Source organism: Ruegeria sp. CL3 (assembly GCF_056536505.1).
In genome coordinates, this window is sequence record NZ_JBQFPT010000013.1 from 1 (window position 1) to 171,926 (window position 171,926).

Below are 171,926 nucleotides of genomic sequence, written 5' to 3' on the forward strand. Positions count from 1 at the left end.
GTTGGTCATCACCGAGCCCTGCGCTTCCATCACGGCGGCAGAGACGATGTTTTCCGACGCGATCAGCTCGATCTCGTCGCGCTGACGGCCCAGCTCGGACGTGATCGAGCCAAAAAGCTCAGGATCACGGTCCGACAAAGACTGGGTGAAAAAACCATTTGAACGATTAGGCGCGTTCATGACGCTTTCCTCCTGAACGGTACGAAGCCCGGCCCCACGGAGGGACCAGAGCAGGGAATTGATATGCGGGCGTGTTAGATCACGCGATCGCGCGGTTCGCGGCCTTCGAAGAAGTCGCTGAGGTTGTCCAGCACCCGGAACCCCATCGCCTCGCGCGCCTCACGGGTGGCACTGCCCAGATGAGGAAGCATCACAAGGTTGTCGCATTGCAAAAGGTCGGGGTTGATCCGGGGCTCACCGTCGAACACGTCCAAAGCTGCGCCTCCGATCATGTCGAAGGTCAGGGACTGGATCAGGGCGCGTTCGTCGATCACCTCGCCACGGGCCGTGTTGATCAGGAACGCATCCGGTTTCATCAGGTCCAGACGGCGCGCGTTTATCAGGTGCCGGTTTGCGGCCCCGCCTGGACAATGGAGCGAGACGAAATCGCATTGCGGCAGCAGATCATCCACGGTTTCGACCTGCGTGGCATTGCACTGGGCTAGAACCTCGGGCGCGATTTTGCTGCGGTTGTAGACAACGATCTGCATGCCGAAGCCGTGATGGGCACGCCGGGCCATTTCCTGCCCAATGCGGCCATAGCCGATGATGCCCAGAACCTTGCCGCTGACCTTGGTGCCGATCAGATGCGTGGGGCGCCAGCCGGTCCAATTGCCGGCCCGCAGCTCGCGTTCCCCTTCGCCCGCGCGGCGCGCCACCATCAGCAGCAAGGTCATTGCGATATCGGCGGTGCATTCGGACAGCACGTCCGGCGTGTTGGTGACGGTCATGCCCAGCCCACGCGCTGAGGGCTCGCAGATGTGGCTGTAGCCAACGCCGTAATTTGCCAGGATTTTCGTCTGCGCACCGGGAACGTCCAAAGCCTCGGAGCTGAGGGTATCGGTCACGGTCGGCAGGACCGCATCATAGGATTTCAGCGCCTGCCGGATTTCGGCCGGGGACATAGGCTTGTCCCCGGTGTTCAGCACAGTGTTGTAGGTCTCGGCCAGCTGCGCCTCGACGGCGGCAGGCCAGCGACGGGTAACAAGGACCGAGGGTTTGACCATCACGCGGCCTCCATCACGCGGGCGATCGTTTCACCGATCACGGCTGGGTTTTCGGCCACGGTCACACCGGCGGCCGACAGGATTTCAACCTTCTCGCTGGCGCTTTCGCCAAAGGCCGAGATGATTGCACCGGCATGGCCCATGGTCCGGCCTTTTGGAGCGGTCAGACCAGCAACATAAGCCACCACAGGCTTGGTGATGTGATCGCGGATGAACTCAGCGGCTTCGGCCTCCTGAGGGCCACCGATCTCACCGATCATGGCGATGATGTGGGTGTCTTCATCCTCTTCGAAACGCTGGAGAATATCCTTGAAGGACGAGCCGTTGATCGGGTCGCCACCTATGCCCACGCTGGTCGAAACACCGATCCCACGCTCTTTCAACTGGGCCGCGGCCTCATAGCCGAGGGTCCCCGAGCGACCGATGATGCCCACGTTGCCCGGCAGGTAGATATGCCCCGGCATGATCCCCAGCAGCGCTTTGCCCGGCGAGATGGTGCCCGCGCAGTTCGGCCCGGTCAGGACCATGCGCTTTTCCTTGGGATAGCGGTACATGTAGCGCTTCACGCGGATCATGTCCTGCGCCGGAATACCGTCGGTGATGCAGACACAATAGCGGATACCGGCATCTGCGGCCTCCATGATCGAGTCCGCCGCAAAGGGTGGCGGCACGAACACAAGGCTGGCATCCGCGCCGGTTGCTTCAACCGCCTGCTTGACGGTGTCAAAGACCGGAACGCCTTCGACGGTTTCGCCGCCTTTACCGGGAACCACGCCGCCCACGACATTGGTGCCGTAGTTCAGCATGTCCTTGGTGTGGAACCGCGCCATGCGGCCGGTGATACCCTGCACGATCACGCGCGAGTTACGATCGAGAAGAATGCTCATTACACAGCCCTCATCTTGGTGCCTTGGGTAAGGTCGTTGCGCCATGCGCCGACAGCGCGTTCGGCCGCCTCCATCAGAGTGGTGGCTCGGATGATCGGAAGGCCGGATTTGGCGAGGATCTTCTGACCCTCTTCCACATTGGTACCGGCCAGGCGCACGACGACAGGGATGTCGATATCCAGCTCTTTCAGTGCCTGTACGACGCCTTCGGCCACCCAGTCGCAACGGTTGATACCGGCGAAGATGTTCACCAGAATGGCCTGCACATTGTCGTCCGACAGAACCAGACGGAAGGCTTTGGCCACACGCTCGGGCGAGGCGCCACCACCGATATCGAGGAAGTTCGCAGGCTCTCCGCCAGCCAGTTTGATCGTGTCCATCGTCGCCATCGCAAGACCGGCGCCGTTCACGATGCAGCCGATATTGCCGTCGAGACCAACATAGGACAGGCCCCGGTCACCGGCGCGGCTTTCGCGCGGGTCTTCCTGGCTTTTGTCGCGCAGCTCGGCGATCTGCGGGTGACGGAACAGGGCGTTGTCGTCAAAGCTCATCTTCGCGTCCAGCGCCAAAACGCGGTCGTCCCCTGTGATGACCAGAGGGTTGATCTCGACCATGGTGGCGTCCAGATCACTGAAGGCGGCGTAGCAGCCCTGCAGCGTGCGAACCATGTGCTGGATCAGCTTCGGCTCCAGCCCCAGTTGGAACGCGATTTCACGGGCCTGGAATTCTTGCAGACCCACTGCGGGTTCAACGATCGAACGCACGATGCTGTCCGGGCGCTCGGCGGAGATATCTTCAATCTCCATCCCGCCTTCCGAGGACGCAACGATCATCACACGCTGGCTCGAACGATCCAGTACGAAACCAAGATAGATTTCGCGATCAATCGGCACCGCAGCTTCCACGTAAACGCGGTAAATCCCTTTGCCTTCGGGGCCGGTCTGATGTGTGACCAGCTTGCGTCCGAACATGTCATCACAGGCTGTGTAGATCTCGTTTTCGGTGTTGCACAGCTTGACCCCTCCGGCCTTGCCGCGCCCGCCTGCATGGACCTGCGCCTTGACGATCCACTTGTCGCCCCCGAGTTCACGCGCCCGATAGGCCGCCTGTTCCGGACTATAGGCCAAAGCACCGGGCGGTACTTCGACACCGAAATTCGAAAGTAGTTCTTTCGCCTGATATTCGTGAATATCCATCTGCAATCCTCCCGTTCTTGCAGTGAAATTAAGCAGCCATCGAAGTGCCGTAGCGGCTTTCCAGCAGGGCTTCGATTGCGTCCCGATCAATCTGCCCGCCCAGTTCGCGCATCGCCTCGGCAAACAAGCGCACGATCCGGCTGACGGATTTCCGGTTCAATTGGTTGAGGATACCGATCCGCACTTGCACAGGCGCGCTGAGCGTGGGCCAGATGCCAAAACCGCGCGCACGGCAGTTCTGCACCAATTCCATCTCGCGACCGGCAAGCTCTGGCGGCAGGTTCAGAACGATCAAGCTCGGCATGTCCGAGGTGACCTCGCACCCCAGTTCGACCACGGCATCGCGCAGGACGCGTTCGTGAATGCGGTAAGACGCTGCGCGCTTGGCAAGCCCTTCCTGCAATGTCAGACGCAGCGCCTCGTGGAAGGCGGCCACGGCATAGCCCGAATGCGTCCGGTGATAGGTGCCTTTCTCGACGTCCTTGCCATCGACGATACCCCAATGGCGCGCCTCGAAAATCGGGTTGTGCACATAGGTGTAGGCACCGCTGGTCTTGAGGCTGTCGATGAAGGCATCTGTGAAGCTAACCGGAGCGTAGGTCAGCGGCAGGCAGCACAGACCTTTCTGCGGGCAAGAGGCCCAGCCTGCGATACCGGGGTAGTCGTCGATCGAAAAGTCATCCACGCCCAGCGACGACACCGCGTCGATCAGACCCATCGCGCCGTGACGCTCACACGCGTCCGAAAAACCGCGAATGTCGTTGATCCGGCCGGACCCGGTTTCCCAGTGGGCCATGAACGCCCATTTGGGCTTGTGCTCGGCCAGGACTGCTTCGACGATTTCTCCTGTGACAGACTGGCCATGCGGAACCTCAATCACGGTGACGCTGGCAGCTTGTGGGTCAAGCGGATTGGCTGCGTGTTCGGCGGGCGTCGCTGCCTTGATCCGCAAGGTCAGCGCGTCGATGCCCGAGAAGGTGCCGTTGGCAAAAGCCACAAGCTTGTCGCCCGGCATGACGGCCGAGAACATGGTGTCCAGCGCGCTCCAACCCGTGCCAGCGACGGCAAAGGTATAGGCATTCTGCGTGCCCCAGATTTCGCGCAGCATGTGCTTGCACTCGATCATTCCTCGCAGAACGTCGCCCTGCATGTGATCGGCGACCCCTGCCCCTGCAAAGGCCTGCAGAACGCGGGCATCCGTGTTGCCGGGTCCGGGACCCGCTGCAAGGGTCTCGGGGATTTCGAGCGGAGGGAAAATCTGGAAAGTCATTGTGCGGCTTCCTCGGCTGTTTCTCAGGCTTAGCGGCCCGTTTTGGTTGAGTTGCCGTGTAGAAAACGTGGTCTTGCCAGATCACGCAACGTAACTTACTACTGATTTAGCATGCCTAATAGGATTGGGTATTACCTACCCAAAGGTGTAAAAATACGATAGTATACCAAAACTGTACCCACCCATTTGGGTGGTTTTTTGAACTTTAAGGGCAAATTCATATGGCTGAAGCTCCATCAAAGCCCATCGACGTCATGCTGGCAGACGGCAACCCTCTGGTCCTGTCGGCGATGTCGGAGATCTTTGAACGCGACCCGCGATTCTCATTGGTTGCGACTTCGGCCACGGCCGAAGGATTCCTTGGCACGGTCATGCGGGTGCCTGTTCAGGTCGGCGTGGTGGACTGGACATTGCCCGCCCTTGGCGCTGCCAAACTGATCGAGGTGCTGCGCGACCAAGCCAGCGCACCGCGCTTCGTTGTCTATGGCGATGCCAATGCCGACGTTCCACGACTTGCGATGCAGGCCGGGGCTGCCGGGTTTGCCGCACGCTCGGGCGAGGTCGAAGGGCTTCTGGACACCTGCGAGAAGGTGGCCGCGGGCAAGATGGTGTTTCCATTCATCGACGTACGGAAAATGCAACAGGACCCGATCGAAAGCCTGTCGCGCAAGGAACGCACCATCCTCGAGGCGCTGGCGCAGGGCATGTCCAACCGCGAACTTTCAAAAGAGCTCGAGATTTCGACGAACACCGTTAAGTTCCACCTGTCGAACATCTACGACAAGCTGGGCGTCAAAAACCGGACCCAAGCCATCGCGCAGTATTACGCAGCGCGGATGCAACGGGACTGATACGGACCTTAATCTAGTAAACTCGGGGTTTTCCGGGCATGCTTTGGGTTCACACCCGCAGCCGGAGGACCTCAAATGCCGCAATATAATGACATGTTCGAACTCTCCATCGAGGATATGGAACTGATCGAACAGGCCCTGCGACAGGCGATGGCCTCTTATTCCATTGAGGGGGACGAGACCAACGAAGACACCATCCGCCGGATGCATGATCTCCTGGGCAAGCTGCATGATCAGAAGATTTTTTATCGCCCAAAGACCGGCAGCTACATCGGGGGCTGATCCGCGCTTTGCAGACTCCGCAAAAACAGAATAAACCGTTTGCAAACATGTGAATTCAGAGGCGACGCAGTATGAGCTACCTTGGCATTGATCTGGGAACGTCCGGGCTGCGCGCCCTGCTCTTGGCAGAGGACGGCAGCGTGCTCGGTTCGGCAGAGCATTCCTGCACGTCCCAACACAAACATCCTGGCTGGAGCGAACAGGACCCCGCCGAATGGATCGCGGCGCTAGAGGGGGCGGTTGCCGCGTTGCGGGACGCCCATCCCGAATTTGCCGATCTGCGAGCCGTTGGCGTAGCGGGCCACATGCACGGCGCAACGCTGCTGGATTCCAACGGTGACGTGATCCGGCCCTGTATTCTGTGGAACGACACGCGCGCGGATGCCGAGGCCCGGCTTCTGGACGCCCTGCCTGGAATTCGCGACATTTCCGGCAATATCGTTTTCCCCGGCTTCACGGCCCCCAAACTGCTCTGGGTCAGGGAACATGAGCCGGAAAACTTCGCCCGTATCGCGAAGGTTCTGCTGCCTGCGGCCTATATGAACTACTATCTGACAGGCGATTACGTCGCTGACATGTCGGATAGCGCTGGCACATCCTGGCTGGACGTCTCGCGGCGTACATGGTCCGAGGAGCTGTTGATCGCCGGGCAAATGTCGGACTCTCAGATGCCCCGTCTGGTTGAGGGCTGCCAGCCCGCAGGTACCCTTCGCGCCGATCTTGCCAGCCGTTGGGGTCTGCGCAATAGCGTCACCGTCGCAGGCGGTGCCGGAGACAACGCCGCGGCGGCCTGTGGCCTGGGTGCTCTGAACGAAGGGGACGGGTTCATTTCGCTTGGCACCTCCGGAGTGCTGCTGGCTGCGCGCGATGGCTACCACCCCGACCCCGCCTCGGCTTTGCACACGTTTTGCCATGCCGTGCCCGATCGCTGGTATCAGATGGGCGTCATGCTGTCTGCAACCGACAGCCTGAATTGGCTAGGGCAGATCACCGGCCAAAAACCCGCCGACCTAACGCGCGCATTGGGCGAGGAGCTGCGAGCGCCGGGGCGCGTGCAGTTCTACCCTTACCTCTCAGGTGAGCGCACGCCGCACAACGACGCCAACATTCGCGGCGGCTTTACCGGGCTGGGAAAAGACACCGACCAGAGCGATCTGACCTGCGCCGTACTTGAGGGGGTCGCCTATGGTCTGAGCGACTCGTATGACGCTTTGGTAAAGACCGGCGCGCGGATTGATCGGCTGATCGGCATCGGCGGAGGTACAAAATCGCGCTATTGGGTCAAGCTGATTGCAACAGTTTTGAACGTGCCAATCGAGCTGCCCCAGGACGGAGAATTCGGCGCGGCACTGGGGGCCGCACGTCTTGCCCAGATCGCCGAAACCGGAGCATCCCCGGAAGACATCCTAAAACCCCCTGGCATCGGCGAACGCGTTCTGCCCGACGGCAGCAAAACCGCAGATTACGAGGTAGCCAAGGCGCAGTTCAAAGCGGCCTATGGACCTCTGCGCCAAATCTCCACAAGGGGTTGATATTCGGGCCGTCGCTCAGTGACAGTCAGGACCGCTCACACCCTCAGGCAACATCTGAGTTTTGCCAGCCCGGCGCACAATATGCTAGCATAAGGGGTGCGTGGCCCTCATCCAACGAACCTATTGCGGGCTTTCTTTCGGCATATTGAACCCTCATTTCCCGAGGGCTGCCGCGCCACAAAGATCAATCAATTTGACCCGTCTAGGCAGGGATGATCACGGATAAGACGCAGACCTGCCTCTCGAAAGGACTATCGATATGTATAGCATAATCGCGACCTGGTATTTGAAACCCGAACAAGAGGCCGAGGGGATCGCAGCCCTCAAGCAATTGGCCCAAGATGTGAAGCAGGAAGAGGACACCTGGGGCTACCTCATCCACACGGGCGGCGAAAACTCGGCACCGCCTTCCAGTGACGGCACCGTCGTTTTCATCGAAATCTACAAGGACTTCCAAGCTTTTATGGACCATGTGACCGGCCCGATCTTTACCGCATTCAAAAAAGACCATGGGCAGCTTTTTCAGCCCATACCAGGCTCTGACAGCCCGTTCTTTCTGGTCGAAAACATCGACAGAATTGGAGGGTTTCTGCGACCGCAAGCGGGGTCCTAACCACAGTACCAGCCCGCACCAGTGAGTAACCCTTTGCGGGCACACAAAACCAGCGCACAATTCAAGGGCGACGAATTGTAGATTGTGTGATACTAAAGAAAGCGAAATTGTTTCTTTGTTTCATATACGGCGCAATTTCAGCGCTCAGGGGCAGCCAAATTGGGACGTCCGAATGTTAATTGTAGCAAATGCGGTGCGGCCAATCTTGCCGGGTCCAACTTTTGCCACGGCTGCGGCAATGCACTGACCCTAGCCTGTGGGTCCTGTGGTGCGTCAGCGATGGCACATGCAAAGTTTTGCACCGCTTGTGGGTCTTCGCTGCAGGGTCAGGACAGTCCTCCACCGGCTGCCCCTTTGCCCTCTCCCAAGGACGCACCAGAAGACGTGGCCGAACGTCGCCAACTGACCGTCATGTTCTGCGATCTGGTGGGTTCAACGGCCTTGTCCGAAAGACTCGACCCCGAGGATTACCGTGAACTGATCACGCAATACCGCGAGTTGGTTGGCCGGACCGTCACCAAGTTCGGCGGCGAGATTGCCAACTATGCCGGAGACGGTGTGGTCGCCATCTTCGGCTATCCCACCGCGCAGGAACTCAGCCACTACTCCGCCGCTCTTTGCGCGCTTGAGATCGCGGGCGCTGCGCGCGACGGAAATGCCGGACTGACGGACAAGTCGGTTTCGACAAATGTGCGGATCGGGATCCACACCGGACCTGTGGTGGTGGGCACGGCGGCAGGCACATCAAGCTCGGAAAAGGTCTGGCTGTTTGGCGATACACCAAACGTGGCGGCGCGGATTCAGGCTGCGGCAGATGTGGGTCAGGTGGTTGTCTCGGAAGTGACACGCAGACTGATCGGAGAGCGTCTGGATTTCACCTCGATCGGCAGCCCGCCCTTGGCGGGAGTCAGCACACCGTTGCAGCTCTATGTTGTCGGTCCGAAAATTTCCGGCTTTGACACCGGGCGCAAAGACTTCTCGCACGACAAGACGCCGACTATCGGGCGCACAGCCGAGATCGCTCTGGTCCAGTCCAGATGGGACGGCGCGCTGGACGGAGAGGGGCAGGTTCTGCTGCTGACCGGCGACGCGGGCGTTGGCAAATCAAAGATCGCATTTGGACTGAAGGACAAACTGACCAGCGAGGACTCCACCCAGTTCACCCTGTTCGGATCGCCCTTGCATCAAAGCAGCGCGTTTTTCCCGATCAAGAATGCGCTGACGACGCTGACGGGCATGTTGCCCAATGCGCCTCCTGAGGAAAGCCGGGATAAAGTCACCCGGTTTCTGACCAATCTGAACCTTGATGCTGAAACCTGCGCCGCACCTATCCTGCGCCTGATGGGACTGGAAGACAGCACCTCTCTGGTCGCGCCGATGGGCCCCGAGCGGGAGAAGGGCGCGCTGATCGAGGCCCTTTTGCAATTGTGCGCGGGGTTGGAACAGCACCATCCCTTGCTGCTGCTGCTCGACGATGTGCATTGGTTCGACGCCTCAACACTGGAATTCGTCAACGGCTGGATCGAACAGGTGTCGAACCGCCGCTGCCTGATCCTGATGACCGCCCGGACCGAGTTCCAGTCGCCATGGCGCAACCAGTCCCATGTCACCAGTCTGGAGCTGAATCGGCTTGTACGCCGTGACATATATAAGCTGGTTGAAAGCATCTCGGGCGTGCGGCCGTCGCCGGAAGTTCTCAGTCAATTGGCCGACCGCACGGATGGCGTGCCGCTCTTCGTCGAAGAACTGACCAAGATGGCAATGGAGTCCGGTCTTTTGGTCAACCGCGGCCAGAGTCAGGCCGAATTGTCCATGGCGATCCCGGAATCGCTGCAGGACTCACTGATGGCCAGATTGGACCGTTTGTCGGCCAGCCGCGAGATCGTGCAGGTCGCCGCCGCAATCGGCCGAAACTTTGAGCGCAAGCTACTGTCCGAGGTTCTGGACTGGACCGAAAACGACATCAGCGAAGCGCTGAACCAACTGCTTGAGACCGAACTGATCGTACCCGCAGGCCAGCCGGGTACGGCAGATGCCTACCGGTTCCGCCATGCGCTGGTACAGGATGCCGCGTATCAGTCCATGCTGCGCTCGACAGCCTCACGTTGGCATGGCCAAATCGCTGCGGTTCTTGAGGAGAAATACGCCGAAACCGTCGCTCGAGAGCCTGAAATTTTGGGCCATCACTACTGGCGCGCCGGCAACTACCCCGCCGCCGAGGGCAAACTGATGACCGCCGCGCGGCAGGCATTGGACCACTCGGCGAATGTCGAGGCGATCACACATTTGCAGCATGCTCTGGAATGCTTGCAGGAAATGCCGCAGGCGCAGGAACGTGACCGGCGTGAGATCGACATGCAGATCATGATCGCCGTGCCTCTGGCCTTCGTTAGGGGTTATGCGCACAAGTCGGTTCTGTCGGCCTATGCGCGGGCGCAGTCCCTCTGCCGCGAGTATGGTGAGACAGAGCGGCTGTTCAAAGTGGTCTACGGGCAGTTCCGCTCGACCATGTTGGGCGGGGAATATGAAATATCGAAACAGAATGCGGATCGGCTGGTGTCGCTCTGTCAGGATTTGTCGAGCCCGCTGACCATTGTCTCGGCCGAACGCTCAATGGGATCGCTGCAGACCTATCTGGGCCATCCCAAGGACGCGCTGAAACATCTTGAGGCCGGGCTTGAGGTCAATCTGTCCATCGAACATCGCTTCATGGGCCTCGATTTCGATGTGGTTGACCTTGCGGTTGCCATTCAGGGCTATCGCGCGCTTTCCTACTGGCTATCAGGCGACGAAGCCAGCGCCCTGAAAGCGATCAAGGCAGCGCTGGTCCATGCGGAAGAAACCGCGCACCCGTTCAGTCAGTCCTTCGCCAATGCTTTCCTCGGGTGGATTTCCCATTTCCGAGGCGATGAGGCGACGGTTCAAGACAGTTCGGCCATTTTGATCGCCCTGTCCGAGGAATATTCTTTCCAGTTCTGGCGCGGTTGGGCGCGGGTCATGAATGGCTGGGTGCGCCGAAGCACCGATGGTGAAAAGGCCTTGGAAGAGATCGCCCTGGGCCTGCGCGAATGGCGCGATACCGGCTGCCGCCTTGGTCTGAGTTTCTTCCTGTGCCTCTACGCGGATGCGGCTATTCTACACGGCAAACTGGAACTGGCCGAGGAACTGTTGGACGAAGCCGAAGCCTTCGCCAACGACAGCGGTGAGAAATTCTGGGTCGTCGGGCTGACCTGCCTGCGCGGTCGGTTGGCCATGGCCCACGGGGACGACAGCGCCGGGATCGACCACCTTAAAGACGCTGCCATGGTGGCGTTACAGCTTGGCCATTACGGCCCGCTTTTGCATGTCATTCGGGAATTGGCCGAGCTTGAGACCTTGTCAAACTGCCTTGGTGAGATCTCGAAAGCCGTGGCCGCCGACAAGACCAAGGCACCCGCGCTGGTCGAGGCAAAAGCCATTTTGAAAACCCTAAAAACAAAACAGCCGGAGGCATGATCGGGCGGAATTTGAGCAAGTAGAATTGTCACAGCCAGTGGGGGAGATCACAGCCAAATGACAAAGAAAAAAGCCAAAAGCGACCCGTGCCATCAGACGGATGTCACCGGCGTCATGCCGAAACTGCCAAAGCAGTTTGACACGTTCCCCTTCTACTATGCCTCGCTGCAATGCCAGTGGATGTATTGGTACACTTCGGTCGAAGTTGCCCGCCAGTTTGTGAAAGGCACCGGCCTTTGCGTCGCCGAATTTCCCGATGAAGACGGCGAGAACAAGGCCGTCATCCTGCTGAACTTCCAGCGCTATACCGCGCACTATGACAACTCGCTGGGCTTCGTGAACGAGGTCGAGTTCAACCTACTGGCCTATCCCAAGAACCGGGTGCCGGGCGTGCCGAAGATGTCGCTAACTGAGTATCTGCACGGCCGGGATCAGACAAAAACCATCGGCCATTTGCGCGTCCATGTGGCCGCAGACAACGCCATGGCCGTCAAGGCCGGACGCCAAGCGTTCGGAGAGCCCAAGTTTCTGGGCCAGTTCAACTACAAGGTTCCATCGCTGAACGCCAAGATGAAGGGGCACCCTCCGATCTCACCTAAGAAATGGTGGATCCAACTGGTCAATCCCGACGATCCGCAAACCATCGTCTACGATCTGACGGCTGATCTGGGCAAACTCAAGGGCGATCACTGGACTCTGACCAACTGCACACCGATCCCCGAATTCGCCACCGGGCTCGGACGCACCGTTTGGACTCGCTGGACCATCTCGGGCCTGTTTGAAACCGCGATGTTGACCACGAAAGAGGGCAAACGCATCGCAAAAAGCTTCAAGCTCAAACTGGGCAACAACGATTTCCCGATGACCCGCGACATGCACACGCTGTTCACCGATATGACGCCGGTGGCCGTGCAAGTCTTTGAAAGCCCGCCCGCCTGCTTTGAGCCGCGTGGCTTCTATGTGGACGCAATTGATGGGGATCGCCATGAAGACGCATGATGACACCCCCGAGTTTCAAGCCTTTCTGACCGTCAGCGCCGCCCTGACCGGTTATAGCAGCGCCGAGCTGCAGGGCACCGGATGCGCAGGCGAATACTGGCATCAGTTTCGGCAGGTCCTGCCCGCCGAGATCCTTAAGGAGTTCCTGTCTCATTCCGACGAGCTGGGCAAGCAGGACGACGACCGGATCATGCGTCAGACCTATCTGTCGGACAAGTGTCTCGGCCCGCTGTCGCGGACGCTGATCCAGCTGTGGTATACCGGCCAATGGGTGCCGCTTTCGCAGGAATGGCGCGAAAGCTACGGCGCGTCGCGGTTTGATGTGGTCAAGATCATCTCGACCCGGTCCTACAAGGAAGGGCTGGTCTGGGACGCCATCGGCGCGCATCCCCAAGGGGCCAAGCAACAGGGCTTTGGCGCATGGGGCCTTGAACCTCCAAAACAGCGGGGGGCGGGCAAATGAGTGCAATTGCAGATGACGACCGGACCTATGATGTGGTCATCGTGGGCGCCGGATTTGCCGGGGGCATTCTGGCGAAAGAGCTGGTCTCGGCCGGTCATTCGGTTCTAATCCTCGAAGCCGGAGAAGACCATGGCAAGACGTGGGAAACGTATCGCTCCTACCTTGATCAGTACTATCTGTCGCTGGCCAAGACGCCGAACTCTCCCTATCCGAACCTGCCAACCCTGCCCTCACCTTCGGTGCTGGACATCACGGCGGTACGGGGCACCGAGCCCGATACGAACGGGTATTTCGTGCAACGCGGCCCCCTGCCCTTTGGCAGCAACTATCTGATGGCGTTCGGCGGAACCTCACTGCACTGGCTGGGCACAAGCCTGCGCATGATGCCTGCGGATTTCGAGATGCAAAGCCGCTTTGGCAAAGGCGTTGACTGGCCCTTTGGCTATCAGGACCTGCGCGCAGACTATGAGCGCGCCGAGTGGGAGATCGGTGTCTCGGCCGATGCCGACGAACAGACGCCCAAGGCACTGGGTATTCGCACGTCAGGACGGCACGACAATGTCGGGTATTTCGACAAGGAATACGACTACCCGATGCATTCGATCCCGTCGTCTTACGTGGATGGCTTCTTTGCCAAGGCAGATGGGATGCCCATCGAAATCGGCGAGGATGCCACCAGCACGGTTCACCTGAAAGTCTCGCGCACGCCGCAGGGCCGGAACTCAACTCCGCGCAAGCCAAGAACTGCCAAGGGCATTCAGGTTGGCGACAAGCGCAGGCAGCAATTCCGCCCGCGCGGCGCAACCGGACCATTCGCCTATATGGGTCAGCGATGCGAGGGGAACTCAAGTTGCATACCGATCTGCCCGATTCAGGCCAAATACAACGCGATGAAAACGCTCGAAGATGCCAAGCACGAAGCCAAGCATCAGATGGAGACGATCACGCAGGCCATCGCCTCGAAGGTCGAACTGGCCGAAAGCGGGCGTGTATCTGGCATCGTTTACAAGAAATACCCTTTCCCTGGTGTGCCTCAGTACGAACTGCGCCGGGCCAGAGGGAAGCAATATGTGCTGGCTGGCGGTGCGGTGGAAAACGTCACTCTAGCGCTGGCCTCAGGGATTTGCACCAGCAGTGACGAGCTGGGCCGCAACCTGATGGATCACCCTTACATGATGACTTGGGGTGCCGCGCCCGAGCCGGTTGGACCGTTTCGTGGGCCGGGATCGACCTCGAGCTATGCCAATTTCCGGGACGGGAACTTTAGGAACAAGAACGCAGCCTTCCGGTTGGAAATCGGCAATTGGGGATGGAACTTTGCCGCTGGCTCTCCGAACTCCGACGTGGCGCGGCTGGTCGAGCAGGACAACCTCTATGGCACAGCCCTGCGCGACAAGCTCTATCACGATGTCCAGCGGCAGGTCAGAATTGGCACGATGGTCGAGCAACTACCGAGAGCTACCAACCGCGTGACCATCGACCCAGCCTACCGCACGCCCATGGGCGAATACCGCCCGGTGATCAGCTATGATCTGGACGACTATTCCCGCGCCGGGCTGGCCGCCGCCAATGACACCTGCGCGCAGATTTTCCAGCGGCTGGGTATCAAGAACCATACCTCCTACAGCCCATCGGATGCGGGGTATTTAACTTATGATGGAAAGGGTTACACCTTCTTCGGTGCAGGCCATCTGGTCGGTACGCACAGGATTGGAACCGACAGGCACAACTCGGTCACCAATGACGAGATGCGCGCATGGGACCACGACAATCTGTGGCTGGTGGGCGCGGGCTCGATGCCGACGATTGCCACGTCCAACCCAACACTGACGATGTCTGCCATGGCCTTCAGGGCCGCCAGAGCCATCCAGAAGGCCGTTCGGAAAAGGGGTGCGAAATGAGTTCGAAAAAGAAACTGGACGCCGCGCGTAAAAATCTCTGCAAACATCTGCAAGACGCCTTGATGCTAGAGCTTTCGACAATACCGCCCTACGCGACGGCCTGCTATTCGATCCTCGAGCAAGGGCAATACGACCGGTCCGAGCCGACCATCGTCAACGCCGAACCGATCGAGGTGATCCGTCAGGTCATGGTCGAAGAGATGCTACATATGGTTCTTGCGGCGAATGTGATGAACGCGATCGGGGGTACGCCTCAGCTGAACAATCCCAACTTGCTGCCGAAATACCCGACAGAGCTACTGAACGGGGCCGGGCCAGAGGTGCGTCTGCGTAAGTTCTCGCCCAAACAGGTCAAGAGCTTTCGCAAGATCGAAACCGCGCCGAAAGACCTCCGCAAGGCATTAAGGGGGCACTATTCCACCATCGGCGGATTCTACGCCTATGTCAGGAAGCTGCTGGAAGAAGCGTGTAAGGAGTTCGGGGACAAAGAGATCTTCATCGGCGACCCCGCGCGTCAGATCACCAATGACGACTATTTCGGCGCAGGCGGTGAAGTTGTCGAGATCACCGGCACACCCGCGCAACGTCGCAAAGCGGCTTTTGATGCCATCCAAAAGATTATGGAAGAGGGCGAAGGCGCAGATCTAGGTGGCAAAGCGGGTGACGGAGACACTATTCCGGGGCCAGCCGGAAATGAGGACGTTGCACACTACTTCAAGTTCAACGAAATCCTGCACAGCCGCTACTATCGCCCCGAAGATCTTGTGACCGATCCTCCGACTGGCGGTGACCTGATCGTCGATTGGAGCGCAGTCTCTCCGATGAAAGACGACCCCAGCGAAGAGAACTATAAATCCGCCCCCGAAATCGCCGCGATCTCGGCTGAGTTCAACGCGGCGTGGTCCGGTTTGCTGGACGGTCTGCACATCGCCTTCAACGAGGATAAATCCGCTTTGCGCGACCTTGTTCCAACGATGTATTCGATCAAGTCGCTGGCGCAAAAACTGATGCGCATCCCATTGCCGGACGGATCGGGCGAGACAGCCGGGCCGACATGGACCTACGTTGCGCCGAAAAAGCGGGGCTGACCTGTAGCCTAAAAACCGGCGAGACCCGTTTATGCACCTCAGTCGAAACAGGTGTCTTCCGCTGAGGCCAACAAAGATTGTGCGGATAATTTCAGTTTGATAACGTCATGATCGCGCTGGGGAGGGCGCGGCATCTCAATGTTGGACTATTCGCACAATGCGTGGCTCGTGGCGGCCTCGTTGGCCGTGGCGCTGATGGCCGGCTTTACCGGTCTGTACCTGACGCATGGCGCGTCGAAACTGGACAATCAACGGCGCAAGTTCATTGTCGCCCTCGCAGCCGTGATACTGGGTGGCGGTATCTGGTCGATGCACTTCGTTGCCATGCTGGGCCTGCAACTACCGATCCTGTTCTACTACGACGCGCTGGTGACGCTGATCTCGGCGCTGGTTGCCATCCTTATGGTAGGGCTGGCGCTGCTGCTTTTGCATTTCCGTCCCAGAAACCCGCCGACCATCGTAGGCGCGGGGGTGATTGTGGGGCTTGGGATCGTTGTCATGCACTATGTCGGCATGGCCGGGATGCAGCTGTGCCGACCCATCTACAGCCTGTTCGACATCGTTTTGTCGACCGCGGCCTCGGTTGTTCTGTCGGTTCTGGCGATCTGGGTGGCCTATGACAGCCGAACCCATCGGAACATCCTGCTGGGCACGGCCTGTTTCGGCATTGCAGTATTTTCCATGCACTTCGTCGCGACTGGTCTTACGGATTTCGTGGCCACCGATACCGCCGGGGCCGCCGGGCCTGCGCTGGACAACCAGATTCTGGCGATGGGCGTCACAGTTGCAGTTTTCCTGATCTGTGGGGCCTTCCTGCTGACCGGGATCACCTTCATCGAACCCAAGCCTGAATCCGCAGCAGCCCCCACACCCGCGCCTCAACCAGAACCGACCCCAACCCTACGCGCTGGCGTGCCGTTTGAACGCGAAGGTCAAACCTTCTTTGCCGAACCCGCCCAAATTGCCGCCATCCGGGCCGAGGGGCACTACACCATCCTCTATATCGATTCCGAGAAGCTGTTCTGCCCTTGGTCCATCACCGAGGCCGAGACGCGCCTGCAACCCGATGGCTTCCTGCGCGCCCATCGAAGTTATCTGGTGAACCCCAAACATGTCTCAAGCTTTGAGAGGCATAAGGACAACGGGACATGTTATTTCGACTCTGTCGAGGCTCTCAGTAAAGTACCCGTCAGCCGATCTCGCCTGTCAGATATCCGCGACGCTTTGGGCCTTTGATCGCAACTCGTGCAGCTCATTCGCATTTCGTGAAACAAGCTGCGCGCCCCGTTCCCTACGACTGGAACCGCTGAGCGCACCCCTTTTTCCTAACTGCAGGTATCCCAAGGTATACCGCTTGGACCCAGGGAGGAAAAACATGATACCAGCCGGTTTTGAGTATCACCGGCCAGGCGACATCGCCTCGGCCATCGGCATTTTGCAAGAACACGGAGACGAAGCGCGCGTGATCGCGGGCGGGCACAGCTTGATCCCGATGATGAAGTTGCGCATGGCCGAGATGGGCCATCTTGTCGATCTTCAGGCCATCGATGAACTAAAAGGCATCGAGGTCGGGTCCGATACCGTGACCCTAGGCGCCATGGTGACGCAGCACGAGTTGATCACCCATGACGGTCTCGCTGCTGCCATTCCGCTGATCCGCGAGGCGGCGTTGCAGATCGCCGACCCTCAAGTCCGCTATATGGGCACCGTCGGTGGCAATGTCGCCAACGGCGATCCTGGCAATGACATGCCGGGTTTGATGCAGTGCCTGAACGCGACCTTTGAACTATCCGGTCCCGATGGGTCACGCAGTGTCGCCGCGCGTGAGTTTTACGAGGCCGCCTATTTCACCGCGCGCGAGGATGAGGAAATCCTGACCCGGATTTCGATCCCTGTGCCGGGGGCCGGTGTCGGTCAGGCGTATGAGAAGCAAAAGCGCAAGATCGGGGATTATGCGACGGCCGCCGCCGCTGTGATGGTCGGCAATGGCACGGCCTCGGTTGCGATGACAAATCTGGCGGACACCCCCATCTGGTCAGAAAGCGCCAGCGCTGCATTGGCCGATGGCGATGTGAACGGCTGTGTTGCCGCTATGCTGGATGCCATTGAACCCGTGGCCGACAATCGCGGACCCGTCGAATTCAAGAAACATGTGGCGGGCGTGATGCTGCGCCGCGCCATCGACCGTGCGCAAAGCCGCGCGGGTTGAGGGGAGGAAACCATGTCGAAAATGCACGTCAAACTCACCGTGAACGGCAAAGAGGTCGAAGGTCTGGCCGAGCCGCGCACGCTGTTGATTCACTTCCTTCGGGAAGATCTGAAAATCACCGGCCCTCATATCGGCTGCGAGACCAGCCATTGCGGGGCCTGCACCGTGGATATCGATGGCAAATCCGTCAAATCCTGCACCACCTTCGTGGCGCAGGTGAACGGTGCCGATATCACCACCGTCGAAGGGCTCACCAACGACGATGGCAGCCTTGGCGTATTGCAGGAGATGTTCCGCGAACATCACGGGTTGCAATGCGGCTTCTGCACGCCGGGTATGATTACTCGCGCGCACCGCTTGCTGCAGGAAAACCCGAACCCGTCTGAGGAGGATATTCGCTTTGGCATGGCCGGGAACCTGTGCCGCTGCACCGGATACCAGAACATCGTCAAGGCGATCTCGGCTTCGGCTGACATGCTGAACGCTCAAAAGGAGGCTGCGGAATGAACGACCAGACACTGACCCCCGAAGAACGCGCCGCCAATCTCAAGGGGATGGGCAGCTCGCGCAAACGCGTCGAGGACGTGCGCTTTACCCAAGGCAAGGGCAACTATGTCGATGACATAAAGCTGGACGGGATGCTGTTCGGCGACTTCGTGCGCTCCCCCTACGCACATGCCCGCGTTGTAAGTGTGAACAAAGAGGCCGCCTTGGCGATGCCCGGCGTGATCGCTGTTCTGACCGCCGAGGATCTGGCTCCGCTGGGCTTGCATTGGATGCCGACCTTGGCCGGTGATAAGCAGATGGTTCTGGCCGACGGCAAGGTGCTGTTTCAGGGCCAGGAAGTCGCGTTTGTGGTCGCCGAAGACCGCTATATCGCCGCTGATGCCGTCGAACTGATCGATGTCGAATACGAAGAACTACCTGTTCTGACCGATCCGTTTGAGGCGCTGAAATCCGATGTGGTCCTGCGCGAAGACCTTGAAGGTCAGACCGAAGGTGCGCATGGCCCTCGCAAGCATCACAACCACATCTTCACCTGGGAACAAGGCGACAAGGATGCGACCGAGGCCATTCTGGCCGAAGCTGACGTGGTCGCCGAGGAGATGGTGTACTATCACCGCACCCACCCCTGCCCGTTGGAGACTTGCGGCTCGGTTGCCAGCATGGACAAGGTGACCGGAAAATTAACGCTGTATGGCACGTTTCAGGCACCGCACGCGATCCGGACGGTTGTGTCGCTGATCTCAGGCATCGCCGAACACAATATCCGCGTCATCAGCCCCGATATCGGTGGCGGTTTCGGCAATAAGGTTGGGGCTTATGCAGGTTATGTCTGCTCGGTCGTGGCCTCGATTGTCACCGGCAAGCCGGTGAAATGGGTCGAGGACCGGATGGAGAACCTGATGTCCACCGCCTTTGCCCGCGACTACTGGATGCAGGGCAAGATCGCGGCCACCAAGGACGGCAAGATCACCGGCCTGTGGTGTCACACCACGGCGGACCATGGCGGCTTTGACGCCTGTGCGGACCCGACCAAATTCCCTGCAGGCTTCATGAACATCTGTACGGGGTCGTATGACATCCCCACCGCCTATCTGGCCGTGGATGGAGTCTATACCAACAAGGCTCCGGGCGGGGTGGCCTATCGCTGTTCCTTCCGCGTGACCGAGGCCGCCTATTTCATCGAACGCATGATCGAGGTTCTGGCCATCAAACTGAACATGGACGCGGCCGAGCTGCGCCGGATAAACTTCATCAAGGCCGATCAGTTCCCGTACCAGTCGGCTCTGGGCTGGGAATATGACTCGGGCGATTACCATACCGCTTGGGACAAGGCATTGAAGGCCGTCGATTACGAAGGTCTGCGGGCGGAACAGGCACAGCGGGTTGAGGACTTCAAGGCTGGTAAAACCCGCAAGCTGCTGGGAATTGGTCTGACGCATTTCACCGAAATCGTGGGTGCCGGGCCAGTGAAGAACTGCGATATCCTTGGGCTTGGTATGTTCGACAGTTGCGAAATCCGGATCCACCCGACCGGGTCCGCCATCGCGCGGTTGGGGACGATTTCACAGGGTCAGGGCCATGCCACGACCTTTGCCCAGATCATCGCCAGTGAGATCGGTCTACCCGCCGATGATATCACTTTGGAGGAAGGCGACACCGATACTGCGCCCTACGGTCTGGGAACCTACGGCTCTCGGTCCACGCCCGTTGCCGGTGCAGCGACTGCCATGGCCGCGCGCAAAATCCGCGCCAAGGCGCAGATGATCGCGGCTTATCTGCTTGAGGTCCACGACGACGATGTCGAATGGGACGTGGATCGGTTCTGTGTCAAAGGCGCGCCCGAGCGGTTCAAGACTATGAAAGAAATCGCCTTTGCCGCCTATAACCAAGCGATACCGGGGTTGGAACCCGGTCTGGAGGCGGTCAGTTATTATGACCCGCCGAACATGACCTACCCGTTCGGGGCCTATATCTGCGTCATGGAGATCGACGTGGATACCGGTGAGTGGGACGTGCGAAAGTTCTATGCGCTGGATGATTGCGGCACCCGGATCAACCCGATGATCATTGACGGGCAGGTCCATGGTGGTGTGACTGAGGCCTTGGCCATCGCAATGGGGCAGGAGATTGCCTATGATGAGATGGGCAATGTGAAGACCGGCACGCTGATGGACTTCTTCCTGCCGACCGCGTGGGAGACGCCGAACTATATCACCGACTACACGGTGACCCCTTCCCCGCACCATCCGATTGGCGCGAAGGGGGTTGGGGAAAGCCCGAATGTGGGTGGCGTGCCCTGTTTCTCGAATGCGGTGCATGATGCGTTCCGACCCTTCGGGTTGGTGCAGAGCCATATGCCGCATGACCACTGGCGGATCTGGAAGATCGCCAATGGGTTGGGGATGCATGGGTGATTGGGTTCGGATCGGCCTAGCTGATCCGACCAAGGCAAGGGGGCTCTGCCCCCTTGGACCCCCGGGATATTTTTGGCCAGTTGAAGAATGGATCCTGGTTTTGACTTTGAGTGATGTGCAGAACGGGTTGGCCGCGCAAGGCTATGTTGCTGATGATCGGTTGGCGATGGCGCTGCATCTGGCGCAGACTTTGGGGCGGCCCTTGCTGCTGGAAGGTCCGGCAGGCGTTGGCAAGACCGAAGTCGCGAAGGCTCTGGCTGCCCAACACGACGCGCGCTTGATCCGCTTGCAATGTTATGAGGGGCTGGATGCCAGCCACGCCATTTACGAATGGAACTACCAACGACAATTGCTGGCCATCCGCGCGAGCGAAGCGCAAGGCGGCACAAGCGAAGCGCAGTTGTTCTCGGATGATTACCTTCTGAAACGGCCCCTTTTGGAGGCGATCAGTGAAGACGACCCTCCGGTTCTCTTGATAGATGAGATTGACCGTGCAGATGAGGAGTTCGAGGCCTATCTGCTTGAGATTTTGTCAGATTTTCAGATCACGATTCCGGAGCTTGGGACAGTCAAGGCACGCTCCCGCCCGATTGTGATCCTGACGGCCAATGGCACACGGGACCTGTCCGACGCGTTGCGGCGGCGGTGTTTGTATAGCTATCTCGGCTATCCTTCGCGCGAGACGGAAATGGCTATCTTGAAGGCGCGTATGCCCTCTGTTGAAGGGTTGCTGGCACGTCAGATCGTCGGGGTTGTTCAGGCCCTGCGCAAGGAAGACCTCGAGAAAACGCCGGGCATTGCCGAGATGCTGGACTGGGCCGCCGCCCTGTCTGGGCTTGGTGTGAACGACATGGCCCAGTCTCGGGGCGAGGTGCATGCTACGCTGGTCTGCCTGCTGAAAACAGCCGCCGACTATGATGCCGCTCCGCCTGAGGTTCTGGATCGTTTGATCGGGAAGGTCGCGTGATGCAGGTCACCCGGTTCCCCTCACGCGCGGCAGGCTTGGCGGACCGCATGAGCGGCTTCATGGCCCATCTGCGGATGAACGGATTGCGCGTGGGTCCCGCCGAAACCGGTGACGCGCTGGCCGCCTTGGCGGCGGTCGAGGCAACCGACGCGACAAAGGCCAGGCAGGCCTTGTGCGTGTTGCTGACAGGCAGCGCCGAGGATTGGCGACGCTTTGATGAGCTGTTCGACGCCTACTGGTTCAATGTCGGCAAGCAGCGCAGTGGGACAGCGCAGACCGCTCACGTACGGGTACAGTCGGCGAAACCGAAGATCTGGCAGCAGCAAGCACAAGACGAACAGGATCCGCAAACGGATACAGATCAGGCAGCCGCCACTCCTGATCCGGGCGACGGCGAGGCCGAAGGGATGGATGGGAAGCTGATTGCGACCCGAACGGCCAACCTGTCGCGCCGGGATTTGCGCGAATTGATGGATGACGAGTCGCTGAGACAGGCTGAACGGGCCGCAACACAGCTGGCCCGGGCAATCCGCGACCGCCGATCTCGCCGACGTAAACAAGCATCACGTGGCCGGACGCTGGACATGCGGCGGATACAACGGGCCAGTCTGGCGCGGGGTGGAGAGCCGATGGACCTCTATCGCCGTGCGCGACCGCCGCGACCGATGCGGATCGTTGCGCTATGCGATGTCAGTGGGTCGATGACCGTTTATTCCCGAGTCTTCCTGGCGTTTCTCAAGGGCCTGATCGGCAGCGGAACCGAAGCCGACGCTTATCTGTTCCACACCCGTCTGATGCGCGTGACGGACGCACTGCGCGATCACGACTCAATCCGCGCTGCGGGACGGCTTTCACTGATGGCCGAGGGTTTTGGCGGCGGGACCGACATCTCTGGCAGTCTCGAAAGCTTTCTGGACGGCTACGGCGCGCGGGCGCTGAACGGACGGACGATCGTGCTGATCTTGTCGGATGGGTATTGCAGCACGACTCCGCAGGCCTTGGGGCAGGTTCTGGAACGGATTCAACGCAAAGCGCGCCGGGTCGTCTGGCTGAACCCGCTGAAAGGCTGGCAGAATTACCAACCGGTTGCCGCTGCCATACAGGCCGCAGAACCCCATCTGGATGCCCATCTGCCCGCCAATACGCTTGAGGCGCTGGCGGCGCTGGAACCCGAATTCAGAAAACTGTGAAAGGATATACCGATGGCAGGTTTCGACATTTTCGACACGATTGAAGAGCTGCGCCGCACCGGCAACGCCTTTTGCGTGGCGACAGTTCTGCGCACCGCCGATGCGACCTCGGCAAAGGCCGGAGGCAAGGCGGCCATTACCCGCGACGGTACGGTTCTAGGCCATCTGGGGGGTGCCTGCATACAACGCGCGGTTCGCGCCGCGGCACAAGAGGCGTTGATGTCGGGTGAGCCGAAAATGATCCGCGTCAAACCCTCGGACAAGGTTGTGTCTATGGCCGACCCGGACGGTGTTCAGACCTACAAAAGCGGGTGCCCATCCGGAGGGACAGTGGACATGCTGATCGAACCCTATCAACACGCTCCGCGCTTGATCATATTCGGAGACTCTCCGATTGCGCAGGCGTTGGCGTCCCATGCGGCACTGGCTGGGTTGCGCGTGTGTTTGCCTGAGGGTGCTGAAAACACGGTGAAATACACCCCCTTTGATCCCAACGACCTGAACGCATTGGGCGTTGAAGCGCGTGATTTTGTTGTGGTGGCGTCGCAAGGCAAAGGCGACGGAGCGGCATTGAAAGCTGCACTGCAGTCACCCGCGCGCCGCGTGTCCATGGTTGCAAGCCGCCGCAAGGCCGAAGTGCTGTGTGCCAAACTGGAAACACAAGGGCTGAGCACAGAGCAGACCAAGCGCCTGAAATCGCCCGCCGGGTTGGATATCCACGCGATCGACCCGCATGAAATCGCGCTTTCGATTTTGGCTGAAATCATCATGTGGCGCAATTCTGACAAATCCCAGGAGACGTCCCATGATGAGAAAATGGCTTAGCTGGCTGCACGCTTTCAAGGCGGCGCAGCCCGAGTTGACCGCGGAGGAGGCGACCGAAAAAGCCCTCCGTGTCTTTCCGAAATGTTGTTGAAAAAGGACCCCCCAGATGGAACTCACTGACGAAATCCGCATCGCTGCCCCCAAGGATGCCGTTTACCGTGCGCTCAACGATCCCGATGTGCTGCGCGAATGCATTCCGGGTTGCGAAGAGTTGATCCAGCATTCGCCTGAACACCTCGAGGCCAAAGTCGTCCTGAAAATCGGCCCGGTCAAAGCCCGCTTCAACGGCGAGGTGACGCTGGACAACTCTCAGGCGCCAGATGCGTTTTCGCTGTCCGGCGAAGGCAAAGGCGGCGCTGCGGGTTTTGCCAAGGGCGGTGCGGATGTATCGTTGACTACCGAAGGGGATGAAACGGTTCTGTCCTACACCGCCAAGGTTACGATCGGCGGCAAGATCGCACAATTGGGCAGCCGCCTGATTGCAGGGACGGCCAAAAAGCTATCTGGCAAGTTTTTCGACAAGTTCGGAGAAGTCGTTGCAGAACAATTCGTTCAATAAGCGCCGCGCCTAACGCGCATCCAGCGGATGTGGCAGTGTCTGCCACATCGCCTTTTTTTCGTCAGCCCTGAGCCTCATCCTGCATGTAGGCGATGACATTGGTGATATCGGCCTCTTTCTTCAGGCCGGGGAACTGCATTTTATTGCCGGGCAGAAACCCTTTGGGGTCGGTCAGAAACGCCGCCAGATTTTCCGGCGTCCAGACAAGATCGGCATTGGCAAGCGGGCCGGAATATTTGAACCCATCCACCTGCCCCGCAGATGCACCCACCACATTAAACAGCGAGGGCCCTACACCATTGCGGCCTTCTTTCAGCTGATGGCAGGCTTTGCACTTGCGAAAGACCTTCTTGCCCGCTTTGAGATCCCCGTCCACTGCGGCGATTGCAACCGGAGAGACGGGCGCGGCTTCGGCCTTGTTATCGTCCATGGTAAATACAAGCCGCGCGGTGATCGGTACGGTCCGCGTGATGCCGGGTAGGTCGGCCAGTTCCATCAACTTGTCGACGCCTGCATCCACGCCTGCATCCTCGGTGCTGAGAAAGACCATATCATTGGTGGAAACCATCACCGACGTCTCGGTCAGTCGCACCACGAACATCTCGGCGTCGAACTCGATCTCGGTCCCGACCAGAGACAACGCGGCCTCGACATCGATGATCGACGATGCGCCCACGGCAAGGCCCGAGACCTCATCCATGTCGAATTCAGCGGTCAAAGCAGCGGTGCCTGCCTTGCGGAACACGTATTCGATCATCCGTTCGTTGCGAATGTCGATATTGGTTTCTACCGAGGACAGATCAATCTCGATCTCGGCCTTGCCATCAGGGCTGACATGACCGCTCAGCGAGGTGAAGGAATTGACCTCGCCCACGGTGTCTTTTTTGATCGTGCCATAGGCCAGATGAGAGGCATCCGAGGACAAAGTCCAACTTTCCGAAAGAGCCGGGGTTGCAACAATTGCAGACGCAATCGTGACTGCTTTCAACAGAAGTTTCATTTCTTTTCTCCTCAGGTTATGTAATTTCTGACCCCGCGGGCCCGGTCCGTGAAAGACAAACACACACAGGTCGCTATTTATTCGATGAGTGGTGAAATCAGCTCGGAACAGGCCGTGCGCGGCGCGATCCAGACGCATTCGAAACGCGTGTGGCGTTTCGGGCTTGCCCTGTCGGGCGCCTCGGATGTGGCCGACGACCTTTTGCAATCCACATGCCTGCGCGCGCTGGAGCGTCACCATCAGGTGACATCCCATGACAGGCTGGACAGCTGGCTGATGACGATCTGCCGCTCGATCTGGCTGAATGAGGTGCGCGCGCGCTCGGTTCGTAAGGCACAGGCCTTGTCTGTGACCCCAGAAACCGAATTAATTGCAACAGGACCGGATTCAGAAACGAATATTTTCGCGGCTGAAGTGTTTACTCAAGTGATGCACCTGCCAGAGGCACAGCGCGAGACCGTGATGCTTGTCTTCGTGGAAGGGTATAGCTATCGCGAGGCAGCAGCCTTGCTTGAGGTGCCGATTGGAACAATCATGAGCCGACTATCTACGGCTCGGCAGAAACTGAAAACCGTGATGCAGCACGAGGCTGCGGACGCCGTTCGACGGGGTGGCAAATGACGTTTTCCGATGAAACGCTGCTGGCGTATCTGAATGGAAATCTGGGCGAGACCGAGGCGCAAGAGATCGAGAGCGCGGTCGAAGCCGATCCAGAACTGGAACAGCGCCTGATGGCGCTTGATCCGTTTGCACCCGTTGTGCATTCGGTCTTCAAGGATGTTCCGCAGGATGCGCCTCAGATCACCTTGCCGGACCGCGCGACGTCTCAACCCGCGTCTCAACCTTTTCGATTGCTGGCCGTTGCGGCCTCGGTCGCGATTGTGGCGGTCTCGGCGACGTTGTGGGCGACACGACCCGCGCCGCTAGGTTGGGCGCAACAGGCGGCAATCTACCAATCGCTCTATGTGCCTGAAACAATAGCCACTCTGGACACCGCACCCGAGGCGCTTGAGGCCCAGTTTGCTCAGGCCGAGGCCACGCTGGGTCGATCACTGAATCGCGAAGCCCTGAGCGCCTTGCCGGGGGCCAAGCTGAAGCGGGCTCAGGTTCTGTCTTTCAAGGGCAAGCCACTGGTTCAGGTCGTCTTTGCAGATGATCAGGGGCGGCCTTTCGCCTTTTGCGTGATCCGTCAAGGGCCTGGGGCACCGGACAAGGATGTGAACCTTGCCGTTCTCAGCGGGCTGGCAACGGCCACTTGGGCGGAAGACGGCTATGGCTACATGATCATCGGTGCCGATGGGCAGAGCGATCTGAGCGATCGCCTGACAGCATTTTCCGAGGCAATTTCCAGCTAAAATGCGCCTGGGCCTAGGCCAGTCGCGGAGGCCAAAGAATACACCACATCGGACTTTCGAAACGAATAGCGAAATGACCAAGTTGTGAACGCCTAATGCAGGCGGTTCGATGGCGTGGGCGCGTCCTCGAGAACCAGCTTTCCGTTCTTCAGATGCCGCTCGACGAACTTCTTCTGCAAACGACCGGCTGGCACGGGATATGCCGTTTCCGGGGCGTAGCCCTGACGTTTCACTTCCGGGAAGAGGGTAAAGATTTCTTCTCGGGCCTCTTCCGATATTGTCTTGATTGCTTCGGGGCCTGTAAACAAACTCTCCGAAGGAGCACCATCGGCGAAAATGACCTCGTGTTGATCGAAGAGAAGGTGGAAATAGACGACCTCGGTTATGTCTTCATCCACGTAGATCCCAGGTAACGCGGCCAGCTTTATTGCCGACACAAGGACATCGGGACTGCGGAACATACGCTCGGACACTTTGGAAAACACCAACATGCGGTGTTGTCTGGACACCAGCAGGTCTTTTGCCGGAAGCCCCTGCCCAAGCGCGCCGGCAGAGATACGGACAGGTCGTAGTTTTTCCGCAGCTACACCTTGGGCCGCAAAGTCCACCGTTTTGGAACCAACCCACCGCAACCGCTGCGGGCCATTTCCCTTGGTCAGAACGGTGTCTCCCACGGACAGATTTTCAACAGAAGTTGGGCCGTTCGGCGTTTCGATCATAGTTCCCGCGCACAAACACAGAATATCGCCGGAGATATCACCAAAGCCGATTGCACCGGTATTGGCACCCGAAGACAGACCCCCTTCGAAAATGACCTCAATACGCGACACCGGGCCTGCGATGGAAACGGTCAGCGAATCTGGCGCACCTGGCCCTTCGACACCCGGAGACACATTCCCGTTGGCTTCGACCGTATTGCCGGTCTGGACGTGAAATGGGCTGAGGTTGGAGAAAACAACTGGGACCGGATTGTCGTTAACATCAAACGCCAGAACCGTCACTCTATCGTCGAATGAGAATTCGTTGCTGTCCAGATCCAGAATTTCGAAGGTCACGTTTTTAACAGCGGTTGAAAACGTCACCTCTGATGTCGCTGGGCCCGGGATGCCCGAAACAAACAGGTTTCCACCAAGAAAACCATTGAAGAATACCCCTGGATCAGAGGCCACGGTTAGCGTCGACGAGTTCGAACCGTCTGTCAGCACGGTCGAACTGTTCGCACTGCCCAGAGTTGACCAATCAAATAGGAATGGCACTACTGCTTCTCCCAAACCGCTTAAACTGCATAGAATATCGATATTCTATCTCGTGCCTATTAATGCATCCTTAAATTGACAACCCTAGTATCTTTTTCCTGTAGTGTGACCAAATACAGCGTACCCCAATCAATCAGGACCGAATATGGCCGTCGTTACCATGCCTGCGCAGACAGCCCAACGGCTGAAGGACGAAATTCTCAAGCTATCGCAATCTGTTGAGGTCAAAATGTTTCTGGCCAAAGACGTCGTTCAACTGATCGGTTTCACCGAAGAAGAGATCGCAGGTTTTGGCGGAGAAACCGGCGATGCGGTCATTTTGGCAGTGCGGGACCTTGAGGCTCTAAAGCAAGCTATTCCACAATCAGCCGGGGATCGCCTGAACTATATCCCGATCGTGAACGAAAAAGCCAAGGCCAAGCTGGATCCGTTTTATCAGGCCTAGACCGCACTCTGCGTGTTTGCGGCAAAGGGTGAGGCATACGCCCCACCCCCTTAGTATCACGCGTCGATGATGTTGTGGCCGGGACCGTAGGGGAAGCCGGTGATGTTCTCGGCCCCGTCTTCTTCGACCACCAGGATATCATGCTCACGGTAGCCTCCGGCTCCGGGTTGGCCTTCGGGGATCCACAGCATCGGTTCGATGGACACGACCATGCCGGGTTCCAGAACCGTGTCGATATCCTCACGCAGTTCCAGACCCGCCTCGCGACCATAGTAGTGGCTGAGCACACCGAAGGAGTGGCCATAACCGAAGGAGCGGTATTGCAGCAGGCCCTCATCTTCAAAGAAACGGTTGATCTCAGCGGTGATGCCGGAACAGGTCGCACCGGGTTTGATCAGGCTCAGGCCAAGCTCATGCGCGGCGACGTTAGCCTTCCAGATGCACAAGCTCTCAGCGTCGGGTTCGCCCAGAAACAGGGTGCGCTCCAGTGCCGTGTAATACCCCGAAATCATCGGGAAGGTGTTCAGCGACAGGATATCGCCCTTTTGCAGCGCCCGTTTAGTGACCGGGTTATGCGCGCCATCGGTGTTGAGGCCGGACTGGAACCAGACCCAAGTGTCACGGTATTCTGCGTCGGGATAAGCGCGGGCGATCTCCGCCTCCATCGCGTCGCGACCGGCCATGGCGATCTCGATTTCGGTTGCGCCTTCGCGGATGGCGGCGTGAATGGCGGCTCCGCCCACGTCAGCGGTGCGAGCACCACCTTTGATCAGTTCGATCTCTTCGGCGGATTTCACCATACGGGCCGCCATGGTGTCGTGCGCGATGTCGACCAGTTCAGGCTGGCCCAGCATCGCCAAAGCCGTATCGCGCGCGGCGAGGGTCATGTGATCGCTCTCGATCCCGATCCGTTTCGCGCCACCGATCAGGCTGGCCACCGCGCGCCAGTAATTGTCGCGCTTCCAATCGGTATAGATAACATTGTCTTCGACCGAGCGGCGCCACGGCTGGCCCGCGTCGATATTGGCCGAAACCGTGGTGCAGGCGTCCTGCGTAACTACGCAGCCATAGGCCCGGCCAAAGGCGCAGTACAGAAAGCCCGAGTAATAGGCGATGTTCTGCATCGACGTCAGAAGAACTACGGGAATATCCCGCGCTGCCATAATGGCGCGCAGTTTGCCCAGACGGCGATCGTATTCGCCTTTGCTGAACGGCAGCGGGGCCTTGTCGCCATTGTGGCAGGTAAAGAATTCGGGGCGATTTGTCATGTTCAGGTCTCTCATCTTTGCCGGGCGGCAAACCCGGCCACTTGTCCCGGCGTTCAGGACAGGCGGTCTCGGGGTCCGAGAGCCGATCATCCCAGTGCGCCCGCGACGCCATCGCGGCTGGGATGAACAGGTGAATCGTTAGATCAGGTGCGCGCTTGCGTCAAGCGGGGGAAAGCCCCCGCAGACGCTCGGACCGGCGGCGTAGCAATTCGACCGTTGTCAACAGCGCGATCGAGATCACCACAAGGATTGTCGCCACCGCCAGAATGGTCGGGCTGATCTGTTCGCGCAGGCCGGTGAACATCTGCCATGGCAGTGTCTTCTGGCTGGCCGAACCGACAAACAGCACCACGACCACCTCGTCGAACGAAGTGATGAAGGCAAACAAACCACCCGAGATCACGCCCGGCAGGATCAGCGGCATCTGGATCTTGAAGAAGGTCCGCACCGGCCCTGCGCCCATATTCGCCGCCGCCCGCGTCAGCGAGCGGTCAAAGCCGACCAGCGTGGCGGTCACGGTGATGATGACGAACGGGATGCCCAGAACGGCGTGGGCGAGGATGACCTTCACATAGCCAACGAAGTTCTTGTTCATACCCAGCGTGCCTTCCATGAAGCGACCGATATCGCTGTAGAAGAAGAACATGCCGGTGGCCGAGATGATCAGCGGTACGATCATCGGCGAGATCAAGATACCCATGATGGCACGACGGCCGGGAACATGGCTCTGGCTCAGGCCGATGGCCGCGAGCGTGCCCAGCGAGACCGAGATCACCGTCGCAATCGGCGCAATGATCAGTGAGTTTTTGAAGCTGCGCTGCCATTCATTGTTAGTGAAGAAGTCGCGGTAGTGCTTCAGCGAATACCCCTCGGGGTCCAGTCGCAACATCTCGGGCGTGAAGGTAAAGAAGTCCTGCGCGTTGAACGATAGTGGCAGAACCACAAGGATCGGCGTAATCAGGAAGACGAAGATTGCACCGCAGATCACACGGAACAGGTAGTGATAGAACACTTGTTTCGCAGTCAGATAGGGCAGCAGTTTGCGGCGATAGCGACCCTCATACAGCCAGTAGATGAACCATGCGAAGAACCAGCCGCCCAAGAGGCCCAGAACGCCGCCCATAGGACCCGAAATCAGAAATCCGGCGATGCCTAAGCCCAAAATGGTGATCCAGCGGGCCAGATTCTCATTCTTCAGAACAGCGATGTAGATCCAGGCAAGTGCCGCGATCAGGGCGGCTCCGCCAATGATGCCCAGAAAGATCGAACCGTTCCCTGCGCCAACGAAGACACCGGCGAAGGCCCCTGCCAGCGCAACGCTTGGCAGAACCATGGACATCGGTTTGCGGGAAATCGGAGTAAGTGCGGCCATGTCGATTATCCCAGCTTCACGTTATCAATGCCGACGATCTTGTCGTAACACCAGTAGAGCAACAGCACGACAGCTAGCAGGATCGTACCCAGCGCCGCGGCCAGCCCCCAGTTCAGCGAGGACGAGATGTGGTAGGCAATCCGGTTCGAGATGAAGACGCCCTTGGTGCCGCCCACGATCTCGGGCGTGATGTAGTAGCCGATGGCTAGAATGAACACGAGAATCGATCCAGCGCCGATGCCCGGAATGGATTGCGGGAAATAGATGCGCCAGAAGGTTGTCCAATTCGTCGCGCCCATAGATTTCGCGGCGCGGGTGTAGGACTCCGGGATCGTCTGCATCACCGAATACATCGGCAGGATCATGAACGGCAGCAGAATATGCGTCATCGCGATGATCGTACCGATCTGGTTGTTGATGATGACAAGTCGGGCGTCATCGGCCACCAACCCAAGCCAAACCAGCGTTTCGTTGATCACACCCTGTTGTTGCAGCATGACCTTCCACGCCGACGTTCGCACCAATAGCGAGGTCCAGAAGGGTAACAAAACGAGTATCATCAGTAAGTTTGACACCCGCATTGGAAGCGTCGCCAAAAGGTAACTGACAGGATAGGCCAGCAAGATACAGGACGCGGTTATCACCAGTGACATGAACAAGGTACGCCCGAAGAGCTTGATCAGGATCTGCTTGTCCTCGGGTTGCGCCTGCGCGCCTTCGGGCGTGCGGCGCATATCGACCGCATTCAGGAAGTATCCGTTCGTCACAGCGGGCGAATGTGTCTTGATCACCGCCCAAGTCTGCGGTTCGCCCCAGCCCTCATGGATTTCGATCACCTGATCCTTGAACGGACCATCGGTTTCGGGGTCCAGCTTGCCCATTTTCCGACCCGAGCGACGGAACATCGAAGACATGCCTGTCTCTTCGTAGTTCAGGCGCGAGCCCAGCCGGGTATGTGTCTTGTTGTCGACGGCCACGACCATGTCGCGGACAAAGGCGTCATAGACGGCCTCGTCAGGCAGTTCGCCACTGTTTTCGTCCCAGCTTTGCAGGGCTTCGACCGTCAGGGGCAGGGTTTGCTGCACAATGCTGTTTTCCACCGACCGGAAAAGCATCGATGCAATCGGCACGATGAACGAGAACAACACGAATAATAGCAGAGGGGCCACCAGCATCAGCGCCCGCAGCTTTTGTCGCCTCAACGAACGTGCCAGCGATTGCTTGAGCGGCGTTCCATCCGCTGCCAGCATAGGTCCGGCGTTTTGGCTTGCGTCAGTCATCAGTGCCCCTTGGGTTTTCTTTGGTCCGGGGGCGGCGCACCGCCCCCGACTTTGTCATGCAATCAGACGCTTATTGCGCCAACCACGCCTGGAACTTGGCGTCGATGTCGTCGCGGTAGTCAGCCCAGAACTCGTAGTTATACAGGAACGTGTTCTTGGCGTTGTTCGGATCGGTCGGCATGTGCGGCGCCATGTCGATACCCAGATCGGCATGCTGACCCACCAGCGGAGCCGACGAGGCACGGGCCGGGCCGTACGAGATGTACTTGGCCTGATCCGCAAGACGCTGAGTGTCGGTCGCGAACATGATGTAGTCCAGTGCGCGCGCCTGACGCTCTTCGCTCAGACCGGCCGGGATGATCCAACCGTCCAGATCGAACACCTGCGCATCCCACAGCATAGCAACGGGCTGGTTCTGCTCTTCGATCACGCTGAACAGACGACCGTTATAGGTCGAGCCCATGATGACCTCACCATCAGCCAGCAGCTGGGGGGTGTCAGCACCTGCCGACCACCAGACAACACTGTCCTTGATGGTGTCGAGCTTGGCCAGAGCCTGGTCCTGACCCTCTGCAGTCGCCAGCACGTCATACACGTCGTCCTTGGCAACGCCGTCACAGATCAGAGCCCATTCCATGTTGTTGATCGGACGCTTTTCCAGCGAGCGCTTGCCCGGATAGTTTTCCAGATCAAACACGGCGCAGACGTCTGTCGGCGGCGTGTCACCGACCAAGTCGGTGCGATAGCCGAACGTGGTCGAGTAAACGATCTGCGGGATAAAGCAGTCGCTGACCAGCAGATCACCGAAGTCTTCGGATGCGGGCGTGCCATCAGGTGCCGGGGCCAGCATGGTGTCGGGATCGATTTCCATCGCCAGACCTTCGTCGCACAGACGGATCGCGTCCGCCGCAACAACGTCAACCACGTCCCAGGTGATGTTCCCGGCTTCGTTCATCGCGCGCAGCTTGGCAACCGCTTCGGCCGAGCTGTCGTCGTTCAGAATGGTGACGCCAGTCTTTTCCGAATAGGGCTCGTGATAGGCCTTAAGCTGCGATTTGGAATAGGCCCCGCCCCATGAGACGATGGTCATTTCTTCGGCGGAAACGCCACCGGCCGCTGTTGCCAGAGCCGCTGCAGTCAGCAGTGTCTTTGTTGGTTTCATGTAAAACTCCCAGTATTTCCCGTTTGTTGTATGGTCAGCCGACGCACGGGTTTTCGCCAGCCGGTCCCTCAGTGTAACCGCGCTTGTGCCGCGCGGCTTGGTCTATGCGTCAAGCGCACGACAATCCTTTGCCAGCCAACCAATATCGATCTCTTGACCGGGTTGTAGGCGAATGGCATCGGGGGCGTTCCGTGTTTTGACGATGAACTCGTCATTGCCAGCCACAGACATGCGGAAGCGGAACACGTCGCCCATATAGATGAATTCCTTGACCGTCGCCTTCAGCGTATGCGCGTCGGCATGCAGACGATCCTTGTTGAATTCGACACGTTCCGGACGGATCGAAACCTTGGTCCGTTCGCCCGGGTTGTGCACATTGATCGGCACCGCATCAATTTCTGATCCGTCATCCAGCTGCACCACACAGCCGTCGCCGTCGATGGATTTGACCACACCTTCCAGAGTGTTGTTCTCCCCGATGAACTGCGCGACGAAGCTGTTATCGGGCTCTTCATAGAGTTGATCCGGCGGGGCCAGCTGCTGAATGCGGCCATCGTCGAACACGGCGACACGGTCTGACATCGTCAGCGCCTCGGTCTGGTCGTGGGTCACATACACGGTGGTAATGCCCAGCTCATGCGCCAGTCGGGTGATTTCGAACTGCATATGCTCACGCAGCTGCTTGTCGAGCGCGCCCAGCGGCTCGTCCATCAGCACTAGTTCCGGCTCGAACACTAGCGCACGGGCCAAGGCGATCCGCTGTTGCTGACCACCTGAAAGCTGCGCCGGACGACGCCCGCCAAAGGCACCCATCTGCACCATGTCCAAAGCGCGCTTGACCTTTTCGTCCCGCTCGGACTTGCCCAGCTTGCGTACTTCCAGAGGAAAAGACAGGTTTTCGGCCACCGTCATGTGCGGGAACAGAGCGTAATTCTGAAACACCATGCCAATCCCGCGTTTGTGCGGCGGGATATTGTTGATGGGCTTTCCATCCAGCAGGATTTCACCATGGGTAGCGGTTTCAAACCCGGCGAGCATCATAAGGCAAGTTGTCTTGCCTGAGCCTGACGGCCCGAGCATTGTCAGAAACTCGCCCTTCGGCATTGCAAGGTTGAGATCTTTAACGACGAGATTCTCGCCATCATAAGACTTCTGAACGCGTTGAAATTCGACAAACGCGGCGTCGTTCGTTGTACCGGTCACAAGACCCCCTGTTTCGTCAAATGATTACCCGAGGCTTTCGGATTTCATTGATCTGTGATGCACAGTTAAGACCAAGCGATACGCACTTGGCAACAAGTTATGGTGCTTTTGCCAAAATTGAGTACACACTTACCTGTCAATGCACAGCGTTTAAGCGCCTCATATGCCACGCAAGACATTGATTACTCGACAAAACAGGTTTTCCGATCCGCTCCTGGATTTTCGGTATCGCGTCGAGAGTTCGCAGGTTGGTACAACTCAGGAACACCGCTTCGACCGCTGAATCTGCTCCCAGTTCGGAGGCAGCTTCGACCACGGATTCCGTCGAGATACGCGCCACCTTGGCCTCCTCAGCCTCCCCGAAACTTGCGAACACATCCATGCTTATACCGCTAGCCTGAAACGCGGTACGCAGAGGTATGTTGACCTCCTCGATGTAAGGCGACAGCAGAGCAAATTTCGAAACACCGAGGTCGGCAGCGCAGGCAATCGCCGCGCGCAGAGGATTCGTGACTTCACGGGTATTGCATGTCTGTTTGACCAGTTCCGCGACGCGCTCTGACCCGATCACAGAACTGGCCGAGGTACAGCCATAACCCACAACATTGTAGGGTCGCGCATTTGGAAGCAAACGCGCTGCTGCGGGCAGCGCCTTCTCCATCTCGGCAAGGCTTTCGGTCGTCACCTCGATCCCGCTGGGAATACGCGTGACGTGAAGAGGATATTTGCGGTCCGCGAAATATGCGCCGAATTCAGGCTCTAGCGTCTCATCGACCTGCAAAACGATCAGCCCAAGCGGCGAGGCGTTTGGATCGTCTTCGTCCAGAGTGTAAGGGACATGGGTCATAGCTGCATCATCTCCGGCCCGATCCTCGGGCTGATAAACCGTGGGGTGCTGTCAGTGATGACTATGTTTTCCTCATGCACCAGAATTTTGTCCCCAACGGCGATGCCCGGTTCCAGTGTCAAAACCATGCCCGGCTCCAGAACGGTGTTGTCCGACGGGATCAGGGACGGCCATTCGGTGAGGGACATTCCCAAACCATGGCCCAGGCGACCCGCATCCGTACCCTCTGCATCCGCCGTGAGAACCGCGTTCATGGCATGAAACAAATCCGCTGCGGTTGCGCCCGGACGAGCGATTTCGAACGCAGCATCCGATGCCTCGATTAACCTAGCATGGGCGTTTGCCACATCAGGCCGAGGCGGGCCGATTGACCAGTTTCGGTCGAAGTCACAGAAATACCCGTCCCAGACCAAACCAGTGTCCAACATCAACACATCGCCCAGCGCCAGCGGTACGCCAAAGGCTGGTGAAATCACATCGGCATAGCCGCCCTGCTCCGCACCGCCTGCAAGATAGGGCACCCAATCGGCGCCCTCTTCCAAGCACAGCATCTGAAAGCGGCGGAACACCTCATCCAACGGCACTCCCTCTCCGGCGATCTCGGGGACGCGGGCGAAGGCCCGACCGGCAATGCTACAGGCGGTTTCGATTTTGGCGATCTCGGCCTGGGATTTGACCATACGCAACTGGCGCAGAATGCCCCTGTCGCCTGTCAGCGCCCGTGTTCCAAGCTGGCCGCGCAGACGTTCAAGGTCTGCCAAAGGCATGCGGAGGTGCGTCTCATGCCCATCCGGTATCCCAATTCGCCCCTCTTCGGGTGTCACTTCCGCCAGCGTGTCGCATAGCAGGGAGACACCGTCATCTTTCAGATCAGGCGCACTCCACGTGCGGATATCATCGATCCATGTCTGCGCCATAAGGGCTGCCCCGATCGACGGGATCACTGCGATCGGCTTGCCCTCGGCTGGCACAATGAGGAACCACGGGCGGGTCGGGCTTTCCCAAAACCGGGTCAGAAACCCGGTGAAATAGCGTAGATCCGTCTCGGTTGTCAGCAAAAGCGCCGACAGGCCCGCCGCATCCATCAACTTTTGCGCGCGTCTGGTGCGCGCTTCAAACTCGGATCGTGCGAACCCCCTCATTCCGCAGTCTCGGAGAGGATGCACAGCACGCGTGAGGCCTCGGTCACTCCCAGCTCAGCCCGTGCCCGGTCATTCAAAACGGCTGCAAGCCCAGCGCCGCCCGAGGCCGTTGTCTCCAACCCCGCTGCGGCCATGGCTGGCAGTTTCTCGGACACGTCCTCATCCGAGAGCGTCAGAAACAGGTCAGCGTCGCGGGCCAATCCATTCAATGCGATCAGCGACGGCTCTTTGCAGTCCAGACGCCCCATAATGCTGTCCGGCCCATCGGCGAACACGCATGACCCGTCCTCAATACTGGCCTGTAGGGCAGGAGCGGCTTCAGGTTCGACCACGATTATTTTCGGCGCGTCGCCCCAGGCTTTGCGCGCATAGGCCGCTACAGCACCGGCAAGACCGCCAACACCTGCCTGCAACATGATGTGAGTCGGGGGCTCAGGGCATTGATCAACCGCCTCAGACGCCATTTGCAGGTACCCCTCCATCAGGGTCCAGGGCAGCTCACAATACCCGTCCCATGAGCTGTCCGAGAGCAGGATCCACCCGTTCTCTTCAGCCGCCGCGCTTGCCGCTTGCATGCTGGCCGCATAGTCAGAGCCACTGCGCACAACCTCGGCACCTTGGCCCTTCAATCGTGCGGCAAAACCCTCGGGCACCGTCTCGGCGATATAGACAACGGCCTTTGCGCCAAACATCCGCGCGCCCGCCGCAACGCTCATCCCGTGATTCCCGGCGCTTGCTGTCACGTAGGTTGACCCTGCCAACGTGTCTGCCCCCGGCGCGTCCGAGGCTTCGGCAGCATGGCGCGCAATCACATAGGCCGCGCCGAGGGCCTTGAACGAGCCCAGATTCATGCGCGCGCGTTCATCCTTGACCCAAAGCTGCGCAACCGGGGCGAGGCCTGCGGCATTCACCAACGGTGTTTCTTTCGCCGCTGGGCACATGGACAACAAGGCCGCAACGCGGGCCGCATCTGTCGACGGATAAGGAGCCGAGGGCGCAAGCTTGGGATCTGCCCGGTGTGTATTCGCAACGATCTTCATGTATCTCCCCGCCTTTTTGCCTGACGTGATCTGATCGCTCCTGATCTGTCAACTCTCCTGATCGTTAACCGACCTGCTCCAACAGCCAGTCATGAAACAACCCAGCCGCCGGGTTCGAGCTATTCGCGGATAGAAAATACCCCTCATTGCTGTCGATCGACCCGCTATGGGCACGCTCTACCATGCCCGTATCAAGCGCATGTTTCGCAATAAGCTCACTCACCAAAGCCACGCCACCCCCGTGTGTCGCCAATTGAAGCGCCATGCCAAAAGTATCCACAAAAACGGTGGGTTGTCTTTGCAACCCCTGACTCTCCAACCACCGGCCCCAGCCGCCAGATGTCCCTACAGCTTCGATCAGAGGCAGGTTCGATATGTCACCGGACAAGGCCGGAGATTTAAATGGCACAAGCCGGTCCGGCATCAGGCGAACAGCCCCCTGCCCCACCTGTTTCTTCGATCCAAACCGCACCTGCACATCCGCTTGGGAGGCATTGAAATCATCCGGCCAAATCGCGCTGAGCAGCCGCACTCGGATGTCCGGGTGCTGACGCGCAAACGCGGGCAGATGTGGGGCGATGACCCATTGCGCGATGCTGACCGAGGTCGCGACTGTCAGAACGTCGCCGGATGCGTTGGTGTCGACCTGCCCGGCAGCAACAGCCAGCGCCTCAAGCGCCTTGCCAACCTCAGGCAACAGCTTTCTCCCCGCATCCGTCAGCGCCAGACTGCGCGGATGGCGCACAAAGAGGGATGCGCCCAACCGCAATTCAAGCGATTTCACCTGCTGGCTGACGGCCGATTGGGTCAGCCCGATTTCCTCGGCCGCGGCGGTAAAGCTGAGCGTGCGGGCGGCGGCCTCGAAGGATCGGAACCAGGTCAGGGGGGGAAGTGATTTTGCCATAGGCCAAGCCAGTCATTAGTCTTGTTAATATCAAAGCACATAATTCTATCATTTGTCAAAAACCAGCCCCGTTTCTAACGTCGGCCCGCGCGACAGGAGAAGTTTTATGCAGCCGGAAATACGCAAAATCGTAACCTATGACGAAGAGGTTCTGGTCGAGGGGTTTCGCCCCGCGAAGACCCCATGGCGCATGTTCGCAGTGGCCGCTGTCGTCACTAACCCATGGGCTGGCCGATATGTCGAAGACCTGAAGCCCGAGATTCAGGCCTATGGTCCCGTTCTGGGTGAGATGATGACCAAGCGCATGATCGCGCTGGCTGGCAGTGGCGATGCGATCGAGGCCTATGGCAAGGCCGCAGTGGTTGGTCTGAATGGCGAGGTCGAGCATGCCTCGGGCCTCATTCACACTCTGCGCTTTGGCAACCACTACCGGCAGGCCGTCGACGCAAAGTCTTATCTGGCCTTTACCAACACCCGAGGGCCCGCGAATGCTCCGATCATGGTGCCGCTGATGGACAAGAACGACGCCGGGCGGCGCTCGCACTATCTGACCATCCAGTTTGCGATCCCCGATGCGCCACGCGACGACGAGATCGTTGTTGTGCTTGGCGCAGCGACCTCGGGCCGGCCGCATCACCGTATTGGAGACCGCTATCAGGACCTCAAGGATTTGGGCCATGACGTGGACAACCCGGCCGCGGTCTGAGATCGGCGGCCTCGCAGCAATCCAGACCGGCGCGGGGCCGAATGTCCTGTTGCTGCATGGTGTCGGTTTGCGCGCCGAGGCCTGGGGAGCCCAATTTGACGCGCTGGCATCGGTGGCGTGTCTGACCGCACCGGACATGCCCGGTCAAGGCGAAAGCCCTTTGGGCGACCCGCGTGAGGATATTTCGGAATATACCGAGGCCGCGTTGCGCGTTCTGGATCGGCTGGACGGGCCGACACTCGTCGTCGGTCATTCCATGGGCGCAATGATTGCGCTGGATCTGGCAGCCAAAGCACCTCAGCGGATCGCGGGCGTTGTTGCTCTGAACGCGATTTTCGAACGCGATTCTGAGGCTACACGGGCCATACAAACCCGCGCCGCCGCGCTTGATGGCAAGACACCGAGCGACCCGACGGGGACCCTCTTCCGTTGGTTCGGCGACACGGAATCGCCCGAGCGTACAGCCTGTCAAAACTGGCTGACGGCAACGAACCCAGCTGGGTACAAACAGGCCTATACCGTCTTTTCCAACAGCAAAAACCCGCGCCGTGATGAGTTGAAAAAGATCCTCTGCCCAGCGCTGTTTATGACCGGTGAACTTGAGCCCAACTCGACCCCCGCCATGTCACGCGCCATGGCGAAGCTTGTTCCAAACGGGCGGGCGCAGATCGTCAAGGGTGCCGCTCATATGATGCCGATGACCCACGCCGCAGAGGTTAACGCCGCCCTTTTGACCTTTCTGAACGAGGTGCAACAATGACCAGTCTCGACCCTCGCGACCTGCGGCGTGCCTTTGGCAGCTTTATGACCGGCGTCACTGTTGTGACGACGCGCGACACCTCAGGCACGCCGTTGGGGTTTACTGCCAATTCCTTCTCATCCGTTTCTCTGGACCCGCCGCTTTTGCTGGTTTGTCCGGGCAAGAACCTGTCCTCCTACGATGCCTTCGCGAGCTGCGAGTATTTCGCAGTGAACATTCTGGCTGAGGGGCAAGAGGATGTCTCAAACACGTTCGCCGGGTTCAAAGGCGATCGGTTTGCCAAAACCGCGCACCAGTTGGACGCCAATGGCGTCCCTCTTCTGGATGGCGCAGTTGCAACGTTTTCCTGCCGGGCGCATCAGGCCATCGAGGCCGGAGATCACTGTATTCTGATCGGAGAGGTTGGGGCGTATTCCTATGCCGAAACCCGAGGCCTCGGATACGCCAACGGGCAGTATTTCAGCCTCGGCCTGGAACGCGGCGCATTCGAGGCCGCAGACCGATCCGTTGTCTGCGGCGCGATCATCGAATGCAACGGAAAGGTGCTGTTGGAGAAAACCGCATCCGGATACCGCCCGCCGCAGATCAGCTTGTCGGATCATCAAGCCCTGCGCGAAAGCCTGCAGCAAGACTTGGCAGCGCGCGGGATCGCAGCGCAGTTGGGTGCGGTCTATTCCGTCTATGACGATGCCACGACCCACCATGTCTATACGCTCGCGTCGGCACCGGCTTTGCCGCTCAACAGCAACCTTGAAGCGGTTGCCATCGAAAACCTTGCAAACCTGACTTTCGCAACCCCGGCCATCGCCACCATGATGTCCCGCTTTGCGTTTGAAAGCCTGACCCGCGACTTTTCCCTATACCTCGGCGACGCGCAGCGGGGTGATGTACATACCCTCTCGGAAAGGACTGAATGATGGAGTTTTCCCTCTTTGCTCATATGGAGCGGCTCAATCCCGAACAGCCCCATGAGAAACTGTATGAAGAGTTCATCGAGCTTTGCAAAATGGCCGATGACGCCGGTATGCGCGCGGTGTGGACGGGCGAGCATCACGGGATGGATTTCACCATCGCGCCCAATCCATTGATGTCCTTGGTCGACATCGCGCATCACACCAAAAAAATCCGCCTTGGCACCGGCACGGTCATCGCGCCCTTCTGGCATCCGATCAAACTGGCCGGTGAAACCGCCGCAGCCGACCTGATGACCGGGGGACGCATCGAACTGGGTATCGCACGCGGAGCCTATTCCTACGAGTATGAACGGCTGATCCCCGGCATGGATGCCTGGGACGCGGGCCAGCGCATGCGGGAAATAGCCCCCCTGTTGCCCAAATTGTGGGAGGGAGATTGCGCCCATGAGGGAGAGTATTTCCAATTCCCCGCCACCACCTCTGCGCCGAAACCCGTTCAGGACGGAGGACCTCCGATCTGGATCGCCGCCCGCGACCCGAACAGCCATGAATTCGGCGTCCAGAATGGCTTCAACATTCAGGTCACGCCTCTCTGGCAAGGCAACGCTGAGATTGAGAGTTTGATGGGCCGCTTCAATGATGCCTGCGCCAACTATGACGGGCCGCGCCCGAAGATCATGCTGCTTCACCACACCTATGTCGGACAGGACGCCGCTGATGTGGATCACGCCACGCGTGAACTTTCGCGCTTTTACAATTATTTCGGCGCGTGGTTCCAGAACAAGCGCCCCGTACATCAGGGGCTGATCCAAACTCTGACCGATGAGGAAATGGCCGGCAACACCATGATGGCACCTGAAAACATGGCCCGCGATCTGACAGTTGGCACGGCTGAGCAGGTCACGGATCGCCTGAAGCACTATGAAGACCTTGGCTATGATGAATACTCGTTCTGGATCGACAGCGGCATGAGCTTTGAGCGCAAGCGCGCCTCGCTGGCGCGATTCATCGACGACGTCATGCCAAAGTTTCAGTGAGGACCCGAGATGCAACAAAACCCGCACTATCAGCTTTTCATCGACGGAACCTGGACCGAAGGCGCCAACGGGCAGGTGATGAACTCGCAAAACCCTGCTACGGGCGAGGCATGGTCCAGTTTCGCCTGCGCCGCGCCCGAGGATGTGGATCGCGCCATCTCGGCGGCGCGTCGATCCCTGAGTGACCCGGATTGGCGGGATCTGACCCAGACAGCGCGCGGCAAACTGTTGTTCCGGCTTGCCGAGCTGATCGAACAAAATGCCGAACGCCTCGGCGAGATTGAGACGAAAGACAGCGGAAAGCTTCTGGCCGAAACGGCAAGCCAGACAGCCTATGTCGGCGACTACTATCGTTACTATGCTGGTTTGGCCGACAAGATCGAAGGTGCGGTGCTTCCGATCGACAAACCCAACCTGCATGTCTTTACTCGCCGCGAACCGATTGGTGTCGTCGTCGCAATTGTGCCCTGGAACGCGCAGATGTTCCTGACGGCAACCAAGCTGGGACCAGCCCTTGCCGCCGGATGTTCGGTGGTGCTGAAGGCCTCTGAGATTGCGCCCGCTCCGATGCTGGAATTCGCGCGTCTGGTCGAGGAGGCGGGCTTCCCGCCCGGCGTCGTCTCGGTCATCACGGGCGATGCAGAAAACTGCGCCATCCCCCTGACTCGACACCCCGACGTGGATCGCATCGCCTTTACTGGCGGCCCGGAAACCGCGCGCCATGTGGTTCGCAACTCGGCCGAAAACTTCGCCGTAACCACGCTGGAGCTTGGGGGAAAATCCCCGATTTTGGTATTTGACGATGCCAATCTGGACGGGGCCGCAAATGGCCTGATCGCAGGCAATTTCGGAGCCTCTGGGCAAAGCTGCGTCGCGGGCTCACGTGGTTTGATACATCGCCCAATTCTGGAGGCCTTGGCAGCCAGGATCGAAGAGAAGATGAAAAACGTCATCGTAGGCGACCCGTTGAACGCCGCAACCCATATCGGGCCGCTTTGCACCAATGCGCAGATCGCCAATATCAAGACGGTACTGGCAAAATCCTCCGATCAGGGCGCGCGCATCCGGTTTGGGGGCGCGCCCCTCGACCGGCCCGGAAACTTCATGGCGCCCACTCTGGTCGAATGTGCGTCACCCGAGACCGAGACCCTGAAAGTCGAGATGTTCGGGCCCGTCATGTCCCTGTTGCCCTTCGACACCGAGGAAGAAGCAATCGCTCTGGCCAACGAAACCCCGTTCGGGTTGGGATCGGGCGTGTTCACCGAAAATGTCGCCCGCGCGCACCGGGTGTCGTCCCGATTGAAGGCCGGTATTTGTTGGATCAACACCTATCGAGCGGTGTCGCCCATCGCGCCGTTTGGCGGCTACAACCAATCTGGCTATGGCCGCGAAGCGGGGATCGAGGCCATTCAGGACTACACACGCACCAAGACCGTATGGCTGAACACCTCTGATCAACCCATGTCGAACCCGTTTGTGATGCGCTGAGCGTGGCGATAGATTTCGCCCTCTTCTCCACAACCCTATGGCCCTTCTGAAAATTATCCCACACTATGGCGCAAGAATAGCGGTTGGAGACTGAAGAATGAGCGCACATGGATATGAAGGCGGTCGGTTAAACTTGCCCTTTGTTGGGATCTCAACCTTTGGCAAATATCCCTATGTCAGCGACTGGGATGCGATCGACGCTGATGTCGCGATCCTTGGCGCTCCGTTCGACTTTGGCACACAGTTCCGGCCCGGCGCGCGGTTCGGGCCGCGCGCCATCCGCGAAGCCTCGACCCTGTTTTCCTTCGGGCATGGCGGCGCATACGACCACGAGGATGACATCACCTACCTGCCATCGGAAACCACCCGGATCGTGGATCTGGGCGACGCCGACATCGTGCATACCAGCACCGAAAAAAGCCACCAGAACATAAAATTTGGTGTCGAAAAGTGCCTTGAGGCCGGGGCCTTGCCCGTGGTTCTGGGCGGAGATCATTCGGTCAACATCCCCTGCATTGATGCCTTTGCTGCGGATTGCGAAAAGAACGGCCCCATTCACATTGTTCAGATCGACGCGCATCTGGATTTCGTGGATGAACGGCACGGGGTTCGGTTCGGGCATGGAAACCCGATGCGGCGCGCGGCGGAGAAACCCTATGTCTCGGGCCTGACGCAAATCGGCATCCGCAACGTCTCATCGACCGCAAAAGAGGGCTATGAGGATGCCCGTCGTATGGGGTCAGACATCCTGTCTGTTCGCCAGTTGCGCAAACTGGGGACCGAGGCTGTTCTGGATCGGATACCGGAGGGCGCCAGGTACTACGTCACCATAGACATCGACGGGTTCGATCCCTCCATCGCGCCCGGCACCGGCACACCCAGCCATGGTGGTTTCCTGTATTACGAAGTGCTCGAACTGCTCGACGGTCTGACCAAGCGCGGTGATGTGGTGGGTTTGGATCTGGTCGAAGTGGCCCCGGATTATGATCACACGGGCAGCACCGCCATTCTGGCGGCACAGATCCTCATGAACACGATTGGGCGTATTCTGCACCACAAAGGTTCGCCCAGCGCGGGGTAAGAGCAGGTTTTCGGACTAAAGCTCGGTCTTTCAGACCGATTTCTGCTGCATATGCGGAGAGGTTCCGAAATACCGGCGGAAGCATTTGGAGAAATAGCTGGCCGAGCCAAATCCGCAGGCGATGGCCACATCCAGCACCCGCATATCGGTTTGCTGCAACAGGGTGCGCGCACGCTCGAGCCTCAGACGGGTCATATAGTTCTTTGGGCTTGTGCCGACGTAGCGCTGAAACAGGCGCTCAAGCTGTCGGGTCGAGAGGCCCGCGCTTTCGGCCACGACACTGGGCGACAGCGGGTTTTCAAGGTTTTCGCGCATGATCATGATGGCGGTCGCCAGTTTCTCATGACGGCGGCCAAAGCGGAACAGATCCGTCTGCGTCTGCCTGCCGTCCTTTGGACGCACCGACGCATATAGCAATTGATCCGCCACGCGGGAGGCAACAGTCTGACCACAGGCCTGACCGATCAGCGATGAAAACAGGTCGAGCGTGGTGACACCTCCGCCGCAGGTCGCAATCGGGCCTTCATCCACAAAGACCGAGCAGTTGGATTCCACCGTCGGAAACAGCTCAACCATCACAGGTTGCTGTTTCCAATGCGCGCTCAGGCTCTGGCCACTGGCCACCCCGGCCATGGCCAGAATGCCGGACCCACCCCCGATGCCACAAAGCTGAACGCCGAACCGACGCCCCTGCCGCAACCAGGATTTCAACTCGTTCGAGATCGACCGATCCACGGTCATCGGCCCGCAAATGACGATACAATCGCCCCGGCGGGTCTTGATCAAACCGCCATCAACAGAAACCGTCATCCCCGAGGATGAGGTCACCGCCTCGCCGGTTTCGCTCACGATACTCCATTCGAAAACAGCCCTTTCGGAGGCGGCATTCGCCGCCCCCAATGAGTCGATCCCGGCCCCGAGGTCCAAAGCAGAGAACCCCGGCGTCAGCAGGAAAATGAACCGGTTCAGTTCATACACCCGCGTGCTTGCATCTGCAAAACTGATCTCGGGACGACCCATTCCGGCTTTCCTTTCTTACGCCCGCATATTGGCGCCATTGGCGTCATAGGCGGGTGCACCCAGAACTTCGGCGTCGTAGAACTCACCCAGGATTTCCACCTGAAGCTTGGTTCCCGGAGCAGCGCTCTCGGTTGCGACGTAGCCCATCGCCATCGACTTGCCGACGCGGTGACCGTAGCCGCCGGACGAGACATAACCGACCGCTTTGCCATCTTTCAGGATCGCCTCGTCATTCGAGACGTCGATGCCGTCCACGTCGATGGTCATGGTGACGAGCTTGCGGGCAACGCCGTCTTCCTTGAACTTCAGCGTCGCATCCTTGCCAACAAAGTCCTTCTTCCAGTTGATGAAGACATCCATGCCGGATTCGACCGCGTTGAAGTCGGGACGGAAATCGGTGGTCCAGACGCCCCAGCCTTTTTCAAGGCGCAGCGACATCAGCGCGCGTGCACCGTACCATCGATAGCCCAGATCGGCCCCGGCCTCTTCGATCGCCTCGGCCAGACGCAGCAGGTACATCGGCTTGCAGTAGATCTCAAAACCAAGCTCGCCCGAGAACGAGATACGGTTCAGGATCACCGGCACGCCGCCCACGAAGGTCTGGCGCAGATCACGGAACTTCAGCGCCTCGGCGCTGACGTCGTCGCGGGTGATACGGGCCAGCAACTCGCGCGATTTCGGGCCAGACAGAGCGATCCCGTGCCAGTCGTCCGAGACATTGGCATAGATCACATCCGCAGGCAGGTCCTTTTCGAACCAACGACGGTGTGCATCCTGCATCGCGCCCGAGCCGAACAGCATGAAGTGGTCATCGCCCAGACATGCCACGGTCAAGTCCCCATAGAGACGGCCCTTTTCGGTCAGCATCGGGGTCAGCGCCAGACGGCCCTGTTTCGGGACGTAACCGGCCAGAGTGCGGTTCAGGTAGTCGCGCGCACCGGCACCCTTGAACTCGTGCTTGGCAAAGTTGGCAATTTCGATACCGCCGACAGCCTCTTGCACCGCTTTCACCTCGCGCGCCACGTAATCGTGGCTGCGGTTTCGCTCGAAAGTCGGCGTTTCATGCGCGTCTTCGGCGTTGTCGGCAAACCACAGGGCGTTTTCCAGACCAAAGCCCTGCCCCATCACGGCGCCCTTTTCGACCAGACGGTCATAGAGCGCGGTGGTTTTCTGCATCCGGCCTTTGGGCAGCGTTTCGTTCGGGAAGGTCATCACGAAACGACGCTCGTAGTTTTCCGAGGACTTGATGGTGCCCCAGTCCGGCGTTGCGAACTCGCCAAAGCGGGCCACGTCCATCGCCCAGACGTCAATCGAGGGCTCGCCGTCGATCATCCATTCGGCCATCGTCAAGCCAACGCCGCCACCCTGACAGAAGCCCGCCATGACACCCACAGCGACCCAGTAATTCTTCATGCCCGGAACCGGGCCGATCATCGGGTTGCCATCGGGGCCAAAGGTGAACGGGCCGTTTATGGTGTCCTTGATACCGGATTCGCCGATGGCGGGGATACGCTCGAACGACATTTCCAGGCGGTCGGCAATCCGGTCCAGATCGGGTTGCAGAAGCTCGTGGCCGAAATCCCAAGGGGTGCCATCCACTTTCCACGGAGTCGATTTCGGCTCATAGGTGCCCAGAAGCATGCCGTGGCGTTCCTGACGGAAGTAAATGTTGGCCTCATAATCGATGCCCGCGGGCAGACGACCGGCTTCGCCCATGCTTTCCATGCGGTCTTTGATCATCGGGATCGCGTCGGTGATCAGATAGTGGTGCTCCATCGGCTGTACGGGCAGATGGATGCCCGACATATGGCCCACTTCGCGCGCCCAGAGGCCGCCGCAGTTCACGACCTGCTCAGCGTTGATGACGCCTTTGTGGGTGGTCAGATCCCAGCTGCCATCGGGGCGCTGGCTCATCGAGGTTACACCGCAATGGGTGAAATACTGCGCGCCGTGGTGACGGGCGGATTTGGCGAAGGCGTAAGTTGCGCCCGAGGGATCGACATCGCCATCCTGCTCGTCCCAGAGGGCGGCGTGATAGTGTTTGGGGTCGATCAGCGGGTGACGCTCGGCCAGTTCCTGCGGGCTGATGAATTCCTGATGCAGGCCCATGTAGCGCGCTTTCGAGCGTTCACGCTTGAGGTAGTCGTACCACTCCTTGGTCGACGCCGCGTAGAAACCGCCGGTGATATGCATGCCGACCGAGTGGCCCGAGGTTTCCTCAATCTCTTTATAGAGATCGATGGTATAGCTCTGCAGGCGCGAGATGTTGGGATCCGAACTGATCGTGTGGATCTGACCCGCCGCGTGCCAGCTGGATCCGGATGTCAACTCGTCACGTTCCAGCAGGACAACGTCTTTCCAGCCGAACTTGGCCAGGTGAAAGAGGATCGAACAGCCGACAACGCCGCCGCCGATGACAACGACCTTGGCGTGGGAGGGCAGCTTTTTGCCAGACGTGGTTTCGTCTTTTTGAATCTCAGGCATGGGAATTTCCTGTGTCGTTTTCTTGTGGTGATGGGGGAAGGAGGCTGTCTGCCCCCTTTTGAGCCTGCGGCTCAATTCACCCCCGAAGGTATTTCTGGCCAGATGAAGGGATCCCGGTTTTAGTACCAGGCGTCCGGGATCTCTTCTTTGCGTTTGGCCACATAGGCGGCCAGTTCTTCTTTTTTGGCCTCGTCCATGGCGGGGGGCTGGTATTCGTTCAGCATCTGGTTCCAGCGCTCATAGGCGCGGCGGCGCATGTCCTTGGAGCCGCCCTCTTCCCAGCTTTCGACGTTTTCGCTGTCGCTCAGCTTGGGTTCGTAGAATGCGGTTTGGTAGTTGCGCATTGTGTGGGCGCAGCCCAGGAAGTGACCGCCTGCGTCGACCTCTTCATAGGCGTCACGGGCGAAGGCGTCGTCGCTCGTGTCCAGCCCCTGATTGAGGACCTTTTGGTACGAGCCGAGACGATCCGCATCCATGATCAGCTTTTCAAATCCAGTACAAAGGCCGCCCTCGAGCCAACCGGCCGAGTGCAGAACGAAGTTTGCACCGGCCAACATGGTCGAATGCATCGAATCCGCCGATTCATACGCAGCCTGCGCGTCTTCGATCTTGGAGGCCGTCAGAGAGCCACCGCAACGCAGCGGCAGACCGGCACGGCGGGCCAGTTGGCCGATGGCGTAGTTCGAGATTACAGGTTCGGGCATACCAAAGGTCGGTGCGCCCGATTTCAACGACATGGACGACAGGAAGTTGCCCAGAACAAAGGGCGCGCCGGGGCGCAGCAGTTGGACGTAAGCGCAGACCATCATCGCCTCGGCCATGGCCTGTGCAACACTTGCGGCAGTGCTGACCGGACCCATAGCGCCGGACAAGATGAACGGAACCACGATCATGCCTTGGCCGCGCGTCGAATAGACCCGTGCCGCTTCGGTAACAACGCGGTCGACAAGGAGTGGAGAATTCGTGTTCACGTTGCCCATAATGACGCAATTGTCTTCCATGAAATCCGCGCCGAAGATGATCTCGGCCATGTCGACACTGTCTTGCGCGCGGCTCATCTCGGTGATGGCACCCAGATGCGGCTTATCGCTGAGGGTCATATGCGCGAACATCATATCGAGGTGACGCTTGCTGACCGGCACGTCGCAGGGTTCGCAGGTCACGAAACCGCCATGGTGCAGGTTCGGATGCAGGTAGGTCAGTTTCACCAGCTTTTCGAACGACTCGATATCGCCGTAGCGGCGACCGCCTTCCAGATCACGCACGAAAGGTGCGCCGTAGACAGGCGCAAAAACCTGATTGTCATCACCGATGACAACCGAACGCTCGGGGTTGCGCGCCACCTGCGTGAAGCTTTTGGGTGCGTTGGCACACAGGCTGCGAATCCATTGTGCGTCGGCCCTCACGATATCACCTTCGACCCGCGCCCCTTCGCGGCGCCACAGCTCCAGCGCTTCGGCGTCGTCGCGGAAGGCGATTCCCACGTCCTGGAAAATCCAGTCGACCTGAGCCTCAAGACGGGCCAGATCTTCCTCGTTCAGAGGATCAAAGAACGGCAACTTTCGTTGGATATAAGGGGAGGCCGGGACAGAACCGGCCTCGGAACCGCGGGAACGGGATTGACGTGCGCGCCGAGCCATTAATAGCACTCCATTTTTTGGGTGCATATTAATCACCAAGAAAACGCATGTGACGCTTGAAAATTTGAATGCTTAGCATAAACACAGTTTATGCAAGAACTCTGGAAACAGCTTGGCTCCCCTCGCAATTTGGTCGTATTCGAGGCCGCCGCCCGTCTTCAGTCCTTTACCCGCGCCGCGCAGGAGCTGAACGTGCAACAACCCGCCGTCAGCGTTGCCATTCGCAGGCTGGAAGAAGGCTTGGGAACGCCTCTTTTCACACGCGGTCACCGTCAGGTCGTCCTGACCGGAGCGGGCGAGCGACTGCTGGCTGATGTCTCGCGGGCATTCGAGCAATTGGCGCTGTCGGTTGAGTCCATCCGACAGACCAAACAGGCGGGCTATGTCACCCTCAGCGCATCAACGGCCTTCAACAACTATTGGATCATGCCGCGACTTGCCGATCTGCAAAGCCAGCATCCGAAGATCGACTTGCGCCTGCAATCCAGTGACCGGGAACCGGATATCGACGCGGAAAACATCAGCCTTGCGGTGCGTCTGGGGGATGGAAACTGGGCGGATTGCGAAAGCGCCCTGATCGCGCCCGAGGCGATCTATCCCGTCGCCTCGCCCCGCGTCATGGCCGCCGCAGTTGATCTGAGAAGCCTGCCCAATCTCCTGTCCCAACGCCTCATTCATCTGGAAGAACCCATTCGTCAGCGTCCCAGTTGGAGCGATTGGTTCGCCAATTTCTCAATCAGGACGGCAGTTCCGAACACGGGGCTGCGGCTGAATGACTATGCGCTTGTCCTGCAGGCGGCGATGGCCGGTGAGGGGTTTGCCTTCGGCTGGAAACACCTGACCGACCGTCTTGTCGATCAGGGTCTGCTGGCTGCCCGATCCGATTGGCAATGGACGACGGGCAAAGGGTTCTATCTCGTCTGGTCCAAGAAAACCCCTCTGTCCGATGATGCGCGAAAGGTAAGAGATTGGATTTTGCGCACTCTGGACGAGGCCGCCTAAGTGCGGCAAGCCATTGAGTGGCGCGCGCTCCCGCCCCGAATATGCGTCAGGACGCTGCCCGCGGATTCCCACGTCTGTCTAGGGCAGAACCAATGGACCTGACGTCAGGGGCGAATTTTTCACAAAATGAACGAATTTCTGTCTTGAAGAAGCAAGGGTTTACGCGTCTACGGAAGGAAAACAGGTTACAGGTTGAAACGAGACTTGAATGCCAGATTTCAGCATCGTCGGCGGCGCATCCACCACATTCACGGACACAACCCCCGGCGGGGGGTTTGTCATCGACTTCAGGCTGCTCGACAACAGCTTCAGCGTGCAGATCAACGGTGTTGATCTTTTTGTCGGCGGCCCCGCCGGAGCACCCAATGAGCTACAGTTCCAGATTAGCGGGACCTCAGGTCAAACCGTGCGATTTGCAGATGGCGACCGGTACGAGGTGAATACGCCCGCCGTTTGGCAACTTCAAAACTCGGACACTGATCCTGTTGTCAGGCTCGAGGTGAACCCAGACGGTACCATCGCCCTGTTCGGCGTGAAGTCCAACGATGGCGCGCTTGTTCCGCTGGAATTGTTCAACGGCCTAACCGTCAACACCGACGCAATCGCCGCCGCCTGGAACGAGGATGGTGACAACACCATCGAAATCGATCAGGTCGTGACCGGCCCGACCAATGCGAGCGGTGAATTCGAGGATGTACCCTGTTTTGCATCAGGAACACTGATCGAAACATCAGAGGGGTTTATCCGGGTCGAGGACCTGAAGGTCGGTGATCAGGTCCTGACATATGACAACGGGCTGCGGCCGGTTTGCTGGATTGGCTCTCGTTACCTGAGCCAAAACCAACTTGAGGACAAGCCTCATCTCAAACCCATTGTGATCAGGGCGAATGCGCTGGGTCCTGGCTATCCGCAGCGCGATCTGATCGTGTCGCCACAGCACCGGATTTTGGTTTCGTCCGCCATCGCCAAGCGGATGTTCGACTGTCAGGATATCCTGCTGCCCGCAAAGAAACTACTACCGTTGAGCGGTGTCGATGTTTTGGACAACCTGTCTTGTGGAGTTCGGTATCACCACATCCTGTTCGATCAGCATGAGATCATCTGGTCCAACGGCACCCCCACGGAAAGCCTCTTTCTGGGGCCACTGACCATGCAGGCCATCTCGCCCGAAGCGCGGCAAGAGATCAAAGAGCTGTTTCCAGAATGCGCGACGATTGATTTTCGACCGCTGACGGCACGGTTGGTGCCTGGAAAGGGCAAGTGGATTTCGAAGCTTGTCGAGCGTCACCGTGGGAACTGCAAACCCCTGTTCGACGGTCAGGCTGCCCACAACTGAGCAGGGCCCCCTGCCCCGGCAACCACGCGCTTGGCCCAGGCCGGGGTTGCTGGCAGAAAAGGGTTGCTATCGCCCCCTTCATCAAGCAAGCCTGCAGACAACGGACAGCCAATCTCATTGGATACAATCGACAACAGACCCTTTGATCTGGGCAGATATGAGCCAAGTGACAGTTTCGCCGGACCCCAGAAGGAAACACGCCACGCCCGCCCAAGACGAAATCGGCGGGTCCTTGTGAACGGCGGAAATCCGGTGCAGGTCCTCAACATTCCGACCGCCGACGGAAACCCCTATCAGCGCAATCTGATGTATCGCTGCGCAGCAGACAGGGTCGAGTTTGTCGGCGGCGGCAAAGGCGCACTTTTGAGTTTGGATGCAGCCAAACACCCAGTAACCCATCTACATTGGGATGACCGGATCTTTGGCCGTGACGCAGATGAGCAAAACAATACGGACCTTTTGCACAAAGCGGAACTGTCGATTGACAACTACCGCGCGCAGGGTGGTCGGTTGGTCTAACGCCCGCCCGCCAAGGTGATCAGCCTTGACGGTTTTCGCCAAGCCCGCCGATCGCTGGTCAAACGGGTCGACGCAATCCACGTTCACGCCCCCCATGCCCGCGACCACATGATCTCGGAATACGGGGCCGACCCGAGCCGCATTCATGTGATTTCCCATCCAAGCTACCTCGGGTCGTATGAGCCGCAAGACATCACGCTGGCGCGCCCCATGCCGGATCGCAGCCCAACCGCGTTTTTGTTCTTCGGAATGTTTCGAGGAGAAAAAGGGGCAGAACGCATCCGGGACGCCGCCGCTAAGCTGACAAAGCGGGACTATGACTATAGTCTGAACATGTACGGCAAGGCTTTCGGCAGCCAAAGACGGTTGCTGAGGCGCCTAGGCTGGAATGAGAACATTTCGCTCAGAACCGACCGTATCCCGGATGAGGAGATCCCCCAAATCTTCTCGAACGCGCATTTCTTTCTAGCCCCCTATTCCGAGCTGTTCAGCTCGGGCACTGTTTCACTGGCCTTAAGTTTCGGATTACCGATCATCGGCCCTGCCCTGCGCGAAATGAAGTAAATCACGCCGCCGGAACTGCATGAGACAACACTCTATGACCCAAGCTTGCCCCGAGGGTTGATCCGCGCCATGATCCGATCGCTGCAGATGGAAACCTCAGAGTATCAGAGGCTGCGACAGGCCTGTTTGAATCATGCGCAAATGCACTCGCCCGAGGTGATAAGCCCCAAGCTGATGAACATCCTTCTTGAACACCAACCAGACCGGCCCACGACATGATCGATACCTCGTCTGATCCTTCGCCAACTGTGCGGGCTGAGGGTAGATCTCGCGCAAAAAGAGCTATCTTTGGTTTGGCCGAGGCGAATGTAAAACGGCGTTATGTGGGTGGATACAGGTTCTCAGAGCTCGTCTCTTTCATGGGTCAGAACGGGTTTGAAATTCTGGATTTCCCCAGATCCATTCGTCAGGAGTCTGATGACTGCGATGTTCTTTTCGCCCGCTATGACAGCGCGCGTTTTGACTTTTGATGCTTTTGAGAACCCCATTGATCCAACACTGCCGAAGGCATGGCAGGTAAATGGTGTGTCAGGACAAGCTTAAGGTTTGAAACCGGCACAACGCATCGCATGATCGGTGCGGTCTTCGCGAAAGGCTAGACAACATATACAATTCCGATTTCATGATTGTATGGTTCAACAAACCGTCCAACGCGACCAGAGGTTAACACCCGGAGGGACCCCGTGCTGAATTTGTCGATCCCCATACCCTTGATATTGGCGGCAATGCTGCCTGCGGTTCTGGACCGATGCTCTGCCTCGGATACGAGCGTGGCCCTAGGTGTTCTGGCACGCGACCGCGTCGCATTGACTGCGACGGCCAGCGAAATCATCGTCGATTTGCCAGTTGCCGAAGGCTCGGTCGTCATGGCCGGAGATACGCTGGTTCAACTTGATCCCACATTGCAGACCGCAAAGCTGAACCTGGCTCAGGCGGAACTGGAAAAAGCAAAAGCCACCCTTTTGAAGCTGCAGGTCGGGCCGCGCGAGGAAGAGATCGCAATTGCCCAAGCCAAGGTCGCCGGGGCTACCGCGCGATTGGCCGATGCTGAAGCAATCTATGAACGCAATGCCCGTTTGGTTGAAAACTCGGTCGTGACCGAGGCGCAGGTCGCAAATGATCTGGCCTTGCGGGACTCTGCGCGTGCCGAATTGGTCGGTGCTCAGGAAACGTTGAAAGAGCTTCAGAACGGCACCCGCCCCGAAGATCTCGCCGTCGCCGAAGCCAACGTCCGCGCAGCCGAAGCGTCGGTTGACGCGGAACAGACCGTATTGGAGGATCTGACCGTTGTCGCAACACGCGACGGCGTCTTGGACTCGCTGCCCTGGAACCTTGGTGAACGGGTGACAACCGGCAGCCCCGTGGCCGTTCTGGTCACGGGCAAGACGCCCTATGCCCGCGTTTATGTGCCCGAACCGCATCGCGTGAACCTGAAACCCGGCGATACGCTGGAGGTGAATGTCGACGGGCTGGATGATCCACTGGAGGGCGTGGTCCGTTGGATCAGCGACGACGCATCCTTCACCCCTTACTATGGGTTGAACCAAGATGACCGGACGCGGCTTGTCTATCTGGCCGAAATTGATCTGCCCTCAGCGTCGCCGGACCTGCCTGCCGGGGTTCCAGTGCAGGTTCCCATGCCATGACGGATGTCGTTGTGTCGACACGCGGCCTGACCCGGCAGTTCGGAACAAACACCGCCGTCAACGATCTGGATCTTGAGATCAGAACAGGCCAGATCTACGGGTTTCTCGGCCCCAACGGCTGTGGCAAGACCACGACCATGCGCATGTTGACTGGGCTACTGACACCGACCAGCGGATCCATCTCGGTTCTTGGTCGATCCATGCCTGAGGCGGCAGAACCGCTGAAGAATGAGATCGGGTACATGACCCAGATCTTCTCCTACTACCGCGACCTGACCGTGCTGGAAAACCTCAGGTTCGCGGCGGAAATCTACGGTATCCCGGTAAAAGCAGCGAAAGATCGGATCGACGAGCTGCTACACACCTACGACCTGACGACCAACGTAAATCAACTCAGCGGCAGCATGAGCGGAGGGCAGCGGCAAAAGCTGGCCCTTGCGGCCACCATCCTTCACCGGCCAAAACTACTTTTTCTGGACGAGCCGACCTCAGCCGTTGATCCCGAAACACGCCGCACATTCTGGGAGCAATTGTTCGATCTGGTCGATCAGGGTGCGACCATGATCGTTTCTACGCACTTCATGGATGAGGCCGAGCGCTGCCACCGTCTGGCCATCCTTCAGCATGGTGTCAAGAAAGCGGACGGATCACCGCGCCAGCTTATGAATGATCTTCAAGCTGACGTTGTCGAGGTCGAAGGCCCGGATCTGCGCAAGGTCAAACATGAGCTGGACGGCACGCCGAAGATACTGTCGACCGCTCAGGTCGGCTCTCGCTTACGGGTTCTGGTGGACAAAGCCGAGCCTCAGCCGGTGGACATGCTGCGCGCCCGGCTTGAGGGGTTCTCTGATCTGTCCCTGACACCCCAGAGGCCAAATCTTGAGGACGTCTTTGTCAGCGCCACGCGGGGGGAAGACCCATGATCTCGGCCCGCCGGATCGCAGCCGTCCTCAGGAAAGAGCTGTTGCAACTGCGGCGGGACAGGATGACCTTCGCCATGGTCATCATGATCCCGCTGATCCAGCTTTTGTTGTTCGGATATGCGATCAACACAAATCTGCGCCACGTGCCTGTGGCCGTCGTCGATCAATCCCGAACCGAGCTGTCCCGCATGTTGACGCAGATGGTTCAGGCCACACAGGTCGTGACCGTCACCGAGCACCTGACAACCCCACAAGAGGCCGAGCGCGCGATCACGCAATCCCGCGTGCGGGCCGCGCTGATCATCCCCCCGGACGTCAGCCAACGCCTTGCCCGCAGCCCCTCTGTCGGCCTGGGCTTTCCCAATTCGACAGATCAAACCAGCAGTCGACCCGTTGCGCACTGGATCGTCGATGGCTCGGACACGATGGTGGCAAGCGCGATCAAATCCCTGCGGACAATGCCCTTGACCGAATTGCTGAGGTTGCCTGCCAACCGGCAGGTTCCGACGTTTGAGGTGACGCTATACTTCAACCCCGAACAGCGATCCGCAGTCAATATCGTGCCAGGTCTCGTAGGAGTGATCCTGACGATGACGATGATCCTGTTCACCTCGGCCGCGATCGTTCGGGAACGCGAACGCGGCAATATGGAGATGCTGATCAACACACCGATCAAGTCGATCGAATTGATGCTGGGCAAGATCATCCCCTACATCTTTCTGGGTCTGATCCAGGTCGCGATCATTCTGGGGCTTGGTCATCTTCTGTTTGACGTCCCCATTAACGGAGGGCTGGGCACATTGCTGGTGGTGACGCTGTTGTTCATCATCGCCAGCCTGTCGCTGGGGCTGGTGATTTCCACTCTGGCCCAGAACCAGCTTCAGTCGATGCAGATGACCCTCTTTATCCTGCTGCCGTCCATCCTCATGTCGGGGTTCATGTTCCCGTTCGACGGTATGCCTCAACCGGTTCAGATCATCGCACAGGTGTTGCCGGCCACGCATTTCATGGAAATGATCCGGGGCGTGGTTCTGCGCGATGCCTCTCTCTATGATCTGCGCTCGGAGATCCTGTGGATGATCGGCTTTGCCATTTTCGGATTGCTGGCAGCAACGCTGAGGTTCAAAAAGCGCCTGGGCTAACGAACCATCTGGCGCTTGAACTGCGTGTCAGGTAAATCGCCGCCCTACCTCGGTTTGCTTTGCAAGCGCTCAGCCGGGAGGCGTGGAAATCGCAGGCGAGTTGTTCAATCCAAGGCCCGAAGTCTTTTTAGCAAAGACGAGGTATCCCAGCGGCCACCGCCGAGTTTCTGCACGTCCTTGTAAAACTGATCAACCAGCGCAGTCACCGGAAGGCTCGCCCCAGTTTCATTTGCAGTATCAAGACAAATCCCCAGATCTTTGCGCATCCAGTCCACTGCAAACCCGTGGTCAAAGTGGTCGTCCAGCATCGTCTCGTACCGGTTGGCCATCTGCCAGCTTCCGGCTGCGCCTTGGCTGATAACCTCGACGACCGCACGCCCGTCCAGACCGGCTTTCTCGGCAAAATGCAGGGCCTCGCTTAGACCCTGAACCAGACCTGCAATCGCAATCTGGTTGCTCATCTTTGTCATCTGACCCGCACCGCTTTCGCCAATCCGACGGCAGATCTTCGAATAGACCTGCATGATCGGCTCGGCTGCATCATATACAGACTGATCCCCACCGCACATGATCGAAAGGACACCGTTTTCGGCCCCCGCCTGACCGCCCGAAATCGGCGCGTCCACAAAGCCCAAACCCTGATCCTTCGCCGCCGCATACAACTCGCGTGTGACTTTCGCCGAAACGGTCGTGTGGTCCACGAGCGTAGTGCTTTGCGACATCCCCGAGAACGCTCCGTCTGCCCCCGTGCAAACGCTGCGCAGGTCATCGTCATTCCCCACACAGGTCATGACAAATTCTGCCCCCTCAGCCGCCTCGCGCGGGGTTGCCGCCATCGAGCCACCATGTTCGGCAACCCAGGCTTCGGCTTTGGCTGCCGTCCGGTTGAAAACCGTCACGTCGTGGCCTGCGGCCTGTAAGTGGCCTGCCATCGGATAGCCCATCACGCCCAGGCCGAGAAAAGCAAGTTTAGCCATTAGTTAAATCCTCTACTACAAAAGGTCTCGCGGTGTTTGGCCCGCAAAAAAGGCATCCAGATTGTCCAAGGCGCGAAAGCCCATCGCGTCTCGAGTTTTGGTTGTGGCGCTGCCGATATGCGGCAGCATGAAGATGTTTTCATGCGCGGCGAGTTTCGGGTTTCCACCCGGTTCAGTCTTGAAGCAATCAAGACCGGCAGCAGCCAGCTTGCCGCTTTCGATCGCGTGCAGCATCGCGTCTTCGTCAACAAGCGCACCCCTTGCCGAATTCACGAGTATTGCGCCGTCAGGCAGCTTTGCCAGGTTTTCAGCATCCATCAGGTTCACGGTTTCCGGTGTTGCAGGACAATGAAGCGACAGGAAATCCGCGACCCTCAACAACGTGTCGATGCTGTCGTGATATGTCGCGCCTTGCTCTTGTTCAGGCGACAGGCGGCTGCGGTTGTAATAGTGAATCTCCATATCGAAACCGCGCGCCTTTTCTGCGAACGCGCGGCCCACACGACCCATACCGACAATCCCAAGCCGAGCGCCGGTGAGCTGTTTGCCGACCATGAAGGACGGGCTCCAACTGTCCCAGGCACCGGTGCGCATCAGGCGATCCCCTTGAACCGCATGCCGCGCGGCACCCAGCATCAGCAACATCGCAAGCTCGGCGGTGGCGTCTGACAGGACGTCAGGCGTGTTTGTCACGACAATCCCCTTCGCCGCCAGGGCTGGAAGGTCACAATGATCTACGCCCACTGAATGGTTCGCCACGATCTTAAGCCGTGGATCAAGCTTTGAGACGACCTCAGCCGAGAAATGTTCCGAGTGACACGGCATCATCGCGTCGACCTTCGCGCTCATGGCGATGATCTCGTCTGCCGTGCCTGGCGTGTCGGCCTCGTTAAGGATCACGTCATAGCCTTGCCGCGCGCGCGCAATTGTGGCATCGGACACCCGGCGCGGCAGCCAGAGAACGGGTCTATCGCTCATGGGGTCAGTCCTTTTTGATCGCGTCTTCCCAGAAATTGTACAGCGCAAGGGCTATGACGAAGACCGCAATACACAAGAACGGAAACCCGCCCCAGAACCCGGCGAAACCGGTCGAGATACTGTGGGCAAGGCCGAGAACGAACACCATCATCAGGCCGGTGCCGATGAGGCCCATGAGAATATTTGTCAGTCGTGACATAGGATTGCTCTCCCTTCTATTCTTGTGCTCTGAGGGTTCTTTGAACCCATGAAGCTGTGCGAAGAAGCCGATCGTCTTCTTCGACCGCGCCGATCAGCTGGACACCAATGGGCAGGTCATTCTGCCCCACCAACAAAGGCAGCGTGAGGCAGGGCAAACCTGCCAGTGTCCAGGTGAGGCAGAAAACGGAATCTCCGGTATGGCCCGCGCTCAGCGGCACGGCTTCGCCGGTTGCTGCCGGGGCCAGGATTGCGTCGAATTCATTGAAATACTCGGCAAAGAAGCCCTGAGCGGACGCCATGACGGCCAAGGCGTCTTCATATTGGGACTCGCTGATATCTCCTCCACGGGTGACTGCGGATTGCATCTCGGGGCTGAGTTCCGGCCAATGCGCATTCGAGATTTCGGCCATGTTCTGGCGAATTTCAAAGTCATAGATCGTTTTGTGAACGGTGATCAGATCGGCCAGTTGCGGCGATACCGAAAAACGCTCGACCCGGCCGCCAAGCCCCTCGATAACGACGTTCAACCCCTCAAGCGCATCTTCTTCAAGGCGGTCGTTGAACGGAAAATCGAGCCAGGCAATGTTCGGTTCAACAGGAACCTCTGCCTGCGCGCCGGTCAGCACATTCGCTCGCGGCCGGGCAAAGCTGGCGGGATCGCGCTGGTCATATCCGGCGACCACGTCTGTCAGCAAAGCGATATCTTCCAGCGCGTTAGCGAACCCCCCAACGTGGTCCAAAGAGACCGAGGTCCTAAAAACCCCATGTCGCGAGATCATTCCGCGCGTGGGTTTGAAACCATAGACACCGCAGTAAGAGGCCGGACGGATAACCGAGCCCCCGGTCTGTGTCCCGATGGCCAAAGGCACATGTCTGGCCGCAACGGCCGCTGCCGATCCGCTGGACGACCCCCCTGGTGTTCTGGTCGCATCAAAAGGGTTCGTGGTGTCGGTCGGATGCATGAAGGCAAGCTCGGTCGTCTTGGTCTTGCCCATGATAACGGCACCGGCCTCTCGCAGGCATTCTACGAGCCTAGCATCTGCCTCCGGCTGCCGACCCGAAAAGATCGGTGTGCCCCGCTGCGTGGGCATGTCTTTTGTATCGACAATGTCCTTTAGCCCGATGGGCACGCCGTGCAAGGGGCCTGTCGCTCGTCCTGCCTTGCGAATGCGATCCAGCTCACGCGCCTGATCCAGTGCGACGCCCGCATCTAGGTAAGCCCAGGCGCGGGTGGTGCTGTCGGTCTCTTCGATGCGTTTGAGACAGTCCTCGACCAGCGCTTCGGACAAGATACGCCCGTCCCGAATGCCCTCGGCGGATTGAACCGCCGAGAACAATGACAGATCGTGTTTGGTCATGGCACCCAGACCCCAAACAGGTAGTCAGGCAGCCACAGCGCGATGCCCGGGAACTGATACATCAGCACCATGCACAGGATCACGATGGCCAGATAGGGCATCAGACCTCGGAAGATCTCCATCAGCTGGATCTGGTTCTTGAGGACCCCCTTCAAATAGTAGGCCGACATGGCCATCGGTGGTGTCAGGAATGAGGTCTGCAAGTTCAGAGCCACCAGCATCGCGAAGAAATACGGATTAACGCCAAACGTCTCGAGCATGGGCAGGAAGATCGGCACGAAGATGATCAGAATCTCGGACCATTCAAGCGGCCAACCCAGCAGGAAGATGATCAACTGCGCAAGCACCAGGAACTGCCAGGGCTGAAGGTTCATACCAACAACCCAATGCTCGATTACGTCATGCCCGCCGAGATACGAAAAGATCGACGCAAAGGTCCACGAACCCACGAACAACCAGCACACCATGGCGGTGGCCTTGGCCGTGAGGAACACGCTTTGCTTGACCTTGTCCCAGGTGAGCGACCGGTAGAGCACGGCCAGCACAAGCCCGCCCAAGGCACCCATCGCCGCCGCTTCGGCCGGTGTTGCAAGACCGCCGAGGATTGAGCCAAGCACCAGCAGGATCAAAACAGTCAACGGCACGAACGAGATCAGCAGGTCCATGTATATCTGCCGTTTTGGCGGAACATCATCCTCCTGCGGCTTGGGGGCCAGCGACGGATTCAACCAGACACGCACCATGACGTAGACGATGTAGAGACCCGCTAGCATGAGGCCCGGAAAGACCGCCGCTGCATAGAGGCGCAGCGGAGAAAGCTCGGCAATGGCGGCGTAGACGATCAACATGATCGACGGTGGGATCAGGATGCCCAACGTGCCACCGGCGCAGATCACGCCCGAGGCAAAACTGCGCTGATACCCCGCGTTGGCCATTGCCGGATAGGCCAGCAATCCCATCAGCGTGACAACTGCGCCCACAATCCCCGACGCTGTCGAGAAAACCGCACACGTTAGCAGCGCCGCGATCGCCAGAGACCCAGGCAGGTTGCGGGCTGCCATGTAGAGCGAAAAGAACAGCCGGTCGACGATGTTCGCCCTTTCGACCACGTAGCCCATGAACAGGAACAAGGGGATGGCAACAAGCGTGTCATTCTCCATCACCGAATAGGTGTTCTGGTTCAGCAGATAGAAGATGTTGTTGTTGAAGATGTCCGCAATGCTCTCGGGCGCGGACTGGTAGTAGGCATAATACCCGAACGCGACACCCATGGCGAGCAGTGTGAACGCAATCGGAAAGCCCAACAGAACCAGCACAATAAAGAGGCTGAGCATCAGGATGGCGACTTGTGGGTCAGTCATCGCTGCGACCTCCTTGCTTGGTGCCTGTTGTATGAATTCGGTCGACGGTTGATTCCATCAGCATGTCTTCGGTCTCACGTACGTCATCCAGACGGTCGAGCCAGACGCCATTTCTCATCGCCAGCCAGCATCTTGCCATCTCGGCAAGCCCTTGCAGCATCAGCAAAACACCGGCGACCGGGATCAGGGTTTTGAAGAAATAGATCTGAATTCTGGCGGGGCTGTTCCAGCTGACTTCTTCATAGCGCCAGCTGTCCTTGGCGATTTCCCAGCCGTACCAGAACAGGGCAAACATGCCGGGGAAGAAAAAGATAATATACAGAACGAAATCGACCCGCGCCTGCCAGCGGACCGAGAAAAGGCGGTACAGCACGTCGCCGCGCACATGCGCGTCTTGCGCCAGCGCATAGGCCCCGGCCATCAGGAACAGGGCGCCATACATCTGCACCATCATATCGAACGCCCAGACGGTCGGCTTGTTCAGCACGTACCGGACGAACACTTCGTAGGACACCGAAAGTGTCAGTATTAGGATGCACCAACCGAAGGCTTTGCCGACCCATTGGCTTAGCCCTTCGATGGCGTGGATTGTCTTGATCAAGGTCAGTTCCTCGCCTGTTCCGCCCGCAGTTCAGAAAGCCGCGCACCAGCGCGACCTTCCGTTTTCAAAGAGTTGTCAGGCCTCAGCCGAAGTAGTGCTTGTACGCCAGCTTGTAGTCCGGCTGGTTGAGATTGAGGTAGTTCATAACAGTCTTCGCATAGGCCTTCTGGCTGTCGACGACCTTGGCAAAGAACGGATCTTCGTTCGAGATCCTTTCGACCACAACATCCCAAGCCTCGAGCTGAGCCTGCATCACGCTGTCAGGCGTGCGATACACGTTGACGCCCTGCTCTTCGGCCAGCGTTACCAGATCGTCGGCGTAACGCTTGGTGTTGTTCCAGTAGAAGTTCGAGTTCTCGGCCTCGGACGCGTATTTCAGGATTGCCTGAAGCTCGGGCGCAAGCGCGTTGAACTTGTCCTTGTTGAACGTGACCTCGAAGAACTCCTGACTCTGGTGGAACGAGGCCAGGTGATAGTGTTTGGACACGTCCTGCATACCAAAGTCGCGGTCGGATGTGGGGTTGTTGAACTCGGCCGCATCAATCAGGCCGGACTTCATCGCGGGCTGGATCTCGCCCCCGGGCAGCTGCACAACGGACATGCCCATCTCAAGCAGAACATCTGCCGCAAGACCGACTGTGCGATACTTCAGACCGTTCATCTGATCCGAGCTTGTGATTTCCTCTTTGAACCAACCCAATGGCTGTGCGGGCATGGGCGAGTTGAAGAATGAAACAACGTTCAGGCCAAGGATGCCCATCAGCTCGTCAAACAGTTCCTGACCGCCGCCATAGTTCACCCAGCCCAGAACCTCTTGGCTAGACCACCCAAAGCACGGACCCGTACCAAATAGCGATGCTGTTTTGGATTTCGAGTACCAGTAGGCCGGAACGTAATGCGCCGCGTCCAGAACGCCGCGGTGGACCGCGTCCTGCATCTGGCTGGTTTTCACAACCGAATTCACAGGCAGAAGTTCGATCGTCAGTTTGCCACCGGACATTTCGTTGACTCGGTTGACGTAGGATTGCGCGTTCTCAAGAAAGATGCCGCCGCCCCAGGCTGCCTGCATCTTCATTGTCGTTCCTTCCTGCGCATGGACAGCCGGAGCAGCAAGCGCGCCAGCACCTACAACAGCGGACCCACGCAGAAAGTTTCTGCGGTTCAAAGATTTTGTCATGTTTCCTCCCTAGACTGGGCCGTCGCCGATATCCCTTCGGCATTGGCACCAAACCCGCCCTCCAGCGGATAGAATCTACGATAAGCCAGATTCGCAATTTTTCAAAATATTTTGGAAACTCTTTCATTTTTGGCGTCAAAATATACGCAATATATTGTTTTTACTCTATTTATTATTTTCATTTTTTTGCACTTGCGAACAAGCTAGACTCTTTTCACAACAAGCCAGATGACAAACGCGCCAAAAATGAACGAACCAAAGACAGTTGCAAGACGCGGGCGCCCGCGCCTGAAAGCGAATGAGGAAAAGCCCGCAGGTTATCTGGTCGGGGCGCTTGATCGTGGGATTCGTGTCCTGATTGCTGTCGCGGATGCCCGGGGCGCGACGCTTGTCGACATCGCAAGAACGACAGGCATTCCAACGGCAACGGCGCACCGGCTTCTGACCACACTCCAGCAGCGAGGCATGGTGGTCAACGATGCCGAACATGGTAAGTGGCGCGTCGGACCGCAGGCTTATCGGATCGGCAACACGTTTGAGGAAGCCTCGAATTTGCTGGAGGTCGCGCCAGCCGCGATGCGCAGGCTTTCCAAGGAAACCGGAGAGACCGTGAACCTTGCCATCGAGGAAGGTGGGCAGCTGCTTTACCTGATCCAGGTCGAATCCGAAAATCCGATCCGCGCCTCGATCAAAAATGGCACGGCAGCTTACTTTCACACATCAGGAGTCGGCAAAGCCATTATGGCGTATATGGACGAGGCGGCACTTGAAAAGCTATTGGACCCTCTGACACTGGTCCAGCAGACGCCCAATTCGATTACGGACAAACAACAGCTCAAGGACGAGCTGCAGACATCCCGGCAAAGGGGATGGGCGATCGACGATGAAGAGCGTTTTCCGGGCCTGCGCTGTATCGCAGCGCCTGTCTTCGACTCGTTGGAGAATGTTGTCGCTGGCGTTTCAGTATCTGGGCCCATCACCAGATTCCCCGACAACAAGCTTGAAACCTTGGCCGCGTCGGTTGTTGAGACTGCGGCAAGCATTTCTGAAAAGCTCCGGAGTTCCCCACCTCAGAGTTAATTTCTTTGCTTTTTCAACCGTATTGAGCTTCAGGGGTCAGGTCCTGAGGTCACCTCAGACCGAGCCTTTTCTCATTCTGTGTGACAGCACCTCAGCCCGCAGGTGATGCAGTCGGGGCAGATCTTCCCGCGCGAGATTCCGGGTGCAATCGGGATCGTTTTCGACATCAAACAGCATTGGCTCGATATCCGTCGCGAAATGCGCAAGCCGGTACCCGTCTTTCTCAAACGCAAGGGCGCGGCAATGATCGGGCGGGCATTGCCATGCGGTTTCAAAGCGCCCCTTGCCGTTCTCTGATCCAAGCTCAAGCTCGACCATGGCCTCGTGCCCGTAGGGTCGGTCGGGCGCCAAGAGGTTACAGCCCTGCATCTCGGAGGGCGGTGCAGCTCCAAGCGCCGACAGAACCGTCGGGGCCACGTCAATCGACTGGGTCAATGCGTCGATATCTTCAGGCTCAAGATCAGGATGCCCGATCATCAGGGGCACGTGGGACGCAGCGCGGAACGGGGTCTGTTTTCCCCAAAGACCAAGATCACCCAGCATCTCTCCGTGATCGGCAGTCAACAGGATCAACGTGTCGTCTAACTGACCCACATTTTGCAACCATTCAAAAATCCGACCGATGTGATGATCAACTTCAGCAGCAAGCCCAAGATAGGTGGACCGACACAGCGCGATTTGTTCGGGCGTCATTGCGTCCTGCAGTCCGCTAAAACCCCAGAACATGTCCGTTCCACTTGGGAGGGAATGATAAGCTTCAAAGAACGGATGCTCATAAGCGGCCTCAACCGGTGGCGGGATATCCTGCGGGTTGATCAAATCGTTATACGGCGCGGGGGCAACGAACGGAGGATGCGGCCGGATATAGGTGACCATGGCAGACCACGGCTGAGATTTGCGAACGTCAAGATGCGCCAAAACCCGGTCGGTCAGGTACGCGGTATCACTGTCTCGCGCATCATAAAGCGCTGGCCCTCCGAGAGTGCCGTTCTGAGGTTTGTAGAGCGCCGTCGGGTCGCCCGCATCCGGCACGTCATAACCACGGGATCTGAGATGGGCGAGCCACTCCCACGCTTCCTCGCGCATCTCGGTGACCTCGGTGATCCCCGGGATCGGCCCTGTGTAGGAAAGATGCGCTGGGTCGTTCGGGTGCAGGCCCTTGGGATCGGGTTGCGTGTCCGTATAGCCGAACAACAACAGCTCTCGCCCGATAGAGCGCAGCGCCGTTGCAAGGTTAGGGATATCGCGCCGCAGCGGAACGCCATTCTGAACCGATCCGTGGTTCATGGCGTATTGGCCCGTTAGCAGGCTTGCACGCGCCGGACCGCAAGGCACCACAACCGTATGATGGTTGCGGAAATGCACCGATCGTTCTGCGAGAGCGCGAATGTTGGGCAGCGGCACATGCTGACCCAAAGCGCCGGTCAGAAGGTCCGCGCGGAACTGATCGATGACGATGAACAGAAAATTGCGCGGAGCCTTCTTCAGCATGGCGTCAGGCCTCTGCGCCGTCCAGTTCACGGATCAGCGCGGGCAGATCGGCTACCGTGTCGATCACATAGTCCGCACCGGCGTCCTTCAGAATCTTGGTCGCGTGCTGGCGCAGCGCGTCAACCTCCTCCGCCGACAGTGCAGCCAGTTCCTCCGGTGTTTTACCCACAGCATTGCCGGACAGGGATACGCCCACGGTGAGACAGCCAGCGGCGACACCCTCTTTGATGCCCGGCTCGGTGTCATCGACCTTGATGATAGCCGCAGGCGGATAGGCCACCAGATCGACCATGCATTTATACATGCCCAGCGGGCCGGGGCGGCCTTCGGGCAGGTCGTCAGAACAGACCAAATTGTCCGGCTCATAGCCTTGAGCGGCGGCAACCGGCAGGACGTTCTCCATGATCGAGCGGGTGTAGCCCGTGGTTGACCCGATCTTGAGGCCCATGGACCGCAGATCATCAATCGCAGCTTTACCACCCGGAACCAGATCCGCGTAGTCGGCAGCGACTTTTTCGTTCATCGGCACGAAGATCTCATAGACCTTGTCGACGTCCTGATCAGTTGGGGCGTTGCCGTATTTTGCCTCCCACTGGGCGGCGATTTCGGGCATATCCATCATGGAGCGGATGTGATCCCATTTGGGCGCGCCCATCGGTGCGCGGGCCTGCTCGATCGTGGCTTCGATATCGAACTTGGCGAAGGCCTTCACAAACACGCCCATCGGCGCGAATGATCCGAAATCGACCATTGTCCCCGCCCAATCAAACACGGCGGCTTTGAATTTGCTCATTGTCTTTCCTTTCGTCAGGCAGGTTCAACCTGTTTCTGTTTGAGTGTTTCGTCCGAGGGTCTGGCACTGTCGACCCCCATGTCACGCAGCACCTCGGCTGCGGTGTCAACGACCGCTTGCATCACATGCGCATCGACTTGTCCGATGTGGCCAATCCGGAAGCTTTCGGCTGCTGTGAGTTTGCCGGGATACAGGATAAATCCGCGCGCTTTCATGCGGTTATAGAAATCCGGAAACGCAAAACGCGGATGACCGGGGCAGAAGAAGGTGGTGATGATCGGCGACAGCCACTCATCGTCCAGCAATGTGACAAAGCCCAGCGCGCGCATCCCTTTGACCAGCGTCTTGCGGTTCTCAAGATACCGCGCGCCCCGTGCGGCGACGCCGCCCTCGGCCTCATGCGCGCGCAGTGCTTCGACGAAAGACGCAACCACATGCGTGGGCGGGGTAAAGCGCCACTGGCCCGTCTTCTCCATCGCGGCCCATTGGGCGTGAACATCCAGGCTGAGCGAATGGCTATTGCCTTCCGCCGCCTTGATCGCATCTGTTTCGACGATCACAAAACCAAAGCCTGGCACGCCTTCGATGCATTTGTTGGCCGAGCTGACCATGGCCTGAAACGGGATCACATGCGGCTCGAGCGGAACAGCACCGAAGGCCGACATAGAATCAACCAAAAGCTTGCGGCCAGCCGCCTGCGTGGCGTCAGAGATCTCTTGCAGCGGGTTGAGGATGCCCGAGCTGGTCTCGCAATGGATGGCCAGCACATGCGTGATCGCGGGGTCGGCCTGCAAAGCCGCGGCCACCTGATCCCCGCGCGGCGGCAAATAGTCCCCCATGTCGATTACGGCGTAGTCACGGCCAAGATAACCCAGAGTCTGTACCGCTCGTTTGCCATAGGCGCCGTTGCACAACACCAGCACCTTGCCGTCTTTGGGCACAAAGCTACCCAGCATCGCCTCGACCACGTAAGAGCCGCTGCCCTGCAAAGGCACACAGTCATAGCGGGCTTTGTCCTTCCCCAGAATATCCAGCAGGCGGCTACGCAACTCAGCCGTCATGGCGCGGAAATCAGCGTCCCAGCTGCCCCAGTCGCGCAGCATCGCCTCTTTCACCGGCAGCGACGTGGTCAATGGGCCCGGAGTCAACAGATACGGTTCACCGAAATGCGGCGATGGCAGTTTTTGGGTGTGATCAATCATGTCATTCATCTTCTATATGAAGGGTGCCACAACATAGTTTCGAGCTATGGCTTGGCTACAGTTTTCCAGTGACCCCCGCAAGGGCATTTCGACCGGCTAAGCGGGTTCCAGCGTCTTGGTCCTTTCCGCGGTCACGTGCTGATCCAGATGACAGGCCACGAAATGCCCCTCATCCACCTCTACCAGCTGGATCGGCTCGTCCGAGGGCTGATCAGGGATGCGCAGCGACACCCCTTCCGGGCCAGAGGAGGCAACGGGATGGATCATGTCGCCCTCAAAGCGGATCGGTTTGAATTCGGCGTCAGGATCTGGATGCGGTACGGCGGACAGCAACGCCTTGGTGTAAGGGTGCTGCGGGTTGAAAAAGATCTTGTCGGTCGGGCCATATTCCATGAACCGCCCCCGATACATCACCGCCACCCGGTGCGAGATCTGCGCAACCACCGCCAGGTCATGTGCGATGAACAGGAAGCTGACACCCAGTTCGGCCTGCACGTCCTTCAACAGCGCGACGATCTCGGCCTGAATCGACACATCCAGCGCCGAAACGCATTCGTCGCAGACAACAAACTTGGGCTTGGACACCAGAGCGCGCGCAATGCAGATCCGCTGCCGCTGACCACCGGAGAACGCATGCGGGAAGCGCCGCAGATGCTCCAGGTCGATCTTGCAACGCGCCGCGATCTCGCGTACCCGTTCGTCGATCTGATCCCGGTCCGTCATGAGACCCGAGGCCACAAGTGGTTCGGCTATGATATCCCGCACTGTCATGCGCGGGTTCAGCGAGGAATACGGGTCCTGAAAGACAAGGCTCATTTCCGGGCGGAAGCTGCGCAGCAGGTTGCCACCAAGGGTGTGCAACTGAACCGGGCCTTCATGGAACGCCATGTTGATCTTGCTGCGCACCGCGCGCAGCTCGGCCTCGGAAGCGTGGGCAAGGTCGATATCGCCCTTTTTCTTGCGGTGAAAGATCACCTCACCTTCGCTTGGATCAATGGCGCGCAGCATCGCGCGGCCAACGGTGGTTTTGCCCGACCCGCTTTCGCCGACAAGTCCCACGGTTTCGCCCTTGAGGATGTCGAAAGTGATGTCACTCACCGCGCGGACCGTTTCAACCTCGGTTCGGAACAGCTTCTTCTTTCGCACCTCGAATTCGACGCCCAGATTGTGGACGTCAATCAGCTTTCGCGCTTTCTTCAGTGGCGCGGGCGGGACGACCTTGTCCAAACGCGGAACCGCGTCCAGCAAGCGCTGAGTATAGGCCTGTTGCGGGTTGTTGATGACCTCGCGCACGGTGCCACGCTCGACAATCTCGCCCTTATACATCACCGCAATGTCGTCCGCGACTTGGGCCACCACACCCAGATCGTGGGTGATGAAAATCATGCTCATGCCCAGCTCAGCCTGCAGATCACGCATCAGTTGCAGAACCTGCGCCTGAATGGTCACGTCCAGAGCGGTTGTCGGCTCATCCGCGATCAGCAACTGCGGACCCGCCGAGAGGGCCAACGCGATCATGGCCCGCTGACGCATGCCACCCGACATCTCATGCGGGAATTGATCCACGCGGGCGGAAGGGTTGGTGATGCCGACCTTGTCCAGCATCTCAATCGACAGCTCGCGCGCCTGCCGTTTGTTCAGCCCGCGATGCAGCTGGATCGCCTCCATGATCTGGTTGCCGATGGTGTAGATCGGCGAAAAGCTGGCCATCGGCTCCTGAAAGATCATCCCGATCTCACCGCCGCGGATCACGCCCATCCGAGGGTCATGGGGGCGCACCTTGGCCAGATCGACGGTTTTGCCATCTTTCATGACGTAGTTGATCTCGGACCCCTGATCGATGCTGGCAATACCGGGCAGCAGCTGCATCACCGCCTTGGTCGACACGGATTTGCCCGAGCCACTTTCACCCACGATACCCAGCGTTTTGCCCGTCTCAAGCGAGAAGGAGACATCGCGAACCGGCTGGATCAGCCCCTCATCGGTGCGGAAAGACAGGGTCAGGCTTTTGACGTCGAGGATGTTTGCCATCACTTTGCCTCCGCGTAGGGGTCAGCCGCATCGCGCAGCCCGTCGCCGATCACTGTGAAGGCCAGAACGGCCACCACCACGAATACGGCGGGAATGAAAAGCCAAGGTGTTTGCTCGATCGCGCGCACCGACTGCGCCTGTTGCAGCAGAACGCCCCATGAGACCGACGGCGGGCGCAGGCCGAGGCCAACAAAGGACAGCGCGGTTTCCGAAAGGATCATGTAGGGGAACGAGATCACCAGATCGACGATGATGAAGCTGGTGAAGCTTGGCAGCATGTGCTGACCGATGATGCGCTTGGGGCGCGCACCGGCCAGTCGGGCCGCAACCACATAGTCTTCGTTCCGGATCGACAGAAGCTGAGACCGGATGCGCCGTGCCAGTGTCGGCCAGCCAAAGAGGCCAAGGATCAGTGTCATCGCAAAATAGACCTGTGTGGTCGACCACTCCTTAGGCATGGCGGCGGCCAGACCCATGTACAGAGGGATGATGGGCACCACCCGGATCACCTCGGTCACACGTTGGATAACGTTGTCGATGAGGCCGCTGAAATACCCGGCAATCCCGCCGATGATCAGCGCCAGTACAAATGAGATCAGCACCCCGATCACACCAATCGAAAGAGACGTCCGCGTGGCATAGATGGTGCGCGAGAACACATCCCGCCCCAGATCATCCGTGCCCCAGAAATGGATCTTGGCGCCCGGGTTCTGCAAGCCGATCAGGTGGCGGTCGGTTGGGATAAAGCCCAAAACCTTGACCGGTTCGCCTTTGACGAACAGCCCCAAATAGTTGCGCACCTCGGGATCAGGCACCGAGACGGCCCGCAGGGTCACCGGATCACGCTCGGTCTTGGTGCCGTTGATAAAGGGCACGACAGAGCATCCGTTGTCATCGCAAAAGCGCGGGATCTGCGGTGGTCCTTCTATATAGGAGGTATCACGCGTGACCGGGCCATAGGGAGCCACGATCTCGGCAAACAAGCCGGCCAGCGCCATCAGCCCCAGCACGATCGAGGCATACATCGCGGCGCGGTGCTTTTTGAAGCGCCACCAGATCAGTGTCCATTGCGAGGCAGAGTAGTATTTCAGCAGCTGCTGACGTTCTTTTTCCGCAGCCCGACGCTGAGCCGGGGTCATTTCGGGATCTGTCGTATCGGTCATGTCACGCCCCCAGCTTGATGCGCGGGTCGAGCCACGCCAACAGCAGATCGGAAAGGAAATTCATGAAGACGATGGCAAAGGTCAGCATCAGCAGGATCGCACCCGCCACGTTCATGTCGAGGTCGAGATACGCTTTCAGCAGCAGCTCACCCAGCTCGGTCAGGCCCAGAACCACGGCCACGATCGGCAGCTCGGAAAAGATACGGTTCACGTCAAACCCAATGGTCGAGACGACCGGGTTGATCGCCAGCCGGGCCGGGTATTTGATCAGCAGCTTCCGCTCAGGCACACCGCGCGCGCGGGCTGCGGTAACGGATAGCTTGTTCAGCTCATCCGACATGGTCGCGCGCACGGTCTGGATTTGATAGGCCACTGCCGACCAGGCCAGAACCACCGCAGGCAACCACAGGTGTTTGAGCATGTCCCAGACCTTGGCCACGCTCCACGGGGCGTCCTGATACTGGGCCGAGAACAAGCCGCCGATATCCGCCCCAAACCAGCGGTTGGCGAAATACAGCATGACCAGCGCCAGCAGAAAGTTCGGCAGCGCGAGGCCCAGATACGAGAAAATGGTCAGACCGTAGTCAATGGCCGAGCCGCGCCGCACGGCCGCATAAATTCCAACGGGGATTGAGATCAGATAGGTCAGGATCAGCGTCGCGAACAGGATGCCTGCGGTCAGCCAGACCTTGTCACCGATCACTTTGGTGACCGAGGTTTCAAAGGCAAAAGCCTGCCCGAAATCCCAGCGCAGAACGATACCGCCGATCCAGTCGAAATACCGAAGCAACATGGGCTTGTCCAAACCCAGTTCCTGACGGATGGCTTGCACATCGGCCTCGGTTACGTTGACCCCGGTGCCCGAGTATTTCCGAAACGCGTAGCGGTCGGCGTAGTCTCCGGGCGGGATTTCCATGATCAGGAATACCATCATCGACACCAGAAGCATCGTGATGGCCATTCCTACTAGTCGTTCGGCGGTGAATCTGAGCATGCGTCTGTCCCGAGATTGCAGCTTGGACTGCAAACTCCGGGGCGTCTGCTGCAAACGCCCCGGAGGAAAGTATCAAACCCGTATGGGGGTTACTGTTCCAGCCACCACTGCGAGGGGCGGTAGGGGTAGGTCCAGTAGAAGTCGTAGGTTTTCGACTTGATGGGTTTGACGTTCTGCAGGTCGTTGCGCCACAGGAAGGGGGCAACGATGTCACCGACGGTGCCGATCTTCAGCATGTTGTCAGTGTGGATCTTGACGATTTCCGCACCGATTTCGTTGCTGGTGTCCGAGCCGAACTCAGCCTGGATGAACCGCTCGCTCAGCTCCCACAGCTTCTGGATATCGGCTGGGGGTTCTACGCCTTCGGCCCCATCGGTCTGTTTCCACGTGGCCCATTTGGCGCCGGTGCCCGGGTTGAAGAAGTCACCAAAGGGCGGCACGAAAACGGTGGTATCCTGAGAGATGGTCGGGCCGGCATTGCCGTCATATTTCCAAGTCGTTAGGTCCAGATCGTTGTTGTTGCCCGAGGCGCGGTATTCGTCCGAGGTAACCTCTTTCAGGTCGACGCGCACGCCTACGGCGGTCCAGTAGTCCCGCACCAGCTCCATCATTTTCACCGGAACACCTTGCGAGGAATAGACCAGGCGAATGACCAGAGGCTTGCCGTCCGGGCGCTCCAACGTGCCGTCGCCGTCGCTGTCGCTCAGGCCCATTTCGGCCAGAAGGGCCTTGGCACCTTCGACGTCGTAGGCAATGTCCTTGTTCAGCACATCATCCGAGATGAACGACACGGTCTTGGGCTCGGCCGGAACACCCTGCATCGGAGTGCCCTGACCCAGATAGACGATCTCGTTGATTTCATCGCGGTTCATCGCCAACGACATGGCGCGGTTGAAGCGCACATCATTGAAGATTTCCCGCAGCACTTCGTCGTTATGGGTGCGGTTGAACGAGAAGAACACGTTTTCGCCCAGAGTCGGCGCGAACTGGATTGTATAACCGCCCTTGGCTTCGTTCTCTTTCAGCAGCGTGAAGTCTTCGAGGAAGATCGCCTGCTGTTTCCAGACAACCTCTCCGTTCATGACCTTAAGGTTCTGAACTTCCTTGTCGCTGACATAGCTCTCAACGATTTCGTTGATATAGGGCAGCTGGTTGCCCGCAGTGTCGACCTGGTGGAAATAGGGGTTCGCCACCAGTTTGCGGCCTTCCGAGGTCTCTTCGACAACGATGTGGCTTTCCAGCGTCGGCACAACCGCACGGCCAATCGCAGCGGCTTTGTCGGCGTCTTTCAGCAGCGGCGAGGGAACGTCTTTCCAATCCGAGCCGCCGTAGTAGAAATCAACCGCTTCGGCGCCGTTGGCGAAACCGTATTCCTGCGCCAGCGCATCGGCGTTTTCGTTGTACTTGGGCATGAACTGGCCCAGGAAATGCTTGGGCTGGAACGGCTGGCCGTAGTCGACGGCAAAGCGGTTCAGAATGCCCGGCGTCGGCACCGGGAAGGTCATGCGGACGGTCACGTCATCAACCGCCTCAACCTTGATCGGCTCGCCCGCAAACAGCCAGCGATCCGGGGTTTTTTCCAGAATGTCGGTGTTCAGCAGCAGATCATTGTACCAGAAGGCAACGTCTTCGGCGGTGAAAGGTTCGCCATCCGACCATTTGTGGCCTTCACGCAGCGTGATCGTCAGAACGGTTTTGCCTTCGTTCCAGTCCCAAGCCTTGGCGACGTTGGGCACAACCGTCTGCAGGTCATCCGCATAGCGCACAAAATTCACGTGGCGCACGGACAGAAGGTCCGACGTGCCCGACTCGGTCGCTTTCGAGATGCCGGTGATCGCGCCGCCATACTGGCCGATGCTCTCATAGGGCATCACGACCAGAGGCTCGGCCGGCAGGCGGTCTGCAACAGCGGCCAGGTCGGCATTGCCAAGGATTTTGCCGTTCAGGTCAGCAATCGCGGGGTTTTCCGAGAATTCCAGGGTGCAGGATGCGGCCGATTGCAGCTCGGCCAGTTCCAATTGCTGCGGGAACGCCGGCTCCAGCCCCATTGGATCAGCGACGGTGGCGACCGGGCAATTTGCCAGCGCGGGAACCGCAATCATCGTCGCGGCAGTGGACATCAGGATATGACGGATCGTCATGACAACCTCCAGGTTTGTTCGACGACCCGGTTAAGGGGCTATTGTAACAATTTAATAATGAGTGAGTGTTTATAGCTTTAAACTATGTCACTCCTATTCGTCAACACTCGCAAAAGTTTCTTGAGTAATTTCATAGAATTGCCGGACGGTGGCCGACGCAGCCATCGCAGGCATCGAAACTAAAAATTGATGAGCGCTTAGTTTTTGATCGTTAATCGGGATGAATTTCAGATCCTTGTCGGAGGCCACCAATTCCGATTCGAAGCCTACCCCCTCGCCCACACCAGCCCGGACCAGAGAGGTGATCGACCCCCAGGAGCCAAGGCCCAGAATGGTATCCGGCGCAATACCAGCTTCTGAGGCTGCGCGTTCGAAGATCTGACGCGTACCGGCATTCGGCTCCCGCTGTATCAGTCTCAGTTTCCCGACATCCGCCCAACTAAGGGTCTCGACGTCTCGCAATGCACCTTCGCTTTGGGCGACAACGCCGATCCGGAACGAGGCGACCTTTTGGCAATGCATCGTCTCCAGCGGTTCGAGCGCGGTGACAAAGGCGACATCCAGATCACCGGTGCGCAGCAAGGGCAACAGGTCAAGGCTGGCCATTGCACGCGCATTCAGGGTGACACCCGGATGGGTCTGGATAAATCGGGCAATAGGTGGCATGGCGATCTGATAGGTCGAATAGCCCACCCAAAAACTGCCCGACTTCAGGTCTTTCCGAGCGCCAATCGCCAGATCGACCTCGGACTTCAACGCCAGCAGAGCCTTGATCTGTGGACGCAGTGTTTCGAACATTTCGGTGGTTTCAATACCTTTGTTGCCCCGCCGCAAAAAGCGACACTCGGTTTGCCGCTCCAAGGCGACGATCAGGTTGGAAACCGTTGGTTGAGAGACGCCCAACTCTTCTGCCGCAGCCGTGAAACTGCCGGTGCGGGCAACCGCCTCGAGCGCTTTGAGCTGGCGGATGCTCGGTTCTACATTGCTGGGCATGGTTGGCTTCCTTCGCTCGCGCTGTCGTGCAGGTGATCCGGAACGGGCACAAAGTTCGATGCCCGGATACACTTTCCTAGCTTTATCCGTTTTCCTTTCCCGCGCGTCCAGTGCACATGGGAGCGGGCTAAGTTAGGTAGTGCCGGCCTAGTTTGCCTATTTTTTCAGCTATCATGCTTGTCTGCTGATTTTTTAAACACTAAATCCGCATGTTCTTCTGATTTGAGATGTAGCCGCGCAATCTCGGATGCTAGTCAGAAGCCATGCTCCAACGCCTGCCACTTCTGGTTTTCTCCGATCTCGATGGTACTCTGCTGAACCATCAAGACTATAGCTGGGACGCCGCACAACCCGCGCTAAAGCGGCTTCGGGACATTGGCGCGGGGCTCGTGCTAGCCAGCAGTAAAACCGCTGCCGAGATTATTGGCTTGCGCCAAGCCATAGGCTTTTCGAACATGCCGTCGATCGTCGAAAATGGGGCTGGCATTCTGACACCGGGCCACCCAAAAACCGATGGACCCTCTGAATATCTGAACATTCTGAATATCCTGCAACACCTCCAACCCGGCTTTCGCGGTTTTGCAGATATGAGCGTGCAGGAGGTGAGCGACAGGACCGGTCTTGATCTCGTCGAGGCAGAGAAAGCCCAGGATCGGCATTTCAGCGAACCGGGCGTGTGGGAGGGCGCGCCAGAGGATCTTGATACGTTTATCTCCGAAGCCGGGTGGTACGGTCTAAAAGCCAGGCAAGGCGGTCGATTTCTCACTTTGTCGTTTGGAAAGACCAAAGCGGATGCCATGTCCGACGTGATCCGCCAGTTGAAGCCGGAAAGAACCATCGCTCTCGGCGATGCGCCGAACGATCTGGAAATGATCCTTGCCGCCGACACCGGTGTCGTTGTCGCAAACCGGCATGGTGCATCCATTCCGGTCCAGGCGCTCGAAGACGAGCAGCGGATATTCAGAACCACACGCGAAGGCCCCGAAGGCTGGGCCGAGGCCATTCTGACCCTTACCGCAGCCGATCACAAAGACAGTTAACCAAGACAGGCAGCCCAAATGGCAGACTTCCATCAGAACGGAAACATCACCACGCTTCACAACCTGCGAAGCCGCCCGGCCGAGCATCTGGTGCACGAAATCTCTGTCTTTGCCGAAACGCGCAAGGTGACGTTGATCCTGCCCTGTCTCTACTCAGAACTAGAAGGTCCGGCCCTTGCGGGAATTATCGACGAGCTGTCCAAGGTCAGCTACCTGCATCGCATTATCATCGGGCTCGATCAGGCCGACGCGGAACAATACCAACGCGCCAGAGCGTTTTTCGACCGTTTGCCCCAGAAGCATGTTGTGATCTGGAACAGCAGCCCCCGGATGTTGCAGCTGGAAGAACGGCTGCGCGACCTTGGCCTTGCACCACAGGAACCCGGCAAGGGCAAAAACGTCTGGTCTTGCATCGGCTATCTGCTGGCCTGCGCCGACAGCTCGGTCATGGCGATCCATGACTGCGATATAGTGACCTACAAACGGGATATGCTGGATCGGCTGGTCTATCCCGTGGTCAACCCAACCTTCCCGTTCCAGATGGCAAAAGGCTTTTATCCGCGCATCGGTGATGGCAACCTGAACGGCCGTGTCACTCGGCTGCTGGTCAGCCCTCTGCTGATCGCGCTGAAAAAGGTGATCGGAGATCGAGACTACATCGACTACCTGCGCAGTTTCCGCTATCCGCTGTCAGGCGAGTTTGCCATTCGCACACCGACCCTGCCCGATCTACGTATCCCGTCGGACTGGGGGCTGGAAATCGGCGTTCTGTCCGAAGCCTGGAGGAACCTCGCACCCAAGTCCGTCTGCCAGGTCGAGATTGCTGACAATTACGATCACAAGCATCAGAAGCTGTCGCCAGAGGATGCCAACACCGGGCTGAGCCGGATGTCGACCGACATCTGCAAGGCCATCTTCCGCAAACTGGCCGCAGATGGCACCGTATTCACCACCAACACGTTCCGGACGCTCAAGGCGACCTATTATCGCTCGGCTCTGGATTTGCTCGAGGGGTACTATACCGATGCAAAGATGAACGGCTTGGCACTTGACCGCCATACCGAGGAAAAGTCGATCGAGCTCTTTGCCGAAAACATCATCCGCGCCGGGCGGGTCTTTTTGGAGAACCCCCATGAGACGCCGTTTATCCCGACATGGAACCGGGTCCATGCCGCAGATGCCGAGTTCCTGCACCACTTGAGCGAAGCGGTCGCGCTAGATCTGGAAGAGTTCACACCGCAGGCGCGTTCGTGATCCAGCGACACTGATACGGTGCAAGTGAGAATTCTGACATGTTGGCGCCAAAAACCTCGCCGGTCAGCGCGTCCATCCAGGTTTCTTCGGCAATCAGGTTTACCTCCGTCGGGTTAATCTGAACGTGATCCGCAGACACGTTGTGAAGGGCGAAAATGGATTGGCTTCGATCCAGACTCTGCCGCCAGATGCCAAACACCCTTTCGTCGAGCCGCAAGGTGAACTGCGTCGCATTCGGGTGGAACGCCGACTGCTGCGCGCGAATGCGCAACCGGCGCGACATCTCCGACAACACTCGGGATTGATCCGATCCGGGGTCGGCGAGCTTTGACAACAGGTCCGGATAGTGCCAGCGATGCCGGTTGATCGCCCTGTTCATCCCACGACGTTCCACCGCCTCATGGTCGTTGGGGGTAGCCAACAGTGAATGGATGTAAAACGCGGGAATACCCTCAAGTGACATTACGATGGTCTGAGAACAGATGAAGCGGGCCAGGTGAAAATGGTCTTCGCCGTCAAAGGTCGCGCGCATGGCCTCGAAGAAGGCGCAGTTCAATTCATAAGGTTCTTCGCGACCATCCGGTAAGGCGCGCATGGAAACCAGCCCGCCCAGGTTTCGCACGGTGTCGATCATCCGCGTCTTTTCTTCGGGTGGCAGCAGCCCTTCTGCGGGCCGCATCCCGATACCATCATGGCTGGCGGTGAAGTTCAGATAGGCACACCCCAATTGCGCCGGGGGCATGGCCGCCTGCCAGTCACGCAAGTACCGGGCAGTGCCAGACTGCATGGCGTGCAGGATCAAGGGAGGAAGGGGAAAGTTGTAAACCGCATGTGCCTCGTTCCGATTGCCGAAATAGCTTAAATTTTCTGTACGCGGAACATTGGTTTCGGTCAGCAGGACGACAGTCTCTGTCATGAAATCGCAAAGAAGCCGAAGCAGTTGCACGATGGCATGCGTCTGAGGAAGGTGGATCGAGGTCGTGCCCACTTCTTTCCAGATGAAGGCCACGGCATCCAGCCGCAGGATGCGCACGCCCTTGTCGATATGCAGTCGGATGATCCGAAGCATTTCGATCAGAACCTCAGGATTGCGGAAGTCTAGGTCGATTTGATCGTGGCTAAAAGTACACCAGACGTGACGGTCGCCACGGCTCGTTTCAACCTGACGCAAAAGCGGGGTGGTTCTGGGCCGTACCACCGGCTGCAGATCCTCTTCAGGCCTAGCCTCGAAGAAGAACCTGTCATGCGGCGGCTTTCCCTGCAGGTAGTTGTTGAACCATAGCCCCTGACTGGACACGTGGTTGAGCACAAGATCCGACATCAGGTGGAAATCATCCGCGATGCGCGTGATGTCTGGCCAATCCCCCAATTGCGCGCTGACGCTGTAATAATCCGAAACCGCAAACCCATCATCGGATGTGAAGGGAAAGAATGGCAGGATATGCACGCCGTTCACGACCCCTTGCAGATGACGCACAAGAAAATCGTGCAACAAGTCCAGAGGTTTGTGGACCTGATCTTCGATGGAATTGCCGTAAGTGATCAGAACACTGTCCCGCTCCGACCAGAGACCATTGCCGGGTTTTCGCCCCTGCTTTCTTTGGTGGTGGCCGGACGGCCAGAACGCTTGCACAATCTGCTCGGATAATTCTGCATGGTCATGGTCCGGGTAGATACGGATCAGAAGATCCGTCAGTCGCCGGGAGAAATTCTGGCTCATGGTCGTTGTGCTTGGCTCGGCTTCGTCAAATGCCAATTGTTCGCCAGAGCAGTAGATCTGTCAAACAAGTCAAAATCCATTTGCGCACCTTGCCGAGGTTTATCCATCCATCTGCCTGTAAATTGGTCGATGCCAAAGAAAACAAAACGCGCATACGATACGGACCTCGCGCATAGCATTCTTCGAATATTGAGTGCTTTTGACGGAATCATGGATGGGCTTTCAACGCGATGACCTCGAAAGTCATGCTCCGGCTAGCCAAGACACTTTGGGTTGTCAAAAGTTTGCAACAGCGCTGGGAACGATGTTTTAGCTAGCCCGAAAACTCACGGACATTGTCCTCAGCAGTCGGCTTTCCGTCCTCAATGGCCAGCAACTCGTCAGACTCCGAATTTTTCATGACAGAGATCGGTGATCTGTTGCCAGATTGACTTGAATTCCGGCGTGTTCTCTGCCGCGTAGTGGAAGTTTTTCATCAATCCGGTGAGTTGCGTGAACACCTGCCGCACTTCGGCTTTGTCAGTGAAGTCGGCACTCGACTGGGTCACGTCGTAGACCAGTTTGAAGGTCATCTTTTGCCGCTCCAAGGGAACAGTTGCGTCCACCTGATCAAAGGCATCCTGCTGCAGGTAAACCATATCCACAAACAGCGCTTTTTGTTGGGTGACAAAATCCTCGATGGTGACACCCTCTTCGCCGGTGACCTGCATCATTTGGTCGACTTGCTCACCTTTTTCGATCAGGGTCAGCAGGTCCCGGACCTTACCTGTCCATCCGGGTTCCGCGTTCTTGTCATACCAGTCGGAAAGCTGATCCGTGTAGCGCGACCAGCTTAACATCGGGTCAACGGCTGGATAGAACCGCTTATAGGCCCGCTCCGAGGACAAGCCGAGGAAACATTTCACGGTAGACAGAGTGGACTGCGTGACCGGTTCATCAAAGTTGCCTCCAGCGGGTGACACCGTCCCGATCAAAGTCAGGCTGCCCAGATCGTCGTCATTGGTTTTCAACGCGCCCGCGCGTTCGTACAAACCCTTGATCGAGCTTTCCAGATAGGCCGGAAAGCCCTCTTCGCCCGGAATTTCTTCCAACTTACCAGAGGTTTCGCGCATCGCTTGGGCCCAGCGGCTGGTGCTGTCGGCGATCAACAGAACGTCATAGCCCATCTGGCGGTAATACTCACCCAGCGTAATGCCGGTGAAGATTGAGGCCTCGCGCGCGGCGACTGGCATCGAGGAGGTGTTACAGATGATGATCGTACGATCCATCAGGCTGCCGCCAGTGGTCGGGTCGGTCATCTTGGGGAATTCGTGGATCGTCTCGACCACCTCACCAGCGCGTTCGCCGCAGGCCACAACAATGACGATATCTACCTTGGCATTCCGCGCGATCAGATTTTGCAGCACCGTCTTACCTGCCCCAAATGGGCCGGGAATGCAGGCCGTTCCGCCGCGCGCGATCGGAAAGAACGTATCAATCAGACGCTGCGAGGTCAGAACCGGCTCGGTCGGATAGAGGCGTTCGGACAGGGCGCGTTTCAGGATGCTCTCTGGCAAGGGGCGCCGCACCGGCCATTTCTGCGAAAGGGTGAGTGTGTGTTCGCCACCCTGCTCATCCTCCAGCCGGGCAACGATGTCGTGGATCGTGGCCGCGCCTTTCTGGACCCAAACGACCTTGTAGTCGCCCGACCAATTGAAAGGCAGCATGATCTTGTGGCTGAAATGACCCTCGGGCACGGTGCCGATACTGTCGCCTGCTGTAACCGTATCCCCGACCTTGACCGACGGCGTGAACGACCATTTTGCCTGATCGTCCAGCGGGGCAACGTCTGCCCCGCGCGGCAGGAATGTTCCAAACTCGCTGGCCACCTTGGGCAGCGGCGATTGCAGGCCATCAAACACCTGCCCCAGCAAGCCCGGTCCGAGTTCGACCGACAGCAACTGGCCCGATTGTTCTACCGGATCGCCGACGGCCACACCGTCGGTGCTCTCATAGACTTGAACATCCGCTGTATCACCGCGTACGCGCAACACTTCGGCCTTTAGACGCTCTTGCCTGCCGCCTGGGCCGGGGCGCGTGGGCAGGATGAATACCACCTCGTTCTTGACCAGCTGTCCGGGCTGGCCCGAGGCATCTTTGTTGGCTTGGATCTGCACGAGACCTTCCTGCACCGAAACGACGCGGGCGGTGGCGGTTTGCGTGGCGGGTGTTGGGGCTGTCATGCGTATGCTCCCTCAAAATCGATATCGGCGACATCGGCCATGGCCTGTTGCGTCAGATGCTCAAATCTCTTGGCTGCGTCCTGCGCGTTGCTTTGCGCCCAGCGGTCGAAAATGTTCCATTTCAGCACATAGATCGCCACCGCTTCGAAATCGAAGTAGTGACGAGATCCGTGCCGTTTCAGTTGCTTGTGACTGACCGACAAGAGCAACCGCTCCAGGCCCAGTGGATCTTCGACCTCCAATAGCTGTTTCGCGTCCTTGATCCATGGCATCGCCCCTTCAAGACGGAAATGCGGGTCGCCCCAATTCTCCGGAATGTGTCGGCTCCAACGCCCCATTCCGAACACCCCTGACGGGGGGCTGCCGCCTTGTCTACGCAGGCGCAGTGCGGCAACGGCAGTTCGCAGATCCATGCGCTCCACAAGGATCTTCCGCAAAGTTGGTTGCGGCGTATCTTCTAATGCTTCTTTGCATCGCTTGATCGCCTGAGCATCCGTCACGTCCATGTCATAGCCGCTCCAGTTCAGAGCATGCTCCAACGCCTTCAAAACGCGCGCGTCCTCGGATGTCAGCGCCATCAAGCGCCGTTCAAGGCGGAGGCGCGACAAGGGCGGCTGCTTGGCGACGAACAGCCGTTCCGAGCCCGGCAGGCTGCTGATCAAAGCGATATAGGCGTCGGGGTCCGACATGTTACCGGATCACCCCTTCCAGCACGGCGCGGAAACGGGGCTGTAGATGCTGCATCAGCAGCGAGGCCACGGCCTTGTCGGTCAAATCCAGAACCACGCCCTGATCTTCCGCCCGCACTCGGATACCGTCCTGCGCATCGTCCGCAGCATGCAATTCCACCTGTTCGCGCAGCATTTCGGCGGTCAGGCCAAGTACGTATTTCGTCAGCTTACCGGACTGGATGTCATCAGCGTTTTGCTTGATATCCTCTTGCGTGGCGACCTTTGCTGGCAGGATGACCTGAACTTTGCCCTCGAGATTGGCCCCTTCGGCCGCGCGCCCGACAACCTCCAGGATCATCTGTTTCAGCAGGTCCGGGTCTGCCATTTCCTTGGTGACGAGGCGCGCCACGTCCTCTCGAAACCGATCCGTCAAGCCCGCCTTCATGGTCAGAACCGCGTCCCGCATGGCGGTGTTCAATGCTTCTTCGCCTGCCGCGCGATAGCTGTCAGAGTCGCTGCGGGCCTTTTTCTGGTAGGCATCCGCCTCACGCTTGGCGTCCGCCAAAATCTTTGCTGCCTCGGCCTTGGCATCCGCCCTCAGCTTCTCGGCCTCCGCCTTCCCGGCGGCCACCCCATCATTGCGCAGTTTGTCGATCAGTGCGTCGACGCCGTGCGAGATCATGCCATCCTGTGCCATCAACTAATCCCCGCGCTGATCACGAGGGCGAAGACGAAGGCGAAGACACCAAAGCCTTCGATAATAGCCGCCGGAGCCAAGGACAGGCCGAATATCTCGGGCTTCTCTTTGGTCGCATTAATCGCGGCGGCACAGGCGCGACCCTGCCAGATACCGCAATACATCAGCGCGATGCCGGACAGGATGCCGATCCCGAACAACCCGCCCGCGTTTTCCGGTGTCACATCGCGGTTGAGCGTGAACATGATGACGATCCCATAGATCACCATCGTTGACGGAAAGGCCGAGACGCCGACGAAGCGGCCATAGCCGCCCTCGGTCTCGGTCATCGCACCAATACTGGCCATGCCCGCAATCGAACAGCCAATCGCACTGGCCGCCGCGCCCAGCGCCATGGGGGCGTAGATGCCCAGCCAACCCAATGTCAGAACAAGCTCATTCATTTCTGAACCTCCTTGCGGGCGAACGGACGAAAGACAATGCCTTCATCCGGTAGACCCCATTTAAAGAATTCGATGTAATTGAGACGTAAACCGTGGACGACGCCGCTCATCATCGCGAGGGCGAAGTTCAGGATATGGCCGATGATCAGGATCAGCAGGCCGAACAAAATGCCCGGCCCTTTAAGCGCGTGGATCACCGAGACGGCGAGATCGTTGAAAGTGATCGCAAGTGAGGCCGAGGCCAATCCAAGTGCAAAGAGGCGCATATAGCTGAGGACATCTCCGAATGCGCCCATGGCCCCGGCAAGACCCTGCACGCCGTCAATAAGTCGCCAGAGCCAGTCGATTGGTTTTTTGATCTGCCTCTCGCTTGTAAACATCAAGATCGCCAAAAGACCCGCGCCCAATATCATCGCGCCCAGCGATGCTGATTGGCCTTTCATGTAGCTGAGCCACAAAACAAACCCGCCGATCAGCGCCGCGATCCAACCCAGATTGGCAACCGCCTTGCGCTGCCCCCATGCCGCACGCGCGGCCAGAGCGTTGGCCAGCACAAGATGCAAGACACCGACAACAATCGAGATCATCATCATCGCGCCGAAGTTATTCAGGTCCAGCAATTTGGCCTTTGCCAGAAAGGACCCATCAGGCGGCGCGACCCCAAAATAGCTCCCGACCAAAACGCCATAGAGGATGGTCGCCACCGAGACGATCACACCGTAGCGCCTCCAGGATTGTTGGCTGACAGTCCCGCCCAAACGCTTCCAGAATAGCAACAGGCCCAGCAGAATGACGGCCCCGTATCCAGCATCTGCCACGATCATTGCAAAGAAGAATGCGAAAGAGGCAGCGACAATCACGCTCGGGTCCCAATCCTTGTAGCCCGGCACTTGGTAAAACAGCGCCAAGTCCACAGCAGCGCTGCGTTGTTCCGGCTGCTCCAGCAATGTGGGCGGGGTGTCATCGGCGCCCGGGTCTTCGATAAGAACCGCGGCATCTTTCGACCCCGCCATCTCCAGAACCGCATCAATCCGATCTTCGGGCACCCAGCCCTGCAGGGCATACATAGCCTCTTCGTCGCGGACCTTCTGGGTGGCGTGGGCTAGCTCTGCCGCACTTTCAGCTACGGACAGGTTGCGCCGCATCAGCGTCAAGTAGCGGGTCTGCGCAACCCGTTCCGCCTCAAGCGCTTCGATCGCAATCTCGGCCTCTTCCAACTGTGCTTCCAACTCGTGAATCGGCAAAGACCCGGTATGCGTGCGCGGGACCGGCAGGATATCGTCGGCCGGTTCGTCCGGCGCGATCAGGACGGCATAGATGAAGCGGTGATCCTGTTCGAGAATGGCCCAAGGAAGCGCCAGATTCTCCAACGCGTCCCGATGCTTTAGGGGCAGTTGGTAGAACCACAACCGGTTGCCCGCCAGCACATCGTCGGGCGGGAAATCCAAATCCCCCCAGGGCTGCACCTGAGCAATCCGGTGAGCCAGAAAATCCCGCTGGTCTGACATGTCACGCGTACGCTGCATCAGGTCCAGCACGTCTTTGACGAACTGATCCATTTTGAACTCAGGATCACGTTGTATTTGCCTGCGAGGCTCGGGGACATCGGTCAGAAAGCGCAGCGCCTTATATGCTTCATGCGCGCCCCGTTCGTTGACCTTTTCCGGCTCAGCTGGCGGAGGGGCCAGGGGCAGCACATGCATACAACCAAGCGCCTGCAGCGCCTCAAGCGTTTCGATCTTCTGCGCCGCCCGTCCCACCAATGAGAGCTTTTTGAGCCGTGCAACACTCATGACACGGCCTCCTGCGCATGTTTGCGCTTGGAGATTTTCGAGCGCACGACGGCCTGCATCTGCTCATCACTCAGATAGATGCGGATCTTCTTGATATTGGCCTTTGCGCGCGGGATCAGAACCTTTTCGAACAGATTGACCCGCTGCGTGATCGTGGCGACAGCCTTGTCGAATATCTTCACCCGCTCTTCCGCCACTTTGACCCGCAGACGCGCCTCGATCATGTCGTGTAGCAATTGCGCGGCGGCGTCGACCCAATGGGGCTTGGCCAGCCGTGAGTACGGCCGCACCGAAACCTCAATCCGGTCAAGGGCGGGCATCTTGACGCCCACGACATTCACCTCCTTGACCTTGTAGTCTGTCAGCTGGACCAAGCCATCAAGATCAATGCCCTTCTGCGCCAGCATGGGGAGCTTCGCGCCGACCTGTTGCGCCAGATCGCTCACTTCGTCTTCCAGACGCTTTACATCTTCTCGTGCTTTGGCGCGTTCGGCCATCAACTGCTGGCGTTTAAGGTCCAGCGACGGCAGGAACCGCTCATAGCTTTTCAGCTGCGTCTGCTCGCGGGCGAGCGACGACTTATTCAGCTGCAACCGCGCCATCACCATCCTTTGGGAAATACTTGTCGATCAGAGCTTGCTTCATCAGCAATTGTTCAGGCGCAAAACATTCGGCCAGTGTTTTCCAACCCAGATCCAGCGCATCCTCCAACGGGATCGAGACATTGATATCCATGAACCGTTTTCGGAACAGCGCACCGAATTTCAGAAGTTGATGATCGTAGTCTGACAGATCAAACGCCATCGCCTGTTTCTGCGCGGCGTCCCGGCTTTCCGAATAGAAGCGGATCATCGTGTTCATGATCTGCCCGTGATCCTCGCGGGTGGTCTTGCCTATGACGTTCTGCTTCAGGCGCGAGAGGCTGCCGAATGGGTCAATCACACCCGAATGCAAGTAGAACTGCCCCTCGGTGATGTAGCCCGTGTTGTCCGGCACAGGGTGGGTCACATCGTTGCCGGGCATTGTCGTGACGGTCAGAACAGTCACCGAGCCCCCTTTGGCATAGTCACAGGCTTTCTCGTAGCGCCGCGCGAGCTGCGAATAGAGATCACCCATATAGCCACGCTGCGAGGGGACGCGTTCCTGACTGATGCCCACCTCTTTCATCGCGTCTGCATAGGCAGTCATGTCGGTCAGCAAAACAAGAACGCGCTTACCCTCTTCCACCGCGAATTTCTCGGCCACGGCCAGCACCATGTCTGGCACCAGAAGGCGTTCCACCAGAGGGTCCATGGCCTGATTGACGAACATCACGGTGCGCGAGAACACCCCTGCATCCTCAAACGAAGTCCGAAACGTGTGGTAGTCATCGAAGATCAACCCCAAGCCGCCGAAGACCACGATATCCGCGTCCGCCTGTATGCCGATGCGGCTGAGGAAGGCGTTGAACGGTTCGCCAGAGACCGAAAAGATCGGGATCTTCTGGCTTTCGACCAGCGTATTGAACACGTCGATCATTGGCACGTCGGTGCGGATCATCTTGTTGGGCACGGCCCGTTCGGCCGGGTTCACCGTCGGGCCGCCTATGTCGATCCGAGGCTCGGCAGACAGGTCAGGGCCGCCGTCAATCGGCTCTCCCGCGCCATCAAAAACGCGGCCCAGAATATTGGCGGAATACGGCGTCTGCATTGGGTGACCAAGGAAGGTCGCTGTCGCCTCGGTCGAGATGCCCTTGGTGCCCGAGAACACCTGCAGCGTCACCACATCCCGGTCGATAAAGATCGCCTGGGCCAGCGTTTTATGCCCATCGACCGTTTCGATCACCGCGAGATCATTGAATCGAACAGCCGGTGCGCCACCATCGTCAACCGGTACACGAACCTTGATCGTGTCGCCGACAATTTCCAAAACACGTGTATACTTCAAAAGACTCTGAGACATCGCCTACCCTAAGTCGCATGTTTAAGAGTTTAAATTCTTTCCACCTTCGTGCTGCCCACCAAAGCATCAGCGCCGGAGGGGTTTATATTGATCTGGCAAATCTGGTTACCGCCAAGTTAATAGAGGTTTCCGACCGAAAGCAATGCAACCAATTCAATTCATACTGGTTTTTGTCGTTGCTTTTCGCTTTCTGGGTCGTGCCGGTGATGACTCTGACGCTGGCTTTGCCTCAGTTCCAGCATCCCCACTGTAGTCCAAAACCCGTACAAGCAGATTGGCCATCTCTTCCAGTTCTTTAGAGGGCGTTCGGACTTCACCTATGATGTGTTTGACGAGATCGACGGCTTCTGTGCGCCGCGCTTTGTCAGGCAATAGATAAGGCAACGTTTCAACCGCGCCCTTCGGATCGAAAGTGGCGACCAGGGATTGCTCATGCAGAATGCGTTGACGGTCGGTGACCGAAAGGGACTTGAACGGCGCCTCGTGGTGAAAGATATGCGCCCACCGGTGTAAAATCTCGGCACGAAAGCCTTTGTGACTGTCAGCCAATAGAACCAGCATACGAATGACCGCCTCGGGCAGTCCCCCTTGCCGCAAATGAGCAAGCACCGCGCTGACCTCGGGCAGATCGCGCAAAGTCGCCGGATCCGGCAGGGTTCGGCGCGTTGCATTCCTTTGCCCGAACCAAGACGCAAACGGCCCGCCCCAAATTGCGTAGAACGACGCCTCATACCAGGCGTCGCGCAGATCACGGCCAAAATCCATCGACTGCTCAATCCATTCACCGGTGAGTTTTTCCCATTTCAGAAACGGATTTTCAGCATCGGCGGGAGCGCGCTGTGCTCTGGCATTCTGCGCCAGAGTTTCGATTCCTTTCCCCAAAACTGTGCTCGAAGACATCGCAGCGCGCTGTGCACGCAATGGATGTACATCGCGCAAAGCCTGGGCCATCACCGGTGACGACAGGGCTTGCACCGCCGGGCGACCGAAGGTTTCATAAGCCCCCGCTTGCACTTCGGACATTTGCGCCACTGCGGCAAAGCTGGTCTCATCCTGCCGACCGTCATCCAATGCCGCGACATCCGATAGTGAGCGTTCGACGAAACGAACTTCGAAGGATTTATCGACCCCGTCCCCTTCGATGCTATCAATGACCATTTCATAGAGACCGGGCGCCATTGCCTCGACCGTCTCAAGTGTAGAGGCCAAGCCTGCGTGCTCTTTGCGCGCGACTTTGGAGGAAACAAAGATGCCCAGATGCCCCACTTCTTCATGAAGCATGTAGATGATGCGCTGGCCGCGTACCCGTATCTCTTCTTCGTCAGCATACGTTTCGGCAATCCAGTTCAACGCCTGTTGAGGCGGTGTAATATTGTCGCCATGGCTTGCAAAGACAAAAATCGGCGCTTTGATCGCCTTGAGATCAACGGGAACTCCGGGTTCCAGTTGCGCGGTATTCTTGACCAGCCGGTTTCCAACGAACAGCTGTTCTACAATCCATCGAATTTCGGCCTCGTTCAGAATGAAGAACCCACCCCACCAGCGCTCAAAATCAATGAAGCGCTGCCTGCCGGCTTCGGGATCGCGATACAGATCGAAATATTTGCCAAAGTAGTTTCGGCTGGGGTTTAGCTGCTCGAAATTCATCACCAGATTGGCGCCGTCGAACTTGCCATTCCCCAAATCTGACCAGAACATCGGCTGCCAGGTGCCACCAAGCATACCACCGTTGTAGCGCATGGGGTTTTCACCAACCTCACCCGACCAAGGTGCAACCGGCGCTCCGTTGAGCACCAAAGGCCCGGTCAGATCAGGGTTGCAGGCCGCCATCAACAATGTCGCCCAACCGCCCTGGCAGTTTCCTGTAACAACAGGTTGCGGACTTTTGGGGTGACGCGCGCTGACTGTGCGAACAAATCCAGCCTCGGCATGCATGACGTCGGCCAATGTCTGACCTTCAACCGGATCACGGCCGAAACTCACAAAATAGACCGGATGGCCCTTGGCCAGCGCCACGCCGACCTGGCTGTCGGACTTGAAACCACCAATACCACCACCATGACCGGCACGCGGGTCTATGATGATGTAGGGGCGTTTGTGATCGTCTACGTCGATCCCTTGCGGGGGGACAATGCGCAATAGCTGATAGTTGCAAGGCCGGTCGAGCTCCGCCCCGTCAACGATCACTTCGTAGTCATAGGCAAGCACCGGCGGGCAACCTGCCGCTTCATGTTCGAGGAAAACATCACCACGCTCACGCAAGGCGTCCATCGTCAAAGCGACGCGCGGAACAGCATCCTTGACGTAGTCCGCCCAAGCCGAGCCAACAGATTTCGTCTGCGTGAATTGCACCGCAAGATCTCGCAGATCGCTTGTCAGGTTCAGAACCCGATCCGAATGGTGTTCAGTTATTTTTTGTGCCTGAATGGTGGCGGCACGAGACAGAATTTCATACTGAACGCCAGATTGGTCGAGCACGTTGGAAATCGCGTCAGACAATTTGTTGTTCACGGCCGTTATGTTTTCACCCGTTGCAAGGTTCGATGCCTTTTCATTCGCGAATGAATTCCGAGCCATTGATCTATCCTTCCTCGGACGATGTTGGTTTCACCGTCGATGGGGAGTATGCCCCCGGTCAAATTGAACGCCTCGCTGCTTGCAAGAAACGATGCACAGGTCGACATCTTCGATGGTCGCGAAGTGATGTGTGGGTGCATGCTTTGCTGCAGCGCACCAAAATTGGCTATCCCGGTGACGACGCGGGTTTTCAGAGGGCCTGGCGACATCTTCGCTTTGCGTGCATAACCCCACGCGATCGACCGATCGCTCGCCACTCCGATGACGACAGCTTTTGACCTATTCAGGTGGAACATCGTGGCGCCTCGATTTCTGCAATGCAGCATACCACTTCTCAATCGATTCGAAACATTTGAATGGTCAAACTATCTCGCCAACGCTGCGTCAAAGTCGTTCAGTAGCAAGTTTGTGGCAAATTAGATTCCGCAACAATCTCTGACGACACGCGACCGATCCATTAGAATGGACACGCTCGAAGCTGACCACAATATGCCAATCCCGAACCGCCCCTTACCGGAGCAGACGGCATTCATACGAAACAAGTGTGGGCGTCAATTGTCGGAAGCTTCGCAACTGACCTCATCAAAAACACATCTGCTCTAAGCGCCAAACAAAACCGCATTCGCGACTTTTCTGAGCATGAGGGAACAAGCAACCAATTGTTCCTCGGAAACGTACTCATCAGGCTTGTGGCCTTGTTCCGCCATAGACCCTGGGCCGCACACCACTGTCGCGATGCCAAGGTCTGACAGAACGCCAGCCTCAGTTCCGAATGCAACGTGGGTTGTTTCGCCGCCGCCAGAGGATTTGACAAGTGAGACCTCTGGCTCAGAGCTGGAGACTGACAACCCGGGGTATCCCGCCAACGCCCGAAGCGAGATTTGGGCAGCCGTTGGAAACTTGGCCAAAACCGCGTCTGCTGCCTGCTGAAGCTCGGCTTCGATCTCGTCGGGGTCATCTTCCGCCAGATGCCGGAACTCAAACACAAGCGTCGCCTTGTCGGGTACAAGGTTGAGCGCTGTGCCGCCGGACAGCTGGCCAACATGGAAGGTCGTATAGGGAACATCGTAGGCGTCGTTGCGGATCCCGGTTTGTTGGGCCTTCTGCTGCATCTGGCGCAACTTTGCGACGAAATCGACGGCAACATGGAGTGCGTTGACAAATTGCGGGGCGAGCGCGGAATGTCCGGCCTCTCCTTTAATGTCGGCGCGGTAGGCACGCTTGCCTTTATGGCCGATAGCGACCTTCATCTCGGTCGGCTCGCCTACAATGGCCAGTCTGGGACGCTCCAACAGCGACGGCAGCTGCTTTTTCATGCGTGAAATCCCGACGCAGCCGATCTCTTCGTCGTAAGACACCAAGAGCTTTAGGGGCGTTTTCAGCTCCCGACCGTGCACGGCATCGGCGAGGGCCAACATCTCAGCCAGAAAGCCTTTCATATCGGTCGTTCCACGCCCGTACAATCGGCCTTCCTGTCGGGTAAGTTTGAAGGGGCTTACGCTCCAATCCTGCCCCTCAACTGGCACCACGTCGGAATGCGCAGAGAGTAACAGCCCACCTTCAACAGATGGCCCGATTTCTGCAAAAAGCCCTGCCTTAGGTTCGTCAGGATCCACGATGCGCTGCACCCGAAAGCCGCGATTGCGCAGAAAGTCTTCGATATAGGCGATCATATCGAGGTTGGATAGGGCGCTGACGGTTTCAAAGGCAACCAGACGCTCCAGAACCTCTAGTGAGACACTCATGAAAGCGCTTCTCCTCCGATGGCGCGGAAGGCGCCCGCACGGGCCTGAGCTTGCGCATAGTCTATGAACGCAGACACCGTACGCGACTTTTCCGCACCATGGGTGGTCAAAAGGCCCATTCTCAAGGACCGAACCGGCCCGGTAATCGGCACGCAAACAAGCGGATTGCCGTCCGGTGACGTATTGCTTTGCGGGCGCACATTGGCGATGGAATAGCCAAAGGCGTTCCCAACCATTGAACGCATCACGGCCATGTCTCGCGTCAGCTCCACGATACGAGGCTGGCGCGAGGATGCCGTAAACAGCGACAGGAAGTAGTCGGTACTGATCGGCAAATCGAGGAGGATCATTGGCAGGTCCGCCAGATCATCAATGGATACGGATGTCCGTGTCGCCAATTCATGCCCGGCATGCAGCAATGCAAAAGGGTTCAGGCGCACCAGCCCTATGAAATTCAGATCGGTTGGAATATCCATGTCATAGGTCAGCGCAATGTCGATCTCGGACCGTTGCAACGCGTTGAAAATCTCGGCCTGGTTCAGTTCTTTCTGGGCGATCCTGACATCGGGAAATCCGGTTTCAAACCCGCGCCGCAACCGCGGTAAAACAAGTTGCGCAAAGGTCAGGAGGCAGCCCACTGCGAGAGGGCCGCGCGCCGTACCTGAAATATCGGCGGCAATGTTTGCGATCTCTCTCGCGTCGTTCAGGACCTGGCGGGCTTTTTCAAACACCCTTTGCCCACCTTGTGTCAGTGACAGGCCCTGCGCGTGTTGCCGCACAAACAGCGAAATCGCCAACTCTTCTTCAAGCTGGGTGATGGCAGATGAGATCGACGGCGAGGAGACATTCAACCGGTCTGCAGCCCGCGCTATACTGCCTGTTTCGCCAACCGTAACAAGGTACTCCAACTGCCGGAGGGTCAGACGCGGCACGCAGACGCTCCTATTTTAGAGATGTTGTCAGAGGTCTTAGCGGCTCGCATAGTCTCAGGCCAGATCAGGGGCACTATCCTGTTGGGCAAGCCATGTTTGGAAATCGCGGATCGTGCCTTCATAGTCATCCCCTGCCAGCGGCCCTTCAATCGCGTGGGCAGAATGCAGCGCGACCTGCATGCGCTCAAGCTTTTCGCGATCCTCGCGGTTGACCTCTTCCCAGAGCGCGATTCGCCCCTGGATCGTGTCGTGATCGAGGTTATCGCGATAGACGGACATCGTCCATTTGACGCGGATCAGGTTCGCGTTGATCGGGAAAATAGACAACGATACGAGCAGGCTGGCGGCTTGGCTGGCCACCTGCGTGGGAAACTTCGCAAAGAGGGACGACCGTTTTCGTTCTGCCTCGCTCAGGCCCGCTGCGCCGTCTCCGCGCGGCGTGATATTATCAGGGTAATTGGCAGCGTAGGAGGTGTAGCCATCCCCGCTGACCAGCTTGCGAGACAGCCCCGACGGGGTGTAGCCGTGAAGGGTTTGCGGATGGACCACACTCAGGTGGTAGCCTTCCATGAAGTTCTCGACCAGGCATTTCCAGTTGGTCTGCCAGTTCTCTTCAGCCACATGCACAAGGCGGAAATCCTCAGTCTCATAGGGCGCCAGCATGGCATCAAGCTCGGGGTGCTCAAACGGCGGGGCGTCTGGCGTAAGGTTTACGTAAATGAACCCGTTCCAAAGCTGCACCTTGTGTTCCGGCAGCCTGCAGGATTTGGGATCAAAGCCCGCATTCTCCATCCGTGGGGCACGCAGCAATGCACCGTCGCGCCCGTAGGCCCATGCGTGATATGAGCATACAAACCGCTTTGTATTACCGCTTCCTTCGGCCAGCGGCATGCCGCGATGCCGACACACATTTGCCAGCGCGCGGATTTCACCTTCATCGCCACGCACGACAAGCAAGGGTTCATTCAGAAGCTGGACAGTGAAGAAATCACCGGGTTCCGGAATTTCGTCGACCCGACCCAAGCAATGCCACCCGCTGCGCAGCACAGTCTGCGCCTCGTGGTCGAATTGCTCTTGTGAGGTGTAGAATGCACCGGGCATACCCATCGGGCGATCCGCGGGCAAGGCGGCCAAGTCTTGAAGTTTCGTTCGCAAATGGGTCATCTCGGCCTCCCTTGTTGTTATGTCTTACGCGTCCCCCGGCACGCCATAGGAGGGCGCGGCGGAGGGATCGAGTGCGCGGCGCACGTAATCGTCCAGTTGTGGTTTGTAGACGTTCCAGGCGGTTGCAACCGCTTCAATGGGGCAATCCTCGGTCCAGTCGCACCGCAGGTCGGCCACGGGCCAGCTGACTTTGTCGACCAGCATCAGACCCGCGGAATGCACGGGCCCGGCCTCGCCCCCGGCAGCAAGCCCAGCGCGCATTGCAGCAACCAGCCTATCACCCAAGTGACCCGTCGCGTCCTCAAAAGCGGACACAATGGCGGCGGGCACACCATCATGGGCCAGAAGATTGCCCCCCGATGCAACATCCCTGCCCTGCGCCTCGTTCCAGTTGCCCAGCACGTTTTGGCCTGAGTGGATGGCTGTAGTTCCGTTCCGGTCTATTGCCAGAAGCTGCCTGTAGGCGATGTGCGCGGCCTCACCAGTGATTTGGCTCACCGCCACCTCAGCCGAGGCGCCCTGTTCCATCAGATCGAGCGTTTTTGGACCAAGGCTCGGATCGGTGACATTCTGGCTCGCCACCGCGCCAACGCCTGCACGGGCATAGGCGCAACGGGCTGCAACTGCCGGAGAAGAAGACGAGATCGCCATGCCAAACATGCCGGTCTGCGCGCATCGGGCCACAAGAGAGAAAGTCACGGGGCTAGTCCGGGATCACGGCGGTGGCGTCAATCTCCACCAGCCATTCGGGCCGTGCCAGAGCCTGCACCACCAGACCGGTTGAGACAGGATGAACGCCTTTGATGTATTCGCCCATGGTGCGATACACAGCCTCACGGTGGCGGACATCGGTGATATAGACGACCACCTTGACGAGATGCTCCATTTCGCCGCCTGCTTCTTCGATCAATTGCTTGATGTTCTGCATCACCTTGTGGGTCTGCTCTGCCGGGTCGTGGCTGTCGATGTTCTTGGCATCGTCCAGGTTCTGCGGGCACTGTCCGCGCATCCAGACAGTACTCCCGCCGCGTGTGACGACGGCTTGGCACAGGTCATTGTCGAGCGACTGTTCAGGGTAGGTATCGCCGGTATTGAAAGGGCGGATGCGGGTGTGGGCCATATTTAGGACGCGCCTCCTGCGTCGATCTTTGACATCAGATACTGCGCAAAGTCGTAGTTCGGGCGTTCCAGATGGCTCAGGTGCCCAGGCGTTGCCGCTTCTGAACATAGACCCCGAAACACTTTTTCGGTGCAGCCGCGATCTTCGACATTCACGTCATCCAGAAGCGCCTTGAGCGCGGTGAAATTGTCTTGCGCATCCGGGTCATCCGCGAAGTCATTCGACATGCCACCGCCAAAGCGGATATGCACCTGACCCGGCCCTTTGGGGTGCAAGGACAGATACCAGAAATACCCTGGCGTCAGCGTGATCATCAGGCTTGGATAAAGCGCCAGAAGAAAGGTCGTGCGGCGTTCATCGCCTTTCAGCCGGTCATTGCTGGGGTGCGCCATGGCGATGCGTAGGGATTCATCCTTCAGAATCGTGTGGTAGTTGAAGGCTGCGCTGCCGGGCGGGCAAATCATGTCCTCCAGCCGCGACAATCCACCAATCGTGCCCGCGTGACACACCGGCAAATGGTAGCTTTCCATGAAATTCTCGGCCAACACTTTCCAGTTGGTATCCCAGACATGTTCTTCGTAGAACGCCTCGGAATAGTTGGCCATGTCATAGCCTTCGATCATGGTCGCCACTTCGGACAGTTGCTCGGCCACGGCGGCTGCATTTTGATCAAGGCAGACAAAGACCCAGCCTAGCCATTCTTCGCAGCGGACTTGAGGCAACGCGTAGTTTTCTTTACAAAACCCCTCGTTCTGCTTCATCGCGGGCGCTCCGCGTAGCTTGCCGTCGAGGTTGTAGGTCCAGGCGTGATAGGGGCAGACGATTGTCTTTGCATTCCCGCGCCCATGCAAAAGTGTCGACATGCGGTGCAGGCATACATTGCTCATCGCGCGCAGATCGCCGTCTCTGTCGCGCAACACAACGATTGGCTGCCCAGCCAGCTCGCAGGCCACATAGTCCCCGACGGACGACAAGGCGTCCGCCCGGCCCACACAGTACCAGTCCTTGCGGAAGATGTGCTCAAGCTCTGCGTCGACAAAGCTCTGCTCGGTATAGACCTCAGTCGGCATGGCCCGCGCACGTTCAAATGGGACCGAGGTGTTCGCGCGCAGAGCGGCGATAGGATCAACGTGGTCTTTGGGCATGAACGAACCTCTTTGCCTGAGTCGCGGGCGGCCACCGCATTCACATACTGAGACGGCTTTCGCCGGAAACAAACCAAAAGTCTATCTTACCGGTGATTAGGTAAAATCTAATCGACATAAGACGATACGAAATTAGGGTTGCACAAGCAAAAGAAGCAGCCGGGCCAACTGATACCCAGCACGGCAAAAAAGGTGACGCGATGGAAAACTTCGACACGGTGGTGATTGGCGCAGGTCAGGCGGGCATTGCCACAAGCGAGCATCTCCGTGCCCAAGGCATTGAACACGTCCTTTTAGAGCGGGGCCGCATTGCCGAACGTTGGCGATCCGAACGGTGGGATTCACTCGTTGCAAATGGTCCGGCATGGCATGATCGCTTCCCGGGCCTCGAGTTTTCCGGCGACCGCGACGCGTTTCCGCGCAAGGAATGCGTGGCCAAGTATTTTGAAGACTATGCCAAAATGATCGACGCGCCCGTGCGCACCGGCGTCTCGGTGACGCGTGCGCGGCCGCATGAAAACCGCGCGGGTTTTTTGATCGAAACCTCGCAAGGTCCCATAGAAGCGCGCCACCTCGTCTGTGCCACAGGGCCATTTCAGAAACCGGCGATTCCGCCGATCATCCCAGAATCCTCTGACGTTCTGCAGATGCATTCCACCGCGTATCGCAATCCCGAGGCTTTGCCTGAAGGCGCTGTACTCGTAATCGGCGGAGGTTCCTCCGGATCGCAGATCGCGGCCGAGTTGCACGATGCTGGGCGCGAGGTTTTCTTCTCCATTGGCCCCCATGACCGACCTCCGCGTCGCTATCGCGGGCGCGACAATGTCTGGTGGCTGGGTGTTCTTGGCATTTGGAATTTGGATACACCGGCTCCTGGCACCGAGCATGTCACAATCGCAGTCAGTGGCGCGCATGGCGGCAAAACCGTAGATTTCAGGAAGCTTGCCGAGCGCGGCATAACTTTGCTGGGGATGTCGTCGGGATATGAAAACGGCGTTCTCCATATCGCCGATGATCTCAAAGCCAATCTCGATGCGGGCGACGCAAACATGTTGTCCCTACTCGAAGCCGCCGATGCCTACGTCGCGCGCACCGGAATCGACCTGCCAGAAGAGCCCGATGCCTGGGTCATACCGGACGATCCCGCCTGCGTATCAGACCCTATTCGCGAGCTGGACCTTGAGCGCAATAATATCCGCACCGTGATCTGGGCAACCGGGTTCCAGTTTGACTATGACTGGCTGGAGGCAGACACGCTGGACGACCGAGGCAGACCGATCCATCAACGCGGCGTCTCTCCGGTGCCGGGGCTCTATTTTGTCGGGCTGCCTTGGCAATCGCGCCGCGGATCATCGTTTATCTGGGGCGTTTGGCATGATGCAAAGTTCATCGCGGACCAGATCTCTATTCAGGAAAACTATCTGGCCTATGCACCAAATTCTCCTTGAGAGGTATCGTTCTGCAAAAGAGAACCAGGCCGTTCGTATGTGGGGCGGCGCGCTGATCTAAGCGTATCGCCCCACGCGGCACTATCAGTTGCAACGGGCCGATCAACTTCGTGTACAGTTTGCAACTTCACTCAAAACGGTAAAACCTCTTTGCAGTGTTGTGGAACACGCTGTTCTGATGCGCACCAGGGATCAGCCCTTGCAGGCGCGATACCAGTTCATGGTAAGTCGAAGAAAGACTGTCGACCGGAAAGTTCGATCCGAACATGCAACGATCGGCGCCGAATTGCGACAAGCAGGTTGAAACGATTGGTGCGACGCTTTGGGCGCTCCAATTGTGATCAAACATGCCAAGCCCAGATAGTTTGCAATGGACCTGCGGCAGTTTAGACAGGGAACTAAGCGCCTCTTGCCAGTGACTTAACCCATCAGCACTGCGGTCATGTGGTGAGCCTGCGTGGCAAAGAGCAACAGGTGTACCTGGTGCCCGAGAAAGCACTTCGGAAGTTTGCTCCATCAGTTCGGGAAGCAATTGCAGGTCAAAGGAAAGGCCTCGCTCGCCCACGGCTTTCAGGCCGGTCAGGAAATCCCGGTTTTCAAGTAATCTGTTTGTACCCGTCTTGGCATCTTCGCCGGGCGCGCGCCCGACGATCTGGCGAACACCCCGGACCGAGGGTAGCGATTGAAAGCGATCCAACTGGTATTCCAGATCATCGGCCGTCAGATCGCAAAACACGACCTGAACCAGCGGCCAGTCCGGATATTGATCGGCTACGGCTTGAACCCACTGCGCCTCGGCCCAGGGATCGGCGGCGCCGACCTGGATATGAACCGAAGCCGAGAAGCCCTGTGCCGACGCATCTGCACGAAATTCTGGTAATAAATAGTCACGCTGGATCGGCGTGGGGTCGCCAAAAAACCGAACGGCGCCCTTTTCCATCAACCAAGGATACTTGACCGCGTTCAGATCCCACAGATGGTGATGAGCGTCTATCTTCATGGTGTTTCGATCCCAGCGGTGCGATCCAAAACGTCGACGCCCTGTTGTTTCCAGAAATGCAGCAGGTCTATGAAAATCCAGTTTTCGGCCAGTTTGTCCTCGGCACGGCGATAAATGTCGATCACCCTGAACTCACCCGGTTTGCCAGTGGCCGGCATACCCATGAACCCTCCTGAGGGCGTTGCGGTGAAGTTGGGCCAGCCAAAGAAGCCGCCATAGTGCCCTTCCGCCAGACGGCAGATATGCTTGGTCTTTGACCGGTCTTTGAAACCCGCACGGAACGGTCCCGAGTGTTGCTTGGCATAGCGTTCGATCGTGTAGGTCGCACCTATCCCCTCGGGCCCCCACCAGATCATGTCTTGATGCCAGGTTCTGGCCAACTCTTCCTCAAGCGGTAACCCGCCTTGCCACTGGCCAAGGTCCGAGATCATCGCATTGATCAATGCCAGTGTTTTTTCACCTTCTATGACGGGTTGTTCCGTGAGCAGCAGGCCGTCATGTGGCATTGGGCCGGGTTGCACCAGATGTGCCGCTGTTTGCGGAGGAAACGGGTTCTGCCCGGCCTGCACCATCAGGTGTGGTATGTCGAAATACATCGCCGTTTCCGTGATCTGGCCATCGGCGACCTTGTAGAAGGCACAATAGCGCAGAAACGCCAGCTTTCCGGTCGGGCGAATACCCAGCCAGGGATGGTCGAACAGGCCCATCAAATGCCCCATGGTGACGATCCAAACATCTGACTCATCACGCAGCGAATTCTGCCCGGCGAACATGATATCCACCCGATTTTGAAGTCGTGTCAGACTGGATTTCAGTGGCATCCAGAATTGCTGGGCCACCTGTTCTGCATCATTGATCAAGTTGAACGGGTGAAAACCGCGCCACAGTGAATCATGTGTACAGAAACGGCTCATGACGCTGGGAACGTCTTGGGGCGTCGCTGAATCCAATGCGGAATGAAAGTCAGAGACAACTTTTTTCTCTTTCTGGAAGGTCACGGTATTTTCCATTTGTGTCAGGGTGTTGCGCGTTTTGTGTCGCTGGAATGAATCAGGTATTTTCCACATTCTTGCATACGTATGCAAAAAAGTCTTGCCTGATTTGATATATGCGAATTACAGTTTTGCAAACGTATGCAAAACGAATCCTAGTTGGGGGCACCATGGCGGAAATTCAACTGCGTAACGTCGGCAAGCGATGGGGTTCGTTTGTTGGGGTCCACAATTTTGACCTAACCATCGCAGATCGCGAGTTTTTGGTGCTACTGGGCCCATCGGGTTGCGGCAAGACCACCACGATGCGGATGATCGCCGGGCTTGAAGACGTGACCGAGGGCGACATTCTGATCGACGGCAAGGTCGTCAATGATCTGGAACCCAAAGACCGCGACGTGGCGATGGTGTTCCAAAGCTACGCGCTCTACCCCAACATGAATGTCTATGAGAACATCCGCTTTCCGCTGAAAGTCCGCGGCATCGACCCGGCGACCCATGACGACAAGGTGCGCCGTGCCAGCGCGATGGTTGAGCTGGACGATTTCCTGCATCGCAAGCCCGCCGAACTGTCGGGCGGCCAGCGGCAGCGCGTGGCCCTGGCCCGCGCCATCGTACGTGAACCGAACGTGTTCCTGATGGACGAACCTCTGTCGAACCTGGATGCCAAGCTGCGGGTTTCAACCCGGGCGCAAATCAAGAACCTCAGCCATGAGCTGGCGGTGACGACGATTTATGTCACCCACGACCAGATCGAGGCGATGACACTGGCTGACCGCGTTGTGGTGATGAAACAAGGCGTGGTGCAGCAGGTCGGCAGCCCGACCGAAATCTATGACCAACCGGCGAATACCTTTGTCGCCAGCTTTATCGGCTCGCCCGCCATGAACCTGATGGAGGGTGAGGTCGCGGGCGGTGTATTCCGTACGGAACATGTCGAGATCCCGGTCAACACCCCCGATGGCTCCATGACACTGGGTTTCCGGGCCGAGGATGCCAGTCTTGCCGAAGGCGCGGGCCAGATCACCGCACCGATCTACACGCTGGAGCTTCTGGGCGACGCGACCATGATCTCGGTCCGGGTCGGTGGGGCTTTGGTGTCGGTCAAGGCCGATAAATCTTTCCGCGCCGAGATAGGGGATGATGTCTCATTCTCGGTGCCAACAGAAATCTGTCACCTCTTCGAAGCTGGAAGCGGTGCGCGGATCGGGGAGTAACCCCGCCAACAGCCCTTCGGGGCACAACAGCGGTCCGGGCGTCGACGACGGACCCATCCTGACAGGGAGAAACGCATGAAACTCAAGACGATCCTAATGGCAGGAGCCATGGCCATCGCGGCAAGCGGTGCATCGGCAGCCTGTTCCTATGAAAACGAAGTGCCGCTGAAATCGCTGTCAGCGGGGTTCGAAGCCTGGAAAGCGGTGACGGATGCGATGGCCGAGTGCGGCAATTTCAGCGCCTCGCTGGATCAGGAATTCCGCGAGAAGCAGCCAGAAGCATTCGCTGCCAACCCCTCGCTCTATCAGATCGGCGGCGTGGCGAATGAAACCATGATCCCGCTTCTGAACGCGGGCACAATCCGTCCGCTGGATGATCTGGTTGCAAAATACGGGCAAGACCTGCTGCCCAACCAGCTGATCAAGGTGGATGGCAAGGTGATGGCGATCGCTATGATGGTGAACGCGCAACACCTGATGTATCGCAATGATGTTCTGGCCGAGCTGGGCATTGAAGAACCCAAGACCTATGACGACGTTCTGGCCGCCGCCGCCAAGATCAAAGAGGCCGGCGTGATGGAATACCCCATCGGCGGCACCTTCAAAACCGGTTGGAACCTGGCCCAGGAATTCGTCAACATGTATATGGGCGAAGGCGGCACCTTCATCGGCGAAGGCAATATGCCCGCGATCAACAACGAAAAGGGCGTCAAAGCGCTTGAGACGATGAAAGCCATGACCGAGTTCATGGATCCCGAATACCTCGTGTCCGATTCCACCTATGTTCAGCAGCAGTTCCAACAGGGCAAGATCGCCATGGCGAACCTGTGGGCCAGCCGCGCCGCTGCCATGAATGACGAGGCCGAAAGCCAAGTGGTCGGCAAGGTCACCATGGCCTCGGCCCCGATGGGATCCGAGCGCCCCTCGACCACGATCTGGTGGGACGGCATCGTTCTGGCCTCGAACATGAGCGATGAAGAGGCAGATGCTGCCTTCCGTCTGGTCATGGAAGGGATCGACGGTGACATGGTCAGTGCCAACAATGACACCGCCGTCTGGCTGAACGCGGCCTACCAGCCCGGCGAACTGGCTGCAGGCGCTGCCGCTTCGGCGGAAAACGGTGCGGGGGCCTACCCGGCCAGCGCCGCCATGGGTGTTCTGCACAGCGCCCTGGGCAACGGTCTGGCCGACTACCTGACCGGTGCCAAGGACGCGCAGACCGCGCTGGCCGATATCGAGGCGGACTACATCACCGCCGCGAAAGAAGCTGGTTTGATCAGCAACTGATCCTCCCTGGGGAGGGCTCCGTGCCCTCCCTATTTCCCCACCCGAGAACCATGAGAAAGGCAGAGCCATGAATTTCAGGACATTTGCCGCCTTTGTTGGCCCCTCTGTCTTTATGATGCTTCTCTTTATCGCTTTCCCGTTGGTCAGCGTGTTCAAGCAGAGCTTTTACATCACGCAGCCTGTCTATGAGATGGTCGAAGTCGAAACCTGTACCCCTGGCTTCCTGACCCAGACCTGTGTGACCGAGCAGAAATCGCAGCCCAAGTTGGATGAGCATGGTGAGGTAATCACCCAGACCGAATATGTCGGCCTGCAAAGCTATCGCAATGTGCTGGAACCCGAGCGGGCCTGGCGCGCGATCACCGAGGGCAACTGGTCGGTCTTGTCCACCATAAATTTCTGGAAGGCGCTGCGATTCACGCTGACTTTCACGCTAATCACGCTGCCTCTGGTTATCGGGTTCGGGTTGGGCATCGCGGTTCTGATCAACAACGCCGCGGGGTCGATCCGCGGGCCGGTCATCTTCATCTCGCTGCTGCCCTTCATCATCACGCCGGTGATCGGCGCGCTGTCGATCAACTGGCTGTTCCGTGGTGACGGCATCCTGACGGCGCTGCTGGAATGGTGGTTGAACCGAGACATCGCCCTGTTCGCGCAGGCCTGGACGATTGAAATCTTGATGATGTTCTATCGCGTCTGGCACGTGGCCCCGTTTGCGGCCGTTGTGTTCTATGCCGGGCTGCAGACCGTCAACCAGGACAGTCTCGAAAGCGCCGTGATCGACGGGGCGACTCGTTGGCAGCGGATGAAATACATCGTCATTCCGCATCTGATGCCGCTGATCATCTTCGTGTCGATGATCCACCTGATGGACGCCTACCGGGTCTTCGAAGAGATCGTCGGCTTCTCCAGCCAGGCTTATGTCATCTCGCTGCAATGGCTGACCTTCGATTTCCTCGTGCCGGATCAGGCGGGCAACCGGTCGATCAGCCGGGCCTCGGCCAGCGCGATGCTGACCATGATCGGGATCGTCCTGCTGCTGATCCTGCCGCTGCGCCGCACCTGGCGCGACCATAAAGGAGGCCACTGATATGTCCTCGCGCGCGCTTCGCCAACCCCTCAGCCTGCGGCTGACTTCGAACATCTTCCTGGCGTTCTGGTGCCTTGTCGCCGCATTCCCGATCGTCTGGATCGCGATCATGAGCGTCAAATCCCCAGTGGACGCCTATGACAGCAACGCGCTGAACGTGATCTTTGGCCCGGCAACGCTGGCCACCGGGAACGGACTTTCGGTTCTGGATATCATTCTCGGGATCGCGGTGATCTGGGGTGCGGCCATGGTCGTAACCAAGGTGTTGCCTGCGAAGATCAAGGAATACACCGCGCCGGGTCAGGCATGGTTCGGCTGGGTGATCGGAGTGCTTGTCGCCCTGATCGCCTTCCTGCTGGTGTTCTTTGTGGTCTTGCCTGCGGTTCTGAACGTGTTGAACCCGCTGCTCGGCCCTCTGGGTCGCGATGTGCTGGGCGTGACGACCGAGCACTACAAAACCGTCTGGGTCGACCGGGGCTTTTCCAACAACTTCAAAAACTCGCTGATCGTGACCGCCGGGGTTGTGACCGTATCGCTGACCGTAGGTACGCTGGCCGGCTATGGCCTGGCGCGGTCGGGCTCGACACTGGCCTTCTGGATCTTGCTGATTGCGCTGATCTTTCGCGCGTTGCCGCATTCGGTTCTGGTTGCGGGCTATCTGCCGGTCTTCATCAACTCAGCCGAGTGGCTGGCGCCCATTCTGGGTGAGAACGCGCCGACGCTTTATGGCAAGCCTTTCGCCGTGATCGCGGTGCTTGTGGCGATCAACCAGCCGTTCACCATCTGGATGCTGCGCTCGTTCTTCCAGAACATCCCAGCCGAACTGGACGAGGCCGCGCGGGTTGATGGCTGCAACCACTTTCAGGCCTTCCGCCGCGTGATCATGCCGGTGATGTGGCCGGGAGTGATCACGACCGGGCTGTTCAGCTTCCTGCTGGCCTACAACGACTTTCTGGTGACCTCGCTGCTGCTCGATGCGCAGAACCAGACGATGGTCCCTGCCATTGCGGGCATGTTCAACCGCGAAACAACGACGACCGATCAGGTGGTCGCCGTGGCCGCTGCGGTATCGATCATCGCCCCGCTGTTTTTCCTTGTGATGATCTTCCAACGCCAAATCGTAAGCGGACTGACCGCTGGCGCAGTAAAAGGATAAAGAAATGAAGGGTTCCCGCCCGGAACAAGCCGTTCTAACCCGTGATACGGATCTGAGCAAAACCGAAGACACGCGCCGCGTGATCGAAACCATGGTGGACGGTCTGAACGACCACCGTATTGACGATATCGGCGAGTTCTTCTCAAAGGGTTTCCGCTGGATGGGCAATCAGGGCTGTGGCACCAAGACCGGCCTGAAGGAGTTTCAGGATAACTGGCAGCGCCCCTTCCAGGCCGCGTTTTCGGACAAAACCTGTATCGACGAGGCACGCCTTTATATGGGCGAATGGGCCGCCGCCTTTGGCCGGCAAGAGGCCACCCATTCCGGCGAGTTTCTGGGCATCGCCCCCACCGGAAAGCGGGTCGAGATCCGCTATATGGATTTCTGGAAAGTGGTCGATGGCAAGATCGTCGACAACTGGGTGAATGTGGATTTCGCCCATGTGGCCGCGCAGCTGGGGGTCGATCTGTTCAACGGTGAGGGCTGGGAAGCCTATGACCGGGGTGAGAAAACCGCGCCCCGCCCCGACAAGTAAGGATCAGGATTATGGCAATCGAGTATCTCAAACGCGGCAAATCCGACGCTGACCGGGCCGAGGATGACGCCAAGACCCGAGCCGTGGTCGAGGCCACGCTGAAAGACATCGAAACCCGTGGTGATGCCGCCGTGCGCGAGCTGAGCGAGAAGTTCGACAACTATTCCCCCGCCTCGTTCCGCTTGTCGCAGGAGCAGATCGACGATCTGATCGGCCAGCTGACCGACCGCGAGCTGGACGATATCAAGTTCGCCCAAGAGCAGGTGCGCAACTTTGCACAGGCGCAGCGGGACTCGATGCTGGATATCGAGGTTGAAACCCTGCCCGGCGTCATACTGGGCCACAAGAACATCCCCGTGCAGTCGGTGGGTTGCTATGTGCCCGGCGGCAAGTTCCCGATGGTGGCCTCGGCCCATATGTCGGTGGCGACAGCCAGCATCGCGGGCGTGCCGCGCATCATCGCCTGTACACCTCCGTTTCAGGGCAAACCGAACCCGGCGGTGATTGCGGCCATGCACCTGGGCGGCGCGCATGAGATCTATGTGATGGGCGGCATTCAGGCCATCGGCGCGATGGCGCTGGGGACCGAAACCATTGATCCCGTCCACATGCTCGTTGGCCCCGGCAATGCCTTTGTGGCCGAAGCCAAGCGCCAGCTGTTTGGCCGTGTGGGCATCGACCTGTTTGCCGGCCCGACCGAGACCATGGTGATCGCCGACGAGACCGCAGCAGACGCGGAACTCTGCGCAACCGACCTGTTGGGTCAGGCCGAGCATGGCTACAACAGCCCCTGCGTGCTGCTGACCAATTCGCGTAAACTGGCCGAGGATACTCTAGCCGAGGTCGACCGCCTGCTGGGCATCCTGCCCACCGCCGACACTGCGAAAGTGTCCTGGGCCGAGTATGGCGAGGTGATCGTGTGCGACACCTATGACGAGATGCTGACAGTTGCCGACGACATCGCATCCGAGCATGTACAGGTGATGACCGACCGCGATGACTGGTTCCTTGAGAACATGACCTGCTACGGTGCGCTGTTCCTTGGCCCTCGCACCAATGTGTCGAACGGAGACAAGGTGATTGGCACCAACCACACGCTGCCGACCAAAAAGGCGGGCCGCTATACCGGTGGGCTTTGGGTAGGTAAATACCTGAAGACCCACAGCTATCAGAAGGTTCTGACAGATGAGGCCGCAACATTGATCGGCGAATACGGCTCGCGCCTGTGTATGCTGGAAGGTTTCGTGGGCCACGCCGAACAATGCAATGTCCGGGTGCGGCGCTATGGCGGGATCAACGTGCCCTATGGCGAGGCGGCCCCGTATCGGGACGCTGCGGAATGAGTGATGTCCATACGCAGCACAAATCCCTGATCGCTCCTCTCAGGGCGGCTATGTATGACTTTACGGAAACGGGTGTGCGGAAAGCGCTGGCAAATGTCAGCGCTCCGGATGCCCTGTTTCGGTTGTGCCACCCTTTCGGCGACAGCAACGGTAGCGATGCGTTTTATGACACCGCGTACAAAGGTTTGTTGGACGCATGGCCTGACTTGGAGCGGCGCGACTACATCGTCACAGCCGGGCCGGATGAACACGGCGCGGATTGGGTCGGTTGCGGCGGCTACTATACCGGCACCTTCACCGGGCCGTGGCTGGACATCCCGCCGACCGGCCATCAGGTGACGATGCGGTTCCATGAATTCTATCGCTTCAGCGACGGCAAGATCGTCGAGATGCAGGCGCTGTGGGACATCCCCGAAGTGATGATGCAGGCCAACGCCTGGCCCATGGCCCCCAGCCTTGGGTACGAATGGCATGTACCGGGTCCCGCGACGCAGGATGGTCTGGTACCGGGTCCCTATGATGCCGCCAAAGGTCAGCAAACATGCCAGCACATCATAGACATGCTGGATCACCTCAAGAAACACCCCTCGCAGGGTGGGCCAGAGGTGATGGAGATGGAGAAGTTCTGGCACCCTCGCATGAATTGGTACGGCCCCGCCGGGATCGGAACCGGGCGCGGCTATGCTGGGTTTCGCAACTGGCACCAGATTCCGTTCCTGAACGGGATGCCGGATCGCGGGAAGTATGTGGATGACATCACCTATCACTTCTTCGGCGATGGCGACTATGCCGCCGTCACCGGCTGGCCGAACATGATCCAGACGGTAACCCATGACGGCTGGATGGGGATTGCGCCCTCGGGCCAGCGGATCACCATGCGCAGCCTTGATTTCTGGCGGCTCGAGAATGGCCTGATCCGCGAAAACTGGGTTCTGGTCGATCTTCTGGACGCTTATCGCCAACTTGGCGTTGACGTGTTCGCCCGTCTGCGGGAATTCAACAAGGCCCGGAATATGGGCCGAATTGAAATACCGGATGGAATGAGCTGATGACTGACCTGCCCCGCACCCCCTCTTTTTCGCTGAGCGGTAAAACCGCGCTGGTTACCGGTGCCTCCTCGGGTATCGGTCAGGGCTGCGCCGTGGCGCTTGCCGAAGCCGGGGCGCATGTGGTTTGTGCGGCACGCGGGGCAGATCGACTGGCCGAGACCGTCGCCGCGCTGCAGGCGCAGGGCTGGTCAGCCGAGGCCGCGGTGGTGGATCAGGGTGACTTGCAGGCGCTGAAACAGCTGTTCGACGGCCGTGCTTTTGACGTGGTGGTCAATTCCGCCGGAACTGCTCGCCATAGCCCGGCAATCGACACCACGCCCGAGGATTTCGACGCAGTGACCGATATCAACCTGCGCTCGGCCTATTTCCTGTCGTCCTACGCAGCCAAGGCGCTGCTGGCGGCGAAGCGGCCGGGGTCTATCATCCATATCTCAAGCCAGATGGGCCATGTCGGCGGTGTGGACCGGGCGCTGTACTGCGCCACCAAACACGGGCTTGAGGGGATGGTCAAAGCCATGGCGATCGAATGGGGCAAACAACGCATCCGCATCAACACGGTCTGCCCGACTTTCATCCGAACACCGCTGACACAATCCACCTTCGACAACCCAGAACGCGCCGCGTGGATCATGGATAAGATCAAGCTCGACCGCGTGGGCGAAGTCGAAGACATCATGGGCGCAGTCACCTATCTGGCCTCGGACGCCTCGGCTTTGGTGACGGGCACCTCAATGCTGATTGATGGCGGTTGGACGGCGGACTGATGGCTGAAAAAGTCACATCCCTGCAGGTTGCGCAACTGGCCGGTGTCAGCCAGTCGGCGGTCAGCCGAGTCTTCACACCCGGTGCCTCAGTCAGCAAGAAGACCGAAGACAAAGTGCGCAAGGCGGCCGCCGAACTGGGGTACAGGCCCAATGTTCTGGCCCGCGCGATGGTGTCCGGCAAAAGCCGGATCATCGGTCTGGTGGTGGGATATCTCGAGAATTACTTCTACCCCGAGGCGTTGGAAAAGCTCTCCAACGCGCTGCAAGAACAGGGCTATCACGTGCTGATTTTCATGGCCTCCCGCTCGGCCGGGAATATTGACGACGTGATGGACGAGATTCTGGATTATCAGGTGGACGGAGTCATTCTGGCCTCGGTTCCGATGTCGTCGGATATTGCCACGCGCTGCCAGCAGGCCGGTGTTCCGGTGGTGTTGTTCAACCGCACGCAGGATCTCGATGGGATCACAACGGTGGCCTCGGACAACTATGCGGGCGGGCGTAAAGTGGCCGAGTTTCTGCTGGCCGGAGGGCATAAGCGTATAGCCTATATCGCGGGTTGGCAGGGAGCCTCGACCCAGCGCGACCGCGAGGCGGGGTTCCGTGCGGCATTGGCAGAAGGCGGGCAGGATGTGTTCGCCCATGATGTCGGAGATTTCCACACCGAAAACGCCCGCGCCGCCGCCCGCCGGATGTTTGATGTTGCCCCCGGTAAACGGCCCGACGCGGTATTTGTGGCCAATGATCACATGGCTTTGGCCGTGATGGACGTGATCCGCTTCGAATTGGGCCTGCGCGTGCCCGAGGATGTCTCGGTCATCGGCTATGACGACGTGCCGCCCGCCGGGTGGCCTGCCTATAACCTGACGACAATCCGCCAGCGTGCGAACCTGATGGTGGCTGAAACCGTCACCGCATTGCTTGACCATATCGACACCCCGGCCACGGCCGAACCACGCAAAGTGGCCATTGACGGGCCGCTGATCGTGCGGACCTCGGCGCGTTTGCCGAAGGGGTGGAAACCACAAAGGACTGAGACATGAAGGGCTTTGATCCGAAATTCCGGGACTTCCCGGATTACATCATCGGGATCACCAAAGAGATCTGGGAAGATCGCGGCATCGCCACGCTGCATGACTATTACAGCAAGGATATCGTCGTGCGCTCGCCAGGGTCGGTGGTGCTGGGCAACCATAACGTCATCGGCGCGACCATGGCGACGCTGGCGGAATTTCCCGACCGTCAATTGCTGGGCGAGGATGTGATCTGGTCCGGTACGCCGGAAGAGGGGATGCTGAGTTCGCACCGGATCATCTCGACCGCAACACACTTGGCAGAGGGTGTTTACGGTAAAGCGACCGGAACCAAATTGCGCTATCGGATTCTCGCCGACTGCCACGCCATCGACAATCAGATCAATGACGAATGGCTGATCCGCGATCAGGGCGCGATCGTGCGTCAGATGGGTTGGGACCCCAAGGAATACGCCGCCGATCTGATCGCGCGCGAAGGTGGACCTGAGAACAGCGTCAAACCGCTGACACCCGAGATCGACCAGCCCGGCCCATACAAGGGCACCGGCAACGACAATGAATGGGGGCAGCGTTACGCCGATATCCTGACCCGGATCATGAATGCCGATATGGGCGCAATTGAAACCGAATATGATCGCGCTGTTCAGTCCGAATATGTAGGCGGGATCACCGGTCACGGCTGGGACTCGGTGGATCGGTTCTGGATGGGACTGCGTGCCAGCTTTCCGAACGCCGAATTCAAGATCGAACACCAGATTGGCCGCGATGACCCGAATATGCCCCCTCGCGTTGCTATACGCTGGAGCCTGTGGGGCAAACATGATGGCTGGGGTGTCTTTGGCGCGCCAACAGGTGCGCAGGTCTATGTTCTGGGCATCAGCCACGGCGAATTCGGCGAGTTGATCACTGGTCAGCCGCAGCTGCGCCGGGAATACACCCTGTTCGACGAGACCTCGGTCTGGAAACAGATCCTGCTACAGGGACAGGAGAGCTGAGTGGCTGCGATGGGCCTCTCCCTGAACGCCAGTCAGGCGGCGCGGCGCTTTCACTCGCATCGCGCCTCGCTGCGCGCGCGGCGTTTGAACAATCGACCTCCCGGGGGACGGGATTGATCCCATCACCCCCATTTTCAAGGAGACCATCATGAGCACAATCCAACAACGCATCGTCCGCTACGGCGAGCTGCAGCCCTGCAAAACCGCCTTTATCGACGCCCATACGCCGGGCAGTGACCAGAAAGAGAACTTCACCATTATCGGCGGCGGCGTCTCGGAATCGCCCGACCAGCACGTCCACATCACCGACAAGATCGGCTTTAACATCGGCGCTGCGGGCCAGCCTCCGAAATGCCGGAACTCTCTGCACAGCCACACCACGGCCGAAGTGTTCTTTGTCGCCAAGGGCCGCTGGCGGTTCTTCTGGGGTCGCTATGGCACTGCGGGTGAGTTCATTGCCGAAGAAGGCGACATCTTCAACATTCCAACCGGCATTTTTCGCGGGTTCGAAAATGTCGGTCAGGATTATGGGATGATCATGTCGATCCTCGGCGGTGACGATGCCGGGGGTGGCGTGACATGGGCGCCGCAAGTCATTCAGGACGCGCAGGCCCACGGGCTGATGCTGGGTGACAATGGCGTTCTGTATGACAGCAAGAAAGGCCAAGAGCTGCCCCACAACGTGCGCCCGATGCCGCTGCTGACCGAGGAACAGTTGAAAGACTACCCCGAGGTACCGGTCGAGGATGTGGTGGGCAAATACGTCGCCCGCTACTGGGATCTGATGGCACTGTCGACCAATAAACCAGCGCCGGTGATTGGCGAAAACGCTCTGATCAAAGATAAACCAGGGTTCGAGGTCGACTTCCTCGGGCGCGGCTCAAGCGTGACTGATCCGGTTATCGCTGAAAAACCGGTTGTTCTAATGCCCGCCAGCGGTCACTGGCGCATCTCGATTGATGGGTATGAAACCACTCTGTCAAATGGAGACACCGCCTTGGTTCTGCCAGGAGAACGCTATAGCGTTGAACCGTCGATGACCGGGCAGGCAGGTCTGTACCGGATTACAGCGACCAACGACCCGGCAGGAGCCACCTGGACAGGATGACCGCAGATCCAAACGACACGCATGCCATTTATGAACGGCAGGCGACCGACTATGACAAGCGCCGTTCAAAGGCCTTGTTCGAAGCGCGCTGGCTGGCGCGCTTCACTGCCAGCCTGAAGCCCGGCGATTGCGTTCTGGATTTAGGTTGCGGGACAGGCGATCCGATTGCGCGGTGGTTCAAAGCCGAAGGGTTTGACGTCACGGGTGTCGATTTCTCCGACGCGATGCTGGCCATTGCCCGGACCCGCTGGCCCGACGGGGATTGGCGTCATGGCGATATGCGCGATTTCGAACTGGATCAGACCTTCGATGGCATCATCGCCTGGAACAGCTTTTTCCATCTGACAGCGGACGAGCAAAGGGATTGTATCGCCCGTATGTCCCGTCATTTGCGGCCCTGTGGAATGCTGATGCTGACCGTCGGTCCCCGCGCAGGAGAGGAAAGCGGAACCGTTGGATCGGAACGCGTCTATCACGCCTCGCTGTCTCCGGCAGGCTATGCTGTTTGCCTTGAAGAGAACGGGCTGCAATTGACCGGGTTTCTGGCCGAAGACCCTGAAACCCAAAGCCACACAATCCTGATGGCTCGCAAAATCTGAGGAGGCCCCGATGACCGTAAAGACCACGCATGTTGGATCCCTGCCCCGCTCGCAGGACGTGGTGGATTACATCTTCGCCCGTGAAAACGGCAAGCCCTATAATGCCGCGGGTTTTGATGGCTGCATGACCGAAGCGGTCTCCGAGACGGTGCGCAAACAGGTCGAAGCCGGGGTGGATATCGTCAGCGATGGCGAGACCTCTAAGATTTCCTACGCTACCTACGTCAAGGACCGCTATACCGGGTTTTCCGGTGACAGCCCGCGCAATGCACCTGCGGATCTGAAGATGTTTCCCAGCTTTTTGCAGCGTCTGGCCGATGATGGAGGCACCCCGAAATATGCGCGCCCCATGTGTACGGGCGAGGTACGTTCAAAAGGGCAAGGCGAGTTGCAGAAGGACATCGAAAACCTTAAGTCGGCGATGTCCCAACATGGGATCGACCGAGGCTTCATGAATGCCGCGTCGCCAGGGGTGATTTCGCTGTTTCTGCAGAATGACCACTACCCAACGCGCGAGGCGTATCTGGCCGCGCTGGCCGATGCGATGAAAGAAGAATACGAAACCATCGTGGCCGCCGGTCTGGACCTGCAACTGGATTGCCCTGATCTGGCCCTTTCACGGCATATGTTGTTCACCGATCTGTCGGATGACGCGTTCGTAAAGATCGCCAATATGCATGTCGAGGCCCTGAATCATGCTCTGCAGAACGTCCCGCAGGACCGTGTGCGCGTGCATATCTGTTGGGGAAATTACGAGGGCCCGCATTGCTGTGACATCGCAATGGACAAGGTGTTCTCCACGCTGATGGCGACCAAATCGCGCTATGTGCTGTTCGAAACTTCGAACCCGCGACATGCTCATGAATGGACAGTGTTCCGCGACCGGAAAGATGAGATACCTGATGACAAGGTACTGGTACCCGGCGTTGTCGACACCACCACGAATTTCATCGAACACCCCGAGCTTGTAGCGCAGCGCATCGACCGTTTCTCGGGCATCGTAGGGGCGGATCGGGTGATTGCAGGCAGCGATTGCGGTTTTGGTACCTTTGCGGGCTTCGGAGCGGTTGATCCGCAGATCGCCTATGCCAAATTGGCGGCGCTGTCGGCAGGGGCAAAGCTGGCTGCGTCATGACGCCTTTGATCTTGTTGCCTGGCATGATGTGCGATGCGCGCCTCTTTGGCCCGCAGATCGACGCGATGTCAAACAGGGTGCCGTTGATGAGCTTCCCGCTAAGCCAGCAAGACAGCGTCGAGGTCATGGCCGCCGAGATTCTGAACAACGCCCCTCCTCGCTTCGCTTTGGCGGGGCTGTCGATGGGTGGGATTGTTGCGATGGAAGTGATGCGTCAGGCCCCGGGTCGGGTGGAACGGCTGGCTTTACTGGATACCAACCCGCTGGCAGAGGCGTCCGAGGTCAAAGCGCGCCGTGCACCGCAGATGGCCGCCGTCCGCAACGGGCGCTTGCGGCAGGTGATGCGCGATGAGATGAAGCCCAACTATCTGGCAGATGGTCCGCGACAGGGCGCTATTCTGGACCTGTGCATGGCTATGGCTACGGATCTGGGGCCAGACGTCTTTCTGCGTCAATCGCAAGCCCTGATGGATCGCATCGACCAACGCGCGACCCTGTCGGCCTATACCGGCAAAACGCTTGTTCTGTGCGGGCGTGCCGACAGTCTTTGCCCTGTCGAACGCCACCAACTTATGCACGATCTTCTATCGGACAGCGTGCTGACGATCATTGAAGACGCAGGGCACCTGCCCACACTGGAACAACCACAAGAAACCACGGCGGCCCTGATCCGCTGGCTGGAGAACACATGACCCCATCGCTTCTGTCTCTGCTTCGCAAGGTCGACACGCCCACCGTATGCAACGCCATTGAAGTGGCGCAGGGAAAACGAGGCTTTGATCAGTTCACCCGGGGCACCATGCTGTGCTCTGCCCCCGATGAGCCAGCAATTGTCGGCTATGCACGCACCGCCAAAATCGCCGCCATTCACCCGCCAACCGAGCCAGCAGATGTGATCCGGGCGCGGCGCATGGCCTATTACAAATATATGGCTGAGGCCCCGGAGCCATCTGTCGCGGTGATTGAGGATGTAGACTACCCGGACTGTATCGGCGCCTATTGGGGTGAGATCAACACGTCGGTCCACAAAGGGTTTGGTATGTCGGGGGTCGTAACCAATGGCGTGATGCGTGATCTTGGGGACTTACCCGATGGGTTTCCCGTCGTCGCCGGTTCGGTCGGCCCGAGCCATGGGTTCGTCCACATACGCGAGATTGATACACCAGTTTCCGTGTTTGGCCTGACTGTAAGCCCAGGTGATTTGGTACACGCTGACCGTCACGGAGCACTGGTGATACCAAAGGATATCATTGTGCATCTGGAAGCGGCGATCCAGAAACTGTTTGTGACAGAGCGTATCGTCCTGGATGCTGCGCGCCAATCCGGGTTTGATTTTGAAACCTTTGAAACCGCATGGGCCGAGTTCGAAAAGGCAAGGGTTTGATTGCCGCCGACAATTGAAAGACCCTCTGAAAAGTAAGTTACGCTTATTCTTTAGAGAGAATTCCAGACAAACCGATTGCCACAACACTTCGCGCTGGCGAAAGAGTAGCTTTGATCTGTCGATGACTTAAGCAAAACGCGGTTCAACCAACTTCCTACTATTGCGTTTACTGCGAATGCCTGGAAGCCTTCCTCTCTTCCATCGCATTTACAGCGCTTGTCATCTACTGACTGTTAGTCCTGTTCCAGAGTGTGTGATTTTCAGAAGCTTCCATGTTCCTACTTTTGAACTCGGGAAGTCGTACGTCAATTACATCATGGTTGGCTATGGCAGAATAGCCTCGCCGAATATAATGTTCAATAATTCTATATTTTGCGCACTCCCGTGAATTTGCTATTCTACCCTCCTCTCTACCAGCCTCCTGCACCTCAACTATTGCCTATTCAAATTGCTCACAAAGTTGGTTCACCAAGGCTTCCGCATCCGCCAGCGCCAGTTCACGCCCCTTGATTTTTAGCCGCAATTCACCGGATGCGACTTCTGCCCAAACCTCTCCCCCACCCTTCAATGGTCTCTTTGGGAGGCGTAGAACTTCTGTCGGGCGACCACCTCGGCTTTTGCTCTGAGACGCATCCGACGAGTCACTCATTGCTTTTTCAAGGATACCCCATTCGGCCTTAGCATCCAGTGGACCTACTCCTGCCAAAGCGTCGCGAAGTACCGCTTGCGCCCCACTTCGAATGGCCGATGCCAGCTTTAGGCCGGCCTTCTCTGACAAGGCGACCGGGTGCTGGAGAAGATCGCCTAGGCTTTCATGGACCATTGCAAAGCTTCGGACCTTTGAACGCTTTGCTTTTGACGCAGCGGCGAACAGCACATCAACAGCCGCTTCAGTCGACGGGAAAACCCCCTGCCCTGCCGCCAGTACGGCTATGCGTCCTCTCTCATACGGCGTGAGATTGGCGCGCAGCTCGTTCTCTTCGACCATGGAGACATAGGCCCCCTGACCCGTCCCCGCGTTGCGAACAAAAGCTGGGATTTCGGCGAACCGAGAATCCGTGCCCGCCAGCCGTCGGAACGCTTCAAGCCGTCGAAATCCGGAAATCAGACCGAAGCCATCCCCTTCGGGAGTGACTTCGATCGGTGTTCTCAGCCCATTGACGCGAAGGGATTCCAAGAGCTCTGCCATGGCTTCTTCATCTTCGACCATGCGGTCACGTCGGATGAAATCGGCGTCGATCTGGTCAAGTGGCAGCATCTGAGCCACCAACCCGGCCTCTTGCGCGTCGCGCCAACGCGTGGCATCGCCCTGATCCTGAGCCAGCGCGACACGGTCCGTGACCGCAGCCATTCCCCCAAGCGATGCTGCCTCGGCCGCGACTTGCGCGATGGGTGGCGGGGCGGATTTGGTCTCAAACGGGCTGACCGAGGGTTTCGCCGCGAAACCGGCCTCGAGCTGTTCAAGCGCCTCTGTATCCGGTGCAATCAGTCTTCTACGTTTAGCCATCTGCCTGTCCTCCCATCTGCGCATCGCGCCACCAGCATCCGATCAGAACTTCTTTGAATTCGGCATAGGTCCTATCGAAAGTTTCACGTCCGCGCACATACGTCTCGCGGTTGAAGTCGCGATAGTCCGCTTCGTAAATGCCGTTCACTTGCTCACCCGCCTGCCCGACCAGCGCCGTATAGTCCTGCCTGTAGGCATTCATGAAATCCCCGAAATACGCCTGAATGACATTGGCCATATCGGTCTGCTGGCTTGCGTCAAACCGCGTGATGATCGCGCGTACTACATCCCATTCGAACTTCAGCTCCGGTAAACCCGCAGCACGTTGCGCAGCGTTCTCACCATCTTCGATGCTGGCGAATGTCGTATAGAGCATATCGAAGAAACGACCGGTGGAATCGAATTCCAGGAACGAAGCCCCCAGCGGCACCAACAAAATGTCCGCCGCAGCCAGCGCATTGATCGTTAGGTACCCAAGAGCAGGAGGCGTATCCAGGAAGACAACGTCATAGTCATTCAAAACGCCTTCATCCTGAAGGAAGTTTGTCAAACCGTCCCACAAGGGCCAGCTTCTCAGGCCCATACGCCAGACGGGGATCTGGAACTCGGCCCAATACAGGTTCAGCTGCGCCCCGATCAGGTCGATATTGGGCCAATGCGTTTTTTGAATCACGTCCTGAGGCGTGGTTTTCAAAGCTTCCTGCAGAGTTTCATCCAGAGGAATTTCGGGTTGCGCCGCAGCCGAGCGCACGCGATTTTCCTCCTGTACCGCGCGCGCATAGTCTTTGGCGACCAGGGGAAACACCGTTTGCCACTCATCAGCAACCTGGCCTCCGAGTATTGATGTCATCGAACCTTGGCTATCAAGGTCGATAACCAAGACCTTATACCCATCCAGGGCTGCGGACATGGCCAGATGCGCGGCAGTGGATGTCTTGCCGACACCTCCTTTGAAATTGGCTACTGCCACGACCTTGGCTGGCAGGCCTTCGGGTCGGTAGGGCAGGTATTCCTTGGTGCTTACACCTTCCGCCGCAAAGTGCTTGCGCAGCGTTAGTACATCTTCAAGGGTGAACCACTTAGAGCCCGCCTCACCTTCGCCTTGTGGCAAATCTGGGTTCGCTTTTAAAACACGCCGCAGATGAGCCGGAGCAACCGGAATCAGATATTTTGTGATTTCCCAAATTGAAAATCGGCGCAGTCGCTTTTCACCATCCGGCGCATAGCCTCTACGGGCAAGGTCTTCGCGTCCTTTCGCACAGAAAGCCGCTGCTTTTGCGAATCGAGATGTCCCGATAGGATTAGGCAACTTCGTCGCTGCGATTTCCGGATCGAGGTTCAGATATGGGGGCAGGGGAGGTTGGTTGGTTTTACTCACTGTCGATGCCTCAGAAAATGTTCGTCTTTGCGACGTATATCGGGAAATGTAGCGAACATTATTGGAGATGACTATCCTCTTCCGGTATTTTTTCCACAGTTGATTACAGCAAGAGGCGGTTTCGTGGCGAAACTAAACATAATGAAAGGAAATTAGCACAAAAAACGTTTTATTTTTTTAGATGTTTTAGAATCTTTACCGTGGAAGAACGTAATAAAAACAATGTAATAGATATACTTGAGTATCCAAATACGGTTCCAAAAGAACCATTTTACGGGATCATGGGTATCCGTTTACAGGACACCAGGCGCCCAAGATCAGGAAGTAGGGGACTGATTCTCGGGATACTGAAAATCCGCGGAAAACAGACACTATTTCGAAGTGATTTCTCGCTGAGGACCGGGGGCGAAGTCGGGATCGGACTCGGATTGATTCAATTTCTGTGGATAACTTGCGTGGGTGATTCTTAAGGTACCCGAATACGGGATTACCTTCATCCTGTGTTTGGGTACCCAAAAACTATTGAAGCAAAGGTACCTTTTGTGTCAGGCTTTTGCAAAATGAGCAGCCGGGCAGAATCATGCCGGATACACAATTGAACATGGATCAGCTTTCGGGCGCTTTGCGTCGAGAGACTGTTAAGAAGAATGTCGCAGCGATACATATCAGCGGCAAACTTTCTCTGCTTCAGAGAAAGCTTTCGAATGTTTTGTTGATGAACGCCTATGATGCACTGACGACCGCGCAGACCCACACGATTGATGCGCGGACGCTTGCTATGATGGTCGGGTACAATTCAAACGACTTTGACACTCTGCGTGCCAGCTTGCGGGCGTTGGCGGAAACAGTCGCGGAATGGGATATGCTGGATGAGCAGGGGCGTCAGGAATGGGGCGTCTCATCCCTGCTGAGTTTTGCCAAACTCAAGGGGGGTGTGTGCGAGTATTCATATTCACCCGCGCTGGCGCAAAAGCTGTACGATCCAAAAATCTATGCGTTGATCAACGTGCAGATACAGCGAAATTTCAGTTCCGGGCATGGGCTTGCATTGTATGAAAACTGCTACCGATTTGTGCGAACAGGGTCGACTGGTTGGTGGCCCCTGGACGTGTTCCGAAAGCTCATGGGTGTTGATGGCAGTGATTATTACGCCAGTTTCAAACACCTCAACGCAAAGATCATCAAACCAGCAGTCACGGAGGTGAACAAAAGCTCGGATATTTTGATCGAGCCCGAGTTTCAAAAGAAGGGTAGAACCGTCACTGACATTCGTTTTCTAATCAAAGGTAATCCGCAAAAGGCGATGTTTGAGATCGACGATAGTGATGGGGTGCGCAATCTCGCCGTGTACAAAACTCTGAGGAAGCAGGGTGTGTCAGATCGCTTAGCGCGGCAATGGATCGCGGAGCACGGCGAGGACTATGTCCAGAAGAAGCTCGATTACGTAAAAGGGCAGGGCGGTGTAAAATCGACTGTCGGATACTTGTCGGCTGCTCTGCGGGATGACTACGAAGACCCGAAGGAAATTCCAACACCTGAGCCTAGTCCCGAAGCCATCGAAGCTGCGCGTAAGCGGGTCGCGGAAAAAGCCTCAGAAGAAAAGGCATATGCTGTCCGAACAGCCGAAAGGCAGGCAAGGGCGCGCAAGCTAGCCATCGTTGAAGACCTGGTTTCGCGGCGAAACCCTACACAGCGAGATGCAGACAAGCGGTTGTTCTTAGCGGGTTTGGACAATGATCTCGACCGAGAGCATTTTCGATCTCATGGCTGGCGCTCGGGCTTGAACGCCACAGCGATCTTCGAGTTTTGGGAAGACCTGGAGCCAGAAGCGTTCGCTGTTTGACGCGCTGACGTGATGTTACTGACTGAAAGAAAAGCTGCCACCGAACTCGCGGCTGATGCCTTCAGTACTGCAAACTAGCGGAAGTGAAAGTATCTGGGCGTGAATTCAACTTTGCAGATCATGAGTACCACCTAGCTTCCTTCTGGTGTTGTTGTCACTGAAGTGAATGTCTCCAACCACAATTTCTGTCGAGTGTGTCTTTTGTTGGAGCGATGGTTCTTTCCCACGACCTCACTCAGATGTTTCCCCGTGACCCTCATGTTTGGGATTGGGCCGCCTAAGCCAATCAGCATATTTTCTTTGGCTTTGATACCTGCTGTGTTCGCTCCGCTCATACCGACACAAACTGTCGCGCAAGATCACTGCGTTCAATCAATTGAGCGACGAGTTCTTGAGCGGTAGGTTTGTTCCGATGCTCTGAGCGCATGAAACCCAGCGTATTGTCGTGTTTGTCCATAGCTCTGTAGAAAGTGACCCGCGCACCATTCACGCTTTTTAGCTTCATCCACCCGCGAGGAGCGGTCACTCGGTCCCGAACGTTTGCGCGCAACGTCGGCGATTTCACTAGCATGTTTTATCACCCGCCGGTTAAGCGTAGTGTGTTTCACTACAACGCTAGGCTAAGACATAATCTGTTTGAGATAATGGTACGGCACGCCGTATCGGATACAGAAAGAGACAGAAAATAGGATCAATCCTCGTGGATACTTCGCAACTTCGAAGGAAGTTATGAGTTGGCTTTCGACGAAGTGGGACCGAGGACCACCACGTGCCAAACCAAAGCACGTCAAAATCCAGAACTTTGCAACAAAGCTTCAGAAATGGTCGAAATTGGGAACTCTGTTGCAATAAGCAAAAATGATAAAAAAGTATCATTATTTTGTTGATTAAACTAATTTCTTACATTCGTAAGTTCTGTTGCGAAGTTCCTTGCTGAGTGCAGGTATCGCGATTTCCCCGCGGGTTAAGCAGCGAATTCTGCGAGTTGTAGAAACGGACAAATTCTCGGCGTTAACAGACTTTTGTGGATCATCTACTACACTTCTATCCCTGCAAGAGTTGAGAGTGCAGATGCAAAAGGCTTGAAGCCGAGCTACGTGCGAGTTCGTTTATAGTTGGAACGATGGTCCTATTCTATGATGTTGTTTAGAGCTTTCCGCCTGAACATCTCTATCGGAATGGTGCAACCAAAGCCTCTGAGTATTTTGTTCATCGCCTCGATTCCAGCTGACTTAGTTCTGCTTGTATCGAAAATACTCTTTCGCAGTGGGCCGGTCACTTAAAGCATCCATGCAATCAGTTTTGTGGCGGCTGGCTAGTTCGCCGTTTGGAGAGCATGAAATCCAGAGTTTTGACGTGTTTAAGGAATTCCAGCACCGATCGAGTTTACATGCGCTGCTTCTCACTGCGCTCGAACGCGCATGATCATTTTCTGGACGTCTGATTGAGTGATTCGGTTGTACCTGAAGCTGTCCAGAGGTCCAGCCTCAAGGGCTGGCTGAAACCAGAACACAGGTTCAGAACGCGTAGCGCATCCCGAATTCGGTGTAGTTTTGACTCAGTGTAAGATCTGCCTTTCGGCTATCGCGGATGACACGTTCTGCGTTGGGCAGATCGTTGGTTTTCGCGCGTTTCAGCGCGGTTTCCGGGTCAAATCCGTGCTTAATCCAGCGCTGCTGCAATCTGCTTTCAAGTTCTTCCAAAGTGGGGCTGACAAAAACCGTTAGGGCGAAAACATCCTCCAACATCCTCCACGGGTCGCTTTTCATCAAAAGGTAGTTTCCTTCCACAACCACGATCGGAGTTTCAGGATGAACCGCAATCGCATTGGCGATGGCCAGGTCCATTTGGCGGTCGAACATGGGATGAAAGGATTCATGTCGCGCGGATTGCAGCGCCTTAATTGCCTTGCAAAACCCAAAAGCATCGAAGGTTTCTGGTGCGCCTTTTTTTGCCCGCAAACCGCGCGTCTCCAATACGCGATTGTCCAAATGGTAACCATCCATTGGCACAAGAGTGGCTGAAGGAACCGCCGAGCTCTTTTGCGCGTTTAGCGATTGCACAACGGCTTCCGCTAAGGTCGACTTTCCGGATGCAGGGGGGCCGGCGATTGCAACAATCGTCCGAACCCCAACCTGCCTCCGGGAGGAGATCAGGTCGCAAACTTGCTTTGCATCCTGCTTGATCACGCGGCGTCCTCTTTTGGAGGTTCCTTGGCGCCGGTCATGAAGGCCACCGCATCGGACATCGTGTAGTCCTTGGGGTCGATCGTGCAAATGCGTTTACCCAACCGGTGCACATGGATGCGATCGGCGACTTCGAAGACATGCGGCATGTTGTGGCTAATCAGGATGATCGGAATGCCACGCGCCCTTACGTCCTGGATCAGCTCAAGCACCTTGCGGCTTTCCTTGACGCCCAAAGCCGCCGTCGGTTCGTCCATGATGATGAACTTGGTCGCAAAGGCAGCTGCGCGCGCAACGGCAACGCCTTGGCGCTGGCCGCCGGATAGTGTCTCTACCGCCTGATTGATTGACTGCACGGTCATGAGGCCAAGCTCAGTCAGTTTTTCGCGGGCGAACTTTTCCATGGCAGGCCGATCCAGCTGACGCATGTATTTGCCCATGAATCCCTGTTTGCGAATCTCGCGCCCCATGAACATGTTGTCCGCAATCGACAGGGCAGGGGACATGGCAAGCTGCTGATAGACGATCTCGATCCCCATGTTCCGGGCGTCGATCGGCGAGGTGAAGTTGACCTTTTTGCCTTCTATTAGGATCTCGCCTTCGTCCGGGATCGTGGCACCGCAGATCGCCTTGACGATCGACGACTTGCCTGCGCCGTTATCACCGATCACCGCAAGGATTTCCCCCTGGCGCAGTTCAAAATCAGAATGGTCGATGGCGGTAACGTGCCCATAGCGCTTCACGATCCCGCGGCCTTGGACGACTGGAGTTGTGTCTGACATTAGCCCGATACCTTTCTGATCCACTGGTCGACTGCGACCGCTGCGATGATGAGAAGTCCGATAAGCAGGAAGGTCCACTGCGCGTCCGCGCCCAGAAGCCTGAGCCCCAGAGTAAAGACACCGACGATGAGAGCCCCGAACAGGGACCCCAGAATGGAGCCTCGTCCGCCGAACAATGAGATACCACCAATCACAACCGCAGTGATGCTTTCGATATTGGCCAATTGACCGGAAGTAGGTGAAACCGACCCGATGCGCCCGATAAGGGCCCAGCCTGCAAAGGCACAGATCAATCCGGACAACATATAAACCGACATCAGCGTTCTGTGGACGTTCACACCGGATAGTTCGGCGGCCTCGGGATCATCCCCCACCGCATAGACATGACGGCCCCAGGCCGTGTGCTTAAGCGCGTAGGCCAGCACGAAAATCAGAACGAGCATGAATATAACACCAACCGTAAAGGTCGCGCCACCGACGCTGAATTTTGTGCCAAAGAATTGCAGGAACGGGGCGTTGGCCTCGATATCCTGACTGCGAATTGTTTCGTTTGCGGAATACAGGAAGTTTGTCGCGAGAACGATCTGCCACATGCCGAGCGTGACAATAAAGGGCGGCAGCTTTACGCGACTGACCAGCCATCCATTGAGAGCCCCGATCAGGGTCCCCATGGCCAGCCCGCACATCACGGCTATGGGCACGGGGATGCCATAGCGGAAGGTGAACTGACCCATAATGACGGATGAAAACACCATGATCGCGCCGACGCTTAGGTCGATGCCGGCAGTCAGAATGACAAGGCTTTGTGCCGCGGCCACGATGCCGACGATTTGAACCTGCTGCAGGATCAGCGTCATCGCAAAGGGTGAGAAGAATTTTGATCCCAGCAGCAGGCCGAAAATAACGATCGCGCCAACCAGAACGATCAAGGGCACAAAGGATGGATTGACGTGGAGAAGATGCTGCAACTTCCCCAGAACACCACGCCGGTGATCTTCAAACTCCGCAACGGTTTCTGACGCATTGGCGGCGGTTTCGAATTCCTGGGCGTTTTGGTTTGCTTCAGACATATCTCCCCCTTTTCGTGGCTGGCATCGCGTCCACGAAATCAGTGTACAGGAAGTTTCGATTTGCTGGTGAAAGGATTGATGAGGCGCTGCGGCGCGCCTCACCTAAAGAGCTGTCTTTAGCCCCAGCAGAGATCCAAGCCTTCTGCGACCGACAGCGACTCAACCCCATCAACTGGCTGGTCGGTGATGAGCGCTACGCCCGTGTCATAGAAGTCTTTGCCGGGTGTGTTTTCGGGTTTAACGCCCTCTTCGGCCCATTTCTTCACGGCCTCAACACCAAGCGACGCCATCAACAGCGGGTACTGCTGGCTTGTCGCACCGATCACACCGGCTTCGACGTTTTGGACACCGGGGCAGCCACCGTCGACTGAAACGATCAGTACGTCGTTTTCACGCCCGATGGATTTCAGAGCTTCATAGGCGCCCGCAGCGGCCGGTTCGTTGATCGTGTGAACAACGTTGATGGATGGATCCTTGGCCAGAAGGTTTTCCATCGCGCGGCGGCCGCCTTCTTCGTTGCCGTCGGTCACGTCACTGCCGACCAGACGCGCATCGGTTTCGTCACCGATGACATTCGGATCCGCCAGGTCCACACCGAACCCGTCGAGGAAACCCTGATTGCGCAGAACGTCCACTGTCGGCTGACTGACGTTCAGATCCAGCGTCGCGATCTTGGCATCGGCTGCGGCGTCACCCATTTTGGCCTTGGCCCATTGACCGATCAGCAGACCGGCCAAGTAGTTGTCCGTCGCGAATGTCGCGTCCGCCGAGTCAATCGGGCTAAGTGGCGTGTCCAGCGCAATGACCAGAACACCTGCATCTCGCGCCTGCTTAACCGCAGGAACGATCGAACTTGTGTCAGATGCCGTCAGCAGAATGCCTTTTGCGCCGTCGAGAATACATGTCTCGATAGCCTGAACCTGAGTTTCATGGTCGCCATCGACCTTGCCGGCAAACGCCTTGAGCGTCATGCCCAGCTCTTCTGCCTTGGCGGTCGCGCCTTCCTTCATCTTGACAAAGAAGGGGTTGGTATCGGTCTTGGTAATCAGGCAGACGGTTTCCCCGGCAGCCTGCGCAGATGCTGCAGCCAAAGTCAGCGCTGTGGCGGATGCGGCAATCTTAAATAGATTTCTCATTTAGTCTCCTCCCAGAAAATTGTTGTGGCCCCGCGCGAATTAGCGACAAGGCGCGCCTCCATCCTCCAATGAAGGTCCTGCTCAAGAAACCGTGATTCTAGCCTCCGTGTCAATAAATAAATAAAGTTTATTTATTAATTTGTCTGCGTGTCTTTTCATAAGAAAACAAGGTGTTTATGTTTAGGTTAATGGAAAGAGAGGCGCTGAAAATACTAACCGGCGGAGTAAGCCAAAGCGGTGTTCGTAATCACAACGAACGCCTGATTCTGACGGTTTTACAACGGCATGGACCTGCTGCCGGGGCCGATGTCGCGAGGCTGACGGGCCTGTCCCCGCAGACCGTTTCGATCATTCTGCGCAAGCTCGCAAAGGACGAGATTCTCAAACGTGGGACGCCGTTGAAGGGCAAAGTTGGGAAACCTTCGATCCCCATGGAACTCAATCCCGAAGGCATCCTGTCGGTGGGAATGAAGATCGGTCGCCGCAGCGCCGATCTTCTTTTGATCGACTTCACCGGTAAGCCACGCCAACAGCTCTCGACGACTTATGACTACCCGCTTCCAGAAGCTGTGTTCGGGTTTTTGGAGGAAGGATTGCAAGAGCTTCTGGCAAATGAACCCCAGAAGCTTCGCGACCGTGTGTGCGGGATAGGGATCGGTACACCGTTCGAGTTGTGGAAGTGGCACGACCTGTCTGGGCTTGCCGCTCAGAAATTCAAATCCTGGAGAAACGTGAACTTTTTTTCCGAAGTGGCCAAGTTCAGCGACCTGCCGGTTTTTGTGGTCAATGACGCGACGGCCGCGTGTCACGCCGAACATCTCTATGGTCGCGGGGCCGAGTACAGAGACTACTTTTATTTCTTCATCGGCTCGATGATTGGCGGAGGCGTTGCCCTGAATGGCACCGTATTTGAGGGCAACCAAGGCAATGCCGGAGCATTGGGCGCCATGCGGACAACGGGTCCTTTGGGTGAGAGCCAGCAACTGATCGACACTGCATCGCTGTTTCTGCTCGAAGACAGGCTGATAGAAGCGGGTATTGATCCGGTGATTTTATGGAAAAAGCCGCAGGATTGGAGCAGCATTTCTCGCTATGTCGAACCCTGGATCGGTACCACGGCACAGGAACTGGCCAAGGCTGCGCTGTCTATTTGCGCGGTCATAGATTTTGAAGCGATTTTCATCGACGGCGCATTCCCACCTGTAATACGGGAAGAACTGGTCTCACGAGTTCGTCGCTACCTGGCCAACCAAGACAAACGCGGTTTGATTCCACCAGTTGTTGAAGCGGCAGCAGTCGGAGAAAACGCCCGCGGTATCGGAGCGGCAAGCAGCCCAATTTTCCGCCAGTTTCTATTGAACACCAATGCTGGGCTTTCTGGGATGTAGCGACCCTCGAACAGACACGCCTTGGCTGCGCCAGCGTGATTGGTCCCAACTCTACGACAAAGCCCTTCCGCGTGTTCTTTAAGTGTTCTGATGCAATTCAGATAGCGTCCAAAAAATAGCCAGGTTGCACTTTTTTTAACTTTTTTGTTGCCGAAACCGGTTTCGGAACGAACAAATAGCTTGAATGACCGCGAATCTTTCATATCCACCGCGTGACCAGTCAGGTAACGCAACCGTCACGGGCCGGGTGAAACTGGACGAATTGGCTGCGCATCTGGGCTTGTCTAAAAGCACGGTTTCGCGTGCGCTTAACGGGTATCCAGATATTTCTTCGGCGACGCGCGCAAGGGTGGAAAAAGCAGCTCGGGTGTTGGGATATCGACCGCTCAGCCATGCGCAGGCGATCCGAACCGGACAAGTTCGTGCGATAGCTATGGTTATCAATAGCGAGGAGCCGGATCAGCATAATCCCTTCTTGCAGGATTTTCTGGCCGGAGCCTGCGCAGCGGCAAGCAGCCTGGACTGGACCATGACCATTTCCACGGCGACCTCCGAAAAAGACACATTGAAAGTGCTTAGCCGCCTTTACGAGGAGCGGAAGGCCGATGGATTCATTCTGCCGCGGACAGCGGTGAAGGATGCGCGTATCGGCCTGCTGCGCAGTCTTGGGGTACCTCATATTCTGTATGGGCGCACCGGCTATGGACAACCGAACAACTGGGACGAGACTTCGTGGTTCGACATTGCCGGTGAAAGCGCGATGCGAAACGCAGTTTTGCGACTGAGCAATTTGGGACATACACGTATAGGCTTTGTCGGCAGCGATCCAAAGTTCAACTATGCGCATCTACGCCGTGACGGATATGCCGAAGGTTTGCATGCTGCTGGTCTACCCTTGGATCCGGAATTGATCCTGGAGGGCGCGCGCACGCGTGAAGATGGCGCGGCGCAGGGACGGGCGCTGATGGCTTTGGATCAACCTCCAACGGCGATTGTCTTTGCGACTGATCTGGCCGCGCTGGGATTTTGCGCGGATGCGCAGGATCAGAGGCTCGAAATCGGGCGCGACATCTCGGTGATTGGCTATGATGGCGTTCCCGAATGCCGCTACGCGCGCCCTGCACTGACGACATTTTCCGTCGATTCTCGCGCGGCCGGTGAACGGCTGGCGACCCTACTGATAAGGCAAATCCGTGGCGAAGCGGCTGCAGACTTGCGAGAGCTGGCCGAGGCCACCCTGATCGAAGGTGACTCGGACGGGCCACCAAACCTGACGTCACACGAATTGGCGCGTAAACTGAACCATCTGACGTGAACATAACCGGGGAGGACACCGATGAAACTAACACCCAAAGCTGCGAAGCTGATGCTTGGCTCGTCACTTGCGCTGGCGCTGACAGCGCTATCCGTGCAGGCCGACACGATCCGTTTTTGGACCACAGAGGAGCAACCTGAACGTCTGGCCAAACAGCAAGAGATGGCGGACCAGTTTAAAGCTGAAACCGGTACCACGGTTGAGGTGATCCCGGTCACCGAAAGCGATCTGGGCACGCGCGCGACGGCCGCTTTTGCGGCTGGCGACCTGCCGGACGTTGTCTATCACACGCTGCAATATGCCCTGCCTTGGGCCGAGGCTGGTATTCTGGACACCGAAGCCGCGACTGAAGTGATCGAAGAACTAGGCGCTGACACTTTCGCCCCCGGTGCTTTGGCGATGGCTGCGTTCAACGACGAAACCGCCTCGGTGCCAGTCGATGGCTGGACCCAGATGGTGGTCTACCGCAAGGACCTGTTCGAAGAGGCTGGTTTGGAGGCCCCCGACAGCTTTGCCGATATTCAGGCCGCGCTTGAGGCTCTGCACAACCCGCCGGAAATGTACGGTTTTGTCTCGGCGACCAAAGTGGACGAAAACTTCATGAGCCAGGTGCTGGAACATGTCTTCCTCGCCAATGGAGTGTCGCCTGTGGGTCCCGATGGGTTCCAGCCGCTTGACGAAGCCAAAACCACCGAGGTTCTGGATTTCTATAAAGCAATCTCCAAGGCGTCGCCTCCGGGTGAGCTTTTCTGGAAGCAATCGCGCGAGCTGTATTTTGACGGCAAAGCCGCAATGATCATCTGGTCGCCCTTTATTCTGGACGAACTCGCGGGTCTGCGTGACAGTGCCCCGCCAACCATCAACGATGATCCGACCTCGCGCGATCTGGCGAGCAAGACCGGCATCGTGACCAAGCTGTCCGGCCCATCAAACCCCGATGGCGCGGCATGGGGAGATGTGCGGTACTTCGGTATCACCAACGACGCCGATACCGATGCGGCGATGGAGTTCGTGAAATTCGCCATGGACGACGGCTACACCCAGACGCTGGCAATCGCGCCAGAAGGCAAGTTCCCGGTCCGTCGTGGCAATGCCGACAACCCGACCGCGTTCTCGGAAGCCTGGGCAGAGCTGCCTGTTGGTGTCGACCGCAAAGCGCCCCTGGGCGAGCTGTACGAACAATCCATGATCGACGAGATCGTTGGCGGTCTGGATGTGGCGCAGCGCTGGGGCGTGGCCGAAGGCCAACTGGCACTGGCATCGAAGATGATCAACAGCCAGGCCATAAACCGCGTCGTTCGCCAGTATATTGACGACGAGATCGACGCGGCCACAGCCATTGCGGCGATGAACGAAGAGTTGGCCAAGGTTCAGTAACCACCCGGCACCTGCAGCGGCGTGCGCGCCGCTGCCCCTAAACCCTTCGAGGTAACCCATGACTTCGGCCTCCCCACCGACAGGAACCGGGGCGTTAGCCAAACGCGAGGCGCGTCTGGCCTGGACGCTGCTGGCTCCGACCATCATCAGTGTGTCGCTGGTTGTGATCCTGCCTTTGCTGGCGATCTTCTGGATCAGCTTCAAGCCCTTCACCCTGTCTGACCTGCGCCCGCCTGCTCCGGTCGTGCGTGAAAGCCTGCGCGGATCGGGTGATGATCTGCGGATCGAATACCGCCTGCGCAACTCTAGTCAGGATATTGCGATCGACGGCGTGACAGTCCGGGATGTCCTACCCGACGGCGTCACGCCACTCGGCGACGTTGCAGCCCCCTGTGTGTTGAACGGGCAAGAGCTGTTCTGCGACTTTGGTACGCTGGAAGGTGGCCAACGCGAGCGCATTCGCGTTCCCGTTGCGGTCGATGGCGACCCGGACGCTTTCGAAGATCTGGTTGAAGGGTCTGAACCAACAGTCACCGGCAGCGGCCCCAGCGTGCTGACAAATTTCGAGTTCAGCCTGGAGAACTTCGCCCGCGTGTTTGACGGCGACGAGTTCTGGGGCGTGCTTTGGGTCACACTTTTCTACACCGTCTTCGGCACCATTGGCGCGCTGGTCATGGGCCTGTTCGCGGCCTTGCTGCTGAACAAGAGCTTCCAGGGGCAGGGGTTCATCCGGGGTCTTTACCTGTTCCCCTACGTGGCGCCCGTCATTGCCGTGGCCTTTACCTGGGTCACGCTGTTTGATCCGTTCTCAGGCTCGGCTAATGCGCTGCTGGTGCAGATGGGGCTGAGCAGCGAGCCGATCAACTTCTTCGGGGAACGCCCACTGGCGTTGATCATGGTCACCGTGTTCGAAATCTGGCGTTACTTCCCGCTGTCCTTCCTGTTCATTCTGGCGCGGATGCAGTCCATCGACTCCAGCATGTACGAAGCGGCGGATATGGATGGGGCCTCACCGTTCCAGAAGTTCTGGCTGCTGAGCATCCCGCAATTGCTGGGCATCCTGTCGGTCCTGTTCCTTCTGCGCTTCATTTGGACGTTCAACAAGTTCGACGACATCTTCCTGCTGACCGGAGGCAACGCGGGCACCCGCACCCTGACTGTGAACGTTTATGAACAGGCCTTTGCGGTATCGAACATTGGGGCAGGCGCGGCCGTGGCCGTGGTCATCCTGATGTGCCTGATCGCCTTCAGCTTTGTCTTCTTCAAATTCATCAGCCGTGAGGAGGGTCTGTGATGCGCCAAGGGTATATCACTGGCCCGATCCTGGGCGCGCTGTGGCTGGTGGTAATCGCCACCACCATTGCGGTCACCATGTCCTTCGCCACGGGCGCGGCCTTCCGTCCGCAGGTTCTGCTGAGCCTGTTCTGGGGCGCGTTGGCTGGTCTGGCGTATGTCCGCTTCCCCGCTCGTCATGCCTCGGCGCGTCTCGGCGTGTCCGCCCTTTTGGGTCTGACCTGCCTGACCGGCTTTGGCCCGGTTCTGATTGGCTCGGACACAACGCTGCTGTCGCTTTCGATAACCGTGGTTTCGATCGCCGTCGTCATGCATCTTTCGATGGCTGAAATCCTGAAAGAGCTGCCCTTTGGCGAACTGACCCGTCACGAGTTCGAAGACGCCGTGATCCGGTTCTGTACCGGTTTCGGCTATATCTTCTTCACGGCCATCGTGGTCATCCCCTTCTATGTGATGGTGATGACCAGCCTGAAGTCGCAGCAGGCGCTGTTGCAGAACCCGCTGGATTTCTCATTGGATCTGGATCAGGGCTGGGCGCTGTTCCGCAGCTATACGGAACTGTTCCGTGATTTCAATTTCGGCTCCTACCTGTGGACGTCCTTCTACGTCTCGGTTCTGACGGTCTTCATCACGCTGGCCTTCAGCATTCCGGGGGCCTATGCAGTCGCGCGGTTCCGGTTCAAAGGGCAAAAGGCGTTCTCGCGCTCGATCCTGCTGATCTACATGGTGCCGATGATCGTTCTGGCGCTGCCGATCTATATCGCATTCTCTCTGACCGGCCTACGCAACTCGATCCTGGGCATCGTCATGATCTACCCGGTCACCACGATCCCGGTTGCCCTGTACATGCTGCAGGGGTATTTCCGTGGTCTCCCGACCGAAGTGGAAGAGGCCGGCCTAATGGATGGTCTCTCGCGCTTGGCGGTGATCTGGAAGATCACCCTGCCGCTCAGCCTGCCGGCTCTGGCTTCGGTGTCGCTCTATGTCTTCATGATCGCCTGGAATGAATTCCTACTGGCCTTCATGCTGCTGGATGATCCCTCGAAATTCACTCTAACCCGAGGCGTCACAATGCTGAACTCCTCGGAAATCCCTCGCCAACACCTCATGGCTGGCGCGGTGATTGCCACTGTTCCAATCATGGCCCTGTTCCTGGGGCTTGAACGTTTCATGACCAAAGGCCTGACGGCTGGCTCGGTCAAAGGATGACAGAAATGAACCACTTTACTTCGCCGACAGAGTCAGCACGCAATATCCTGATCTCCAATGATCGGGGTGGCTATACGATCCCGACCAGCGGGCTCTATCCCTACCAATGGAACTGGGACAGCGCGATCGCCGCGCTGGGCTTTGCCGAGTTCGATATCGACCGCGCCTGGACAGAGCTTGAGACGCTGTTCTCAGGCCAGTGGGAGGACGGCATGGTTCCCCACATCCTGTTCCACAAAACGGATCCGGGCTATTTCCCCGGGCCGGATGTCTGGGGCGGCATCGGGCCGATTGCCTCCTCTGGCGTAACGCAGCCACCGCTGGCGGGCACCATGGCCCGGCGGGTATGGGAGAAAGACCGCGCGGCTGGTGAAGCCCGCCTCCGCGCCCTGTTCCCCGCTATGCTGGCCTGGCATCGGTGGTTCATGACATGGCGTCTCGATGACCACGGCGCGGTCTGCACCACCCACCCTTGGGAGGCTGGGCGCGACAATGCACCGGACTGGGACGACGCAATGGCGAGCATTGATGCCTCAGACGTGGGCGAATACCAGCGTCGCGACACGAGCCACGTGAACAGCGCCGACCGGCCCACCAAATACGACTATGACCGCTACATCAAACTTGTCCAGATTGGGCGTGAAGCGGGCTGGGATCAGCAGCAATTGCTAGAGAAGAACCCATTCCGCGTCGCCGATCCGACGATGAGTTTCACAACTCTACGCGCCGCCCGCGATCTGCTGGCGATAAGTGAGGAGTTGGGGATCAGTGCCGAAGGCCTCGCTGATGACGTGGACCGGCTCGAGGCAGGCGCAAAGTCACTGTGGAACGAGGCTTTGGGCACCTTTGATTCACGAAATGCGCATACGGGAAAATGGGCTGAAAGCGTCTCAAATGCGAGCTATCTGTGTTGGTATGCAGGCATTGAATCTCAGCAAATGTTGGACCGTTTGAAAACTGTTTTGACCACGGTCCCGCACCCAATCCCTAGCTATGATCACAAATCGCCCAAGTTTGACGAACGCCGATATTGGCGTGGGCCAACATGGGCGTTCATGAACATGCTGACGGGGTTCGGTCTGAAGGATATGGGCCACGGGGTTGAGGCCGAAGCACTGCGCCTGAAAACCGGTCGTCTGATCGCGGGCCACGGCTTTGCCGAATATTACGACCCGATTACCGGCAGTCCCGCTGGGGGCAACTCATTCACATGGACCGCTGCCGTCTGGCTGCATTGGGCAGGGAGGAACTGATGGGCAGCATTGAGCTCAATTCCGTCGAAAAATGGTTCGGCGAAGTGCAGGTGATCAAAGGCATCGACCTAAAGATCGAAGAAGGTGAGTTCGTCGTCTTCGTCGGCCCGTCGGGCTGTGGTAAATCAACCCTGTTGCGGATGATCGGTGGGCTCGAGGACATCTCGCGCGGGTCTCTTTTGATCAATGGGGATGACGTCACCGACAATCCGCCTTCGAAGCGTGGGCTGACCATGGTGTTCCAGTCCTATGCGCTTTATCCTCACTTGACGGTGGCCGAAAATATGGGGTTCTCGCTGAAAGTGGCGGGCGTATCCAAGGGCGAGATTGCTGAACGCGTGGGTAAAGCTGCCGAGGTACTCAAGCTGGAACCCTATTTGGAGCGCAAACCTAAAGACCTGTCCGGCGGTCAGCGTCAGCGCGTGGCGATCGGTCGGTCTATTGTGCGTGACCCCACCGCATTCCTGTTCGATGAACCGCTATCCAACCTGGACGCCGCTCTTAGGGTCGAGATGCGGTATGAGATTGCCAAGCTTCACCAGAGCCTGAACCGCACCATGATCTATGTGACTCATGATCAGGTCGAAGCGATGACACTGGCTGATCGTATCGTGGTGCTGGAATTCGGCAAGATTGCACAGGTCGGGACCCCACGCGAACTATACGAACGCCCCGCCAACTTGTTCGTGGCGCAGTTCATTGGCAGTCCGAAAATGAACGTCATTCCCTGCACCGTGTCCGGCGATCAGTTCCAGCTGGAGAACGGTGGAGGCGGCCCGTTTGATCGGACTGGTACTGCTACGATGCTGGGTATCCGTCCGGAACATATCAGTGTGGTCGAACCTGGCTCGGGTCACAGCGATGGCAAGGTCGAGGTGGTCGAGTATCTTGGCGCCGATATGTTCGTCATCGTCGATTGCGGGTTTGAAGAGAAGGTGACTGTTCGCCTTGGCGGGGACACGCAGATCAAAGCCGGAGCGCAAGTCGGCTTGTATTTTGCACCCGAGAAACTGCAATTTTTCGACGCGGCAGGGCAGACGATTAGCCCAGATGAACGGGTGTGACACTTTTGAGATGTTTGGGGATGTGTCGCAAGCTTCTGGAATGGCCAGAGCCAGCGACTCACTGGACACCCCTATCCTGAGATCTTGGCAAATAGTCGAAAACCAGCCGGCTTGGAGCTAGAGAAATGCCGCTTCCAGTAATGTTGGCGATCTCAATACTGTCCATTGCAGCTGAGGCGGATCTGAACGACTTGAACGCGCATATGTGCAGTCTGTTGCACTTGATGAAGCGATGATCCTGCTCGATCAAGTTTTCAAGAAATTTGACCTGACTGTTTGGATTTTGACTGAGCAACGAAGCCGACTAAGGATTTTGTTCGCTTTTCTAATGCGCGTGAATAGCGATCATCGGCGTGTCTTGAGAACCTACCTATTGAGAGTGGCGCGGTCCACCGGCCGCCGCGTTCAGCCATGATATCTTCGAAGTCACGATTGGATACCGTGTACCGCAGATAGAACTATGGCGTGCAAAACTGCAACCTTGGGGAATGACAGCCTTTCGACGAGTTCATGCCAAAACCTGTTCGAAAATTTTTCGATCAGTACAAACCTAAGATCACGCAGGCTCGTCGACAAGACTCGAAAGATTGCGACACATCCGTTCTGGTTCAGTGAACAGGAAAGTGACAAGGACGTTGCCTCCTTCAAGGACTGGCTGCTCGGACAGACGCAGAAGCTACCGCCAGCGTTCCCTCGATTTGCCAAACCTGTTCAGGACGTTGCGTGTGATCTGTTCGACTTGGTCGTCCTGCCGGATCAGGCCCGCGATCCATTCGCAGGTCGCGGCGGTGAATATCTCGCCCTTGCCACGCCGCCACGAGATGATCATTCCGTTGCCGCGTTTGCAGGCGTCCAAGGTTTCGGGCGTGGCCTCTCCGAAGAGCACCTGCGCTTTGAACGCCGCATCCGCTGACCCGACGTAGAGCGTTTCACCCCAAATACCGTGATCTGCCTCGATATTGGTGGCGAGCCCCATTGCGAGGATGTCGATCTCCGGCACGGCACCGTCCGTGCAGTTCGGAAAGGGCAACCCATCCTCGAAGCGATAGTCCAGCCCGTCGACCTCATAGCCGAAAATCCGCGATCGCGCGCCCAGCACGTCACCATAGCCGAGCCCGGCTCCGTGAAAGGCCCAATGTTCGTCGCGGTAGATCGTGAAGCCGCCCGTACCGCCGCCAACACAGTTGCCAAGACCGGCATAGACTCCGCGCAGGGCGTTGACACCGAAGGTCGACGCACCGGGACGGTTGACTGGATTCACCTCGAACGCACCCGAGACAAGATGCTCTTGATCAGTCTCCATCAAAGGGTCCTGATCTGCGATGTATTTGTAGCAAACCTGTGTGCGGCCTTCGTCCTCGATCCGGGTCTGCCACAGAAAATTCCCGGCAAACCGCGCGACATGGCCCCCGGATTCGACATAGGCATCGACGGCGTCGCGCATATCCGCGCTCCAGTATTCATCGTGGCCAACGAAAACGGCACAGGCATAGCGGTTCAGAAGATCAGGGTCGCGGTGCAGATCGTGCTGTGTGACCACGTCGAATGCATATCCCTCAGCCTCGGCCCAACGGGCGAAATGGCGTTCATAGCTTGCCCAGCCCGCCGAAGCGTATTTCTTGGAATAGCCATAGGCATAGGCCCACTCCATGTAAGGATAGCGTACCATCTCGCCGGGCTTGGTCGGCTGTTCGCGCAGCGCACGCGGTGCGCCCTCGGGCAGTTTGCAGAACCCACGAGTCCATGGCCGCTGTGTCGAGACGATGGGTGAAAATGCATCGCCATTCGGCCCTGTGATACCCTCATAGTGATTGGACCCGCCCCAGCAATTATAGGCTAGCCAGGTGCCCGTTGCACAAACCAGAACATAGGGCGGTGGCGAGGCATCGGGCGCGGTTCTGATTAGAATGACATGGTGTTCTTCAACCACATCATCGCCCTTCCGAGCGCGGAAAGTGACCAGATAACCGCCAGGTGCCCAATCATTGGGGATGGTGAAGGCATAGGCCTCGGGCCAGCCACAGCCCTTGACTGAGCAATCTCGGGGCGTTGGATGATGCGCCCCCGGAAGGCCGCTCTTGGTCAGTAGTGGCTCATAGAACTGCCCGTCGCGGCCGATCTCAAGCTCCCATTCCGTCGCCGTGGTGGACACGTGCAGCGCAACGCGGTCCCCGGGTGCATAGCTCATTTCTGAGGTGTAGCCCCATATTTCCAGAACCGCCTCGTCACGCGCCGGGCCGATATAGTAGTTATCAAGGATATGGCGCGCCTTTGCACGGGTACGCGGCGTGGTCGCCGGTCCGGGGTGGTCCTGTGTCATATGTCTACTCCGGCAAATACTTGTCCGACCAGCTTTCGGCAGCTGCGCCATTTTCGATCATGTGCCCGATTTCCTCGTTCGTATAGCCTAGCCGTGCGAGGATTTCGCGCGTGTCCTGCCCGTATTTCGGAGCAGGTCCGGGGATCGTGATAGAGGCTTCCTCGGGCCGCACCGCATTGGGCGCGACAAGGTCGACCCACTTCCCCATCGGGTGCTGATCATGGCGCACCGCGCGGAAGGTCGCCTTTGAGATATCGATCCTACCGTCGCTTTCGAACTGCAGGCCTGCGTCGCGCGTGTCATGGAGGGAACCAAGAGGCGTGATACCCACCGAGCCGGCGGCAAAGACGTGCATCCAGTCTGTCACCGGTTTTTGCGCAAACCGCTCGGCAAGGGCGGCTTCCAATTCGGTGTCATCCTTTCCGACGAGATCGGACAGATCAGGCACCCGTTCAAGGGCCGCTTCCCGCTCTGTCGGGGCAGCAAAGAACATCCAGCCATCGGCGGCGGCATAACAGCGATAGAACGGCCCCCATCCTCGTACCCCACGTCCTGAAGGCTCGTCGAACGCTGGGCGCCCTTCGAAATCATACATGAATTGGGCCTGGATCATTTCACCTGCCGCGGCCAGTGAGGCGCGGGCAACACCACCTTTTCCGGTCACCCTGAGCCGTTCCAGCGCCGCTCCTAGAGCCACGCAGGCACAATGCCCGGTCAGCGCGTCGATCGTACCGAAATGAGCGTGCTCCTCTGGTGTCTCAGGGCCGCCACCAAAGCGGGTCATCACACCTGTCGCGGCTTGCGCGAGGTCGTCATAGCCGAGGTGATCCGATTTCGGCCCCCGACGTGGTCCGCCCCACGCATCAAGCTGCACCAGAATGAGACGCGGGTTTATTTCCTTCAGTCGCACTTCGCTCAGGCCCAGTGCATCACGTTGTTGATCGGTGCCGTTCATGGTTATCACATCGGCCCGCTCCACCATTCGCCAAAGCGCCTCTTGCCCCTGTTCCGAGCGCAGATCGAGCAACACGCTTTTCTTGCCTCGCTGCGCATGCAACCCGAACACCACCGCGTTCCACGGATCGACTGAAGGCTGCACGGGCTGGACCAGCGTAACCTGCGCCCCGAACCGCACCAGTGTAGACCCGATGGTCGGTCCGGCAATGACGTTTGTCAGATCCAGCACCTTCAGCCCGTCAAGCCAGAGGCCTTTGCCGTCGCCGCCCACGGGCATTCGCGGCGTCTCTGCAAGAACACCGCTCAGCGCATCCCGAAAGTCGTCCCGCTGTGGCCCTGCGGCTTTATCCATTGCGCCTGGATCATCGGCCAGCCAAGCGACGTTGCCCATCTGCCGCATCTGCCCGTGGCGGGGATCGTCAAGCGCGACCACCAGCCCCGAGGTCAGCGCATGGGGGTCGGCCAGCCATTCGGCCGTGCTGCGTTGCGCTGTGGCCGGAGCCTTAGCCGCTCCGAAAAGTTCTTCCCATTCATGCGCAGGACGGGTCAGGAAGGCTGCTTTCATCGCATCAGCCAGTCGCCTGCGATCACCTACCCCCACCGGATAGCTGCGCAAAGCCCATTCCGCGGGCCAATCCGCCTGATCGACATAGACATCAAAATCCGGCAATTCCTTCAACAGATCGCCAAGACCGAGAACCTCCAGCACTCTTTGGGGATGGTTCACGATCGAGCAGGATACGATGTAAAACCCTCGTCCATCGGCACAGGTATAGGTGCGGTAGAACGGATCAAGAAATTCGGAGAGCTCGGCAAAGCTCAGGTTGTTGGGCAGGCCTTCGCGCGCGCGCCGCTCCAACTCCAACTCACGCGGAGATTTGTAGCGCTCGGGGTAGCCCTCGATCTGTTCGCAATTGTAAACCAGCCCCTCCAGCAGGGCAGACGCAAGCGGTACTTCGATGTGGTCGCCTCCCATCCGGGGCCGCGCGGCCAACGCAAATAGGACCGACATCGCACCGAATGCGGCACCATAGGCCGAGGCCAGCCCCAGCGGGGTAAAGGAAGGGTTGATCCCCATCAGCCGACGGTTCAACCCCATGTCGGTAAATTGCCCAGTGCGCGCCGCGATCACCGCTTCCCAGGCTGCCATCCCGGCGAGCTCGGGATCGGTTGACGCAAACCCGGGCAACGAAAGCGAGACGATGTCGGCGTTCACATGCCTGAGCGCCTCCGGCCCAAGCCCCAGCCGCTCCATCACGCCGGGACGGAAGTTCTCGATCACCACGTCAGCGCGGCGAACCAGATCTAGCGCCGTATTGCGTCCGTCGGCTGTCTTGAGATCAAGCGCAAGCGCACGCTTGCCACGCGATAACATGTCGAAAGCGGGGTCCTGCCACCTGGGTCCACCTGGCGGATCAATGCGGATCACCTCGGCCCCGAGATCGGCCAGCATCATCCCGACCAGCGGTCCGGCCAGAAAATGCCCAAAATCAAGGACACGAATGTGGGAAAGCTGGCGGTTCTGCATGGTTACTGGATCCTGTTCCGACGGTTTACCCCCACAAATCTATGAAATTGTCTGGGCGTGTTTCATATTCATCCTGCCAAAAATGAGATCTATTCTGCCAATGCATCCCTTCCACGTCTCTGTTTTCCTGTGCAATGCCTTTTCCAATATGGTGCTTGCATGCCTGCTTGAACCGTTGCGGGTGGTGCGCGATCAAACCGGTGCAGATATCCGCTGGAATATCCTGACGGATGGCGACCGTACCGTAAGCAGTTCCAGCGGTCTGAGCGTTTCGCCGGACATGTCGATTGTAGACGCGCCCAAACCTGATCTGGTCATTATCATAGGTGGCGACGCCTTTCGCGACACCAAAGGCGTGACCGCCGCCCGCAGTCTTGGACAATTTATGCAGAGCGCAACGGTGATTGCAGCCGATACCGGTGCTTGGGTGTTGGCGCGGGGCGGGTTTCTGATCGCTCGGAATGCCACGTTGCACTGGCAGCTTCTTGAGGAATTCGCCGAGGAGTTTCCCGAGGTCAACGTCCTTCCCGATCGCCATGTGCAAGACGACCGTTTCTGGACATGCGGCAGCGCGGCGGCGGCGATTGATCTGATGTTGAAATTCATTCGAGAGCGGTTTGGCGCCTCGGTCGCATTTGATGCCGGTGCAATGTTCCTACACGATAACGCCCGACGGCACGGCGCCTCATATCCCGATCAGGCATTGTCGCAAGCGGTGTCCCCGAAGCTCAAACGTGTCGTTGTGCTCATGTCCGAAACGCTCGAAACGGCGCTGTCTATCCCCGCCCTAGCGGAACAGGCACACATATCTGAACGGTCCTTGCGCCGTCTGTTCTGGGCAGAATTGCAGACGACGCCTGGGCGATACTACTTACTGCTTCGCCTGGCCCGCGCCCGCGAGTTGCTTAGACATAGCGACCTCTCACTCGATCAAATCGCTTTGCGTTGCGGTTTTGCGAGTTCGACCACCCTGACACGCAGCCTGCGCAAGAATTTCGTAACCGATCCGCTTCAGGATCGCCGGGCAAATCTGTGACTATTTCAACCTACGCTTTGCGAAAATTGCCCTGCAAAAGGCAAGCAACAAATTTTCGGGCTTTGCTAAGCATTGCTTACACTAATCGAAGTGTTCAAAAACGGCCGTTGGGACGATCCCCACGAACCGCAGGGCATTGTCTCTAACCTGCTGTCATAGAGGTCTGTGGTGAAGCCCAGAGGCCCTTAAAGCAGACTTTGAAGCAAACTGTTGTTTCCGTCGCGAAGGACGGAAAGTGGCAGTTCGCGCTACTTCATGCCGTACCACATTCAGTACCAAAAAGCTGTCGTCGTTTGATTTAAGGAAAAACGAAACCCTCATTGAATCTGCGAAAAACGTTGATCTCCCAAATTTTCGCGCTTACGGGCGGCTCGCCCAGTTGCACCACAGCGCCGTCTTTCAAAACCACAAGGTGATCTTTCAGTTTATGCGCTTCATCCCGATCGTAGGTGAAGAAGATTATGGTTTTGTGCAACTCGTCTTACAACTCTAGCAGCAGATCCTGCATATCCGTGCGGATCAACGGATCCAGCGCCGAGAATGCCTCGTCCAATAGCACAATGTCCGAGTTTGAAATCCATGCATGTGCAATGCCCACGCGTTGTAGCGTCCCGCTAGAAAATTGTGCAGGATAACGCGCCTCATACCCCTTAAGCCCCGCGCGCGCCAACCATTTGCGCGCCCGATCCTCGCAGGTTTGTTAGTCGACATCCTGAATTTGCTATGCCATCGCGGCGTTTTGCAGGACCGTGCCATGGGGCAGCAGGGCGAATTTCTGGAACACCATCGACATCTTCTTTTGTTGCAAACGGCGCAGGTCCGCGGCGAACGGCTATGTTGCGTCTTCGCCATCCAACAGGATCTCGCCCGTTGTGGGTTCGATCAGGCGGTTCAGGTGGCGGATCAGTGTCGATTTGTCCGACCCGGACAGGCCCATGAGCACGGTCGTTTCGCCAGCCTGCATATCAACATGGATATCCTGTAGTCCGAGCACGTGCTTGCGGTCGGTCAGAAGGTCGGCCTTGCCCAAACCGGCGCGACCAGGAGCGGTACCAAGACCGACCAAGGCGGAGCGAAAAAAAGGTAGTGCGTTCCGTCAAGTGCCCAGCTGAGCTGTTGGGTCCGCGGATCCAACACCAATTTCAACCCGTCTCGCATCGAAAGAATCAAGTCTTCGATCTCCATGGTCATATCCCGAGTTTGGGCAATCGCTGCATAGCTGTAATGTAGGTTGTCGAGCGACGGGAAGGGGAGCATTTCACTATTTGCGTCCACTTGATCGCCGTCCTATTTGGGCCAACATCTGCGCCATCGAAATCGGCTCGCCTTCTGTATTGGCGTGGCACCAGTCGCGCAGACCAAGTGCGTCGAAAAGCTTGTCATAGAAGGCCATGCGCCCCTCCTGTCTTGGGAAAGGCCTCGCCTTCTACACGGCGAGGTAGTAAGTGTCCGCAGGGGGTTACTTCAACAGCGCGGACAGCTTGCCACGTGCTTCGTCCCTGAGCGAATGCGACCATGTATCGTGATAGTTGATCAAGAAATGGCCGCGGCCCCTTCATAGGACGCGCTGTTTTCATCCTGCCAGGCCAGCACTGCTCCCATGTGGTCGTTGGTAAATGACATCAGCTTGAGGAACTCGACCAACTTGGGTTCGCGCTCCAGAAGGCTGGGGATCTTGGCGGTGGGATAGGCGGACAATATTGATGCGGCGCATTCGGGGTCCCCGTTGCAGGTATGCGCGCTCTGAACAAAGGGCGCAGTTTCCACATGCACCATCGGGTATTTGCCCAGCACTGAAGTCGGTGCCCGGTAGTATCCGAACCAGGGTTCCTTGGCGGCATATGCCGCAGCGATGGTGGTGGCCAAAGTTTCGCCCAATCTGTGCTGGAACTGGTCAATCCCGTGGCCAGCCATGTCCACTGCTTTGGCGTTACTCTGGTTCACCAAATCACACGCCCAACCGGCGGGGCAATCATGGAACTGCCCTCCGACCAGTTGCGGTTTGGTCAAGATACCGTCCAGCGTCTTCAACTCAAGATGAGTTTCGGCCAGATAGGAGGGGATCAACCAGGCGTCGACGCCGTCATCAGTCACAACATTGCCAAGCTCGATTGGCTTTCCTTCGCTGCGCAACTCTTCATAGACCGGCGAGGAGTTTTTCCAGAGTTTCGTCAGGTTGTCCGGGTCGCCGGTTTCGCAATCGAGGCCATCGCCGGGTTGGTCGAAGATGGCACCGTGTTCAACGTGCAGCGGTGGCTAGTTTCGAGCAGGAACTTGTCAACCGACGTCACCACCGCCGACAATGCCCATTCCATTTCGGTGATCGACACCTGGCCACAGTCGGCAAGGGCTGACGTGGTCCCCAGAGCAGTAAAAAGGGTGGCTGCGGCAAGCATTTTTTCTTGAAGGTCATTTGGTCTCCCAGTCGCTCCTATCGGTAGGGGTGCGACGCGATTTTCCGCGCTCTGGTTTTATCCGGTGGCATTCAGAATTGCGCGTATCTTCAATCTCAAGATACGCTCCTTGCTGCGATCTGAACCTGATCAGTTATTTTCTGCAGGTTTCTTGTTCTCCCCGTCAAAATGGAAAACCTCGCCAGGATTTCCTGACGACGCAAGAATCGGGAAGCAAATCATGTCTGGCTTACATCAGGTCTCTGGCCGTGACGCCAAGGGCTGCGACACGTGATTTCGGTGGAGTTTTGCCCGCATCGATCAAGCGTTTCGCGGACGTTTACCCGCGCGGGTCGTTGATCGCGTCGACCGCCAAAAACGTGTCGCCAAGATAGTATCAAAGCGACAACGCTCCGTTGTCAACAGCTCGGTGCACGACCTCGTGGTGGCCCGCCGACAAGCCCACGATTTGGAGCTTGGTGGCATTCTGACTCGACCAGAACCATGGCTTGGCGCCATGGGATGCGCAGCGCGCGAGAATCGTTGCATCGGCCAAATAGTGTTGATTTGCCAGTTGCAACTCGCGGAAATGGACCGAGGTCGCCTGCGACAAGATGCGAACCGCCGCTTCCAACAAGGTCATGGGCAGGCCCAGCTTGACCTGCACCCCTGCGGCTTGAAGCCCCAATTAGCCCCGACCGACCACCAGCGCATTGCTCCCCAACTACGCCTGGAACGCGAACGCCCCGGCATCTGCCAGATCGCGCTTGGTCAACTCGCTTTTCAGGCTCCCCGTGAGGCATCTGGCAAGCGCGGTGGGCGTGAACCAGTTGGCAGCACCAGATGATCATCGAAGACGGAGTCGTCTGTTTCGGTGCGCACCTGATTGTTGACCCGGTCTATTTCCACGACACGGCAGCCGGTACGCAGGGTGATGTCATTCTCACCGCAATACGCTTCAGACCGCAGAAGCAAACGCGCGTGCGCCAACCCGCCCAGAAGAAGCACCTTGACAGCGGAGGGCGTCGATAGGGCAGCGCGTGCTCCTCTCTGACCAGTGTGATCGGCCCCTCATGCCCGCGATCGCGCAGGTCAGCGCAGGTCAGCGCAGTCCGAAAACCCGGCCTGCCCGGTGCCAATAGCCAAAACGTGGTTCATCAACTAACGCAAACCTGAAGTGGCTTTCTGCATCGCCAGGATCAACGCGTCGCGTTTTGCCGACAGCTCGGCGGGGCTTTGCCCGCGTGCCTCGTCGCGTACGCCTTCGATCAAGATGCGCGAAACATCGTCATTCAGACGCACCTGTCCCAGATCATCCCACCAGCCGTTGAACGTGTCGGTGAAATGATCGCAAAACGCCTGAAGCCCGCCTGCGCCCGCGCCCAGATTGAACAGCATGGTTGGCCCCATCGCGGCCCAACGCAGGCCGGGGCCGGCCCAGACCGCCTTGTCCACGTCCTCGACGCTTGCCACGCCTTCGACCACCAATGAAATCGCCTCGCGCCAGATCGCAGCTTGCAAGCGGTTCGCGACGTGGCCGTTCTTTTCCTTATTCACCCGGATGGTAACCTTTCCCACTGCTTCGTAAAACTGTTCGGCCCCGTCCACTGCCGCCGGGTCGGTCAGGTCATTGCCCAGGATTTCCACCAACGGGATCAGGTGGGGCGGATTGAACGGGTGCCCCAGCACGAAGCGAGCAGGGTCTTTCCAGCCTCCTTGCATCTGGTTCAGCATCAGGCCCGAGGCCGAACTGGCGACAATGGCCTGCCGGTCCAGAACTGGCTCGATCTCGGCAAAGGTGGCGTGTTTGATGGGCAGGCGTTCAGGCACGTTTTCCTGGATGAACGCGGCTCCGGCGACCGCCTTGGCGGCACTGTCGTGAAAGCTGATTGCGTCGGGGGCACCGTTCTCGGTCAGTCCCAGCTCGGTCAGGGTTGGCCAGGCCATCTCGACATAGTCGCGGACCTGCATTTCCACCTCCGACGCCGGATCGAACACCGCAACCGAACGTCCAGAAGCCAAGAAAAGCGCCGCCCAACTGGCCCCGATGACACCACCACCAAGGCAGGCCGTATGTGCAAATTCCATCAGAACAATCCCGGATTTAGGGGCGAGGCAGCAGTCATGCCGCCATCGACCGTGAAACATTCGCCAGACACGTAAGCCGACTGATCCGAGGCCAGCCAACTTACCATGTTGGCAATGTCGGCGGGTTCCCCGAACCGGCCCACCGGGTGGCGGGCCAATGCGTCGGCCATGGCTTTCTCAGGGTCTTTCGCCAAGGCAAACCCGTCCTCGGCCATCTCCGTCATGATCCAGCCCGGGCGGATCGCGTTGCAGCGTACTTTTGGCCCGTGATCAACGGCAATCGAGCGGGTCAGCCCGTGAACAAAGGCCTTGGACGCATTGTAAAGCGCCATGCTTGGGTCCGCGACCATGCCAGAGATTGACCCAATATTGATGATGTTGCCGCCATGTTCGGCCATATCCAACAAGGCCTCGCGGCACATGTTGAACACGCTTTTGCAGTTCACGTTCATCACCAGATCCCAATCGTCATCATCGCTGTCGGCCACGGTCTTTTCGACCTGAACGCCGGCGTTGTTGACCAACAAGGTGACGCGACCGAATGCGTTGTTTGCGGCTTTGATCAGCATCGCCGCATCGCCGGATTTCGACACATCCGCCGTGACCCAAAACACCGTGTCCGGCATGTCCTCAGGCCGGGCGCCACGTCCGCATGTGACCACATCAAAACCGTCTGCCAACAGCCGGTTCACAATGGCCCGGCCAATCCCCCGGCTTCCGCCGGTAACAATCGCGCAATTATCCATGGGCGATCATCACATGTCTGACGGCGGTGTAGGCATCGAGCGCAAAGACGCTCATATCACAGCCGGTTCCCGAAGACTTCATCGCCGCCCAGGGCATCTCCGGGGTCGCGACGCCGTGGGTATTCACCCAGGTAAATCCGTAGCGCAGCTTCGCCGACATCCGCATCGCCCGCCCGGTATTGTTGGTCCAGACCGACGAAGCCAGCCCGAATGGCCCGGCATTGGCAACCCGCAGCGCTTCGTCCTCGTCGCTGAACCGCGAGATCGTAACGACGGGGCCAAAGATCTCGTTGCAGAATACTTCCGCATCATGGGGTACATTGGCGAGAACCGTGGGTTCATAGAAGAAGCCGGGGCCATCGATCAGCCTGCCACCGACGACAACCTCGCAAGTGTCGCGCGCCCGGTCGACAAATCCGGCCACGGTGTTGCGTTGTCCGGCCGAGATGATCGGGCCCATTTCCGTGCCCTCAGCCTTTTGCGCACCAACCTTGATCTGCCCAACCTGATCGAGCACAGCGGCCACCACCTTGTCATAGACGGCATCCTGCACCAGCAGGCGGCAGGGTTGCGCGCAATCCTGACCGGCGTTGAAGAAGGAGCCATAGCGCACGGTTTCTGCAACCGCGTCGATATCGGCGTCGTCAAAGACGATCACGGGGGCCTTGCCGCCCAACTCCAGATGCACGTGGCGGATCTGACGCGAGGCCGCCTTCATCGCCTCGGCCCCGGTCGCATTGGACCCGGTGATCGAAATCGCCTCGGTGCGTGGGTTGTTGATCATCTGGCTGCCGATCTCACGGCCCGAACCGTGCAGCACGTTCACGACGCCATTGGGGGTGATGTCTGCAATCAGCTCGGCGGCCTTCAAGGTGGAAAGTGGCGTGAGTTGAGAGGGTTTCAGCGTCACGGGACAACCCGCCGCCAAAGGCGCAGCGAGCTTCCAGGCGGCCATCATCAAAGGGTAGTTCCAGGGCGCAATCGCCGCTACCGGTCCGACCGGATCTTTTCGGATCATGCTAGTGTGACCGGCTACGTATTCGCCCGCCGTCACCCCGGTCATAGTGCGCGCGGCACCGGCGAAAAAGCGGAAGGTGTCCAGCGTCAGTGGGGTTTCATCGTTCAGCGCCGAGGGCCAAGGCTTGCCTGCGTCCAGACTTTCCAACTCGGCCAACTCCTCGATGTTGGTTTGGAGGACATCGGCGATATCTGTCAACAGTTGCGACCGCTCCGCCGGGCTGGTCTGCCCAAACGTGTCAAACGCCTCGTGCGCGGCGGCAGCTGCGGCATCTGCTTGTTCCGAGGTGGCGGCATTGACGGCGCAAATCTCTTCTCCGGTTGCCGGGTTCAGGACCGGGATCGCCGCCCCGTTTCCTTCGACAAGCTCGCCATTGATCAACAACTTTGTTTGCATGTGCTCCCCTCCTCAGAATGCGACCTGATCGCCGCCCTTCAGACCCAAACGCGCGCGCGCCTCGGCGGGGGTAGCAACCTGAAGCCCCAAATTTTCGACAATCTCCCGAATTTTGCGAACCTGTTGAGCGCTGGACACAGCTTTCTCTCCGGGTCCGATATATAGGCTGTCTTCCATACCGACCCGCACGTTCCCCCCAAGCAATGCGCTTTGCGTGGTGAACGGTATCTGGTGGCGACCGGCGGCCAGAACCGACCATTCATAGTCATCGCCAAACAGTTTGTTGGCAATGGTGTGCATGTGCATCAAGTTGTCCAGATCGGCCCCCACCCCGCCCAAGATGCCAAAAACCATCTGCACGAAAATCGGCCCTTCGATCCAACCCTGATCAATGATCCACGCCAGGTTATAAAGGTGGCCAAGGTCATAACATTCGAACTCGAAACGCGTACCGTGGCCCTGACCGAGTTCCTTTAGGCAGTATTCGATATCCGCGAAGGTGTTGCGGAAGATGAAATCGCGGGTCATGTCCAGGAATTCGGGCTCCCAGTCATGCTTCCAGTTCGAATACTTGTCCTTCATCGGGAAAATGCCGAAGTTCATCGACCCGATATTCATGCTTGCCATTTCCGGGCTGGCGACCGTCGCGGCGCGCAGGCGTTCTTCGCGAGACATGCCCAACCCACCGCCCGTAGAGACATTCATGACCGCATCTGTCGTCTGTTTGATGCGCGGCAGGAATTCCATGAAAAGGTCGGGGTTCGGGTCGGGCTTGCCGGTTTCCGGGTCGCGCGCATGCAGGTGGATGATCGAGGCGCCGGCCTCGGCGGCCTCGATGCTGGCGGTTGCGATCTCGCTCGGAGTGATTGGCAGGTGCTCCGACATGGTGGGGGTGTGAATGCCGCCTGTGGGGGCGCAGGTGATGATGACGGGCTTGGTCATGTGGTTGGCTCCTCGAAGGTCTTAGGGACAACGAACAGGTGGCATGGTTTCTCTGGCCTGCCCCAGGTCGGCCTTCGCAAAGCCAGCTCTCCAAACGCGAACGGAGGCATCACAGCGTCGACCTCCGGCTCTTGCGAACGCAACGCTTCTGACATCACAGTCTCATCTGCTGGACTTGCGCAGACAGTCCGCCGTCCAGTACCCAAAGTTGACCGCTCGCATAGCGGGCCTCGTCCGAGGCGAGCCAGTTGACCAGGTTCGCGATGTCCTCGGGCGTGCCATAGGTGCGCATCGGGTGAACGTCACGCACCGCCTGTTGCAGCTCATCAATCGACTTGCCACCGCCGCCGGACCCGTCGCCGGAAAAGAAGCTTTGCAGCATTGGTGTGTCGATATAGCCCGGGCAGATAGCGTTTACGCGGATACCCTCAGGGCCGTGGTCACAGGCCATGGCGCGGGTCAGCGCATGCACCGCGCCTTTGGTGGCACAATAGGCCGCAAGGCCGGGATCGGCGATGAACCCATCATAGCTGCCAAAATTGATGATGCTGGCCGAAGTGCCGGTTTTCGCCGCCGCGCGCATCAGGGGCAAGGCGTATTTCGATGTCAGGAAGGTTCCGGTGCAGTTTACAGCGAAGCTCTGGTTCCATTCCTCAAGCGTGGTGTCTTCGATGGTCTTCTCGATCTCGATCCCGGCGGCGTTCACCAGAATATCGAGCTTGCCTCCGTCAGCCTCGATCCGCGCCATCGCAGCTTTCACCGAAGCCTCATCTGCCACGTTAATCGCAACAAAACGGCTGCCCTCATCGTCATGTTCGGTCAATGATCCCTGTGGTGTCAGATCGGCGGCATAGACGATGGCCCCTTCGCGCAGAAAGCGCGCGACGATGGCCCGACCAATCCCTCCACGACCACCAGTTACGAGGGCGATTTTTCCCTGTAGTTTCATATCAGTCGTCCTTCTGTGGCGGGAACCGATAACGGCCTGCGGCTTCGGTCCAATCCATATGGTTGCGCACATATTGCTGGCTGGCATCAGAGGGTGGGTTGTAATCCCAATGCTCCCCGGCATCGGCTTCCATCGCTGCATGAAGCGCACGGCGGGATTTCTGGGTAGTGATCACATCTTTGCGCAGCTGGTCGCTGTTCCAGCGGGCCCTGACTTCGGCGGCAAAGCCTGCGGCGGCTTTGGCATAGGCTGGATCAGCAGCGACATTCACCTTCTCGAACGGGTCAACCGACAAGTCAAAAAGCTGCGGTGGATCGATGTCGCAATGGATGTATTTCAGCGGCCCGCGCCGGATCATGAAGACCGGCCAGGGGGTCATTTCGGCGCAGTATTCACCGATCGCCTCGTCCACCGGGTCGAGCTCACCGCGCGCTAGTGGCATTAGTGATCGACCGTCGACCGTTTCGCCAAACATCTCCGGGGTGCCGCCTCCGATATCAACAAAGGTGGGCAACAGATCCAGTAGCGAACAGGCGTTGGGTGCGCGGCCCTTGGCCACCCCTGGCCCGGCCATGATCAAAGGCACGCGAGCCGAGTATTCGAAGAAGTTCATCTTGTACCACAGGCCGCGCTGGCCCAGCATGTCGCCGTGATCTGCAGTGACAATGACGATGGTGTTGTCCAGCTCGCCAATGTCTTCGAGCGTCTTGACGATCTTGCCAACCTGACTGTCGAAGAAGCTGACATTGGCCAGATAGGCATGGCGCGCGCGCCGGACTTCTTCGTCTGTCAGAGGAACATAGCTGGCTTCGATCCCATCCATGACACGACGCGAGAACGGGTCTTGGTCTTCGGGTGACAATGTGAACTCGGGCAGATCGATATCATCATCGTCATAGAGGTCCCACCACTCAGGCTGCGCGACGTAGGGATCATGTGGGTGAATGAAACTGGCGACCATACAGAAAGGCGCTTGCGATCCGTGCGCCCGATCGCGCCCGCGATCTATCAGCCAACGGCGCGCGGCAAAGCCGACCTCGTCGTCATAGTCGGTCTGGAAGGTGGCGACGGCCACGCCGCTTTCCTTGACCGTCTGCATGTTGTGGTACCACTTGTCGATGCGCTCATCATGGGCCTCCCAGTCGGGCGTCCAGGCGAAATCGGACGGGTAGATGTCGGTGGTCACGCGGTCCTGAAACCCGTGTTTCTGGTCGGGGCCGACAAAGTGCATCTTGCCCGACAGGCAGGTGTGATAGCCCAACGTCTTCAGGTAATGCGCGAATGTTGGCACGCTGGCGCGGAATTCGGAGGCATTGTCGTAGGCGGCGATACGGCTGATCAACTGGCCGGACATGAAGGCGAACCGGGAAGGTGCGCAAAGTGGTGAGTTGCAATAGGCCGCATCAAACCGCATCCCGCGCGCGGCCAGCGCATCGATATGCGGTGTCTTGGCGACCGGGTGGCCGTATGCCCCGCAAAATTGCGGTGCCAATTGGTCGGCCATCACGACGACGATATTTGGTGTTCTTGGCATAATGCTGTTCCTCCCTGCCTGCCAATATGCGGTGACTGCGCGCGTTCAGTCACGAGCGGGGAGGAGGTTGGAACTGCATTCTTTTGGAAAACTGACTCACCTGGCGGCCCTTTTGTACGCGTCCAGAACAAGACCGTGGAAATGGTGTACCGCATGTTCGGACATGCCCGAGCCATCAGGGTCGTTCACGATGCGGCCCGCGTCGAAGGCTGGAGTGTTCATCCCTTTCTGCACGCTTTCAACGATGTTGATGTCTTCAACCTGTAACACTTCGTCCAGATAGCGGATCGTTTCGACCTCGGCCTCGTTGGGCTCCTTGGTCTCAAGGAAGAAGTCATAGGTTTCCAGCGTCCGGTCGGGGCCTGCAGGGATGATGTTGAGGATGATCATCGACGACCGACCCGGATACCGCATGATGCAGGTATTGGGCCATAGCCACCAAACGGCATGGGTTTTCACCGTGGCATTCGACACGTCATAAGCGCTGTTGGTCGTGTTGCCCGCATCTGCCATGTGACTGGAATAGATGCCGTGCGTGGTCACCTTGTAGGTGTCCATATCGACAAGTTCGCAAAAATCCTTGTGAGCGGTCGGACAGTGGTAACATTCCAGGAAATTGTCGACCACGTTCTTCCAGTTGGACTTGATGTCATAGGTCAGTCGATGAGCAAATGTCAGCTCTTCGATATCCGGCGCCCAGTGGCGGATTTCGGTTTCCAGATCGCCGGACAGCTCCGACAGGGGTGAGGCCTCTCGATCAAGGTTTACATAAACAAACCCACAAAATTCCTCTACCTGCACCTCATCCAGACAAATCTCTTTGGGCTCGAATCCATTCAGATTCTCGGTATGCGGGGCACGCACCAGCTGTCCATCCAACTTGTAAACCCAGGCGTGATAAGGGCACATGATGCGGGTCGTATAACCTTCGCCCGACAAAAGCTGATGGGCGCGGTGTTTGCAGACATTGTAGAACGCACGCAGAACGCCTTCCCGATCACGTACCACAGCTACCGGCTGACCAGCGATCTCGATCGTGACAAAGCTGCCTGGTTTGCGCAGCTTTTCGACATGGCAGACCCATTGCCACGTCTTGGCGATGATCTCGCGCAAGTCCACAGCATGCCAGGCTGGATCCGTATAGGCCTCCGCCCGCAGCGAAAACGAACTGGATGGGTTTTCGTGATAGCCCTTGGAAATATCCGCGAATTGCTGGGACGTTGGCTGTTCAGTCATTGCGGGCGTCTCCTGTGAACAAAACCCTGCCGTGTGACTCGGTCAGAGGTATAGGATCGCGTCTCTCACACATGACCAATGTGCACAGATCGCCGTCTACTTAACTTTATTCGCCACCCGCCTATCGGTCTTGCGGTGCATGGGCCAGGCTCGAAATTCAAAAGGAACGCGGCCTTCCACCCGATCATTGCGCGGTGACAGCCCAAACCGTTCGCGGTATGCGCGGCTGAAATGAACCTGGCTGGCAAAACCCGAGGCCACCGAAACCTCAAGCAAAGACATATCTGTCTGTGTCACCAGCCCGCGTGCACGGTCCAGCCGGATGTCACGATAATACATGGTTGGAGTTTTCTTGACGTGCCGCGCGAACAGCCGATTCAACTGGCGTTGTGACAGGTTTATGGAATCACAGATCTCGGGAATGCTTAGCGGTGTTTCCAGGTTCTGCTCCATCAACGCTATCGCCCGTTTGACCGCTGTGGGGGCCAGTTGACCCATCGGCTCGGCCAGCCCCGGACTTTGCATAGCGCCTTGGGGGCGCACGGTCTGGTGAAAAACGTATCGTGCTGCCGCATTGGCTAGAGCGTCGCCCTTGGTGCCCTTGATGATATGCAAGGCAAAATCCAAGGCTGCCGCGCCGCCGCAACAGGTGATGCGGGCCTTGTCGAATACGAACAACTCCTCACTGACCTCGACATTGGGATAGAGCTCTTTCATCGCGTCGATATGCTCATAGTGCACCGTGGCACGACGCCCCTTGAGCAAACCAGCTTCGGCGAGGATGAACGCCCCGGTGTCCAGCCCGCCCAGCGTGCTCCCTTGACCGGCCCAACGCCATAGCAATGTATGAAGCGGGGTCGAGTTGTAGGCTTCCGGCGCCCAACTGGACGAGACGATCACGAAATCCTTGCGCCCTTCCTGAACCTCGGCCAGCGCAATCGTGTCGATGGTCATCCCGTTGCTTGCAGTGCAAGGACCGCCGTCCAGGGACGCGATCTGCCACTGGAACCGTGCCTTGCCTTCCAGGTAGTTTGCGGCGCGAAACGGGTCGATGAAACCCACTGTCGCCGCCATGTTGAAGTTTGCAGTTACAAGGACAAGAAGTGTCAGAGTGTTGTTTGGTTGAGACGCCATGAGGCCATCTACGTTAAATGGGCGTCGGGGTTGGTCAAGACTATCATTTCGATCAGGACCAACACGTGTTGTCTGTTAGTCGCTGTTTAAAGAATGCCTGTCGGTCGAATTCGCATTCGGCTCATTTGGGCAAGAAATTTTCCCCTACATGCCAGCGATCTGAAAGGCCGCCTTTCTCAAAATTGGCACAGGCTGGTTGGGGTCCAAAAGGTCTGTTCAGATTCAGCACACAGAATGGTGATACGGTCCTTCTGAGTCGAATTTTCACGACATCATTTTAGTCTTTGAGCGTTAGGGTACCGAGATACGCTGTTGCTAACTTCGCCATACACCAAAAATTCCACAAACTTCGACAAAATACACATGTGCGAACGAATCGGCAGACCTGAGATGACATGCTAGGTCGCCGGTTTTTCTAGCGTATGAGAGCCAAGTACAATTGATGGCCCGTGAGATTAACCACCACAATGCGAAGGGGTTCGGCGCCGAATGGGATGGCAGGATGCGTTACCGCAAGATCGCCCCTATTGGCCGCGATGATGACAGGTCGGAGTTCTTCAACTTTGCCAAGGCGTGATGGTCACTCGAAGTAGATCCCCGAAGAAATCTATAGACTAAAACAACTTTCCAATCAGGCTGCATGTAAAAGTTCATGAGAATCGATACGACCAAATGGATCAAAACTGGCTTTGAATGCAAAAGCCCCGCGCAATCTCCGCGCGGGGCCTTTTGATTTCTGATGTTTGATCTAGTTCCCAGCCGAAACCGAGCTGATCGACCAGAACATCGTCTCGCCCGAGGCATCATCGACGCCGTCATTGTCGGTCATAACGAATGCCTCGCCCGAAGGAAGGATGGCCAGACCTTCGATCTTGTCCAGAACGTAGCCGCCGGTTGAGGTCAGGTCGGGCAGCAAGTCGCGGACCTCTTCCTTACGGACCACGGGCAGCTCACCACCCAGCGGGGCCGGGGTCATTTCAGACAGCGGGATGCGGTAGATTTTCTTGGTCACTGCGCGGTGGTCGTGTTGGTTGTCTCGTTCGATGACATAAACATGGTCGCCGAATGCGGTGATCTCCGACAGACCTACCCAGCCAGTTTCCGGGTCAGCTTTGGGATAGTGCACTGCGCCCCATTCCTTGGTTTCAAGGTTATAGGCAACAAGTTTTACGTGGTTCTTGGGGTCGTCCTTCCATTCGCGCTGAACGGCCATCCACAGGGTGTCACCAACCTTGGTGATGCCTTCGAACCCGAAGCGTTTTTCGACGGCCATCAATTCCGGCGGCAGGCCTATTTCACCCTTGCGGTCCTTGATCTTGCCTTCGGCCGAGACATGGTAGATCGCGTGGGGGATGACGCGGTCGGTTCGGCCTTCGGAGGCGACGTAGAAGCCACCTTTGCCATCCAGCGTGATACCTTCCAGATCCAGCTTTTGCGCCGGGTTGCCGTCCTGACGGTGGATACGAATGACGTCCACGATGCGGGCAGGCTGCTGGCTGGGGTCGATCTTGAAGATCGAAGGCTGGAAGCCGTAGAAGCTGTCATTGACCGCATAGATGATGCCATCCTCATCCGCGACCAGACCTGACAGGGCACCCCATCCGATCAACTCATCCGTGCCAGCGGAGGTCAGATGCGGATAAGCGGCGGGTGCATCCTGATATTCAAAGATCGACACATGCGCACGCGGGCCGCCATCTTCGATCAGGTCTTTTTCATTGGCCGAGACCAGAAGGTTGCGCTCGGGGATGGCCACATATCCTTCCGGCCCAACGCCCGACGGCAGCAGCTGTTTCAGAACCGGGTTCGCCGGATCGGTGGCGTCATAGACCCCCACGACCGAGGCGCGCTCGGCCCCCACAAAGATCATCGGCGTGCCACCGAACGTGGCTGCGGTTACGCTTTCGGGCTCAACACCTTTGCTGTCTGAGCGTTTGTCGGGATAGTGCCCGATCTGGATGATCGCCTTTTCAAATTCGGTACCGTTCTCGTAAACAACGGTGCCGTCCTTGTGGAAGATCGTCCAGCCGCGCGAGCCGCCTTCGTAGTCACCTTCGTTGGCGGTGGCGAAATGGTTGTCGTCGATCCATTTCACCGCGTCAGGCTCGCGCAGGCGACCCTCTTGGCTTTCAGTGAAGATCAATGCGCCGCGCTCATCCGTGGCGTCAATACCTTCCAGATCAACCGCGCCAGCCGAGAAATGGCTGACTACGTTCCCGTCCTTGTCAACAACCGCGATGTGGTTGTTTTCCTGCAGGGTGATGACGGTTTCGCCCAGACCATTGATGTCAACGAATTCAGGCTCGGGGTCAGTTGGGGCAACTTTGGCCAGACCAGTCAGCGAGGCCATCTTCATGCCGCTGCATTCCAACGTACCATCTTTCAGCGGCACCAGCGCCAGCGATCCGGCAGGGAGTTGCGGGATGATGCCGTCGTTCAGGTCTTCGTCGCGTTCGTTTTCTATTGCCACAGCGACAAAGCTGCCATCTGGCGCAATCGCGACGCTGTCGGGTTGACCGCCCAGATCACAGGCGCCGGTTTCCGCCTTGCCTGCGATATCGACCGAGAGCAGTTTGCCCGACGGGGCGGTGTAGCTTTCCGAAGTGTTCACGCCCACAAAAGCCGTCCCACCAACGATCCCAACTGACGTCGGCTCGCCACCCACTTCCATCGCGCCTAGAGGTGCCGGGTTTGCTGGGTCGGTGATGTCGACCATGCCGATTACACCCAACGGGCTGTCTGTATAGACCAACGTCATCCCGTCTGCAGTCGCAGCGATGATCTCGGGTGAGGTCTCACGTTCTTTATCAGTTCCCTCGGCCATATTCTTGACGACGGGGAACGATGCAATTCGGTTGAAATTCATCTCTGCCGAAGCCTGGCCGGCGGTCAGGGCAAGGGCAGATGTCAGGCAGACAAAGCGCAACGACATCGGGTGGTATCCTCTCTCACTTGGATGAGAAGGGGATGAACGCGGGTCATTGCGGTTTTGTGACGGTTTGGATTCAGTTTGGTGACAAACGCAAAAAAGTGAAATTCGCATCTTATTCATTGACCAATTCGAACATCGTCAGACCAAAGGTTGTGTCGAAAGTACTCAGCGTTTTTAACCGAGGCGAGATACTCGTGTTGCTCGCGTCCCGTGCTTCCACATGAGCCAACCGTGGCAAACTCGTTCAGGCGCGAACCTCCTGTCGCTGTGTCCTTATTTCCCATACGGATTGTCCTATGGATTAGTCGCGTGGGGATGATCTGGTTTATCAAATTGGACGAAGCCTAATTGCATACTTCTGAAAGTTGGCAGTCTGCTGCTTAGACGGCATCGCACTTGCAGCGAATGTCTTTAAGGAAGGGGCGCAATCGCGGAAATTAATATATTTAGACAAGGTCGGCCTTGTGCCGCAAATAGCCAATCATCCTTCGTACTTAGATCAACAACACTTTGCCCAAGATGGCCTCGGCCTATCCTTTAGAAAGAACTACCTGAGCCTGCACCCGCAACCTTATACCTGCATTGCCATTGGCCGACTAAGTGGCCCAATACCCGACCCTCAACTGCCAGCTAACCGGAAATTCCGTAACAATCTATTGTTGAAGAGAAAATAACGAAGAGGACGCTCAAGTTGGCGGCCGCTCTGTTCTAATACTGATCGCGCATCATCATAGTAGTAATCAAAGTATGTGCCGCAAAAAAGCTCAAGATATTAGGCCCACATTGGCACCTTCATTGTTCGAAGACATAGACCTTGCGAATTTGGTACATGGTGTAACCTTGCAGTTAAGTCATGCGGTTTTTCAGCCCCGACACCCCTTTTTCATGCTGGCGTTTCAATAGTTGTACCTGTTATCGCTACTCTGATTTTCACGGGCTCCAGTTTTCAAGCAGGGTAGATTTTGTTTTGGGCGAAACCTCCGGCGCCATAAATCACGCATGTAAAGATGGCTCCTGCCTGACCGGATTCCTCTACAAAATGTGACCCGAAAACCAAGTTTGCAAAAACTTGTGATTCCCAATTAGGAGAGACGACGGCCTTAGTGTTTGCACTTCAGACCAATGGTAGCTTTGGGTTGACTGTGGTCCTTTGGAGCAAAAATGCAGAAGGCTGCAAAGTTGCGTTGCCGACCTCTGAAGGCAGCGCAACATTGCGCTTGCAGCGAATGGCAGATTCGGCGGGCCGCATGGCAGCATCCCCGTGTACTGACGGATGTCCGCTTTGAGCCGTTGATGCATCGTGGAAACGGGGTATGCACCGGACCCATTGGTATCTTGCTCACGGTATCTTTCACGTTTAGAAAAACGTACGGACCTTCGAATTCACATCATCGCCTGCGGTAGAACAAATGGCATCCCGCGCGAAGGTATTGTGCTGATCGGTAAGTCGATACCGTAAACCTGCTGCATCGCCTCATTGATGAGAACGTCGCACACTGTACCTGATGACCAGACTTTCCCTTCGCTAAGAACGTATACACTGTCGGCGAACAAAGCTGTTAGGTTCAGATCGTGCATAACCACGACAACGCCTCCGCCTTGGGCAGCGAAGTCCCGCGCGATGCGCAAAACGATGAACTGATGTGCGATGTCCAGGCTTGCAACAGGCTCGTCCAGCAACAACCAGCGCGGCTGATCTAGTTCTTTGGTGTCCCACACTTGCGTCAGAACACGCGCCATCTGGACGCGTTGCTGCTCACCGCCAGATAGGTTCTGGTAGGACCGCGTTTCGAAGCCTCCGAGGTCAACTTGCATTAATGCCCGAGACGGCAACGTGTCGTCTTCGGCAGCCAAGCCATTCGCCAGACCAATCCTGACGACTTCGTGCACAGAGAAGGGGAAAGCCACGGTTGTTGACTGCGGAAGAACGCCTCGTATGGCAGCCAATTCCCAAGGCTTTAGCGCCGTGATGTCGTGGCCGTTTAATGTGATCCTGCCGGAGCTTTGGATTTCTCCCGACAGTGCTTTCAGCAAAGTCGATTTACCGGATCCATTCGGGCCGATGATGGCCGTGACTTGCCCGGACTCTGCTTCAAAATCCACGCCTTTCAGGATCTCTTTGCTTCCAATTTGGACGCGTATGTTCTCAGCTTTCATACTTACATTCCCATTGAGCCATGGCGTCGAAGCAAGATCCAGAAAAACACCGGCGCGCCAAGGATCGCGGTCACGATCCCAATTGGTAGCTCCGCCGGAGCAACGATCACGCGACTGATCATATCTGCGCACAACAGCAGCGTGGCCCCCAGCAGAGCTGAATTCATCAGCAAGCGATGGTGGTCTGGTCCAGTGCTGAGACGCAGCAGATGCGGCACCACGATTCCGATAAAACCTATGCCACCCGATACGGCAACGGCGGCACCTGTTGCCCCAGCGACCGTCAGGATCGCGAGGTTTTTGCTTCGCTGGACTGAAATACCCATGTGATGGGCAATGGCCTCACCCATCGCCATACCGTTCAAGGCACGGGCAAGAAACTGTGTGCAGATAATTGCAGCCAAAATAATCGGGGCAGCCGTTGCAACCTTGGTCCACGTCGCACCAGCCAGTGAGCCCATGCCCCAGAAGGTGAGGTCTCTGAGTTGCTGATCGTCAGCCATGTAGATCATCACACCAGATACCGCTCCCGCCAAAGCTGCCAATGCAATGCCCGCAAGTAGCATTGTGGCGACCGATGTCTGCCCTTGGCGCGTGGACACCCGATAAAGGATCAGAACCGAGGCCCATCCCCCCAGAAAGGCCGCAACGGCAACCAGCCCGTCGCCTACCCAGGCGAGGACCGTGCCAGGCAGGAGGCCACCAAAGACGATGGCTGCTATCGCGCCCAACCCAGCACCCGCGCTCACGCCGACAATGCCAGGATCGGCCAGCGGATTGCGGAACAGCCCTTGCATCACCACGCCCGAGACTGCCAGCGCCGCACCAACAAGTATTCCCATCGCCAGACGGGGCAGGCGGATGTCCCACAGAATGATCCGGTTCAGGTCCGACAACTCGCGCCCCTGAAGTAAATCCAATACTGCAATCGCTAGCGAGGCGTCAGACGCTCCGACCGAGACGCTGAACACACTTGTTACGGTCAGGACGACAATTAGAGACAGCGTCACGCGCTTGGCCCTGATCCTTCGCGCGTCGGCGCGCATCGGAGCGCCGTGGTCTAACGCCAGCGTCATGATCCGCTCGCGTTTTGCAACGCCGCCGATAGGTCTGAAATCGCATCCGCTGTACGCGGGCCAAAGCCCAGAAGATACGCACCCGGCATACGGATCAGGGCTTTATTCTGCCCTGCCGGGGTCAGTTGGATCGCGGGTATTGCAAAAAGGTCCTCGTCCGAAGTTGCGTGATTGCCGCGCCGCTCCATCATCAGGATCACGTCGGGCGCTGTGACAGCCAACGCTTCTGGTGTCATGGTCTTGAAGCCATCGACCCCTGCCGCAGCGTTTTCACTGCCCGCCATTCTGATAATGCTATCGGCCTGAGTTTTGCCCCCACCGACGGTAATTTCCCCATCCTGGGCCGAAAGGATGAACAAAATACTCAATGGGTCCGCGCCCGCGGCGATCGAGGCACTCTCTTGCGCTTGATCCAGTTGTTGAGCTGCACTTGCAGCCAACTCTTCGGCTTCGGCCTCAACACCCAAAGCGGCGCCCACCGCGCGAATTTTTTCCACTATCCCATCGCGGGAAAACTCATCGTCGATGGTGACAAATTCCACACCGGCTTCTTGAAGCACCGAAATGGCATCTGGCGGGCCGGAGCCTTCCAGTGCCAAAATCAAGTCGGGTGCGACGGACAGCACGCCTTCGGGCGATAGAGCCCGCCGATAGCCCACATCCGGCAAATCCATCGCATCGGCCGGGAAAGTTGAGGTCCGATCACGGCCCACAAGCCGGTCCTGCTGCCCGAGAGCATAGATGATCTCGGTGATCGAACTGCCGATGGCGATCACGCGTCTTTCCTCTGCTTGCGGCGCTGTGGCCGAGAGCAGTGCAGCCGTGCAGAGAGATAGAAGCTGTCGCACTACACCACCTCTTTTTCAACTTTGTCTGATAGCCCCGCGACCAACGTGTCCCAGGCGGGGCGGTGATCGGACTTGCCTGCCCGTCGACCAAATATCTGGAAAATCAAATCGCCGTCAGCGTCAAACGCTTCGACTGAAACAGCGGGTCCGCGCTGGGTGGGTTTGGTGACGGCCCAGACCTCGGCAATATGATCGGTGCGCAGATGAAGGTTGAAATCTGGGTCCAGCACGTTGAACCAAGGCCCCATCTGTTTCAGGGTTTTGACTGGGCCACCATGGATTTCAATGCAGCCGCGATTGCCGACAAAGACCATGACCTCAAGCCTTTGGTCGCGCACCTGTTCGAACATTTGCGGAATTGTGTCTGGGTCAAGCGCCCGAACCAGAGGCACACCGGCAATACGATATGCCCCCAACCGGTTCATCTTGAGCTTCGACGTCAAGCGCAGGAACTGATGCGTGTCCGTCATCTTGGCCCACTCATTGCGGAGGATTTCAACCTTATCCGGATTGGCCTTAGGTGCTTCGGTTGGTTTGCGCTGCTCGATAGACATCGTCTGGGATTGATCGTCCGCGGCCAGCGTCTGGACCAGATGTGCCCAGTGATCCAGATCCGAGCCGTCCCGCAGAAAAATCTTGTGAACCGCATCTCCGGCTGCATCAAATACTTGAATCGAGCGGCGTGTTCCGGAATTCGTTTCACGCTCGACCGCGAAGGCATGAACCCAATGGCTGGGGAACATGCGCAGGTCAATCTCTTGGGTCAGGACCATCGCAGCATGAGCGCCAGGATGGTAATTGTCGTATTGCCCGACTTTCTCAATCACGCAGGACGGGTTGCGTGTCAGCGCCATGACCTCTCCCAACCCGCTCAACCGACCAAAAAGCGCGTCTATGTCTGATTTCAGCCTTGTTGCGCCTTGTCCTGCGAAGGCCGCCACCAGCTGTCCTTCGGACAAACCAAGTGATTCCGCCAGATCGCGATCACGTTTGCCAGCCTTCTCTGCATAGGCAGCACGAATATCCTGAGGGGCCGTAAGCACCTGTTCCATAGTGGATTTCCCATCTTCGAGTGGTTCTGTGAGGCGCTGGCCCGGCCCATGATCCCGTCATTGGCCCGCTGGCAGTGACTGAAAAATCAGTCACGGAAATATGTTGACTCTTTTAGTAAGCTTTATTAGCGAGCACAAGTCATCGCTGAAAGGCGATTCCAAAAAACACCAAAAAAGACTGACCTTAGCCAGCGAACTGCAAGCATCTCCGGTCCTCAAGCCACTCGAAGGGACAGAAATGCGTGCTTCAATTCGAAAGGCGGGCCTATTTGGCACCGCCTCTTGCCTCAGTTTGATCGCAGCGGCCGCTTGGGCGCAGGAACAGGATGATGGGTTTCTAGGCACACTTGAGCTTGGCGAAAGCAAACGGGAAATCCAGACCGATACCGCAGTACTTATTACCAACATTGATCAGGAAGAGATCAACGACCGTCAGGCCAACACGGTTGCAGAGCTGATCGACACGGTGCCTGGTGTGACTCTGGTGAATGGCTCGACACCGCAGGGGTCAGGTATCAACATTCGCGGCTTCGGTGCCAACAGCACTTTCGGCACCGACCAGAAAGTTCTCATTCTGATCGACGGGGCAACAACCGGTTCGGAAGAGCTGTATCGGATCGGTAACCAACTCTTCACCGATCCACAGCTTTACAAAAGCGTGTCGGTGATCCGGGGCACTGTCGGGTCGTTTGAATTCGGCTCGGGCGTCGTCGGCGGTGTGGTTCAATTGGAAACCAAAGACGCCTCGGATTTCACCGGCGGTGAACCCGGGTTCCGGTTCCGCCAGACGCTTGAAGGGTATTCGAACGGTAGCGGCTTTGCCTCATCGTCGATTCTGGCGTGGCAACCGAACGAGCAGACCGAGTTCCTGTTCAACTACACCTATCGCGATCAGGACGATCAGAAAGACGGGAATGGCGATACAATCGGCAACAGCGCCTTTACCCTGCCTTCCCTTTTGGCGAAAGGTAAATACAGCTTCGGCGACAACCTGGAGCATTCTATCACCGCATCATGGAACCAATCGACCTCGGAAGAACGGGACGTTCCATATGACTCATTCGGTACATCTGCAGACGCTTTTGGAAATGTGGATCGTGATATCGAAACCCGGATTGGCATCCTGCGGTATCAATACCGGCCAGCAGACAACGATCTGATCGATTTGGATGTGAACCTCAGTTATTCCGAGCAGTCCATCGACAGCAGCTATGTTCCTGGCTCTTCCAGTTTAGAGGGAACCCCGTTTTTCCCAAGCATACGGGCTCTGGCGGACGCGTCACACAACTATGAAACCACCAAACTGACGATCAAAAATACCTCGTATTTCCAAACTGGAATCGCTTCGCATGATCTTCGAGCCGGGATCGAGTTCATCAATCGAGAGCGTCTGGATGCTCCGTCAGCCCCGGGTGGGACCGATCGTCGGATAGCCTTGTTCGCTGTCGATGACATTCAGATCGGCGATCAACTGACCATCACACCTGCGCTGCGTTACGAAACGCAGGACATCAGGGGGGATGGCGATACAGCACCTTTCGATGAGAGCTACAATAACAATGCTCTGATGGGGGGTCTGTCGGCGCGGTACGAATTCGCAAACGGTTTCGGCATCTTTGGCGGCGGTGCATACACTGAAAGCCTGCCCATCATCGACGACCTTGGTACCCCGGTATTCATGACCCAGCCCGAGAAATCGCGCACCTGGGAAGCAGGGTTTTCGTTCAATCGCGGAGATATCTTTGCCGAGGGCGACATCATACGCGCCAAGGTGAATTTCTACGACACTAACTTGCGGGATGTTACATCGTACAATCAGTCGAATCCGATTACCGGAGCCTCTGTTCTTTTGGACAAGGTCGAAACGCGCGGTGTGGAAATTGAAGCATCATACGCGAAAGTTGGCGGATTCTATGTCGACTTTAACGCGAATGTCGCAAGCGGCACGGAAACCAATGAAAACGGGCAGGAGTTCCGCTGGCGCAACGAACCATCGGATTCGGGGCGGATCACATTCGGCAAACGGTTTGGCGAAACGCTTGATGTCAGCTGGGAGCTTTTCGGAGCCAGGTCTGGCTTTGATTCCTCAGGCGACCCGGTTGCCGGATATGGCGTCAACACATTGCGCGCGTCCTACTTCCCGCAAGAAGGCGCGCTTGCAGGGTTCGAAGTTAGGGCAGGTATCGAGAATATCTTTGACAAAAACTACCTGCCGAACCTGTCGACGCGCAATGCGCCGGGCCGGAACTTCAAGCTGACAGTGGCCAAAACCTTCTGATCAAAAAACGAAAGGACCAGTTATGCGAATTGCGTCGAAAAGAAATGCTCGGTTGGTCCTGCTGGCCCTGTTCCCAATTCTGGGGGCGGGGCTTGCCTCCGCCGAAGGAACCGGTGGCGTTTCGATAGAGCTGAGTTCTGCGGAAGAACGAGACCAAAGCTGCCTGCTCAGCTTTTTGGTCGAAAATACCTATGACGCTGATATCGAAGGTGCAGTCTACGAAACGGTCTTGTTCGGCGAGGAAGGTGGGGTTGCTCTGCTCACGCTTCTGGATTTCGAGAATCTGCCTGCAGGGCGCCCTCGGGTCCGCCAATTTCAGTTCGATGGAATGGCCTGCGACCACATCTCTCGCATTCTGATCAACGGCACGCACGAATGTGCGCATCAAGGCGGGATGGAGAATGCCTGCATGTCGAACCTGACACTCAAAAGCCGCCTTGAAACGGAAATAATTGGATAGGCCAATGGATACGATCATTCAGAAATTGACAGACGTCCTTGCGCTTGGCGGGCCGGTTGTTGCGATCCTGATCACAACCTCGGTCGCAACTCTGTCGCTCGTAATTTACAAGCTTTGGCAATATGCGGCCGCCGGCGTCGGTCGCCATTTCGAGCTGTCTTTGGCGATTGAAGCCTGGGACCGCCGGGACCGGGTTGTTGCGATGGCGCATCTGGACAAAAGCCGCAGCTATCTGGCCCCGGTGATCGCCATGTCATTCAGTGGAGATAGCAGCACGCTGTCCGAGCGTGCCGATGCCGAGGCCGAAGCACGCTTTGCCGGGCTTGAACGGGGCCTCAACGTGCTTGATGTGGTGTCACAGCTTGCACCGCTACTGGGGCTATTCGGCACTGTTCTTGGCATGATCGAAGCCTTCCAGACCCTGCAAGGCGCAGGCAATTCGGTAGATCCTGCACTGCTTGCTGGCGGCATTTGGGTTGCCCTGCTAACAACGGCTGCGGGGTTAGCCGTCGCCATGCCAACCTCGCTTGTGCTGACTTGGTTCGAGTCACGCATGACGCGTGAGCGCATATTTACCAACCGTGCCTTACGCACCGCTTTCGCACCTGGTCACGCCGCAGAATGCAAAGCGACCGAGATGCCAAAGGCAGCTCTTGCCCATGGCACTTGAGACCCGCTCCAAGCGGCGCAAGCGCCTGTCGATGACCTCGTTGATCGACGTCATCTTTTTGCTGCTGCTGTTTTTCATGCTTACTTCAACATTTTCGAAATTTGGCGAGATTGAGTTTTCAACATCTTCGGCAGGAGGGTTTGACCAAGATATTTCAATCCGCTTTGTGAAGCTTGAACAGGATCGTCTTCTGGTCGACGGGACCGAAATAACCCTGGATAGCGTTGCAGAGCTTTTCGACGGGACCTCCGAACAAATGGCTTTGATCAGTCTCGGCCAGAACGCAACTTCGCAACAACTGATTGACCTGCTGACGGCTTTGAAAGGCGTGGCTCAGCTACGGACGCAGGTGATCGGATGATGCAACTGAAACCAAGAGCGAGGCGAACCCGAGAACCCACAATTGCTCTAATCAACGTCGTCTTCCTGATGCTGGTCTTCTTCATGATTGCCGGTACGCTTGCCCAACCGCTTGGCAATTCGGTGCAACTGGTCGCAACGCAGGACCTTGAAGGGCGCGAGCCGCCAGATGCGCTCGTCATCCGTGCCGATGGTGTGCTCGAGTATCGCGGGGCCGAACTGACAGATGTTGAAGCCTATGTCGAACGCGCCTCGATTGACCTGCCTCTGGAAATAGTGCGCTTGGTTCCCGACCGCGCGCTTCCAGCGGTGCGGCTGAAAACGGTTAGTGATGCGCTTCGTGCCTTGGGTGCAAACAAGGTCTTTGTGGTGACACAAAGGGCGCTGCAATGATCCCCAAATCTCGCGCCATGGCCGGATCTGCGATCGTGTTGGCCGTCGCGACCCACGGGCTTGCTTTGCATGACTTTGGCACGCAAACGACGACGCAAATCGAAGGTGGAGGCTCGGTCGAAACTGCGGCGCTTGGGACGTCCTTTAAGGATTTCACTGCCGGAACCATTGCATCTGCGCCGGCCTCGACCCGGAAAAAGACTGTAGAGCCTGATCAACCAATTAAACAAGCAAACCCCGAGGTGCAGACAGCGAAGAGTGCAAAACCTATCGCAAAACAGGTTGTGCCTTCGGCGAAAGGAGCATTGAAAGCGACGGTTCCTCAAAAGGCAAGCCGGCCCGAAGTGACCCAAGCCAAACAGTCTGAGTCTGAGCCCAAACGCAGACCTGCAACAACACCTGTGCAAAGCCCAGAACTTGAGAAAAAGAAAGTCGCCCAGCTCGCTGTGAAGGCAGGCAATGGTGAACGCACTCAAAAAAAAGGCAGTACAACGGGCGAAACCACCAAGGGAGAAGCCGCCGCCGAAAAGACAACCCGCACAGCCTCGGCCCAGGGCAATGCCGATGCAAGTAACTATGCGTGGAAAGTCAAACGCAAGATCCTTCGCGCGAGACGCAAAAGCGTCAACATCCGCGGCACCGTTCTGGTGACGTTTCGCATCGCTGACAGCGGAGCTTTGGTATCGGCCAACATTGCCCTCAGTTCAGGTTCAAAGCGTTTGGACCAGATCGCCTTGTCACAGGTGCGCGCGGCTGCACCTTTCCCAATTCCGCCTGCCGGGGCCCGTCGAGAATACACTATAGAAATTTTGAGCAAGTAGAGGTGAATGCACGAGGCCGGAAGGTTTCTGAGTACCATGAGATCAGCACAAGACTGCGACACCGCGAGTGCGAACGGTAAATTCAAAATGCCCCACAGCACGCGTTGGTTAGACTACGCAGCAGCCGTTCTGACGCTTCCGATGAGGGAGTTTTGCCACCTTAGGGTCAGGAATCATAGCCAAGGGACGACGATTGCCGCGAGGGCGATGGCAGGGAGGAAGACTTTCGGGCGGCGGGCGTATCGGGTTGCCACGCGCCGCCATACCTTAAGCCTTCCAAAAATGATCTCGATTCGAATGCGGCGTTTGTACCTGCGCTTGTCGTATTTGACCTGGGTCTCGAGTTGTTTGCGGTCTAGGGTGCAGGCGCTTATCAAATTGTTTTTAAACGCTTCTCTGAACCAGCCGGCATCACAATCCCGGTCACTGAGTAGCCAATCGACGTCCGGAAGGCTGCTTAACAACTCCGGTGCACCAATTTAGTTACTGACCAGACCGGTAGTGACAAGGAGGTTGATCGGTCTATCCAGACTATCTCAGATGGCATGTAGCTTCGTGTAAGTGTCGGCTGGCTCCGACCCACTAGGCGTTCACGCGCCTCTTTTTGACGCTAAATCTGGTCGCTGTGCGGTGCGCGTTCAGGTAAGTCGCGTTGATCATCACGGTCTTCTCTTCGCCATGCGCGGTGGCCAGAGCAGCCATCATCCGGGCGAAAATGCCCTTATCGCTCCAAAGCTTCCAACGGATGTACAGCGTCTTATGAGGCCCAAATACCGCCGGGGCATTACGCTATCGCATGCCTTCGATTTTGATGACGAGAAACCCGCTCAATACACGCCGTTCATCAACGCATGGCTTGCCATGGGACTTCAGGAAGAAAGGCCCGGGACGCCCCATCTGCGCGTCCGTCATCCAGGATAGATCAGATATGTTCAAAGCTCAATTTTCAAACTGTGAATTATACCGGCTGAAGGAAATGTTGGGTCTTGATCCTAGAACTCTTGGGATGGACGGCCAAATCCTACTGTGATCCTATGCCGTTGCAGTTCATGAGCATTCAATGCGATCAGTTTCGTATTTTTTAGGAATCTTTGCAGCCATTGCCGCCAGCTTTGGCCTCTATTTGGTTTCTTACCAGTACTTCGTTTCGGAGGAGCTTTCGAAAGCTCAGGGCCGGCTCTCTCTCTACCAAAGCTCGGTGAACAGCGAACTCGAACGATTTTCCCACCTTACATATGTGCTATCACAAGACTCCTTTGTAATTGGAACAGCCGAAGGCGATGGCACCGGAACCTTAAACCGACGCCTTGAGGATTTTGCCGAACAGGCAGGTCTGGATGCGATCTACTTGATGGACGAAGACGGGATCACGATTTCCGCATCGAACTACCGCGAAATAGGGAGCTTTGTTGGCCAGAACTATGCTTTCCGCCCGTATTTCCAAAGTGCCATTTCTGGTGAACAGGGCCGCTTCTACGCCATCGGGGCCACAACGGGTTTGCCGGGTTACTTCATTGCGAACGCAGTGCTGAACGACCGAGGAGCTCCAACAGGTGTCATAGCGATTAAGATCGATTTCTCCGATCTTCAGGACAGTTGGAAAAACTCGGGCGAACAGGTTCTTTTGGCCAATGAAGACGGTGTCGTTCTTCTTTCTTCGAACGCGGATTGGCAATATCGCGCGTTAAAGCCGTTGTCGGAACCACAGCGAGAGCGAATTCGAGATGCCAGGCAGTTTCCGGGGCAAGACTTGGATGAGTTGGATTGGGATGAGTTGCCGGGAGATCAGGCCAGAATTGCGGGGGCAAAACGCTTGCATCTTGCAGCTACCGATTTGCCTCACGGTTGGTCGCTTCACTATTTTGCAAGTGACGATCAGGCCGTAGCGCGCAGTTGGCTTGTAACTGCAGTTTTTGTCCTTTTGGCGGGTCTCACATTTATCTTCTTCCAGATACAACGCGCGAGACGCGTAAGCGCGGCCTTGGCGCGGTCCGAAGAAGAAGAAGCAAAGCTGCGCGAGGCAAATGAACGGCTTGCCATCGAAATCGACGACCGCAAGAAAGCCGAGCGGAGCCTTAAACGCACCCAGAGCGAGTTGGAGCGCGCAAGCCGACTGGCGGCTCTGGGGCAACTCTCCGCGTCGGTCACGCATGAACTGGGCCAGCCCATCGCTGCAATGCGCAATCATCTGGTGGCAGCAGAGATCTCATCTTCCGGTGAGACCAAGCTGCCGCAAAAGATCGGAAGCCTGGTCGACAGGATGGAAGGGATCACGCGCCAATTGCGGTTCTTTGCACGGTCGGAGAATGAGGCGTTCGACGACGTAGACTTATGCACTTCGGTCAATGCCGCTTTGTCTCTGGTTGCGCCAAACATCGAGCAGGACAGGGTGAAAATCTCATTTGATGCGCCGACCGTTCCGGTCTTTATCCGGGGCAGTGCCCTGCGGATTGAACAGGTCATCACCAATCTTTTGCGCAATGCCATAGACGCTACGGATGGTGCGGATGCGCCTGAAATCCAAATCGCTGTCACGGCTTCTGATGATGAGGCAGTGTTGGAAATTCAGGATAACGGTCACGGATTGGGCGAGGCAACGCTGGCTGAGTTGCAAGAGCCATTTGTAACCACAAAAGAGAGCGGGCGAGGGATGGGCTTAGGGCTGGCGATTTCCACCAGCATTGTCAAAGATCACGATGGCACAATGACGGCCCGAAACCGCGATGGTGGAGGAACAATTTTCCGCGTCACCTTCCCGATTGCCTCAGCTACTGAAGAAACAGACGAATGACCCAACAGCAAGCCTTCAAAGTTCTGGTCGTTGATGATGACAAATCGATGCGACAATCTCTTGTCGAGTTGCTCGAAGCTGCTGACTGGACCGTTAGCGCCCTGTCGCGCGCGACCGAGGTGACGGAGTATCTGGCTAGCGCATCGCCCGATGTCATTCTGTCCGACGTTCGTATGCCCGGTATGTCGGGGCTTGAATTGCTGGCCAGTCTGGACAGGCATGTGGCGCCTCCGGTGGTATTGATTTCGGCACATGGCGACATCCCGATGGCGGTTCAGGCCATACAGGAAGGGGCGTATGGGTTTATCGAAAAGCCATATGAACCTAGGCGATTGTTGACGGTGTTGAGGCACGCGGCTGAACAAAACCGCATGCGGAAAAGCAATGCCCGCCTCAAAGACAGGTTGTTCAAACTGTCAGGCCTTGACCGTATCCTTCTGGGCCAAACAGACGCCATTACTGACTTGCGACAAGACGTACTTGATCTTGCCGATACATCCGTTGCGGTTCTGTTGCAGGGGGATACCGGCACCGGGAAAGAGCTGGTTGCCCATGCTTTACATGATTTGGGTCGGTCGCCAGAGGCGCCGTTTCTGGCGTTGAATTGCGCCGCGTTGTCGGCCGATACATTTGAAGCGGAAATGTTCGGCGTCGTGGGTGAATCCGACGGAAGGCTTGTGGCGGCATCGGGTGGGACCTTGTTTCTGGACGAAATCTGCTCGTGCCCACCAGCGGTGCAAGCCAAGCTACTAAGGGTCATCGAAGATCAACAGGTGCTGCCGGTGGGGGCTGTGTCGCCGGTGCCGCTAAGTTTTAGGGTCGTGTCAGCAACCAACGAAGACGTTGTACTGGCCGCCGAGGAAGGCCGCCTGCGTCAGGACCTATTGTTTCGACTAAACACTGTCGTCCTGTCCTTGCCACCACTACGACAAAGACGGGACGATCTGGTTCTGCTGACAACTCATTTCTTGAGCGAATACGCGCAGGTTTATGAGATTGACGCGCCAGAACTCTATCAGGACGATTTGGCTGCTCTGCTTGCCCATGACTGGCCCGGCAATGTGCGTGAATTGCGCCATGTCTGCGAACGGCGCATTTTGGCGGCCCGACGCGGAGGAGGGTCGATGGCGCAGGCTATACACAGCGATCAACACTTTGACGAAGTACCGGATACGCTGCGCGAAGCCGTTGCTGCTTTTGAGCGCGAGCTCATTGGCAAAGCCATCAAGGCACATAAAGGACGCATGGATGCCGCCGCCGAAGCGCTAGGGATTGGCCGCCGGACGCTTAATGAAAAGATCGTCAAACTCGGCCTCGATAAAGAGGCGCTGTTGTAAGCGAAACCACTCTGCGGATATCCGCAGGGAAACAGAAATTTCCCGCGCGTTTTCCTTCATAGGCAGGCTGCTGCGCATCCTGAATACTCCACCCAAGCGAATTGCGTGATCTGGGAGGAGCCACTATGCGCAAACATCTTAACCGGGCGGCCATTGCTGCCCTGTCACTGACCGTCGCATCCGAAGCGCTGGCTGTCGAATGGAACGTTTCCCTGTGGGGCAAGCGTCGTGCCTTTACCGAACACGTCGAAAAACTTGCCGAACTGGTGAGCGAAAAAACGGGCGGTGAGTTCACACTCAACATCAGCTATGGCGGCCTGTCGAAGAACAAAGAAAACCTCGATGGGATTTCGATCGGTGCGTTCGAAATGGCCCAATTCTGCGCAGGCTATCACCGCGACAAAAACCCCTCGATAACTGTCTTGGAACTGCCGTTTCTGGGCGTGACATCCCTTGAACAAGAAGTCGATCTGTCGATGGCCGTTTATCAACACCCGTCCGTTGTGGAGGATCTGGCCCGCTGGGACGCGACACTTCTGATGCCGTCGCCGCTGCCGCAGTACAACCTTGTAGGTGTCGGTGAAGCGCCGAAATCTCTAACCGATTTTGAAGGTCTGAGCGTAAGGGCGACAGGTGGCATCGGCAAGGCGATGGAGACAGTTGGGGCGGTTCCGACATCAATGTCTGCATCCGAAGTGCGCCAGGCAATGGACAGCGGCATCGTTAAGGCTGTCAGCTTTGCGCCACACGCGCATATGTCCTTCGGCACCATTGAAAATGGTAAGTGGTGGACGACGAACCTAAACCCCGGCACCGTCAACTGCCCTGTCGTGGTTAACACGCTGGCGCTGGAAGATCTATCTGACGAACACCGCAACGCTCTGCTGGGGTCGGTGGAAGAGGCACTGGATCACTACGTGAGCCACTACCAGACCAAAACGATGGAAGCGTGGGGTCCTGAGTTGGATCAACGCGGCATCGAACGGGTCACTTTCAGCGATGAAGAAATCGCAGCGTTCAAAGAAGCCGCTGCCGCCCCCGCGGCCGAGGCCTGGATTGCAGAAAACACCGAGCGCGGCCTGCCAGCACAAGAGCTTTATGACCTTGTGACTGGCAAGATCGCAAACGGTAGCTAATCCACTCACAGCCCGGCGTCGGCCAAGCTGGCGTCGGGTGCCTTTTTCCCTGACAGCGGAGTACAACGATGGCCGGGTCATCCCAGGTGCTGTCTGACGACAGCCGTCTCAGCATTCTCGATCAACGTCTCTACAATCTAGAGAGCTTTCTGGCTCTGATCAGCGGTCTTGCAGTGTTCTCGCTGATGGTTATGGCCGTGGTCTCCGTTGGTGGCCGGAATTTCGCCAATGCGCCGCTTCCCGGTTACGTGGACTGGATCGAGCAGGCCATGCCGTTGATCGCCTTCATGGGGATTTCTTATGCGCAGCGTGATGGCGGTCATATCCGAATGGACATGGTGGTTGGAGCGCTCAAGGGCCGGACGCTCTATATCGTTGAGTTCATCACGACCGCTGTCATTCTGGCGCTGATCGTCTTGCTGATCTGGGGGAGCTGGGCGCATTTCGCACGCAGCTTTGACTTTGGTGCTCCACTCTGGAGCCGCGACAGCTCCATCGACATCGGTATCCCGCTATGGCCGGCCAAGCTGTTGGCACCCGTCGCCTTTGGCGTGCTTTGCCTAAGGCTTGCTCTACAGCTTTGGGCCTACGGTCGTGCAATCCGTCACCCCGATCAGGCACCGATTGCCGTCCCGCTAATTGCCGATGCAGCGACCCAAGCTGCAATGGAAGCCGAGCACGTCTCGGGCCACGACAACTGAGGTTAAATCTGATGGAACCTATTGATATTGGTCTGATCGTCTCGGGCGGTATGCTTGTTCTTGTGGTGCTGGGGATGCGCGTGGCCTTCGCCGCCGCGACAGCTGGCATGGTTGGTCTGATCTGGATCTTCTGGGCCAAGTTTGGGTATGACCCGGCGCGGTTCGGTAAGGCTGTGACTGTGGCGGTCAAAACAGCGGGACAGGTGCCGCACTCCAAAATTTCAAGCCAAGCGTTGAGCCTTATCCCGACTTTCATTCTGATTGGTTACCTCGCCTACTACGCAGGCCTGACCAAAGCCCTGTTCGAAGCCGCGAAGCGTTGGCTGGCATGGGTACCCGGCGGGCTGGCTGTCTCGACAGTTTTTGCGACTGCTGGGTTCGCTGCGGTATCCGGGGCCTCGGTCGCCACTTCCGCTGTGTTCGCGCGTATCGCCATCCCCGAGATGTTGAAGATCGGCTACGACAAGCGTTTTGCTGCAGGTGTCGTCGCCGCAGGCGGTACGCTCGCCTCGCTCATTCCGCCTTCGGCCATTCTGGTCATCTACGCGATTATAGTCGAGCAGGATGTGGGCAAACTGCTGTTGGCGGGATTCATCCCGGGCATGTTCTCGGCTGGGATTTATGGCCTGCTTATCATTGGCATGGCCGTCGTAATCAAAGGGTTTGGTCCCGCGGTCACCGGATTTACATGGAAAGAACGTTTCCTCTCGTTGCCGCCCGCATTACCCATCGTGATTGTTGTCGTCACCATCATCTTCTTTGTCTACAACCCGTTCGGCGGCGACGCCTGGGGTACGCCAACCGAAGGCGGCGCAATTGGAGCATTTGTGGTGTTCCTGATGGCGCTGTATCGGGGCATGCGCTGGGCCGAACTCAAAGACGCGCTTTTGGAAACCGCCAAGCTGAGCGTCATGATTTTCACGATCATCTGGGGCGTTTTGGTTTACGTTCGGTTTCTTGGTTTTGCCGAGTTGCCAAGTGCATTCTCCGACTGGATCACCTCGCTAGAAATGTCTCCGATGCTGATCCTGATCTGTATTCTTCTGGCTTACGCGGTGCTGGGTATGTTCATGGATGCGATAGGTATGCTGCTGCTGACGTTGCCGGTCGTGTACCCTGCTGTCATGGCTCTGAACGGTGGTGAGACCGTAAGTGCAGCCGAGAGTACCTTCGGTATGTCTGGGCCCATGTGTGCCATCTGGTTTGGCATTCTGGTTGTCAAAATGGCCGAGTTTTGCCTGATCACCCCACCTATCGGGCTGAATTGCTTTGTGGTGGCTGGTGTGCGGGATGACCTAAGCGTGCAGGATGTCTTTAAGGGTGTAACGCCTTTCTTTCTAGCGGATGCTGCGACCATCGCGATGCTCGTCGTCTTCCCTGCGATTGTTCTATGGCTACCAGGACAGGTCTGAACCACATGGGTTGGTTTTGGAGTGCGGTTTGCCGGTGCGGCCAAGGCCTGCGTCAATCAGCTGCGTGGCAGAATTCATGACACTTGTTCAATGTCCAGTTTTGGCCGTCCTCGCCGGGACGGTTAGTGCCATGGTCTATCTATGCTGCGGATGACAAAATGACCGCTCAGAGCCTAGCAGAGACATCTCCACATCCTCGCATTACAATCGGTCAAAATGGAAACGGAACGCCATACCGGAAAAGAACCTAGGATTGCCCGAGGCAGGATTGTT

General features: G+C 57.8%; 150 protein-coding genes and 4 pseudogenes. 76 read left to right on the top strand and 78 right to left on the bottom strand.

The features are described 5' to 3' along the window. The 5 genes and pseudogenes from glyA to ACR0NO_RS18190 form a co-directional block, all read right to left on the bottom strand. A pseudogene (gene glyA, locus ACR0NO_RS18170) lies at nucleotides 1–180 on the bottom strand (serine hydroxymethyltransferase); the annotation flags it as partial. A gap of 74 nt (nucleotides 181–254) precedes the next feature. Continuing rightward, on the bottom strand, nucleotides 255–1,226 hold the full coding sequence (locus tag ACR0NO_RS18175; protein ID WP_480724969.1) for a 2-hydroxyacid dehydrogenase: 972 nt from the start codon (nucleotides 1,224–1,226) through the stop codon (nucleotides 255–257). Further along, nucleotides 1,226–2,113, bottom strand: a complete 888-nt coding sequence (gene sucD, locus ACR0NO_RS18180; protein WP_170380404.1) for a succinate--CoA ligase subunit alpha — start codon at nucleotides 2,111–2,113, stop codon at nucleotides 1,226–1,228. Before sucD ends, ACR0NO_RS18175 begins: the two co-directional genes overlap by 1 nt. Next, entirely contained in the window at nucleotides 2,113–3,309 is a 1,197-nt protein-coding gene (locus tag ACR0NO_RS18185; RefSeq protein ID WP_170661481.1) for a malate--CoA ligase subunit beta, read from the bottom strand. The genes sucD and ACR0NO_RS18185 overlap by 1 nt, the downstream gene beginning before the upstream one ends. Nucleotides 3,310–3,337: 28 nt before the next feature. Continuing rightward, nucleotides 3,338–4,579 carry an aminotransferase class V-fold PLP-dependent enzyme gene (locus ACR0NO_RS18190; protein WP_480724970.1) on the bottom strand — a complete coding sequence of 414 codons (1,242 nt, stop codon included), beginning with the start codon at nucleotides 4,577–4,579 and terminating at the stop codon, nucleotides 3,338–3,340. A gap of 221 nt (nucleotides 4,580–4,800) precedes the next feature. Here ACR0NO_RS18190 and ACR0NO_RS18195 point away from each other — a divergent pair, with 221 nt between their 5' ends. From ACR0NO_RS18195 to ACR0NO_RS18275, 17 genes are all read left to right on the top strand, one after another. Beyond that, entirely contained in the window at nucleotides 4,801–5,430 is a 630-nt protein-coding gene (locus ACR0NO_RS18195) for a response regulator transcription factor (protein ID WP_247748029.1), read from the top strand. 75 nt (nucleotides 5,431–5,505) lie between these two features. Further along, entirely contained in the window at nucleotides 5,506–5,712 is a 207-nt protein-coding gene (locus ACR0NO_RS18200) for a hypothetical protein (protein WP_425084585.1), read from the top strand. 71 nt (nucleotides 5,713–5,783) lie between these two features. After that, the gene (gene xylB, locus ACR0NO_RS18205) at nucleotides 5,784–7,244 is read left to right on the top strand and encodes a xylulokinase (protein WP_480724972.1); all 1,461 of its coding nucleotides are present in this window, start codon (nucleotides 5,784–5,786) and stop codon (nucleotides 7,242–7,244) included. Between the two features lie 259 nt (nucleotides 7,245–7,503). Beyond that, complete coding sequence (locus tag ACR0NO_RS18210) at nucleotides 7,504–7,857, top strand: antibiotic biosynthesis monooxygenase (RefSeq protein ID WP_170473662.1); 354 nt, start codon at nucleotides 7,504–7,506, stop codon at nucleotides 7,855–7,857. A gap of 159 nt (nucleotides 7,858–8,016) precedes the next feature. Beyond that, entirely contained in the window at nucleotides 8,017–11,352 is a 3,336-nt protein-coding gene (locus tag ACR0NO_RS18215) for an adenylate/guanylate cyclase domain-containing protein (protein WP_480724973.1), read from the top strand. A gap of 57 nt (nucleotides 11,353–11,409) precedes the next feature. After that, a complete protein-coding gene (locus tag ACR0NO_RS18220; RefSeq protein ID WP_170529163.1) occupies nucleotides 11,410–12,351 on the top strand; it encodes a hypothetical protein in 942 nt (313 codons plus the stop codon). After that, on the top strand, nucleotides 12,338–12,814 hold the full coding sequence (locus ACR0NO_RS18225; protein WP_480724974.1) for a hypothetical protein: 477 nt from the start codon (nucleotides 12,338–12,340) through the stop codon (nucleotides 12,812–12,814). Before ACR0NO_RS18220 ends, ACR0NO_RS18225 begins: the two co-directional genes overlap by 14 nt. Then, a complete protein-coding gene (locus ACR0NO_RS18230) occupies nucleotides 12,811–14,715 on the top strand; it encodes a GMC family oxidoreductase (protein ID WP_480724976.1) in 1,905 nt (634 codons plus the stop codon). Before ACR0NO_RS18225 ends, ACR0NO_RS18230 begins: the two co-directional genes overlap by 4 nt. Next, nucleotides 14,712–15,803, top strand: coding sequence for a ferritin-like domain-containing protein (locus ACR0NO_RS18235; RefSeq protein ID WP_480724978.1), 1,092 nt, complete (start codon nucleotides 14,712–14,714; stop codon nucleotides 15,801–15,803). Before ACR0NO_RS18230 ends, ACR0NO_RS18235 begins: the two co-directional genes overlap by 4 nt. A 138-nt stretch (nucleotides 15,804–15,941) precedes the next feature. Beyond that, nucleotides 15,942–17,039: an MHYT domain-containing protein gene (locus tag ACR0NO_RS18240; RefSeq protein WP_480724979.1), complete on the top strand. Its 1,098-nt coding sequence runs from the start codon at nucleotides 15,942–15,944 to the stop codon at nucleotides 17,037–17,039. 139 nt (nucleotides 17,040–17,178) lie between these two features. Then, entirely contained in the window at nucleotides 17,179–18,012 is an 834-nt protein-coding gene (locus ACR0NO_RS18245; RefSeq protein ID WP_480724981.1) for an FAD binding domain-containing protein, read from the top strand. Between the two features lie 12 nt (nucleotides 18,013–18,024). Then, nucleotides 18,025–18,519, top strand: a complete 495-nt coding sequence (locus ACR0NO_RS18250) for a (2Fe-2S)-binding protein (protein ID WP_170380391.1) — start codon at nucleotides 18,025–18,027, stop codon at nucleotides 18,517–18,519. Further along, nucleotides 18,516–20,933 (top strand): aerobic carbon-monoxide dehydrogenase large subunit, encoded by a 2,418-nt coding sequence (locus ACR0NO_RS18255; protein WP_480724982.1) that lies wholly within the window; start codon nucleotides 18,516–18,518, stop codon nucleotides 20,931–20,933. Before ACR0NO_RS18250 ends, ACR0NO_RS18255 begins: the two co-directional genes overlap by 4 nt. A gap of 100 nt (nucleotides 20,934–21,033) precedes the next feature. Then, the gene (locus tag ACR0NO_RS18260; protein ID WP_480724983.1) at nucleotides 21,034–21,900 is read left to right on the top strand and encodes an AAA family ATPase; all 867 of its coding nucleotides are present in this window, start codon (nucleotides 21,034–21,036) and stop codon (nucleotides 21,898–21,900) included. After that, nucleotides 21,900–23,090 (top strand): vWA domain-containing protein, encoded by a 1,191-nt coding sequence (locus ACR0NO_RS18265; RefSeq protein WP_480724985.1) that lies wholly within the window; start codon nucleotides 21,900–21,902, stop codon nucleotides 23,088–23,090. Before ACR0NO_RS18260 ends, ACR0NO_RS18265 begins: the two co-directional genes overlap by 1 nt. Nucleotides 23,091–23,102: 12 nt before the next feature. Further along, nucleotides 23,103–23,915, top strand: a complete 813-nt coding sequence (locus ACR0NO_RS18270; RefSeq protein WP_480724986.1) for an XdhC family protein — start codon at nucleotides 23,103–23,105, stop codon at nucleotides 23,913–23,915. Between the two features lie 106 nt (nucleotides 23,916–24,021). Beyond that, complete coding sequence (locus tag ACR0NO_RS18275; protein WP_480724988.1) at nucleotides 24,022–24,474, top strand: SRPBCC family protein; 453 nt, start codon at nucleotides 24,022–24,024, stop codon at nucleotides 24,472–24,474. A gap of 61 nt (nucleotides 24,475–24,535) precedes the next feature. Here ACR0NO_RS18275 and ACR0NO_RS18280 read toward each other — a convergent pair whose 3' ends face one another. Then, entirely contained in the window at nucleotides 24,536–25,474 is a 939-nt protein-coding gene (locus ACR0NO_RS18280) for a c-type cytochrome (RefSeq protein ID WP_480724990.1), read from the bottom strand. An 84-nt stretch (nucleotides 25,475–25,558) separates the two neighbouring features. Between ACR0NO_RS18280 and ACR0NO_RS18285 the strand changes: the two genes are divergently transcribed. Together ACR0NO_RS18285 and ACR0NO_RS18290 are read left to right on the top strand one after the other, a co-directional pair. Continuing rightward, on the top strand, nucleotides 25,559–26,095 hold the full coding sequence (locus tag ACR0NO_RS18285) for an RNA polymerase sigma factor (protein WP_170484349.1): 537 nt from the start codon (nucleotides 25,559–25,561) through the stop codon (nucleotides 26,093–26,095). Beyond that, nucleotides 26,092–26,829 carry an anti-sigma factor gene (locus ACR0NO_RS18290; RefSeq protein ID WP_480724992.1) on the top strand — a complete coding sequence of 246 codons (738 nt, stop codon included), beginning with the start codon at nucleotides 26,092–26,094 and terminating at the stop codon, nucleotides 26,827–26,829. Before ACR0NO_RS18285 ends, ACR0NO_RS18290 begins: the two co-directional genes overlap by 4 nt. A gap of 92 nt (nucleotides 26,830–26,921) precedes the next feature. On the opposite strand, the gene ACR0NO_RS18295 is transcribed toward ACR0NO_RS18290, so the two are convergent. Then, entirely contained in the window at nucleotides 26,922–28,085 is a 1,164-nt protein-coding gene (locus ACR0NO_RS18295; RefSeq protein ID WP_480724994.1) for a Hint domain-containing protein, read from the bottom strand. Nucleotides 28,086–28,230: 145 nt separating this feature from the next. Here ACR0NO_RS18295 and ACR0NO_RS18300 point away from each other — a divergent pair, with 145 nt between their 5' ends. Further along, entirely contained in the window at nucleotides 28,231–28,530 is a 300-nt protein-coding gene (locus ACR0NO_RS18300; RefSeq protein ID WP_170473702.1) for a hypothetical protein, read from the top strand. A 56-nt stretch (nucleotides 28,531–28,586) separates the two neighbouring features. Here ACR0NO_RS18300 and ACR0NO_RS18305 read toward each other — a convergent pair whose 3' ends face one another. The 9 genes from ACR0NO_RS18305 to ACR0NO_RS18345 all read right to left on the bottom strand — a co-directional run bounded on the left by ACR0NO_RS18305 (nucleotide 28,587) and on the right by ACR0NO_RS18345 (nucleotide 38,748). Next, nucleotides 28,587–29,798, bottom strand: coding sequence for an aminopeptidase P family protein (locus ACR0NO_RS18305; protein WP_480724996.1), 1,212 nt, complete (start codon nucleotides 29,796–29,798; stop codon nucleotides 28,587–28,589). 160 nt (nucleotides 29,799–29,958) lie between these two features. Further along, complete coding sequence (locus tag ACR0NO_RS18310) at nucleotides 29,959–31,170, bottom strand: ABC transporter permease (RefSeq protein WP_480724998.1); 1,212 nt, start codon at nucleotides 31,168–31,170, stop codon at nucleotides 29,959–29,961. A 5-nt stretch (nucleotides 31,171–31,175) separates the two neighbouring features. After that, a complete protein-coding gene (locus tag ACR0NO_RS18315; RefSeq protein ID WP_170556043.1) occupies nucleotides 31,176–32,450 on the bottom strand; it encodes an ABC transporter permease in 1,275 nt (424 codons plus the stop codon). A gap of 70 nt (nucleotides 32,451–32,520) precedes the next feature. Next, a complete protein-coding gene (locus ACR0NO_RS18320; protein ID WP_170380379.1) occupies nucleotides 32,521–33,612 on the bottom strand; it encodes an extracellular solute-binding protein in 1,092 nt (363 codons plus the stop codon). A 102-nt stretch (nucleotides 33,613–33,714) separates the two neighbouring features. Next, entirely contained in the window at nucleotides 33,715–34,815 is a 1,101-nt protein-coding gene (locus ACR0NO_RS18325; RefSeq protein ID WP_170556042.1) for an ABC transporter ATP-binding protein, read from the bottom strand. A gap of 136 nt (nucleotides 34,816–34,951) precedes the next feature. Continuing rightward, the gene (locus ACR0NO_RS18330) at nucleotides 34,952–35,662 is read right to left on the bottom strand and encodes a maleate cis-trans isomerase family protein (protein WP_480725000.1); all 711 of its coding nucleotides are present in this window, start codon (nucleotides 35,660–35,662) and stop codon (nucleotides 34,952–34,954) included. After that, entirely contained in the window at nucleotides 35,659–36,804 is a 1,146-nt protein-coding gene (locus ACR0NO_RS18335; RefSeq protein ID WP_170667703.1) for a M24 family metallopeptidase, read from the bottom strand. Before ACR0NO_RS18335 ends, ACR0NO_RS18330 begins: the two co-directional genes overlap by 4 nt. Continuing rightward, nucleotides 36,801–37,844, bottom strand: a complete 1,044-nt coding sequence (locus tag ACR0NO_RS18340; RefSeq protein ID WP_480725001.1) for a pyridoxal-phosphate dependent enzyme — start codon at nucleotides 37,842–37,844, stop codon at nucleotides 36,801–36,803. The genes ACR0NO_RS18335 and ACR0NO_RS18340 overlap by 4 nt, the downstream gene beginning before the upstream one ends. 64 nt (nucleotides 37,845–37,908) lie before the next feature. Further along, nucleotides 37,909–38,748, bottom strand: coding sequence for a LysR family transcriptional regulator (locus ACR0NO_RS18345; protein WP_480725003.1), 840 nt, complete (start codon nucleotides 38,746–38,748; stop codon nucleotides 37,909–37,911). A 106-nt stretch (nucleotides 38,749–38,854) separates the two neighbouring features. On the opposite strand from ACR0NO_RS18345, the gene ACR0NO_RS18350 reads away from it, so the two are divergent. The 6 genes from ACR0NO_RS18350 (at nucleotide 38,855) to speB (ending at nucleotide 44,734) form a co-directional block, all read left to right on the top strand. Beyond that, complete coding sequence (locus tag ACR0NO_RS18350; RefSeq protein WP_170473740.1) at nucleotides 38,855–39,454, top strand: amino acid synthesis family protein; 600 nt, start codon at nucleotides 38,855–38,857, stop codon at nucleotides 39,452–39,454. Next, complete coding sequence (locus tag ACR0NO_RS18355) at nucleotides 39,426–40,214, top strand: alpha/beta fold hydrolase (RefSeq protein ID WP_480725005.1); 789 nt, start codon at nucleotides 39,426–39,428, stop codon at nucleotides 40,212–40,214. Before ACR0NO_RS18350 ends, ACR0NO_RS18355 begins: the two co-directional genes overlap by 29 nt. Then, the gene (locus ACR0NO_RS18360; protein WP_480725007.1) at nucleotides 40,211–41,131 is read left to right on the top strand and encodes a flavin reductase family protein; all 921 of its coding nucleotides are present in this window, start codon (nucleotides 40,211–40,213) and stop codon (nucleotides 41,129–41,131) included. The genes ACR0NO_RS18355 and ACR0NO_RS18360 overlap by 4 nt, the downstream gene beginning before the upstream one ends. Beyond that, on the top strand, nucleotides 41,131–42,165 hold the full coding sequence (locus ACR0NO_RS18365) for an LLM class flavin-dependent oxidoreductase (protein WP_480725135.1): 1,035 nt from the start codon (nucleotides 41,131–41,133) through the stop codon (nucleotides 42,163–42,165). Before ACR0NO_RS18360 ends, ACR0NO_RS18365 begins: the two co-directional genes overlap by 1 nt. Nucleotides 42,166–42,174: 9 nt before the next feature. Continuing rightward, the gene (locus ACR0NO_RS18370; RefSeq protein WP_480725008.1) at nucleotides 42,175–43,653 is read left to right on the top strand and encodes an aldehyde dehydrogenase; all 1,479 of its coding nucleotides are present in this window, start codon (nucleotides 42,175–42,177) and stop codon (nucleotides 43,651–43,653) included. A gap of 97 nt (nucleotides 43,654–43,750) precedes the next feature. Continuing rightward, on the top strand, nucleotides 43,751–44,734 hold the full coding sequence (gene speB / locus ACR0NO_RS18375) for an agmatinase (protein WP_480541522.1): 984 nt from the start codon (nucleotides 43,751–43,753) through the stop codon (nucleotides 44,732–44,734). 30 nt (nucleotides 44,735–44,764) lie between these two features. Here the strand turns inward: speB and ACR0NO_RS18380 are convergent, their stop codons facing one another. From ACR0NO_RS18380 to ACR0NO_RS18390, 3 genes are all read right to left on the bottom strand, one after another. Then, nucleotides 44,765–45,754: a GlxA family transcriptional regulator gene (locus tag ACR0NO_RS18380; protein WP_480725010.1), complete on the bottom strand. Its 990-nt coding sequence runs from the start codon at nucleotides 45,752–45,754 to the stop codon at nucleotides 44,765–44,767. A gap of 15 nt (nucleotides 45,755–45,769) precedes the next feature. Next, a complete protein-coding gene (locus ACR0NO_RS18385) occupies nucleotides 45,770–48,238 on the bottom strand; it encodes a GcvT family protein (protein ID WP_480725012.1) in 2,469 nt (822 codons plus the stop codon). Between the two features lie 119 nt (nucleotides 48,239–48,357). Then, entirely contained in the window at nucleotides 48,358–49,878 is a 1,521-nt protein-coding gene (locus ACR0NO_RS18390; protein WP_480725013.1) for a trimethylamine methyltransferase family protein, read from the bottom strand. Nucleotides 49,879–49,968: 90 nt separating this feature from the next. On the opposite strand from ACR0NO_RS18390, the gene ACR0NO_RS18395 reads away from it, so the two are divergent. The 8 genes from ACR0NO_RS18395 (at nucleotide 49,969) to ACR0NO_RS18430 (ending at nucleotide 57,010) form a co-directional block, all read left to right on the top strand. Next, complete coding sequence (locus ACR0NO_RS18395; protein WP_480526186.1) at nucleotides 49,969–50,880, top strand: LysR substrate-binding domain-containing protein; 912 nt, start codon at nucleotides 49,969–49,971, stop codon at nucleotides 50,878–50,880. A 208-nt stretch (nucleotides 50,881–51,088) separates the two neighbouring features. Continuing rightward, the gene (locus ACR0NO_RS18400; protein WP_480725014.1) at nucleotides 51,089–52,216 is read left to right on the top strand and encodes a Hint domain-containing protein; all 1,128 of its coding nucleotides are present in this window, start codon (nucleotides 51,089–51,091) and stop codon (nucleotides 52,214–52,216) included. Nucleotides 52,217–52,468: 252 nt separating this feature from the next. Beyond that, nucleotides 52,469–52,735 (top strand): hypothetical protein, encoded by a 267-nt coding sequence (locus ACR0NO_RS18405; protein ID WP_480725016.1) that lies wholly within the window; start codon nucleotides 52,469–52,471, stop codon nucleotides 52,733–52,735. 15 nt (nucleotides 52,736–52,750) lie between these two features. After that, nucleotides 52,751–53,299 (top strand): glycosyltransferase, encoded by a 549-nt coding sequence (locus tag ACR0NO_RS18410; protein ID WP_480725017.1) that lies wholly within the window; start codon nucleotides 52,751–52,753, stop codon nucleotides 53,297–53,299. 215 nt (nucleotides 53,300–53,514) lie between these two features. After that, the gene (locus tag ACR0NO_RS18415) at nucleotides 53,515–53,769 is read left to right on the top strand and encodes a hypothetical protein (protein WP_480725019.1); all 255 of its coding nucleotides are present in this window, start codon (nucleotides 53,515–53,517) and stop codon (nucleotides 53,767–53,769) included. Nucleotides 53,770–53,982: 213 nt separating this feature from the next. Beyond that, nucleotides 53,983–54,945 carry an HlyD family secretion protein gene (locus tag ACR0NO_RS18420; protein ID WP_480725021.1) on the top strand — a complete coding sequence of 321 codons (963 nt, stop codon included), beginning with the start codon at nucleotides 53,983–53,985 and terminating at the stop codon, nucleotides 54,943–54,945. Further along, the gene (locus ACR0NO_RS18425; RefSeq protein WP_480725022.1) at nucleotides 54,942–55,868 is read left to right on the top strand and encodes an ABC transporter ATP-binding protein; all 927 of its coding nucleotides are present in this window, start codon (nucleotides 54,942–54,944) and stop codon (nucleotides 55,866–55,868) included. The genes ACR0NO_RS18420 and ACR0NO_RS18425 overlap by 4 nt, the downstream gene beginning before the upstream one ends. Then, complete coding sequence (locus ACR0NO_RS18430; protein WP_480725023.1) at nucleotides 55,865–57,010, top strand: ABC transporter permease; 1,146 nt, start codon at nucleotides 55,865–55,867, stop codon at nucleotides 57,008–57,010. The genes ACR0NO_RS18425 and ACR0NO_RS18430 overlap by 4 nt, the downstream gene beginning before the upstream one ends. A 104-nt stretch (nucleotides 57,011–57,114) precedes the next feature. Here ACR0NO_RS18430 and ACR0NO_RS18435 read toward each other — a convergent pair whose 3' ends face one another. The 7 genes from ACR0NO_RS18435 to ACR0NO_RS18465 all read right to left on the bottom strand — a co-directional run bounded on the left by ACR0NO_RS18435 (nucleotide 57,115) and on the right by ACR0NO_RS18465 (nucleotide 63,663). Continuing rightward, nucleotides 57,115–57,987, bottom strand: coding sequence for an NAD(P)-dependent oxidoreductase (locus ACR0NO_RS18435; RefSeq protein WP_170380358.1), 873 nt, complete (start codon nucleotides 57,985–57,987; stop codon nucleotides 57,115–57,117). Between the two features lie 15 nt (nucleotides 57,988–58,002). Next, nucleotides 58,003–58,965, bottom strand: a complete 963-nt coding sequence (locus ACR0NO_RS18440; protein WP_480725025.1) for a 2-hydroxyacid dehydrogenase — start codon at nucleotides 58,963–58,965, stop codon at nucleotides 58,003–58,005. Between the two features lie 4 nt (nucleotides 58,966–58,969). Beyond that, nucleotides 58,970–59,164: a hypothetical protein gene (locus tag ACR0NO_RS18445; protein WP_170380356.1), complete on the bottom strand. Its 195-nt coding sequence runs from the start codon at nucleotides 59,162–59,164 to the stop codon at nucleotides 58,970–58,972. 16 nt (nucleotides 59,165–59,180) lie between these two features. Then, entirely contained in the window at nucleotides 59,181–60,524 is a 1,344-nt protein-coding gene (locus tag ACR0NO_RS18450) for an amidase (RefSeq protein ID WP_480725026.1), read from the bottom strand. Beyond that, complete coding sequence (locus ACR0NO_RS18455) at nucleotides 60,521–61,885, bottom strand: TRAP transporter large permease (RefSeq protein ID WP_170380354.1); 1,365 nt, start codon at nucleotides 61,883–61,885, stop codon at nucleotides 60,521–60,523. The genes ACR0NO_RS18450 and ACR0NO_RS18455 overlap by 4 nt, the downstream gene beginning before the upstream one ends. Next, the gene (locus ACR0NO_RS18460; protein ID WP_170380353.1) at nucleotides 61,878–62,486 is read right to left on the bottom strand and encodes a TRAP transporter small permease subunit; all 609 of its coding nucleotides are present in this window, start codon (nucleotides 62,484–62,486) and stop codon (nucleotides 61,878–61,880) included. The genes ACR0NO_RS18455 and ACR0NO_RS18460 overlap by 8 nt, the downstream gene beginning before the upstream one ends. Before the next feature lie 82 nt (nucleotides 62,487–62,568). Further along, nucleotides 62,569–63,663, bottom strand: coding sequence for a TRAP transporter substrate-binding protein (locus tag ACR0NO_RS18465; protein WP_170380352.1), 1,095 nt, complete (start codon nucleotides 63,661–63,663; stop codon nucleotides 62,569–62,571). Nucleotides 63,664–63,909: 246 nt separating this feature from the next. Here ACR0NO_RS18465 and ACR0NO_RS18470 point away from each other — a divergent pair, with 246 nt between their 5' ends. Beyond that, a complete protein-coding gene (locus ACR0NO_RS18470) occupies nucleotides 63,910–64,743 on the top strand; it encodes an IclR family transcriptional regulator (RefSeq protein WP_480725028.1) in 834 nt (277 codons plus the stop codon). Nucleotides 64,744–64,797: 54 nt separating this feature from the next. Here the strand turns inward: ACR0NO_RS18470 and ACR0NO_RS18475 are convergent, their stop codons facing one another. From ACR0NO_RS18475 to ACR0NO_RS18510, 8 genes are all read right to left on the bottom strand, one after another. After that, nucleotides 64,798–66,234, bottom strand: a complete 1,437-nt coding sequence (locus ACR0NO_RS18475; protein WP_480725029.1) for a sulfatase-like hydrolase/transferase — start codon at nucleotides 66,232–66,234, stop codon at nucleotides 64,798–64,800. A 4-nt stretch (nucleotides 66,235–66,238) separates the two neighbouring features. Next, entirely contained in the window at nucleotides 66,239–67,027 is a 789-nt protein-coding gene (gene phnX / locus ACR0NO_RS18480) for a phosphonoacetaldehyde hydrolase (RefSeq protein ID WP_170680133.1), read from the bottom strand. Nucleotides 67,028–67,041: 14 nt separating this feature from the next. Next, nucleotides 67,042–68,229: a 2-aminoethylphosphonate--pyruvate transaminase gene (locus ACR0NO_RS18485; protein ID WP_480725031.1), complete on the bottom strand. Its 1,188-nt coding sequence runs from the start codon at nucleotides 68,227–68,229 to the stop codon at nucleotides 67,042–67,044. A gap of 96 nt (nucleotides 68,230–68,325) precedes the next feature. Beyond that, nucleotides 68,326–70,260: an ABC transporter ATP-binding protein gene (locus tag ACR0NO_RS18490; RefSeq protein ID WP_480725033.1), complete on the bottom strand. Its 1,935-nt coding sequence runs from the start codon at nucleotides 70,258–70,260 to the stop codon at nucleotides 68,326–68,328. Further along, nucleotides 70,260–71,423: an ABC transporter permease gene (locus ACR0NO_RS18495; RefSeq protein ID WP_480725034.1), complete on the bottom strand. Its 1,164-nt coding sequence runs from the start codon at nucleotides 71,421–71,423 to the stop codon at nucleotides 70,260–70,262. Before ACR0NO_RS18495 ends, ACR0NO_RS18490 begins: the two co-directional genes overlap by 1 nt. A 1-nt stretch (nucleotide 71,424) precedes the next feature. Continuing rightward, complete coding sequence (locus tag ACR0NO_RS18500) at nucleotides 71,425–72,417, bottom strand: ABC transporter permease (RefSeq protein ID WP_480555242.1); 993 nt, start codon at nucleotides 72,415–72,417, stop codon at nucleotides 71,425–71,427. A gap of 89 nt (nucleotides 72,418–72,506) precedes the next feature. Then, a complete protein-coding gene (locus ACR0NO_RS18505) occupies nucleotides 72,507–74,558 on the bottom strand; it encodes an ABC transporter substrate-binding protein (RefSeq protein WP_480725036.1) in 2,052 nt (683 codons plus the stop codon). A gap of 93 nt (nucleotides 74,559–74,651) precedes the next feature. Then, a complete protein-coding gene (locus ACR0NO_RS18510; protein WP_480725038.1) occupies nucleotides 74,652–75,551 on the bottom strand; it encodes a LysR substrate-binding domain-containing protein in 900 nt (299 codons plus the stop codon). Between the two features lie 263 nt (nucleotides 75,552–75,814). Between ACR0NO_RS18510 and ACR0NO_RS18515 the strand changes: the two genes are divergently transcribed. Both ACR0NO_RS18515 and ACR0NO_RS18520 read left to right on the top strand, forming a co-directional pair. Beyond that, nucleotides 75,815–76,591: an HAD-IIB family hydrolase gene (locus tag ACR0NO_RS18515; RefSeq protein ID WP_480725039.1), complete on the top strand. Its 777-nt coding sequence runs from the start codon at nucleotides 75,815–75,817 to the stop codon at nucleotides 76,589–76,591. An 18-nt stretch (nucleotides 76,592–76,609) separates the two neighbouring features. Beyond that, nucleotides 76,610–77,845: a glycosyltransferase family protein gene (locus ACR0NO_RS18520; protein WP_480725040.1), complete on the top strand. Its 1,236-nt coding sequence runs from the start codon at nucleotides 76,610–76,612 to the stop codon at nucleotides 77,843–77,845. Here ACR0NO_RS18520 and ACR0NO_RS18525 read toward each other — a convergent pair. The 15 genes from ACR0NO_RS18525 to ACR0NO_RS18595 all read right to left on the bottom strand — a co-directional run bounded on the left by ACR0NO_RS18525 (nucleotide 77,823) and on the right by ACR0NO_RS18595 (nucleotide 96,015). Continuing rightward, nucleotides 77,823–79,565, bottom strand: a complete 1,743-nt coding sequence (locus ACR0NO_RS18525; protein ID WP_480725041.1) for a sugar phosphorylase — start codon at nucleotides 79,563–79,565, stop codon at nucleotides 77,823–77,825. The genes ACR0NO_RS18520 and ACR0NO_RS18525 overlap by 23 nt on opposite strands. Before the next feature lie 380 nt (nucleotides 79,566–79,945). After that, nucleotides 79,946–81,787 carry a V-type ATP synthase subunit A gene (locus ACR0NO_RS18530; RefSeq protein ID WP_480725043.1) on the bottom strand — a complete coding sequence of 614 codons (1,842 nt, stop codon included), beginning with the start codon at nucleotides 81,785–81,787 and terminating at the stop codon, nucleotides 79,946–79,948. Next, entirely contained in the window at nucleotides 81,784–82,476 is a 693-nt protein-coding gene (locus ACR0NO_RS18535) for a hypothetical protein (protein ID WP_480725044.1), read from the bottom strand. The genes ACR0NO_RS18530 and ACR0NO_RS18535 overlap by 4 nt, the downstream gene beginning before the upstream one ends. A 1-nt stretch (nucleotide 82,477) precedes the next feature. Further along, nucleotides 82,478–83,155: a hypothetical protein gene (locus ACR0NO_RS18540; protein WP_480725045.1), complete on the bottom strand. Its 678-nt coding sequence runs from the start codon at nucleotides 83,153–83,155 to the stop codon at nucleotides 82,478–82,480. After that, on the bottom strand, nucleotides 83,155–83,598 hold the full coding sequence (locus ACR0NO_RS18545) for an ATP synthase subunit C (protein ID WP_170324458.1): 444 nt from the start codon (nucleotides 83,596–83,598) through the stop codon (nucleotides 83,155–83,157). The genes ACR0NO_RS18540 and ACR0NO_RS18545 overlap by 1 nt, the downstream gene beginning before the upstream one ends. Continuing rightward, nucleotides 83,595–85,391 (bottom strand): V-type ATP synthase subunit I, encoded by a 1,797-nt coding sequence (locus tag ACR0NO_RS18550; RefSeq protein ID WP_480725046.1) that lies wholly within the window; start codon nucleotides 85,389–85,391, stop codon nucleotides 83,595–83,597. The genes ACR0NO_RS18545 and ACR0NO_RS18550 overlap by 4 nt, the downstream gene beginning before the upstream one ends. Continuing rightward, a complete protein-coding gene (locus tag ACR0NO_RS18555; RefSeq protein WP_170457816.1) occupies nucleotides 85,388–85,993 on the bottom strand; it encodes a V-type ATP synthase subunit D in 606 nt (201 codons plus the stop codon). The genes ACR0NO_RS18550 and ACR0NO_RS18555 overlap by 4 nt, the downstream gene beginning before the upstream one ends. After that, nucleotides 85,971–87,332, bottom strand: a complete 1,362-nt coding sequence (locus tag ACR0NO_RS18560; RefSeq protein WP_170692650.1) for a V-type ATP synthase subunit B — start codon at nucleotides 87,330–87,332, stop codon at nucleotides 85,971–85,973. Before ACR0NO_RS18560 ends, ACR0NO_RS18555 begins: the two co-directional genes overlap by 23 nt. 153 nt (nucleotides 87,333–87,485) lie before the next feature. Then, complete coding sequence (locus ACR0NO_RS18565) at nucleotides 87,486–89,909, bottom strand: DUF3141 domain-containing protein (RefSeq protein WP_480725048.1); 2,424 nt, start codon at nucleotides 89,907–89,909, stop codon at nucleotides 87,486–87,488. A 599-nt stretch (nucleotides 89,910–90,508) separates the two neighbouring features. Continuing rightward, entirely contained in the window at nucleotides 90,509–91,654 is a 1,146-nt protein-coding gene (gene argE, locus ACR0NO_RS18570) for an acetylornithine deacetylase (RefSeq protein ID WP_480725050.1), read from the bottom strand. Then, the gene (locus tag ACR0NO_RS18575; protein ID WP_170680104.1) at nucleotides 91,651–92,586 is read right to left on the bottom strand and encodes a LysR family transcriptional regulator; all 936 of its coding nucleotides are present in this window, start codon (nucleotides 92,584–92,586) and stop codon (nucleotides 91,651–91,653) included. Before ACR0NO_RS18575 ends, argE begins: the two co-directional genes overlap by 4 nt. A 54-nt stretch (nucleotides 92,587–92,640) precedes the next feature. Continuing rightward, nucleotides 92,641–93,750 (bottom strand): Rieske 2Fe-2S domain-containing protein, encoded by a 1,110-nt coding sequence (locus tag ACR0NO_RS18580; protein WP_170722486.1) that lies wholly within the window; start codon nucleotides 93,748–93,750, stop codon nucleotides 92,641–92,643. Nucleotides 93,751–93,774: 24 nt separating this feature from the next. Next, nucleotides 93,775–94,449, bottom strand: coding sequence for a DUF1028 domain-containing protein (locus ACR0NO_RS18585; RefSeq protein WP_480725052.1), 675 nt, complete (start codon nucleotides 94,447–94,449; stop codon nucleotides 93,775–93,777). Between the two features lie 4 nt (nucleotides 94,450–94,453). Further along, complete coding sequence (locus tag ACR0NO_RS18590) at nucleotides 94,454–94,870, bottom strand: RidA family protein (RefSeq protein ID WP_170473868.1); 417 nt, start codon at nucleotides 94,868–94,870, stop codon at nucleotides 94,454–94,456. A gap of 2 nt (nucleotides 94,871–94,872) precedes the next feature. Further along, entirely contained in the window at nucleotides 94,873–96,015 is a 1,143-nt protein-coding gene (locus ACR0NO_RS18595; protein WP_480725054.1) for an aromatic ring-hydroxylating oxygenase subunit alpha, read from the bottom strand. Between the two features lie 200 nt (nucleotides 96,016–96,215). Between ACR0NO_RS18595 and ACR0NO_RS18600 the strand changes: the two genes are divergently transcribed. Beyond that, nucleotides 96,216–97,463, top strand: coding sequence for a flavin-containing monooxygenase (locus ACR0NO_RS18600; RefSeq protein ID WP_480725055.1), 1,248 nt, complete (start codon nucleotides 96,216–96,218; stop codon nucleotides 97,461–97,463). Between the two features lie 127 nt (nucleotides 97,464–97,590). Here the strand turns inward: ACR0NO_RS18600 and ACR0NO_RS18605 are convergent, their stop codons facing one another. Both ACR0NO_RS18605 and ACR0NO_RS18610 read right to left on the bottom strand, forming a co-directional pair. Next, nucleotides 97,591–98,463 (bottom strand): amidohydrolase family protein, encoded by an 873-nt coding sequence (locus ACR0NO_RS18605; protein ID WP_480725057.1) that lies wholly within the window; start codon nucleotides 98,461–98,463, stop codon nucleotides 97,591–97,593. After that, nucleotides 98,460–99,473 (bottom strand): nuclear transport factor 2 family protein, encoded by a 1,014-nt coding sequence (locus tag ACR0NO_RS18610; RefSeq protein ID WP_480725059.1) that lies wholly within the window; start codon nucleotides 99,471–99,473, stop codon nucleotides 98,460–98,462. The genes ACR0NO_RS18605 and ACR0NO_RS18610 overlap by 4 nt, the downstream gene beginning before the upstream one ends. A gap of 152 nt (nucleotides 99,474–99,625) precedes the next feature. On the opposite strand from ACR0NO_RS18610, the gene ACR0NO_RS18615 reads away from it, so the two are divergent. From ACR0NO_RS18615 to ACR0NO_RS18685, 15 genes are all read left to right on the top strand, one after another. Then, nucleotides 99,626–100,672: an ABC transporter ATP-binding protein gene (locus tag ACR0NO_RS18615; protein WP_480725060.1), complete on the top strand. Its 1,047-nt coding sequence runs from the start codon at nucleotides 99,626–99,628 to the stop codon at nucleotides 100,670–100,672. Between the two features lie 75 nt (nucleotides 100,673–100,747). Then, complete coding sequence (locus ACR0NO_RS18620) at nucleotides 100,748–101,959, top strand: extracellular solute-binding protein (RefSeq protein ID WP_170641198.1); 1,212 nt, start codon at nucleotides 100,748–100,750, stop codon at nucleotides 101,957–101,959. Between the two features lie 67 nt (nucleotides 101,960–102,026). Further along, entirely contained in the window at nucleotides 102,027–103,049 is a 1,023-nt protein-coding gene (locus tag ACR0NO_RS18625) for a carbohydrate ABC transporter permease (protein ID WP_170473900.1), read from the top strand. A 1-nt stretch (nucleotide 103,050) separates the two neighbouring features. Next, on the top strand, nucleotides 103,051–104,205 hold the full coding sequence (locus ACR0NO_RS18630) for a carbohydrate ABC transporter permease (protein WP_480725062.1): 1,155 nt from the start codon (nucleotides 103,051–103,053) through the stop codon (nucleotides 104,203–104,205). 4 nt (nucleotides 104,206–104,209) lie between these two features. Next, nucleotides 104,210–104,740 (top strand): ester cyclase, encoded by a 531-nt coding sequence (locus tag ACR0NO_RS18635; protein WP_170380320.1) that lies wholly within the window; start codon nucleotides 104,210–104,212, stop codon nucleotides 104,738–104,740. Between the two features lie 11 nt (nucleotides 104,741–104,751). After that, on the top strand, nucleotides 104,752–106,083 hold the full coding sequence (gene hisD / locus ACR0NO_RS18640; RefSeq protein WP_480725064.1) for a histidinol dehydrogenase: 1,332 nt from the start codon (nucleotides 104,752–104,754) through the stop codon (nucleotides 106,081–106,083). Beyond that, the gene (locus ACR0NO_RS18645) at nucleotides 106,080–107,132 is read left to right on the top strand and encodes an ester cyclase (RefSeq protein WP_480725065.1); all 1,053 of its coding nucleotides are present in this window, start codon (nucleotides 106,080–106,082) and stop codon (nucleotides 107,130–107,132) included. The genes hisD and ACR0NO_RS18645 overlap by 4 nt, the downstream gene beginning before the upstream one ends. Further along, nucleotides 107,132–107,896, top strand: coding sequence for an SDR family NAD(P)-dependent oxidoreductase (locus ACR0NO_RS18650; protein ID WP_480725067.1), 765 nt, complete (start codon nucleotides 107,132–107,134; stop codon nucleotides 107,894–107,896). Before ACR0NO_RS18645 ends, ACR0NO_RS18650 begins: the two co-directional genes overlap by 1 nt. Beyond that, on the top strand, nucleotides 107,896–108,939 hold the full coding sequence (locus ACR0NO_RS18655; RefSeq protein ID WP_425084655.1) for a LacI family DNA-binding transcriptional regulator: 1,044 nt from the start codon (nucleotides 107,896–107,898) through the stop codon (nucleotides 108,937–108,939). The genes ACR0NO_RS18650 and ACR0NO_RS18655 overlap by 1 nt, the downstream gene beginning before the upstream one ends. Next, complete coding sequence (locus tag ACR0NO_RS18660) at nucleotides 108,936–109,925, top strand: nuclear transport factor 2 family protein (protein ID WP_480725069.1); 990 nt, start codon at nucleotides 108,936–108,938, stop codon at nucleotides 109,923–109,925. The genes ACR0NO_RS18655 and ACR0NO_RS18660 overlap by 4 nt, the downstream gene beginning before the upstream one ends. Nucleotides 109,926–110,073: 148 nt before the next feature. After that, nucleotides 110,074–111,033, top strand: a complete 960-nt coding sequence (locus tag ACR0NO_RS18665) for a cupin domain-containing protein (protein ID WP_480725071.1) — start codon at nucleotides 110,074–110,076, stop codon at nucleotides 111,031–111,033. Next, complete coding sequence (locus ACR0NO_RS18670; protein ID WP_480725072.1) at nucleotides 111,030–111,632, top strand: class I SAM-dependent DNA methyltransferase; 603 nt, start codon at nucleotides 111,030–111,032, stop codon at nucleotides 111,630–111,632. Before ACR0NO_RS18665 ends, ACR0NO_RS18670 begins: the two co-directional genes overlap by 4 nt. Before the next feature lie 10 nt (nucleotides 111,633–111,642). Beyond that, nucleotides 111,643–112,767 (top strand): cobalamin-independent methionine synthase II family protein, encoded by a 1,125-nt coding sequence (locus tag ACR0NO_RS18675; protein ID WP_480725073.1) that lies wholly within the window; start codon nucleotides 111,643–111,645, stop codon nucleotides 112,765–112,767. Next, entirely contained in the window at nucleotides 112,764–113,459 is a 696-nt protein-coding gene (locus ACR0NO_RS18680) for an alpha/beta fold hydrolase (protein WP_480725075.1), read from the top strand. Before ACR0NO_RS18675 ends, ACR0NO_RS18680 begins: the two co-directional genes overlap by 4 nt. Further along, nucleotides 113,456–114,151: an RraA family protein gene (locus tag ACR0NO_RS18685; RefSeq protein WP_480725077.1), complete on the top strand. Its 696-nt coding sequence runs from the start codon at nucleotides 113,456–113,458 to the stop codon at nucleotides 114,149–114,151. The genes ACR0NO_RS18680 and ACR0NO_RS18685 overlap by 4 nt, the downstream gene beginning before the upstream one ends. Nucleotides 114,152–114,590: 439 nt before the next feature. Here the strand turns inward: ACR0NO_RS18685 and ACR0NO_RS18690 are convergent, their stop codons facing one another. After that, on the bottom strand, nucleotides 114,591–115,658 hold the full coding sequence (locus tag ACR0NO_RS18690; RefSeq protein WP_480725078.1) for a ParB/RepB/Spo0J family partition protein: 1,068 nt from the start codon (nucleotides 115,656–115,658) through the stop codon (nucleotides 114,591–114,593). Further along, entirely contained in the window at nucleotides 115,651–117,036 is a 1,386-nt protein-coding gene (locus ACR0NO_RS18695; protein WP_170380699.1) for an AAA family ATPase, read from the bottom strand. Before ACR0NO_RS18695 ends, ACR0NO_RS18690 begins: the two co-directional genes overlap by 8 nt. 580 nt (nucleotides 117,037–117,616) lie before the next feature. On the opposite strand from ACR0NO_RS18695, the gene ACR0NO_RS18700 reads away from it, so the two are divergent. Beyond that, nucleotides 117,617–118,879 carry a replication initiation protein gene (locus ACR0NO_RS18700; protein ID WP_170380697.1) on the top strand — a complete coding sequence of 421 codons (1,263 nt, stop codon included), beginning with the start codon at nucleotides 117,617–117,619 and terminating at the stop codon, nucleotides 118,877–118,879. 1,517 nt (nucleotides 118,880–120,396) lie between these two features. Here ACR0NO_RS18700 and ACR0NO_RS18705 read toward each other — a convergent pair. The 4 genes from ACR0NO_RS18705 to ACR0NO_RS18720 form a co-directional block, all read right to left on the bottom strand. Further along, nucleotides 120,397–121,068: a nucleoside triphosphate hydrolase gene (locus ACR0NO_RS18705; RefSeq protein ID WP_480725080.1), complete on the bottom strand. Its 672-nt coding sequence runs from the start codon at nucleotides 121,066–121,068 to the stop codon at nucleotides 120,397–120,399. Beyond that, on the bottom strand, nucleotides 121,065–121,847 hold the full coding sequence (locus ACR0NO_RS18710) for an ATP-binding cassette domain-containing protein (protein ID WP_480725081.1): 783 nt from the start codon (nucleotides 121,845–121,847) through the stop codon (nucleotides 121,065–121,067). Before ACR0NO_RS18710 ends, ACR0NO_RS18705 begins: the two co-directional genes overlap by 4 nt. Then, a complete protein-coding gene (locus ACR0NO_RS18715; RefSeq protein WP_170380653.1) occupies nucleotides 121,847–122,917 on the bottom strand; it encodes an ABC transporter permease in 1,071 nt (356 codons plus the stop codon). Before ACR0NO_RS18715 ends, ACR0NO_RS18710 begins: the two co-directional genes overlap by 1 nt. 116 nt (nucleotides 122,918–123,033) lie before the next feature. After that, complete coding sequence (locus tag ACR0NO_RS18720; protein ID WP_480543138.1) at nucleotides 123,034–124,053, bottom strand: substrate-binding domain-containing protein; 1,020 nt, start codon at nucleotides 124,051–124,053, stop codon at nucleotides 123,034–123,036. Nucleotides 124,054–124,241: 188 nt separating this feature from the next. On the opposite strand from ACR0NO_RS18720, the pseudogene ACR0NO_RS18725 reads away from it, so the two are divergent. The 8 genes and pseudogenes from ACR0NO_RS18725 to ACR0NO_RS18760 form a co-directional block, all read left to right on the top strand. After that, nucleotides 124,242–124,427 (top strand): annotated as a pseudogene (locus ACR0NO_RS18725) (winged helix-turn-helix transcriptional regulator); the annotation flags it as partial. Nucleotides 124,428–124,484: 57 nt separating this feature from the next. Continuing rightward, nucleotides 124,485–125,441, top strand: a complete 957-nt coding sequence (locus ACR0NO_RS18730) for an ROK family protein (protein ID WP_480725136.1) — start codon at nucleotides 124,485–124,487, stop codon at nucleotides 125,439–125,441. A gap of 184 nt (nucleotides 125,442–125,625) precedes the next feature. Continuing rightward, nucleotides 125,626–126,756 (top strand): LacI family DNA-binding transcriptional regulator, encoded by a 1,131-nt coding sequence (locus ACR0NO_RS18735; protein WP_480725083.1) that lies wholly within the window; start codon nucleotides 125,626–125,628, stop codon nucleotides 126,754–126,756. Between the two features lie 21 nt (nucleotides 126,757–126,777). Continuing rightward, nucleotides 126,778–128,133 (top strand): ABC transporter substrate-binding protein, encoded by a 1,356-nt coding sequence (locus ACR0NO_RS18740; protein ID WP_170693201.1) that lies wholly within the window; start codon nucleotides 126,778–126,780, stop codon nucleotides 128,131–128,133. 58 nt (nucleotides 128,134–128,191) lie between these two features. Continuing rightward, the gene (locus ACR0NO_RS18745; protein ID WP_170768190.1) at nucleotides 128,192–129,427 is read left to right on the top strand and encodes a carbohydrate ABC transporter permease; all 1,236 of its coding nucleotides are present in this window, start codon (nucleotides 128,192–128,194) and stop codon (nucleotides 129,425–129,427) included. Further along, nucleotides 129,427–130,635 (top strand): carbohydrate ABC transporter permease, encoded by a 1,209-nt coding sequence (locus tag ACR0NO_RS18750; protein WP_480725085.1) that lies wholly within the window; start codon nucleotides 129,427–129,429, stop codon nucleotides 130,633–130,635. Before ACR0NO_RS18745 ends, ACR0NO_RS18750 begins: the two co-directional genes overlap by 1 nt. A 5-nt stretch (nucleotides 130,636–130,640) precedes the next feature. Then, entirely contained in the window at nucleotides 130,641–131,888 is a 1,248-nt protein-coding gene (locus tag ACR0NO_RS18755) for an MGH1-like glycoside hydrolase domain-containing protein (RefSeq protein ID WP_480725087.1), read from the top strand. Further along, nucleotides 131,888–132,952, top strand: a complete 1,065-nt coding sequence (locus tag ACR0NO_RS18760; protein WP_480725089.1) for an ABC transporter ATP-binding protein — start codon at nucleotides 131,888–131,890, stop codon at nucleotides 132,950–132,952. The genes ACR0NO_RS18755 and ACR0NO_RS18760 overlap by 1 nt, the downstream gene beginning before the upstream one ends. Nucleotides 132,953–133,628: 676 nt before the next feature. Here ACR0NO_RS18760 and ACR0NO_RS18765 read toward each other — a convergent pair. Beyond that, nucleotides 133,629–135,272, bottom strand: coding sequence for a N,N-dimethylformamidase beta subunit family domain-containing protein (locus tag ACR0NO_RS18765; RefSeq protein ID WP_480725091.1), 1,644 nt, complete (start codon nucleotides 135,270–135,272; stop codon nucleotides 133,629–133,631). A 4-nt stretch (nucleotides 135,273–135,276) separates the two neighbouring features. Next, nucleotides 135,277–137,757, bottom strand: a complete 2,481-nt coding sequence (locus ACR0NO_RS18770; RefSeq protein WP_480725092.1) for a CoA transferase — start codon at nucleotides 137,755–137,757, stop codon at nucleotides 135,277–135,279. A gap of 82 nt (nucleotides 137,758–137,839) precedes the next feature. Between ACR0NO_RS18770 and ACR0NO_RS18775 the strand changes: the two genes are divergently transcribed. Then, on the top strand, nucleotides 137,840–138,793 hold the full coding sequence (locus tag ACR0NO_RS18775) for a GlxA family transcriptional regulator (protein WP_480725094.1): 954 nt from the start codon (nucleotides 137,840–137,842) through the stop codon (nucleotides 138,791–138,793). Nucleotides 138,794–139,160: 367 nt separating this feature from the next. On the opposite strand, the pseudogene ACR0NO_RS18780 reads toward ACR0NO_RS18775, so the two are convergent. From ACR0NO_RS18780 to ACR0NO_RS18800, 5 genes and pseudogenes are all read right to left on the bottom strand, one after another. After that, nucleotides 139,161–139,832 (bottom strand): annotated as a pseudogene (locus ACR0NO_RS18780) (ATP-binding cassette domain-containing protein); the annotation flags it as partial. Nucleotides 139,833–140,054: 222 nt separating this feature from the next. Continuing rightward, complete coding sequence (locus tag ACR0NO_RS18785; RefSeq protein ID WP_480555257.1) at nucleotides 140,055–140,186, bottom strand: hypothetical protein; 132 nt, start codon at nucleotides 140,184–140,186, stop codon at nucleotides 140,055–140,057. A 140-nt stretch (nucleotides 140,187–140,326) separates the two neighbouring features. Further along, nucleotides 140,327–141,043: a glycine betaine ABC transporter substrate-binding protein gene (locus tag ACR0NO_RS18790; RefSeq protein ID WP_480725138.1), complete on the bottom strand. Its 717-nt coding sequence runs from the start codon at nucleotides 141,041–141,043 to the stop codon at nucleotides 140,327–140,329. After that, nucleotides 140,965–141,189, bottom strand: coding sequence for a hypothetical protein (locus ACR0NO_RS18795; RefSeq protein WP_480725096.1), 225 nt, complete (start codon nucleotides 141,187–141,189; stop codon nucleotides 140,965–140,967). Before ACR0NO_RS18795 ends, ACR0NO_RS18790 begins: the two co-directional genes overlap by 79 nt. A gap of 394 nt (nucleotides 141,190–141,583) precedes the next feature. After that, nucleotides 141,584–141,874, bottom strand: a complete 291-nt coding sequence (locus ACR0NO_RS18800) for an oxidoreductase C-terminal domain-containing protein (RefSeq protein WP_480725098.1) — start codon at nucleotides 141,872–141,874, stop codon at nucleotides 141,584–141,586. A 155-nt stretch (nucleotides 141,875–142,029) separates the two neighbouring features. Between ACR0NO_RS18800 and ACR0NO_RS18805 the strand changes: the two genes are divergently transcribed. After that, nucleotides 142,030–142,218 (top strand): hypothetical protein, encoded by a 189-nt coding sequence (locus ACR0NO_RS18805; protein WP_480725100.1) that lies wholly within the window; start codon nucleotides 142,030–142,032, stop codon nucleotides 142,216–142,218. 129 nt (nucleotides 142,219–142,347) lie between these two features. Here the strand turns inward: ACR0NO_RS18805 and ACR0NO_RS18810 are convergent, their stop codons facing one another. The 8 genes from ACR0NO_RS18810 to ACR0NO_RS18845 all read right to left on the bottom strand — a co-directional run bounded on the left by ACR0NO_RS18810 (nucleotide 142,348) and on the right by ACR0NO_RS18845 (nucleotide 151,229). Beyond that, a complete protein-coding gene (locus ACR0NO_RS18810) occupies nucleotides 142,348–143,274 on the bottom strand; it encodes a 3-hydroxyacyl-CoA dehydrogenase NAD-binding domain-containing protein (RefSeq protein ID WP_480725101.1) in 927 nt (308 codons plus the stop codon). Further along, a complete protein-coding gene (locus ACR0NO_RS18815; RefSeq protein WP_480725102.1) occupies nucleotides 143,274–144,020 on the bottom strand; it encodes an SDR family NAD(P)-dependent oxidoreductase in 747 nt (248 codons plus the stop codon). The genes ACR0NO_RS18810 and ACR0NO_RS18815 overlap by 1 nt, the downstream gene beginning before the upstream one ends. Next, on the bottom strand, nucleotides 144,013–145,434 hold the full coding sequence (locus ACR0NO_RS18820) for an aminobutyraldehyde dehydrogenase (protein WP_480725104.1): 1,422 nt from the start codon (nucleotides 145,432–145,434) through the stop codon (nucleotides 144,013–144,015). The genes ACR0NO_RS18815 and ACR0NO_RS18820 overlap by 8 nt, the downstream gene beginning before the upstream one ends. Nucleotides 145,435–145,446: 12 nt before the next feature. After that, nucleotides 145,447–146,376 (bottom strand): 3,5-dioxohexanoate:acetyl-CoA acetone transferase, encoded by a 930-nt coding sequence (kce, locus tag ACR0NO_RS18825; protein ID WP_480725105.1) that lies wholly within the window; start codon nucleotides 146,374–146,376, stop codon nucleotides 145,447–145,449. A 154-nt stretch (nucleotides 146,377–146,530) separates the two neighbouring features. Continuing rightward, a complete protein-coding gene (locus tag ACR0NO_RS18830; RefSeq protein ID WP_480565624.1) occupies nucleotides 146,531–147,325 on the bottom strand; it encodes an SDR family NAD(P)-dependent oxidoreductase in 795 nt (264 codons plus the stop codon). A 1-nt stretch (nucleotide 147,326) separates the two neighbouring features. Further along, a complete protein-coding gene (gene betC / locus ACR0NO_RS18835) occupies nucleotides 147,327–148,859 on the bottom strand; it encodes a choline-sulfatase (RefSeq protein ID WP_480725107.1) in 1,533 nt (510 codons plus the stop codon). A gap of 96 nt (nucleotides 148,860–148,955) precedes the next feature. After that, complete coding sequence (locus ACR0NO_RS18840; RefSeq protein WP_480725109.1) at nucleotides 148,956–150,095, bottom strand: aromatic ring-hydroxylating oxygenase subunit alpha; 1,140 nt, start codon at nucleotides 150,093–150,095, stop codon at nucleotides 148,956–148,958. A gap of 96 nt (nucleotides 150,096–150,191) precedes the next feature. Further along, nucleotides 150,192–151,229, bottom strand: coding sequence for a GlxA family transcriptional regulator (locus ACR0NO_RS18845; protein ID WP_480725110.1), 1,038 nt, complete (start codon nucleotides 151,227–151,229; stop codon nucleotides 150,192–150,194). Nucleotides 151,230–151,671: 442 nt separating this feature from the next. Here ACR0NO_RS18845 and ACR0NO_RS18850 point away from each other — a divergent pair, with 442 nt between their 5' ends. Next, nucleotides 151,672–151,806 (top strand): hypothetical protein, encoded by a 135-nt coding sequence (locus ACR0NO_RS18850; RefSeq protein WP_480725112.1) that lies wholly within the window; start codon nucleotides 151,672–151,674, stop codon nucleotides 151,804–151,806. 171 nt (nucleotides 151,807–151,977) lie between these two features. Here ACR0NO_RS18850 and ACR0NO_RS18855 read toward each other — a convergent pair whose 3' ends face one another. The 5 genes from ACR0NO_RS18855 to ACR0NO_RS18875 form a co-directional block, all read right to left on the bottom strand. Then, entirely contained in the window at nucleotides 151,978–154,161 is a 2,184-nt protein-coding gene (locus tag ACR0NO_RS18855; protein WP_480725114.1) for an esterase-like activity of phytase family protein, read from the bottom strand. Nucleotides 154,162–155,544: 1,383 nt separating this feature from the next. Next, nucleotides 155,545–156,318 carry a heme ABC transporter ATP-binding protein gene (locus ACR0NO_RS18860; protein WP_480725116.1) on the bottom strand — a complete coding sequence of 258 codons (774 nt, stop codon included), beginning with the start codon at nucleotides 156,316–156,318 and terminating at the stop codon, nucleotides 155,545–155,547. Between the two features lie 2 nt (nucleotides 156,319–156,320). Then, a complete protein-coding gene (locus ACR0NO_RS18865) occupies nucleotides 156,321–157,394 on the bottom strand; it encodes a FecCD family ABC transporter permease (RefSeq protein ID WP_480725117.1) in 1,074 nt (357 codons plus the stop codon). Further along, nucleotides 157,391–158,242, bottom strand: coding sequence for a heme/hemin ABC transporter substrate-binding protein (locus ACR0NO_RS18870; RefSeq protein WP_480725119.1), 852 nt, complete (start codon nucleotides 158,240–158,242; stop codon nucleotides 157,391–157,393). Before ACR0NO_RS18870 ends, ACR0NO_RS18865 begins: the two co-directional genes overlap by 4 nt. Continuing rightward, entirely contained in the window at nucleotides 158,242–159,294 is a 1,053-nt protein-coding gene (locus ACR0NO_RS18875; protein ID WP_480725120.1) for a hemin-degrading factor, read from the bottom strand. The genes ACR0NO_RS18870 and ACR0NO_RS18875 overlap by 1 nt, the downstream gene beginning before the upstream one ends. 238 nt (nucleotides 159,295–159,532) lie before the next feature. Here ACR0NO_RS18875 and ACR0NO_RS18880 point away from each other — a divergent pair, with 238 nt between their 5' ends. Genes ACR0NO_RS18880 through ACR0NO_RS18905 form a run of 6 tightly spaced genes read left to right on the top strand, consistent with a single transcriptional unit; the run spans nucleotide 159,533 to nucleotide 164,276 of the window. Continuing rightward, complete coding sequence (locus tag ACR0NO_RS18880; protein WP_480725121.1) at nucleotides 159,533–161,572, top strand: TonB-dependent receptor domain-containing protein; 2,040 nt, start codon at nucleotides 159,533–159,535, stop codon at nucleotides 161,570–161,572. A 22-nt stretch (nucleotides 161,573–161,594) separates the two neighbouring features. After that, nucleotides 161,595–162,032 carry a hypothetical protein gene (locus ACR0NO_RS18885; protein ID WP_480725123.1) on the top strand — a complete coding sequence of 146 codons (438 nt, stop codon included), beginning with the start codon at nucleotides 161,595–161,597 and terminating at the stop codon, nucleotides 162,030–162,032. 4 nt (nucleotides 162,033–162,036) lie between these two features. Further along, nucleotides 162,037–162,702 carry a MotA/TolQ/ExbB proton channel family protein gene (locus tag ACR0NO_RS18890; protein WP_170555951.1) on the top strand — a complete coding sequence of 222 codons (666 nt, stop codon included), beginning with the start codon at nucleotides 162,037–162,039 and terminating at the stop codon, nucleotides 162,700–162,702. After that, a complete protein-coding gene (locus tag ACR0NO_RS18895) occupies nucleotides 162,692–163,063 on the top strand; it encodes a biopolymer transporter ExbD (RefSeq protein WP_480725124.1) in 372 nt (123 codons plus the stop codon). The genes ACR0NO_RS18890 and ACR0NO_RS18895 overlap by 11 nt, the downstream gene beginning before the upstream one ends. Then, complete coding sequence (locus ACR0NO_RS18900; protein WP_480725126.1) at nucleotides 163,060–163,455, top strand: ExbD/TolR family protein; 396 nt, start codon at nucleotides 163,060–163,062, stop codon at nucleotides 163,453–163,455. The genes ACR0NO_RS18895 and ACR0NO_RS18900 overlap by 4 nt, the downstream gene beginning before the upstream one ends. 35 nt (nucleotides 163,456–163,490) lie before the next feature. After that, nucleotides 163,491–164,276 carry an energy transducer TonB gene (locus tag ACR0NO_RS18905; RefSeq protein WP_480725127.1) on the top strand — a complete coding sequence of 262 codons (786 nt, stop codon included), beginning with the start codon at nucleotides 163,491–163,493 and terminating at the stop codon, nucleotides 164,274–164,276. A gap of 173 nt (nucleotides 164,277–164,449) precedes the next feature. Here ACR0NO_RS18905 and ACR0NO_RS18910 read toward each other — a convergent pair. Then, a pseudogene (locus tag ACR0NO_RS18910) lies at nucleotides 164,450–165,206 on the bottom strand (IS5 family transposase). 130 nt (nucleotides 165,207–165,336) lie between these two features. Here ACR0NO_RS18910 and ACR0NO_RS18915 point away from each other — a divergent pair. The 5 genes from ACR0NO_RS18915 (at nucleotide 165,337) to ACR0NO_RS18935 (ending at nucleotide 171,653) form a co-directional block, all read left to right on the top strand. Continuing rightward, the gene (locus tag ACR0NO_RS18915; RefSeq protein WP_480725128.1) at nucleotides 165,337–167,067 is read left to right on the top strand and encodes a sensor histidine kinase; all 1,731 of its coding nucleotides are present in this window, start codon (nucleotides 165,337–165,339) and stop codon (nucleotides 167,065–167,067) included. Then, nucleotides 167,064–168,404 (top strand): sigma-54-dependent transcriptional regulator, encoded by a 1,341-nt coding sequence (locus tag ACR0NO_RS18920; protein ID WP_480725130.1) that lies wholly within the window; start codon nucleotides 167,064–167,066, stop codon nucleotides 168,402–168,404. The genes ACR0NO_RS18915 and ACR0NO_RS18920 overlap by 4 nt, the downstream gene beginning before the upstream one ends. A 125-nt stretch (nucleotides 168,405–168,529) precedes the next feature. Beyond that, complete coding sequence (gene dctP, locus ACR0NO_RS18925) at nucleotides 168,530–169,540, top strand: TRAP transporter substrate-binding protein DctP (RefSeq protein WP_480725131.1); 1,011 nt, start codon at nucleotides 168,530–168,532, stop codon at nucleotides 169,538–169,540. Between the two features lie 68 nt (nucleotides 169,541–169,608). Beyond that, nucleotides 169,609–170,241 (top strand): TRAP transporter small permease subunit, encoded by a 633-nt coding sequence (locus ACR0NO_RS18930; protein ID WP_480725133.1) that lies wholly within the window; start codon nucleotides 169,609–169,611, stop codon nucleotides 170,239–170,241. 11 nt (nucleotides 170,242–170,252) lie between these two features. Beyond that, nucleotides 170,253–171,653, top strand: a complete 1,401-nt coding sequence (locus ACR0NO_RS18935) for a TRAP transporter large permease (RefSeq protein WP_480725134.1) — start codon at nucleotides 170,253–170,255, stop codon at nucleotides 171,651–171,653. Nucleotides 171,654–171,926: the final 273 nt, after the last annotated feature.

Excerpts from the sequence above, each read along its gene's own strand:
- ACR0NO_RS18175 (WP_480724969.1), bottom strand. The coding sequence starts at position 1,226 with ATGGTCAAACCCTCGGTCCTTGTTACCCGTCGCTGGCCTGCCGCCGTC.
- sucD (WP_170380404.1), bottom strand. The coding sequence starts at position 2,113 with ATGAGCATTCTTCTCGATCGTAACTCGCGCGTGATCGTGCAGGGTATC.
- ACR0NO_RS18185 (WP_170661481.1), bottom strand. The coding sequence starts at position 3,309 with ATGGATATTCACGAATATCAGGCGAAAGAACTACTTTCGAATTTCGGT.
- ACR0NO_RS18190 (WP_480724970.1), bottom strand. The coding sequence starts at position 4,579 with ATGACTTTCCAGATTTTCCCTCCGCTCGAAATCCCCGAGACCCTTGCA.
- ACR0NO_RS18195 (WP_247748029.1), top strand. The coding sequence starts at position 4,801 with ATGGCTGAAGCTCCATCAAAGCCCATCGACGTCATGCTGGCAGACGGC.
- ACR0NO_RS18200 (WP_425084585.1), top strand. The coding sequence starts at position 5,506 with ATGCCGCAATATAATGACATGTTCGAACTCTCCATCGAGGATATGGAA.
- xylB (WP_480724972.1), top strand. The coding sequence starts at position 5,784 with ATGAGCTACCTTGGCATTGATCTGGGAACGTCCGGGCTGCGCGCCCTG.
- ACR0NO_RS18210 (WP_170473662.1), top strand. The coding sequence starts at position 7,504 with ATGTATAGCATAATCGCGACCTGGTATTTGAAACCCGAACAAGAGGCC.
- ACR0NO_RS18220 (WP_170529163.1), top strand. The coding sequence starts at position 11,410 with ATGACAAAGAAAAAAGCCAAAAGCGACCCGTGCCATCAGACGGATGTC.
- ACR0NO_RS18225 (WP_480724974.1), top strand. The coding sequence starts at position 12,338 with ATGAAGACGCATGATGACACCCCCGAGTTTCAAGCCTTTCTGACCGTC.
- ACR0NO_RS18230 (WP_480724976.1), top strand. The coding sequence starts at position 12,811 with ATGAGTGCAATTGCAGATGACGACCGGACCTATGATGTGGTCATCGTG.
- ACR0NO_RS18235 (WP_480724978.1), top strand. The coding sequence starts at position 14,712 with ATGAGTTCGAAAAAGAAACTGGACGCCGCGCGTAAAAATCTCTGCAAA.
- ACR0NO_RS18240 (WP_480724979.1), top strand. The coding sequence starts at position 15,942 with ATGTTGGACTATTCGCACAATGCGTGGCTCGTGGCGGCCTCGTTGGCC.
- ACR0NO_RS18245 (WP_480724981.1), top strand. The coding sequence starts at position 17,179 with ATGATACCAGCCGGTTTTGAGTATCACCGGCCAGGCGACATCGCCTCG.
- ACR0NO_RS18250 (WP_170380391.1), top strand. The coding sequence starts at position 18,025 with ATGTCGAAAATGCACGTCAAACTCACCGTGAACGGCAAAGAGGTCGAA.
- ACR0NO_RS18255 (WP_480724982.1), top strand. The coding sequence starts at position 18,516 with ATGAACGACCAGACACTGACCCCCGAAGAACGCGCCGCCAATCTCAAG.
- ACR0NO_RS18265 (WP_480724985.1), top strand. The coding sequence starts at position 21,900 with ATGCAGGTCACCCGGTTCCCCTCACGCGCGGCAGGCTTGGCGGACCGC.
- ACR0NO_RS18270 (WP_480724986.1), top strand. The coding sequence starts at position 23,103 with ATGGCAGGTTTCGACATTTTCGACACGATTGAAGAGCTGCGCCGCACC.
- ACR0NO_RS18275 (WP_480724988.1), top strand. The coding sequence starts at position 24,022 with ATGGAACTCACTGACGAAATCCGCATCGCTGCCCCCAAGGATGCCGTT.
- ACR0NO_RS18280 (WP_480724990.1), bottom strand. The coding sequence starts at position 25,474 with ATGAAACTTCTGTTGAAAGCAGTCACGATTGCGTCTGCAATTGTTGCA.
- ACR0NO_RS18285 (WP_170484349.1), top strand. The coding sequence starts at position 25,559 with ATGAGTGGTGAAATCAGCTCGGAACAGGCCGTGCGCGGCGCGATCCAG.
- ACR0NO_RS18290 (WP_480724992.1), top strand. The coding sequence starts at position 26,092 with ATGACGTTTTCCGATGAAACGCTGCTGGCGTATCTGAATGGAAATCTG.
- ACR0NO_RS18300 (WP_170473702.1), top strand. The coding sequence starts at position 28,231 with ATGGCCGTCGTTACCATGCCTGCGCAGACAGCCCAACGGCTGAAGGAC.
- ACR0NO_RS18305 (WP_480724996.1), bottom strand. The coding sequence starts at position 29,798 with ATGACAAATCGCCCCGAATTCTTTACCTGCCACAATGGCGACAAGGCC.
- ACR0NO_RS18310 (WP_480724998.1), bottom strand. The coding sequence starts at position 31,170 with ATGGCCGCACTTACTCCGATTTCCCGCAAACCGATGTCCATGGTTCTG.
- ACR0NO_RS18315 (WP_170556043.1), bottom strand. The coding sequence starts at position 32,450 with ATGACTGACGCAAGCCAAAACGCCGGACCTATGCTGGCAGCGGATGGA.
- ACR0NO_RS18320 (WP_170380379.1), bottom strand. The coding sequence starts at position 33,612 with ATGAAACCAACAAAGACACTGCTGACTGCAGCGGCTCTGGCAACAGCG.
- ACR0NO_RS18330 (WP_480725000.1), bottom strand. The coding sequence starts at position 35,662 with ATGACCCATGTCCCTTACACTCTGGACGAAGACGATCCAAACGCCTCG.
- ACR0NO_RS18335 (WP_170667703.1), bottom strand. The coding sequence starts at position 36,804 with ATGAGGGGGTTCGCACGATCCGAGTTTGAAGCGCGCACCAGACGCGCG.
- ACR0NO_RS18340 (WP_480725001.1), bottom strand. The coding sequence starts at position 37,844 with ATGAAGATCGTTGCGAATACACACCGGGCAGATCCCAAGCTTGCGCCC.
- ACR0NO_RS18345 (WP_480725003.1), bottom strand. The coding sequence starts at position 38,748 with ATGGCAAAATCACTTCCCCCCCTGACCTGGTTCCGATCCTTCGAGGCC.
- ACR0NO_RS18350 (WP_170473740.1), top strand. The coding sequence starts at position 38,855 with ATGCAGCCGGAAATACGCAAAATCGTAACCTATGACGAAGAGGTTCTG.
- ACR0NO_RS18355 (WP_480725005.1), top strand. The coding sequence starts at position 39,426 with ATGACGTGGACAACCCGGCCGCGGTCTGAGATCGGCGGCCTCGCAGCA.
- ACR0NO_RS18360 (WP_480725007.1), top strand. The coding sequence starts at position 40,211 with ATGACCAGTCTCGACCCTCGCGACCTGCGGCGTGCCTTTGGCAGCTTT.
- ACR0NO_RS18365 (WP_480725135.1), top strand. The coding sequence starts at position 41,131 with ATGGAGTTTTCCCTCTTTGCTCATATGGAGCGGCTCAATCCCGAACAG.
- ACR0NO_RS18370 (WP_480725008.1), top strand. The coding sequence starts at position 42,175 with ATGCAACAAAACCCGCACTATCAGCTTTTCATCGACGGAACCTGGACC.
- speB (WP_480541522.1), top strand. The coding sequence starts at position 43,751 with ATGAGCGCACATGGATATGAAGGCGGTCGGTTAAACTTGCCCTTTGTT.
- ACR0NO_RS18380 (WP_480725010.1), bottom strand. The coding sequence starts at position 45,754 with ATGGGTCGTCCCGAGATCAGTTTTGCAGATGCAAGCACGCGGGTGTAT.
- ACR0NO_RS18385 (WP_480725012.1), bottom strand. The coding sequence starts at position 48,238 with ATGCCTGAGATTCAAAAAGACGAAACCACGTCTGGCAAAAAGCTGCCC.
- ACR0NO_RS18390 (WP_480725013.1), bottom strand. The coding sequence starts at position 49,878 with ATGGCTCGGCGCGCACGTCAATCCCGTTCCCGCGGTTCCGAGGCCGGT.
- ACR0NO_RS18395 (WP_480526186.1), top strand. The coding sequence starts at position 49,969 with ATGCAAGAACTCTGGAAACAGCTTGGCTCCCCTCGCAATTTGGTCGTA.
- ACR0NO_RS18400 (WP_480725014.1), top strand. The coding sequence starts at position 51,089 with ATGCCAGATTTCAGCATCGTCGGCGGCGCATCCACCACATTCACGGAC.
- ACR0NO_RS18415 (WP_480725019.1), top strand. The coding sequence starts at position 53,515 with ATGATCGATACCTCGTCTGATCCTTCGCCAACTGTGCGGGCTGAGGGT.
- ACR0NO_RS18425 (WP_480725022.1), top strand. The coding sequence starts at position 54,942 with ATGACGGATGTCGTTGTGTCGACACGCGGCCTGACCCGGCAGTTCGGA.
- ACR0NO_RS18430 (WP_480725023.1), top strand. The coding sequence starts at position 55,865 with ATGATCTCGGCCCGCCGGATCGCAGCCGTCCTCAGGAAAGAGCTGTTG.
- ACR0NO_RS18435 (WP_170380358.1), bottom strand. The coding sequence starts at position 57,987 with ATGGCTAAACTTGCTTTTCTCGGCCTGGGCGTGATGGGCTATCCGATG.
- ACR0NO_RS18440 (WP_480725025.1), bottom strand. The coding sequence starts at position 58,965 with ATGAGCGATAGACCCGTTCTCTGGCTGCCGCGCCGGGTGTCCGATGCC.
- ACR0NO_RS18445 (WP_170380356.1), bottom strand. The coding sequence starts at position 59,164 with ATGTCACGACTGACAAATATTCTCATGGGCCTCATCGGCACCGGCCTG.
- ACR0NO_RS18450 (WP_480725026.1), bottom strand. The coding sequence starts at position 60,524 with ATGACCAAACACGATCTGTCATTGTTCTCGGCGGTTCAATCCGCCGAG.
- ACR0NO_RS18455 (WP_170380354.1), bottom strand. The coding sequence starts at position 61,885 with ATGACTGACCCACAAGTCGCCATCCTGATGCTCAGCCTCTTTATTGTG.
- ACR0NO_RS18465 (WP_170380352.1), bottom strand. The coding sequence starts at position 63,663 with ATGACAAAATCTTTGAACCGCAGAAACTTTCTGCGTGGGTCCGCTGTT.
- ACR0NO_RS18470 (WP_480725028.1), top strand. The coding sequence starts at position 63,910 with ATGAACGAACCAAAGACAGTTGCAAGACGCGGGCGCCCGCGCCTGAAA.
- ACR0NO_RS18475 (WP_480725029.1), bottom strand. The coding sequence starts at position 66,234 with ATGCTGAAGAAGGCTCCGCGCAATTTTCTGTTCATCGTCATCGATCAG.
- phnX (WP_170680133.1), bottom strand. The coding sequence starts at position 67,027 with ATGAGCAAATTCAAAGCCGCCGTGTTTGATTGGGCGGGGACAATGGTC.
- ACR0NO_RS18485 (WP_480725031.1), bottom strand. The coding sequence starts at position 68,229 with ATGATTGATCACACCCAAAAACTGCCATCGCCGCATTTCGGTGAACCG.
- ACR0NO_RS18490 (WP_480725033.1), bottom strand. The coding sequence starts at position 70,260 with ATGGCAAACATCCTCGACGTCAAAAGCCTGACCCTGTCTTTCCGCACC.
- ACR0NO_RS18495 (WP_480725034.1), bottom strand. The coding sequence starts at position 71,423 with ATGACCGATACGACAGATCCCGAAATGACCCCGGCTCAGCGTCGGGCT.
- ACR0NO_RS18500 (WP_480555242.1), bottom strand. The coding sequence starts at position 72,417 with ATGCTCAGATTCACCGCCGAACGACTAGTAGGAATGGCCATCACGATG.
- ACR0NO_RS18505 (WP_480725036.1), bottom strand. The coding sequence starts at position 74,558 with ATGACGATCCGTCATATCCTGATGTCCACTGCCGCGACGATGATTGCG.
- ACR0NO_RS18510 (WP_480725038.1), bottom strand. The coding sequence starts at position 75,551 with ATGCCCAGCAATGTAGAACCGAGCATCCGCCAGCTCAAAGCGCTCGAG.
- ACR0NO_RS18515 (WP_480725039.1), top strand. The coding sequence starts at position 75,815 with ATGCTCCAACGCCTGCCACTTCTGGTTTTCTCCGATCTCGATGGTACT.
- ACR0NO_RS18520 (WP_480725040.1), top strand. The coding sequence starts at position 76,610 with ATGGCAGACTTCCATCAGAACGGAAACATCACCACGCTTCACAACCTG.
- ACR0NO_RS18525 (WP_480725041.1), bottom strand. The coding sequence starts at position 79,565 with ATGAGCCAGAATTTCTCCCGGCGACTGACGGATCTTCTGATCCGTATC.
- ACR0NO_RS18530 (WP_480725043.1), bottom strand. The coding sequence starts at position 81,787 with ATGACAGCCCCAACACCCGCCACGCAAACCGCCACCGCCCGCGTCGTT.
- ACR0NO_RS18535 (WP_480725044.1), bottom strand. The coding sequence starts at position 82,476 with ATGTCGGACCCCGACGCCTATATCGCTTTGATCAGCAGCCTGCCGGGC.
- ACR0NO_RS18540 (WP_480725045.1), bottom strand. The coding sequence starts at position 83,155 with ATGGCACAGGATGGCATGATCTCGCACGGCGTCGACGCACTGATCGAC.
- ACR0NO_RS18545 (WP_170324458.1), bottom strand. The coding sequence starts at position 83,598 with ATGAATGAGCTTGTTCTGACATTGGGTTGGCTGGGCATCTACGCCCCC.
- ACR0NO_RS18550 (WP_480725046.1), bottom strand. The coding sequence starts at position 85,391 with ATGAGTGTTGCACGGCTCAAAAAGCTCTCATTGGTGGGACGGGCGGCG.
- ACR0NO_RS18555 (WP_170457816.1), bottom strand. The coding sequence starts at position 85,993 with ATGGCGCGGTTGCAGCTGAATAAGTCGTCGCTCGCCCGCGAGCAGACG.
- ACR0NO_RS18560 (WP_170692650.1), bottom strand. The coding sequence starts at position 87,332 with ATGTCTCAGAGTCTTTTGAAGTATACACGTGTTTTGGAAATTGTCGGC.
- ACR0NO_RS18565 (WP_480725048.1), bottom strand. The coding sequence starts at position 89,909 with ATGGCTCGGAATTCATTCGCGAATGAAAAGGCATCGAACCTTGCAACG.
- argE (WP_480725050.1), bottom strand. The coding sequence starts at position 91,654 with ATGAGTGTCTCACTAGAGGTTCTGGAGCGTCTGGTTGCCTTTGAAACC.
- ACR0NO_RS18580 (WP_170722486.1), bottom strand. The coding sequence starts at position 93,750 with ATGACCCATTTGCGAACGAAACTTCAAGACTTGGCCGCCTTGCCCGCG.
- ACR0NO_RS18590 (WP_170473868.1), bottom strand. The coding sequence starts at position 94,870 with ATGGCCCACACCCGCATCCGCCCTTTCAATACCGGCGATACCTACCCT.
- ACR0NO_RS18595 (WP_480725054.1), bottom strand. The coding sequence starts at position 96,015 with ATGCCCAAAGACCACGTTGATCCTATCGCCGCTCTGCGCGCGAACACC.
- ACR0NO_RS18600 (WP_480725055.1), top strand. The coding sequence starts at position 96,216 with ATGGAAAACTTCGACACGGTGGTGATTGGCGCAGGTCAGGCGGGCATT.
- ACR0NO_RS18605 (WP_480725057.1), bottom strand. The coding sequence starts at position 98,463 with ATGAAGATAGACGCTCATCACCATCTGTGGGATCTGAACGCGGTCAAG.
- ACR0NO_RS18610 (WP_480725059.1), bottom strand. The coding sequence starts at position 99,473 with ATGGAAAATACCGTGACCTTCCAGAAAGAGAAAAAAGTTGTCTCTGAC.
- ACR0NO_RS18615 (WP_480725060.1), top strand. The coding sequence starts at position 99,626 with ATGGCGGAAATTCAACTGCGTAACGTCGGCAAGCGATGGGGTTCGTTT.
- ACR0NO_RS18620 (WP_170641198.1), top strand. The coding sequence starts at position 100,748 with ATGAAACTCAAGACGATCCTAATGGCAGGAGCCATGGCCATCGCGGCA.
- ACR0NO_RS18625 (WP_170473900.1), top strand. The coding sequence starts at position 102,027 with ATGAATTTCAGGACATTTGCCGCCTTTGTTGGCCCCTCTGTCTTTATG.
- ACR0NO_RS18630 (WP_480725062.1), top strand. The coding sequence starts at position 103,051 with ATGTCCTCGCGCGCGCTTCGCCAACCCCTCAGCCTGCGGCTGACTTCG.
- ACR0NO_RS18635 (WP_170380320.1), top strand. The coding sequence starts at position 104,210 with ATGAAGGGTTCCCGCCCGGAACAAGCCGTTCTAACCCGTGATACGGAT.
- hisD (WP_480725064.1), top strand. The coding sequence starts at position 104,752 with ATGGCAATCGAGTATCTCAAACGCGGCAAATCCGACGCTGACCGGGCC.
- ACR0NO_RS18645 (WP_480725065.1), top strand. The coding sequence starts at position 106,080 with ATGAGTGATGTCCATACGCAGCACAAATCCCTGATCGCTCCTCTCAGG.
- ACR0NO_RS18650 (WP_480725067.1), top strand. The coding sequence starts at position 107,132 with ATGACTGACCTGCCCCGCACCCCCTCTTTTTCGCTGAGCGGTAAAACC.
- ACR0NO_RS18655 (WP_425084655.1), top strand. The coding sequence starts at position 107,896 with ATGGCTGAAAAAGTCACATCCCTGCAGGTTGCGCAACTGGCCGGTGTC.
- ACR0NO_RS18660 (WP_480725069.1), top strand. The coding sequence starts at position 108,936 with ATGAAGGGCTTTGATCCGAAATTCCGGGACTTCCCGGATTACATCATC.
- ACR0NO_RS18665 (WP_480725071.1), top strand. The coding sequence starts at position 110,074 with ATGAGCACAATCCAACAACGCATCGTCCGCTACGGCGAGCTGCAGCCC.
- ACR0NO_RS18670 (WP_480725072.1), top strand. The coding sequence starts at position 111,030 with ATGACCGCAGATCCAAACGACACGCATGCCATTTATGAACGGCAGGCG.
- ACR0NO_RS18675 (WP_480725073.1), top strand. The coding sequence starts at position 111,643 with ATGACCGTAAAGACCACGCATGTTGGATCCCTGCCCCGCTCGCAGGAC.
- ACR0NO_RS18680 (WP_480725075.1), top strand. The coding sequence starts at position 112,764 with ATGACGCCTTTGATCTTGTTGCCTGGCATGATGTGCGATGCGCGCCTC.
- ACR0NO_RS18685 (WP_480725077.1), top strand. The coding sequence starts at position 113,456 with ATGACCCCATCGCTTCTGTCTCTGCTTCGCAAGGTCGACACGCCCACC.
- ACR0NO_RS18690 (WP_480725078.1), bottom strand. The coding sequence starts at position 115,658 with ATGGCTAAACGTAGAAGACTGATTGCACCGGATACAGAGGCGCTTGAA.
- ACR0NO_RS18700 (WP_170380697.1), top strand. The coding sequence starts at position 117,617 with ATGCCGGATACACAATTGAACATGGATCAGCTTTCGGGCGCTTTGCGT.
- ACR0NO_RS18710 (WP_480725081.1), bottom strand. The coding sequence starts at position 121,847 with ATGTCAGACACAACTCCAGTCGTCCAAGGCCGCGGGATCGTGAAGCGC.
- ACR0NO_RS18715 (WP_170380653.1), bottom strand. The coding sequence starts at position 122,917 with ATGTCTGAAGCAAACCAAAACGCCCAGGAATTCGAAACCGCCGCCAAT.
- ACR0NO_RS18720 (WP_480543138.1), bottom strand. The coding sequence starts at position 124,053 with ATGAGAAATCTATTTAAGATTGCCGCATCCGCCACAGCGCTGACTTTG.
- ACR0NO_RS18730 (WP_480725136.1), top strand. The coding sequence starts at position 124,485 with ATGGAACTCAATCCCGAAGGCATCCTGTCGGTGGGAATGAAGATCGGT.
- ACR0NO_RS18735 (WP_480725083.1), top strand. The coding sequence starts at position 125,626 with ATGACCGCGAATCTTTCATATCCACCGCGTGACCAGTCAGGTAACGCA.
- ACR0NO_RS18740 (WP_170693201.1), top strand. The coding sequence starts at position 126,778 with ATGAAACTAACACCCAAAGCTGCGAAGCTGATGCTTGGCTCGTCACTT.
- ACR0NO_RS18745 (WP_170768190.1), top strand. The coding sequence starts at position 128,192 with ATGACTTCGGCCTCCCCACCGACAGGAACCGGGGCGTTAGCCAAACGC.
- ACR0NO_RS18750 (WP_480725085.1), top strand. The coding sequence starts at position 129,427 with ATGCGCCAAGGGTATATCACTGGCCCGATCCTGGGCGCGCTGTGGCTG.
- ACR0NO_RS18755 (WP_480725087.1), top strand. The coding sequence starts at position 130,641 with ATGAACCACTTTACTTCGCCGACAGAGTCAGCACGCAATATCCTGATC.
- ACR0NO_RS18760 (WP_480725089.1), top strand. The coding sequence starts at position 131,888 with ATGGGCAGCATTGAGCTCAATTCCGTCGAAAAATGGTTCGGCGAAGTG.
- ACR0NO_RS18765 (WP_480725091.1), bottom strand. The coding sequence starts at position 135,272 with ATGACACAGGACCACCCCGGACCGGCGACCACGCCGCGTACCCGTGCA.
- ACR0NO_RS18770 (WP_480725092.1), bottom strand. The coding sequence starts at position 137,757 with ATGCAGAACCGCCAGCTTTCCCACATTCGTGTCCTTGATTTTGGGCAT.
- ACR0NO_RS18775 (WP_480725094.1), top strand. The coding sequence starts at position 137,840 with ATGAGATCTATTCTGCCAATGCATCCCTTCCACGTCTCTGTTTTCCTG.
- ACR0NO_RS18785 (WP_480555257.1), bottom strand. The coding sequence starts at position 140,186 with ATGGCCTTCTATGACAAGCTTTTCGACGCACTTGGTCTGCGCGACTGG.
- ACR0NO_RS18795 (WP_480725096.1), bottom strand. The coding sequence starts at position 141,189 with ATGCTTGCCGCAGCCACCCTTTTTACTGCTCTGGGGACCACGTCAGCC.
- ACR0NO_RS18805 (WP_480725100.1), top strand. The coding sequence starts at position 142,030 with ATGATCATCGAAGACGGAGTCGTCTGTTTCGGTGCGCACCTGATTGTT.
- ACR0NO_RS18810 (WP_480725101.1), bottom strand. The coding sequence starts at position 143,274 with ATGGAATTTGCACATACGGCCTGCCTTGGTGGTGGTGTCATCGGGGCC.
- ACR0NO_RS18815 (WP_480725102.1), bottom strand. The coding sequence starts at position 144,020 with ATGGATAATTGCGCGATTGTTACCGGCGGAAGCCGGGGGATTGGCCGG.
- ACR0NO_RS18820 (WP_480725104.1), bottom strand. The coding sequence starts at position 145,434 with ATGCAAACAAAGTTGTTGATCAATGGCGAGCTTGTCGAAGGAAACGGG.
- kce (WP_480725105.1), bottom strand. The coding sequence starts at position 146,376 with ATGACCAAGCCCGTCATCATCACCTGCGCCCCCACAGGCGGCATTCAC.
- ACR0NO_RS18830 (WP_480565624.1), bottom strand. The coding sequence starts at position 147,325 with ATGAAACTACAGGGAAAAATCGCCCTCGTAACTGGTGGTCGTGGAGGG.
- betC (WP_480725107.1), bottom strand. The coding sequence starts at position 148,859 with ATGCCAAGAACACCAAATATCGTCGTCGTGATGGCCGACCAATTGGCA.
- ACR0NO_RS18840 (WP_480725109.1), bottom strand. The coding sequence starts at position 150,095 with ATGACTGAACAGCCAACGTCCCAGCAATTCGCGGATATTTCCAAGGGC.
- ACR0NO_RS18845 (WP_480725110.1), bottom strand. The coding sequence starts at position 151,229 with ATGGCGTCTCAACCAAACAACACTCTGACACTTCTTGTCCTTGTAACT.
- ACR0NO_RS18850 (WP_480725112.1), top strand. The coding sequence starts at position 151,672 with ATGGCCCGTGAGATTAACCACCACAATGCGAAGGGGTTCGGCGCCGAA.
- ACR0NO_RS18855 (WP_480725114.1), bottom strand. The coding sequence starts at position 154,161 with ATGTCGTTGCGCTTTGTCTGCCTGACATCTGCCCTTGCCCTGACCGCC.
- ACR0NO_RS18860 (WP_480725116.1), bottom strand. The coding sequence starts at position 156,318 with ATGAAAGCTGAGAACATACGCGTCCAAATTGGAAGCAAAGAGATCCTG.
- ACR0NO_RS18865 (WP_480725117.1), bottom strand. The coding sequence starts at position 157,394 with ATGACGCTGGCGTTAGACCACGGCGCTCCGATGCGCGCCGACGCGCGA.
- ACR0NO_RS18875 (WP_480725120.1), bottom strand. The coding sequence starts at position 159,294 with ATGGAACAGGTGCTTACGGCCCCTCAGGATATTCGTGCTGCCTATGCA.
- ACR0NO_RS18880 (WP_480725121.1), top strand. The coding sequence starts at position 159,533 with ATGCGTGCTTCAATTCGAAAGGCGGGCCTATTTGGCACCGCCTCTTGC.
- ACR0NO_RS18885 (WP_480725123.1), top strand. The coding sequence starts at position 161,595 with ATGCGAATTGCGTCGAAAAGAAATGCTCGGTTGGTCCTGCTGGCCCTG.
- ACR0NO_RS18890 (WP_170555951.1), top strand. The coding sequence starts at position 162,037 with ATGGATACGATCATTCAGAAATTGACAGACGTCCTTGCGCTTGGCGGG.
- ACR0NO_RS18895 (WP_480725124.1), top strand. The coding sequence starts at position 162,692 with ATGGCACTTGAGACCCGCTCCAAGCGGCGCAAGCGCCTGTCGATGACC.
- ACR0NO_RS18900 (WP_480725126.1), top strand. The coding sequence starts at position 163,060 with ATGATGCAACTGAAACCAAGAGCGAGGCGAACCCGAGAACCCACAATT.
- ACR0NO_RS18915 (WP_480725128.1), top strand. The coding sequence starts at position 165,337 with ATGCGATCAGTTTCGTATTTTTTAGGAATCTTTGCAGCCATTGCCGCC.
- ACR0NO_RS18920 (WP_480725130.1), top strand. The coding sequence starts at position 167,064 with ATGACCCAACAGCAAGCCTTCAAAGTTCTGGTCGTTGATGATGACAAA.
- dctP (WP_480725131.1), top strand. The coding sequence starts at position 168,530 with ATGCGCAAACATCTTAACCGGGCGGCCATTGCTGCCCTGTCACTGACC.
- ACR0NO_RS18930 (WP_480725133.1), top strand. The coding sequence starts at position 169,609 with ATGGCCGGGTCATCCCAGGTGCTGTCTGACGACAGCCGTCTCAGCATT.
- ACR0NO_RS18935 (WP_480725134.1), top strand. The coding sequence starts at position 170,253 with ATGGAACCTATTGATATTGGTCTGATCGTCTCGGGCGGTATGCTTGTT.